The organism is Prevotella melaninogenica, from assembly GCF_003609775.1.
Taxonomy (GTDB): Bacteria; Bacteroidota; Bacteroidia; order Bacteroidales; family Bacteroidaceae; genus Prevotella; species Prevotella melaninogenica_A.
Map to the genome: position 1 here is coordinate 1,038,085 of NZ_AP018049.1, position 230,686 is coordinate 1,268,770.

The following is a 230,686-nucleotide window of genomic DNA, read 5'->3' on the forward strand; positions in this document are numbered from 1 at the left end:
AACAGCAGAAGGTAAACCACTGCGTAAGCGTCGCTATGTTTTCTCAGAAACATTCGCTGCCATTGCCTTTGCAGAATACTCTTTGGCTACAGGTGACAAGCATTACGCAGAAAGAGCATTGCAGGTATTCCACGATGCACAGCGTTTTCTCTCTACTCCGGGATTTCTTCCTGCTAAATATGAAGCAGGTGTAGAGATGCAGAGCCATTCTATCATTATGATTCTCATCAACGTTGGTTCACGTCTGCGTGCAGTAATTGACGACCCAACACTGACTCAGCAGATTGACGAGTCTATCTCATTGCTCCGTCGCTACTTCATGCACCCAGAGTTCAAGGCATTGCTTGAAACAGTTGGTCCAAAGGGAGAATTCATTGATACCAATGCAGCACGTACCATCAACCCTGGTCATTGTATCGAGACTGCATGGTTTATCATGGAGGAAGCTAAGTTGCGCAACTGGGATAAAGACTTACTCGACACCGCCCTTACCATCTTCGACTGGTCATGGGACTGGGGATGGGACAAGCAATATGGTGGTATCATCAACTTCTGTGACTGTCGTAACCTCCCTCCACAGGACTATTCACAAGACATGAAGTTCTGGTGGCCACAGTGCGAAACAATCATTGCCTCCCTCTATGCCTACCTTGGAACAGGCGACGAGGAGTATCTCTATCGTCATCAGCGTATTAGCGAGTGGACATACGCCCACTTCCCTGACCAAGACTACCCAGAATGGTATGGTTATCTCCATCGTGACGGAACCGTTGCACAGCCTGCAAAGGGTAATATCTTCAAGGGACCATTCCATGTTCCACGTATGATGATTAAGGGCTATATGCTTTGTCAGGAGATATTAAAGACTATGGAATAGTCTGAGATACCAAAGGATAAAATAAAAACTCCCATAACATTACCAGCAATGGTTTGTTATGGGAGTTTTTTATAATACTTATTATGACCTTTTTAGTCCATTGTCTACTGACGTATTAACGCCCAGCACACATCGTGCGGATGCTTAGCACGATATGTGCTAACGGTTAGCACCAATGGTGCGGAGTACTTAATACCTAACAACAGGTCATTAAAATGAGTATTGTTTGTTGTTAGAGAAGAGTTATACTGCCCTAAAATGGAAAGCATTAGATAGTATTAAGAATACCCTCACAGCCGTCTTCTATTAAATCAAGAGCTAAGTTAAAATCATCTGCATCACCATAATAAGGGTCAGGAACACAAGTAGCAGAAGGATGTTGAGTAAAGAAATCTGCCATTCGTACGACCTTTTCTCGTGCCGCTTCATTAGGTGCTTGAGACGTAATGTTACGATAATTATCCTCGTCCATTACGACAATCTTATCGAATAGATCAAAGTCTCTACGCGCATCAAATTGCCGAGCACGGTGGTCAACGCTATATCCACGCTGTCTTCCATGTTCACGCATCCGTTTATCAGGTAACTGTCCTACATGCCAATTACCAATTCCCGCCGAGTCAATCATATATCGGTCTGCACAGCCTCGTTCTTCAACAAGATGTTGCATCACAGCATGCGCAGCCGGAGAGCGACAAATATTGCCTAAGCAAATAAACAAAATACTCACTTTCTCATTTGTTGTCGTATCCATTTTCATCTTATTTTTGTGACAGATTCTCTACTGCCAAATAATTAATTTGATTTATACTTATAATGTAATAAAGTATGAGTTCTCTTTTAGAACAATACATCATTTATTTCATCTCACTTACTCCAAACAATTCTTTTATCTCGTTTAGATGTTCTAAAGCTACTTCCCTACCCTGATCATAAGTAGCTTGCATCATTGCTGGGTCATGTGAGAAATGTCCTATTGTTAGCTTTGCTTTTGGACGGAGCACTAAGGTATTGGGCTTCTTTTCTTCTTCACGAACGTAGGCTAACTGCTCATTATACATGATATGGCGTTGTTCCAAAGCTCTTACAACACGTGGATGACGATGTAACCACATACGCATAAGGGGCATCAGTGAGTTTGGTTCCTTCACAAAACCCTCTGGCTGAGTAAGAACAACCAAATTACGCTCATAGCCTTGCTCCTGAAAGAAGCGGAGAGGGATAGAATCTGCAATGCCACCATCCAAAAGCTTCTTACCTTCTACCGTCACAATACGAGCAGCAATAGGCATAGATGCAGAGGCACGAATATACTCTAAACAATTATCATCAACCTCCATCAATCGCTTGTACTCTGCCTTGCCAGTTCCAACGTTTGTGCATACAGCCCAAAACTCCATTGGATTCTCACGGAAGGTATCAACATCGAAGTAATCAATATGACGAGGCATATAATGGTAAGCGTATTCACCACCAAAGTAATCACCTGTTGTCAAGAGCGAACGTAGAGAAGCATAACGCCAGTCTTTTGCCAACTTTTGATTGTATCTGATTACTCGTCCTGCCTGCTTTGATTTCATATTACAACCAAAGGCAGCACCTGCAGAAACTCCTATAACGCCATCAGGCCATATATTATTTTCCATCAGAACATCCATTACGCCAGCAGAAAACAAGCCGCGCATGGCTCCTCCTTCTAATACAAGTCCTTTCTTCATAATGTTTTATCCTTTCTATACTACCTTTTTATAATAATATATTCTGATAATAAGAGGCATAAACTATACCATCGAACTAAAAAAAGATTACCATAACGGTAACACCTTACTTTTGTTTTCTATTTGCCAATGCTGCAATAGCATCAAAACTATAAACAAGTGTTCCACTGGTAAAAGTTGTTGTCTCAATCTTGAAGGAACGATATTTACGAAGACATTCAACAAAAGCCTCTGGAGTCTGAACAAAGGCTGAATCAGTTTGCTTACTGATACCTGGCTTATAACTGAATCGACCAACCTCCTCTCCATACGCATAGACACGAACAAAGTTGGTTGTATCATAACTGTTGCCTGCAAACTGCTCACCATCACCAAGAATCATGCATGCTTCTACACCTACACGTCCGAGATAACGTACACGAATGTTCATACGATTAGAAGGAGTTATCTGCGACTTCTTGTTTGGAGCACTCTGCATATTGGCTACTGCAGAATCGTTGAGATAGGTCCATGAAGAAATATACGTCCCATCACCAGACGGATTGCTATCGAGATCGACAGCCAACATTGTGTCGACCTGTGTTGTATCATAATGCCCTACTCCACGCGAAGAACAGCCAGAGCATGACATAAAAGCCACTGCAGAGATAGCCACAAAGACTAAGGGCAGCAACTTCATAGAATGTAGTTTCATCTTTAAGAAGCTAAAGGAGTTAAAAGAGTTAGAAGGAGTTAAGGCAAAATGTCCTAATCCTTGCTTTGGAAGTCAAGGGAGTTTAGTAAAAGGTATTAACCCCAACAATGGTAATTGCTACTAAACTCCTTCTAACTTCCTTAACTCCTTTAACCCTCACAAACTATTAATATTCTCCCCATGCTTTAATGTCAATGTCATCCAAACTGACATTGCAGAAAGCAGAGATAAACGCACTTGCTAATCGGCTATTCGTAATCAATGGTACATTGAGGTCGATAGCTGCACGGCGAACCTTATAACCATTGGTCAACTCACGTGGAGTAAGATCCTTTGGCATATTCACAACCATGTCTATCTTCTTTTCATGTAGAAGGTCGAGTGCCTGTGGATGCATTCCTTCATCTGAAGGCATATAAACACAAGTGTTCTCAATTCCGTTCTCTGCGAGATACTTTGATGTACCGACTGTTGCATAAAGTTCATAACCATGCTCCTTCAACATCTTTGCTGCATCAAGCATTGCTGCCTTCTGCTTTGCACCACCAGTAGAAAGAAGGATAGTCTTCTTAGGTATACGAAGACCTACTGACAGCATTGACTTCAACAAAGCTGTTGAGGTATCATCACCCAAACAACCTACCTCACCAGTAGAACTCATATCAACACCCAATACTGGGTCGGCTTTTTGCAAGCGGTTGAATGAGAACTGAGATGCCTTAATACCTACATAATCAAGGTCGAAGAGGTTCTTATTAGGCTTCTCAACAGGCGCACCGAGCATAATCTTCGTAGCCAAGTCGATGAAGTTTATCTTCAAGACCTTACTAACGAATGGGAATGAACGACTCGCACGGAGGTTACACTCAATAACGAGAATATCATTATCACGTGCCATAAACTGAATGTTGAATGGTCCGTTGATATGCAACTTCTTCGCAATCTGACGACTGATACGCTTTATACGGCGCATAGTTTCAACATAAAGTTTCTGCGGTGGGAACTGAATTGTAGCATCACCAGAGTGAACACCAGCAAACTCAATATGCTCAGAAATAGCGTATGCCAAGATCTCACCATCCTGTGCAACAGCATCCATCTCAATCTCCTTAGCATATTCAATGAACTTACTTACCACAACTGGATGGTCTACACTGACATTTGCAGCCAACTGAAGGAAGCGAGTAAGTTCGTCTTTATTTGAACAAATATTCATTGCTGCACCAGAAAGAACGTAAGATGGACGTACAAGTACTGGGAAGCCAACACGGTCAACGAACTTATCAATATCGTCCATGCTTGTCAACGCGCTCCATTCAGGCTGGTTGATACCATTCTCTGTGAGCATAGACGAGAACTTAGCACGGTCCTCAGCGTTATCAATATCCTTTGCAGAAGTACCAAGAATAGGTACATTCTCTTCATCAAGATACATCGCAAGGTTGTTAGGAATCTGTCCACCAGTAGACACTATCACACCATGTGGGTTCTCTGCATCAATGATATCCATAACACGTTCGAAGGTCAACTCATCGAAATAGAGTCGATCACACATGTCATAATCCGTTGACACAGTTTCTGGATTATAGTTGATCATGATAGAACGATAACCCTGACGGCGAATAGTATTCAATGCCTGAACACCACACCAGTCGAACTCTACAGAGCTACCAATACGATAAGCACCTGAACCAAGTACGATAACCGAGTTACGATCATTAGGGAACGTAATATCAGAAGCTACACCAGCGTATGTTACATAGAGATAATTGGTCTGTGCAGGATATTCTGCAGCGAGCGTATCAATCTGCTTAACAACAGGAAGAATACCAAAGCTCTTACGCAGACGACGAACGATTCGCATCGCTTCGTGCATGTGTTTGCATTCTTCTTCCAGTCCAACAGCACGTGCGATTTGGAAGTCTGTAAAGCCATAAACCTTTGCTGTACGCAGAAGTTCCTTATCAAGTGTGTTGATATTCTTAGTCTTCAGTTCCTCATCAATATCTATGATATGCTTGAGTTTATTAAGGAACCAACGATCAATCTTGGTCAATTCATGAATCTGATCAACTGTATATCCTTTGTGCATTGCCTTAGAAATAAGGAAAACACGCTTATCTGTAGGCTCACGCAAAGCAGCATCAAGGTCGTCAATCTGCAATTCTTTGTTTTCAACAAAGCCATGCATTCCCTGTCCAATCATACGAAGTCCCTTCTGAATAGCCTCCTCGAAGTTACGACCAATAGCCATTACCTCACCGACAGACTTCATACTTGAACCTAACTCCTTATCAACACCACGGAACTTACTGAGGTCCCAACGTGGAATCTTGCAGACTACATAGTCGAGTGCTGGCTCAAAGAAAGCAGAGGTGGTCTTTGTTACAGAGTTCTTTAACTCAAAGAGTCCGTAGCCCATACCCAACTTAGCAGCAACAAAAGCAAGAGGATAACCAGTTGCCTTGCTGGCAAGAGCAGAAGAACGTGAAAGACGAGCATTTACCTCAATAACTCGATAGTCCTCACTCTCTGGGTCAAAAGCATACTGAACATTACATTCTCCAACAATACCAATGTGGCGTACAATCTTGATAGACAGTGCACGGAGCTTATGATACTCGCTGTTAGAAAGGGTCTGAGATGGTGCAATAACGATAGACTCACCAGTATGAATACCAAGCGGGTCAAAGTTCTCCATGTTACAAACTGTGATACAGTTGTCATAACGGTCACGAACAACCTCGTATTCAATCTCCTTCCAACCCTTCAAACTCTTCTCAACCAACACCTGAGGAGAGAAGGAGAAAGCCTTCTCACAGAGTGTATTCAACTCATCCTCATTATCAGCAAAACCACTACCAAGGCCGCCCAATGCGTATGCAGCACGAACAATAACAGGATAGCCGAGGTTCTTTGCAGCCACACGTGCCTGCTCGATATCCTCACAAGCCTCACTCTTGATAGTCTTTACATCAATCTCATCAAGTCGTTCTACAAAGAGTTCACGGTCCTCAGTATCCATGATAGCCTTAACAGGAGTACCTAAAACCTTTACATTATACTTCTGAAGAACACCAGTCTTATCCAACTCAACACCACAATTCAATGCGGTTTGTCCACCAAAAGACAGTAAGATACCATCAGGACGCTCCTTTTCAATAACACGCTCAACGAAGTAAGGTTGAACAGGAAGATAGTAAATCTGGTCTGCTACACCCTCAGATGTCTGTACAGTAGCAATGTTTGGGTTAATCAAAACCGTAGAAACACCTTCCTCGCGTAATGCCTTCAACGCTTGTGAACCAGAGTAATCAAACTCACCTGCCTCACCAATCTTCAATGCGCCTGAACCAAGTATCAGGACTTTCTTTATTGACTCGTCTTTCATTATTTCAATGTTTCTACGAATTTATCAAACATAAAGTAAGTATCAACCGGACCAGAGCAAGCCTCTGGGTGGAACTGAGAGGTAAACCAAGGGTTCTCCTTGTGGCAGATACCTTCGTTACTACCATCATTCATATTGACAAAGAGTTCGTTCCAATCCTTGTCTAATGTGGATGCATCAACAGCATAACCATGATTCTGTGAGGTGATATAGCAATTGTTTGTACCCACCATACGAACAGGCTGGTTATGTCCACGATGACCATATTTCAACTTATAAATCTTTGCACCTGCAGCCTTTGAAAGCAACTGGTTACCCATACAGATACCGCAGATAGGCTTCTTACTCATGCTCATCTGCTTACGAATAATCTCAACTGCATCATTGCACATATCAGGGTCACCAGGACCATTACCAAGGAAGAGACCATCATAGTCCATACCTGTATAATCATAGTTCCAAGGTACACGGATAACCTCAACACCTCTGGTAATCAATGACCGAATAATATTTGCTTTTACTCCGCAGTCAACAAGGACAACCTTCTTTCCTGCACCCTCATTGTAACGAATAATTTCCTTTGTTGAAACACGATCAACAAAGTTTACACCCTCGTAATCAGCCTCTGGAATATTATCAGGTTCATCATCAAAGAGAATCTTACCCATCATCACACCGTGCTCACGCAGCACCTTGGTAAGCTCACGTGTATCAATACCAGTAATACCCGGTACGTGTTCACGCTTCAGCCAGTCAGCCAGACTCTCCACAGCATTCCAGTGTGAATGCTCCTCTGTATAGTCAGACACTATCAAGGCTGAGGCATAAATTTTATCACTCTCCATGAAGGTTGGAATACCACTTTCCTCAATAGTAAAAGGTGGTACACCATAGTTACCTACCAATGGGAAGGTCATTGTTAGTAGCTGCCCCGCATACGAAGGGTCAGTCAAGCTCTCTGGATAGCCCATCATAGCAGTATTGAAGACTACTTCACCAGCCACTGGGACATCGTATCCAAACGACTTTCCATGGAATTTTGTTCCGTCACTTAGGACTAAAGTTACGTTCCTCATTGCTTATAGTATTGTTGGATTGAAATTTCTTTTCATGAAAAGAAATATTTTTTATCGTGAAAAGAAAGAATTCTTTTCATGTAAATAATTCTTTTTTATCATGATGATAATATACAGACAAGCGATTATTACGCTTTTACTGTGTTCAAATGTTCACGCTCATAATAGCTCACGAAGGCCTCATTAACCAATCGCATACCACCTGGAGTTGGATAGTTTCCGGTAAAATACCAATCACCTGGGTGATTAGGTATTGCATTGTGCAATCCTTCAACACTTTGGAATACAAGTTCAACAGGTGTTGTCATTCCTTCAGGGCGCAGCATCTCAACGATCTTCTTATTAATCTCATCTACCGTAAAAGGCTTATAAACTGCACGTACAGCGTTGAAGATTGGCTCTCCCTTAGGCTTTGCCAATTCTTTCTTACAATTCTCATAGACCTCACGAAGTAAGTCTTCCATACCACGTTCACGTATCAGTTCGATTACTGCACGGAAGACACAAAACTCTTCTGGGTGTGGCATATCAATACCATAGTAATCCGGGAATCGAATCTGTGGCGCACTGGAGACAACTACTATCTTCTTAGGATGCAAGCGATCAAGAATACGAAGAATACTTTCTTTTAATGTTGTACCACGAACGATAGAGTCATCAATAATAACGAGGTTATCCTCATAAGGTTTAATACACTCGTATGTAACGTCATAAACATGAGAAGCAAGGTCGTTACGCGAGTTACCTTCAGTAATAAAAGTGCGCAACTTAATATCTTTCCACGCTACTTTCTCAGAGCGTACATCCTGATGAATAATGCGATATACTTCCTCTGAAGAAGCATTAGAACCTAAAGCAGCAATTTGTTCAACCTTCTTCTTGTCAATTTGCTCCTTAAAGCCATGTACAAGACCATAGAATGCAACCTCTGCTGTATTAGGAATATACGAGAGAACTGTATGTTCTGTATCATAGTCAACAGCCTTCAATACAGGCTCAGTCAACTGACGTCCCAAAGTCTCACGCTCTTTATAGATATCACGATCTGAACCACGTGAGAAGTAAATACGCTCGAAAGAACAAGCAGCATTCTGCTTTGGTTCAAGAATCTGTTGCAGTGAACATTCACCACGTTTATTAACAATCAGTGCCTGACCAGGTTTCAACTCCTGAATATCATCACACTCAAGATCGAATGTTGTCTGCAAAACTGGACGCTCACTTGCCAAGACAACAATCTCGTCATTCTTATAATAGAAAGCTGGACGAATTGACCATGGGTCACGGATAGAGAACATCTCGCCCGAACCAGTCAGTCCACAGATAACATATCCACCATCAAAGTGCTGCATTGTTGTCTTGAGAACATTGCTCATCTGGACATTCTCTTCAATATAATGTGTGATAGCACGTTTTTCTAAACCTAACTTCTGTGCATCCACGAAGTTACGTTCAACCTCACGATCAAGTCTGTGTCCCATCAATTCCAAAAGAATATTCGTATCACTATAGATACGTGGGCACTGTCCCTGCTCGGTTAGAATCTCAAAGACATCTTCAATATTGGTCATATTGAAGTTGCCACACATACAGAGGTTCTTCGCTTTCCAGTTATTACGACGTAAGAAAGGATGAACATAAGAAAGGCCACTCTTGCCGGTAGTTGAGTACCGAAGGTGGCCCATATAAAGGTCTCCCGCAAATGGAAGATTTGTTTTAGCAAAAGAAACATCAGACAACTGCTCCTGCGAGAGGTCCTTATAATGCTTATGAACATTGGCAAAGATCTCAGCAACAGCATTCTTACCCTCTGCACGCTCACGAAACATATATTCATTACCTGGCTCAGAATCCAGTTTCACAGAAGCCATACCAGCTCCCTCCTGACCACGGTTATGCTGTTTCTCCATCATCAGATAGAGTTTGTTCAGTGCATACATCCAGGTGCCATACTTTTCCTGATAATACTCAAGCGGCTTCAGCAATCGAATCATTGCAACACCGCAATCTTCATGAATGTTCTTTTCCATTGACAAGGTTTCTGTCTATCTTTTACTTTTAATTTAGTCTATCTCTCTCATAGGCTACCCTATTTGTAGAGTGACTTAATACCAATACTTTCGTATCTACTTCTGACTCTGCAGTCAAGGTGACTAAAGCTGCTGTTTAGGAGAAGTAAGTTTCACACTTTATCCTTAATGACTCCTAAAAATACACAACAACCCTTTACCATAAATTTAAAAAGAGAATACCTCTCACACCCTCTCTTTCTAATAGCCCCCAAGGAGCTATCCAAGACGTGGATGTCAAAGATATTCTCATTCCAATTATATTTTATCCATAGTAAGGCCATAAGAATAGCCTCCAAGGACAGTATATTACTTTCTTAATACGCTTACAAGCAACGAAGCTACTGATGTCACAATACCAATGAAAGAGAACCAGAGGGTAGTAGAGCTACCGATACCTGAGTTCTTAGCCTTTACACTGTTTGGCTGAACATAGAGGACATCATTCTGCTGAAGATAATAGTAAGGTGAGTTGAGCAAGTTTGCATCGTTAAGATTCAAACGTACGACATGCTTCTGACCTGTTGGATCTTCACGAATCAACATAATGTTATCACGCTTTCCATAAACGCCAAGATCACCAGCTTGTGCAATTGCTTCCAAAACACTCATCTTCTCTGTTGATACAGGAACAACACCTGGATGACCTACTTCACCGAGAACTGTCACATGGTAGCTGCTCATACGAACTGTTACGATAGGATTCTCTGTGCGTGCCAGATAAGGCTGAATCTTACTCTTGATAAGATCTTCACACTCAGGCTTTGTCAAGCCACTTACGTGAATCTTACCAATTACTGGGAAATTGATGAAACCTGAGTTGTCAACCAAGTAGCCCTGCAAAGAACCACCACCTGAAGCAACCTGCTTACCACTACCCAACTGATTACGCACCTGCAAATTGAAAGGAGCCGCAGCGTCTGGGTCAGTAGTGTTGACGGTAATCGTCAATTCATCTTTTGGCATGATGCGTGCATCATACAAGCCACGTGAAGCAGCAAGGCTAATAGAATCAGCGTTTTCTAAGTAAGTAAAGCCCTTACTTGAGCCACATCCCGTCATGGTCATAATCATAGCCGTAACTATGAGGGAGAAAATAATTTTTTTCATTTGAACAAATAACGTGTAGTCAACTATCAACATTAATTTTAGCAAAATAAAAACGAGCGAAAACAAAGGAACTTTCATCCTTATTTCATCGATCGAAATATATTCTTTGCAAAAATACAACTATTTTCTGATAACCGCAAACTAATACCTGTTTTTCTTTTTAGATTCTTCAACACAAAATAACGGATGCCTTGCCATATTAGGATTGTATTGAAGCTTATTAAGCATAATTCTCCCTAAAAACCATCTCCTGCCGAAAACCAAAATGAACTCATTATCTTACTAATCATGTTGTTACCAACCATCCTATTCACATATAGTCACATCATTCTTTTCTAACAAGAAATAGACATCTTCCAAAAGAGATTTTACAAGACTCTAAACCATCAACACCATTGGTGTTCATGCTTCGCACCAATGGTGCTTACCATCAGCACCACATGTGCGAAGCACTATCACCATAACAGATAACAGACAAAACAGCTTATAGATATCATTTAATGATACATATTAAACCATTAATAAAGAATATCTTATATACAATATAGAAGATAAAAGCTATCAATCAGAATACTCAAAATAATTTATTCTTATTTGATATCAGCTACCACATACTCTGATCTTGTACCAATACGGAACTTAGCTCCCCAAATGCCAATTCCTGAAGATACATAATAATGTGTATCTCCCTTCTGTAAGGGGCCGAAAGCATCCTCATAGATAAGGTCTTCTATCCAACTTACAGGCCATACCTGACCATAATGCGTATGACCAGAGATTTGAAAATCAACACCTGCCTGCTGTGCCTCCTCCAAATGATAAGGCTGATGATCCATAAGAATCGTATAATATCCCTTTGGAGCAGACTTCATCAAAGACTGTAGACTGGCACGCTTCTTATTTGTTCTATCATCACGTCCCACAACAAGAATTGAATCACCACCTTTCAAAGGAATCAAGGCATAGTCATCAATCAACAAATGAATACCTGCATCTTCATAAAACTTCTTAGCACGTGGTTCACCGCTTAAATACTCATGATTGCCCAAACAAGCATAAATAGGAGCTTTCAGACGACGGAACTCAGCTGCCATATCTTGATCTATCAGCGCACGAATACTACCATCAATAATATCACCAGCAATGAGAATAGCCTCTGGATTCTCTTCATTTACCTTATCAACCCATTTACGGAACTCATCGGTACGGTTATGATAGCCCAAATGTAAGTCCGTTAACATCACCAACCGATGCTGCTGTTGCATAGGCTTAGCCGACTGCAAAGTCATAGGTACACGCTCTTTGTGTAAATAATTGAAATATCCATAAACGAACAAACCTGTCATTATGACTACAACTGACAACGTTCCCGTCCAACTATTATAAAGAAAAGAACGAGGAACAAGATGAAGTAATCTTCCCAAGTCGAGCGCAAGGAAGAATAACAACAGATACAGCCCAATAAACACAGCAGAATTGCCAAGTTCATACAGCATCACTGCTATTGGCATTGGCTTATTATCCAAACCTAATATAAAATTAGTAAAGAAGCATACGATGCAAAGCAGCAATACTCCCACGACTATCCACTTACCAACCGCAGCAAGAGGCAAAATCTGCCACACGTGCCAACTTACATATCCACAGCCCGTTAAAAGGACCAAAAGAAAAACTATTATCCAACCAAAACCCATCTTACAATCTTTTTAATTAAAATATTACTAAATATCTACGTGCCCAAAGGATAGAAGCAACTCCTCTCATTCCAAGAAACGATAGAAACGCTACCCATAAGGCATCATTTCCAAAACTACTCCAAAGTAGATAATAAACTGCAAAGAATGTTATCATTGCGACAGCTGTTGAGAATAACATTCCCTTTGTTGCTGTCAACCCAATAAAGACCCCATCCAACACGAAAGCTGCCATTCCTGCTGCGGGAATAAGGTAAGCCCAAAAGAGATAGGGCTGTGCTGCTGTCACAACAGATGCGTCACTGGTAAGAAGATGAAGGAACCCTACACCTCCAAAGACATAAACTGAGGTGAACATCAATGCCATAATGACACCAAAGCCAAACAACCGACGAACTGTTATACGTAGCCCTTTTGTATCACCAGCACCATAGTACTTACCACTTAGAGCCTCTCCTGCGTATGCAAAACCATCCATCAGATAAGAGAAAAGCGTGAACAAAGTCATCAATAATGTATTCACTGCCAACATCATTGCGCCTTGCTTTCCACCTGCTGAGGTGAAAAAGAAATTCACTGCCACCAAACAAAGGGTTCGCAAGAAGATATCCTTATTGACACGAAAGAACTCTCCCCATTCTCCTCTCATAATCAACACACGACGGAAGGTTGTCTGCAACACCATAAGACCACTTTTCTCCGAAATCAGCCCCTGTTTCTTCGCAGACGAAATCCGTCTATATGCGGCATATAAAGAAAACATAAAACCAGCCCATTGAGCCAGAACAGTACCTGCAGCAACACCACTAATCTTCCATCCAAGAATGAAAACGAAAAACAGAGAGGCAACGATATTAACCACATTCTGCAACACTGCTACCACCATCGGTGTACGGGTATCCTGCATCCCAATAAACCATCCAGTCAGTCCATAAAGTCCTAACATTGCAGGAGCGCCCCATATAACGATTCCAAAATAGGTAGCAACAAAACTCCACGAAGCTTCTGGCGTATTCATTAGCCGAAGCATCGCCCACTCTATACCACGCTGTGCAACGATGAATAGCAAACCCATACCCACACCTATCATCAGTGTGCGCACAAGTATATTCAGACAGTCCTGTCCGTCTTGTCGTCCATAAGCCTGCGATGTCATTCCACTCGTACCCATACGTAGGAATCCTAACAGCCAGTACATGACATTAAATATCATTGAACCAACTGCAATCGCACTGATATAGGCCTCATTACCAATATGTCCTACCACTGCCAAGTCAACAAGACCCAACAATGGAACCGTCACATTGCTTATAATAGAGGGGATGGCAAGGCGCAGAATCTCCCTGTTCCAGTTATCCATCAACTGCATTTTACTACTCTCGGATATAATCCTTAGCTACAAGGTCGTAATACAAAGCCTCTAACTCTGCCAACGACAAACGCTCTATTGAATGCTCCAACACTCGTATTAGCTCTGCCCGACGTGTATCATTCTCTATTCTATCAAAATTCATATCGTATGTTTATAAGCTATAGAACAAATACTATGCCGAAACAAAAGTAATTGATTTAATTGTGAAATCAAAAGATATTAGCTAATTTTGCGTGCATTAATATATAATTTAGACTTATGGGTAAGAAACAAGAATATAAATTAAAGAACAAAGAATACCTCAAAGTACTTAGCAAGAAAGAAGGCGTCAAGCCGCTTTCAAATGGTATACTCTACGAAGTAATAAAGGAAGGAAGCGGTGAAGGTACGGTTTCGGAGCGCTCTATTGTCACCTGCCATTATCGTGGAAGTCTTATTTCTGGTCAGGTTTTCGATGATAGTTGGCAAAGAGGAATCCCTGAAGCTTTCCGTGTAAACGATTTGATTACAGGTTTTCAAACAGCACTCTGCGCTATGCATAAGGGCGACCACTGGCGTGTACACATTCCTTATCAAGAGGGATATGGCACAAAACGTGATGGAGAGATTCCTGGCTATTCCACACTAATCTTCGAGATAGAACTCTTTGCTATTGGATAAGTCTATCATCCTCTCTTCCATCAATAAGTAGAAGAAAAAACAAAAACCACCTATATAAGAACGGCTATGAGTAGAAAGTCATAGCCGTTCTTATTGTATAAAAGAAGAAGAATTATTATTTAGAAGAGATTTCGACTTATCAGAATAGTACACTTGGCATATTTTTTGTAACTTTGTAGTCTTAGAATTATACAACAAAGATAGATAAGATGAATATAAAAGAGACTCCTGTCCTCCTGCTTACAGGTTATTTAGGCAGCGGTAAGACAACATTAGTAAACAAGATTCTTGCCAACAAGAAAGGTATTAAGTTTGCCGTTATTGTCAACGACATCGGCGAAGTAAATATTGATGCTGACCTCATTGAGGCGGGTGGCGTTGTCGATCAGAAGGATGATTCGCTCGTTGCACTCCAAAATGGCTGTATCTGCTGTACGTTGAAGATGGACTTAGTGCAGCAGTTGAATGAGATTGTGTCACAGCAGAAGTTCGACTACATTGTCATTGAGGCAAGTGGTATCTGCGAACCAGCCCCTATTGCCCAGACTATCTGCGCCTATCCACAGATGTATCCAGACATCATAAAGAAAGGTAAGGCTGTACTCGACTCTATCGTAACAGTTGTTGACGCACGTCGTATGTGTGATGAGTTCTCTGCTGGTAATGACCTTTTGAAGAAAGATCTACAAGAGGATGACATTGAAAACCTACTTATCCAGCAGATTGAATTCTGTAATATTATTCTCCTCAATAAGGTTGATGATGTCAGTAAAGAGGAATTAGGATTGGTAAAGAAGATTATTCGTTCGCTACAACCAAAGGCTGAGATTATTGAATCTAATTATGCAGATGTTGACTTGGATAAGATTATCAACACAGGAGACTTCAACTTTGACAAGGTTGCAACCTCAGCTTCATGGATTGCTGAGATAGAAGGCCATGATGATGAAGAGGAAGAACATGACCACCATCACGACCATGATGAGCATGAGCACCACCACGATGAGCATGACGATCATCATCACGGTCATCACCATCACCACCACTGCCACCATCATCACGGTTTGGAGAATGAAGAAAGCGGTGAAGCTTTGGAATATAACATCCAGACCTTCGTGTATAATGCGCGTCGTCCATTCGACATTAACTTCTTTGATGATTTCGTAGCACGTCAGTGGCCTAAGCAGATTATCCGTTGTAAGGGTCTGTGTTATTTCTCTAATGAGAAAGATATTTGTTATGTCTTTGAGCAGGCTGGCAAGCAGGTAAGCCTTCGCAACGCTGGTCAGTGGTATGCAACTATGCCACAATTCCAACTGCGTGAGTTCCTTGAGAATAATCCTAAACTGAAGAAAGATTGGGAGGAGCCATACGGTGACAGAATGCAGAAACTGGTTTTTATTGGTCAAGACATCGACAAAGAGGCTATCACTAAAGCATTGGATACCTGCCTGACTGATTTCTAATCAGTTCTAAACCCTTGTTGGTTATTAGAAACAGAACATATTTTGTTTGTCACATTGATTGTCTGTCTTTGTAACGGATGTGTAGTAGAATACACGAAGTTAGGAGGACAGACATTCTTAATTAATAATGATACAAATAGCAAATAGAAACGAGAAGTGTATACAACTTAAATCGAACAAAGAGAAGCTGTCGCAGAAGCAAGAAATAAAAGCACAGAACTTTGTCAAAAATATTCAAACATAGCAAATCACTTCATGCTTAAATACCTTTGAAAAGACGCCCAATTAGTTTCTTAAAGATGCCCTTTAGAGGTCTTACTAACGCCCTTTTGAAAGCTTATTAAGCACCTTTTCGTACACAACCTTGCAACTAACTTATAACAAGATAGTTACGACTGTGGTTAAAAGGGCGACTTTTCTACTCTTTTTCACTAAGGATTAAGAATGCAATGTAAACAATTTTCCGCACAACAAAATCCCTTACTTATCTAAAAACAGACAAGTAAGGGATTTTTATATGTGCGTTAATAAATACTTTAAGCCTAATGAACCATATTGAACAAATATATGATTAGTATAATATCACCTCATCGCCAATTCTCAGACCACGCTCGGCGATATTCTCATTCTTCTTCACAAGACTCTTCAAGCGAATACCATAACGCTGTGCAATATCGTATAAGCTCTCTGACTTGCGTACGTAATATGGGCGTTTCTTAAATTCCTTTGGAGCCTTCTTCTGTTTCTTCTTCAGCCAGATATACTCACCTGGGATAAGACTATCATGCTTGTCACGCTCATTGTACTTAGCCAACTTACTTACACTGATATCTAATTCTTTACTTAAAGACTTAAACGAATCACCTTGTCTTACGACAACATAATAGTTCTCGTTATACTTATTGATAGGATGTGCTCCTAATATCTGAACAGGAGTTGGACGCCCCTTGACTCCATCTTGAATAACAGAGTTTTCACCACTATGATGAACCATAAAGCGATCATAGCTTTTCACCTTATCATACTCGTAAAGCTTATAAAGCTCAATAAGATTAATGAGACTCTGTGCATAGACAGGATTAGTAGCATAACCTGCTCGCTTCAACCCATACGCCCAACCACGATAATCGAATCTATCCAAACTGAACAGACTTCTATAACGGGGACGGTCACGAAGAAACTTACAATGATCTTCGAAACTTTCTAACGCACTATCATACGCACGGAAACATTCTCCTTTTGCATCATCATCATGCGAAATCGTACGACCCAGCCAACCATGACATTTGATACCAAAGTGATTATTACCAAGAAGAACAAGTCTTCCACGCCCTGCCCCACTCTCGAGCAAACCTTGTGCTAACGTGATACTTGCAGGTACGCCATACTTCAGCATACCTTCAATAGCCATGTCTTTATACTGATCAATATAGGATTGATAAACTTGATTCCACCTTGCTTGTCCCGACACTACGGAAGGAAAAATATAGAGAAATGAAAGAAAAAGGAAGATATATCGTTTCATAAAAAGTTCTTTTTAGATTATATAACTGCAAAAATACACGTTTTATTATATAACACAAAGTGAATTATCTTAAATCTCTCAAAGATTTAAAAACTTATACGTAACTTTGTATTTATGAAGACAATTATTGCACTTGGCTCAAATTCCAATCAGGAAGAGAATATTTCTAAAGCACAGACACTGTTGAAACAACGTTTCGAGGGTATCAAATTCTCTGATGCACAATGGACTGAACCGATTGGAATAAAATCAGACAAATTCTTGAATTGTTTGGGAACTTTTGAAACAGACATATCTCTCACTCAAGTAAAACAATGCTTGAAGGAGATTGAACAAACTATGGGTGACTCTCACGAAAGTCACCAAAAAGGAAATGTTCTGATTGATATTGACCTTGCGCAATATGGCGAGGAGATTGTAAAGGAGATAATATGGCTATAAGAATAACAGGAAAAATAATCACAACATTTCTGCTATTCCTAACGACTTCTATCCCTGCATCTGCACAGAAGAGTAAGGATGCTGAAGAGTTGGGGAAAGCTTTGGAATACTTTACTTCAGCAAAGTATCACGAAGCCCTGCTTATCTTTCAGCGATTGGATAAAGAATATAAGCTTAACGAACGTTTCAAGGCTTATATTGGTTTATGTTATTACCATGATTGGGATTATGAGGCTGCAGCAAAATACTTGGAAAGTGTTATGTCAAAAATAGAAGTATTTGCCCCACATGAACGCTCAATCTACTATTATACTACTGCAGAAAGTAAGTTCAACCTAAAGCGATACAAAGAGGCTATACCCTATTATGAAAAAACACTGACTGTATGTTATGAACGAGAAAAGGGAGATGTCTATTATCGGTTAGGCTTATGCAATATGTTTCTACAATCATGGAAACCAGCATACGATCAATATATGAATGCTGAAAAGATTTATAATCAATATAAGCAGGATGAAGATGTGCAGGGACGACTTGCACAGATAAAACGTATGGCGGCTGCGTGTTGGGCAAATTATGAGGCTACATTGCCTAAAGATTCCTTATTAAAAACATCTGACAAAACGACCAACAAAGACAATGAAACGACACAATTAAAAAACATATCGACAATCATCAACTCACTGATTTCTACAATGTTATTAACAACAACAACGCTCGATTCTGTAAAAGATATTATCAAAAAAGAAGAGAAAATAAAACTTGAAAAATAAGTACTAATTTTCTCTTCTTTTCTTCGCTCGTTCAGTTTTTTTTCGTACTTTTGCGACACTTACATTTCAAAATAGCATAAAAACTCTTGCCTATTATCCACTTGACATACAAACCTAATAAAAATTGGGATTTTTATTTATTCATTTGATTATCCAACGACTTTTATGTATAAGATAAGAAGGCAGAGTTAACAAGATATTACCATAATCTAGTATCTATGGGGAAACACAGCAAGGGCTGGCACCGAAGACATTAAGATCTCCGACGTCAGCCCTTAATATGGGGTATAAAAGATGGTACTTATACCATTGCCTCTTTTATCTTTTCTACAATATATTTCACATCATCGTCTGACACCAATGGACCACTTGGCAAGCACATACCTACCTTGAAAAGATTCTCACTAACACCATTTACGTATGCTGGACAATCCTTATAACAAGGCTGCTTATGCATTGGCTTCCAAAGAGGACGGCTCTCGATATTAGCTTTATCAAGGAAGACACGCATAGCCTCAACATTTGCATTAGGTTCGCAATCAGTATGGGCATCGTCTACAGAGTGAGTAACACCAGCAGCACCACCTACTGCTCCTTCTACCGTTGTTTTATAGGCATTCTCTTGTCCCTTTACCTTAACAGAAGGATCAAGAACCATTGTGTTCAACCAAAAGTTAGAATCATACTCTGGCGAAGGATTTGTATGGAAAGTTATACCATCTATCTCTCTGAAAGCTTCTTCATATAGATGAGCAATATGACGATGGTGAGCAATATGCTCATCAAGAACTGTCATCTGACCACGACCAATACCAGCACAGACATTACTCATACGATAGTTGAAACCTATCTTCTCATGCTGATAGTATGGATAACCCTCACGAGCCTGTGTTGCATAGAACATTACCTCATTACGAGCAGCCTCATTTGGACAAACCAATGCACCACCACCTGATGTGGTAATCATCTTGTTTCCATTGAACGACAGAACACCATACTCACCAAAAGTACCGCATACCTGTCCTTCATATCTTGAACCCATGCCTTCAGCAGCATCCTCGATGACAGGAATATCATACTTATCTGCCACTGCAAGAATCTCCTTTATCTTCGCAGGCATGCCATAAAGATAAACAACGATAATTGCCTTTGGCTTCTTACCCGTCTTGGCAATTCTATCATTGATTGCTTCCTCTAACAACACTGGATCCATGTTCCATGTATCCTTCTCAGAATCAACAAAAACTGGTATTGCACCCTGATAAGTTACAGGGTGTGAACTTGCACAGAAAGTGAAACTCTGACAGATAACCTCATCGCCAGCCTTTACTCCCAATGCTACTAAAGCGAGGTGTACAGCAGAAGTACCAGAACAGAGTGCTACGACACGCTTATCCTCCAATCCTGACAAAGATTCATTCCACAAGTTATCAGGATTATCCTCATGTGGCATAATCGTCTGTGGATATTCCTCATTTGCAAGGAAATTTCCTCTTTCACCTGAAGGACTTACTGAGACTGAGAAACGTCTCAAGTCATCTTCAAAACCATTGACATTTGGTCCCAATGGTACCACCCAATTGGTATCAAACGCCTCTTGGATGTATTTCATCTCGTTACCACTCATGTGAGCGAGACAAAGTAAAACACGATTTCTTTCCATTTTACTAACTATATTTTTTCACCTGCATAGTCCATCTTCTTACCCAGAACCGTACAGATAATCATTTGAATATCTTTTATAAATGAATAGTTCTTTAGATAATAGAGGTTTAACTTAACTTTATCAGGGAAAATCACCTCATCATTATATTGAGCAGGATTCTCTACAGAAGCTAAAAGTTCTTCCTCATTTCTATATTTCAAGCTTGCTGGGCCTGTAATTCCTGGCTTCAACTTAAGAATATCTCTTTCCTCGCCTTGCAACTGATCAGCATAACCAGGAACATCTGGACGTGGACCAACAAAGCTCATATCACCCTTAAGGACATTCCAAAGTTCTGGTAATTCATCCAACTTATAACGTCTGAGTTTCTCGCCAAGTGGTGTGATACGGCACTGTTCGGTTGAAGCAATAGAAGTTGCTTCTGAATCCCGACTTGCCACAGAAGCCTCAGCCTTGACAGTCATCGATCTAAACTTATATACAGTAAACAGTTTACCATACTGCCCCACTCGCTTCTGACAAAACAAAATAGGACCAGGCATCTTCACCTTGATTAGAATTGCTACAACCAATAATACTGGACTAAGGAATAGCAAGCCAAACAAAGATGCAAGTTTATCAAATAACCATTTTAAAAACATAATTATACTACAATATTTAAGAATAATCTTCAGAATCCCAAAAGAATAACCTTACAGATTAATCCTTTTTAGGTCTGTACTCTACATAGTAATCTCCATTAGGTAATGTTTCAACAATATGAATATCATTAGCAGTCTGAGCAGATTTCATAGAAGCAATATTATCCGGTGCAATTGTACCAAACACTCGGAGACCTAACAATGAAGATATCTCTGTCGCACATAGATTCATCATTTTATTGATTCCACGACGTTGCCAACGATAATCTGTCATATACCCACGAAAGGATTTCCCCCAAAAGAAACTACGTTGGAAAAAATATCCAACACATACTTTTTGCTGAGCATTTCCTTCTGCAACAACAATATAAGCAAGAAAACTTTTATCCTTTGCTAACTTGTTTAATGACAATTCATCGAAACCATGAGGCTTAAAGAAATCAAAAGCAGACGCAGGCTGTTCTGCAAACATCTTTGCCAACAAAGAAAGATTATCCTTACAAAGGACCTCTATCTTATATAAAAGCGTATTGTCATCCTCTTCTGTTGTCTTAGTAAAATGAGTAAGAATGTTCTGAACTTGCGTCATTTTACCGTCATACCTTAATCCAAAAAGGAAAGAATTTATGATGCCTATGACATCCCAAATCCAAGGTAACTTGTCACGTAAGATATGTGCTATTTTATAAAGCATCGTAAAACTCTTTTAAAGCCTTCCAAATATCCTTCTGTTCATACCTTTCACGTATCATTGGACGAGCATTACGTCCCATACGCTTAGCCTCTTCTGGATGCTCAATAAACCATTTCATGGTATTAAACAAAGCCTGCTGCATAACCTCAGACCCTTCCTTAAGAGGAGCTGCAATAATTTTACCATTCAAACCGTCTTTAATGATTTCATTGCAACCATTAATATTCGTAACAATACATGGTAAGCCCATAGCACCTGCTTGCATTGGAACATTTGGAAATCCCTCACGATAACTTGGGAAAACAAGGGCATCAGCTTGAGCCAAGAAAGGACGAACATCACTTTGCCAGCCGACAAACTTCACCTTCTCAGAAGTTGTCAAAAACTCTTTATCAGAAGCAGAAACGGCATCCTCCTCTTCAAATGTTCCAACCAATATTAACCGACAATTAAGTTGTCGCATACACTCCGTTAGTTCGTGCATTCCTTTATCCTTAACCATTCTTCCTATAAAAACGAAGGTAAAAGAATCAGACTTTTCTTGAGTATTCTCTACAGGAGTGAAGAACTCAGTATCAATGCCATTAATATTTCCATTCCAAATCACACGTAACGGCTTCTTAGTAATGCTATCCTCTTGCAAAGCATGTAACACCCCTTGTCCTTCTGGAATAACATTTGTAGCAAAAAGACATGACAAGCGCTCCATCGTCTTAAGAATCGTTCTTAAAAAGCCATGAGCTCCCTGATAACGTAAGCCTGTGACGGTATAAACTCTATGCGGAACGCATGCAAACCATGCAGCTATCATTGCCAAAAGACTTCCCTTAGGAGTATTAGCATGTACACACCATGGCTTCTCCTTACGGAACAGACGATACAAGAACCACAAGCCCTTTATATCTTTCACTAAACTTATAGGACGTTCTAACGGAGCATCCACAACACGGATTCCCTCTCGTTCACTAACTTCCTTCAGAACACCTGTATCTTTTGCAACACCAATAACCTCAAAGTATTGGTTCAAAAACTTCAGCTGCCCTTTTAGCAAACTATTTAAAGAGATGTCCGCAGTTGTAACGCGAATTAATTTCTTTTTTTGAATATCTTTCAAATTATAAAAATCTATTTATCAAGAAGAAAACTTGATGATATTAATTAAAGATATTTTTATAGACATCAGCATAACCACGTACTGTATTACTGATATCAAACTCCAAGGCTCTATTATAACAGCGTTCTGCAATCTCGTTATAATAAGTTTCATTACTTGCTAATCGGTTAATTTCTTCTGCCAATGCCTTTGCATTCTCATGTGGGAAAAGAATACCATATCCCTTAGTAACTTCTTTCAAACCATTAACATCAGAGGCTATAAAAGGCTTATGTGCGCTCATTCCCTCTACATTGCTAAGACTTAACCCTTCCCAATGAGAAGACATCACGATAACATCCGCAGCTCTCAGAACATTTGGAATATCAGTACGTAAGCCTAAGAATCTAACTCGCTCACTTACACCAAGTGAATCTGCTAACTGCTTAACAATTTCTTGACGTATACCAACACCAGCAAACCAAACCTCAAAGTCACTGTTATTGAGTAATCCTAAGGCTTTAACAACCGTATCCTGATCTTTTGCATCTCGAAACCCAGCAACCATCAAAGCAGCCTTCCTTTTTCCCTTCAACAATAACAAATCATTATCAGGAGTAGCATTACTGATAGCTTTAACATCTACACCATTATTAATGGTTGAGATTTGCTTATACTTGGGATTGACCTTATCCAACCAAGCACCTCCCATGTATTCTCGCAATTTTTCTTCAGCAATCTGACTTATACAGATAACATGATTATACTGTCCATACATCCAACTCTCAATTGGTGCATACCATTTCCAATCACGTTTACGATTAGAAGTTGTATGCTCCGTAGAGACCAGCTTTTGAGAACAAAATAAGTTGGCAATAGCTACAAATAGTTGCGGTGAAGAATTATGCGTATGAATAATATCATAATTCTTCATAATCTTTACCAGTTTATAAATATGTAATGGGTTATAAACCCCATGTCCTAACGCATATATCTTTGTTTGTGGACTCTCCTTCTTCAATCTATGGGTCAATGGTGTCTCTTTACCATTAAAGATACATAAATCCACCGTATTTCCCAAAGCCTGTAACCTTGGTATCAAATTAACCACCAACGTTTCAGCCCCACCCATATCCAAAGATGTTATGACTTGTAATATTCTCATTATCCTGTTTCTTTAATTTACCAAATACACAAATCTGTTTTGCTCGTATTCTAAATAAGAATCCAACAAGAAATTTGAAAATCTATTTGCTGTCACTTTTAACATTTCATCATAAACAAATGATATCTAACAGATTATACTCTCTATTCAAATGACAAGAATGACAGCAAAACTGAATTACGTTTCAGATTCAAGGCTGTTCACCAACCTTTTTTAATAACCGTTGAATAACAATCTCTGGAGCAATCCACTTCTCATAATACTGTCTTGCTCCTTCTTGTAACTGCATGCGATAATGTTCATCAGAATTAATCTTTACTACAGCATCATATATCTCATCTACTGAATTTACAAAATGTACATGCTTCCCATGTTCCAGCGTAGCAGGCATCTCTCGTGTTAAAGGTGTGGAGATAATTGCTTTCCCCATACAAAGATATTCTGCAAGTTTCCATCCATGACATTCACATACACTTGGTGTATTAAAAACGACAACGCTCTCTTTTGTCTTTCTAATATAATCATCCATAGAGAGTCGACTCTCATAAATAAAGTCTTTATATTCCTCCTTATATTTAGGATAATCAGGCATTTCCTGTAGTACAGAGTCACTATTTACATAAAATAATCCGCCCTCTATATTAATTCCAGCTTTCTTACATGCTTTCAAAAATTCGCCACGATACATATTGGTATCCGTTGCTGCAAATTTATTATACCATAATGTAGAGGCATGAAAAATATAATTATGACGAACTTTCGTTTCACATTCATAAGCCTCTATAGGGCGACGACGAATATTCGTATAAAGATAATCGCAGAGATAGCCTTTGAAGGAAATATTTGAGTACTTACACCCTTTGAGAAATAGTCTTAAACAACGAATAATAGTTGAGAAACGACTACCGAGCGTTACACCAAACTCTGGTCCAATTGCAATCAACTTATCATACTCCGTAACCTGCTCTGTTGTTGGGTTTACCATTCCATAGACATCACACCACTCATATCTGTCTTCAAAAATCTTGGCTACATCTTCGGTATCAACAAAGACTTTCTTTTCCTGACCGTTGCTACAAATAATAAAAGCAAATCCACTATTATAATCAGCAGTATTCTCATACTTAATACCTTTGAAGGGACTTACATCATAAACTATCTTCCAACCCTTTAAAAGTCTTTTTATTCCTAACAAATACCAAGAAGCGTAATTATACTTCAAACGTGGATCTAAGATTATCTGTTTCATATCTTACTTTCTATTATCCTTTAAGTGCATTAACAAGCCTATTATCTGAAACAGTCTCCAATACCACTTCACATCTGGTGCCTTTAAGGCTTTATTCTTAATACAATATCTAAATCTCCAATAGTTAATAGCTGACCGTATCTTCCATTTTAATAAAATATCATAGTCTAACATCTCTGCATAGGTCATTGTAGACGCGATAGGGCTATTCATCCTTATTCTTACAATTTTACTTGTAAGACCACCCTCCAAATAATCTCTGTAATAGACAATCTTATTAAAACAGAACAGCTTATACTTATTAGCGATTCGATTCCAAACTAAAGATTCTGGGCAGAACTTCTCATTTTCTATCTCAGGAAAAGGGAACTCTCTCATGACAGAGGTTTTATAAACCTCTAATAAATCACCAGTAACATTACCCATCTCTGCATAGCGAAACTGCAATGCACTTTCATACATAGGGTCTTTTGGAAAACCTGAGCCTATTAATTGTCCATCATGATGTGCCATCAACCCACAAACCCCAGCACAGTCCTTATAACCTTTACACTGCTCATAATACTGTGCGATTGTTACTAAGGAGTCTACTGGTAATGTATCATCACTATCGAGTATTAAAATTAACTCTCCACTCGCTTCTCGCACACCTCTATTGATTGCGGTATGCTTTCCTCCATTACTTTTTTTTATATAACGAATAGGAAATTCCGCATTCTCAATATTATGTTCTATCCAAGATAACGCATACTGCTCCGTATCATCTTCAGAACCATCATCAACTATCAACCATTCAAAATCTTTAAACGTGAGATTTTTTAAGCTATCATAAAGAGATAAAAGTAGTTTTCCTCTATTATATGTTGGAGTTAGGATAGATATAAATGACATATACGTATTATTTATGATAGTAAGGAGTATATTTTTTCTATCTCATTACTATTATCAACTACATGTTGTTTGAGATAATCTATATACGATTGTCTCAAGTTCGCATTATGTATCAACTCAGTAACCTTGTCTGTTGCATCTTCAACTGTCATTCCACATATACTTGCATTAACCCTATCTTCAAATTGATCATGGACGGTAGAAAAGTTGGTAACCACAATAGGTTTACAGAGAATTTTTACTTCATCAAGTGCAATGGACTTACCCTCAAACTTTGATAAATGAACATAAAGGTCTGCATGTTTTATATATGGGTAAGGATTGGCTTTCACTCCTAAGAATTTTACATTATCTTCCAATCCATTTTTCTTAATGAACCCTTGATAATCCCAGTCATTCGTAACACCTCCTATAAACCACCATTCAAAACTTATTCCTGCCTCTTTTAGTTTCTTTGCCACCTGTACTGCAAGCTCACTTCCTTTCCCAATACTTACGTATCCCAAAGAAGCTATTATAAAATCATGCTGTTGCTTTGTTAAAGTTGGCTCTATAAGTTCATCTGCTAATTTATTAATAAGAAAAGGACTTGTTATATTCTCCATGAGATGAATCTTATCTGTATGCTCAGGAAAAACCTCTTTAAGAGCAGAAACACATTCTTCCGATATGGTATATATCCCATCAATCTTTCCAAAGTACTTTCTGTCAGCCTTCTCGTAGTATCTCCATTTACGGTAATCACTATGAAAGAAGGTTATTTTCTTTTTCCCTTGTAACTTGTTGACCATATAATATAAATTTTGTTGGCCATTATAATCAACTATTAGATTAAAATATTCATCAGTTATCTTTGGAGATATACGTGCAAGAAAAATACCTGCTAAGGATTTATCAATAAACGATACAACAAATCTAATCAACGACAAAATTGCTAACAAAGGATGAAAGCCAATTCCCTTTCGGAAACTAATTAAATCCTTAACCCCACTAAAGCCAGATGTTAATGCTGTAAGTCTGCTATGAGAGAGTACCCTTACTCCTGCAGGAATCTGATCACTAAAAGCCCCTGAAGTGTTCATCATAAGAAGAGAGACCTCGTACTTCTCCTTATCTATAACATTTAAAAGGCTCAGCATACTTTTTGATACGCCACCTGTGTCTAATATTCCTATTATAAATAATATTTTTTCACGCATAAACAAACTACTTTAGAAATGTGAATGCAGGTCTATATAACTTATTGATGGTATAATTATCATCGTATTCATACTTATTATATATATTACCATTACCTGCAGGAACTCCATTGGTCAAAAATGTTTTATAAGGAACTTGCATTGGAGCCCATGCATTATTAATACGTACAAATAGAGCAAAGAAAACACAGACAACCAAACCTCTATTCACAGAAGATATTCTCCTCTGACATAGCAACTTTGGCAGCATATAAAAAAGACCTAAGAAAAATGACCATGCAAAACGCCCACCTTGTCCAAAACGCATAAAGACAAAAAGAATTGCACACAAAACATAGCACATATTTAAGAAGGTCAATGTCTTTTTATCATCACTAATATATTTATGATTTTTAAAGATTATAAAAATAAAGAACATAACCTCAAGTACGTATTCTATTCTAAATCCTTGGTCTTGATCTGTATAGCCACCCGTTTTACCTGTTGTATCTCCAGCACTAGCAAGCAGCATATTAGGAATTGGAGTAAGACCTATTAAAAGACAAGCAATTAATACCCATAAAATACTTTTTTTTGAATACTTCTTCAATGGTATAAAATAGATTATTCCAAATATAAGAACAGCTGTATGGAATGTTGCTGCAAGAGTGACATATATAAAGAATCTTACCATATTTCTTTTCCAAATATGTTCTATCCCTTGCCAAGCAACACCGATAGCTATCATTTGTCTTAAGTATGTCATCGTAAAGAAAAACATCATTCCTAAGAAAACAATACAAGCAAAGGGGTAGTTATCTATATATTTGACAAATGACCTATAAAATAGGGCATAAATCAAGACTGTTGTAAATAGTATAAAAACATATCGATTAGTCGTTATAAAACTCATCAATATCTGCCAAGCAAAATATCCATATTCATTTCCATTTACAAGATAAATGGCATTAGCATAATTTTTATCTCCCCAAGTAATATCTGCAATATAATCAAAAGCCTCACCATAAATATATCGGTCATAGCCGCCAATCATATCACCAAGCCCAACAAATAGAGCTAAATAAAGAAAGAAAATAGCTAAAAGACGATTGTCTTTAGCCATTTTTTTATTTCCTCCTGCTACTAAAAAATACAACAGGCAAACAGCAAATACTAAAAAATAGATTCCCATGAAAAAATATTTTATACATTTCTCATATCAAACTCACGCTTCCATATACGAAGACGATTCTTTACACGCTTAAAGAAAGGAACTGGCTTAGATATTCCTCTTTGCTGGAAATCGACTTCTATACCATACTTTCTAAATAAACAGTCCATCTTGTAAATATTACTACGATCCCATTTTCCTCCTTCTATTCCCGTATAGATATAAGGAATAACCTCATAGCAATCTTCAATAATCCAAGTTGGATCTACAGCCAAGTATATATGACCTAATCTTGATGAACGACGAGAAGCAAACTTTTCAGTATCCCACCCACTTTCATTATCAGCAAGTATCTCTAAAAGCTCTTCCTTTCTCCATAAAGCAGCCTGGCAACTCATACGATAGGGATGTCCAACCGGAATTTGTTTGAACCCTTTATAGGGTGACTCTTCTGTACCATATCCTTGCCAATTCAATACATGAAGACACTTTACTTCTGGATGCTCCTCCATAAAGTGTACAAAATCTTCAACCAATTGGTTCTGTACTGGAGATTTTAAAAAGTAATCCTCTTGCATATACAAAACAATATCCGTATCTGTCTGCATTATAGCGTCTTTCAGACATAAGGACCATGGCATTCTCTTATCTTTTGGGAAATTACGCTTCTCACAGACCTTTGTTGGCGTTATATTTAAACCAGGGAAAGAGTAACCTTTATATTCTGTGTTCAAGAAGACTTTTCCTTTACAGTCTTTCCAAAATACAGAAAATAACTTGAAAAAAGGTTCCCAGCAATCCGAATACGAATCACATGTATTTACAATAATTGAATATCTCATTTTATTATTTATTTAATAGCTAAAAATCACAATATAAAATAAATATTATAACTCGAATGAAGATTTACAAGGAAATTTCTGTTCAAACAGATTTATGACTAATGGCTTTGTTCGCATATAATCATCAAAATCGCAAAGTGAAGAATCATTTACGCAGAGTGATTTTACATTAGTGTCATTTAATTTAGCTTCTAAAAGAGATAAGGCAGATGTAGCTAACTGCACAACCTGCTTCTGCATAATACTATTCTCTGGGTAAAACTTATTTGATGCAAGCTGCCAATAACGGAAAAAATAATTATTCAGACTAACTTCTTCACGAAACTTTGTACAACTTTTAGCCAACATATCTTCCTCTTTACTCCACGCCTCTTCATATACTGATTTTAAAAATGCTTTTTCATTGTGAGGAGTATAAAAATGTTGAAATTCAGTTCGTCTAAAAAGACGTATCAGATAGGCTTGTAAGCGATACTTCCATCCCAGATAGCTTCCATACCACCCTTTTAGATTAGCTTTAGTTACCTCTCGCCTATTAAAATGAGCATTAACAACCTGAGTGTCACAAAACTCCATTATATTTATTCCCCAACCATCAATCTCTGGAAAATAACATCGTGGAGTGAACACATGTTCAAATGGCGCATCACAAGGTAATCCATTTTTAAAATAATATTCAGGAGTTATAGGGGCATTAATAAACATATCATCGTTGAATACTACAAAATGTTCACTTAACCCTGATATCCGGTGAAGATTATTTTCGATAGTGTTTGCCTGAAAAGTTGGAAGAAATTCATTAGGAATAAAGTCCTTATGATCTACATAAGACAATTTAGGATTATTCCAATTCAGCCATTCAGGCTTCTGGCTATCTGCCACAAAATATACATGATTTACCCATGGAGCATATTCCTCTACGGCTCTAAACCAATACTTCAGAATATCCCAATCTCGATATCTTACATCAGCATTCTGAAAAGGGGTACCTTTATAAAGCGATTTCTTCTTCTGCCATTCAATATCAGAACCGTCAACCCAGAAAATAATAAAATCAATATTCATCACAACTTCAAACAATATATATATTGAGTATTTTAGCTTACCTATATATAATTAGTACAGATTAAATTAATTGATAATAGGATCATGTATGATGTTCTGTTGGAAGTTTTATAAAATGATCTTCAAGCAAACGAGCATGAATATCTTTCTTTGGATTATTATACCAATGGTCTGGAGAGATTACAATCTTCTCCTTATTTTCTGCAAGATATTGTGCCCACCAGCTTAATGTACTATTAGAAATAATAAAATGTTTACAAGAATACATCATTCTAAAAGTTTCCCATAAAGGATTTCCATCAGGTTCGTAAAAACAGGGGGCATCGACATGAATATTCTTTTTAACCCAGTCTATATCATTCGAACAAAAGAAGAAAATAGGATTATCAACCTTCTCTAAAATTAAATTTACAGCATCTATATAGTACTTCTCATCGCAAACATAAAAATCTTTTCTAAACTCATCACTTAAAAAATCTCCCCTCCTTATATGTACACACACTGAATTACTTTTTTTTATAATATCATAAAGCTCACGATTTGAATCTAAGATTTCATGTTTAGGAGTGAACTCTCTTTGAAGAATAGGACGTATATCATTAAAAAAGAGCGAATTCTCAAATTTACCATAAATAATTAAATTCTTAGAACTTACATTGTAAGCTAAAGGGTCATTTTCCCAATACTCAGAGTATAAAAGACCAATCTTCCGAAATATCGAAAACCAGAATCCATTCTTATTAAAAAATATTCTACAAAATCTATAAATCAAAAATGTCATTAACTGAAAAAATGTTCCATAATTCAGTATTAAATTTCTATTATCTGTAGAATAAGGGAGAACAGAGAAATCTTCAAAAGTATCTTTATATCCTTTCTCATCGTTTCTTTGATTGACCAAAGAGAAATTAAAAATAATTTTTTCTTTCTTATTCCGTTGCTCCCATAATTTTCGCATAAAAGCATATTGGAACATTTGATTACCTGTCCGACCTGAAAAATAATTAGCAATCACAATCTTAAAATTTTAATGGTATCTCCTTTTAAGAAAATATTTATTTATAAAATAAGCAATAGGAAACAAATGATTAATCAGTAAGAAAATATAAAGGACATCAACCATAGATTCACACTGACTATAAATATTATCTAAATTACTCCGTTGTATAAATTCAGATGTCTCTTTTTTACATCTCAGATACGATAATGTAAAGGAATTATAAAAACCCCATATCACAGAACGTTTTGTTTGAAGACTTATATTGATTTTAATTTCTTCTTCAGGAACATTTATACCTCTCAGAATCCGCGTTTGCCATTCTATAGAACGTTGCCTTCTTTCATATAATTCTGGAATATATTTGGGAGTATGTGATTCAGAGGAACTATTAACTGTCCATATATAAAAAGACTCTTTTGTTAAATAAACCTTTTTAGAATATAATACATTTTCTACGCAAAACTTCCAATCATCATCATAATCTACAAAAGCTTCAAAGTAGATATTATTTTCCTTTATAACATGAGAAGAAAAGATACAATTCCAAATAGAATTAGGAACATTAACTTCTTGTTGTAAAGGATACTTCAAAGGGAATTTTCGTCCTCCAATATAAAATCTAACTAAACTATTGATAGCATTTAAATCACAGACTTCATCTAAAACAATTCTATTTTGTTTCTTTAATTGTCCATCTTGGCAGACTGTAACATCACTGATTAATGTGTCGCAATTATTTTTTTGCATTACTTCTATAAATGGCATATATGCTTTCTGAACAAAATCATCTTGATCACAAAATGTTATAAATTGCCCTGTAGCATATTTTAGTCCATAATTTCTTGCAGAAGCTATTCCTCCATTTTCTTTTGAAATACATCTAACCTGCTTTATTTCCCCAGCAAATTTCTCACAATATTCCCAGCTATCATCGGTTGACCCATCATTAACAAGTATAATTTCAATCTTGTCAATAAGTTCATTATTCTTACTGATAATACTTTCAATAAGTTTAGAGAGATAGTATCCACCATTATAAACTGGCACAATCACTGAAAGTAATAGTTCATCCATTCTTACCTATAATTTGATTATTTACAGTAGTTTTAAATAAAATAGTCACATTCATCTAATTAGAAAAGAAAATAGAACGGATTTTTTTACGAATTTTTTGCTTATAATGCGTATTCAACAAGAAATAATAAGACAAAATACTTATTGAAAAAGTTGATGATAAACTTACAACTATAAATCGTAACCATCCACTTTGCTTAAACAATAAACTGCAGAGCAATGTCAAGGACATACATAATAATGCCATCATAAAACACGGCAAAGCACTCTTCTTATAAAAGTTAGATATTTTATACTCAGGAATATTCTTCTTTAATATAAAAACGTAGAGGTTTGATTTAATTAATTCAATAACAATTAGAACTATAAACGGAATCAAAGGACTGTACCCTGCTTTAAGAAATACATAAGTTATAGGTAATGATAACACCATCAATATACTATCCTGTATAGCATAAAGCTTATTTCTCCCAGTTGCAACTATACCATAATATACAGGTGAATACAACACTCCTATAATACAAGTAGCTAATTGTAATTGACAAAATATAACAGTCCATTCTGGTGGATTCTTAAGCCATAATGTTACTATAAAATCCCCCTCAAAAAAGAATGGCATTGATAACAGAAGCATCAAAGAGAAAGAGAAGTTAGAACTATCAATTATCAGTTCTTGCATTCTTCCATAATCCTTAATGGAATAGCATTTTGTGATAACTGGCCTAACTGAAATCATAAAATTATTAGCAAAGCCACGTACTGTTGCATAGATTGTATTTGAAAAACCACAAGCTGCATTTATAGCAACAGAGAAAAAAGTATTAAGCAAAATATTTAATCCCTGCTGTTTTATTCCAAAACAAAAGTTATTAAACAAATCCCATCCAGAGAAAGTCAATAAAGGCTTCATAATCTCTTTGTCAATCTTCCAAGAGAAAACACACTCTTTAAAATGACGCTTACAATATACCCAATATATAAACTGAATAATAGCTCCTGTTAATGAAATCAGTATGGCATAAGCTACTAACTTGTCCATTGGTAGAACTACTACAAGAAAACAAATTAACAACTTTAAAAGAGTATCAAGTATCCCTATATATGCAAAAACAGTAATTTTTTCATGTGCAATAAGAGCTGCATTGTATGGAGTCTGTATAAAAGTCAAAACTGTAGAAAGAATTGAAAACTGATATACTATCATTGCAGCACCTTCACGTCCGGGTGGAATTGACAACACATTTAAAACCAGCCAAACGCCAGCAGTTTCTGCTACAAGAGCAAAAAGGAAAGCAGAGACTATATTAACATTCAGAGAAGCAGAAAAGGTCTTTTTTAAACGTTCTAAATTTCCTAAAGGTATTTCGTATGCAAGAAAACGAGATGTAGCACCAGCCATTGCTCCACCAATAAAAGTAAAAATAGAGACTATACCACCTACGACCTGATACGTACCGAGATCATCAACTCCTAATACTTGAAGAATTACACGCGACGTATAAAGAGATACAACAAGATTAAATAGCATTCTTACATATGTAAGTAGCGTATTTTTTGCAATTGTTTTATTTGAAGAAATTGTTTCTGACATATAGTTAAGAACATACTTAAGTATAAGAAGAATTTCTTAAACCTGTTATTCCATTATAGAAAACACTTTTAAATCTCTCTTGTTCTGTAAATCTAATTTCAAAAATAACACTTTACTCCATTTATAAGGGCTATGTTTGCTCATCCCTAAAGAGCACTTTTTAATATTCCAGGAGTAATCGGACACATTGTCCGAAGGCTTCGGACAGAGCGTACGAAACTGTCGGACAAAGATAAATAATGATTTACTATGAATGAATTAAAATACTTTTATAATTTAACTGAGTCTATTTTTATTCGTGAAAAGATAATGACTCAAATGTTCTGTCATATCGAGGTGCATCATAGCCATATTTTTTGAATATAGCTTTAACTTCTTCTGCCATCCGATATGTAAAGAGGTAGCCATTCTCAGCATTGCCGTAACGATAGAAATTACTTCGTCCTCGAAAGTAGGAATATATTTCATTGCGGAGGTCGGGTAAGTCTTTACGGCGCACCTCGTCAAAGAAATGAGTAAAACCTGCATAACAAGTGATTAGCATTTTATCTTGAAATTTCTTACAATAACCATTCACAAGATTCTCTGGTAAGAGTGCAGATGGGTAAATAGCTTCACCCCATGTATTGGTAGATGGTTGTAGTTTGAAATATAAATGATGCAGGCAGTTCTCTTTTACAGAACAAGATTCCAAAAAGCAAGCTTCATAACTCTTAGGGAAAGTTTCTAAGCTCAGCGATTCGTTTACTTCTATTGGTTAATCATAATATTAAGATATTCTTAGATTAGATAAGGAAATGAGAACAAAACAAAGAACACGCAGGGTAACCAATTGAGGTTAAGGAAGAAAACATCATCTCCTCCCTACAAACAATGAATAGCTTGCAGGCTGACAACTATCACGGTTCCTCCACATAAGAACGAATGTACAAAAACAAATAGACGTGGTACAGTAACAATCGTTAGTTAAACAACAAAAACTGTGCTGGTCAATTCAGTAGATGCTTCGTTCGCAGAATCTTTCTGTTAATAGTTCTAATTTCCTTTATTATGGGTACAAAATTAAATAAAAAAAATGAGAAAAGAAAGAATATTCATAGAATAATTACAAGCTTTATGTATGCAAAACTAAGACTGGGTATAGGAAAGACAGAGGAAGTGCTTTATACACACTAACAAAAAATTCTATACCCACCCAAGACTCTATATATTGCTATTGCTAAAGTAAAACAGCTTTTTCATGTTTTGACATACAAATATTAGAAAACAGAAGGAACCAAACGTTTTAAAACTACTGACGTTAACTTACCTATTACAAAAACTATAACAACCGCAACAAGCCCTAATAAGATATTAATTGTAGTTTGTGTTCCATCATATCCAACAAACGAAATTGTTGAATTAACAAAATGAAGAACAAACATTTGTAATGAGAAAATAGTCAAAGTATGCTTGCCTACTGCTGCAAGAAAACAACCAACAGCAGTATTTTCAATACTTTTACCCATCCAAACTAAGAGAAATGTCCCCATAGTTCCTGTAAGTAAACATAACAGGATAGACTGACCATAAACTCTAATAGATAAATTAATTGATCCATTCACTTTACAGGCAACAATTAATACTATTACTGTAAGTATCATTTTCCATCCCTGTAAAGAGTCAAACATATTGTATCTAAAACATAAATGACCTAGATACATAAATAAAGTAAAGAATGGTACCATATCAAGGCTCCATGGGAGAAGTAAAGGAACTTGATTGAGTAAAAAACTTGTCACTAATAAAATAAAAATAATAAAAAAATGAACCAATTTATTCTTTTTTGTCAAATCTATTATTTTAATTACACCAATAAATAGTATATCTGTAAGGAACATTGCGGTGAAGAACCATAATGGACCATTTAAACTTCGTAGCATTACTGGCATAGGTTCTCCGACTATATTAAACTTAAAACGAGAATAGAATATACCTAAAAAATCATAAAATGAAAAGTGTCTGCATAAAATGATAAATATAACATTAAAGAAGAAATACGGGATTAATAATCGTCTTGTGCGTTTCATTATATACGTCTTCCATGATAGAATCGGTTTAGATGTGTATCCAGACATAAGAAAAAATGCAGCAATAAAAAAACTACCTAAATATACTTGCCCATAGCAATGTGCAGTATGACTATAAACTATAAGTATCAAAGCTATTGTTTTAACTATATCAATATAAGGTAAACGTTGATTTGGGATTGATTGAGAATTCATCTTTGTTTGATTATTTATTAAAATTATTTGCAAATATAAATAAAACAAAACACACTTCAAATAAATTAAGTCAAAACAAGCCAAATGTATCTTAATATTTACTAAATAGATGATTTTGTTTTTTCAAAAGAAATCACTATAACTTGGTCTTTTTGCAAAAAAGCAAACATATAGTTCTTATATTTTCAAACCTCTTTGCTTATGTAGACAATCGTTGTCATTCTGGCTGTATCCCACCATCTACATTCCCTCCATCTGTTACTATGACTTCTATCTTAACCTGTCATTCATATGTTACGTCATATGTTCGTTGTGTACATCCTGTCATTTTAACCTTGTACATTCCCTATAGTTAGCTTTTATACAAAGGAAAAAAGCCACAAGATATCAATGGTTTGAAGAAAAATCACTATCTTTGCATCAGAATCAGTTATCCTAAAAAATGAAAAAGATTATATTGATTGCTGCCATCCTTGTAGGGGCATTAACAAACGGACAGGCTCAGGTAATAAACAAGAACGCCGCGAAACGTATTGGCGAGGCTGTGAAAGAAGGCTACCAAGACGTTAAGGGGGCTATTGTTCAAGACACCAAACCAACTGGTGAGCATACAATTTGGGACATCTACGCAGCTCCAAAAGTTGGATTAAACTTATCTAACGTGCTTGGTCTTGATAACAGTGTGAAGCCTGGGCTTGTTGCTGGTGCATACGTTGAAGTCTTCGTGGCTAAAAACATTGCCATAGACGTAGAAATGCAGTATAGCCACCAAGGAGGTTCAAGTATCTATCGTAATATCAACACCACAGACGACTATGGAAACCCTATTATACAAAAATATGGTCCATACAATGTCAATTTACATTATATCAACACGAACTATATAGTACGTTGGTACCCTTGGGCTGATTTACCATGGAGCTTCACTACAGGAGTACACGCTGGATATGTTATCAGTGCACATGCTAAAGAGAAAAATGGTGAAGATATCAACCTCAAGAATCATATCCATAGTGGTGATGTCGCACTTCCTCTTGGTGTTAGTTACGAATGGAAGCAATGGCAGATAGAGGCGCGTTACAACCTATACTTCAGAAAGTTAGCAAGAGACACTGAAGCAAAGGATTTATTAAAGAATGCTCGCAATAGCATGTTGGAAGTAACACTTGGCTACAGAATACAGGTGCTTTAATGTTGCCTGAGAACAAGTGAGCAAAATCCTTTTCATACCATTATTACTACTCTCTGCAGTTGCTTCTGCAGAAGAGTATGATTCTATTGCTATACCCCAAACTGGTATAGAAGTGCGTTATACGCCTGCCCAAACTTTATGTTTGGACAAAGAGCCACGTATTTGGACTAAGACGAAAGAAACGCATGCCATAGCTGCACAACTAAATATCACACCATCAGAGAATGATTTTGCACGCGATTATAATTATCCAACATTCTCTGCTGGCCTGCGTTATAACCTTAACCATGGAACAACAATGCATAAAGATGATCCATGGGGAGAAGCACAGCCAGTAGACTACACCAGTAAATTAGGCAATTTTCTGACGCTCTATGGCACTTTTAATCGTCCACTTTATCGTAGTAAGTACTGGCAATGGGGCTATTACTTAGGCACTGGCGTAGGCTATACTTCGCTAAAATATAACCAGAAGAACAATATTGACAACGAATATATTGGCTCACACCTTAATATATTCTTTACAGCTGGACTATACGGACAATATAAGGTGGCAAAAGAGTGGAGTGTAAAGGCAGGATTAGACTTTGCACATCATAGCAATGGCGCAATGGCACGACCCAACAAAGGGGCAAACTATTTAGGTCCATTCCTTGGTGTCGTATATGAACCAGAAAAACATATAACGAAGGTAGCAAAGGGAGATACTCATTCCAATGAGCCTTTCCAAAAGTATTGGTTTACAGAATTTACACTTGGAATAGGTGGTAAAACCTTAATAGAGGATTGGCAACAGACACAATTTGAAACTCCGCAAGGACATCCTGACTACCGTAAAGAGCAGTTTGCTTTCTACGGAGCCTATTCTTTCCACACTCACCTACTCTATCGATACGCACGTCGCTGGGCATCTGGCATAGGGCTTGGTATTTTCTATGGAGATTATGCCAGTAGGGTTGCACAACATGATAAGGAACACGGATACACAGGAGAAAAGCATAGCCCGTGGTCACTTAGCATTGAAGCTCGCCACGAAGTTTTCTATGGCAACATGTCTGTTCGTGTAAGTTTAGGCTATTACCTCTACCGACACATGGGCTATAAAGCACGTAATGGCTTGGAAAGACCTTATCATGAACAAGTTGGTGTGTTTTATAGTTTCCCTAAACTAAAGAATCTTACATTAGGCTTTAGTGTCAATGCACATGCAACGAAGGCTGACTTCACAGAACTACAAGTAACAATGCCAGTGAAGCTATAAAGCAAGCCAGAATGACGATAGTTTAGACAGAATGACATAAAGACATATTTCATTAGTGACACATTTTGTTGTTTGGTTTAAAAATGTGGAGTATGTACCAGACAGAAATACATAAGCTCTCTTAATCCAGAGCCCACAAATCTCATATAAAATATGTCATTAAGGAAATATGTCTTTATGTCATTCTAGCTTCAACTGAAATATGTCATTAAGGAAATATGTCTTTATGTCATTCTAGCTTCAACTGAAATATGTCATTAAGGAAATATGTCTTTATGTCATTCTGGCTTCAACTATCGTCATTCTGTCTGGAAGCGGTACTTCTCTATCTCTTTAAACCCATTCAAGAATGATTGAACATCCATTCGCTTCTTACCAGTCAACTGAATATCAAGAAGTTCCAAGAGATTGTCAGACGTATTAACATATAGGCGAGACTTCTCAACAACAAGCATACCAGGTTCTCCTACAGCTGCGCGATCTGACTTTGCAGTCTTATAAACCTTCATTACCAAAGGTTTTACTCCATTGTCTTCAATAGAACAGAGTGTACTCCATGTGCCTGGATAAGGACTGAGTCCTCGCACAAAGTCGTAAACCTTTTTAGCGGACTGATTCCAGTTAATTTCACAAGTCTCTTTAAAAATCTTCGGTGCATGTTGAAGTTCAACATCTTCACACATTTGAGGAGCACTGATTCTATCCAAAACAGCAGAAAAATCAACATCATCCAAATTGTCTTCAGACAACTTTGATGCGATGAGATCGATTGTTTCCATAGCTATCTTTGCACCTAAATGCATCAAGCCATCATAGACATACTCAACATCTGCAGTATCAGGTATGACAAATGATTTTTGAAGAATAATACGTCCTGTATCAATATTTTTATCAAGGAAGAAGGTCGTAACACCGGTCTCAGTCTCACCATTGATAACCGCCCAGTTGATTGGAGCCGCCCCACGATACTGTGGGAGCAAAGCTGCATGAACATTAAACGTACCCAAACGAGGCATTCCCCACACAACCTCTGGCAACATACGAAAAGCTACAACCACCTGCATATCTGCCTTATAAGAACGCAATTCTTCTATGAAATCAGCATCCTTCATTTTAACAGGCTGTAAAACAGGTAAGTTATGCTCAAGTGCATATTGTTTCACAGGTGACGGCTGCAACTGCTCTTGATGACGACCCACTGGTTTATCAGGTTGTGTTACGACAGCTACAACATTATATCCATTCTCAACTAATGCTTTCAATGACTCCACAGCGAACTCTGGAGTTCCCATGAATACAATACGTATATTTTCTTTTTTCATTGCCTTTGAGGATTTGATAAGGGAAGATAATAAGTTAGGATAGGCAGATATAAGCTTTATTCTGCGCTAAAGTCAGCTACAAACTGACGATACATACTATAAAGGTGAGCACGAGAGATATAGCCAACCAATTCACCTTCAATATTAACAACAGGTAAATACTGTGCTCCCGTACGTTCAAAAGTCTTCATTACATCTTCCATTGGATCATTGACACCAAGCGTTGCTGCTGGTGGTGTCATAAGTTGACTCACATGAAAGCGATGATAAAGTTCTGTACGGAAGATAATATGACGTAGTTTGTTAATATCAATCTCACCCAAAAGTCTTCCAGACTCATTGAGAACAGGAATATAGTCATTACGGCTGGAACTAATTGCATGAACAAGCTTACCCATTTCCATATCTGGACCGACCGAAGTAAACTCATGGTCAATAATCTTATCCATGCTCATCAGCGTAAGAATAGACTTATCGGTATGGTGTGTAAGAAGCTTTCCCTGCTTTGCCAAACGAACAGCATAGATACTATGATGCTCGAAAATATTAATAGTAAGATAAGAACAGACCGTCACAATAATCAATGGGATGAAAAGTTGATAGCCACCAGTTAGTTCGGCGATAAGAAAGATACCCGTTAATGGTGCATGCATCACAGCTGACATCACGGCTGCCATACCATAGAGGGTAAAGTTTTTCTCTGGTACATACACACCAAGTTGTTGCATATTCCAAAAACGAGCAAAGAAGAAACCTCCAAAGCCACCGATAAACAAAGATGGAGCAAAGGTTCCACCACAACCACCAGCACCATTTGTAGCACTGGTTGCGAAGACTTTGGTCATCATAACGAAGCCTACATAAAGCAATAGAAACTTTGTTTCTCCTGCAAACATGGAGCCACTCATCACCTGCATCCAGTCGGCTTCTGTCTTACCTTCAATAAATAATCTCAAGCTACTATACCCCTCACCATAAAGAGAAGGAAAAAGGAAAATTAACGGAGATAGCACCAAACCACCTATCAAGAGCTTCAAATAAGGCTGAGAAGACAACTTACCATAACCATTTTCGCACCATGACATTAATCGCATAAAGTAAAGTGAAACGAATCCACAAGCAATACCCAAGAGAATTGTTGGTGGAACGCGATCAAGTCCCCAAAGGTAATCCATCTGAAAATGAAACATCGATGAGCCCCCTGTAAAGAAGTAGGAGAAACAAGTTGCGGTAACAGATGCTATCAGAATCGGCAGCAGAGAAGCCATAGTCAAATCGACCATCAACACTTCAAGTGTAAACACCAATCCTGCTATTGGCGCCTTAAAAATACCTGATACAGCTGCCGTTGCACCACAACCAACGAGAAGCATGAGGGTACGATTATCTAAATTGAAGATACGCCCAAGGTTACTTCCGATAGCTGAGCCAGTAAGCACGATAGGTGCCTCTGCTCCTACTGAACCACCAAAACCAATGGTAATAGCAGAAGCAACAATAGACGACCATGTATTATGTCCCTTCAAGCGAGACTGCTTCGTAGAAATAGCATAGAGTACTCGCGTGATACCATGTGAAATATTATCACGTACAACATACTTAACAAATAGACTCGTCAGCCAAATACCTACGATTGGATAGATAAGATAGAGCCAATTAGTCGTTGCAACATGAAAACCTGAGGTAACAAGTTCTTGTATAACCTTAATAATAACATGAAGAATATAGGCAGCCAAAGAAGCCAAAAAGCCAATAGCAAACGCCAGTACTAATACCAGTTCGCGATTGGATACATGCTTATTCCGCCAATTATCAAGCCAAGATATAAACCCCAGACTACCTGACACTTTCATCTATCTATTCAATTATTTCCTAATAATTTTCACTTCGCCATCAGCTGCCAATTTGATAATGCTGGATGGAGTATGCGGCTTATGTTCTTGACGTCTTGTTTCACAAACGTAATCAACACCATCAAGAATCTCCTGCGAGATATCACGATAATTCTGTGCAGCAGGTTCACCACTAACATTTGCCGAAGTACTTACGATAGCTTTCTGGAATCTATAGCATAACTCATGAGAAAAAGGTTCCTTTGTAACACGAATACCAATAGAACCATCTTCAGCTATCAGATTTGGTGCAAGATTTACAGCACCATCAAGAATCAATGTTGTTGGCTTCTCAACAGCTTCTATCAACTGCCAAGCAACATCAGGAACATTACGTACATAACGCTGAAGGCGATTTTCAGAGTCAACCAAGCAGATAAGTGCCTTCGAATCATCTCTACGCTTCAAGGCATACACCTTTGCTACGGCTTCTGCATTGGTAGCATCGCAACCTATACCCCATACCGTATCAGTTGGGTAAAGAATAATACCACCCTTTCTCATTACTTCAATCGCTTTCTTGATGTCGTCTTCCTGTTTCATCTTCAGTTATTATCTTTTTTTTCTAAGTATTATAAGTAAACGCAAAGATAGAGTAAAAAAACGAGAACACAAAACAAAAACTATAAAAAGAAAGTCTGATAAGGACTATTACAGTTCAATAAATCTTAAATTGTACACTCTCCTGTACACTTACTTTTACTTGAACGATTCTATCCTTACCTCAAAGTGCGTTCTTCATGACAACCTATAGCAAGGTAATTAACCCACAACACCACTGGTGCTAAGCCTCAACACAACATGTGCGGGGCATCAACACGGCATGTGCTAAGATGAAACACATAGACAAAAGATGGGAAGTAAAGTTCTTTGTTAACATTGTCAACATTGCAAGACACTCATGACTACTTGTCCAAGCATAATTATCAATCACCACGTATAACAGAGTAAACTTTCCATTATAAACGGGATAACACGCTAAGTTGCTAATATAGACAAAACGCAATAGGGACAAACAACCTCAACAGTCAGTCCTTCTTATTAAGCAAGGAATAGCTGACAAGGCTGTTTGTCCCTATATTGAATATGTAAGTTTTAAACTCTCTCAAGCATACATATAGATAAACTGCACGTACAATCCAAGAGAAACCTAAGCTTTATATCTTAAATTACAACTCCCAACCGATAGCAGAAGCACCAAGAACGGCAGCAGCAGCATCATCAAGAGAACTTACCAAGAATATTGGCTTCTCCTTGAAGATTTCCAAAGCGTGCTCCTTGTAAGAACGCATGATAGGCTCCATCAACAAATCACCAGCCTTAGTCAGACCGCCGAAGAAGATAAATGCTTCTGGAGAAGAGAAGGTTGCAAAGTCTGCACAAGCCTCACCTAACATATTACCAGTGAACTCGTAAACACGCTTAGCAAGTGCATCACCACGACCTGCTGCGATAGAAACATCCAAAGAAGTAATATCTTCTGGATTAATCTCACGCAACAAAGAGTCTTCTGTGCTCTCTTTCAAGAACTCACGAGCAGTACGAGCTACACCTGTTGCAGAGCAATAAGTCTCCAAACAACCTGTACGACCACAACCGCAAGTACGTCCCTTCTCTCCACGAACCATAATCATGTGGCCTAACTCACCAGCAAAACCATCTGAGCCATAAATCATCTGACCATTGATGACAATACCAGAACCAACACCTGTACCGAGGGTAATCATAATAAAATCCTTCATTCCGCGGGCAACACCATACTGCATCTCACCAATAGCTGCAGCATTTGCATCATTGGTAAGACCAACAGGAATACCCAACTTCTTTGAGAACATTTCTCCCAATGGCACTACACCATCGTGACCCCATGAAAGGTTTGGTGCAAACTCAATCGTACCACGATAAAAGTTACCATTAGGAGCACCAATACCCATAGCACGGAACTGACCAATTCCACCATATTTTGCAACGAGAGGCTTAACAGCCTCTACACCAGCCTCTACAAAATCATCTACAGTCTTATAAGCCTGTGTCTTTATAGAGTTTGTGGCAAGTAGCTGACCACGCTGATCAACGACACCAAATACTGCATTTGTTCCTCCTAAATCCAAGCCAATTACAAATGGCTTTTCCAATCCAGTTACAACTGGTTTCTGCTCTGTTACGTCCATGACATAATAAGTTTTTAGTTTGAATATACTATTGGCAAAGTTATGAAAAAAGTGGAATACCACAAAGTTTTGTTAGCTAAATTTGCTTATCTCATATTATTTTTGCAATTTTGCACTCAAAATAACAAGCATGCAATTTCCTATTCAATTAGATATACTGGATTTCATTTTTAAAGGGCTTCTTATTGGTATCATAGCCTCAGCTCCTATGGGTCCAGTTGGAATATTATGTATACAACGCACCTTAAACAAGGGTCGTTGGTACGGTTTTATAACGGGTATTGGGGCTGCTGTTAGTGACACTATATATGCACTTATTGTTGGATTAGGTATGAGCTTTATCATGGGACCTTTAGAGAATCCCACATACAAACTTATACTACAGATTACAGGAAGTGTTTTATTGTTGCTCTTTGGAGTATATTGCTTCAAATCAGACCCTATGAAGAAGGCTCATCAGAGCGGAAAAGAGAAAGGTTCTCTCTTCCACAATGGTCTTACAGCCTTCTTGGTAACCCTTTCTAACCCAATGATTATCTTCCTATTCATTGCAAGTTATGCACAGTTTGCGTTTGTACAGCCTGATCGTCCATTAGAGATGATTATCGGTTTTGCTTGTGTACCAGCAGGTGCGTTGCTATGGTGGTATGGGTTATCATGGTTGATTGATAAGATTAGAAATAAATTTGATGTAAATGGTATCCTTATTATAAATAAGGTTATAGGCTCTGTTGTTATTCTGTTCTCTATCATTATGCTTTTGGGAACAGTATTTAATCTTTACCATCTGCCAACTATTGATGGATTGATGGATTGATGACTAAGGATAACTTCAAATACAGATTATGTTTATAGCAAAGGAATTAAGGAAAAAGAGTATTGCAGAATATCTGCTTTATATGTGGCAGATAGAAGATACTATACGTGCATACGGTTGTTCATTGACACGAATCCGCAAAGAATATATTGACCAGTTCCAATATACCGAAGAACAAAAAGAGGAAGAAGAAGACTGGTTTGGAGACCTTGTTCGCATGATGAATCAAGAAGGTTGCCGTGAAGGTGGACACCTACAGATTAACAAGGTACTCATGCAGGACCTCACAGAATTGCATGCACAGTTGTTGCAATCATCTAAGTTTCCATTCTATTCTGCTGAATATTATCGTGTTCTACCTTTCATTGTGGAACTGAGAGGTAAGACAAAACGTACAGCAGATAAGATGGCACGCACAAATGACGAACGTCTAAAGAGTGTAGCTGCACAATTAGGAAAGAGCGAAATTGAGACTTGCTTTGACCTTCTTTATGGAGTAATGATGCTCCGTCTACAAAAGAAAGAGATTACACCAGAGACAACTCGTGCACTTAACGAGATAACAACCTTCATCGGTATGTTATCAGACTATTACATAAAGGATAAGACTGAAGGATTAAACTTCGGCGAAGAATAAAGGAGATTGCTTATGAATATTTTAGTTACAGGAGCTAACGGACAGCTTGGCAACGAGATTCAGCTTGTTTCTAAGCAGAGTAAAGACCACTATATCTTCACAGACGTATGTGAGGGATATACAAAGTTAGACATTACTAATCTCGAAGACATCCGCAAGATGGTACAAGACAATAAGATTGAATGTATCATCAACTGTGCTGCATGGACCAATGTGGACAAAGCTGAGACTGCAGGTGAGATTGTAGAATTGCTCAATGCAATTGCTCCAGAGAATCTTGCAAAGGCAATGAAAGAAGTAGGAGGCTTGCTTGTTCATGTTAGTACGGACTATGTCTTTGGTGGCGACCCATATAATACTCCTTGTAAAGAGGATATGAAGGGTACTCCTACTGGTGTTTATGGCTTAACAAAGCTACATGGTGAAGAAAAGATTCAGGCTACAGGTGTGAACCATATTATTCTTCGTACAGCATGGCTTTACAGCGAGTTTGGTCATAATTTCGTTAAGACAATGATGAATCTCACTGCGACTAAACCACAGTTGAAGGTTGTCTTTGACCAGTGCGGAACACCAACCTATGCAGGTGACTTAGCTGATGCTATCTATGATATCGTTGAGAATCGTAAGTATGAAGGAAATAGTGGTGTCTATCATTTCTCTAACGAGGGTGTATGCAGCTGGTATGACTTCACGATTAAGATTGCAGAACTTGCTGGAAACACAGCATGTGACATCCAACCTTGTCACAGCGACGAGTTCCCTTCACCTGTTACACGCCCAGCCTACTCTGTCCTTGACAAGACAAAGATTAAGGAAACCTTCGGTATAAAGATTCCATATTGGGTTGAGTCACTGAAAAAGTGTATGAAAGGTTTGCAGGAACAAGACAATTAAATAGGAGTTAAGAAAGTAGGAATCATCAGAAAGAAGTAAGCCATTACCTTCCCTAAAACATAAGAGGAAACAGGAAGACTTCAATAAAAAACTACTGACAAATCATTTTACTCCCTAAGATAATAAATCAAATGAATGAAATAGAACGCAGGCGAACGTTCGCCATTATCTCTCACCCAGATGCTGGTAAGACTACTTTGACAGAGAAATTCCTTCTCTTCGGTGGTCAGATTCAGGTTGCTGGTGCGGTGAAGAGCAACAAGATACGCAAGACAGCTACATCCGACTGGATGGATATTGAGAAGCAACGTGGTATCTCTGTATCAACTTCTGTGATGGAATTTGACTACGAAGATTATAAGGTAAACATCCTTGATACTCCTGGTCACCAGGACTTTGCCGAAGATACTTATCGTACATTGACAGCTGTAGATTCAGCTATCATCGTTGTTGACTCTGCTAAGGGTGTCGAGGCACAGACACGTAAACTGATGGAGGTGTGCCGTATGCGCAACACTCCTGTTATCATCTTTATCAACAAGATGGACCGTGAAGGTCGTGATCCCTTCGAAGTATTGGACGAATTGGAAGAAGAACTCCAGATTAGTGTACGCCCACTTTCATGGCCTATCGGTCAGGGACAGCGTTTCAAGGGTGTATATAACATCTATGAGCAGCAGCTAAACCTCTTTACACCTAATAAGCAGCGTGTGACAGAGAAGGTTGAAGTTGATATCAACTCTAACGAATTGGACGAGCAAGTTGGTGCTGAATTTGCAGAACAGTTACGTAATGACCTCGAATTAGTCAATGGTGTTTACTCTGACTTTGACGTTGAAGCATACCGCCGTGCAGAGGTTGCACCAGTTTTCTTCGGCTCTGCATTGAACAACTTCGGTGTACAGGAACTGCTTAACTGTTTTGTTGAGATTGCTCCAAGTCCACGTCCTACGAAGGCTGAAGAGCGTATGGTTGAACCAAATGAGCCTAAGTTTACAGGTTTCATCTTCAAGATTACAGCCAATATCGACCCTAACCACCGCAGTTGTATCGCCTTCTGTAAGGTATGTTCTGGTAAGTTCCAGCGTAATCAGCCTTACCTCCACATTCGTAATGGAAAGACGATGCGCTTCTCCTCTCCTACTCAATTCATGGCACAACGCAAGAGTACTGTAGAAGAGGCTTACCCTGGTGACATCGTTGGTTTGCCTGATAGTGGCGGCGTATTTAAGATTGGTGACACACTTACAGAGGGAGAAAATATCCACTTCCGTGGTCTACCAAGCTTCTCACCAGAGCTTTTCAAATACATTGAGAATGATGACCCAATGAAGTCTAAGCAGTTCCAAAAAGGTATTGAACAGCTGATGAATGAAGGTGTTGCACAGTCATTTGTAAACCAATTCAACAACCGTCGTATTGTAGGAACCGTTGGACAGCTTCAGTTTGAAGTTATCCAATACCGATTAGAGCATGAGTATAATGCCAAGTGTCGTTGGGAACCAGTACACCTTTACAAAGCTTGTTGGATTGAGGCTGATGACGAGAAAGAATTAGAAAACTTCAAAAAGCGTAAATACCAGTATATGGCTAAGGATATTGAGGGACGTGACGTCTTCCTTGCAGACTCAGGTTATGTGCTAAGTATGGCTCAGCAAGACTTTGAGAATATCCGCTTCCACTTTACAAGTGAGTTCTAATCTAAGAATAAGACAATATAAAAGCGCCAAAGAACATATCGTTTCTTTGGCGCTTTTTTATATGATTAAACGAATAACAAAACCCTTTACTACCCGCTTATTCTAAGTAACTTATGCTGTCCGATAAAACTTAATCTGCAAGCTCTCCCAAATTATCTCTCTATCAACAAACTATACCGTTTCATCTTAGAAGAAACACATTCCTACCCCAACCACTAATAGCTTCTACCCGATGATTATTTTGCACGAATATCGGGTATAACATCTTTAGTTTTCACCATGCGCACCATGCGTGCTAAGCATCAACACCACATGTGCTAAGCATCAACACCATACGTGCGGACACTCAACACACAGGTTAAAGATTAGAATACGTGTTCAAAAATGTCTCCATTAAAAAGGTAAGACACTAATGAATCAATTCTATGAGAGGGGGTTATCAGACAGTTCAATAAACTTGTTTACTTCTTGATGAACTTCTTACCGTTCTGAATAACTACACCCCTGTAATCCTTGCCTACACGCTGACCAGCGAGGTTGTAGATAGGTGCATTTGCATTTACAGTACTGTTACTAACTTCGTTAATACCTGTAGGATCATTCTTCAAAGTAACAGTAATCTTCTTAACACGTACCTGATGACCAGGAGTCTTAAACTCAACAGAGTTCTTATCGCCTGTCCATGTTACGTTAATTTTGTCAGCAGAGATTGTTAACCCTGCCATAGATGAATCGAAACCATCACCTAAGTAGCTCTTACCACCAGCTTTATATGTATCGCATACAAAAGCAACATTGGTAATGTTTGCTGCAGACGAAGTAATTGTTGTTGTAGCATCCTTGTACAAACGATAAGAAAACTTATCGTCTACCTTACCTGCGCTGAGAGTAATAGTGACACCCTCCTTTTCAATAGTCAAACCAGTTCCCTTATCCTTACCAGCTTCAAATGTAACTGTTTTCTGTGCAAAAGATAAAGAACTAACAGCAGCAAATGCTGCAACAAAAGCAAAGCGTAGAATTTTATTCATAATAACTTTATTTAATTAATAAAAAGGTTTAATTACTATGCAAATTTAGGCAAATATTATGATATATGCAATTATAAATCCATGTATAATCTTTTTTTTATTCATTTTCCATACTCATACGCTACATATCATGGTAGATGTGTGCGCTTACAATGTTAAAAACGCATTTTTTTGTTGATAAAATTTGTTTTATTCCACTATTTACCCTATATTTGCGAAGTGTTTTTCACTGATTTAGATATTTTGCTAAATCATTTTCGAGGTTGGTAGCTTCCTGCACCAACCTCTTTTTTATTTCTCTTTAAAGTAGAAAAATAATCCCAAAACTTGACACATAATGAATCTTTACTTACCTTTGTATCAGATTATTAAACTTAATTCTATGAAACAGTACAAATCTTTCCTCTTACTTTTAGCAGCTTTATTATTGTTTAGTTGTGGAAAAACAATTTTACCATCTGATGATGATCATAAAGAAGAAGAGCAACACTCTCCTCAGCCCAATGGTGACTCACAAATATATACAGTTTCAGAGTTTCTCAAGGGAGACTTTGGAAATAATGGAGTTTGGGTACATGGTTATATTGTTGGAGCTTGCAAACGAAACATCAAGCAGGCTGAATGGGAACCACCTTTCACCTATGACTCTGCAATCCTATTAGCTGACGACCCAGAAGAGTCTGACCCAGAGAATGTTATTTCTATCCAAATGGTCAACAAACAAATGAAAGAAGATATTGCTTTAGCCGCTAATCCTCAGAATTATGGTAGACATATTGCCTTCTTTGGCATTAAACAAAAATACTTAGGAATACCAGGTATGAAAAAGCATATACTGGCAAGCGAATGGTTGAACGAGTGACTTTTTACATAAAAGACTTGCAGCAAATAAGAAAATTGATTATATTTGCAACCCCAAATAATAATAAAAGTTAGAAAAGCCTATCGACATACTTCTACTTCATAAGAAAGAAAATTGAAAATGAAGAATCTGAATGAGATGACCGACGAGCAGTTGGCATTGTCATACATTGAAGGAAGCAACGATGCTTTCGATTTGTTGCTATCACGCAATCAATCGAAACTTTTTTCGTATATTCTATTCGTTGTGCATGATAGGGATGCTGCTGACGACTTATTTCAAGAGACATTCGTGAAGATTATCACGAAGTTGCAACAGGGAAGATATTCTCCAACGGGTAAGTTCTCTGCATGGATTATGCGCATTGCTCATAATGTAATCATGGACTGGTATCGTGCGCAGCGTGCAGACAAGGTGATTGACGCACCTAAGGACAACGACTTATCAAATGTTGGTGGTGACGATACAGTCATTGACAACATTGAGTGTCAATTCATTAATAGCCAGACACTCTCAGATGTAAAACGAATGATGAACCTTCTTCCTGCCACACAGCGCGAAGTTGTTTTTATGCGTTTTTATCAAGAGATGTCTTTTAAGGAGATTGCTGAGACGACAGGTGTCAGCATTAATACCAGCCTTGGGCGTATGCGTTATGCCATATTCAACTTACGAAGAATGGTCCGCGAGCATAAAGTAAGTTTGCAATTAACATAAGAATAAATAGTTCTTTTATTAACTATACAAAAAGCCCTCACTCGTTTCTTAACTATCTTGTTAAAACAAGTGAGGGCTTCTTCTATATATTACTATTATCTATGCAGTTGCTTGAGCGAGTGGATAGTAGCCTTGGGGTCAGCTGCCTTAAAGACATAACTACCACTAACAAGGATGTCAACACCAGCTTCAACAAGACGAGGTGCCGTATCTGCTTGTACTCCACCATCTACTTCGATCAGCGCCTTACTACCTTCACGGTCAATCAACTGGCGCAAGCGTTGCACTTTCTTAATACTGCTCTCTATGAATTTCTGTCCACCAAAACCTGGATTTACACTCATAAGCTGAACAATATCTAAATCGCAAATAATATCCTCAAGAACATTGACAGGTGTTGAAGGGTTAAGCGTCACACCAGCTTTCATTCCAGCAGCATGAATCGCTTGTATTGTTCGATGTAAATGAACACAAGCTTCATACTGAACATTCATAATAGCTGCGCCTGTGTCAGCAGTCTGTTGGATATAGTTCTCTGGATGAACAATCATAAAGTGTACGTCCATTGGCTTCTTGCAGGCTTTTCCAACGGCTTCAAGCACAGGAAAACCAAAAGAAATATTAGGGACAAAGACGCCATCCATTACATCCATGTGAAGCCAGTCAGCCTCACTTTCATTAATCATTTCTATCTCCTTATCCAAATGAAGGAAGTCAGCAGAGAGCAGGGAAGGTGATACTATTATTTCCATATCAATATTAGTTCAAGCAAAAGGTTTGCATCTTCCCATTGATTTTAATGACACGATAGGTATAAGCTATCTGTCGGATAATATTAAGCGTCTTCTCAGACGGCTTAAGTTCTTCTGGAGTAAATATTCTAACCATAGGCCGAAAATGTATTATTGAGAGTTATTATGTCATCTAAACGCTATATGATAGATATTATTATATCTTCTTACAAGAATATTTTCACTTTATATGCATTAATTTGTTGGGATTATCTTGTATCATTCCTTTTTATTCATCTTTCCTTTAAATAAAAGAGCTTTTCTTTATTTCACAAGCGTATAATTCGATAATTTTATGTAAGTTTGTAGCGTAAAAGTATTTGAGAATTTTATATCTATATGATTATAAAGGTATGTGGCATGCGTGAAGCCCACAATATTCACGAAGTTTCTCAACTTGGCATAGACTGGGTAGGATTGGATTTCGAGCCTAAGAGCGAACGTTATGTCAGTCAGATATCATCATGTGCTGGTATTATTCCAGACTATAGCAGCCTGTCTGACTTATCGTCACACGAATCATCTCAACAACAACAAAGACCAATTCTTTGTGGTGTTTTTGCTGATGACATGCCACAGAATATTGTTACACGCGTCTATAACTTCAATCTTGATGTTGTCCAGCTTAATGGAGAAGAGAGTATGGTGATGATTGACAACCTTCGCCGTACCCTTGACCCTGATATTCATGCTGGAATAAAGATTATAAAGCGTATTGTTATTACAAAGCGTGAGGACATAGAGAAATACAAGGAATATGCAGAAGGAGTTGATTACTTCCTCTTTGACATCCAAGATAACCTAAAAGATTGGAGTGTTTTGGAAGCGTATGACGGCAAAGTTCCTTTCCTTGTAAGTGGAAATATTGGTATCGAAGAGGCTGATAAGATTAAGACTTTCTCTCATCCTCAGTTCTATGGTATCAGCGTGAATGAGAAGTTTGAGACAGTTCCTGCCGTAAAAGACGCAGCATTACTGAAGGACTTTCTTGAGAAGGTTAAGTAAGTTCATCGCTTAGAAGGCAGAGATACTAATGAGAACAAATTGTGTTATCATTGATAACTACGATTCTTTTACATATAATCTTGTTCATCTCATAAAGGAATTAGGAGTTGATGTAACGGTGGTCCGTAACAATCAGTTCTCCCTTGAAGATTTGAATAACTACGATTGTATTGTTTTAAGTCCCGGCCCTGGCATCCCATCGGAAGCTGGTCTGCTATTGGACGTTATTCACCGCTATGCTGGCGTAAAGCCAATCTTAGGTGTATGCTTGGGCCATCAAGCTATTGGTGAGGCATTCGGAGCAAGACTAAAGAACCTATCTGATGTCTTTCATGGTGTAACAACAGAAACGAATCAAATTGTTAATACCCCTTTGTTTGCTGGTTTACCAAAATATTTCTCAGTGGGACGATATCATAGTTGGGTCGTAGAGAAGACTAATTTCCCTGATTGTTTAGAAATAATAGCCGAGAGCAAAGAAGGATTAATCATGGCATTACGCCATAGAACGCATAATGTTTATGGTATCCAGTTTCACCCTGAGAGCGTTCTAACACCAGATGGGAAAAAGATTATGGCTAATTGGTTACACATCTAACAAATAATTATTCTTATACATACTATGACAACAGCAGCAAGCTATATAGACGGAGTCATTGATGATGGAGCGCCTTGGTATGCAGTAAGGCTCTTCACTCTTAAGCTTGAAGAGGTGAGAACCTACTTTACAAGTCATGGTTTGGAATGTTTTGTTCCTGAACAATATGTTGACGTAGAAGGGCGTGATGGTAAGCCTCACTCTGTTCTTCGTCCTGTTGTCCGTAATCTTCTCTTTGTTAAAATGTCAGGAGAAGACATCTCATTTCAAAAGATTGTACAAGAAGCTAACTATAAAATTAGCGTTGTAAAGAAGTCGAAGGATTCAAGAGAGTACGCACTTATCCCTCACGACCAGATGTATGAGTTCCGTCTGATGTGTAATCCTGAGATAACTATGCGCAAGTTCCTCTCTTCTGACGAGGCACAAATGAAAGCTGGTGACGAAGTTCTTGTTAAGTTTGGACCACTAAAGGGAATGACTGGACGATTGGTTCGCTCCAGTAAGAAGTATTATCTCTTAAAAGAGATCCCAGGCATTGGTGTAATGCTCAAGGTTTCTCGCTGGTGCTGTGTACCAATGGAGGGGAAATAAGTCTCACATTGGCTGTATCACTACCTATTTTATTATCACTCTCTGACTCAGAAAAACTTTTCTTTAATACTTCAAAGATTCAAATAAGGCTTTGAAAAATCATTACATAATTTCAGATAAATCCTCTATATTTAATAGCAAAATAGCATATTAAAAGCAGGTCTGTAACTAAAAGAAAATCAAATAGTTATAAATCAGCACAAGAAAAGATGCCTAATTGGACTTCAAAAGGGCGTTAGTTAGACCTCAAAAGAGCATCTTTTGCAAGCCTATTAGGCGTCTTTTAAAAGCCAAAAGAGCATGTATCGACTTTAAGTCATACAAAAATAGTTTACAAAAACCAATGACATAAGAATACGTTACTTGAAAAAAACGCTCATATAACACGCCTGATAAAATCATCAGTTTGCTATACGAGCGTTATACGTATGTTATATAAAGACCTTACTTAGCTTTAACATCTTCAGCAACAGCCTTTACCACCTTCTTAGCAGGAGCTTTCTTTGCTGGTTTCTTAGCTGTAGCCTTTGGAGTAGCTGCCTTCTTTGCAGGTGCTTTCTTCTCTAACAAAGCACGAAGTTTATCTCCTTCTAACTCCAATTTCTCTACCTTTGCTTGGAGATTGATGATATCCTTAGATTTCATTTCTATCTCATCACCTTGGTTGCGAATTGTCGTAAGCAAGCTGTTCAACTCCTCATTGTCAATCTCAGCTGGATAAAGTGTATTTACACGATTCAAGAAGTCGCCAAGAATATTCATATAATTAGTGAAGGCATCAAATGGACTATCATAGATACCACGGTCCATACCAACACGTGAAGGTTTGGTTGACATAAAGCGGAAGTTATCACTTGCCTGCAAATAGTCCCAATCCTGATTAACGCGTGGGTCATTGGCTATGCGCACACGGTCAGCAATACTATACAATTTATTGAATGCTTCACGCTGCATTGGATTACCCAACCATGTGCTAACATCACGCTCCTCATCCATCCAACTTAATGTATCTGGCACATAAAGATTGTCAACACTCTTCAACTTCATGCAAATCTCCGTTGGAGTTGAGAAGGTTATGCCATGCTGCTTAGCACATGCAGGCAACGCCTTGAAGAACTCAAGGATATTGCTTGACAATGGCTGCTCAATACCAAGTGCTGAAAGGTTCATAAAGATGCCGATGACCTGCTCCTCCTCTGGGAGTGCTGCAATCTGTGCCATATAGGTATCGGCGAACAATGGATAACCATCCCAATCTGAATTATTGAAACGCAATGAGATATCATCACTCAACTTCACATCACGCAACAGAAGTTTCAAGTTAGGAGCAAGAGCACAATTATATACATAATGTGGACTCTTCCAACCTAAGACATGCTTTGCCCCCTCTGTCAACATTGCCTTGAAGCCCATCTGAGAAGCTATCAAACCAATATCGTCACTATAAATAAGAGAAGAGTTGCGCAATACCTTTGGCGTCTGACCAAAGTATTCCTTAATCTTCTGAGCCTGACGCTTTACTTCAGACTTGAAGCTTTCTTCATTAGCTAATGACGCTAAACCATGAGAATAAGGCCCAGCAAGGAATTCTACACAGCCTGTATTATTCAGTTCTTGCAGTTTGTCAAGCACCTGTGGAGCGTGCATCTCAAGCTGCTCAATACCTACACCCGAAAGTGAGAAGGCTACCTTAAATGCTTTCCCATTATCTTCAATCATCTGCAACAGCGTATCCAATGCTGGCATATAGCTTCTCTCAGCGATTTCTGATACTGATCGTTCGTTCTCGAAATCGTCATAATAATAATGGTCGGTACCAATATCAAAGAAGCGGTAGCGTTTCAGGTGAATTACCTGGTGTATCTCGAAATATAAACAGATTGTTTTCATTATCTTTTTGTTTTAGTTTAAAAAAGGTTATTAGTACTCTCATGGCTTTTACTGCCAGCCTAAGGTACGAAGGTAAAGTTCACGAATCCACGCACCAACCTTCTCCCATGTTATCTGGTCTACTTCTCGCTTACCCTCTACAGAGAGATAATCGAAGAGGCTCTCGTAATGACAAATGGAGTAAATAGCATCTGCAAGCGCATGAATATCCCAATAGTCTATCTTGATACAGTTATTGAGAATTTCTGCACAACCGCTCTGTTTTGAAATAATACTCGGTGTACCGCATTGCATTGCCTCTAATGGAGAGATACCAAAAGGCTCACTTACTGACGGCATCACATAAACATCAGATGCCTTCAGACATTCATAAACCTGCTTCCCACGCATAAAACCTGGGAAATGGAAACGATCAGCAATACCACGTTCAGCTGCAAGATAAATCATCTGGTCCATCATATCACCTGATCCTGCCATACAGAAACGAACGTTACGTGTACGATGAAGCACCATATTAGCTGCCTCTACAAAGTATTCTGGACCTTTCTGCATTGTCAGTCGACCCAGGAATGTTACGACCTTCTCCTTACCCTTATGGTCAGGACGCGGCATATCTGCAATCTCCTTAGCCAATGGATAAACGGCATTATGTACCGTAAACACCTTGCGTGGGTCCTGATGATACTGGTTAATTACGGTCTGGCGTGTAAGTTCTGACACACACATAATGCAGTCAGCATTGTCCATACCGTCCTTTTCTATACCATATACAGTTGGATTAACCTTACCACGTGAACGGTCAAAATCGGTTGCATGCACATGGATACACAAAGGTTTACCAGACACACGCTTAGCGTGAATACCCGCAGGATAAGTCAACCAGTCGTGTGCATGAATAATATCAAAGTCGTATGTACGTGCAACAACACCTGCTATAATAGAATAATTATTAATTTCCTCGTGCAGATTAGAAGGATAACCTCCCGCAAAATCCATTGCACCAAGGTCGTTAACGCGCATATAATTGAAGTCAGCATAGATGTGCTCACGCAACTTGAAGTAAAGTTCTGGCGACATAATGTTGCCAAGACGATTCTTTACGTAATCATAGCTAAGCTCGCGATAAGAGATTGGCACGTGATTCATTGCCACAATCTCAGCGTACGTGCGGTCTTCATCACCAAAAGGATGTGGCAAACAAAGTATTGTCTCAATGTCGCCCTGCGCATGAAGACCTTCTGAAATACCAAAGTTAGCAGTTGCTAAGCCACCATATACATGAGGAGGATACTCCCATCCAAACATTAAAACTTTCATACTGGTCCCTCCTCTTAAAATTTATACTTCTCAAGTAATTCTAAAGTACGAAGCACCTCGGCTACATTCATGGCAAAAGAGATAGCCCCACGGCCATGGAACGGTGGATTGCCATCGAAGAGTTCTGGTAGTGTACTTAGACAATGATTTATCATCTCATCTTCATAACCTACCAACTGACGCTCTACAAAACTCAGACGTGTCTGCTTATAAAGTTTCAAGCAAGCTTCAAGATAGAAACCACCCAACCACGGCCAAGCAGTTCCTTGATGATAAGCAAGGTCACGCTGATGCTGTGGACCCGTGTACATCGGATTGTATCCGCCACTCTTTGGAGAAAGAGAACGTAATCCTTTCGGTGTAAGTAGCTCACGTGTACAAACATCCAGTACTCCTCTCTTCTGCTTCTGGTCAAGTGGAGAATAGTCAAGTGCCACCGCAAACACCATATTTGGGCGTACACTCCAGTCAACCATTCTACCATCAACATAGTCATAAAGGTAACCATATTCGTTGAGGAATGTTTCAACGAATGAAGTCTTACATTTCTCTGCAAGTGCTTCAAGTTCGTTTGCACGTTCTTCATCGCCGCCCTCCATTTCCATTGCGGCTGTAAAACGCAACACATTATACCAAAGCGCATTAAACTCTACGATATATCCAGAGCGTGGAACAACAGGTTTGCCATTATCCATGGAGTTCATCCATGTAATCGCTTCTCCCTTTGCATCTGCATAGAGTAATCCATTCTCATCCAAAGTGAGATTCGGATGCTTGCTTGCCATGAGATATTCAACGATATCACGTATCAAATCCATGTAGAGTTCTCTACAACGACTCTTACCAGCCTCCTTTGCATACTGTTGGATTGACCATATACACCAAAGAGGAACGTCTGGTTTCTCCATCTCGTATATCTTCACGCTAAGTGGCTTACCTTCCATAAACTCACGTAAACCCTTTTCAGCTGTCTTCATTACAAGTTCGAAGTAATCTTGTTCTTCGATACTTAAAGTAAGACCAGGCAAAGCAATGAATTGATCACGGGCACGACACTTAAACCAAGGGTAGCCCGCAAGAATATAACGCTCATCGTTCTTTGTACGATTATGGAACTGATGAGCAGCATTGACAAGGCAATGGAAGAAGTTGTCACGTGGACTACGTGACTCCACTTCCTTATCAAAAAGATTCTTTAATTTTGATGTACGGCATTCTGTAGTTGATGCAGCAAAGACAACACTTTCACCCTTACTGATATTCATCTCAAAGTAACCAGGCACATAAAGGTCTTCATTAGAAGCATAACCACGCTCCTGCTCCTTTGGATATTCCAATCCACGATACCAATATGGATCAAAGTGGAACTCGTTCTTCTTTGAGAATTGCATAAAAAGCGATGGATAACCAGCATACATACAAGTACTGATTCCATTATCAACAATCTCATACGAGCGGTCGGCAGCACCATTCTCATGCGTAAATTGGCGAACACTACGGAATGCAAGGAATGGGCGGAACTGCAAAGTAGTCTTTGAGTGCGCCTCCAATAAAGTATAACGAATTAAAATACGGTCTTCATAATGCTGAAAGACAACCTCCTTCTTTAATAAGACACCACCTACTCTATAAAGCGTAGTTGGCACAGTATCACAGTCAAATTCACGAATATACTTATGTCCTTGAGGACTAAAGTTATTGCCCTGATACTTATGCAAACCAAGATTGAAAGAGGCACCATGCTGAATGACGGTAGGATCAAGCGAACTCAGCAGTACATGATTCTCATCATCCAGTTCTGGAACTGGGACAACGAGCAGTCCATGGTACTTGCGTGTGTTACAATCAACAACCGTCGAACAAGAATAGGCACCAGAGCGATTGGTTCGCAGCAGCTCTCTGGGGAGCGAATCTTGAAGATTGGTCATCAGAGCTTTTTCAAATTTTAAGTAGCTCATGTCTTTTAAGGTTTATTGTTTGGTTTTTATTTTCTTCTGGTATAAGTCTTTACAGACTCCGCCATTCGGCACTCCAAAGATACAAATATTTTTCATAATGGCGTTATAAAGTAAGATAATATTTTTATTATTTTATTCGGTTAATACTTACCTTTTGAAACTTTCATATAGAATATCTGATGACAAATGGTATAGATAGTTAAAGATAAATGAAATAGTGTCTGGAGATTTAATCTTAACACTTTAACAACCCTCTATTCCCTTTGAAGGCAATGTGTTGTTGCCCAACACTAATGGTGTTGTTGATGAGCACCAATCGTGCTGGGGGGTTAAATGCTCTGCAATATATTGCTGATTAGATTCTAATTTACACCCGACAATAAAAAAAATGACGTGATATGCGATTGCATATCACGTCATACATTATATGTAAAGTAATTTAACTCGGTATGATAAAGTTGATTACTTCTTTCTCAACACCAACCGTAAACGTACCAATAGGAGTACCATTCAATAGTCGACCATCCACACTGACTGGTGTGTGCTCAGCTATCTGCCCACTCAACTCCTGCGTTCTATAAGGCATCACATTACGATGATTTAGTATTTTATCCCGCAACAAGAGATACATTCCCTCAATTGCTTGTAGCATCTTTGGCTGAGAAACAATTGAAACATCTAACAAACCATTATAAGGAACGGCATTTGGAGTCTGTCCATAACCTTGTGCATTGCCGATACAAACCGTCATCAGACGTTGCTTAATACTATCAGTATTAATTTTCAACGACATCAAATAATCCATGCGCTGGAACAGAAGTAGGAAGCAAGAGAGGATAAAGGAGATTGTACGAGAAATAAAGAGATGACGCATACGACGACGAAGACTCATAATATTAGCCACCATACCGATATTTACACAGTTAAGGAAATATCGACGGCAACGCTCATTCTTCTTATTCTCGTAGCGAATACAGCCTATATCTATCCGTCTTACACGCTTTTGCTTGAGCCAAACAATCGTTTGCTCCAGTCGTGATTCATCAAAACCCCAGAAGTGTGCAAAGTCGTTTAGCACACCATTTGGAATAACACCCAGTGTAATACGCTCACGCTCCTCTGGTTCTAAGAGCATCAGATAATTAACCGCATCATTCAGTGCAGAGTCACCACCATAGATAATAATGGTCTTGTAACCATTGCTTATCAGCATACGTACCAAGCGTTCCACGCTACGTGGATTCTCGCTTTGCACCATATCATATTGTATATTATGTGCTTGCAGACAGCGTTCAGTCTGCTCCCAACGCTTTACAGGATTAGCAAGTAATCCACCTTTGGGGCAATAAATAATGCCCCATCTTCCTTCCTCTACCATAAGCTCAATATTTCTTCTACTTTATCTTCCATCTTTTGCGCAGCATTTACCCAATGTATTGTAAAGCCACGACGCTCCATACCACGGAACCACGTCATCTGTCGCTTTGCAAACTGATGAATAGCGATTTCTAACTGTCGGAACATCTCATCGTAAGATAGCTTCCCTATGAGATACTCTGTCACGAACTTATATTCCAGACCATAATAAATAAGGTCTTCTGCAGAAATACCTCGTTTCAAAAGCCCTGCAATCTCGTCAACCATTCCTTCCTCCAGACGCACTTTCAGACGGTTGCTTATCTTCTTTCTTCGCATCTCACGATCAATGTCTACACCTATTATTAATGAGTCAATCGGTGGACATTGTCGTTCTTCTGTTGGCTTTGTAAGATTATAGGTTTCTATCTCTATTGCACGAATAGCACGCTGGCAAGAGTCAACATCTGTCTTGTTGTGCATGACAGAATGGTTCTTTGCCTTCAAATCAACGAGCATTGCAGTTAGTTCCTCAAGCGTCTTATCTTCCAACTCTTTGCGAAGTTCGGGATTCTGTGGTACAGGTGAAAGGCTATAGCCCTTCAACACAGCCTCAATATAAAGTCCAGTACCACCACAAAGAATGGGCAGCACTCCCCTACTCCGTATATCCTCATAACTATCAAGGAAGTCCTGCTGATAGCGAAAGAGATTATACTTCGTTCCAGGCTCACATATATCTATAAGGTGATAAGGTATGGTATGCCCTTCAACCGTATAGTCGGCCAAGTCTTTACCCGTACCGATATCCATGCCACGATACACCTGACGGCTGTCAGCACTGATGATTTCAGCGTTGAGCCGAGCAGCTAAATGCGCAGCAAGATCGGTCTTTCCCGAAGCCGTAGGACCAAGAATAGTAATCATACGCTTGTCAAAAGCAATACCTGCAGCAGTTTTCTCACCCACATGTTCGTTCTTCATGTCGCAAAGATAACAAAAAAATCCCTGCCAGCAAGCTGACAGGGACTATTATTTTATCCGTCAATCACTCTCTACGCAAGAGAAGATTGCAGATGACCTTACGGTTGGTATTACTTCAACTCTGCGAAGTACTTGATTGTACGAACCATCTGAGAAGTATAAGAGTTCTCATTGTCGTACCAAGAAACTACCTGTACCTGATAAGTGTTATCGTCGATCTTACTTACCATAGTCTGAGTTGCATCGAACAATGAACCATAGCGCATACCGATGATATCAGAAGATACGATCTCATCCTCAGTATAACCGAAGCTCTCGTTAGCAGCAGCCTTCATTGCAGCATTGATACCCTCAACAGTTACGTCGTTACCCTTAACAACAGCAACGAGGATTGTTGTAGAACCTGTTGGAGTTGGGATACGCTGTGCAGAACCGATCAACTTACCATTCAACTCAGGAATAACGAGACCGATAGCCTTAGCAGCACCAGTTGAGTTAGGAACGATGTTGCAAGCACCTGCACGTGAACGACGGAGGTCACCCTTGCGCTGTGGACCGTCGAGAATCATCTGGTCGCCAGTGTAAGCGTGGATTGTTGACATGATACCTGACTGGATTGGAGCGTATGCGTTCAACGCAGCTGCCATTGGAGCCAAGCAGTTTGTTGTACAAGAAGCTGCAGAAATAACAGTATCAGCTGCAGTCAAAGTCTCGTGGTTAGTATTGAAAACAACTGTTGGAAGATCGTTACCTGCAGGAGCAGAGATAACTACCTTCTTAGCACCAGCCTTGAGGTGAGCCTCAGCCTTAGCCTTAGATGTATAGAAACCTGTACACTCGAGAACTACGTCTACGTTGTTAGCAGCCCATGGGCAGTTAGCAGCGTCCATCTCAGCAGAGATCTTAATCTCCTTACCATCAACGATGATTGAATTCTCAGTAGCCTCTACAGTGTGCTTACCCTCACCGAACTTGCCAGCGAAACCACCCTGAGCGGTATCATACTTCAAAAGATGAGCAAGCATCTTAGGACTTGTCAAGTCGTTAATTGCAACAACCTCATAACCTTCAGCCTCGAACATCTGACGGAATGCGAGACGACCAATACGGCCAAAGCCGTTAATAGCTACATTTACCATTTTACTTTAAATTATTTATAAAAGTTTATAAAAACGATTCTCTTTTTACCTCCTTATAGAAGATTTTCTTTCTTACGATTGCAAAGATACAATTTTTTTTTTATTTTTGCAGACGCTTAGCGTATTAATTATTATAAAAAATAGCTCGTTTCGCATACATAGGCAATCAGACGCAATACAACAAACCGAGATTGCAAAGTCTATATAACAAAAGAAAGGGTATTAGTATAAAACGCAAGACAAACAAATAAATTAACAACAAAATTAATTATGAGCAAACTTATTCAAGAATTCAAGGAATTTGCAGTAAAGGGTAATGCTGTTGATATGGCTGTCGGTGTAATCATCGGTGGTGCTTTCGGCAAGATTGTTTCATCTATCGTTGACGATATCATCATGCCTCCTATCGGATGGCTTATCGGTGGCGTTAACTTCGAAGACTTAAAGTACACACTTCCACAGGTAGAGATTCCTGGTGTTACTGCTCCTGCTCCTGCAACCATCAACTATGGTAACTTCTTGCAGACATTGCTTGACTTTATTATCATCGCTTTCTGTGTATTCATGATGGTAAAGGGTATCAACAAACTCTCTAAGAAGAAGGAAGAGGAACCAGCTGCTCCTGCACCTGATCCAGAGCCAACTAACGAGGAGAAACTTCTCTCTGAAATTCGCGACTTGCTAAAAAATAAGTAAGCAACTATCTGAAATACAGACATAATAAGTCCGAAGAGTCGTAATGATTCTTCGGACTTTTTTTGTTGACATCAACACCCATCTCCTTTCATTGAGATTACCGAAAGACTTTGCTTCCTACGTATCTTCTATTCTAATATCAACCTTCTAATGCAACTAAAAACGCTGCATCAAAACAATGAAGTTTCCCCTTTATTCGGACAACAAAGTATTGTTCCCCGAATTTTCTTCATGAAAGAAAAGAATTATTTTCATGAACATAAATATTTTTCTTCATGAAAAGAAATATTTTTTTTCACGTAAATAATTTGCAACGAATAAAAGACTGTAATGAAACCAACCAACTAAAACAAGACTTTACAACCTGATTATCAATACAACAAACAATATCTTACACTATCCTAAAGTCCAATATAATTTCCTTTCTTATTTCTTTATAATATTGTATAACGAAAAATAGGGACGCCCTTGCATCCCTATCCTTCTATATTTGTCTATTTTCTTTCTTACTCCCACTCAATTGTTGAAGGTGGTTTTGAAGAGATATCGTAACATACGCGGTTGACTCCCTTTACCTTACGGATGATTTCATTAGAAACATCTGCCATGAAGTCATAAGGGAGGTGTGCCCAGTCAGCTGTCATTGCGTCCATTGATGTAACGGCACGGAGAGCAACAGGATGCTCGTAAGTACGCTCATCACCCATCACTCCTACTGAACGAATCGTAGAGAGCAATACGGTACCTGCCTGCCAAACGTGGTCGTAAAGACTTGAACCATCTGGCATAGTATAGTTGTGCATCTTCTCGATATAGATATCATCAGCATCCTGAAGAATACGAACCTTATCACGAGTAATATCACCCAAGATACGAACAGCAAGACCAGGACCTGGGAATGGATGACGCTTGATAAGACGTTCTGGCATTCCAAGCTCATAACCTACACGGCGAACCTCGTCTTTGAAGAGCCAACGAAGTGGCTCACAAAGCTGAAGATGCATCTCTTCTGGAAGACCACCCACGTTATGGTGACTCTTAATAACCATACCTGTAATACTCAGACTCTCAATACGGTCTGGGTAAATAGTACCTTGTGCAAGCCACTTAGCATCAGTAATCTTCTTTGCCTCAGCATTAAACACCTCAACGAAGTCACGACCAATAATCTTACGTTTCTGCTCTGGGTCAGTAACTCCTTCAAGATCCTTAAAGAATTGCTCAGAAGCATCAACTCCGATAACGTTCAACCCGAGTCCCTTATAAGCATCCATCACCTTTGTAAATTCGTTCTTACGGAGCATACCATGGTCTACGAAGATACAAGTAAGGTTCTTACCGATAGCCTTATTGAGCAATACTGCACAAACAGAAGAGTCAACACCACCTGAAAGACCAAGGATAACACGGTCGTTACCCACCTGCTCACGAATCTCCTGAACAGCACTTTCTACGAATGAAGCTGCACTCCACTCCTGCTTGCTACCACAGATATTTACAACGAAGTTCTCCAACAACTGCTTACCCTGCAATGAGTGGTAAACCTCTGGATGGAACTGAACTGCCCACACAGGCTGTGTCTTTGATGCAAAAGCAGCATACTTAACGTCACCAGTTGAGGCAATGATATCGTAATCCTCTGGGATAGCAGTAATCGTGTCACCGTGACTCATCCATACCTGCGAGCCTTTCTCAAAGCCTGCAAAAAGGCGGTTGTTAAGGTCGATACTCTCTAAGTTGGCACGACCATACTCACGTGTACCCGTCTGCTCAACCTTACCTCCATTTGAATAAGAGAGGTACTGAGCACCATAACAGATACCGAGAACTGGAATCTTACCGATAAACTGACTGAGGTCTACCTTGAAAGCCTCTGGATCATGTACGGAATAAGGTGAGCCAGAAAGAATCACACCAATCACAGATGGGTCATCCTTCGGGAACTTGTTGTAAGGGAGGATCTCGCAGAAGGTATCCAACTCACGTACACGACGGCCGATAAGCTGTGTCGTCTGTGAGCCGAAATCCAAAATGATAATCTTCTGTTGCATGTAAATGAATGTATTTAAAGAATATCAGTTCTCCGTCTTGGAGCTTCGATACTCTGAATTTGCAATAAAGTCTTCAGCAGCCTGCAAACTGTCGAGTTTGCCTACATCAAGCAGATGGAGGTCGGTTTTTAGTTCTCCACGGATATCAAGTCTGTCACAATTATTGAGATAGAACTCCATGATTGGGAACTTATCCGCTTCAACAGCTTCTACAGCTTCTACCGCAGAGGAAGCTAACACGTGAATACCAGAGAAGGCACAGAGGTAGCAGTTGTTCTGAAAATAAGAACTTTCTGCCTCTGTTGGGGAAACAAAATGCAACTGACGTAACTCGGCATGAGGAGACTTCACCTCGCCTGTAGCCACATTTGTCCACCCCACTAAGCGCATATTGCTGTCGAAAACCAAGTAACGTTGGGTCACACGACGGCTTACCAACAGCAGAGCATCTGCCTTTGTTTCTAAAGCATGACGATAGAAAGCTGCTAAATCCACATTACTTAATATGTCAACATTATGAATCAGCACTGGCTGATGCTGATTAAAAAGCGAAGCAGCTCGCTTGATACCACCACCAGTATCAAGGAGCTGCTCTGTTTCATCAGACACATAGATATCCACACCATAGTTGTGTGCATCCAAATAGTCTGTTATCTGGTTTGCAAAATGATGTACATTGACAACCATACGACTGCAACCAGCATCTGTCAATCTTCTGACAACATGCTCAAGCAGTGGCGCACCTCCCACCCTTACCAACGCTTTTGGCATTGTGTCAGTAAGCGGTTTCAAACGGGTACCGAGCCCGGCTGCAAAAATCATTGCCTGCATTTGCTTTTCTTTTTATGCCTACAAAATTAATGCTTTTATTTCAGTCTACAAAGGAATGACAGACATAAATCAAAAAGAAAGGGGTTTACTTTGTATCTTGTCGTTATAATATAGTCATAGAATAAGGATAGAAAAAAGACAACAAAAACCTTATCCCTCCAGTTTCCATTGCCATTTTCTCATATCTACACAGCCATTGGCACGGAAGGTTATTCCCTCTGCCTTCAACAAGTTTCGCTGTTCTTTCCAACAAGGAGCCGTACGTCCGCTACCATTAACGACCCGATGACATGGCAAATATTCTGCTTCAGAGACATCATGTAGTACTTTTCCAACCAAACGAGCATGACGAGGACAGCCTACAAGCCATGCTATCTGCCCATAACTCAGCACACGACCACTCGGAATTGATGCCACAACGTTATAGACCTCTTTGCGAAATTCGTCTATATTTACAGCCATTCTTACTCTAAATTGCCCTAATAAAAAGGAGCGAAGGAATTTAGTAGGGATTAAGCCGATACCTTTCATATCCTTGCATTGCTGTTCTTTGGAAAGAAACAGTAATGGCTTAACCCCACTAAAACCTTCAACTCCTAAACGATTGTCCCACAAGGGATTATTAAAACTTACCTATCAGCTTCTAATTAAAGCGCAGCCTCAACAGCCTTCTGAACCTCCTTGAGGTCTACTGTAGGCTCGAAGCGTGCAACAACCTCACCATTGCGGTTAACGAGGAACTTAGTGAAGTTCCACTGGATGTCATTCTGCTTGCGTGGCTCTGTGTTTGCCTTGTTGTAAAGGTCTTCCATGATAGCAGCCAACTTCTCCTCGTATGCACCGCCAGCATAGCCCTTCTCGCTCTTCAACCATGTGTAGAGAGGGAGCTCGTTAGCACCATTCACCTCGCTCTTCTTGAACTGTGGGAAGTCAGTACCGAACTTTGCTGTACAGAACTCATGAATCTCCTCGTCTGTACCTGGAGCCTGATGACCGAACTGGTCACATGGAATATCGAGAATCTCAAGACCCTTCTCCTTCAGACTGCGGTACATTGCCTCCAACTCCTCATACTGTGGAGTGAAGCCACAACCTGTTGCTGTGTTTACGATAAGAAGTACCTTACCCTTATATGTCTCGAGACTTACCTCGTTACCTTTCTTGTCTTTCAAACTGAAATCATAAACTGTTGCCATAATTCTTTACTCTTTATTAAATTCTACAATAATATTTTATAAGCCGTAAAGGCTATATATCAAACTTTTAAGTCTTATCTTTCATAGGCTTGGAGAGCATTAATCAAAACCATTTCAGTCCTTCCAAAGTCTATTCCGAATCCCAATGATTTATTTTCTTATCTTCGAAATCCACTCCTTGCAAACCTTCCATCCACCAGTAGACCACAATGCCCATGCTATCAGTACAGGCTGGAAGAATAGTCGGATGAGGCGTGCAGTATCAGTATTCAGTCCGAACGAATCAATATGATAGAAATATTGATTGAGGTTTCCAGGGAAGATGAGAACAAAGAAGAGGGCGAGCAACGCTCCTACTACCGCCTTATGCTTATACAAGAGTAGCATACTCAATCCTAAAGCAATCTCTACTACACCTGAAGAAAGTACCACGAAATCGGTAAATCCCTCTGAGAATCGAAGCCACATAGGCACCTGTGCCACGAACTCCAATCGGTTAAACGTTAGATGCGACACACCCGCATACGTCATAAATGCTCCTAAAAGGAGGCGGAAAATCATCTTTACTTTGTTCATCCTGTTTCTTTGTAAATGGGGTCGCAACACCTTCTCTCAGCGTTAACTGATGTCTGTGTCACGCCCCCGGAAATACCTTTACTAATTAATCGTCTTTACAATCTTTTCTTAATCAAATCTTACTAAACCATTATTTTCAATTGCAAAGATATAAAAAGACACTTATATCGCAAGCGATCACACGTTAAATTTAACATCATTTTGCACCTACAACATGCTTAACAACCACTATTAAACTGCCTTAATAGGAACGATAAGCCCCTCACTTATGCTTTATTATCATTGTGTTAGTGCCGAACACATATTGTGTTCATGGTAAGCACCAATGGTGCTAAGCCTTAACACCACACAAAATGATGCTGAGGAAAAGCGTAATCGCTTGTAAGAAGAAAGGCGTTTAACGACCAAAAGCAAACAAACATCCCTATTTCAAAAGCATATAAGAAGTGAGAAATCTAACGACCTCCTTTCCGCCTATTACACTCACGACAAAGCATCTGACAGTTTTCTATCACAGTTCTTCCGCCTTCACGCCATGGAGTAATATGGTCACCCTCCATAAACTCATAATCAAACTCTTTTTGACAAGACGGACAAATATGATGTTGCTTTTCCCACACAGTAAGTTTAATATCATCTGGAAAACCACGCAAATCGAGGTGACGCTCATCTCCTGTCAGCACGTATGGAATTATACCCATTTGTTTCTGTACATCACTATCAAGAATCAGTTTAGAGATTCTGCTGGCTAAGTCTGCTGTGTCAAGAGTTGTACTGTGATATTTATCATAGTATAAAGCCCAATTAAGACCCTTCATAATCTTTTTAAACTTCTTCAAATCAAAGTTTGTTATAGTCCAATTGAGTACATTCTGAAAGTAAGTCCAAAGATTATTTGCATTTGGGTCATGCTGATGTTCCGCCATATAACCAACCACAGACTGCGGTTTTCCTTCTCTTGTTTCGTGTTCTGCCATCCATTCCAGTGCCTTCTTCAAGAACTCTTGTCGAATTGGCGTACCATTAACCAAGTCTTTTCCCAAACGATATGCACCACAGTTTGACTTAGAGAAATGGCGTTTAGCATCCGTAACAAACGGACCAGCATAGACAGCATTATTTATCTCCTGCTCGTTTAGGGGTTTACCTGCAATATTTATTGTCTTGAACCATTCTAACTTCTCTGAGGGTTCGCCCTCACAAAGGTAGATAGTCAACGGATAATCGAGGATAAGTTTCTGTATATCTGCAGGTTGATTGAAAAAGTTTTTGAAGTCATAAGCAAACTTTCCGTCTACATACTCACAGAGTGAGAGCGTTCTTTGCTGTCCATCCATCACTTCATAAGGACATTCTGCATCCTCACTACGCCTTACCCAATACATAACATTGAGTGGATAACCCTTCAAGACTGTTGAGATTACAGCTTGTTGTTCGCTCTCATTATATATAAACTCACGTTGATAAGGTGGACGAATGTCCAATTGTCCACCATAACCACGCACTCCCTGCTCCTCATTGTTAATATAACCACGTGCTATATCACCAACAGTTACCTCTATTTGTTTGATTGTCATCATAAGACTTCTTATTGAATATATCCTTATTCTATGATAGTTTAAGACCGAAAATATTTAAAGACGTTTATTACGAATAATTATTCTACTATATTGTCGTTTACCATTAACGACTCCACAACCGCCTCGATCTTCTTTATGATTAGTATAACCCATTATTTCTAATACTTCCTTGGGAGCAGAAGCACGTGTATTCCCACTTGCTTGCCAAATAATTTCAAACTGATTTGGATTATACTTATCGAGAAAAGTTATAGGAACTCCCATTAACCCTTTATAATCCATGGGAATATCTTGAGTACGTCCAACATTAATAGCATCATAGTTATCATACTTTGGATACTCCTCTGGTGAATAGCGACATACTAAATCTAACTCTTCATTGCGCTTGGGTATTTCCAAGTTAGTAAACCAATTGACCCCAGACACACGTATTTGGTCTTCTTTATGATTACCAGCCGTTGCCGTATCTTCATACGGTGAATAGAAATGAGTTGCTCCTCCTTTGAATCCATAACCTAACCATAGCTTATTCTCTTTGATGAGTGGGAATACTTCCTTATACGTAATAGCATTCTGATGCCCCACAATAATAAACTTCTTATCGTAAGCCATTAACTGTCCTATATACTCTCGGAATAAAGAGAAAGGCGGATTAGAAACAACGATATCAGTTTCCTTCAAAAGAGCAACACACTCAGGTGAACGGAAATCACCTGTCTGCAGAATAGACATCACATTCTTATCATTCATTAAAAGATAACGAACATCGGATAAATCAACAGCTCCATCCCCATTCATATCCTTCACTTCGGTTACTTCCATCTTATAAGCAACCTTCTGTGGTTCGGAGTCTGCATCATCAAAACGGAACACCAACTCGTTACCTTGCATTGGAGAGCCATTATAACAGGTGCAGATAAGTTTCTTTAATCCCAACTGATTAAAGCGTAAAGCAAAATACTTAAAAAAGTTACTCTCGTAAGGGTCATCACAATTACAGAGCACTGTCTTTCCACGGAAGTGTTTCCAATAATGTTGTAATTCTCGTTCTATATCGCTCAACTGCGTATAAAACTCGTCTTTTTTAGCTGTCTTTGCAGCATTTAGGTTTTTATTTGCCATTATGAATGATAGTCTTATGCATTACGACTATCAATCACGCCAAGACACAATAAAGGCGTGGATGCACCTTATTGCGTTCAGCTATGAGGCAGCCTCGGATGGAAACCTCAGACAACTAACAAGAATGCACCACGCCTATTGCGTGTGCATTGCTATTAATTAATTGTCCGAAGCATACCATACGATACGCTCGTCACATATTATTCATGTTACATTATTTCCAAGAAGTTTCCGAGGCTTTTGGCTGAACGCGAATAATAGCGAATGCTTTATTTACCAACAATGTAATGGACTGGCTTAGCCAAATCCGCTTCAAAGATACAAAAAAGCTATGAAAAGCCAAAAACAACTGTAAGAAAAACGAAATAAAGCTTTAAAGACAGAGCCTTTTTACTTTTAATTCTTTTACTTCATATATTTATTACATTTACAGAAATATCTCCATACTACACAATACTACCCAATAATACAAGTTGTGTAAACGAAACATAGTGTGGAAGCTTTGATGACGTGAAAAGGAATAGTTCGTAATTGACAAACGATTTCTCTAACACAAACTTTCCTGTCACTTCTGTCATCCAAGGTTGATACATAAACGGTTGATTTATAATACACTTACGCTAAATGTTAAAAATGACAGGAAAATGAAATCAAAAAAACTATTGTATAATACGTGATAAATCTCTTCTTACTTTAGTAGACTTTACCACTCCATATTATCGAAGTGTGGCAAAAAAGAAAGGAAAACACTAATATTAGCTATTTTTTCGTTATCTTTGCAGCAACAAAACATTGAGAACGAGAATGGAAAGTGCAAAGAAGTATTTGTTGGGAATGACACTTGGCGAACTGAAAGAGGTTGCTAAGTCGCTCGGAATGCCAGCTTTTACAGGCGGACAGATAGCCAAATGGCTCTATACACAGCATGTGAAAAGTATTGACGAGATGACTAACATCTCTAAAGCAAACAGAGAGAAACTGGCTGCTGAATATGCTGTTGGCTGTAAAGAGCCTATTGATGCACAGCATTCTAAGGACGGAACCATCAAATACCTCTTCCCTACTGATAGTGGTAAGTTTGTTGAAACGGTGTATATACCCGATGAAGACCGTGCCACGCTCTGTGTTTCTTCACAAGTAGGATGTAAGATGAACTGCCTCTTCTGTCAGACAGGAAAGCAGGGTTTCGAAGGTAGCCTTTCGGCTACAGACATACTCAATCAGATTTATTCCCTCCCTGAACGTGACAAACTGACGAATATCGTCTTCATGGGTCAGGGCGAACCAATGGATAATCTTGACAACGTACTGCGTACCACAGAGATTATGACAGCTGATTTCGGTTACGGATGGTCACCAAAACGCATCACTGTGAGCAGTGTGGGTGTCAAAGGAAAGCTCAAACGATTCCTCGATGAGAGCGACTGCCACGTTGCTATCAGTATGCACACCCCTCTACACGACCAGCGTTCGGAGTTGATGCCAGCAGAAAGAGGAATGTCTATTGATAGTATTATCGAGTTACTCCGCAATTATGATTTCTCGCATCAACGCCGCTTGTCATTCGAATATATTGTCTTCAAGGACTTTAATGACAGCGAGAAGCATGCGAAAGCCATCGTAGAACTACTCAAAGGATTAGACTGTCGAATGAATCTTATTCGCTTCCATCCTATCCCAAATATCCCATTGCAGGGTGTTGATGACAAGAAAATGGAGAAATTCAGAAACTATCTGACACAACATGGAGTCTTCACAACTATCCGTGCCAGTCGTGGACAGGATATCTTTGCAGCCTGCGGTCTGCTCTCAACAGCAAAGAAGATTGAAGAAGAAAGAGGAAGAGGGAAAAAGTAAAAAGAGTAAGATAAGAAAAAGTAAGAAGACTAAGAGACTACGCTTGAGAACCAAAAGGAAACGGAATATTACAAAATAATACAAGATATAATTATATGAACGATAATAAAAGAGTCCGCGTAGCGATTACACACGGAGATACTAACGGCATTGGATATGAGCTTATCTTTAAGACCTTTGCCGAACCAGAGATGCTGGAGCTTTGTACGCCCATCGTCTATGGTTCACCTAAAGTAGCCACCTACCACCGTAATGCACTCGACATTGAAGCTAACTTTACCATCATTAAAGATGCATCAGAGGCACAAGACGGACGACTCAACCTACTCCCTGTATTTGACGACGAGATTAAGGTTGAATTGGGCGCAGCTTCAGAAGAGTCTGGTGTTGCAGGCTTGCGTGCTGTTGACAAAGCATTAGAGGACTATCGTCAGGGTCTATTTGACGTTCTCGTTACAGCTCCTATTGACAATAACGAGCACTTCCACTTCAGTGGTCAGAGCAGATATATCGAAGATCACATGGAATCAGAAGAGCAAGCATTATCTGTCTTGATTAATGACGGACTACGCGTTGCCCTTGCTACACGTAATCTCCCACTGCGTCAAGTAGCTGAGTCAATCTCAAAGGCAAGTATAATCAATAATGCGAGTGCACTCTTTAAGAGCCTTCGCCGTGACTTCCGCCTTTCTTGTCCACGCATTGCCGTGCTTGGCTTAAACCCTAAAGCTGGCGACAACGGCTTGTTAGGTTCTGAAGAGCATGAGATAATCTTGCCCGCTATTGACGAACTTGTTGAGAATGGCATACAAGCCTTTGGTCCTTACCCTGCCGATACGTTCTTTGGGTGCAATAACACAGAGCATTTTGATGGTATCTTGGCAATGTATTACGAACAAGGGCTTGCTCCTTTCCGTACGCTTTCAGCGTCTCATGGCATCATTTACACAGCAGGATTACCACTCGTTCGCACTTCTGCAGAAATTCCTGATAGCCTTTCATTAGCTGGTAAGGGTATTGTTGATGAGCAACCATTCCGTCATGCAATCTACCTTGCTATCGACATCTTCCGCAATCGTGCAGAATATGATGCACCAATGGGCAATCCACTTCCAAAACTTTACAAGGAAAGAAGAGACGAAAGCGACAAGGTGCGCTTTGCTATTCCACGTAAGCGTGAGGATCGTATACTAAACAATGGCGAAAACCGTAATGCGAAGGAGACACACTAATTGTGTCTTCCTTCATTCTTAATAATGAATCTTGATAGAGAAGACTTATGAACAAAAAGTTTCAGAACATCTTCTTCACTTTTGGCTTGGTTGTACTCTGTATTATGGTGTACAACCTTGACTTTGCTGATGCATGGCAGAAAATCCAGCATGCAGGCTACTGGTTCTTTGCTGTAGTTATACTATGGGCATTCCTATACATATTTAATACAGCTGCTTGGCTTACAATTATACGCAGTCAGACACAAGATGCTGAGGAGAGAAAGAAGGTTTCATTCTTTTGGCTCTATAAGGTTACTGTATCAGGCTTTGCGCTTAACTACGCTACTCCCGGAGGACTAATGGGTGGTGAACCATATCGTATCATGGAATTGACACCGAAGATTGGAGCAGAACGTGCTACATCTTCTGTCGTCCTTTATGCCATGACACATATCTTTAGTCATTTCTGGTTTTGGCTTATTTCTATCTTTCTTTATATCCTTACACAGCCTATCAATCTCATGATGGGTGTAATGTTAGCAGTAGTCTTTGCCTTCTGTGTATCTGCAATTTGGTTCTTCCTCACTGGGTATAAGAAAGGGTTAGCAGTCCGTGTAATGAACCTTGTTCGCCATATACCTTTTATAAAAAGGTGGGCAGAACCCTTTGTTGCCAATCATAAAGAAGAACTCGACAGGATTGACACACAGATAGCATCACTCCATAACCAAAATCCTCGAACCTTCCTCACTGTTGTTCTGCTTGAATTGTCTTGTAGAATTTGTAGTGCTTTAGAGATATTCTTCATTCTTTTGGTATTGCTACCATCTGTCAATTACTTTGATTGTATTCTCATCCTTGCCTTTACCTCTCTTTTTGCCAATATGCTCTTCTTCATGCCGCTACAATTAGGTGGTCGCGAAGGAGGCTTCCTCATGTCTATAAAAGGCTTAGGACTCACACTCGAAGCAGGTATCTTTGTCGCGCTACTTGTCCGTATACGTGAACTTATTTGGACAGCTATTGGCTTGTTACTTATCAAGTTGGACAGGAAGAAAAACAAGTAATCAACACTCGATAGATTTATACACTGCAAATTATTTTCATGTAAATAATTATTTTTCTTCATGAAAAGAAACAATTATGTTCACGAAAATAAATATTTCTTTTCATGAAAATAATTCAAAACAAGTTGCTTTGTTCCATCTGAGGATAGCAGAGAAAGACAGAAAGAAAGTTGTTAAAGTCTGCCAAAGTTGCAGATTTTTCAAATAAAATAGGTAAATTTGTCAGTTAAATGAATACAACAGAATTACAGAAAACCAAACAACGATATAACATTGTCGGTAACAACGACGAACTGAATCGTGCTTTGGATGTTGCCTTACAGGTAGCACCCACAGATTTGTCTGTGTTGATTATCGGTGAGAGCGGTGTTGGTAAAGAGATTATCCCACGTGTAATCCACGACAACTCTCCTCGTCGCCGTGAGAAATACTTTGCTATCAACTGTGGTTCTATCCCAGAAGGAACCATTGACAGTGAGCTTTTCGGACACGAGAAGGGTTCTTTCACGGGAGCTATTGGCGAGAGTGAGGGCTATTTCGGTATAGCCAACAAGGGAACGATTTTCCTCGATGAGGTGGGTGAACTTCCTTTAGCTACACAGGCTCGACTGCTTCGTGTACTCGAAACAGGTGAATATATCCGTGTTGGAGGTCAGGAAATCCGTAAGACAAACGTACGTATCGTAGCTGCTACTAACGTCAACATGCAGAAAGCTGTTAGCGAAGGCAAGTTCCGTGAGGATTTGTACTATCGACTTAACACGATTCCAATCAAGATGCCACCACTCCGTGATCGTGGCGAAGACATCGTGCTTCTCTTCCGCCTCTTTGCTATGCAGATGGCTGAGAAGTATCGTCTTCCAAAGATTACACTCACAGATGAAGCACGTCAAATTCTGTTACAGTACAAATGGCCTGGAAATGTTCGCCAATTAAAGAACATTACCGAACAGATGTCTGTCCTAAGCGAGAAGCGTGAGATTGATGCAGAAACACTGTTACACTTCATCCCACGTGACCAAGACAGCACACAGCTCGCTACGATACAAAGCGGTGGTTCACACAGCTACGAGAGTGAACGTGAGATTCTCTACAAGATTCTCTATGAGTTGAGAGGTAATGTAAGCGATTTACGTCGTGACCTCAACAACGTTCGCAAACAATTAGAGGTAAGCAGACAACTAAATGGTGCGAGTGGATTCCAGCCTGCGCCATCAACAGTATCTAACCTTCCTGCCACCACAAACAAACAGCCTATTACTCCGACAAGAACAATAGCACAGGTTGAAGACGCTGTGGCAGAAGAAATATCTGAACCAGAAACGCTTAACCTCAATGATATTGGAAAGCAACTGGTGGAAAAAGCCTTAGAACGTAACAATGGTAATCGAAAAAAGGCTGCATTAGAGTTAGGTATCAGCGACCGCACACTCTATCGCCGAATCAGGCAATACGGATTAGACAAAGATTAATATCAATAGACACAAAGGGAGCTACCCTCTTAGAAAACAATGAAGATAGGAAAGAAATTCACATCTATTCACCCACTGAAATGGGGTGTGACAGCTATCTGCTTGCTCTTGCTGGCAGCTTGTAGTGTATCCTATAAATTTAATGGTGCAAGTATTGATTATAGTAAGGTGCGCACCATTCAGATTGCAGATTTCCCTATCCGCTCTACATACGTATGGGGACCAATGGGACCGATGTTCAACAATCAATTGAAAGATGTCTTTGCTAACCACACTCGCCTACAGCAAGTAAAGCGTAATGGTGACATGAAGATTGAAGGTGAAATCACACAGTATCAGCAACGTAATAAGAGCGTATCAAGTGAAGGATACTCTGCACAGACAGAACTTTCCATCACTGTTAACGTACGCTTTACGAACAATACAAACCATAGCGAGGACTTTGAACGTCAGTTCACAGCCACGGCAAGCTATGAAACAGTCCGCAGTTTGAATTCTGTACAAGAGGAGCTCGTCACACAGATGGTGAAGGATCTTACCGACCAGATATTCAATGCAACTGTTGCTAACTGGTAATCATCTTACATCATCACTTTTAATTTCATTGACTAATATTCTTTATCACCCCTCATAAACGCCTATCACCCTATGGATATAGCCAATCTTATTAATCATCCGGAGAATCTAAACAAGGAGACCTTATACGATCTCCGGAGTATGCTTGCGCTTTATCCTTATTATCAGCCAGCTCGTATTCTGTTGTTGCAGAATCTCTTTCTGCTCCATGACCCCACTTTTGATGATGAGTTACGACGCGCAGCTGTATACATCTCTGACCGTCATATCCTCTTCAAACTCGTTGAAGATGCCCACTATCAGCTAATTCCACAGCAGAAAAAAACAGATAAGCAGTCGGCAACTATCAACTCAGAAATGACTACTGGGCAAGATCAAGATCGTACAACATCGCTTATCGACACCTTCTTGGAGCAAATCCCTGAGGATGGAGAGGCTACACAAGAAACGGAAGGAAGACGCAAGCCAACGCCTGCTGATGCCACAGTAGACTACGTTGCCTATCTATTGGAAAGCGAAAGTAAGCAAAATGAGCATGTTACTCCACAATTGAGAGGACAAGAACTTATCGACGATTTCATCTACAATGAAGGAGGTAAAATCACTTTACAAGACGAAACAGAGTACGAACCAGAAGAGAATGACCACAATGAAGCAGCTGAAAATGAAGATACTGGTTACTTCACTGAGACATTAGCACGAATTTATATAAAACAAGGTCGATATTCTAAGGCATTGGAAATTATTAGGCGATTAAATTTGGTATATCCGAAAAAAAATCGTTACTTTGCAGACCAAATACGATTTTTGGAGAAATTGATAATAAATAACAATAAAAAATAAGACAAGAAAATGTACACGTTATTCGTAATTCTTATCGTGATTGCAGCACTCTTGATGATTGGCGTCGTTCTGATTCAAGAATCAAAGGGCGGTGGTCTTTCATCAAACTTCTCATCATCTAATGCTATCATGGGTGTTCGCAAGACTACAGACTTCGTAGAGAAGACTACATGGGGTTTAGCTATCGCAATGGTTGTTATCAGCGTAGCAAGTGCTTACGTTGCACCATCAGCAAGCACAGATGCAAGTGTTATCGAGAAAGCTGCAGTACAGGACAATACAACAAACCCTAACAACTTGCCTAACTTCGGTGCAAGCCAGCAGAAGCAGGCTGCTCCAGCAGCACAGGCTCCAGCAACACCAGCAGCACCAGCAAAATAAGGGAAATAATAAAAAAAGTACGGGAAATATTTGGTCAGTCCAAATAAAACCCGTACCTTTGCACTCGCTAAAAAGAAATAGCCAATATGGTGGATGTAGTTCAGTTGGTTAGAGCGTCAGATTGTGGTTCTGAATGTCGTGGGTTCGAATCCCACCACCCACCCTTCAAGAATTAAGCGGAAGTCTTTAAAGACCTCCGCTTTTCTTTTTATATCATTCTATCTTATAAAACAGAAATTGAATAAGTGGCACATCTAAAAATCTTGCCTACAAATAAGGATGTAATTTTCTTTGAGAATAAGCCTACTAATAAAACCAGGCTCGCTTACTTTTGATAGAATGGTCTTTTCTTAACGACAATTTATATTCATATTTGCTATAAATTGCAAAGTGTTTAGTTCTTTGCACCATTAGTGTTGATGCTCCGCACATCTTGTGCTATTGGTCAGCACCACACGTGCGGAGCATCAACACATCAGTTAAAGATAAATAATAAGACCCGTTAAGAGTATTATCATAGGTATATATAATAAAGCAATATAACCTTCTTATATAGGATGTGTTTTCATGCCGATACCTTTTATTACTCATCTATATATCTGTTCTAACCGTAGTTATCGAACTCTCCTGCGGCTATAAGTAATCTTAGTTTTTCATTCTTATTCTCACCAGCTTTAGTCTATCACCCTATCCTTGTACATTCTACATACAAAAACAAAATAAGAGACAGTTGTTTACAGATTATTTCCTATATTTGCAAAAGAAAGAAAATACCTAAACGGAATGGATATATACATTATAAAAAAGAAGTTGGGAAGTAGAAAAGAATTAGGAAGGCACCTTGTAGAAATTGATGAAACCGTCAATACGCTCGGAGCCCTACTCTACATATTAACCCTACAAGGCCTAACAGAAGCGCAGACACCAAAAGAAAACTATGCGTTATCCGACAGTGAGATAGCTGCACAGGCTGAAGAAGGACGCATCCGCTTTGCAGAAAACTATGGCGAAAACAACGATACGATGGCAAAAGCGATGGAACGAACAAAGCAGGCATACGATGACGGTCTCTTCAGAGTATTCATCAACGGTGAAGAAATAACGGAATGGGATGCCCCTATCACCCTCTGCCAAGGAGCAGAAGTCGTCTTTCTCAGACTCACAATGCTCACAGGTCTTTATTTTTAAGGTTAAACTTAGAGAGAAAATTGTGAGGGGAAAAAGTATTAGATTCAGCAAAGATCACTACTTTATAAGTCTTATTAACCAGCAAATTCGCATTGACTGGAACACATTTACCATCTAAAAACTTATTGAAAGGAATAAAATATGAAAACAAAGAAGGAGTTACAGGAACACTGTTCACAATATATCAATAGCATCAACCTATCCCAATGCAATATATGGGAGAAAAGATTTGTAAACACATGCAAGGAAGAAGACTATCAATTCAATTACTACCGAAATGTTTTTTACAAAGGTTATGACGAAGAGAAGATTCCTTTCCGTACCATAAAGGAACTTATTTCTGCAGGTGCAAACCTCCCTCACATTCTTCCAGAGGATTATTCTCAGCTTTTAGAAATACATTTGAAACAGCTCAAAGACCTTTCCCATACGAAAGGAATCTATCGTATAGATGTGAGAGGTGATATTGATTTGCAGGAGAGAGCAGACGATATATCTAATATCATGCGCTCTTTCTTTGCCGCAGCTTCCTACGGTCTCACAATTGACGAGCTAATCCGTGGACAATACCCTGACATAACCAGCTATTACCTCTCATTTACTCCTGTACTTACAGCTGCCATCCAGCAGGGGAAACCAGAAACTATCGAAGCTGTGAAAGAGGTACTGACCAGTGAAAATAACGTCGGAATCCTTACGCAAAGCCTCATCACAGCCATAGAGTCTAATAACAACGAGGAGTTGCATACCCTCCTCCTCAACGTGCTGAGGGCTGCAAAACTACAAGAGGGTCTGCGCCAGAGTATCGTAGAATGTGGTAATGAATACAGCCTGACATTCTATAAACGGATGCTGGATGTCATTGCCGAAGAAGGACTTCTGCGTTATAGTTCCGTTAGACGATCTGTCCAAACATGGGCTGGTATCGGCTACGAGTCTGTTTCCGACAAGGATATCAAAACTATCTTCGAAGGTATTCATCTATTCTTGACCCACCCAGAGGAACGAGTAAAAGCCTATACGGGTCCGAATGCACTACTCGTTTACATTGCTTTATATACGGCTGGTGTTGAGGATTTCAGTATTGCACAGCGTGATGCCTTACAGTTAATTGATGGCGACGCCCCTCTCCAGAACCGTATTGCAGCCATCTACTATCTTGACCGTTCAAGTCATTTCAAAGTTACTGACCACTTCGAGTTCTTTGCAAAGCATCTGGATGATCCTTTCACAAAGGCTTTCTTCATTGATCAGCTAAGTGATGTGGCGAGAGAGGACAAGTATAAATATGGAAAGGTTGAAACGGTTTCAAGCAAAAAACGTGAACTTTTCCAAAAGCTTTTTGATGAGATTGCGAAATGGGAGAAGGAGATTAAGAATAACACAGACTTCACCTTCAAAGGCTTTGAATGGTTCAAAATCCGTCTTTCACGCGAACGCTTCATCAATGCTCTGTGGGTACTTGCCAGCCAAATGAAGACACAGGAAAGTATTGACCATATTCTTCTTGAGAAGATGCCTAACTGGGGAGTGCACTTCATAAGATATTATAACAATAGCCAAGAAGATGAGAAAAAGAATCCTTTATACACCTTTATGAAGGAATATTACTCTTTAGGCAGTCCTGAAGTACGTCGCCAGTTCCTTGTTAAGAATATCTTTGGCAATAAGAAAGATGGCTTTGACTTCCTCTTAACCTTCTTCTACAAGGAAGAATTTACCACAACAGATGTCAAAGATATAGAGAAGAAACTAAAATCCAAGGTTTCTGACACACGAAGTACGGCTGTACGTGTACTGCTTACGTTACCCTACGAACAGCTGAAAGCATCATACGAACGCTTGCAGACAACAAAGGGAGACTATATAACAGCCGCTTTGACTGAGCTTAGGGAGGGCAGCAAACAGCTTACAAAGGACTTTGCTCCTACAAGTGAAGAAACAAGTACAACTACACCAACAACCTATCCCGGAGCAGAAGGTGGTTACGGTCTGTACAAGGTGGGAGACATTCCGACTATTAAGCTATCCGATCCTTTCCTGACAAAGAACGATTCGCAGTCGTTCCTTGGTAAGGTATTCAATAAGGTTACCGGTAAGAACCGTGCAGATGCAGGCTCTGTCTTTACCTACTCCATTGATGAACTGCGCAAGCTATACACCGAACTGGAAAAGATTATAAAGGACAATGCTGACAAGGAGTACAAGAACCGTTGGGGAGGAACCGAAACAATTGGTGACAGTTTTTTTTCCTTTACGTTTGACGAGCATACCCTTGACACACTTCCTTATCCTGAACTCTGGAAAGGTTTTCTTGCAACTCATCCTCTCAAGGATGAAGATTTGTTGGGTATCTACTTAATGCTATTAGTACTTGAAGACAGCTATAGCCCCGAATTCGTAGAACTTGATGCAGACAATTATCCATTCAAGAACAAGAAAAGCATTGAAACGTGGAAGTATGGCAGCCATTTCCGACTCATCGTACAAGCATTGCTCAACGATTTAGAAAAGAAGAACCCTTCCCTACTTTTCTCTCAAGCCTACTCCATTCTGGCGTTGATTTTCTTCCATTGTCCAACCAACAGATACACAAGGATTTCCGGTTACGGTTCAGATGATGATAAACACGTTTTCAATAGCGAACTCTTCCAGATTGCAATGAGATACGCAAGAAGCTGTTGGAGAAATGAAGAAGAGTTCAAACTCTTTGCAGATATGACAATGGCTATGTATGGAAAGTATGCGCCAATAGCCCGAATGGACAAGAAGCTATACCCTACATACTTTACAATTGATGCACTCATATTGTCACGTTACAACCTTCAAGGCAAGCTGTCTGACGATGCCTTTATGGAATTACTGCTGAATGACGAAGGAGAAGAACTACGTAATGCAGGAGATTATATCTATAATACACGAGGTCACCGACTTACTTTACTATATGAAAATGAGAAGAATGTTGACGCACGTTATGGCAAAGAGACTTACAAGAATCTGGAGAGAATCATCAACAAGACAGCTCAACACCTCTTCAAGATTGAAATGACTCGCCTCAATGCACCGACAACAGCCTCTAATATCATCATCCGTATAAATGACGCAATGGTACTTCAGGGTGCTGAATATATGGTTACAGCAATGAAAGCATTGGGCAAAGACCACCTGATAGCAAGTAGCTACGGCACTGAAAAGCGTGCAGTGCTGACCGATATCATTGAGCGTACCTTCCCACTCGAGACAGATACGCCAGAAATACTTAAGACTATCAAAGACGACAGACTTTTAGAACTGGCATATTTTGCACCACAGTGGGTTGCACTTATCAAAGCACATCTCAACTGGGAAGGCTTCGATCTTGCCTATTACTACTTCATTGCACATACTAAGGAGATGGGTGAAGATGAGAAGAAGGCTGCAACGGCACTCTTCACCGACCTCGACCCAGCTGATCTTGCCGATGGAGCCTTTGACGAAAAACTCTTCCACGAAGCTTATACCGTGGTTGGAGAAAAGCGTTTTGACCTGTTCTACAAGGCAGCACGATACATTGGAAACAGCAACTATCACAGTCGCGCACGTCGCTTTGCAGACACAGCACTCGGCAAGATAGACGAAGAAACCATCATAGAACAGATACACTCCAAACGCAACAAAGATGCTGTTTGTTCATTGGGACTACTCCCAGACAAGAGTGATAAGGCATTACAGAGCCGTTATCAACTTATACAAGCCTTTCTGAAAGAGTCTAAGCAGTATGGCGCACAGCGTCAAGCATCAGAGAAGAGGGTATGTGAGATTGCCTTACTCAACCTCTCACGCGGTGCCGGATATGCTGACCCGATACAGCTAACGTGGCGTATGGAGAGCCAGCAGGTGACTGACAACGCAGCTTTCCTGCAAGGAATAGACGTGGAGGGATACACACTGAAACTACAGTTAGCAGAGGATGGCACCAACAAACTCATCATTCAACAAGGTGAGAAGGTGTTGAAAACGGTACCTGCAAAGATTAAGAAGCACCCTGACTACCTCAATATTGCTGCTATGGGCAAGGAGTGGACGAAGCAGAGAAAGCGTGCCCGCACGATTATGGAGGATATGATGATACGCCAGACACCATTACGTCCACAGGATGTAAAGGTGATTGCTGAAAATCCTATCGTCAGTCCGATGTTCCGCTTGCTACTCCTTCGACAAGGAACAACCACAGGCTTCTATACCGACGAGGGACTGGAAACGCTCAATGGCGTCCAGAAGATAAAAGCAGACGAGCCCATTACCATTACCCACGCCCAGCAACTCTATGCTGATAGTACGTGGTCAGCATGGCAAAATTTCGTCTTCAGCAAGAAGATTGTACAACCTTTCAAACAGATATTCCGTGAGATTTACATCCCAACACCTGATGAAGCAGAACAAAACGAGTCACTTCGTTACAGTGGATATCAGATTCAGGTGAAGCAGGCTGCAGCTGCATTGCGTAGCCGTGGGTGGAGTGCAGACTATGAAGGAGGGCTGCGCAAGGTATTCTATCGCCAAGGAATCTCTGTTGAACTCTATGCACAAGCCAACTGGTTTACTCCTGCCGATGTGGAAGCTCCCGCCATTGAGTATGTCTACTTCTCATCTACACGCAATTACAATCGACTAAAGATTGCGGATATTGACCCAATTCTCTACAGCGAAGTGATGCGTGACGTGGACATGACGGTTAGCATTGCCTTCGTCGGTGGTGTCGACCCAGAGACAGGAAACTCAACGAAGGAACTACGTGCAGCTATTATCAAGTGTACTGCTGACTTAATGAAGTTTAAGAATGTAACAGTTTCAGACAACTTTATTCACGTTAAAGGCTCACTTGCCGACTATACTATTCACCTCGGTTCGGGTAATGTGCGTCAGGTCGGTGGCGTAGAGATTCCTATCATTCCTGTACACAGTCAGCACCGTGGGAAACTCTATCTCCCATTTATGGATGAAGACCCAAAGACCGTGGAGATTGTTTCTAAGATGGTACTCCTTGCAGAAGACAACAAGCTGAAAGACCCAACAATTCTGAAATGGATTAAACGAGAATAGCGTTATAACCTATTCCCAATAACTCTATCTATGGTAAAGCATTGCCAAAAAGGCTATCCATAGTATTGTGTTTAGTGCTCCGCACCATTGGTGCGAGGCGTTAGCACCATTGGTGCGGAACCTCAACACCACACGTGCGGAGCATCAACAGCATAAAAGAAGATGGGGAATGAACTTGTTATTGACCTGATTCTTGTATATAATAATACACTAATGACTCACGTATATAGGAAGAGAATTATTAAACCTCTATATTTAAAAAAATAAAAAGAGCGTATATAGGGGCATAAAACAGAATCCTACTATACCTTATAAGTCAACAAAAGGAATATATAAACCAGTGATAAAATATTATATTCAACGCCTATCAACGAAAAAGAGGATGCTTCGGAACATTCCCAAAGCATCCTCTTCTTTTATATAATAAGGTTAAGTTTACTGCATATCGTAAACAACCTGCATCAATTTCTTGCCCAATGCATCAGCAGCCTCCATTGTGTTAGCCTCGCTATACACACGGATAATAGGCTCTGTATTTGACTTACGGAGATGAACCCAAGCATCAGGGAAATCAAGCTTAACGCCATCGATATCAGTTACCTGTACATCCTTCTCCTGTCCGTAAAGTTCTTTCACGCGAACGAGGATTGCATCAACATCTGTATCAGCTGTAAGGTCGATACGATTCTTTGCAATGAAATACTCTGGGAAGGTCTTACGAAGTTCGCTTACCTTCATTCCCTTCTGTGCCAAAGAGCTAAGGAAAAGAGCAATACCAACGAGGGCATCACGACCATAATGACTATCTGGATAGATTACACCACCATTACCTTCACCACCGATAACGGCACCAACTTCCTTCATCTTTGTGGTAACATTCACCTCACCAACAGCAGAAGCATAATACTTACCGCCATGCTTCTCCGTTACATCACGCAAAGCACGAGTTGAAGATAGGTTGCTTACAGTGTTACCCTTTACATGTTCGAGAATATAATCTGCCACTGTGACGAGGGTGTACTCCTCACCATACATCTGGCCATCCTCCTGAATGAATGCCAAACGGTCAACATCAGGGTCAACAACGATTCCCAAATCATAACCGCCCTTAGCAACCTCATCCATAATACCAGTAAGGTTTGCTGCGATTGGCTCTGGGTTATGAGAGAAGTCGCCAGTAGCATCACCATTGAGGAACTTATATTCAACTCCTAAACGGTCGAGCAACTTAGGAAGGATAACACCACCAACAGAGTTGATAGCATCTACAACGACACGGAACTTACGGTTCTTAATAGCTTCAAGGTCGAGCAATTCAAGGTTCATCACCTCTTCTATATGACGCTCATCGAACGAATCATCGTCAACATAGCTACCCAAACCATCAACATCAGCGTAATCAAAGTCCTCACGCTCTGCAATATCCAGCACCTCAGCACCATCAGCTGCAGTAAGGAACTCTCCCTCCTCATTCAGAAGTTTTAAGGCGTTCCAATGGCGTGGGTTATGAGAAGCAGTGATAATAATACCACCATCTGCACCACTCATACGCACAGCCAACTCTGTTGTAGGGGTTGTAGCCAGGCCGATGTTCACAACATCTGCGCCAATACCCATCAGCGTACCGCATACTACATTCTTGACCATTGGACCAGAGATACGTGCATCACGACCAACAACAATCTTCAACTTCTTTCCTGGATGCTTACGCGCAATGAAAGTAGCGTATGCAGAAACAAATTTAACGATGTCCAGCGGGTTCAGTGTATCTCCCGCACGACCTCCGATAGTTCCACGGATGCCGGAAATAGATTTAATAAGCGTCATACTTAAAATATTTTTTGAAGGGTATTACCTTTATTGTTCTCTTGCGTTATTATTCTTTCTCGCACTTCCTTCTTACTCTATTTCGCTTTCCTTTTCTTTAAAGTCCTCTTTGGAAAGTAAGGTCGTAGTAGCAAGGATAGACTGACTTTGACGCATTAATCTGTCCCTGCTGTGAAGGAACAATGAGTCTCACATGTGATAACTTAGATGATGCATTAACCAATCTACCAAGGCCAATATAAGGCATTGGGACCAACCAACCCGCAGGCACAGAAGTACTCTGATAGATTTCGTACATCACACTTGAAGATGGGTCAAATGAAGCAGTGTATGTTCCACTTGTGTTTGTAACAGACATCTTATCTACCTTAGGACCAAAGACGAGGAACTGATTTGACAACTGCAAAGTATCTCTAAGAAGATTGCGCTCCGTAAAACGGCAGAGAACAGTAGCTGTCTCGCCTTTCTTGATTACTTCGCCAGTTCCTTTCTCTACAATCTGCATATAAACACCAGTATTTGGAAAGAGAACATACTGATTCTTTGTTGTATCTGTTGTATTCCCCTGCTTTGCAAACTGCTCTTCAGTAATTACATTTATACCTTTCTTGACTATAAATGAGTTGATTGCCTCAGTTTCTCGTTCCAACTGATCAGCATAGGTCTCAGTCTTACTACATGAACTAAATGCCAGCACTGCAGCCAACACAACAAGGAGAAAATTTATCTTCTTCATTCGCTTTTTCATTTTTAATATGTTGTGCAAAGATAACAAAAGTATTTAGAAAGGGAAAATAAGAAGTAAGAAAAATATATCAAGGTAGCTTGTAAAAATGCTCTTTGCAGGGTTTTTATCATTTAGAAGTCTTATTTAATCTTCTATTGAAAGGGTATAAGGGAGAAAACAATTATGGTAGAAAAGGGAAGTCAAAGAGAGTAACAATAAAAATAGAGGCTATCCACTAAGACAGCAGGTAGCCTCTATTCTTCTATTTATTTCTTGTATATTCCTTTGTACAATAAACCTTTACGGCAGATTATCAGAGAAGTTTGGAAGATTATCCTTTACGAATCTTTCGCCCAACCGGAAACCTTCCTCATAAAGATTCTCAAGTTTCTCTACATCTTTCTCCATTCGACCAACAACAACAGGCTCTTCAGGGCGGATAACAAGTATCTTACCTTCTTCCTCCAACTCATCCACCAAATCAAGCTGACGGTTATAAGCCTCTATCCTACGGCTCAGAGCAACACGTAAACGAGGGTAATTACGATAGATAAACTTGGGTTGCTTAAGGTCACGTCCAGATTCTCTCCATCCTTTGTTACGCGTGCTGATAACCACATTCGTTTCGTGCCCTGTATCTATAGAGCGTAATACAGGAATAGAGTCAACAATTCCACCATCCAATAACTCCTTTCCATCTACCTCAACAATCTTACAAACGTATGGAAGACTTGAAGAAGCACGTGCCAATTCGTTTAAACGATGCGTATCACCTGATGATTCTGTAAGATATTCTGCAAAACCCGTCTGACAGTTTGTTACCACCATCTCAAAGATATCTCCATTCTTACAATTACGGAAATACTCTTCATAGTCAAAAGGAATCAGCTCATAAGGGAAACGATGATAAAGTAATTCTGGATCGAAAATACATCCCTGCGTAACGAGATGACGTAAACCTATATAATCATATTTGGCAAGCATATCAATATTGGAGATACGAGCGCGACGCGGTTGACGACTGGCGTATGACAAACCATTACACGCTCCGGCAGAAACCGCTACAGTGTAATGAAAATAAAGCTTATATTTCATAAAAGCATCCAACACACCAGAGGTAAATACACCACGCATACCTCCTCCTTCTAACACTAAGCCCGTATTCCTATCTATTTGCATAAATTCTCGTTAAAAAACAACTGCAAAGTTAATAACTTTCAAACAAAAATAACTATCTTTGCAATCAAACCAACTAATAATTGAAATATGTTTAACAAAGAAACCTATGTAAAGCGCCGTGCAGAGCTTAAGAAGCTTGTTGGAGGGGGTATTGTTATCCTCTTTGGCAACAATGAGTCGCCTGCAAACTTCCCTGCGAATGGGTATTATCCATTCCGTCAGGATTCATCATTCCTCTATTATTTTGGTCAGAAACGTGACGGATTAGTTGGTGTTATTGACATTGACAATGACACAGAAACACTTGTTGGTGATGACATTGATATCGACGATATTGTTTGGTACGGTAGCGTTGACTCTGTAAAGGATATGGCCGATGCTGTCGGTGTAGCTAACACTGTCAACATGAAGGGTCTAAAGACTATCTGTAACAATGCGTTGCGCGAGCATCGTAAAGTTCACTTCCTACCGCCTTATCGTGCTGATATTAAGATTCAGATATTCGACCTCTTCGGAATTCATCCTAACCAGCAGAAAGAGTCTGCAAGTTTGGAACTTATCCGTGCGGTTGTTAAGATGCGTTCTGTAAAGACACAGGAAGAAATTGAAGAATTAGAGCGTGCGGCTGTTATCGGCTACAAGATGCACACAACAGCTATGATATTGGGTAAACCTGGCGTAACCGAGCAGTTCGTTGGTGGTCAAGTTAGTGGTATCGCTAATTCATACGGTTCGATGGTATCATTCCCAACCATCTTCTCTCAGCATGGTGAAATTATGCATGGCAATCCTTCAATGGCAGTATTAGAGGCTGGTCGCCTTGCTCTATGTGATTGTGGTGCTGAAACCATCAACCACTATTGTTCAGACAATACCCGTACATTCCCTGTAAGTGGTAAGTTCACTCAGAAGCAGTTGGAGATTTACAAGGTTGTAGAAGAATGCCACGATGCAGCATTGAATCTTTCTAAGCCAGGTGTTAAGTACATGGACGTACACTTTGCTGTTTGCCGTATTCTCTTTGACCGTATGAAAGAACTTGGATTGGCTAAGGGTGATACAGATGCTGCCGTAGCTGCTGGTGCACATGCAATGTTCCTACCTCACGGTCTTGGACACATGATGGGTATGGATGTTCACGATATGGAGTCATTCGATCAGATTCACGTTGGCTTCGATGAAGAGACTCGCCCTAACCTTGAGCAGTTCGGTACTAACTGCCTGCGTATGGGTCGTCGCTTGGAAGAAGGCTTTGTTGTTACGGATGAACCAGGTATTTATTTCATTCCTGCCTTAATCGATGATTGGCGTGCAAAGAAACATTGTGCAGATTTCCTCAACTTCGATAAGTTAGATGAGTACAAAGACTTCGGAGGTATCCGTCTCGAAGACGACATCCTCATCACAAAGGATGGTTGCCGATTCATTGGCAAGGATATAATTCCTTATCATCCGCAGGATGTTGAAGACTTCATTGCAGCAAACCGAAAGTAATAGAACATTTATAATTAATATTTACATCAAGGTTGCTGCAAGAGTACAACTCGTAACGGCAACCAAACTTTTTAAAAAGACTTATGAAAAAAACTTTAGTTGTAGCATTGCTCGCTTTGGTTGCGATAGGTGCTAATGCCGCAGACAAGAAAGAGGGTGCAGCCTCTAACAAGCCTGTTTTTACAGTAGTAAAGCAGAACCCAATTACAAGTATCAAGGACCAGAACCGTTCAGGTACATGCTGGGACTACTCTACCCTTAGCTACTTTGAGGCTGAGATTTTGAAGAAGACTGGTAAGACATACGACCTCTGTGAGAGTTTCGTTGCTAATAAGACATATATGGAGCGTGCTATTCAGGTTGTTCGTTTCCATGGTGACTGCCAGTTTGCTCAAGGTGGTTCGGCATACGACGTGTTGCACACACTTGAGACCCATGGCATCTGTCCAGAGAGCGCAATGCCTTTCCCAGGCTCTCTCTATGGTGATTCACTGAATAACTTTAATGAGTTCTTCTCATTGTTGGAGCCATACGTAAACGGAGTTGCACGTAATAAGGCAAGCAAGATTTCTGGTCAGTGGAAGCAGGGTTTGCAGGGTATTCTTGATGCTTACCTCGGCAAATGCCCTGAAACCTTCACATACGAAGGCAAGCAGTACACTCCAAAGAGCTTTGCAGCAAGCCTTGGTTTGAACTGGAGCGATTATGTAACAATTACTTCTTACACACATCATCCATTCTATACACAGTTTGCTGTTGAGGTGCAGGACAACTGGCGTTTCCCATTGTCTTATAACCTTCCAATGGACGAGATGATGCGTATCATCGATAACGCTGTTATGAACGGCTATACAGTAGCATGGGGTGGCGACGTTAGTGAGCCTGGTTTCACTCGTAAGGGTTTGGCTTACATGGTTGACGGTAAGAAGGTTGAAAGCATGAAGGGTAGTGATATGGCTCACTGGCTCGGTCTTTCTGCATCAAAGAAGAAGGACATCATCGACTCACTTGGTGTAAACGTACCTGAGATTGTTCCAACACAGCAGCAGCGTCAGGAGCGTTTCGATAACTGGGAGCTCACTGATGACCATGGTATGCTCATCTTCGGTATCGCTAAGGACCAGAACGGTAAGGAGTACTACATGGTAAAGAACTCATGGGGTGAGACTGGTGACTACAAGGGTATTTGGTACATGACCAAGAGCTTCATCGCAGCTAACACGATGGACTACATGGTAAACAAGAATGCTATCCCTAAGGACATTCGCAAGAAGATGGGGCTCTAAAAAAGGCAAGATGTTGAGTTGAGAATGAAGAAATTCTTTTCTTGCTTTCCCTTTTCAACAACCCACACTGAATTATAAACAATCCCGCTTCAATGATTTGGAGCGGGATTGTTGTTTTATTACCAATTGGGCTAATTAGCCTAATGGGCTAATATCATAAAAAAACAGAACCAAATAATACTCCACATAACATTCTCATTTGCCATTTTTTTTGTACCTTTACGGACAGAAATAAAAACAATTTAAAATGCAATTTAAATGGAACTACACTCCACCTGTAGATACTCAGGTCAATGCGGCTAAAGACTTAGGAGAGAAATTGGGGATTAGTCCCATTCTCGCTTCGCTGCTCATTCGTCGTGGTATAACCACGGAGAGTGCGGCTAAACGGTTCTTCCGCCCACAATTGGCAGACCTCATCAATCCTTTCTTAATGAAGGATATGGATGCAGCTGTCGACCGTCTTAATGATGCAATGGGCCATAAGGAGCGCATTCTTGTCTACGGAGACTATGACGTAGACGGCTGTACGGCTGTAGCGTTGGTGTATAAATTCTTACGCCAGTTCTATTCAAATATTGACTACTATATTCCCGATCGTTATGACGAAGGGTATGGAGTTAGCAAAAAGGGAATAGACTTTGCTAAAGAAACTGGAGTAAAACTCATCATTATCCTTGATTGTGGTATAAAAGCTATCGAAGAGATAACCTATGCCAAGGAACAAGGGATAGACTTTATCATCTGTGATCATCACGTCCCTGACGAGGTGATGCCACCTGCTGTGGCGATTCTTAACCCCAAGCGACCAGATGACACCTATCCTTTCAAGCACCTATGTGGTTGTGGTGTAGGCTTTAAGTTCATGCAGGCATTTGCTAAGAACAACAATATTCCGTTCTCTCGCCTCGTTCCCCTACTCGACTTCTGTGCTGTCAGCATAGCGGCCGACTTGGTTCCTGTGGTTGATGAGAACCGTATTCTTGCATTCCACGGACTAAAGCAGCTGAATCAAAACGCAAGTCTTGGACTGAAAGCTATCATTGACATCTGCGGTTTGAATGGTCGTGAACTGTCAATGAGCGATATCATCTTCAAGATTGGACCACGTATCAATGCCAGTGGGCGCATGGAGAATGGCAAGAAGAGTGTTGACTTACTTGTTGAAAGAGAATATAGTTTGGCACTTAACCAAGCAAAACATATTGACGAATACAACGAACAACGAAAGGATGTAGATCGTCAGATGACAGAGGAAGCCAACCAGATTGTGGCTCGCTTGGAAAGCCAAAAGCACCAATCCAGTATCGTCCTCTATGATGAACACTGGAAGAAAGGTGTCATAGGAATCGTTGCTTCTCGCCTGACTGAAATCTACTTCCGTCCAACGGTAGTATTGACACGTGACGAAAACCTTGCAACAGGCTCAGCACGTAGTGTAGCGGGATTCGATGTATATGCAGCTATTAAGAGTTGTCGTGATCTCTTATTGAATTTCGGTGGACACACTTATGCCGCTGGACTTACCATGAAGTGGGCAGATGTGAAGGAGTTCCGTGAACGTTTTCAGACATTTGTGGAAGAGCATATTGAGCCAGAACAGCGTGAGGCAATATTAGATATCGATGCAGTTATTGACTTCAAGGATATCACCAAGAAACTGCATACCGACTTAAAGCGCTTTGCACCGTTTGGTCCAGGAAATTCAAAGCCTCTCTTCTGCACATTAGACGTCTATGACTTCGGAACAAGTAAGGTTGTAGGACGTGAGCAAGAGCATATCAAGCTGGAACTGGTTGACTCCAACTCTAACAACGTGATGAATGGTATAGCCTTCGGACAGAGTGCATCTGCTCGTTATATCAAATCAAAACGCTCGTTTGACATAGCTTATACTATTGAAGACAATGTCTTTAAACGTGGAGCTGTACAGTTGCAGATAGAGGATATTAGACCAACTGAGGATTCTTGATTATTGATTGAATTTTATAAGTAGCACTCGAACTAATAGGCATCTTCCCCCCCCCTAAAGTTCAAAATTCAAACCTCAAAGTTCAAAGTCTAATGTCCTACCTTGACATTCTTCATCAATACTGGGGCTATCCTGACTTTCGCGGTATTCAGAAAGAAATTATCGAGAGTATCGGTTCAGGAAAGGATACCTTAGGACTAATGCCAACAGGAGGAGGAAAGTCTCTCACTTTCCAAGTACCAGCATTAGCCCAAGAGGGAGTATGCTTAGTCATTACCCCTCTTATTGCGTTGATGAAGGATCAGGTTGACCACCTTCGTCGTCAAGGAATCACGGCTGCTGCTATATACTCAGGTATGCGCCATGATGACATTATAACCACCTTAGAGAACTGCACCTTTGGAGGAATAAAGCTACTTTATATATCTCCAGAACGTATAGGCTCTGATATCTTTAAAGCAAAATTACGACATATAAAAGTAAGCTTCATCACCGTTGATGAAGCCCATTGTATCAGCCAATGGGGTTATGACTTTCGCCCTTCTTACCTGCAGATTGCAAACATTCGAAAGTTAGTTCCCGACGCACCTATCCTCGCTTTAACTGCAACAGCTACACCAGAGGTTGTAGATGATATCCAAGACCGTTTAGGCTTTAAAGAGAAGAATGTCTTCCGAATGAGCTTTGAACGTAAGAACTTAGCTTATGTCGTACGCCAGACTGAGGACAAAGACGCAGAGATGGTGCATATCCTACAATCAATTCCCAAGACAGCTATCGTCTACTGCCGTAGTAGAAAACGCACGAAGGAGATTGCACAGATGCTTACAGAGCAGGGGATCTCAGCCACTTGGTACCATGCAGGCTTAGAGCCAGGCGTCAAAGATCAACGCCAGAATGACTGGCAGAACGACAAGATACGTGTCATGGTTGCTACAAATGCCTTTGGTATGGGTATTGACAAACCTAACGTACGTGTGGTTATTCACATTGATAGTCCGAGTTCTTTGGAAGCTTATTTCCAAGAAGCAGGACGTGCGGGACGTGACGGCAATAAGGCATACGCAGTATTACTTTATAACGGGAACGACAATCGTACTCTACAGAAACGTATTGAAGATACCTTCCCTCCAAAAGACTATATTCAGACAGTGTATGAACACTTAGCCTACTTCTACCAAATAGGTATCGGAAGTGGCTACGGATGTATCTTTGAGTTTCCTATTGACAAGTTCTGCAACACCTTCAAACATTTCCCTATTCGTGTTAATGCAGCACTGACGATTCTTCAACGCGCTGGTTATATTGACTATGAACAGAACCCAGACACTAAGGCACGTGTACGATTCCTATTGAATAGGGATGACCTCTACCGACTGGACTCATTGACAGACAAAGAGAATGACATCGTCACTGCCCTACTCCGCAACTATGGCGGTTTATTCTCTGACAGCGGATATATTGATGAGAGCTATATTGCACAAGAAGCTGGACTCGATAGGAACCAAACCTATATGGTATTGGTCAACCTAAGCAAGAAACGTATCATCAACTTTATCCCACGCAAAAATACACCGCTTATTAGTTACACGCAAGACCGCATTGATGGTATTGACGTTATCCTTAATAAGAGTGTGTATGAAGATAGAAAGGAGCAATTCATAAAGCATATCAATTCTGTTATTAATTATGCACAGAATGAACGAGTATGTCGTAGCAGACAGCTACTCTCCTACTTTGGAGAAACAAAATCAAAGGACTGTGACCAATGCGATGTTTGCTTATCACATACCAAGAAGGAGGATGCAGATGAGAAGGAGCTTATAAGACAACAGCTATTGACCCTCTTATCAGATGGGCAAAAACATCCTATTACAGAGATTCGACAGTTGAATGATGACTGGGACCTTGTACAACAAGTAATGCGAGAAATGGTTTTGGAAGAGGAAATACTTATGGATGGAAGTTTCTTACTTCTACCCTAAACTGATTAGATTCTTTAGCAATACTAAGTGAGGAGGTCTACCCCAAATCCTCTTCAAGTTATTAGAGTCTAAACTGATTTGGATTAAACCACACTTCTAACAAGTTTATTTTCAATTACGTTTACTGTCATTTTAACATATAAGGCAAACCCATTGTGAACTAATCACTTATATATTCACAATGGGTGATAAGAGTGACAGCAAATATTATATTATAGAATTTGGGTTAAACAAACTGTACTCTGCAACGACACACTTCTGTTTCTTCCCCTTCTGCATTACGCTTCGTTATTCTTACATTAAAATCGGTCTCCATTTCTCTCTGCTCCCGATAGAAGTGAAGTTTATCTCCCTGATGAGATTCTGCCACGTATGCTATCTCAAAACGCTTGATACTGTGTTGCTTATACCAAGACAAATCCCAAAGATCTAACACATGCTCTATATACTTGACAGAGTTAATATGTCCATTGATATCTACATCATTATAATAGGTATCTATTGAACGAATAGGAGCGGCATCAGCTGACATCTTAACACGTGAAGACTTCTCTATCGGGCAAGGATATTCAGTTTCTATATACTCGTTAATCAAACCGTCACGAACGGAAAGAATATCAACAGGCTGACGTGTGTCAAGGTCAATCATTGCCCAAACACTCTTGCCATAGCCATAAATATGGCCAGACTCACCGACAACCTTAAAGTTACGGCTTGTAAATGATTTCAAAGCACTATCAACCCAAGTCTCTACAAAGAACTTATCATACGCCTTTGGCATTTCCTCCATCTCAATAGCCAAGCGACTCAACACCCACGTCTTGTTGACAGTATTGAGATAGTTCATACCATAACCACGATCGTTGCTATGAAAATCTGCAGCATTCAGCAGGTGATTGCCTAAATGACCCATAAACAATTGATTAGAGAAGTCGCAATGAAACGGCTCCGCTAAAAACTCATATCTTCCTATCTTTGATAACTTTTCCATATACCCCTTTTTCACTATCAAGTTGTTTCAAGCGATTATACCACTTGTTACATTTTATATAACGGAGAATCAACAAGATTATTCTATCATTAGCAGGGAAAACTAAACTACTACTGCTGTACTTATTAATAATTTCTTTATGAAAAACTCCACATATAAACAAACAAAAGGGGATGCACCTTAAAGATGCATCCCCAATATTTATTGTTCGAAGGATAAACCTTCTTAACCTATTCGGTTAGATTACTTTACGTAAACAACAGCGAGACGGTTAGAAGTTGTACCCTGTACGCCCTTACCAGTAGCCTCATCAACGATAACACCACGACCCTTGAGGTAGTTAGCAACTACGTCAGCACGAGCCTGTGAGAGACGATCGTTAAGCTCCTTAGAACCCTCTGGAGAAGCTGTACCAACAACCTGAACGTGAACACCCTGCTTAACGTTGTTAAGAGCCTTCTTAGCATCGTTTGTAAGAGTAGACTTACCCTGTGCGAAGGTTACGAATACGAGGTCAGAAACTGTGAACTCCTTAACCTTAACTGTAGGAACCTCCTTAACAATCTCCTTAACAGTCTCCTTAGTTACAACCTGTGGCTTACGGTTACGGAGCTCGTTGATCTGAGCGTTCAGAGCATCGATCTCAGCCTGATCACGTGGAGTAACGATTGTGAAGTTGTGTGTACCGTTAGAGTTAGCAAACTTGTAAACGAGACCAGCATTCAACTGAACGAATGAGTTGTTGATGTTGTAAGCTGGCTGACCTGCCTGACCAGTTGCCTTGTAACCATAGTCTGCATGAACCTCTGTGAAAACAGGGCCTGCTGGACTTGCTGATACGTTGTGTGAGTTAGTCTGGCCCAAGAATGCGAAGTTGATAGAAGGCTCTACGTAGAACTGGAACTGCTTTGCTGAACCGAAGTTGAAAGCGAAGTCAAGAGCAGCCTTAGAAGTCATACGGTTACGATTCTCAGATGTAGCAGCCTTGAAGAGCTGGTTGTTAGAGAATACGTGCATCCAACCAAGACCATAGAGTGCGCTAACCTCGAATGTACGTGGCTCACCCTTGTAACCACCGAACCAGTTGCTAAGATTTACAGTACCGAGCAAGCTTGCGTTAGTAGCGCGAACTACTGTACCTGTAGAACCCCAAGGCTTGTTTGAGAAGTATGCGTTACCCTCAATAGCAAGACCGAATACTGGAGTGAAGTAACGACCGATACGGATACCAGCGTTTGGATCGAGGTCGCTCAACCACTTGTGACCAGTTGTCTTTGTTGCAACACCACCGTTAATACCAACGTAGATGTTATCAAATGTCTTGCTTTCTGCTACAGTCTGAGCAGAAACAGATGCTGCCATAGAAGCTGCAGCCAACATTAAAACTAACTTTTTCATTGTTTCTCTGAATTAATTAATATTTTGTAAAATGTATAATGTCAATGTTTTGAACTCGGTGCAAAGTAATAAAAAAATAATGAAACAACCAAATTTTTTTGGGGAAAAATCTGCACGCCCCCCTATATAATGAGCAAAAACAACCACAAAGGAGGAAATAAAGAACAATGTTTATATTTTTTTCGTCTTTATAATACAAAAATAAATAAGGAAATAAAGCAAAACTGCGCCTTGTAGGGGCATTTCTGCTTAAATATTTATAGAGTTATTATTGTCCTATAAAACTTAAATTACATCTTCTCTCTCATTAAGAAACAGCTTTTAACCCAAATCTGTCATTAGAGCCTAAACATATTTTGTTTTATTATCGAGCAGATTGGCTATCGTTTGGGCGCAGGCGTAGCGGGCTACGTCAAGTTACAAAGACAGACAAGATGTCGATAAGAAAATAAAATATGTTAGGAAACAATTCATATCATCGTAAGAATGTACATATTGTGGTCTAATGACTGATTTGGCTTTAAAAGAAAAACACTCTATAGTCTTTTGTAAGTGTAAGTAAACATATCATATAAGTTGGCTTATTTGTTACAAACCTTACACCGATTTTCAATAAATACAAATAAGACTTCCCTCTGTTTTATATTGCAAGCTAATTAATGCTCAACACCATTAGTGTTGACCTACAACACAACATGTGCGGAGCAATAGCACAATACGTGCGGAGCTATAATACATAGAATAAACATCGTCAAAGAGAGTCTTTATACTTCATTATATTATAGCAAGCTACTTATAATTAACTTATATGGGAAATATTTACTGGATAGAACCCATATAGAATAACATGCCATCACCTATAAGCAAAGAAAAAAAGGGACCCGTAGCATCACTGCTTAGGTCCCTTTAACAAATTAGAGAGTTATAAAAAATCAGGTTCACTTTCATCATTACCATAGAAGTTTCTACAGCAATGAGAGATTGATTATTGCTGAGCAATAATCTTCATACCCTCCTCCACTGCTTCCATATTCAGCGGAATGAGTTTATGATGGCGTTCTGGCAAACTCTTGAAAAGTGCCTTCTTGAGTCCATCAGTGCTGACAACAGGACAAACCTTGAGCAGACCACCCAGAACTATCATATTAAACACCTTAGCATTCTTCATCTCAGCAGCCTTATCCATAGCATTTATGCGATAGACTGTGATGTCCTTACGAGTTGGAGGATTGAAGACTCCATAACCATCATAAATAAGCATACCACCAGGTTTAACCTTTGGCTCAAACTTATCCAGTGAAGGCTGGTTCAACACAATCGCTACATCATACTTGCTGAGAATAGGAGAAGAGATACGATCATCGCTTACAATGACAGTAACATTGGCAGTACCACCACGCTGCTCTGGACCATAAGCTGGCATCCATGTTATCTCCTTATCTTCCATTAGTCCCGAATAAGCCAGAATCTTACCCATAGAGAGTACGCCCTGACCACCGAAGCCACTAATAATTATCTCTTTTTTCATATTACACCTTATTTATATGGGAGAAGAATTAAAGACCTGTAGTGTCTTTCAAATCTCCCTTTTCATATTCAGGGAACATATTCTCACGCATCCACTCGTTAGCCTTTACAGGAGTAAGCTTCCAACCACTATTACAGGTTGCAACAATCTCAATTAACGAGCTTCCCTTTCCTTGCATACTTGCTTCAAACGCCTTGCGTATTGCACGCTTTGCTTTATTGATTGAAGCAACGGTGTCAACACTCTGACGAGTTACATAGCAGGTTCCTTTCAGACGACTTGCCAAATCCGTAATGTTCAGATTATAGCCATGCAATTCTGGCTCACGACCGTATGGACAAGTTGCAGTCTTCTGACCCATAAGTGTTGTAGGCGACATCTGACCACCAGTCATACCATAAATGGCATTATTAATAAAGATAATTGTGAAGTTCTCACCACGGTTCAAAGCATGGAGTGTCTCTGCTGTACCAATACAAGCAAGGTCACCATCACCCTGATAAGTGAATACCAAACGATCTTCCCAAAGGCGCTTAATACCCGTTGCAACCGCTGGAGCACGACCATGAGGAGCCTCCTGCCAGTCGATATCAAGATAGCGATAAGCAAATACGGCACAGCCTACAGGGCATACACCAATCGTCTTATTACTCATTCCCATGTCTTCGATTACCTCTGCAACTAACTTATGTACCACACCATGTGAACAACCTGGACAATAGTGCATTGTCGTATCGTTCATCAAAGTAGGCTTCTTATACACCAGATTCTCAGGTGAAATGATATCATTTGTCATAATATACGTCCTCCCTTCTTACTTTACTAACTTTTCCTTGAGTGCATTGACAATCTCTTCAGGGTCAGGAACGATACCACCTAAGCGGCCAAAGTGCTCTACTGGTAATGCTCCGTTAATAGCCAAACGTACATCCTGTACCATCTGACCAGCATTGATTTCACTTACCAACACACCCTTCTTATCCTTGCAAAGCTCTGCAAGTTGCTTGCTTGGGAAAGGCCACAAAGTGATTGGACGGAACAAACCGACCTTCAATCCTTCCTCACGAGCTAACTCAACAGCTTTCTCGCCGATACGTGCAGCACTACCGAAACTAACGATAACATAGTCGGCATCCTCGCACTGCTGTGTCTCAAAGCGTACTTCGTTCTCACGAATCTGACGATACTTCTCCTGTAAGTGGAGGTTTCTCACTTCCATTATCTCTGGCTTCAATTCCAAAGAAGTAATGATATTAGGATTGCGATCAGCTGTACGACCCATTGAAGCCCAAGGACACTCCTTACGGATTTCCTCCTCTGTGCGACGTGGTTTCTGTGGAGGAAGTACAACCTTCTCCATCATCTGACCAATCACACCATCAGAAAGAATCATTGCAGGGTTACGATACTTGAATGCTAACTCGAAAGCCAAGTCAACAAAGTCAGCCATCTCCTGTACTGAGTTTGGCGCCAATACAATCACATTGTAATCGCCATTACCACCTCCACGCGTTGCTTGGAAGTAGTCACTCTGACTCGGCTGGATAGTTCCAAGACCAGGACCACCACGCTGAACGTTAACAAAGACGCCTGGGAGTTCTGCACCAGCCATATAACTGATACCTTCCTGCATCAAAGCTACACCAGGTGATGAAGAACTTGTCAGCACACGCTTACCAGCACCAGCACCACCATAAATCATATTAATTGAAGCCACCTCGCTCTCAGCCTGAAGTACAACCATACCTGTTGTCTCCCAAGGCTTTAAGGCTGAAAGTGTCTCAATTATCTCACTCTGAGGAGTGATAGGGTAACCAAAATAGCCATCAGCACCGCAGCGAATAGTTGCATGGGCGATAGCCTCGTTGCCCTTCATTAATTTTACATCTTGTTCTGCCATAATTATACCTCCACCTTTTTACGATAGACTGTGATACAGCCATCAGGACAAACCGTAGCACATGCGGCGCAACCGATGCAATCATCTGGTCGTGCAGACTCTATATACGGATAGCCGTGGACATTTACCTTTTTTTGAGCCAATGCAATAACATCTTTCGGACACGCAACGATACACAACTGGCATCCTTTGCATCGATCTGTGTTTACTACAATGGCACCTTTCATCTTGCTCATAGTTTTTGTATTTTAAGGATTATACGCATCCTTGTTATAGAAGTTAAGAATATTCTCCACCATTTCTTTTGCGATTACTGCTGGAGAATTAGGGTCCAACTCGATTGCCTCCATATAGTTAGCTAAGGCTTCTTGCCAGTCGCCTCTCTGTCGGCATTCATTACCTCGTTGGAAATATTCTTCTGCTGTCATCTACTTATAGTATTCTTTCTTGCCTGCAGCAAGTGTATTTTTCATTAGTGAACAGATGGTCATAGGACCAACACCACCCGGAACAGGAGTAATGAAAGAGCAGAGAGGAGCAACCTCATCAAATTTCACGTCACCACACAATCTGAAACCGCCCTTGCGTGTTTCGTCTTCAACACGTGTTGTACCGACGTCGATAACCACTGCTCCAGGCTTCACCATATCAGCTGTTACAAATTCAGGTCTGCCAATAGCTGCGATGATGATATCTGCCTCCTGACACTCTTTCTTCAAATCCTTTGAGCGAGAGTGACATACTGTTACTGTAGAGTCACCATACTGTTTTTGCATCATCAACTGTGCCATAGGCTTACCAACAATATTGCTTCGGCCTAAGATGACACACTTCTTACCAGAAGTCTCAATATGATAATGCTGCAACAAGGTAAGAATACCCAATGGTGTAGCAGAGATAAAGCAAGGTAGACCAATTGCCATACGACCCACATTGATAGGATGGAAACCATCCACATCCTTGCGATAGTCAACAGCCATTATGATCTTCTGCTCGTCAATATGCTTTGGCAAAGGGAGCTGAACAATGAAGCCATCAACGTCCTCATCCTTGTTCAGCTTATCCACACAAGCCAAAAGCTCTTCTTCTGTCACATCAGCCTCAAAACGAATGAGCGTAGACTTGAACCCACACTGTTCGCAGGCAATTACCTTATTCTTTACATAGGTTTCACTTCCCCCATCATGTCCCACCAAAACGGCAGCCAGATGGGGTTGTTTGCCCCCTTCGGCGACAATAGCCTTCACTTCTTTGGCAATCTCCTGCTTTATCACAGTTGCAGTTGCCTTTCCGTCTATTAACTGATATTCCATAGTAATGATATTATTTGATAAATATGTGTCTTTTACATCTTCGGCATATTTGGCATTCCCGGCATACCCTTCATCTTGCTCATCATACCAGCCATCTTCGAGCCAGTAACCATCTTCATCATTTTACGAGTCTGGTCGAACTGCTTAATGAGTCGGTTCACCTCTTGTATATTGGTACCAGAACCCTTAGCAATACGCTGACGACGAGAGTTATTGAGCAATTCTGGATTTGTGCGCTCCTTTGGTGTCATACTCTGGATAATTGCCTCAATACCCTTGAAAACATTATCGTCAATATCGACATCACGGATAGCCTTGCCTACTCCAGGAATCATAGAAGCGAGGTCCTTTAAGTTACCCATCTTCTTGATTTGCTGTATCTGATTATAGAAATCGTTGAAATCAAACTGGTTCTTCTGAATCTTCTTCTGCAGACGCTTTGCTTCTTCCTCATCAAACTGCTCTTGTGCACGCTCAACAAGTGAAACAACGTCACCCATACCCAAGATACGATCTGCCATACGACCTGGATGGAACACATCGATAGCCTCCATCTTCTCGCCCGTACCAATGAACTTGATAGGCTTTGTAACGACTGTACGGATTGACAATGCCGCACCACCACGTGTATCACCATCAAGTTTTGTGAGAACAACGCCATTGAAATCCAAACGATCATTGAATTCCTTAGCTGTATTCACTGCGTCCTGACCTGTCATTGAGTCAACAACAAACAGTGTTTCATCAGGATGAACATGATTCTTAAGACTTTCTATCTCGTTCATCATCTCCTCATCAACGGCCAGACGACCAGCGGTATCGATGATGACAACATCGTGCCCCTTTGCCTTTGCCTCAGCAAGTGCATGATCAGCAATCTCATTCACGTTCTTGTTTTCAGGTTCACTATAGACAGCTACACCCACCTGTTCACCAACAACCTTCAACTGATCGATAGCTGCAGGACGATAGACGTCACAAGCAACCAACAAAGGATTCTTATGCTCCTTTGTCTTGAGCATGTTTGCCAGTTTACCAGAGAATGTTGTCTTACCAGATCCTTGCAAACCACTCATAAGAATGATAGAAGGACGACCTGATAAATTCAGACCGACAGCCTCACCACCCATCAACTCTGCCAACTCATCATGTACAATCTTAACCATGAGTTGTCCAGGCTTAACGGCTGTGAGTACGTTCATACCTAATGCCTTCTGCTTTACGGTATCAGTAAAGGTTTTTGCAACTTTATAGTTAACATCGGCATCAAGAAGCGCTCTGCGCACGTCCTTCAGGGTTTCTGCTACATTTATCTCTGTAATCTTTCCCTCTCCCTTGAGAATCTTAAAGGAGCGTTCAAGACGATCACTTAAATTTTCAAACATTGCTTTTAAACGTAAACTTATATATTTTTATTCTATCTTACAAAGATAATAAAAAGGAAAATAATACCGCAAGCGAATGGCTGCTATTTTAATGTATTTTAAAACACACACCTTATAATAATGCGCATATAAATAGACTTTGTGCAAAAAAATGTAAAACAAATCGTACAATTGCCCTACTTTTTATCCATTATGGTAAGAAGAGAGAGTTAGACACAACTAAAAATCGCAACTTATTAGATTCAACTTAGCTTCTAAATTTGATATATAAAAATAATGATAAGAGTATTCCAAAGTCTAATAAAAGTCACGCAGTTTTTACTCTCCACCCGAAAGAGAAACTGAAGATATACACTTTTGTCTTATTTTTTCACAAACCAGATTTTAATTGATGCTTAATTGCCTTCGAAAAGATGCCCTTTCAGCTTGCAAAAGATGCCCTTTTGGAGTCTAACTAACGCCCTTTTGAACCCAAACTAAGCACCTTTTCTTGCACAGCTTTATAACTAACTGATATAATAACAGTTACAAGCACCCTAAAAACAACTATTTATATGCCTTTATTGAAGGATAAGAAGCCTTAAAGATGTAAACATTTTTCCAAACAGGAAACAAAAAAGAAGTGCCGACATCACTCTCTGAAAAGAGGAAAACGATGTCGGCACTTCCCTATTAATCAAAATACTGAATTCATAAAACCTTGTTTATTCTACAAAATTTATGAGCAGCAATAACAATATATTAGGAATAATCATCCAAGCAATGAAAACAAACAAAAGCGTAGGCGGACTATCATAAATAGATCCCCGATAATGAGTCATTACACGACTATGTCGTCCTCGCACCTGATATATATAATATACAATGATATACGATAAAAGTATAAGTACACAGATTACAGTTTTTTCTTTCCATCCAGTAAAATGAAGCAGTGTGATATTCAGCAAATTTAAGCAATACCCCAAAAGGAACATAATCCCTAAAGGTATTAGTAACACTCCATCAATACTACGACGCCCTGGGAAAAGTTGATGTAACCGCTCTCCAACAAAGTAAACCAAGTCGAAAAAATAAAACTTTCTCTTACCCATTCTTGCTTTAAAAGTCTATACAAGACAGTTGATGATTTCCGTAACCGACATACAGCCATGACGGTCAAGCCAGTCATTAATACCATCACGCACCTTTATCGTAACCTGTGGGTCAATGAAATTCGCAGTTCCTATCTGAATTGCCGTAGCTCCTGCCATAAGGAACTCAATAGCATCCTCAGCAGTAGAAATACCACCTAAACCGATGACTGGTATCTTCACAGCCTTTGCCACATCATTAACCATCCTCACAGCAACAGGTTTTACAGCAGGCCCACTCAAGCCTCCCGTACGGATACTCAACTTCGGACGACGACGCTCTATATCAATCGCCATTCCCATCAACGTGTTAATCAATGATACAGAATCAGCACCTTCATCTTCACAAGCACGTGCTATGCTGGCTACATCAGTGACATTTGGCGAGAGCTTCACAATCATTGTCTTATGATAATGCTGGCGCACAGCCTTAACAATAGAAGCAGCTCCAGAGCAGGTGACACCAAACGACATACCGCCTTCTTTCACGTTAGGGCATGAGATATTTACCTCGATAGCTGGAATACCTTCCAATGCATCAAGTTTCTCTGCGGTTTCTGCGTACGATTCTGGCGAATTGCCACTCACATTGACAATCATATTCGTGTCGATATCCTTTATCTGAGGATAGATATGTTCGATGAAGTAGTCTACTCCCTTATTTTGCAAACCTACGCAGTTAAGCATTCCCTGAGGTGTTTCTACCATACGTGGATAGTCATTTCCCTCACGTGGTTCCAGTGTCGTACCCTTGACGATAATACCTCCAATTTCTTCCAATGGTACGAAATCAGCAAACTCCAAACCATAGCCAAAGGTGCCACTGGCTGTCATCACAGGATTCTTGAGCTGTAAGTCACTTATCTTTACACTTAAATCAGCCATATTATAATCATCTATTTTTACAAAACTATGTGATTGTATGCTTCCTCTTCCTATTTAGCACTATTAATATAATAGGTATAATAAAAGGGAACTAAGCTTCAACCACTCCTATCTGTTTTATTCTCCCCACATCAATCTACGTGTATCGAAGACTGGACCTTCTGTACAAACGCACAGATTTCCTTCTGTCGTTTTCTCTACACAGCACAGACAAGCACCAACACCGCACGCCATCATATTCTCTAACGAAGCCTCGCAAGGAATTGATGCCTCATGAGCATAACGTGCCACTGCCATCATCATTGGCTTAGGACCACATGTCGAAATACGGTCAAAACGCTCTGTGGACAAAACAGAATGATTTGTAACAAAACCTTTCTCACCTATAGAACCATCCTCAGTAGTAATACATACCTTTCCATACTTCTCGAAAAGCGACACCTCTGCTAAGTCGGCTTCTGTACGAGCTCCCAACAAAAAGACAGGCGAACCGCCAGCATCCTTTATCTGCTTACCGAAATAAAGCAACGGAGCAACACCAACACCACCGCCTACAAGTAATACTCGTTCTGACGGACTTGTCAAAGGTGCAAACGTATTACCCAAAGGAAGCACGCAGTTTAACACGTCACCTTCACGTAGACGTGCAAGCGTGTGCGTACCTTCTCCAACAGTTGCAACAAGCAGCCACAACTCATTACGCTCTTTATCAACAAAATTAATGGAAATAGGACGGCGAAGAAAGGTAGAAGGCGAGCCGTCCACTCTCACCTCTACAAACTGACCAGGCAGCATCTCTGGAAGCGGTTTCTCATCTGTCAGCTTAATAAGGACATTCCTTGCATTGACACGTTCCACGGAAGATACCTTCAAGTCGAGGACATACTTCTTCATCTTGCTTTGCTTTTTAAAACTATGCAAATATAGGTAAAATATCCCGATTATAGACTGATTGAAGAAAAAAACAGAAAGAAATCCTTTCAAAATGAGTAATGCCCATAAACATCTATCACATTAATAACACAATTAACACCTTTATATATAATCAGAAAGAAACTATCTTATGCTTTTTCAGTCTCCGTGCTATAACCCAGCACATAATGTGTTAGTTCCTAACACACATGGTGTGGATGATTAGCACGATATGTGCTAAGGGGGTAAACATCTCGAAAAACAACAAAGTAAGCTATGACACGCTGTAAATCCTTGTATCAACAACCTTTGTATGAGATTGAATCACTTCTTTCGGAGGAATTAATCAGATAATAGATGTTTTTCAAAGTTAAACCTTGAAAACTTACCGAATCGATATTAAGCAGAGGTGAAACTAACGGCAAGGTATTCAGTTATGGAAGTTTTTTCAGTTCTCTTCTTCAGCTACCTTTGTGTGAAGATTGTCCAGAAGATATCAATGCGCTTACAAGACAGTTCAACCAGGGTCCTGACACGCTGTTACCTTGTGCTGACCTTACCAATACTGAACATCTACCGAGATTTACAATGAACATAAGACAAGCGAGAAGAACATAGACATACAAAATATTGACTTCGTAAGCTCATATCTGCCCCTTTCTTTTATGTTCGAAAATATAGTTTTTATGATGAATACTGCTGAATACAAACAAAATAGAGCAAAACTTTCTATACATAAATTGAAGAGTAAGAAAAGAGACGATAAGACACTATGTAATTGCTTTATCAAGTTTAAATAAATAGTCCGCTTCCAACATACGATTCCTTAGATTTACACTTTCCTGTCACTACTGTCACCCAAAGAGAGTGTATAACTAATTAGTTTATAAGGAGTTTGTGCTAAATGTTAAAATGACAGCAAACTAAATCGAAAATAGTTTTGTAAGTAAACGCTTAAATTTAAGTCTATCGTAACACCTCAAAACTCTGGATAGACATGATAAAAACGTAAGAACCCAGTAGTATTAATAAGAGAAAAGATCTTTGTGGGCTTAAAGTTCGTTTGCATGCTATAAACACCTATTTCTTTATAGTAAGAGCAAATACATCAAAATAGAAACAAAGGCTTGTAAGAAAGACTACATAGACTCCTATAGAATAATGTACGCTACTTAGAAATTGTTTTAAGAGATATCTAATGTAACTTTGCACTCGGAAGTTAACGAATACGTTTACAAACTCCGAGTGCTATTCTTTGAATATCATTTTCACATTCCGAAGGCTTACTTCTTTGGAACAAAAGTCTCCCATGTTTGGTCATCAAAGAAGATACGAATCTCTGTGATACGCCGTTGCGGTTTGTCAATATATTTTACCGCTGTGCGAGACGGACTTTTGTACATATTATCACTATATGGAGAGTTTATCTGTTCCGACTCTGGTAGTGAGGAGGGGGTAGGATTAGGAAAGTCAAGCATACCTTCAGAGACTCCAGGAGACATCATACCAGCTTCTCCAGATGAAGAATTAGGTTCAGTAACCTGATCCTTAAACATAGGTCCTTGTCCATACAGAAGCCAATCAAGATTAATCTTTGTAAACTTACTCTTGATAGCCTCAACTGTATTTAGAGTCGGTTTAGTTCTACCAGTAAAAATACTACTAAGAGATGCTGATGAGATTCCTATGAAATCTGCGAAAGTTTGTTGAGTCATGTGCTGACTCTCCATAAGCTGTCTGATTCGATCTTTCATATCCAAATTCTATCGTTCGTTAGCAAATAGAGAAGTTTTTTAGCTGATTAGCTACTTCTCTAAGAACTTTACAAAGGTAAACATAATATTTTAAATATCAAAATAATGAGTTGATGATATTTCATTTGTATATCTAACTTTTGATATTTACATTTTACAAACACAAAGGGCTAAGTATGTGCAATTCTAATATACATTTACAAAACGATATATACAAACCTATATAATATCAAAGGAATAAATAAGCCGAAAACTCTAAATTACTGGCTATAAACAACCTTTATTGGCATATACAAACCTAAAACAGCCGAATATGCAATAAAAAGGGAGATAACAAGAGTTTAAGCTGATAATAGTATTAATAAATTATAATAAACATCTGATTAACAATGTATTATATATTAAAACTGCTTAGTGCATGAAAATGCATATTGATTTATAAACGTAAATACTTTAATTTTGATTTGCAAATACATTTTTGTGTGTGCAATTTTCAATATAAAAACTATCCGTATTATTCAACATATACAAACATAAAATATAAAAATACCTGTTTTTTATTTCACAAAACTAAAACTAAAAGAATGTGAAACATAAATCAATTATTACGAAAAAGTCCCATTTTTTGCGTGCTTAAAGTATTTACGAACAAGGGTAAAGAAGTCGAAAAATACGCGAAAAATGGAGAGGACAAAATGAGTTAACTACACTATAAATCAATAGGAAACATAAAAAAAGCACCCTTTTCAGAGTGCTCCTTTTAGCTTAAAATATCATGATTTCGGGTAAAAATAAGTGATTTTTATGCCCCAAAAGCATCAAAAGTCCTACTACTTTTTAGTGAAGTATGAAAAAAATAAGCTCTTTCATCAAATCTCCTGCACCAGTATTAGGATTATCCAATCCTTTACTCTTTCCATCAATATCTCGAATCATAGAAATTATGTCCATCGTTTTACGAGCTGAATAATTCTTTTGGCCTATTACGAAATCTTTAGCTCCCCATGTATTACGCAAATCTAAAGCAGCAGCGATATCTTGCTCTGTATTTTTTCGAGGAGAATAATGAACTATCATCAAACTTTGGAAATAAGAAAAGAGTAATGGGAGAAAAGAATAAAGAGAACCAGCCTTAGGATTATTGTCAAAATATTTCACAATCTGATTTGCCTTAAAACAATCCTTCTGTACAATCGCGTTTCTAAGTTCGAACGCATTGAAATCTTTACTGACACCAATCTCCTTCTCCACTACTTCTGGTGTCACCATAAGATTGTCTGCAGGAAGAGAGATAAGCACTTTATCCAACTCAGAAGTAAGACGACTAAGATCTGCACCAATATGATCAGCTATTATCTGACATGCCTTTGGGTCAATACTAACTTTCCTCTCCTTCAAATAACTTTGGATAAAATCAGGGAGCTGATAGTCGCGCAACTTCTTACTTTCAAAAACGACACCCACTGCCTGTGCTAAACCAACAGTTTTCTTACGTGCGTCAATTTTCCCGTTTTTATGGCACCATACAAGGATGGTTGATTTTACGGGATTTTTGAGATACTTCTCGAGTGCTTCCAAAGAACGAATATTCTGCGCCTCTTTAACTATGATAACCTGATACTCCGCCATCATAGGATAACGTCGTGCCATATCCGCTACCTGAACAGCTGTAACGTCTGATCCAAAACAGATAGTCTGATTAAAGTCTCGTTCCTCTGGAGACAGAACATGCTCTGCTATATAACCAGAAATCTGATCGATATAATAAGACTCTTCTCCCATCAGCATATAGATGGGAGCAAAATTCTTATTTTTCAGATCCTGCATAATACTCTGAAATGTTGGTCCTTGCTTTGGTGGCATTTACTTTTTTATTAACTTTGCATAAAAGATAAACCATATACACAAGTAAGAAATATAAGGATATAAACCTATATTGATAGAAAAACTATCTAAGGGAATACATCTCCCAAAGTCTTACGGTATGGTCTTTCATGCAAAGTTAATAGAAAAGAGATAGAAAACAAAATTTTCATTTGACTTTCAACATACACTTTACACCTTATTATATATAAGATATTTAGATATGATGCAGCTTAACCTCCCTCCTTACCAGATTAGAGTAAGAGAGGTAAACGGACGAAAGCAGATTTTTGATGTACTCCGCAGGAAGTATGTAGCACTTACTCCTGAGGAATGGGTACGCCAACACTTTATTCATTACCTCATTGAGCATAAGAGCTACCCTGTTACCCTACTTGCTAACGAGGTTCCACTACAAGTAGGTGAGAAGAAAGTCCGCGCTGATAGTGTACTTTACGACAATCAGCTTCATCCGAGGATGATTATTGAATACAAAGCACCTACCATACCATTGACGCAGAAGGTTTTTGAGCAGATATCTGTTTATAACCTCCTACTCCACGTTGATTATCTGATTGTATCAAATGGCTTAGATACCTATATCTGTAAAATGGATTATGAGAATCAAACATACGCATTTCTCGAGACGATTCCAGACTATCAAAACATTTAACAATATAGTTGTTTAAACCTCATATATACGTTCTATTAATCTTTACAATCAATGAAGTAATATACTTTGGCACTATCTTTGTTTATAAGTCCGTATGAAACTATAAACAGAAGTTATTTCATATAATATAGAAGAAGACATGGCAATTGGAAAATGGATTGGTGGCGCATTAGGCTGGATACTTAGCGGAAATATGCTGGGAGGCTTAGTGGGCTATTGTATAGGTACTATACTTGACGAAGCGATTACAGGCGATAATAAAGATGATAGACAAAATGGATATGGAGATCAGAGCCATTTTGGAGATGCACGTCCTTTTGAAGAAGACCGCAATTCCTTTTTATTCTCGATGCTCGTCCTTTCCTCCTATATTATAAAAGCCGATGGGAGGATAATGCACTCTGAAATGGAGTATGTACGCCAATTCCTTCGTCATAACTTCGGTGAGCAGGCTGTAAGCCAAGGAGAATCAATTCTACTAAAGTTATTTGACTTACAGAAGCAACAAGGACCTTACCAATTTAAAGAAACAATCCGTAAGAGCTGCATAGAGATACATTTTCATACGAGTGATAGTCAACGACTACAACTACTAAATTACCTTGTCATCATAGCAAAAGCAGATGGCACAGTAAGCCCAGAAGAAGTTCTTGCACTAAAGGAGATAGCCCTATATCTTGGGCTTTCAGCTCAAGACGTAGAGTCCATGCTTAACTTAGAAAGTGGAGCAAAAGCAAGTAGCAACATTGAAGATGCCTATAAAGCATTAGGGGTATCTCCATCAGCAACAGACGATGAGGTCAAGGCTGCTTACCGCAAGATGGCACTTAAACATCATCCAGACCGTGTTTCTACGCTTGGAGAAGATATTCGAAAGGCTGCTGAGAAGAAATTCCAAGAGATTAATGATGCCAAAGAAAGAATCTATAAAGCAAGAGGACTGTGAGTAAAGTTGAAGAATTTATAGTGGACAAGTAGACTGGTTTATATTAAACCAGCAATTGCTAATAAAATTATAACAAGCATTTTCAATAAGAGACAATCATAAAATTGCACTATGGCAACAAGACTTAAAATAAAAACAACAGAAGGTGATATCATTATTCGCCTTTATGACGAGACTCCAAAACATCGTGATAACTTCCTAAAGCTGGTAAAAGAAGAATACTTCAACGGTACTCTCTTTCACCGAGTGATAAAGGACTTTATGATACAAGGTGGTGATCCAGATAGCAAAAATGCACCTAAGGGTAAGATGTTAGGTACAGGTGGACCCGATTATACCATTCCTGCTGAGTTTGTTTATCCACAATACTTCCATAAACGTGGTGCCTTAAGCGCAGCCCGTACTGGTGACGAAGTGAATCCTAATAGAGAAAGTAGTGGTAGCCAGTTCTATATTGTATGGGGAAAGACCTTTAAACCTGCAGAGCTGAAGCAAATGGAGCATCAGATGGCAATGCAACAAGAACAACAGGTATTCAATCAACTTACACGAGAACATCACGAGGAGATAATGAATTTAAGACGTAATCGTGACCGTGCAGGACTGCAAGAACTACAAGATAAACTGATAGAACAAACAAAGACTATCTGCAAGGAACAAGGTAAGCCGACCTTTACAAAAGAACAAATAGAAGTTTACACCAATGTTGGCGGTACTCCTTTCTTAGATAACCAGTACACCGTCTTCGGCGAGGTGGAGGAAGGTCTTGATATTGTTGAACGTATACAAAACTGCGATACAGACCGCAATGATCGCCCAACAGAAGATGTTAAGATAGAAACTATAGACTTATTGTAAGCCTATATAATGAAACATTAAATGACACAACATTCCTTGTATAGTTATTTCTTGTTGGAATAACTATACAAGGATAATCTTATTTAACCCAGCAGGTTTAATCTTTCTTAGCGAAGATAGTATGACAGAAGCTCCAAGTTCTTCTGCTTAGTAGCATCTACTATCAAGAAGATATCTATAAGCCACCAGATACCACAACCACCACCTGTCAACAACTTACCAATACCTAAACCAACATCACCAATATAAAAACGGTCAACACCGAGTGTCCCGATAAATATTGACAAAAGAATTGATAGCAAAGGATCTTTCATCTGAGAGTGGAGAGCCAATATCTCTGACTCACTAATATCAGTGTTTTCCAATCTTGTACGAACACTCGGAATACTTCCTGCAGGGATTTTTGATGAAAGCATCATCAATATATGATTCACCTTTTCTGATTCCATAATGATTATCTTAGGTTTAATAATTTACATAACTTTACATGCTCTCAAACTCATATCCACTATATTTTTAGGATGTTTCTCACAATAAACCAAATGAAAAAGAGGGTTATATACAACCATATAAGCCGCTTATCTTCTATTACCTTTGTGAGACTATCCTTAGCCTTCCCTTTTGGAAGTAAGGCACGTACTCCAAACGATAATATGTATGGTCCAGAAAATAGAAGAAAATAATTATAGTGAATTGCTTCTGAAAACCGCCCTTGCAATAAAGCATGCAACGCACGTTGAATGCCACAACCAGGACATTGTAACCCTGTTGCGACCTTAAGGAGACATTTAGGTGCCCATAAAGTCGTAACAGGGTTATAGAAATAATACAGAATTAATAGGAAGGCTCCCAAACAGAGCCAACCTATACACTTTATAGTATGTTTCAAGGATTTAGTGAGATCCAGCCATTGTGCTCAATGCAGCCAAACCACCGAAGCAAACAAAATAAAGGATAGAACCAATTAGACCCACAACAATACCAATAATACTCCACTTTTTAGCGTCATTAGCAGCTAAAACAGCTTCATCGTATTGTTTCATCATATAAAGCTCGTTCACCTTCATTGCACGAATGATTGCATAGATACCTGCTGGCAAACAGCAACATACAGTTGTGAAAATCGCAAGAGCCAAATTGTTATTTGGCTTAGGAGTATTCATTTCTTCCATAACTTTTTTGAGCCGACTCCCCATGGCATTTTTTCTGTTTTATTAATTGAACCACGTTGCTACTATGGTGGGGAAGTCTTAAGTGACACCTCTTCACAAACGGGCTATTGTTTTCAGCTATTACTTAACTGAGGACAAATTTAAGTAATTTAGATTAAATATACAAGCTAAAGAAAGACTTTTCTTTCTATCACAAACAAAAAAAATACATTTTAAACAAATATAACATCTATAAATATGCCAAGAAGAGCGAGTAAACCTAATTAGTTTATCTTTCCACAAAAACATCAGGAATTCTTTAATATGTTAAAACAATCACAAAACTTTATACATTCTTCCCTAAGTTCATAAACAAAGTCAAATAAACCGAGAAACTTCCATAAACAATAATCGGATTAAAGTCAATTGACTCTAACCCGATTCTTTTTTATATTCTCTCAATTATTCTTTCTTAACTACATTTGAATTGCGCAAGAATAAGTCTGCATCTGATTTATGCCAAACAGTTTACACGACCTATATTGTATTCACGAATAACATCTGTCATATAATGAAACATCTTACGCATAACACTCATATTCTTTACTTTCTTTTTCATAACGTTTCCTTTCCTCTATTGAGTTATACAATCTTTTACTTGTGTTCTTATTGAGACTGAAGCCCATTTTTATCAGCAACCTCTTTGTTATCCTTACGAGGTGCTGCTTGTGTTGTTTTGTGTTTGCAAAGTTAGTACACTTTCCAAAATCTCACAAAGGAAACTTACACTTTCACTTTGTTTTTCTATTAAATTTTGACCTGCGTCAATAAGGTTGACACGTATCAACCCCGCTATTTGACATATATCAACCCATGCGTGCCTTTATATCAACATCCTCTAAACGAATATATTATAATAAAAAAAAGACGGAAAGACAAGTATAACATTTTCTTTTCTTACCTTTGCACTATGAACACAAACGATAATCATAGCTTTCGATTACCTGCTGAGTGGGAACCACAAAGCGGAGTTATACTGATATGGCCGCATGAAGATACCGATTGGTGTCCTTATCTTGAAGATATTACCGAGGTTTATCTCCAAATGGCGGACGCTATCTCACGATATGAGGCATTGCTTATTACAGCAAGAGACACTGAACTTGTACGCTCTTTACTGGCTGAAAGGCTGAAAGAGGATCAGATGAAACGTGTAACGCTCTTTGCTTGTGATAACAATGACACTTGGGCACGCGACGTTGCTCCAATTTCTCTCATATCAAACAAGACATCAAAGGATAGCTTCCAGCCACCTCACCTACTCGACTTCTGTTTCAATGGATGGGGTGAGAAGTTTGCAGCAGAAAAGGATAATAGAATCAATCGACAACTTTACGAGGCTGGACTCCTCCAAGGAGTATTAGAAAACCACAAGGATTTTGTACTGGAAGGTGGTTCTATAGAGAGTGATGGAGAGCGTACACTCTTTACAACAACGAGTTGTCTCATGGCCCCACACCGTAATCAGCCTCTCACACAAGAGGATATAGACAAACAATTGCGCCTATTCTTCCCAAATGTAGAGCGAGTTATATGGTTAGATTATGGTCAGTTGGCAGGTGATGATACAGACGGACATATTGATACTATCGTACGTATTGCACCAAATGACACCTTATTGTATATAGGATGTGACGATAAGGAGGATGAGCATTATGAGGATTTCCGACTCTTAGAGGAACAGTTGAAGCAGCTTCGCACACTGGATGGTAAGCCTTATCGCCTACTCCGCCTTCCTATGCCTGATGCCATCTATGATGATGACGAGCGTCTGCCTGCAACTCATGCGAACTTCCTTATCATCAACGGAGCAGTACTTGTACCAACTTATAACCAGCCCAAAAAGGATAAAGCAGCATTGGACACAATCCAAGAGGCATTCCCTGATCGTGAAATCATCGCCATAGACAGCCGTACTATCATCAGACAGCATGGTTCAATACACTGTCTTACGATGCAGCTACCATTAAACGAATAACACCGCTCATCTTTTGAGTTGACAATAGATGGAATGGTAATAAATAGAACACAGAACAATAAACATAAACAAGGTAAAAACCTTTATTATGAGAGAACTTAAGATAGGTTTCCTGCAGCAACACAATGTTGCAGATATCAAAAACAATATTGAACGATTGGCTGAGGGTATTACAGACTTGGCACAACGCGGTGCGGAACTTGTTATCCTCCAGGAATTGCACAATTCACTTTACTTCTGTCAGACAGAAGACGTGAATAAGTTTGACTTAGCCGAGACGATACCGGGTCCATCAACTGGTTTCTATGGCGAGTTAGCACGCGAGTTGGGTATTGTCATCGTGACATCACTCTTTGAGAAGCGTGCACCAGGACTTTATCATAACACTGCCGTGGTAATAGAGAAGGATGGTAGTATTGCTGGTAAATATCGCAAGATGCATATTCCAGACGACCCTGCTTACTACGAGAAGTTCTACTTCACACCAGGCGATCTCGGATTCCACCCAATTGATACAAGCGTAGGACGCCTTGGTGTACTTGTATGCTGGGATCAGTGGTATCCTGAAGCAGCCCGCCTGATGGCATTACAAGGTGCAGATATGCTTATCTATCCAACTGCTATCGGCTACGAAAGTAGTGATACAGAAGAGGAAAAGCAACGTCAGCGTGAGGCTTGGACAACAGTCATGCGTGGTCATGCCGTTGCTAACGGTTTGCCAGTAATTGCTGTAAACCGTGTCGGTCATGAACCTGACCCAAGCGAGCAAACTCAAGGTATTCAGTTCTGGGGAAGCAGCTTTGTTGCTGGCCCACAGGGCGAACTGCTCTATCGTGCTTGTGACAACGACGAGGAAAGCGTTATCCTCAACATCGACCTTGACCATAGCGAGAATGTACGTCGTTGGTGGCCTTTCCTGCGTGACAGAAGAATCGATGAGTATGGGGAGATAACTAAAAGGTTTATAGATTAAAAACCTCCCCTAACCCCTCCAAAGGAGGGGAATTCCCCCTGCTCCTCGCTTAAACCAACAGTCATTGACCGAAGGGAAGTTATGAGGAAGGGAGTCCTAACAGGGTAAGAGATTTTCTCTTTATTAATGATTATAGCTTGATAGGACTTAAATAACATCTCCTTCCACACGGAATATGATAATAAGTTGTACTATCTAACAAGATAGTACAACTTAATATGCCATCCGCACCATTGGTGCTTACCATGCGCACCACACGTGCTAAGCACCAACACATAGGCTGGATATGGATTGAGAGTTGCTATTGTTATACAAAAAGAGCCATACCAAACCCATTTTTAGAGTTTGATATGGCTCTTTTTAGTTCTATAAATATAATATGTAGGCTTCTAAATCAACGGCATTCCCGCTTCTTCACACGCTCTTCTCATTTCCTCAGGCCAGATACTTGCTTGTATCTCACCGATATGTGCTTTATGCAACATTATCAGACAAAGACGACTCTGACCAATACCACCACCAATACACAATGGTAGTTTGTCAGAGAGTAACTGCTGATGGAAGAAGAGATGCTCACGTTCTTCTTGCTTCTCTATCGACAACTGACGAAGTAAGGCAGACTTATCCACACGAATACCCATAGACGAAAGTTCAATGCTACGTCCTAAGATAGGATACCAAATGAGAATATCACCATTCAACCCCGTCTTTCCGCCTTCTGCAATAGTTGACCAATCATCATAATCGGCAGCACGGCCATCGTGCTTCTCACCATTACTTAATCTACAACCAATACCCTCAATAAACACCGCACCATACTTCTTACAAATAGTGTCTTCACGTTCTTTTGCTGTCATTGTAGGATACATATCCAACAAATCTTGCGCATGAATAAAATGAATCGTCTGTGGAAGGAAGGGTTCTAACTGGGGATAGGTCTCACAAGCAAGAAACTCTGTGCGGAGGATAGCTGCATAGATACGACGAACGACATTCTCTAAAAAACTACGTGTTCTATCGCTTTCGGTGATAACCGCTTCCCAATCCCACTGGTCAACATAAAGTGAATGAAGGTTGTCTAATTCTTCATCGGCACGGATAGCATTCATATCAGTATAAATACCATAGCCTGGCTGAATGTCATAATCAGCCAACGTCAGTCGCTTCCACTTTGCCAACGAATGTACCACCTCAGCTTGTGCTTCCCCTAAATCCTTAATAGGAAAGGAAACAGGGCGTTCAACACCATTCAAGTCGTCATTGATACCTAATCCTTTCAGGACGAACAGTGGTGCCGTAACACGACTTAGTCGTAGCTCGGTAGCTAAATTCTGTTGGAAGAACTCCTTTATCAGTTTGATACCCAGCTCCGTCTGGCGTTTACCAAGTACAGCTTTATATCCTTCTGGCTTTATCAGTTGACTCATTATGGTTCCTTTCTATTAATCTTTTATCAGTTATTCAATTGCACACAAAGGTATATATTAATTATCAGACTGAGAAACAAACATCATCTCAATCTAACAAAATAACATATTTCCTCTACGCAATACAACTTTATGACAGCTTATATCTAATGTTCCCACTTGTTATAAAGGATTGGCCTAAGCCTTGAACCCCACACTTCTATATCATAAACTTTAACAAGAATGTTTACTGTTCGTTTGGAGTTATGCAAACTTTACTGTATCTTTGCACTATCATTAGGCTCCGTAGCTTAGCTGAATAGAGCGTCAGATTCCGGTTCTGAAGGTCTTGGGTTTGAATCCCAACGGAGTCACTAAAAAGTGATAATCCACTAATGACATTTAGCCGAATGAGGTCAGAAAAATGTTCTGAAGGTCTTGGGTTTGAATCCCAACGGAGTCACTAAGAAGAAAGAAATACTCCCTAAAGAGTCTCTAAAAAGTGATAATCCCTTGATGACATTTAGCTGAATGAGGTCAGAAAAATGTTCTAAAGGTCTTGGGTCTGAATCCCAACGGAGTCACTAAGAAGAGAAAACAGAACTCTCAATGGAGTCACAGATTGTAACAAAGGATGTATGGTTGTTTACTGTTCATCCTTTTTTTGTTCAACCGAGTTAACTCAGAAATAGATTAATTCATCCTAAAAGAATAGAGTATGCAGAAGAAAATCAGAATTGGACTACTCCCACGCGTTATCATTGCCATACTGTTTGGATTATTCCTTGGTTATTATCTACCAGATCCAGCAGTAAGAGCGTTTCTGACTTTCAATAGTATTTTCAGTCAGTTCCTTGGCTTTATGATTCCGCTGATTATCATTGGATTGGTAACACCTGCTATTGCAGGAATTGGAAAAGGAGCAGGTAAGTTATTGCTTGCAACAGTAGCGATAGCCTATGTAGACACGATTGTAGCAGGCGGCTTGTCCTACGGAACAGGAACATGGTTATTCCCCTCTATGATTGCTTCCACAGGAGGAGCAATACCACATATTGACAAGGCAACAGAGCTGACACCTTACTTTACTATCAATATCCCTGCAATGGTTGATGTGATGAGTAGTTTAGTATTCTCATTCATCGCTGGTTTAGGTATTGCATACGGTGGTTTACGCACAATGGAGAATATCTTCAATGAGTTCAAGACTATTATTGAGAAAGTGATTGAGAAGGCTATTATCCCTCTCCTACCACTCTATATCTTTGGTGTATTCCTCAGTATGACCCATAACGGACAGGCACGACAGGTACTTTTGGTTTTCTCACAGATTATCATTGTTATCCTCGTACTGCATGTACTCATCCTTATCTATGAGTTCTGCATTGCAGGTACAATTGTGAAGCGCAATCCTTTCAGATTACTATGGAATATGTTGCCAGCTTATCTGACGGCATTAGGAACAAGTTCGTCTGCTGCAACAATCCCAGTAACATTGAAGCAAACTGAGAAAAATGGTGTAAGCGACGAAGTGGCAGGCTTTGTTGTACCGCTTTGTGCTACAATCCACCTCAGTGGTAGTGCGATGAAGATTACGGCTTGTGCATTGACAATCTGCCTGCTGACAGGTTTGCCACATGACCCAGGACTATTCATTTACTTTATCCTCATGCTTTCCATTATTATGGTTGCAGCCCCAGGTGTACCTGGCGGTGCGATTATGGCAGCTTTAGCTCCCCTATCAAGTATCTTAGGCTTTAACCAAGAGGCACAAGCTTTGATGATAGCCCTGTATATTGCAATGGACAGCTTTGGTACAGCTTGTAATGTAACAGGTGATGGAGCAATAGCCCTTGTTGTCAATAAATTCTTTGGAAAGAAAAAAGAGTCATCTGCCCTTTCTTAGGAAATGTAATAGATATGAAGTTTGGAAAATGAAACTGTATAAAACAAGAGTTACTGTCACTTCTGTCAGGCATAATGATTGTTTAACTAATTAGTTTACAACAAGTTCTCTCCAACTGTTAAAATGACAGCAAAGAGAATTAAAACTAAACTAACAGAATATATAGTAAAATCAGCATAATAAGAAATCCTAAAAAGAAACAGCAGACGACCTATCATTAGGCATTATCAAAATTAAATAGTATCTTTGCAAATGACAGGCTGCAATTAGCAGCACTGATTTAGCAAAAAGACATACAACTAAATATCCGTAACATCATGGAAATAGTAGAAAGATTTATCAACTACACCAAGTTTGACACACAGTCGGCTGAAGATTCAGAGACAGTGCCAAGTACACCGAAGCAACTAATCTTTGCGAAATACCTCAAGGAAGAACTTGAGCGTGAAGGCCTGAAAGATGTTGAAATGGACGAGATGGGCTATATCTATGCCACTCTTCCTGCCAACACAAAGAAGAAGATTCCTACAATCGGTTTCATCTCTCATTATGACACAGCACTTGACGCAAGTGGTGCCAATGTTAATGCTCGTATCGTAGAAAACTACGATGGCGGTGATATACAACTGAACCCTAACATGGTTAGCTCTCCACGAATGTTCCCAGAACTTTTAGAACACAAGGGAGAAGACCTCATCGTAACTGATGGTACAACCCTACTGGGTGCCGACGACAAGGCAGGTATTGCTGAGATTGTACAAGCGATGTGCTTCCTCCGCGATCATGACGAGATTGAACATGGTGACATCCGCATTGCTTTCAACCCAGACGAGGAGATTGGTATGGGTGCACATCATTTCGATGTAGAGAAGTTCGGTTGTGAATGGGGCTATACCATTGATGGTGGCGACCTCGGTGAGCTTGAATACGAGAACTTCAACGCTGCTGGTGCTAAAGTTCTTATCCATGGAGTAAGCGTTCATACAGGTTATGCGAAGGGAAAGATGGTCAACGCCAGCCGTTTGGCTTGTGAATTCAACAACATGATTCCTTCAACAGAGATTCCTGAAGAGACTGAAGGCTACCAAGGATTCTATCACCTCACCAGCATTGAAAGCCGTTGTGAGGAGGCAAAACTCAGCTATATCATTCGTGATCACGACCGTGACCATTTCGAAGACCGCAAGCGTTTTATTGAGAATTGTGTAAAGCAGATGAATGAGAAGTATGGCGAAGGAACTGTTGAGTTGAAGATGAACGACCAGTACTATAACATGAAGGAGAAGATTGATCCTAACATGCACGTTATTGAGTTAGTTCTTCAGGCTATGCAGCAGGCAAATGTAGCCCCAAAGGTACAGCCTATCCGTGGTGGAACAGATGGTGCACAGCTTTCATTCAAGGGTCTTCCTTGTCCAAACATCTTTGCAGGTGGCGTAAACTTCCATGGTCCTTACGAATTTGTTTCAGTTCAGGTAATGGAGAAAGCCATGCAGGTTATCATTAACATCTGCCGATTGACGGCTGAGTTTAATGATTAATCACTGAAGATTAATTAGTTAAAGATATCATACCGGAGTTAAACCAACACTTTTATGGATTATATATTTATGTTGGTTTAACTCCTTTTCTTTTAACTATAAGATTTTCAGCTATAGCCCACCTCTCCCACAAACAACACCTACAAAATTACTCATAAAAGGTATTGGTTAAACTTCCAACTACCCCACTAACTCCTCTAACTCCATAAAGTATTTATGTCAGAACTACCCGAATTGGTCAAAGACCTTGCTCTTATTCTCGTTGTAGCAGGATTTGTAACACTTCTTTTCAAGAAACTCAAACAACCATTGGTATTAGGATATATCGTGGCAGGTTTCCTCGTATCACCTCACATGCCTTATACCATGAGTGTTGTCGACCAAGGTGACATACAAACATGGGCAGATATTGGTGTTATCTTCTTATTGTTCTCATTGGGATTAGACTTCTCCATTAAGAAGATTCTCAAGATGGGAGCCTCCCCCATCATAGCCGCCTGTACCATCATCTTCTGTATGATGGCATTAGGTATCATTGTTGGACACAGTTTTGGATGGAAAGAAATGGACTGTATCTTCCTCGGAGGTATGGTCGCGATGAGCTCCACAACCATTATATACAAAGCCTTCTCAGACATGGGACTCACACAGCAAGGCTTCGCCTCTACCGTGATGAGTGTACTTATCTTGGAGGATATCCTTGCCATTGTTATGATGGTGATGCTCAGTACCGTAGCCAGCGGAAACAGTCCTGACGGCGTACAGCTTATTGGTAGCATCATGAAGATTGGTTTCTTCCTTGTTTTATGGTTTGTTGTTGGGCTCTTTGCCATTCCACTCTTCCTTCGTTCTGTTCGTAAAATCCTTAACAACGAGACCCTGCTTATCGTATCATTAGGCTTCTGTTGTCTTATGGCCGTTACATCAACACAGGTAGGCTTTAGTGCTGCCTTCGGTGCCTTCGTTATGGGAAGTATCTTAGCAGAGACTGTTGAGGCAGATAAAATTATCCGCCTTGTAGATCCGGTAAAGAATCTCTTTGGAGCCATCTTCTTCGTCTCTGTTGGTATGTTAGTAAAGCCTGACGTTATTGTTCAATACGCTTTACCGATTCTTTTACTTGTCATAACAATTCTTGTTGGACAAGCTTTGTTCGGCACCTTGGGTTATCTTCTCGGTGGACAGACCCTTAAGAACGCTATGCGCTGTGGATTCTCAATGGCACAAGTTGGCGAATTTGCCTTTATTATTGCGACATTAGGAAAATCCTTAGGTGTAATCAGCGAATTCCTCTATCCTGTTGTTGTAGCTGTATCAGTTATCACAACCTTCCTTACTCCGTATATGATTCGTGCGGCAGAACCTTGTTATAACGTCCTTGTTAAGCATCTGCCAAAACGATGGGTACGCCGTCTTACTCATATTCAGACAAACAGTGCTGGAGAGAGTGCTTCATCTGATAACCATTGGAAAGTTCTTATGAAGAAGATGATACTCAATACTCTTATCTATGGTATTCTCTCTGCTGCTGTCATCGCTATCATGTTCTCTGCTGCCCTTCCTATATGTAGGGACTTATCTATAAAATGGACTGGCAGTCACTGGATTGGTAATGCTGTGTGTGGATTCCTTACAATCGTCTTTATTGCACCTTTCCTACGCTCTATCGTGATGAAGCAGAATCATTCAGAAGCGTTCAAAGCACTATGGACAGACCGTCGTATAAATCGTCTGCCCCTCACTGCAACCATCCTTGCACGTGTCCTTATTGCACTCAGTTTCATCTTCTACGTATGCAACTATCTCACACGCTTTAAGAATGCGCTGATGATTGCCGTTGCTATAGGCTTGTTGATACTGATGCTTCTCTCTCGTTGGCTTAAGAAAAGAAGTATTACACTGGAACGTCTGTTTATTCAGAACCTTCAAAGCCGTGACATCGAGGCACAAAAACAAGGAAAGAAGAAGCCACTATTTGCCAATCACCTGATTGATCGTGATATTCATATCGCCAATCTTGAACTGCCTGACGACTCGCTTTGGGCTGGTAAGACATTGTATAGTTTGAAGCTCCGAAATCGCTTTGGTGTGCATATCAGTAGTATTCTTCGTGGCTCCAAGCATATCAATATTCCGAATGGTAGCACAATTCTCTTCCCTGGTGACAAACTGCAAGCCATTGGTAATGATGAACAGCTTACAAAACTTTCTAAGGCAATAAATGCTGAGTTACAGCCAGAGGTTACCAACATAGAGAAGCATGAGATGAAACTCCGCAGCTTCACCATCTCTAAAACAAGTCCTTTCATTGGAAAGACGCTTAAAGACAGTGGTATCCGCGACGAATACAACTGTATGGTTGTGGGTGTTGATGAAGGCCAGAAAAACCTCACACTCATCACTCCTTCCCGCTGCCTGCAGGCTGGTGACGTTCTATGGGTTGTAGGTGAAGAAAAAGACTTAGAACGTATCCTCGCATTAGGATAACCCCTTTCAGGCTTATTAGCCCTTATTACTCAATTAAGTAAATGGACTAATAAGCCTGAATTGTATATAAACACTTCTCTCCACATCTTATCATTAATCATCAATCATTGACTCAGAGAGAGGGATATTGCCAGCTTTGTCATATATTTTCACGTCTTCATTTTCAAAAGAGTACAAATTGCATTTTAATTAACGCCCAATTGACTTGTAATAAATGCCCTTTTACATTGTTACTAATGCCCTTTTGAAAGTCAATTAAGCATCTTTTTATACGCAACCTCATAAACCACTAATTTCCTTATGGTTACAAAATCAAGGCTTTAGTTCCTTTCTACAACTCTTAAAGACAGAATAGCATTAATTTTTGTAAGGTTTTTTCGACACAACAAATTAAATAAAAGGGTGTTTTTATCTTTCTCTTTACAGCATCCTTCTCGCATTAAAGTGATACAAAAACCTCCTTTAAACTTTCTGCTGTTATAGTATCAGTAGTTGAAATACGATAAGGAATTAATGAATACTTTGTAAGAATTTGGTCTTTTAGCCTATCTCTTGATTGCTGTACTACTTTGTCCTTATGATAAAGCCACCCATCCACCTCTATCGCCATTAGAGGTTGCTTTGTCAGAGAATTATAAATGAGAAAATCTATATGCGTTAGCGAGTTTTTAGCAAAATCATGTTCCTGATTACTTAACAGTGACCAATCAGATATTATTTTAGCCAGCGGATAATGACACACTACAGCGAGATTCTTCCAGCTTAATTCTTCAAGAACCTTAACTATTAGATTATACACAAGATTTTCAGACATATAATCTGAAACCATAGTGTGTTCAGACTGATATGCTAATCGCTCCATAGTGTATTGCTGATATAATAAATCGAATACCGAGTGAATTTTACTATTTTTCACTGCAAAATTATTATACTTGACATAGGATATTAACTGCGCTAAATTCGTGTCTTGTGCCATTTCATTACCAGAAGTTACAATATAAAGTTGGCTTTTAGCACGTGAAATAGCAACATTAAGAAGATTCTTATCATCAGAAAACGATGTAGGCAAATTATCTACCATACTCATAATGATTGTATCGCACTCACGCCCTTGATATTTATGTACAGTACTTGCTATATCTTTACCTAACACACGATTTATTGCTTCCGCCTGTGTTCTATAGGGAGTTATGATTCCTACAGAACCCTTTCCTGCACATAGCGGCATAACCTCCTGTACAATAACATCTATTTCACGTTGATTGAAATGTTCACGCGCATGATTTCCTTTTACAGTCTGAATTACTTGTAACACATCTTCTTCGCCTTTGTCAATCGTCATAGGAAGAAGTTCTCCGCCATAAAAGCGTTGATTACAAAACTGAATTATCTTCGGATGACAACGGTAATGTTCACGTAGAAGCGTAGTCGGTGCATCCTTTAATATTTCTGTACACGACCGTAAAAAGCTATGTGTTACAGCATTATATCTGTCATCAACATTATATGTAGTCCGGATTGCATTAAGCGCCTTTTCTTCTTCAGAACTTACAACATTAGGTAATTGCATATCATCTCCTACAATCACAACATTCGTAGCACACGACAATGCCAAAGCTCCAGTCTTGATGTCTACTTGCGAAGCTTCGTCCATAATCATATAATCAAAGACAAAATCCTTACTAATACAGCTTTTAGCAGAATAAGTCGTACTAAGAACAATAGGATATTCCTTCAAAAAAGTTTCTGTACGGGGCTTTATATCTTGCCTTGTAAACAGTGTCCTTCTACCAGACCCATACTGTTTTGCTATTTCCTGCTTCAATATCTTAAGCGAAGACTTACCGAGTTCTTCTGCACTTTCCTTAACGTCTACAGACAGCAACTGTTGTTCAATGCTATCCACCTCCTGCTCTATCTCAAGCTTTCTGGTTAAATAATAAGCACTTTCCAGTTGTTCAATTACAATTAAAAGATTATTTTTAAGTAATGAATAAGCACGAGGACCTAACAGAAACACCCATTTAAAGCAAAACAATAAAGAAGGGGATTTTCCATATTCTTGCATTATTTTACAAAGATTGAGCAGTTTCATTATTTTAGAAGAATGCTTTTCACTAAGCCAATCATTGTCAAAACCAGATGCCATTTTTAGCTTTTCGTCATATTTCTTCTCTGTAACCAATGCATCATACTCAGCCTTCAACTGTGCCAATCTTGTTTGTCCATCGAATCCCAAGGAAACAGCAGCAAGAGAATCTTTTACTATTTTCCGGACTTCCTTAGAATTATCTAAATACCATTCTTCCATATTAGGATAGCACTCAGACTGACTTTCAACAAAAGCCTCCTTATTCTTTACGCTTCCTAACTGAGCAACAAGAAATCCTAACCCTTCTTTTTCTAACTTTTCTGCAACATTCTCAACTGCAGAGTTGTTATTTGAAACTACAAGAATAGTCTTCTTCTGTACTAACAAATTAGATACGATATTAAGAATAGTTTGCGTTTTTCCAGTTCCCGGAGGTCCTTGTATAATACTTGCTTGGTGTGTCAAAGCTGCTTCAACAGCCTTTTTCTGACTTGCATTACAACCAAAAGGGTAATATACCAATTGAGGCAAACGATAAGTTGCCAACTTTGTTTTATCACCTAAGTATTGAGCCAATGGCACATTATCTCTTTTCAAGTCGATAAGATCATACTGCTTTGAAAGAATACTTTCTTCATCTTCAGCAAGCAAACCTGTTTCATCGGCCAGCTTTCGTAAATAATCCCATGTGGAACCACCACACATATCAATTGGTGTACGTGTCACATAAACATTATTTCCATCAAGATTTTCAGAGTATCCATTGGAATATGTTACATAGTAGAAAGTATATTGTTTATTTGAAAATCTTAGTAATTCAACAGCACTCGTTATGTGCTTATTACCAATATAAAGTCCTTTTTCATGTAGATTAACAGGCTCTCCATGTGTAAAATAAAGTACACGTGCTTGATTATACTGAAATATACGAGGGGATTTTAAAAATCGAATCATCCAATTCCCATTATCAGCTTTCTTTATAAAATCCACTTGGTCTGTAATAAACATTTGCTTATCACCGCGTCGTTCTAAATCCACAATCATGCATTGCTTGGCATCCATATCCTATAACGTTCTTTATATTATAAATTCTATGATACTTTAATAGTTTTATACTTTTTCTATTTGCAAGTGCAAATATACTATAAGTATATTAAATCTTAGTATTGACAAATGAATTTATTTATGCAACATACAACCAAATACATAAAACTTATAAATAGGAAACACCTATCGATAAACCGTCAAAACAAAGTAGATAATAAGAAGATTATATAATCCTACACTTCTCTAAAACAGCCAAATAAAATGAGGAACAAAATCTCGTTTCTCCTTTTATTAGTATTTTTAATATTTAATCTGACGTTTCCTCACATAATTAGAGTATCTTTGCATTGTCATTCGATGATTATACAGATGAAACGTAACAAATTAACAGCTCTGATAGCATTTGTAGGTGTTGTAGCCTTCACATCTTGTGAAGATGTGAAACGTCCGACCCCTGTCAGAGAACGTATCAATATCACTCCTCCATCAAGAGAGGCAGAGGCTATAAGTCAACTGACAGCATCAATAGATGAGATTTCAGCTAACCTCGATGCCATCTCTTCTCAGGAGGCAATGCTCAGCAAAACTACTGAGCACGCAAATAAGAAGTCGAAGATTATACAGCAGATTAGAGGGCTCGGTGCGCTACTCAGAGAGAAGCAGAACCAGATTGATAAACTGCTAAATGAAAAGGTTAAGAAAGTGGATGCACCAGCAGAGTCTAATCCCACTGTAGAAAACCTTTACAAGATGATAGAGTTCCTTTCATCACAGCTGAAGGAGAAAGGAGATCGTGTAACTCAGTTGGAACAAGTTGCAAGTCGCAAGGATGTCACTGTAGACCAACTTAAATACATCGTTATGAACCAAGCTAATAGTGTTGATGCAATGCGTTATAGGTTCAATATGGCTGCTTTGGAGCGCGAATATGCTCAGTTAAAGGCTAAGGAGAAGCAAAGAGCAAAAGAGGAGAAGGAGTCAAACAAAGTCTACTATATCATTGCTAATAAAGAAACACTGAAAGAAAAAGGTCTTTTGAAGACATCACTTTTCTCTAAGAAAGTGGATAATAACAATGTAACAAAAGATTTGTTTACAGAGGCTAACAGCAAGGAACTAACGACACTGACGATAAACTCATCGAATCCAAAGCTCTTATCTCAGAACCCAGAAGGTAGTTATACACTCACGGAGAACGAGGACGGAACAACAACACTCACCATTACCGATGCTGAGAAGTTTTGGAATGTGTCGCGCTATCTGATTATCCAAGAGTAAATCTACTTTGAAATAGAAAGAAAATAAATTAGGCTGCAAAGGTTGTGAAAATAGAATAATTTTCTTATCTTTGCAGCCTAAAACTTATGCGTAGCGTGAAAATAAAGGAAGTAATTGATGCCCTTGAACGATTCGCGCCTTTGCCCTTGCAGGAAAGCTATGATAATGCTGGCCTACAAGTTGGATTGACAGAGGCGGAAGTATCAGGGGCTTTATTGTGTCTTGACGTGACGGAAAAAGTCGTTGATGAGGCCATCAACAAGGGGTGTAACTTAATTGTTGCACACCATCCACTCATCTTCCGCAAGCTGGCACAAATAACAGACGTGAACTATGTGCAGCGTATAGTGATAAAGGCTATTAAGCACGATATCGTCATTGCTGCTATGCACACAAACTTAGACTCAGCTGTGGGTGGTGTTAACTACAAGATAGCTGAGAAATTAGGACTAAAGAACCTACATTTCTTCGGTCGTAATAAACAAGTGGTAAACCCACAGACAGGAGAATCAGTAACAGGTGGCGATGGTGTCATCGGTGAGTTTGAGGAGCCTTTGGCAGCAGATGACTTGATTCTGTTATTGAAGAAGAAGTTTGATGTAGAGTGCGTTCAAACCAATGAGTTACTTCGTCATGAGATTCGTACCATTGCTCTCTGCGGTGGTTCAGGCTCATTCCTCTTACAGGATGCTATCGCAGCAGGCGCAGATGCCTTTATGACAGGTGAAATGAGCTATCACGAATACTTTGGTCATGAGCAAGAGATACAGATTTGTGTCATCGGACATTATCAGAGTGAACAGTTCACTACTGAGGTTCTTCGTGACATTATCGAAAAGGAATGCCCAGACGTAAAGTGCTACTTGTCTGAGATAAATACAAATCCTATCGGGTATTTTTAGTTGACGAGTTAGACAAGTTGACAGGTTGACGTGTTAGACAAGTTAATTGTTAAGAAGTTGGACGAATGGAGTCTGTGGTGTTGTCTTAACTCCTCTCACTCCTAAACTCCTAAAACAACAGTAATCATAATTATGACGCATTGATGAGAACTTTTGTTCGAATAATTTTGAATTATGAATTTTGAATTAAATTAATATAAGAACTATGGCAAAGAAAGATCCAAAAGAGTTACCAGTAGAGGAGAAGTTGAAAGCCCTTTTCCAGTTACAGACAACCCTGTCAGGAATCGACGAGAAGCGTGCTTTGCGTGGTGAGTTGCCACTTGAGGTACGTGACTTGGAAGACGAGTTGGAAGGTCTGCACATTCGTATTGAAAAGATTGAGCAGGACATTAAGGACTATCAGAGTGCTATTACTCAGAAGAAGGGTAATATCCTCGATGCTCAAGCAAGCTTGGAGCGTTACAACAAGCAGTTGGACTCTGTTGCAAACAACCGTGAGTACGACACATTGACAAAGGAAATCGAGTTCCAGACACTGGAGATTGAGCTTTGCAATAAGAAGATTAAAGAGGCTCAGATTAAGGTTGAGGAGAAGCACAAGGACTTGGAAGCCAACCGTGCATTGCTCGAGGATCGTCAGCACGCCTTAGAGGAGAAGCGTAACGAGCTCGACGAGATTATGCAGGAGACACGTGAGGAGGAAGGTTTGCTCAAAGAGAAGGCTGCAGAGCTTGAGACTAAGATTGAGCCAGGATTGCTCCGTAGCTTTAAGCGCATTCGTCGTGGTGCCCGCAACGGTTTGGGTATCGTTTACGTACAGCGTGATGCTTGTGGTGGTTGCTTCAATAAGATTCCACCTCAGCGTCAGTTGGATGTAAAGATGCACAAGAAGATTATCGTTTGTGAGTACTGTGGTCGTATTCTTATCGACCCAGAGTTGGCTGGTGTAAAGGTTGACAAGACTGAGGAGAAGCCAAAGAAGCGTAGAGCTACTCGCAAGAAGAAGGAAGAGGAGGGAGAGTAATTAACCCCCTTTATTCCCATTGAGGAATAGGCTCTTTCAACTTTGAAAGATAAAAAGAATAGCCTCAATACATTTGAAATGCAAATAAAGCATTCTTATGTATTGAGGCTAATTTTTATTATCTTTCTGTTAATACTATGCGAAGAAACACAAATAACATCGTCTTCCTAACAGAAACTAATCAATAATAGCACACTCTTTAACGGCATATAGCAAGGCTTCAAGTGGTCAACACTATATGTGCGGAGCATCAACACCAATGGTGCTTACCATGAGCACAACATGTGCGGAGCGTTAACACATAGGTTAATGACGTAAAAGAAAAGTCTGCCTTACCTTATTATATATAGTAAGTCACCACCAATTAACTTATACAAATATGCTAACCCTACAATGACAAACCAGTTCCTTACTTCACACAGAAGACACGATTCGCCTTGCGTGGCGCTGTCTTACCTCCCTTTGCAGCATAACCAAGAATACAAAAGCCGATACCTTCATAATCGCCTTCTACACCCCACTCTTTCAGCATCTGCTTACCATCTTCACGCTCAAAAGTTTGCTTAGCACGATTAATCCAACAACTTCCTAAACCAACGGCATGAGCAGCATTCATAAGGTTACCCATCATCAACGCACCATCATAGACATGATTAGGGCTACTCTTATCTGCTAATACTGCAAGAACGACAGGTGCGCCATAAAAAGGGTCACTTGTTACGCCCATTATCTCAGCATTTATCACAGACAAGCGGTCGCGTACATCCTTATTGGTCACTTCAACGATGATAGCAGTCTGCATATTCTTTCCGCTTGCAGCGTAAAGACCAGCCTCCATAACCTTATCAATCAGTTCCTGTTCTGGCATACGTTCTTCATAAGCACGTACACTACGACGTGTTAATAATGCCTCTAATGCTTCCATAACAAATCTTTTTTATAATTCATTCACCGCCTCAGCCAACTGTTCCAACGCCTGACGAAGTATAGAACGTGGTGTACCGATATTTAAGCGCATAAATCCTTCGCAACCAATACCAAACATTCTACCATCGTTCAGAGCTAAATGAGCCTTATCAATAAAGAGGTTTAATAGTTCTTTATGCTTCAACCCCAATCCACGACAATCCAACCAAACAAGGAAACTTGCCTGTGGGCGGAGTGGACGAATACCTGGAATATGCTCACGACAGAAGTCTTCTACAAAGCGAACATTCTCTTCTACATACGCCAACATCTGTTTGCGCCACTCTTCGCCCTTCCGATAAGCGGCTATCGTGGCTATTGGTGCAAAGAGTGTAGGCTCATCTAATTCGTTAGCCTTCAACCAACCATAGAAGCGATTACGCAGTTCTTCGTTCGGAACGATAGCATACGAACTAACGATACCCGCCATATTGAAGGTCTTTGTTGGAGCTGCAAAGGTAATACTGATTTGTGCTGCACGCTCTGACACACTGGCAAATGGAATATGACGATTACCAAAGAGTGCCATATCACTGTGTATCTCGTCGCTGATAACGATAATATTATGCTCGTAGCAGAAGTCTGCCAAGCGACGTAATGTATCTTCTGACCAACACAATCCTGCTGGGTTATGAGGATTGGAGAGTATCAGTACACAGCATTTATCATCGCAAACCTCTGCAAGATTATCAAAATTCATGTCATAATATCCGTCCTCACGACGACGAAGCGGATTGAAGACTACCTTACGATGATTAGCCTCTGGCGTCAAACGGAATGGATGATAGACAGGTGGTTGTATAATAACTTTTTCGTCAAGTTCCGTAAATACATTCACCACAAAGCCGATACCCCTAACAATACCAGGAATAAAACTCAACCACTCTGGCTTTACCTCCCAATTATGATGTGCACGTATCCAGTCGATGATAGCAGGACGGTAGTCTGCTGGCTCGACTGTATAACCAAAGATTGGATGAGAAAGACGTTCCTTGAGAGCATCCACAATAAAGTCAGGGCAAGCAAAATCCATATCAGCCACCCACAGAGGCAGCAGGTCATTACGCCCCCAACGTGGAAGAAGTGCCTCATGCTTCAAGTCACCACTCCCCGAACGATCAATTATTTCATCAAAATTATAAGTCTTCATTATGCTTCCAAAGCTTGCTTTATATCATCAAATAAATCATCAACACATTCCAAACCTATACTGAGACGTATAGTAGTGTCTTGCACATCCATTGCTGCACGTTCCTCAGCAGTGAAGAGCCCAAAGATAGTACTTGCTGGGTGGATAGCCAAGGTACGATTATCAAAGAGGTTAGTTGCACGATGAATGAGTTTCAAGTTATCGAGCATTCTGAAGCAAGCCTCTTGACTCTCTAAGTCTATTGTGACCATCGCTCCAGCAGTTTCACCATACTGACTAACAGCCAACTGATGGTAAGGATTATCCTCCAAACCCACATAATTCACCTTACAAATAGGCTTAAGCGTACGCAGTCTTTGAGCCAACTCCAAAGCATTGCCAGCTTGCGCACGATAGCGAACGTCCAAAGTTTCTAAACCCAAAGTCTGCATATAGGCTACCTGTGGCGTCATATAAGCCCCAAGATTAAAGAGCATCTCATTCAAGAGTCGCTTACCAATAGAAGGATAAGTACCATAATCAATAACAAGACCACCCAAAGAGGTAGCACCACCACTGATATACTTCGTACTTGAAACGACCTCCAAGTCAATTCCTAAGTCCTTTGCAGAGAACTGTGTGAATGGGATAAGCGTTGTATCAGCAATAACAGGGATGCCATGTCGATGGGCTATTTCAGCCAAAGCACGCACATCAACCACCTCAAGTTGAGGATTTGACATTACTTCAAGGAACAGACAACACGTATTATCATCTATCAATCGTTCCACAGCCTCAACATCTGTAAGGTCACAAAGTCTTGCATCCACACCCAATCTGCTCAGTGTTGATGTAAGCAAAGAATAGGTATTACCAAAGAGATGACGTGATGTGATAACGTTCTTACCCTGTTCAACAACAGAAAGCAACGTATTGCTGATAGCAGCCATACCCGAGTTGAGGGCAATAACATTCTCGGCACCCGTCAAAGCCTTAACACGCTGTTCGAGATTCGTCACTGTTGGGTTCTCCACACGTGAATAATCAGGAGCATCAATACGCCCACAAAAGGCATCAGCCATCACTTTCGCATTGTCAAATTCAAAGGCAACAGCATTATATACTGGCATACTTAACGCATCGTATGCATCTCTACGCTTGTAAGGCTGATGAATAGCCTGTGTCTGTTTCTTCATATCTTTCAAACGTTTGTGTTGTTTTAAAAGCATTTATAAATCAAGGACGGACGGGAAAACCGTCCGTCTTATAAGTTGTATTTAATCTTATTAATACCACTGTACCGCATTAGTAATACCGCTTCGCTTATCATATTTCAACGCATCCGTCAGCGTTGCTGCATTACAACGGAAGGTGAAGTTGTAAGAGGTATATGGTGCTAAAACTACAGAGGCACTCATATTAAAACAGTGGAGGTCACGTGACAAACTGGCTGTTGTCATACTCATCGCATGGTTTTCAAAGTCATAACCACTTGAGAAGTTAATGTTCCAGCCATCACTGATACGAATATTACCAGAGAAGTTCAACGTCTGCGTAAACTTATAAGGATAACGCATCGTTTTAGTATTGAACTTACCCGCTGTATTCTCACGCATCGTAATACCATAACCGATTGTCAATGACCAAGGCATATTGAAGCTCATATAACCATCATCATCCGTCTCAGCAATATTACCACGCTTCTTCTTAGCAGCATATTTTCCCTTTTCAAGATCATCGTCCATATTCGACTCAATGTTAGTATCTGGACCATCGCTATCTACTGACACCTTATCATCATCTTTGTCATCCTTACGTCCGAACCACTTCTTCAACTTCTCTGGATTCAAAGTGAATGAGAAGTTCTGCGACATACCTTGGAAACGAGGTAAACGACCATATCCCCATTCTGTATGATTACCTACATAAGGCTTACCATTAGCATCAAGTTCGTAAGCATAGGTAGCAAACTGTGCATTCATTGAGAAGGTATAATTCTTCCACCACTTCAAACGTAAGCGCATACTAAGGTCACTCCAACGATGATAGTCAGCAGCCGCATTGTAAGACATACTTGCTCCTAACTCATCAATGATACTTATCTTCTTATAACCAGTCGTATCCTTATCACTCTTAATCTTCATTTCGATGTTATTGCTAACATCCCAACTAATCATCTCTGTCTTGTACTTACCCGGCACACTATAAAGTTCGTCCTGATAAGGAGAGTACTCAACAAGTTTCACGTTACCGCTTGCATCTGTGTACTGATAGCTATCATAGTAGCCATAACGACGTGCACCGAAGTTTGGTGAATATGAGAAAGAAACCTGAGGAGTGATGACATGACGGATAGCCTGAATTTTATCACCAAACAATTTTCTATTAGGTGTCCAGAAACCATACAACTTAGTGCTGGCACCAACATTCATACTCCAGTTGTAAACATTATGGAAGCCATAGGTAGTATCTCTTACTACTTCTTTCTGAAGGGTATTATCCCATCCACGTGTCACCTTCTTAGAATACATACGATCCGTAAAGTTGAAAGAAGGTGTCACATTGATATAATTAAACAAGGTGAAGTTTGCCTGTACAGGAATTGTATGTTGGAAAGCATTCTTCCAGTCTTTGATCAGATTAGAGTGTAAGAGCTTGTCTTCCTTCGTTGATATAGAATTAGCCAACTGACCCGTATAGCTCATAGAAATCTTCTCATACCAACGTTCCTTACCTACAAGATGCTTGCGCTTGAAAGGATAGAAACGGCTCAAACTAATGTTCAAGTCTGGCAATGTTATCTGAATAGAAGAATCACGCATGTTCTGTGAAAGGTTAGTTGTTGCACTCAAAGAGAGTCCAATACTTGAAAAACCAGTGCTCCAACTTACAGAAGAAGTTCTCGTAGACTGTGTGAGTGTCTGCGGATTATACATACTATTGAGGTTGTTACGCTCATAGCTTGATGTTGCAAAGTTCACACTTGCTGATAGCGAACTATATGGATTCGCCTTCGGATCTTGGCGATGATTCCACTGAATCTTGAAACTCTCCTGTTCAGCAAAGTCTGGCAATCCCTTGTCACCCGTCTTTGAATCCTGATAGCTAAAGAGGAATGAGCCCGAATATCTATAACGCTTGCGGTAGTTGCTGGCAGCAGACACACCCCAAGAACCCTTGGTATAGATTTCTCCTAAGAGTTTTAAGTCCCACTTATCACTAATAGCAAAGTAGTAACCACCATCACGAAGATAAAAACCACGATCGCTTTCATCACCATAACTTGGCATAATAAAACCACTTGAATACTTCTTTGAGAAAGGGAAGAAGCCGTATGGAATAGCCAATGGCAAAGGAACATCAGCCACAACAAGATAAGCTGGACCAAAGACAACATCCTTACCCGGACGAACCTTTGCACGAGAAAGAGCAATGTAAAAGTCTGGATGAGGTTTATCACAAGTAGTGTAACGGCCATGCTGCAAGTAAACAGAGCCCGAAGAATCACGTTTCCCAACTTCTCCACTCAAGAAACCATCTTGCTGTTCGGTATAAATACCCTTAATCAAGCCTTTCTTTGACTTAAAGTTGAAAGCCATTGTATCACTCTTATACTCATCTTTACCCATTGTAAAGACAGGCTTTCCCTTGATACCACCTTCTGCTGTAGAATCCACCGTACCCGTTGCACGCACAGTACTTTTATCAAGATTCATGTGTACCTTGTCACTCGTAAGCTTCATATTCTCATAATCAACCTTCGAGTTACCATACAAATACGCTGTACCCGACTCTGCATCATAAACGAGAGAGTCCTCTGCAGAATACTTAACAGGTGCATCAATTCCATTCGAACGTGCACGCATCATGCTATCAGCACGAATAGAATCGTCTATTGCTTTATTATGATGATAGATAGCCAACTGAAGAGAATCCATCTTCGTGGTATCTGGAATATTCTTATCGACCGCCTTACTATCCTTTGGAGTTTGTCCTTTCAGTAAAGTATCAACAACAACCGTGCTTGCCTTTGCCTTCTTGGTTTTCTTACCTTGAGGCACAGGCATATTGACACTTGCCATTGCAAAGACAACAACAAAGGATAATAGGAATATAATGCTCTTATTTCTCATTGCCTAAATAACGTACAAAATTACTGAATTAATGCCGAACATAAACACCATTACGCTATTTTAACTTTTATAATAATGTACGTATGCGATACTGAAAATATCTATTTCTAAATTTGCTGTCCGTTAAAACTTGAATAGTACACTCACATCTTCCGTATGTCATCAATAACGATAATCCCACAATACCTTTGGAAATATAACGTTTTTAACCCTACAAGGAATTAGTATTTGCCATCAGCACCAATCGTGCTAAGCATCAACACCAATCGTGCTAAGCATCAACACAACAACTAAAAGCTGTGAAGCCCATTAAGAACGCTTCTTATTTCAGCGAAGAAAGAGGATTTCTTAATCCAAACACAAGCCCAACGTATCAACAAGCTTCTTTACTGGACGATTCGTTTTCAACAGTTTATCGAAAGACTCACGAGGGGTAAGCATCGGCTTGATTTCCTCATGCTTGGCAAGACGAATTTCTACTTCTATCTGTCCATTGCGCAATTCCTTTGCCAAAGTTGCACGAATACGCGACTTGATAGCTAACATTTCGTTGAGCTGAATATTGTTACCAGCAAGCACTAAGATTGTGGGGTATTCTGTGATAGTTGGCGTAATATTCTTCATGCGCTGAGCCAAAGCTTGCATCTTCTCTGGCATTCGTGAACACATAGCACGCCAACTCACAACAAGATCTTGCTGTGTAAAACCTTCGCTCTCATCCTTATTGGTCACCTCAACTTCCTCTTCCTGCTTATTTTTCTTATTGGTTTTAAGCAGATTGTCAAATGACATCGTCAACGAACCAAGATTAACAGATTTCGGAATACCAGAAGATACATTCATTTTAAGGCGTACACCAGAAGTTTCTGCAACAGACTTTTCTGGTGAAGACACAACCTCAACAGACACTGTTTCGGCAACGTTAGAACTACGAACAGTGTCATCATCACGTTTCAGGCTCCCAACCACCTGCGGAGTCGGTTTCTGTTGAGCCTTCAGAATAAGATTCTTGAACAGGGATTTTAATCGTTTAGGGCTGCGCCCCGAGGCAGGCACATCATCATCCTTCTGCGTAATCTGCGCCACTTGGATGAGCGTCAGTTCCACCAACAAACGTTTATTAGAACTCTGACGATATTCTACATCACAACGATTCATAATCTGCAATGCAGTATAAAGGAAGTTGACTGGGCACTTCTGCGCCTGCAACTGATAACGATTACGCAGTTGTTCGCTTACTTCAAGCAGTGGAAGTGTCTGTGCATCCTTTGCCATCAACACGTTACGAACATGAGATGCCAAACCGTTCACAAGGTGTCCGTCATCGAACCCTTTGTTGATAACGCTATTCAAGAGAACCATAATCTCACTCACTTTATTCTCTAAAGCAAGGTCGATGATATTAAAATAATTCTCTGCATCGAGTACATTCAAGTCCTCTATCACCTTCTGATAAGTGATGTTTCCCTGTGAGAAACTTGCTACCTGATCAAATATTGAGAGTGCATCGCGCATTCCGCCATCCGCTTTCTCTGCAATCACATTCAGAGCCTCTTCATCATACTGTATGTTTTCCTTTTCAGCAACACGCTTAAGATGGTCGATGATATTAGGAACGGTCATACGCTCAAAGTCGTAAATCTGACAGCGAGATAGAATCGTTGGGAGAATCTTGTGTTTATCTGTTGTTGCAAGGATGAAGATAACGTGTGCAGGTGGTTCCTCCAAAGTCTTAAGAAAAGCATTGAAGGCTGCCGTAGAGAGCATGTGAACCTCATCGATGATAAAGACCTTATAACGTCCTACCTGTGGTGGGATACGTGTCTGATCCATCAATGACTTGATGTTCTCAACAGAGTTATTGCTGGCAGCATCCAACTCGAAGATATTATAGCTTCGTCCTTCGTTAAACGCCTTACAGCTCTCACACTCATTACAAGCCTCGCTATCAGCCGTTGGATGTTCGCAGTTTATAGCCTTCGCAAAGATACGAGCACAAGTAGTCTTACCTACACCTCGTGGACCACAGAAAAGGTAAGCATGAGCCAGCTTTCCACTCTTCACAGCATTCTTCAGCGTAGTAGTCAACGCCTGCTGTCCAACAACCGAGTCAAAGGACAACGGACGGTACTTTCGCGCCGAAACAATATATTCATCCATAATTCTAAAATCTAATTGTATATGCAAAGGTAATAAAAGTTAAGAAAAGAGGAGGATGGTAGGGAAAATTAAATTGTTAATTTGCTGAAAATATATATGTTTCATGCGCCAATATGCAATCTTTTCCTTACTTTTGCAAAAAAGAATGTAAAGAAGTGAGTAAAATAACTGGACATATTTATAAGTTTTTCAGTCGATTTAAGTTTCATATCGTCATCATCTTGGGCGTACTCATCGTAGGCGTACTGGATGAGAACAGTTTTATGAAACGCATAGAGTATGCTTATCAGATTGAAGACCTAAAAACTGAAATCCAAAAGTATGATAACCAATACCAGCATGACATGCAAGAGCTCAAGGAACTTAAAACGAACCCTAAGGCTATTGCACGTGTAGCTCGGGAACGTTACTTTATGAAAGCTGATAATGAAGACATCTTCGTGTTAAGCGATGATGAGCATCAAACTGAAAACACAGCCAAAAATGAGACAGCTGAATAAACTCGAATCAATTATTTACCTTTTGGGAGGAATCATAATGGTTGCAGGTGCAGGCTTGTACGCTTTCCTATTGATTCAGCCAATCGCTTGCTGGCTTATGCTTGCTGGTGCTATTGCTTTTGCACTTATGCAGTCACGTCAGCGTTACCTTGGAACATCTCTTTCTATTCGCCGCTTACGCAAGATTATGTCACTGGCTGGCTGGGGTTTTATTCTTGCAGGATTCTTTATGGTAGAAGACTCTTACCATTTCCTTCGCCCTGTGTTTGCAGGCTCATTAGATGGTTATAGCAGTTATGTAAGTATTTTCCATCACAACTGGGTTATACTCCTACTTATTTCTGCTATCGTAGAAATGTACACAACCCATCGTATCAGCTACGAACTAAAAAAGGAAACAGAAAGCCCAAGTACCTAAAAAAAGCTAAAAGCTTAGAGATAGTTTTAATTTGAATAAAAAAGTTTCTCGACTTCAATTATAGAATGTAATTTTGTCTTAGAAGAAACAGAACCAGTTTAATGATCTATGAATAAAATTCTTTACGCACTTCTAACACTTATCGTGTTTACGTCATGTGCCAATTCATTCAATATACAGGGAACATCTAACGTGTCAAGTTTAGATGGAAGAAAGTTGTACCTGAAAACAGACCAGGCAGACTCTTTGATTGACTTAGATTCATGTGATGTGGTTCATGGTCAGTTTGCATTCCATGGAACTGTTGACTCTACTAAGATTGCGCAGATTTTCATGGATGACATCAACTTGCAATTCCCTGTTGTTATTGAGAAGGGAGATATTACCGTTAAACTGGATAATACACAGCAGCGTGTTAGTGGAACACCACTGAATGACAAGCTAAATGATTTCTGGACAAAGTTTATACAGCTCCGTAATCAATATGCAGAAATAGATCATGAGGAAAGTGCTGCCATTATGAATGGTCACGATGAAGAAACTGTAAATGCTCAACTTATCAAGAAGGCATTGAGCGTATATGACAAGAGCGATAAACTCTTTACTAAGTTCATAACAGAGAACTTCAACAATATCCTTGGCCCATGGTGTTTCCTTACACGTATCAGCTACGAGACAACACCTAATGCTTATCCTATATGGATGAATGATTATATGTATACCAATGCTATTAATCAGTTGCCATCATGGATTGAGTACATTATGACCAAGGCTACAGACACCTTTAAGCAGAATCCTCAGATTAAAGCATTCTATGCAGACTTCCAACAAGCACAAAAGGAAATGAATGGAATGGTTGACCCAGCTGGAATTGCTGATGCTGCAGGAACTACTCATAACTCAGCTGTAGCACCTCCTACTCCTGCACAGATGGCAGGAGACTCTATCCCAGAGTAAAGAGGCAGGCCTACTACTATTAGTTCTATGCGCTACGCTGACGGAACTGTTGCATGATAAGATTTTATAGGAGGGTTTTGAGGTTTGGATAAAGAGTTTACCATTAACGAACTATCTATTCAAAACGAAAGTTGCTGTCACTCCTATCACTCAATTTAGTAATTTAACTAATTGGTTGACAGAACATTGAAACAATATGTTAAAATGACAGCAAATAAAAATAAAACTACTATTCGTAATACCCCCATCTTACTTTAGTAGATTTTATCACTCCATATTTCGGAAGAATCAACAAACAACCTCTAACAATAAAGAATATAATATATGAGGAAACTCATTCAAGGTGGAACTATCGTCAATGAAGGGCGAAGCTTTATTGGTTCGCTCATCATAGAGGACGATTGTATCATAGAGATTATAGAAAATAACGAAACGCCCCGTGGAGAATTTGACGAAATCGTCAACGCCACGGGGTGCTTTGTATTACCGGGTGTTATTGATGACCATGTTCACTTTCGTGAGCCGGGTTTAACGGAAAAGGCTGACATTGAAAGTGAGAGTCGTGCGGCGGCATACGGCGGCATCACCTCTTACTTTGAGATGCCAAACACGAACCCACAAACGACTATGTTAGAGGCTTTACAAGACAAGTGGGAACGCGCAAAACAATCGAGTTATGTTAACTATAGCTTCTTCATTGGTGCAACAAATGCCAATTATAAACTATTCTCTCAACTCGACATCCACACTATTCCTGGAATAAAACTCTTCATGGGAGCCTCAACAGGTAATATGCTTGTAGATAGACGTGAAGCATTAGAACAGACCTTCCGTACTGCCGCTGAATTAAACCTACCAGTGATGACACATTGTGAGGATTCTGGTATTATCAACGATAACATGAAAGTGGCCAAAGAACAATTTGGTGACGACCCCGATATAACACATCATTGGCAGATACGCAGTGCTGAGGCATGCTGGGTTTCCTCTCAGTTAGCTGTAGAATTAGCACGAAAATACAAAACACAACTTCACATAGCACATATCTCTACTGAGAAGGAACTTTCGTTGGCTAATCAACCTGAAGATGAAGGAAGAATTACTTTAGAGGCTGTTATTGCACACATTACTTTCTCCAACGAAGACTACCTTACGAAGAAAGCGCTTATAAAGTGTAATCCTTCTGTCAAGACCAATACTGACCGAACTGCAATTCGCAAGGCACTCACAGATGGACGTATTTCAGTGATTGGCACCGACCATGCTCCACATCTATTGTCACAGAAGCAAGGTGGCTGCTCTAAGGCAGCATCAGGTATGCCGATGATTCAGTTCTCACTTGTTACAATGCTTGAATTGGTTGACGAAGGAGTACTTACAATCGAGCAAATGGTAGAGCTGATGTCACACGCACCAGCACGTCTATTCTGCATTGACCAACGAGGTTTCTTACGTAAAGGGTATAAAGCTGACATAGCTATCGTTGCACCTAACCAACCTTGGACAGTGAACGAAGATTGTATTCAAAGTAAATGTAAGTGGAGTCCTATGATGGGGTACACCTATCAATGGCGTGTGTTACATACCTTCTGTAATGGGCATCACTTATTAAACAATGGAGAGTTTGACAACACCGCACGTGGTGAAAGGATAACTTTCCGAAATAAAGGATAATTTATAATGAACGAGACAAAAGTAGATAACAAAAGTAGGATAATAACATATAATATCAGTGACATTACTCCTTACATCAACTGGGCATACTTCTTTTATGCATGGTCTATGAATGGTAAGGCAAAAGATGCACAGCAAGAGCTGCGTAATGAAGCAGAGAAGATGTTGGCTGATATGGAAGGAAAATACTACACACGTGCAGTCTTTGCGCTATGTGAAGCCAATAGTGAAGGCGATGATATCATCATCAATGGAACACGTGTCCCGATGTTGCGCCAGCAGAAAGTAATTCCAGGGAAACCCAACCTCTGCCTTGCCGACTTCATACGTCCAGCCTCATCAGGAATCAAGGATACAATTGGGTTGTTCGCAACCTCTGTCGATGCTGCATTTACAAGCAATAATGAAGAAGATCCCTATCAGCGTATGCTTTCTCAGACCTTAGCTGACCGATTGGCTGAGGGTACTGCAGAGAAGATACACGAAGATGTACGTAGGAAATATTGGGGTTATGCACCTGACGAGCAGCTTACTTTAATGGAGACTTTTGCAGAGAAATACCAAGGCATACGACCAGCTGTGGGCTATCCATCTATTCCTGATACAAGTATGAACTTTCTTTTATATGAGCTATTGGATATGAAAGGAATAGGTATCAACCTTACAGAAAGTGGAATGATGGTACCACATGCCAGCGTATCAGGCTTTATGTTTGCACATCCTCAAAGCAAATACTTCGATTTAGGAAAGATAGATGATGACCAATTAGAAGACTATGCACGTCGTCGCAATAAGCCTGTCGAGGAGTTGAGGAAGTATCTTGCTTCTACCTTATTGAAGAAATGATAGCCAGAATCGTCATATATCTTATATTAATAATAGTGCTGTCCGACCTCTATATCGACATGCACTATTTCCGCAAACGTTACCCCATCACTTGGTGGCAACGCCTGCTGTGGTGGTTGCCTTGCATCAGTATGGTTATCTATACCTGTGCAATGGCATCGATTCGTGACTTTGCACCTAACAACCTAACTTGGCAAAACACATACATATTCCTTCTCGGTTTGCTTGTGGGGCCTAAGGCAATCTTTGCTCTCACATCCTTTGTAGGCTCGATAGTCCGTAAATACATTATTCGTACAAATCGAAACTGGGGACATTATATAGGAATACTCTTTGGCTGCTTTACTGTTGGTACATTTATCTATGGACTCACATACGGTGTTTCAAACATACAAGTAAAGCATGTTGACCTCTATTTCAAGGATTTACCAAAATCCTTTGATGGCTATCGGATTGTACACGTATCGGATATGCACCTCGGGACCTTCAATGGATGGCGCAGTAAGATTTTGAAAGCTGAGATGGATAGTATTGAAAAACAGAAAGCTGACCTCATTTGCTTTACTGGCGACTTACAGAACATACGTCCAGAAGAGGTTGAGAAGATGGCTTCTGTAATCCGTCAACCTATGAAAGGGACTATTTCTGTCTTAGGAAACCATGACTATACGGAATATATCAAGTGTGATGCCAAAGAAAAGGCAGCGCAAGAAGCACGCTTGGTAAATGCAGAAGAGCAAGTCTTAGGATGGACGCTTCTTCGGAATCAGAACACTCGAATTACAACACCTGCAAAGGAGTCTATTTATATCTGTGGCACAGAGAACGATGGTAAACCACCTTTCCCTAATTATTCTGACTATAAGAAAGCTATGAAAGGGATAGGTCCTTATTCGTTTGTGATTATGCTACAGCATGACCCATCAGCATGGAGACGTTCTATTCTCCCTAAGACGAAAGCTCAACTAACACTCAGTGGGCATACACACGGAGGACAAATGCAACTTTTCGGTTGGCGACCAACAAGTATCCGACAACCAGAAGACTATGGGCTCTATGAACAAGACGGACGCTATCTAAACATCACAGCAGGATTAGGAGGACTTGTTCCCTTTCGCCTCAATATGCCTAATGAGATAGCAGTGATAACACTTCATACAAAGAAATAGAATAAAAGATTATACCTATGAGCAATACAACATCTCAACGAAAACATCCGAGTGTCTTGCACTCTGCAACTATGCTGGTTATAACCTTTCTGTATAGAGTCTATACACTATTCATCGTCTTTCCGCTCTTCTTCATTGCCTCTATCCTAACAGCTTTGGCAACAACGATTGGCAGCCAATTAGGCAATGGACACTTCTGGGGTTATTACCCAGGAAAATGGTGGTCATGGTTTATCATTCGAATACTATTCCTCCCTGTAAAGATTGAAGGACGCGAACATCTTAACCCAAAACAGAGCTATGTCTTTGTGAGCAATCATCAAGGCGCCTTTGACATTTTCCTCATCTACGGCTTTCTCGGTCGTAACTTCAAATGGATGATGAAAAAGGCTATTCGAAAGATTCCTTTGATTGGGCTTGCTTGTGAAAAAGCTCATCACATCTTTGTTGATAAGAGCGGTGCAAGTAAAATCAAAAAGACTTACGACACTGCACGTGAAACACTGCAAGAGGGTATGTCTGTTGTCGTCTTCCCTGAAGGCGCACGTAGTTTTACAGGCCACATGGGAAAATTCCGTCGTGGAGCCTTTATGTTAGCAGATGAACTTCAGCTACCCGTTTGTCCGCTTACAATCAACGGTTCTTTCGACGTTATGCCACGCACTAAGGACTGGCATTTCCCCGTATGGCACCGACTTAGTCTCACCATCCACGAACCAATCTTCCCAAAGGGGAAAGGTACTGAATTTGAGAAGGAGACTATGAATGATGCTTACAATTCTGTTATGTCTGGCTTAACTTCCGAATACCAAGGCTTCGTAGAGAACCCAGACCAATAAAAACAGACAAAAACTTGTCAGTATCATATTTTTATACTACATTTGTCCTAATTAAAACAAAAATCTATGACAAGCGATAGCATTGTAATTATACCTACATACAACGAAAAGGAGAATATAGAGAAAATCATCCGAGCGGTATTTCAATTGGAGAAGTTTTTTCATATTCTGGTAATTGACGATGGTAGTCCTGACGGGACAGCACAAATTGTACATAATCTGATTAAGACAGAGTTCTCTGACCGCCTCTTTATCATTGAGCGTTCTGGAAAATTAGGTTTAGGTACAGCCTATATCACAGGTTTCAAGTGGGCATTGGAACATGGCTATGAATACATCATTGAGATGGATGCAGACTTCAGTCACGATCCAAATGATCTCCCTCGCCTCTATGCTGCAACCCATGACGAAGGTTACGATGTTGCAGTTGGTTCACGTTATGTCAGTGGAGTAAACGTTGTAAATTGGCCTATCGGACGTGTATTGATGAGTTACTTTGCCAGCAAGTATGTTCGTATTGTTACAGGTTTCCACGTGCATGACACGACAGCGGGTTTCGTATGCTATCGTCGTCGTGTTCTTGAAACAATCCCATTGGATTTGGTTCGTTTCAAAGGTTATGCTTTCCAGATAGAGATGAAGTACACCTCTTTCAAGATTGGTTTCAAAATCAAGGAGGTACCAGTTATCTTTGTTAATCGCCGTGAAGGAACCAGTAAGATGAGTGGTGGTATCTTCTCCGAAGCTTTCTTCGGTGTCATCCGACTCCGTATGGATGGTTGGTTCAGAAAATATCCTAAGATAAAAAACTAAAAATTAAACCAAATAACAGTAACAGCCATAACCCACTAAGGTTATGGCTGTTACTGTTTACATAACTAACTTTGTCTTTATACAAGTTGGAAACTATGGTAGTATAAATCAATTGTATATAAACATTAGGAAATAAATATGAGCGGTTTAGGTTTAATTTACTTTTTACTAATTAAACTAACAAACTTGTATCTATCTCCATACAAATCTGGCATTTCATAACGTGGAATGTATATTTTTACTATGATAAGGTATTCGTGTCCCTCTTCATAGATACTATCAAATCCATCAATATCAGATACAACAGATTTTCTCATATCTTTGTCTACTATAACGTAGCCTTTATTTTTCGATTTAATAGATGTACCAGGATAGAAGTAGTATTCTTTATGTGATAATACGCTTATCGTATCTGTCTTGGCATACTTGTAGTCACCATCTACATCTATGTCTTCTTTTGTACATCCCACAAAGAGAAATAACATTAAAGATGCTATAATGTATAGATATTTAATCATAATAATATGAATTTAAAAATATTTTATCATTACTAAACTCACTTAAATGAGACTGTTACTATAGAGGACTGTCTTTCTCTACTTTATTTTGACACTGTCTACTCTGTTTTATTTCAGTCCATTCCTACCAACACAACCAACGTGTATGTACACAAGGATTTAATAAAAAGCAAAAGGAACATCCTTCCCTGCAATAAAAGCCTTTAGGTAAAAGAATCTGTTACTACAGAGAACAATGTTCCTTTGCTACTATATCTTGACACAACTTATTGTGTCATAATCTCAAACTTATGCTTCCTTATCGTACTCGAGGTGGAAGTGGATGATTGTTTCAATACCCTTCATCCAAAGGTCAACAGGCATATTCTCATTTGGAGAGTGAATAGCATTTGACTCCAAGCCGAAGCCCATGAGAACAGTCTTCACACCGAGCAACTTCTCAAAGGTAGAGATAATAGGAATACTACCACCGATACGTACTGGCAATGGGCGCTTACCGAATACAGCCTCAAAGCCACGCTCAGCAGCCTTATAAGCAGGGAAGTCAATAGGACAAACATAACCATGACCACCATGATGCTTCTCAACCTTCACTGTAACATAATCAGGAGCAACACTGTTGAAATAGTCTACTACCAACTGGCTAATCTTTGTATGATCCTGATGTGGAACAAGACGTGAAGAAAGTTTTGCGTATGCCTTTGATGGAATAACTGTTTTAGCACCATCACCTGTGTAACCACCCCAAATACCACATACATCAAATGTTGGACGATAACCAGTGCGCTCGATTGTGCTATAACCTTTTTCTCCGAAGAGTGCCTTAACACCAAGAGACTTCTTATATTCCTCCTCATCGAAAGGAATAGATGCAACAAGTTTACGCTCCTCATCAGAAGCTTCCTCAACATCATCATAGAAGCCTGGGATACGAATCTTACCATCAGGACCAGTTACATCAGCTATCAACTTACAAAGAACATTGATTGGGTTAGCCACAGCACCACCGAAGGTTCCTGAGTGAAGGTCACGGTTAGGACCAGTCACCTCAATCTGCCAGTAAGACAAACCACGCAGACCTGTTGTGATAGAAGGAGTATCAGGACCGATAAGACCAGTATCTGAAACGAGAATTACGTCGCAAGCCAAGAGTTCCTTATGCTCCTCGATGAATGGACCAAGGCTACCAGAACCAATCTCTTCCTCACCTTCAAAGATAAACTTCATATTATGCTTCAACAAGTCATTCTTGTTAAGATACTCGAATGCCTTTGCTTGCATGAATGACTGACCCTTATCATCATCAGCACCACGTGCCCAAATATGACCATCCTTAATAACTGGCTCAAATGGTTCAGTCTTCCAAAGTTCAAATGGCTCTGCTGGCATCACGTCATAGTGACCATAAACCAATACTGTCTTTGCATTAGGGTCAACCATTCTCTCAGCGTAAACCATAGGATTACCCTTTGATGGCATCACCTCAGCTTTGTCAACACCAGCCTCAAGCAGCAGTTCCTTCCAACGCTCAGCACAGCGTACCATATCCTCCTTATGAGCTGGTTGTGCACTTACGCTTGGTATACGTATCAGACTGAACAACTCCTCGAGCATTCTGTCTTTATTCTCTTCTACATATTTCTTAATCATAATTCTTTATTTATTGATTTTCTAATGTACGCAAATTTAAGCATCATTTATGACTTTTGCAAGTTTTTCTGTGCTTTTATTATTGTTTACATGACGGAAACGATATAATCGGATATATTTACATACGATATCAATAAACTTACAGAAATATTAAGATTAGGCGTTAACTAATGAATAAAGGAATAAAATCTATCATTGATTCCACCTTCTCTTAATTTCAATAAGGAAGCTTTCAATGATTTTTTTTCATGAAAAGAAAGAATTATTTTCGTGAAGAAAAATAATTATTATCATGAGAATAAATATTTATTTTCATGATAATAATTTGGACTCAGTGGCAAATAGTATGTAACCAATAGGCTACCAAACACTTAAAGTAGCAATCATTCAACCCCATAATAGGGCTTATAAAATAGGAATATACGATATAAATCTCCTTTGAATAAGCGCAAAGCAATCACACTCCCTACTCCATTATACCATTTCATTCAATAGCTATTGAATGAGAGAGTGAACGATAAAACAACCCTCTGTCAATAGTTATGACCGAGAATGTTCAATATCCCGCAACACCATCACTCCCTCTCCTACCGTAGCCACATCACTGACTACCATAGAACGCTTGCCATTTCGCTCCTTCAGATTGCAACGGCGGGGATGAGAACCGATATAGTTGAGTACCTTGTCAAAGGCTTCACTCTGATAGTAGACACTGTTTGGATTAGAAACGAACTGCATTTGCATACGTCCCTGCTTGAGAATAATCTTCTCACAACCCAATCGCTTACCCACACGACGAAGTGCAACAACCTGCATCAATTCCTCACCTTGACGTGGAACAGGACCGAAACGGTCTTGTAGACGCTTACGATAAGCATCGAGGTCTTCATCTTTTTCTATATTATCCAGTTCACGATACAGCAGCATACGCTCAGAACTACCCGGCACATAGTTATCAGGGAAGTACATTTCAAGGTCGCTCTCTACGGCACAATCATCAATGAAGTCATCACCCGTAATCTGCTTTCCTTCATCCATCTCCTCTTCAAACAAATCTTGGAACTCATCATTTTTCAGTTCCATCACCGCCTGATTGAGAATTTTCTGATAGGTCTCATATCCTAAATCCTCCATAAAACCACTCTGCTCAGAGCCTAAGAGATTACCAGCACCACGGATATCGAGGTCCTGCATCGCAAGATTAAATCCACTACCGAGGTCAGAGAAGGTCTCTAAAGCCTCCAAACGACGACGTGCCTCTGGGTTTAATGCTGCCAAAGGTGGAGCAAGCAGATAGCAGAAGGCTTTTTTGTTGGAACGTCCTACACGCCCACGCATCTGATGCAAGTCGGAGAGTCCGAAACGATGGGCATCGTTGATGATGATTGTGTTAGCGTTAGAAATATCAATACCATTCTCAACAATCGTAGTTGAAAGCAGTACATCATAGTCATAGTTCATAAAGCCCATCACTATCTCCTCCAACTCCTCAGGCTTCATCTGCCCGTGTCCAATAGCAATACGACAGTCAGGCACGTACTTCTTGATAAGCTTTGCTATCTCAGGAAGGTTACTAATGCGATCGTTAACGAAATAAACCTGTCCGTTACGGCTCATCTCAAAGTTAATAGCATCTGCTATCACTTCATGTGAAAAAGAAGCTATCTCGGTCTGAATAGGATAACGGTTAGGTGGCGGTGTACGCATAATACTCATGTCACGTGCACCCATCAGTGAGAACTGTAGCGTACGTGGGATAGGCGTTGCAGACATTGTCAGCGTGTCAACATTTGTTTTCAACTGGCGAAGTTTCTCCTTTGTAGACACACCGAACTTCTGTTCTTCGTCAATGATGAGCAACCCGAGGTCATTCCACTTCACTGACTTACCAATCAACTTATGCGTACCAACAAGAATATCTATCTTTCCTTCTGCCAAATCCTCCAACACCTGTTTTGTTTGTTTAGCACTACGAGCACGTGAGAGGTAGTCAACACGCACTGGCATATCCTTCAATCGCTTCTTAAAAGTCTGGTAATGCTGGAAAGCTAATACAGTTGTTGGCACAAGCACAGCTACCTGCTTATTATCCACAGCAGCCTTGAAAGCAGCACGGATAGCCACCTCGGTCTTACCGAAACCCACGTCACCACAAACAAGACGGTCCATTGGTCGAGCACTTTCCATGTCCTGTTTGAGTTCTTGTGTAGCCTTCAACTGATCGGGTGTGTCTTCATAAAGGAATGAAGCCTCTAATTCGTGCTGCATAAACGTGTCTGGAGAAAAGGCAAATCCCTTTTCACGACGTCGCTTAGCATAGAGTTTAATGAGGTCACGTGCAATATCCTTAATACGCTTCTTCGCCCTTTCTTTCAAGCGATCCCAAGCACCCGAACCGAGAACAGACAATCGTGGTGGTTCACCACTATCACCACGACGATACTTACTAATCTTATAAAGCGAGTGAATAGATACGTCTACAATGTCATTATGCTGATAAACAAGACGTATCATCTCCTGATAAGAGTCGCCAGCAGGTACACGAACCAGACCGGCAAACTTACCTATTCCAAAGTCTACGTGCACTAAGAAGTCACCTGGTTCCATCTCCTGCAACTCTTTCATTGTCAAAGCCATCTTACCTTGACGAGCCTTGTCAGACTTGAGGTTGTACTTATGGAAACGGTCAAAAATCTGATGATCGGTAAAGAAACATACTTTCAGCGTACTATCAACAAAACCTTCATGGAGTGTTCGGTTGACTGGTGTAAACGGAAGAGCTCCCACAGTCGCATCCCCACCCTCTCCAGACAGATCGGCTACGGACAGATTCTCTGAGTCAGGTGACACACTTGTCTCTGACAATGAGTCGAAGATATCCCTAAGACGTACAGTCTGTTTCTCACTATCAGCAAAGATATAAAGCTTATAACCTTGTAGAAGATAGTCACGAAGGGTCTTAGACAGTAAGTCAAAGTTCTTGTGAAAGAGAGGTTGCGGTGATGTACTAAAAGTAATCGTAGCCCGTGAACCATCTTTCTTCTTTGCTAAATCGGAACTGGATTGATTAATACCAAACTCTATTCGACGGAAGTCAAGCGCATCTTTCATCCAACGTGAGGCTGGCACAAGTTGTCCTTCCTTACGGAAAGCCACTTCCAACTCACGCTGTTCTAACTCCGTCTTTCCCTCTAACTTCTCTGTCAAAGCCTGATTAGCAAAGCCCTCTTGATAGATATTATCTATCGTATCACGGACATAAAGGAAGTCCTTGAATGCCAACACGGCATCTTCTGGTAAGAACTGAAGGAATGGAACCTTCTCTTCTGACATCGTTGTCAGTTCTGGAACAATCTCAACACGTGTTAACTTCTCTGTAGACAGCTGCGTCTCCACTTCAAAGTTACGAATGGTTTCTATATCATCACCGAAGAAGTCGATACGGAAAGGGAGTTCGTTTGAGAAGGAATAGACGTCTATAATACTACCACGCACAGCAAACTGACCCGGTTCATAGACATAATCAGTCTCTGTAAAACCAAAAGAACGTAAGGTTTTCTCTACCTCCACAATATCAATATGCTGGTCAACAGTCAATGTCAAACGCCGTTCATCCAATTGCTTTTTTGACACAACAAGTTCTGAAAGGGCTGATGGTTCAGTGACAATATAAAGTGGTAGAGCGTTGTCAGCATCCGAAGCAAATGCTGAGAGACGTGTCAGCACCTCTGTACGCAAGATTTCATTACCCGCATCACGCTGTCCATATTTCACTGCACGACGATAAGACGATGGGAAAAACAGCACTTCCGCCACCTTCCCTTCACCGTCAGCAGGCATAGCAATCGTCTTAAGGTCATTGTAGAAATAACCCGCCTCATCATTGTCATTCAACACGAAAACAGTCGTAGTCTTCCATCGTTCAGCTATTGATGCAAAGAACATCGGAGCAGCTGAAGCCACGAGTCCTTGCAGAAAAACAGTTCTTATCGACTTATCTTTCTGTATCTTCTGTATCGCTCCTGCCTGTGGCAGCATAGCGTATAGTTTCTGTATGTCTTGTATCTTCATCGCAAATGCGTTGTGCTTGCAAAGTTACAACAAATTTCAGAGAGAGGGCAATTATCTATAAAATTAAGCAGAAAAGTACTTAAAGATTTGGTAGTTTCATGAACTCTCCTTATATTTGCAGTCTGATTCAGTGGAAACAGAAGAGGATATAATAGGAAAACAAGGATGATTAATGTCTACTTAAACCTATAAAAATCCTCATAGTACTATGGGCTTGTTTGGATTTGACGGCAAGACGAGATGGTACGTAAGCACGCGGAGCATCGTTGACTGGCTCCTAAATCTCAGTTATCGAAAAATTAATTGGCGAAAACAATTACGCTCTCGCTGCCTAACCGAAGTACAGTAGGTTACTGGCTTTATCCAGCTATTAGATAGCTGGACGAGACATCGCTCCGAGGATGTTGTTCCGAATCCAGAGAGTAAGCGATGCAGGTTCAATCGGAAATAGTCAGTGTATGCCTCGATGCACTGATGAAGATTTAGAGGATAAGATGTCGGTTGGTGGTCCAGGTCTTGCCGACATACGAAAATCAAAGGCTGGAATAAACGTGTAGAAAGCGTATGGTTTCCTTGTGCGGACGTGGGTTCGACTCCCACCAGGTCCACTTTTTAATCCTAAAAAGGATTATCTAAAACAAAAAGGCAGTATCAAATTAAGTTTTGATGCTGCCTTTTTTTTATTTATCATCATTGAACTAATCTATGAATCTTCCAAGAAGTGAAATAATCTAACCTACTTAAACAAAGAGAAGTTATTACTTCTATTATCACAATAAGTTTAATTTCGTTTTACTGTCACTTTTAACATTTCTCATAACAGCATTGTTTATCAACGCATTAACCTGTCACTTTGAGTGACAACAATGACAGGAAAATTTGTTTTCAAGTAATGTCTCCTTCGAGACAATGCCCAAGTCTAATCCATTTCCACCCTATAATAGACTCTACAAGATGAGGGTTATTTATGTGGCAATAATGCTTTCAGATGCTCAAAGTGCCTCATCATACTTTGTTTCGTTTGCTCATCACGCTCTACCCGACATGCCGCTTCTAAGTCAGATAAGAAGGGAAGATAGTCAGTCTCAGCAATAAAGCGAGCCGCACGTTCTCTTACCGCAGGACTATTGTCAAAGAGTAAGCCTTGCACCCAACGCTTAGCATCCCATGACCGACATGCCTGTAACCAGTCGAGTGCAGCTATCTTCTCCTTAGGCGAACCGTATAAGAATGTTCTATAATATCCACGTTCCTTTCTCAAATCATCTTTCGTCATGAGAATCTCACGATTGTATAAATCGGGATTAACGACTCGCTTCGAATATGCTACGACTGGCATGCGTAAGGTCCAACGCACCATGCGTGGTATCATCCACATCATTCCTGGTGTTGCCTCTGGGTGCGAGATACTACTAAAGACACGCCCTTTCCCATATTCATTGGCGATAAAGAAAGGACGATTATTCGTCATGTTAGCTGGGGCATTACCCTCTTCATGCACATCGGTTTCCATTATCGCCATAGTCGTGTAAGGAAGTGGAATATTGTCGCTCTTTACAAGGACAGGACCTTCGTAATACATGACGTATGACTTATCACGCTTAGCAAGCTCAGGGAATAGTTTTTTACCTTCTGCCGTGAGGGAGAAGGCTGATATTCCATGTCCACGATTATCATGCTCGATGTCTATTGCCTTTCCACCATTAATGTGCATACAGGAATATCCTGGTGTGTCTGTAAAGAGATAGGCACCAGCACAGATACCCACAGCACCTTTTCCTGAACGAATAAAGTTTCTTATTCGCTCCATGTTTTCCTCTCCCAGATTCATATACTGCGTCGCTCCTTCCCCTCCTGGGATGATGATAGCATCCAAATCCCTCAAAACACCATTCGCAATATCACCCGTAGTGATAGTTCGGACCGTCATATCAGGATCCAATTGTATGGATGCAATCGTCTCCCAAATACACGTTTGTGCACCGCCATTACCTTGGAAAACACCCACACGTACCTTGTTTCCTACTCCCATACTCCATGCACTCAGTCCTACCAAGCACATAGCAATGATGAAAAACGTTTTTCGTAGCATAATTGTTTATGTTAGTTTGTAATTCTTTTATAGTCAAGTTTGCGTATAGTCAATCTACTATGAACGAAACAAAGATAGTATTTATCTTTGATATTTACATGTAAACAAAAGTGTTTTAAGTATTTTTAGACTATCGTTTAGTACCTTATTCCACACACTTATAGGTTCCGACAGACCTATCCTACCCTTCCCTACCGAAGTATAAATGCCCAACACCATTGGTGCTAATGCTCAGCACATATAGTGCGGAGGGTGAGCACCATTAGTGCGGAGGGCATAAACGACACCAGCAATACCATAAGAATGGGATAAAGCAGTATAGACATTTACATGGAATGAGCCTTTAACTTACACTCTATTACGTATGTTTATAGAAAATGATTACCTTTGCACAGTAGTTTAGATCAAATCACAACGATATGAAAAAACAATTTATCTTGCTTTGTGCGTTAGCCTTCTCTGCATCGTTACACGTCACAGCACAATCATTCAGAAAGCAAATCAGTGAGCATCCTGAACTTTCTGCCAACAATTACCTTGCTTACCCAGCACCTTCTGGTAGGCTAACGCCTGCTCCTTCAGGCTATCTTCCTGTATATCTATCGCATTATGGGCGACATGGTTCACGCTATCTCATTCATGAGCAACAATATCTCCGTCCTATAGAAACCCTACAGCAAGCTGATTCGGCTGGTGTGTTGACCAATGAGGGAAAGGACATCTTGAAGAAATTACGCCTCATGTATACAGAGTCTTATAAACGATGGGGAGAGCTGACACCATTAGGAGCACAGCAGCATCAGCAGATTGCACGAAGAATGTATCGTCGTTTCCCATCTGTATTCCGTGATTCTGTATGGGTGGATGCCAAGTCGACGGATGTTATCCGCTGTATTCTATCCATGGAGAACGAACTGCAGGAACTGATTCGACATAACCCTCGGTTGAGAATTAGGCATGATGCGAGCGCACATGACATGTATTTTATGAAGCAACCAGACAAGAAACTCTCTCGTCAAAGGGATAGCAGTGCTGTAAAGAATACGATTGACGAGTGGGGTAAACGCAATATTGATACCAAACCGTTGATGGCTCGTCTCTTTAAGGATAAGGATTACGTGACAAAGAAGGTGGATGCAGGACAGCTTACTTTCGACCTTTTCAGTTTGGCAAGTATTATTCAGAACTCTGAGATACGCCATTCGCTCTCGCTATACAACCTCTTTACGACTGATGAGTTGTATCAACTATGGCAGAGGAGCAATGCTTGGTGGTACTTACGTTATGCCAGTGCACCACAAAGCGGAGGTAATCAACCCTTCTCACAGCGTAATCTCTTGCGTAAGATTATCACAGATGCTGATTCTTGTCTTGCCCTCCCTCATCCAGGCGCAAACCTTCGTTTCGGTCATGACACGATGGTTATGCCATTGACGTGCCTACTGAATCTTAATAACAATGACATCAAGGTTTCAGATATAGACAGTCTTACCCTAAAGGGTTGGAGTTCTACACGCATTGTCCCTATGGCTGCTAACATCCAGTTTGTTTTCTATAAGAATCCGAAGAATCCAAAAGCTGATGTTCTCATGAAGGTTTTACTCAACGAGGAGGAAGCTACGCTACCCCTTCCAAAGACCTCTACACCATATTACTATCGATGGAGCGACTTTAAGAAGTTCTATCTTTCAAAGCTAAATAGCTATCGTGAATAAGAAGCTATGCCATTGGTTGTTATCATAGCTATATTCTCTTCCCCCCTAACAAGACGCCCTTCTCGATGTGAGGAGGGCGTCTTGCCGTTAGGAGATACAACTCCTATCATATAGTACAGAAAGCAGAAAAGGTTGAACTACCAATGGTTAGTCCAACCTTTTCTATCTAATTTATTATCGCCTCAAACACTGAAACTAAGCAAAATCATATTTGCTGTCATTTCTGTCATGCGCTTACGAATTGTAATACACTATAATTTAGATTATTACGACAAATGTTAAATATGACAGCAAACAAAAATGAAACTAAAATAGGGGTATATAGTGTGTTTTGTTGCGCACTCAATATTGACAAATCACCTTGACTTATCTAAACTAAACAATAGATCACGACCCTGTACATCCTTACTTGCAAACAATCGCATGATATTTCGGAAAGGGGTAGGCATGCGCGAGAAATCACTTTCAACACAATCAAAGATAGTACGATTATTTACTTCGAGCGATGAACACATTTTCCCTTTCCCATAACGATCATAATGCTCACCATCTCTTACCCGTGCTTCAGGGTGTTGACGGATTAGCGTTATGATGCTATCATTCGCCTCTTTGGACAATCTAATACGATTGCCCTCCTGGTAATAGATCCGCTTAGTTGTCATAACTATCAGCATTTGTTACGAACAAGGGACATACTTCTTTATTCGTGCGTGATAAATCGTTGCTCGGCTAACTGTTCGTACTTCGTACCCTTACGGCCATAGTTAGCGTATGGATAGATGCTGATACCACCACGTGGGGTAAAGATTCCAGTAACCTCGATATACTTAGGGTCCATCAACTTGATAAGGTCCTTCATAATTGTATTTACACAATCCTCATGGAAGTCACCGTGGTTACGGAAACTAAAAAGATATAGCTTCAAACTCTTACTCTCAACCATTCGTACGTCTGGAATGTATGAAATACGAATCTCTGCAAAGTCTGGTTGACCTGTAATAGGACACAAACTCGTAAATTCAGGGCAGTTGAAGCGTACCCAATAGTCATTGTCTGGGTGTTTGTTTACAAATGATTCTAACACCTCTGGCGCATAATCCATCTTGTATTGGGTCTGTGAACCTAATGACTGTAACCCTTCTTTTTCTCTTTCCATATTCTTCTTTTTAAAGAAATTAAGCCAATAAGTTTAGTGCCCTAATGTGCAATAAACCCTATTGGCTTAACTTGTGTTTTATTTAACTTAATGCAAATATTTTCCAAATACTATAGTTTACATCATTATCGTAGGCATCCTCTCCTTCATGTTCCTTCAATGTCTTTACAATACGAATGGTAATTGGAAGAGCGATAACCTCATAAACCGTCTTCAACAACACCTGCCATAGCATCAACTTTGGAAGTTCGTCAGTTGGTACAACACCGCCCAATGCCAATGGGAAGAAGATAACTGAGTCGAAACTCTCACCCACAATAGTACTAAGAATTGCACGCAATGAGAAGTTACGCCCCTTGTCGCGAATCTTCATCTTACTCATCACGTATGCATTAGCAAATGAACCAATGATGAAAGCTACGAAAGAGGCTGCTGCAACACGTGGAGCCAAACCAAAGATAGCATGAAAGCCAGCTTCATTATCCCAATAAGGTGCACCTGGAATCCAATCACACAACGCACCCATAGCCACGAAGAAGAAGTTCATCGCAAAGCCTGTCCATATCAACAGACGCGCCTTTTGGAAGCCCCACACCTCACAAACACAATCGTTGATGATGTAAGAGATTGGAAAAACAATCAATCCACCTGTCAATGAGATTCCTAACACAGAGATTTGCTTTGTCTCGAGGATGTTTGCCGCAATAAGGCAAACGCAAAAGAGGATGCTGAAAAGCATAAACAGCACACTCACTTGTTGTTTACTTTTTGTCATTGTCTTGTTTTGTTAAAGGGGGTTGATCAAGTACCCCTATTCAATAAAGTGGCTGCAAAGGTACACATTTTTATCCAAATAGCCTTAACTTCTATCGAAAAAGAAAAGTGTGTTAAAACACTGAACTACAATAACAGACGCTCTGTCTGTCGATAGAATCAGTATTCTAACACACTTAATTATATGCAATATAAGTTTAGTTGTAACTAAAAACTATATTGCTCTTTTACCGTATAGAAACTTAATCTTCCCAAGGAGTGAATGCAATTTCGCCCCATTCGTTTTCTTTCGCTTCAAAACCATCTACTCCACCTGTTTCACCTTTATCACCAGGATTAGGATTAGTTGGCTCTACTGGCACACCACTTGTATTACCGAAATGGTTATCAAGGATGTCACCATTAACATTCAATACTACCTTCTCACTCTGAGGAGTTATATATATTTTCTTCATAATTGTACTCCCTCCTTACTTAATTACAACCTTCTTACCATTCACGATATAGACACCACGAGTTGGGTTCTCTACACGACGACCCTGCAAGTCATAGTAAACGCCATCCTCTGGGCTATTCTTTGAGCTTTCGATAGACTCAATACCTGTTGTACTACCGTCCTCAAACTCTAAGACAAAGCTCTTAGCCTGTGCCTCTGCATTGGTAAGTACAAGGAAAGCCTTGTTACCTGGGATTGTTGTCACAGTGTTATTCAGCTTATAGAAACCAATTGGGTTTCTGCTATCTGCAGTATTGATATTGAAAGCACGAATGTTATCACGTGTTACAAAATGTGATTTACCTGCGCCGTCCTTTGCTTCAAAGCCTTCAAGCTTTGCACCAAAGAAGATTCCACAGAGACGATTATCACTAATCTCAGTTACCTCTTCACCTACTGGTAACAATTGATTGTCCGCAGGATTAGTAGAGCTACACTCTAATACAACTGGAGTCTGAGCAGGAACTCTTTCGTTCTTACCAGCCAACTTCTTCACTTTGGCAAAGTAATAACCAGAAGCATTCTTTGCATTAACACCCTCTATTGTATAAGCAACTATGTCACCCTTAATAGTAAATGGGAAGTCTACATAGAGTGTTGTATAATATTTACCATCTCTACCCCTCATGTTAGTAGAAGGCTTCACACCAAAGTAATTTGTATCATCAACCTTTTCAAGGATCCACATAGCAGCATCTCCAGTGACAGGAAGCTCTGGACCAAACCACTGATCTGTAGTATTGTTATTGACAAAGTCAAACTTAGGAAGTGCACCATCATACTCATTATGAGATGTATTAGCTAAGTCACTTGGATTATAAGCTCTACCATTTTCAATCTTCTTGAGTGCACCAGACATCAGGTAGTAGGTACGACCCTGATTAATACGGTCTACACCGAAATAACGTCTAACAACGTCCATGATTTCAGTGTTATTATATTCAGTTGTTGCTATCTTTGCCAAAGCAAGTACCTGCACAGCATCCCACACCTTATCAGGATTCTTTGCCTCTAAAGCCAAGTACAAGTCATTAGAGAGACCTCTTACAGCCGCCTTAATCTGTCCTGCAATGCCAGCACCAAATTTTGCTCTAATAACAAACTCATCATAGAAATCTACAACTGGTTGCATAGAAGGAACCGTTGCAAAAGCATAGTAAGCAGAACGACCATCAGGGGTAGTAACTGGCTGCATGTGCATCTTCAGGTCCCACTTGCCAATAACCTCTGCATTGATGCCGTAATAAGCTGCAGTTCCTACAAATGTGCCAAGCTGAGCCTTCAGTCTATTCTTCAAAGCCTCGTTCACCTGAGCAATAGCTGGATTTAAGTAGCCATTAATAACATCAACACCCTGTGAACGAAGTTTTGTCACATCGAGCCAATTAGGGTTTTTACTATTATTCTCTGTCTTAAGGTGAATAACAGTACCTGGCAATGTCGTTGCCTCAGCCTTAGTGGCATTAGGCTGTGCTGCAATTTTACCAGTTACATAAACATACTGCTTGCCATCTGTACGCTGACGAGCATTTACAATACGATAATAACCATCATCTGGTTTTGTTACAGTAGCTGGTGCTTGTGCTGACGCAGCCACAGAAAAGAATCCTAACACGAGTGTCAGGACTGAGTGTAAATGTTTAACCATAAAGTTTTATATAATGTAATAGTTTTTTTAGCTGATAAGTCTATCTCTCTAATTCAGCTGTGCAAAAATAACACTTTATGCAAAAAAGAATACAAAAGAGCACGTTTTATTAATAAAAATTCAATATAAGACACTGAATACAACTTGTATTTTGAATATATTTGTAATACTTTTATAGATAAAACCTTTTAAGACAGATATTAACGCATAATGTTTATATTTATGAAAATTCACTTATTATAACCACACAAAGTCGCCACAGCATGTAAGTTCATGACATTTTCAACCTTCCAAATTACACATAAAAAGGTCGCAAACGTATAAAAAACCATAATTTACCATTGTGATAAGCAGAAAATCATTACTTTTGTAGCCTTATCATAAAGAATGATTAATATGAAGAAGATTATTTTAATGACAGCACTGGCTACTGCTGTTTTCACTGCAAATGCGCAGGACATCAAGCCATACGAAGAGAAAATGTCTCAGATAGAGGCACAGTACAAAGCACTTGAGTCAGCCTATCAGGCTTTCGGCAAGAAAGACCCAGCAACCTTCACTGATGCGGAAAAGGCTAAGTTGAATGAGATTATGGGTAAAGCTGACTCTCTCTACAACGTACAGAAGACTACAGCCTTAGAGATTGCAAGAAAGTTTAAAGACACAAAGTTCCCTGCGAAATACGTTGCTAAGATTATGTATGACGTTGAGTTTGATGAGTTGAAAGAACTTTGCGATCCTAACACTGGCTACTATAATGAGCCTGAGATGACAAAGCCAAAACAGTTATTTGAGTCTTACAAGTTGCGTCAGCCTGGTTCTATGTATAAGGACCTCACAATGGAAGACCTCAATGGTAAGCAGGTAAAGCTTAGCGATTGGGTTGGTAAAGGTAAGTATGTATTGGTTGACTTCTGGGCAAGCTGGTGCGGTCCATGTCGTGCAGAAATGCCAAACGTTGTAGCTGCTTACAATCGTTTCAAGGATAAAGGCCTTGAGATTATTGGTGTTAGCTTCGACAACAAGAAGTTGCAATGGTCAGCAGCTGTTGAGAAGTTGGGTATGACTTGGCCTCAGATGTCAGATCTCAAGGGCTGGGAGTCAACTGCATCAGCAGTCTATGGCATCCGCAGCATCCCATCTAACATCCTCATCGACCCACAGGGTAAGATTATTGCAATGGACCTCAGAGAGAATAAATTGCACGAAGTATTGGCTGAGAAGCTGAAATAAGAGAAAAGCAAAAAGACAAAAATGCTTTTATACTCTTTCGAGGAGCTGACAAGTTTATCATAGTCACTTCAAGAATTTACAACATTATAAACATAAAAAGAGTCATATCTAACTCTAATCATGAGTTCAGATATGGCTCTTTTTTTCTTGCTATTAAGGATATTGTTATCCAATAAGTCTTTTCTACATCATGCTTATACAGCGCTTTACTAATAAGAAGTTGACTCCACCATAACAATCTTTTGCCTGACAATTAACGCTAAACACTATCCGTGTTTACCATTAGTACAACACGTGCTGGGCATCAACACATCTATAATAGATGGGTAGTTACTTATAAAATAATAAGTATCTTATGCTTTGCTTTAGCTCAGAAAACAGCCTTCTAAGTTAAAGCAAAGGAATAAATTATAGTAAGGAGTAGATATAACCAACAAACACTGCCGTAAGCACAGCTCCCTCCCATCGTTCAATCTTATACTTCGTAAAGGAGAAGAGCCATACAAGCATGATTGAAATAACAAGCATAGAAAGGTCGGTCGCTGTAATTCCATTCAATGTCATTGGAGTTATCACGCCCGTAATACCAAGAATCGCAAGGATATTAAACACGTTAGAACCAAGTGCATTTCCTATGGCAATACCGCTATTTCCTTTACGAGCTGACACAACGCTTGTTGCCAACTCTGGAAGAGAAGTTCCTCCAGCAACAATGGTCAGACCAATAACAGCCTCAGATACTCCGAGGTTTGTTGCCACAGTCGTAGCACCCTCCACAAACAAGTTACTACCTCCTATCAAACAAAGCAATCCGACGAGAATCCACACGACAGACAACCATGTAGCCATCGGCTTCTTCCCTTCAGCCTCAACAGTAGCCTCCGCATCTGCTCCTTGCTTCTTAGCTCCTTTAAGTGTCATATACATAAAAATGAGGAACATCGCAAAGAGAATACCTGCATCAATCCTACTAATGTCTCCATCAAGCCCCATCATTAGCAACATAGCCGATGCTACAAGCGCAAAAGGGATATCCTTCCTTACCGTTGTTTCCATAATTGTCATCGGTGCCACCAATGCCGACACACCAACTATAAGTAAAGCATTAAAGATGTTGGAGCCTACAATATTACCTACCGCCAAGTCTGATGTTCCTTTCAGTGCAGAAATAAAACTTACACAGAACTCTGGCATACTCGTACCCATCGCAACAATCGTTAATCCTATCACTATCTGTGGCATCTTCATCTTCTCTGCAACAGCCACAGCACCATCTGTCAAGCGGTCAGCACCCCATAAAACGAGGGCTATACCCACGACAATAAATAAAATATTCAGTAACATTAAATCTTAGAATATAGAATAAATAAAATATACTTGAGAGATAAAACTTTTATTTCAACATCTTCCTACGGTCAAGAATCTTGATTGTTCGACCATGAATCTCTATCGCACCCTCTTTCTCAAAGTCTGATAGAACACGAAGCAAGGAGAACTTCTGAATACCAAACGAGTCTGCTATCTCTTGACGCGAACGCTCCAAATGTACCTCATTGCTACCCTGCTCTCCTGCACGTTCCATCAGAAGATAAGCCACCTTCTCACGTACAGTAAACAGACTAAGTACCTTCATCTTCTGTGTCAAGAACACATCAATATTTGAGAGAATACGAATATAGTTCATACGAATCGACTCGTCCATATCTATTAGACGTTTCAACTCCTCTGGACGCATACGGAACAGCTGCACCTTACCATCCGTTTCTACACTAACAGGCAAACTCCTATCCTTAGAAAAGATAAAAGCGGGAGCCACCATATTACCACTATGCAATCGACTTACCTCAACTTGCTTGCCTGATAAAGCTGCCATACGACAGATGAGAATACCGTTCACCACAATATCTACATACTTGCAGGGCATTCCTGCCAAGGCATATACTTCATGCGAAGGTAGGGATACAAGCTGATGGCTAACGTTGCCCAACGTTAGTTCTATTTCTATCTCACTCATTCCTGCAAAAAGTGGACAGGAACGGAGTGCTTTCATCACATTATTATCCATGGTCACAAAGTTACAAAGATTCTCGTTATTACTACGAATTTAACTTGTTTTAACACGCTTTGGACACATTTGTTACCTCACCTTCTCCTTAATAGTTTTTAATTTTGCACCCACATAAAACGAACAAGATAAAATAAAGATAACAATGACACAAACATTTTCTCAAAGCACAATTCCTTTTAAAGCATGGGACCTCGACCTACTTGTAGACTATGTACTGAAGTTTCATCATCGTTACATTCGCAAGCAGGGTGAGGAACTTGCTATCAGACTGAACTCACTCGCTGCTAATCACCCAGAACTTGACCGTGTGGTAGATCACTTCCGCAACAGTGTTGCCGACCTTGACCTCCACTGTCAGAAGGAGGAGAACATTCTCTTCCCTTACATTCTTGATATTTTCAATGCAGCTGAGTACGGACAAGAGCATGCGCCTTTCCATTGTGGTACAATCCAACATCCTATCAATGCAATGATGGCTGACCATAGTGACGAGATGGAGCGTCATGAGCGTATTGCAGAACTAACAAATAATTACACTGCTCCAGAGGGTGCTGAGCCTGAATATGTGAAGGCACTTGCAGACCTTCGTCAGTTCCGTGACAATCTCCTTGAGCATATCTACGTAGAAAACGAGATTATGTTCCCAAGAGCATTAATGATGGAATAAGATAATGAAAATCAAACGTGCTTACGCGCCGGTTGAAGAAACCGACGGTTATCGAATCCTCGTTGACCGACTATGGCCGCGAGGTATTAGTAAAGAAAAGGCACAAATCGACCTTTGGTTGAAATCTGTTGCGCCAAGTAATGAACTGCGTAAGTGGTTCGATCATGACCCCGAACGGTTTGCAGAGTTCTCTGAACGATATCGTGCAGAGTTAACTGCAAGTGGAGCCTTAGACGAACTGCATACTATCCTCAAGGAACATCCAACCGCTACCCTACTCTTTGCGGCACACGACGAGGAACATAACAATGCGGTCGTATTAAGAAATCTGCTTGAAACGGAATAAGCCTTTATCCTAATAAAGCAGAAAAAGCAAGAGACACAAAGTGAGAAATCAAAATAAAAGGGGACAGACATCAACGTCTATCCCCTTTCTTTTTGTTGTTTTCTGATACACACTCTCAAAGTATCAGAAGCTGAGTCCTTAACGCTTTAAGGTGAAAGACTTTACGCCTTCATCGGTGCTAAGCTTCAAGATGAAAACCTTTGGCTGAACACCAGACAAATCAATACGCTGCTGATAACCGCCTTGCTGCAAGAGACTACCGTCTGTTGAGAAAAGCTGATACTTCTGATACTTACCATTAACGGTCAGTTCTGAACCGCTAACAACTGGTAACAATGCATCTTCGTCACCACCAGCAACATTGCTGATACCTGCTGTGATAGGCTGCGCGAGTAGCTTCACGATGATAGGTTCTGCCCCACGCGTCTGGACAAGCAGTGCTGCAGCGTGCGTCTTTGAGTCATTACTCTTGAAACCAACAGCAAGCGCACCACCTTCAAGAGGCAACTTCTCACTTGAAAGCTTAAAATACTTCTTCTGAGTAGAAGGTGCCAAGGTAATTGTTACAGGTGCCGTTGTACGATTACTATATATATTAAGTGGCTGAGGTGTCATCTCTTGTCCTGGACGGAATACAAACTGAATGAAGTCATTATCAACACTTAATTCAGGAAGATCAGTACGCCCGAAGGTTACATCATCAAGCATAAAGTTCAAAGAAGTTGCATTACCTCCCACTGGACTATAGTAAGAAAATGCCACGTGGAACTTATCCTCGATAGTAAGACCTTCTACCTTCGAAAGGTCAATACGATAATCAAACCACATATCAGACTCCAACTTAACCCCTGCTGGGACATATTCAGATATGTCTAAGAAGTAAGGTGTAGCCTTACCATCCTTCTCTGTGATGATATAAAAACCAAATAGTTCTTCTCCATTTGTAGTCTGATTACGATACATCAAACTGAAAGTCAAATCCTTACTTTGCGCATTCTTATAAGATAGAGTTGGAGATATGAGCCAGCTTTCATGCTCACGTCTATCCTCAACGCCATATTTCAAGAAAGAAATCTGTGCTACCTCGTTCTCTACAACTGACTGATCAGCATTCTTCTGTTTCCATGCATAGAATGGGCGTTCACCACGAACAGTGAGGTTCTGCCAACCCTTCAAGCCGAGAATACGTGTGTGACGTAAGTCTGAGAAGGTTTCATTAAGGACTGCTAAAGGTTCGCTATCTGCATCTTTCAACATTACTTCTTCTATCTTATCAAATGCTTCACGCTCATCTATTGTATTTGGAGTAATCGTAACACTCTGAACTTCTACACTCTCTGAAGATACAAAGCGTACAAGTGTAGGGCGATGAGTACCTACAACATATTTACCCTCACCATCACCTACTGTAAGTGATTTCCAGTGACCACCACCATCAATAGAATATTCAGCAGTACATTTTGCAGCACTACTCGCAGGAGTCAACTGAAGCGTATTAACACCATTAGCAATCAATTCATCATAATAGAGCGTATCCTTTGCTATCAGTGTAACATTACTTTTACTATTCCACTTACCATTAAGTTTCCAATAACCTAAGTCAAACTTATGATAGCCCTTCCACGCATCACCTGTAAAGCGACCATCCATCGTACGATTTTCCGTGAAACTCTCAACTAAATCAGCTGAAGTAGCTGCTTCAGAAACACCCTTGAGTTTGATAACCAACGTATCTGCCAAGACACTTGAGACTCTTAATTCAGCCTCATATACCCCTGCTTTACGTGGTGCGAAGGTCACCTTTACAGGACGGTGATAGAGCTTACCAGAACTTGTCGCATAGTAATACTGCCCCACGTCAATACGGAAAGGAGAATTTGCATCATGCTTCAAAGCAAGGTTTACATTCGTAATAACATCTTTAATATCAAAGTCAAGTTGCTGTTCATCAGTCTTACCAGGCGCTGCTTTCATCTCACGAACCTGCTGATTTGCCTTTAGTGTAATCGTTGGTGTTGTTCCAGCTCGCTTGAAGTAACCTGTCAAATTAAGTGATCCACTGTTATCTTCATCGGCACCTGAGAAGCGGAGTTTATAGGTATTACTACCCACATAAACACCTGCGACCTGTGGGGTAATCGTCAGATTAGCTTTAACAGTTCCGTTCTTTGGTAATTTTTCAACATCTAACTTCATTACAGAAGAAGACATAGTACCCCCAAAGTTTGGTGTCTGATCAGCACTAAGATGCATACCCTGTAATGCGATAGGGAAGGTTGTAGGCTGCCCTACCTCACCCATCATCGTACGATACTGTGGAAGAATGGCTACAAGCGGCGTCTTATCCTTGTCTGCCAAACGTAACACACTGAAATCGTCCATGCGAACCAGACTTCCTGGAGCTACCAAAAGAGTAAACTCTAACTTCACTGCTCCTGCTGGACAAACCGTACGAAACTTCAAATCTCCGTATGCTTTCATACGTCCAAAGTAGATGTCAGGATTATTGATAAAGTCTTTTTCTGTAGAGACAAGTTCGTTGCCAGCTACATCCAACCAGCGCAAAGCAAGACGGAATGGACCTTCTAACCGCTTACTCTCTATTGTACTATAATGTACAAGGCATTCCAACTCATCGCCTTGCACTACCTCCTTTCCCGCACGATTAAGGTCAATCACCTGCTTAAGGTATCCCTCAACATTGGCAGCTGTCTCAATACCAACACCGAAACCAGTATCACTACTGTATCGATCACCAGCTTTCAACTGCGTAACAGTTCCTGCTGTAGCCCAATGCGTAGGCTTACCATCATTAAATGAATAGAAAAAAGGATCCTCTAACAACTCTACCGTAGCCTTCTCAGTAGCCTGATCAAAAGGTATAACTACTCGAGGTGCTTCATTTTGAGCGTACGCTGTATTTGTAAAACCAGCTAAACAAAGGCTTACAAACAGCTTTGCAGATAAGTAAAAATTCTTCATTGGCGTCTAAATTTTGATTAACATACCGCAAATATAAAAAATATAGACATAAAAAGCAAGTCAAAATTACATTTTATTTCATTTTAAGTACACAAAAGTTTCACATCGAACGAAAAAGTGTATAATCACACATTAATTATAATCAAAAGATAGTTTTATTAGGCTTATTACCCCAATAGGCCTAATATGGTTCATCGGTCAAATTGTCAGATAGAACAGACAAAATGACACAAAATACCAAATGGTATGCTCCTTGCATATTAGTCAGTACAAAACATTAACAAACAAATTAAAGTAAAGGAGATAAAATTATGTATAGAAATTCATGGTTACCAGAGGTTTTCAATGATTTTTTGAACACAGCAAATATGCCTAAGGCAAATCCAACCGCACCAGCTATCAATGTACTGGAGTCTGAAAAGGATTATATAGTAGAGCTTGCAGCACCGGGCCTGAGCAAGGAGGACTTCGATGTGAATATCAACAGCGATGGCGATTTGACCATCAAGTTGGAAAAGAAAGCTGAGGAGAACGAGCAGAAGGCTCACTACCTCCGTCGCGAGTTCGCATACAGCAAGTATGAGCAGACACTGATTTTACCAGATGATGTTCAGAAGGACGCTATCGCTGCACGTGTAGCAAATGGAGTGCTTACCATTACCTTGCCTAAGATTCAAGTTGAGGAGCAGAAGATTGCACGCCAGATTACAGTAGGCTAAACGCCTTCTATCCCCCTGATGAAAGGTTTTTATTCTGATGCTATAAGCTGAGGAACTTTGATGAAATGGATTAGTTATTGATGAATGTGCCCCCAGACAGAATATGTTTGGGGGCTTTTTCGTTTCTACAAGCCACCTTCACCTACTTCCTTCTACCATCTATTAGGCTCTAAAAGTACAAGAAAATAAGCCTTAATAGGCAATCCTTTTCTAATAGTAGGAACCTCCTCGCAATTTATTTTCATGAAAAAAAAATATTTTATTCATGAAAATAAATATTTACTTTCACGTAAATAAATATTTTCACTCGTGAAAATAAATCTATATAGATGACCTTTTGCCGTTAAAAAAGCAAGGTATGACTGCATCAAAGCAACTAAAAAGAATAGTGAAAAGACACATTATTTCGGATTAAAACAAGAGAACACATAAACAGCTTTTAAGAACAACGATTTGACAAGTTTGCAAATTATAAGTATATTTGCAGTTGAAAACAATAAAAACCATATTGAGAAATGATTAAGACAAGCCATACAATCCCCATAATATTAGCTGCATTCCTTCTCTCTTGTACAGGGAAGAGCAACGGACAGCCGCAGCAGCCCACAAAGAAAGCTGTTGTTGAACAACCGCACACTGCCAAACAACAACGTTTAGCACCTCCCCCCGGCTACGAAAAAGTAAAGCTGACAGAGGGAACGTTCGGTTCATTCCTACGGAATTTACCCCTAAAGCCTGCTGGGAGCGACTTACATTATTATAATGGTAGCATCAAACGGCGAAATTATGCTGGTGCGGTCGTAGACATTGACTTTGGCCATGGAGAAGCAGAGCAGTGTGCCGACGCTGTTATCTACCTCAGAGCCTTATGGCTTTGGCAGACAAAGCAGTATGACAAGATTCACTTCAACTTTACCAATGGTTTTCGAGCAGATTACGCTCGTTGGGCAAAAGGTGAACGCATACACATTGACAAGAAGACATGGCGGTGCTGGTATAGCAAGGACACAGCAGCAGACTATTCTTACAAGACATTCCGTAAGTATTTAAATCTCGTCTTCACGTATGCAGGAACAGCCTCACTTGAGAAGGAGTTAACTACTATTACAGACAAAGAACTGCAGGTTGGCGATATGATTATCAATGGAGGCCACCCCGGACATACTGTCATTGTTGTAGACAAAGCCGTCAACAAGAAAGGAGAGGCTGTCTACCTACTTGCACAAGGCTATACACCAGCACAAGAAATTGAGATTTTTAACCAATGGTTCAGTATTAATCCACAGATTAAATACCTTGACACTCCAGACTGGTATTTCCGTGGGAATTATGCAAAACGCTTTTAGTTAACAATTGATTGCCCTAAGAATAGAAATGATAAAAGCACTGTGAGCAAACTCACAGTGCTTTTATTGCTTTGTTTTCTGACTTGAAAGTGATTTTACAATCTGTCATCAATGTTATCACCCTCTGTTGGCTTCATATCCTCTTCGAAGTTGGTAATACCAGCCTTAACGAGGATTTCATACCACTGAAGGAGTTTCTTGATATCGCTTGTATGTACACGGTCACGGTCGAAGTCAGGAAGAACCTCTGCAAAGTAGTTCTGCAACTCTTTAGCTGAAGCCTTACGCCAGTTCAGAGAAGCCACCTTGCCCTCTTCCTTGTCACGCAACTTTGCCAACACCTCACCCAATGGAACATCATCAGACTCAGTGAACATTGCAATATCAGCAAGACTCGTCACACGGTCTGTGCCGAATGCAGGCTGACGCTTGTGAGTTTCATCAAGCGACTCAACAATAAGATTCATTTTACCACGGCTTACCAGCTTATAAAGACCTGGCTTACCTGCGATTGAAAGGATTGTCTGTAACATTTTAATCTATTCTTGTTTATAATTTAATTATTCTGAAATAACGGAAAGCAAATGGTCTACCTGCGGAGCGAGAGGGCGTATACCATCGTTGATGATTTCATAATCACTACGTCTTAATACTTCCTCTTGCGGTAGTTGACACGCCATCCACTCAAGGGTCTTTTCCTTACTAATACCATCACGTGCCATCACACGACTAATACGTACTTCTTCTGGAGCCGTAACGCATACTACCTTATCTATATGAGTACGCTTGTCAAAACCACTATCAAAGAGTATTGCACTCTCAAGCCAAGATTGATCCGACTGCTCAAAATCATGAGCTACAGCAGGATGTATCACAGCATTGACAGCTTGCACATGTGCCTCACTCTGTAGGAGATAGGCAGCAAGAATGGCTTTCTGTAAGACACCATCACGGAAGACATCCTCACCGACAAGTGCAGAAAGTTCTTGTTGTAGTGGTTGAGAGGTGCGCATCAATTCCTTTGCGTGCGCATCACAATCGTAAACAGAGATTCCACGCTCAGCAAGAAGCTTACAGACGTAAGACTTTCCACTGCCAATACCACCAGTCAACGCTACTATCATCGCTGCTCTATGAGATAATCAACCATGTTTACTTCGGGGCGTACGTTGCGTACACCATTAGGAGAACTAATCACATAGACAGGACATTTTTCCTTATTACTCTTCTCTATCTCTTCGTAGTTGACTACAACACGGAAGCCTATAGGGAGAAGTTCCTTTGTCTCCGCATTCTTTGGCATCGAACGCATACGATAGGCACCTACCACAAACTTCACTTTTACCTTGCTTGGAAAGGTACGCATCACCTTATTGTCAGGCATATTGATAGCTTCAATAGGAACCTCAACAGTCTCCTCAGTAAGTACGTCTGGATAGAGTTTCATCTTCACTCTGGAAGGAACACACTTGGCATTCGTAAACTTACGTAGGTCTACTGTCAACTCCTTGACATCTGTAAAGTTGGTAATCTGCTGTCGCTCTGTATAGACTGTTTGAATACTATCCAACACGTTTCGAGCTGCATAAACCTGAACGCTATCTGGAGTAAAGTCAACACGAGCAAGATAATAGTTATCACCGGGTGTTACTGTTCCCAAAAGGCGTACAGGTACCTTTTTATGACGCCCGAAGTTGAAAGAGAAAGAGAACTTGCCAGCCTTAACAGAAGCAATCTTTGAACTCTTTGACAGTTGAAGGTAAATCTGACGTTGAAGGTCTGCAATGGGTACATCTCCCTTACTTCGTCCGTCACTGTAAGTTTTGTAATCAACGTAGATAGAGCGAAAAGTATCGTCAAGAGCATAATACGCAATCATATATCCCTTATCACGCACTGTAAAGCGGACAACAGAATCAAGGTCACTGGTAATAACCACATTACGAGGAACACCCGTCATGCGAAGTGGTATACTGAACTCACGCTCATAGGTTTCGTTCAGTGTCATTATCAACCAGAACCCTCCACTCAATACCAAGAAAAACAAAAAAATCAGAAACTCCTTGTTGAATATCCTCAACAAGAAGTTCCTGAAGGTACTGAATGTATGAAGCGATTTGCTTGTTTTCATCAAATGCTTTCCTTCTTTTCTATCAATAAGATTTACTTAGTCTGACCTTGCTGAGAAGCCTGTACGTTTGCAAATACGTAGTTCTTATCCACAGTGATAACAACACCACGTGCAATCTCAACTTCAACCTTATTGGTTGTCATATCGATATGCTTAACTGTTCCATAGATTCCACCACCAGTAACAACAGAATCACCTGCTGAGAGGGCATTCTGGAAAGCACGAATCTCCTTCTGCTTCTTCTGCTGTGGACGAATCATGAAAAACCACATGATGGCAAAGATAGCTACCATCATGATAATCATAGGCATTGGGCTGCCCTGACCTGCAGCCTGTGCTGCGAGGATAAATGTTGTATTCATTATTTATCAGTTATTATGTTCTTAATTTATGAGCGTGAATAGGAGGCTATAAGCAAATATACCTTTCAAAAGGCTTTTATAATCACTTATCGTTATAACGCTTAACAAGCCTTTTTCATTACGCCTCTTAAAGGCTTCTTACCTATATCTTTATTCCTTATTCTCCGCTTGATTAGTCGCTTGTTGCTGACGATAAGCCACACGCTGAGCAGAAGTCTGCGCAATCGTTGGGCGACGTCCCTCACGACGAGGTGCTCTTTCGTCTTGGCGTTCATTACGAGGACGCTGTTGACGAGGCTCTGGCATTGTCTTCATCATCTTACCAATCTGTATGAGATGACGTGCAATCGTATCCAACATACCGTTGATATATCCACCACTTCTCGGTGTACTATACAACTTAGCCAAGTCAACATACTCATTGATAGTTACCGTTACTGGGATATTAGGGAATGTAAGCATCTCAGCAATAGCTATCTGCATGATGACAACATCCATATAAGCTAAACGAGAGAAGTCCCAGTTGCGGCTTGACTCACTCATATAACGCTGATAGTCATCAGCATTAAGGATTGTTGAGCGGAAGAGTTTGAGCGCAAAATCACGGTCCTCCTCGTCACGATATTCTGGCAGAAGTTCCTGATCAGCACCGTTAGCAGGGTCGAATCGTTTGATAGTCTTGATAACGAAGGTATCAACAACCTCCTTGTCATCATTCCAATAAAGACTCTTCTCCTCCAAGATAGCATCCAATTCAGGATTCTCTTGTATGAGTGTACGATAAATCTTACGCCACACCTCACGGTCTGCCTCGTATGAATCATCATCACTCGCCATGTATTCTTGGTAGATAGTGCTTTGTTCTATCTGATCACAGAGTTTACGCACAGCCTCCATATCATCTTCCCAACGACGTTTCTGTGATTCCATGAAAAGATTTAGCTGCTTGTTTTCCTCCAACTGAACAGCGAACTTATTGTTTGCAAAACGAGCCGAGGGAGTCTCTGTCCCTTCACGATTAGCACGAGTTGCAGCAATCTCCACGCGATGGCGCTCCTCTTGCGTGATTGATACGATTAAGGCCAAGAGGTAATTGTAGAGGTCATACGCTTTCGCCAAGCTGAAAAGAAGTTCCTTCTCAGCATTGTCCATATTCCTGTTACCGTTCTGATAGTATGCATAGGTTAACTGGACAATCTTAATTCTTATTAATTCCCTATTGATCATTGTCTGTTCTAAAAGATTGTGTTTCGTATTGAATACTTTATTTTGCAAATGTAGGAAAATTCCTTCGTACGTGCAAGCATTAATATCTTTTTCTATGTTTTTTAAGAGAATACTTGCTCAATCCATTGAAAAGAAGTAACTTTGCAGGGCTTTTTGCAAATTGAGGATTGAAAGTTGTGATATTCATTAGATTTCCAATTCCTTAGTCTCTCAGTGTGTGATGGCGAATTAAAGTTCATATTAATTTAGAGTAACACAAAATTATGAAACAAATTAAAGTAACAGGTCAGAAGCGTACAGACCTTGGAAAGAAAGCTTCTAAGCAGCTCCGTAAGGAGGGTTTGATTCCATGTAACCTCTATGGTGAGGCACAGCAGGATGGCAAGCCAGTAGCATTCTCATTCACAGCTCCTATGTCAGAGTTACGTAAGTTGGTTTACACTCCACACATCTACGTTGTTGACTTGGTTATCGATGGTGAGGCTCGCAAGGCAGTTCTTAAGGAGCTCCAGTTCCACCCAGTAACAGACGCTCTTCTTCACGTAGACTTCTATGAGGTTAACGAGCAGAAGCCAATCGTTATGGGTGTACCTGTTAAGCTCGTTGGCTTGGCACAGGGTGTTCGCGATGGTGGTCGTATGAACATGTCTATCCGTAAGATTAACGTTAAGGCTCCTTACACTCAGATTCCTGAGCACCTCGATATCAATGTTACTGAGCTTCGTCTTGGTAAGAGTATCAAGGTTGGTGAGTTGAGCTTCGAGGGTCTTGAGTTGGTAACTCCAAAGGAGGTTGTAGTTTGCTCTATCAAGGCTACACGTAACTCTATCCAGGCTGCGCAGGCTGCTGCTGCTGCTCAGTAATCATAACGGAACCAATTAATTCAATATAAGAATTGGACAAGTATTTGATTTGTGGATTGGGTAACCCTGGCTATGAATACGAGGGAACCAGACACAATACAGGATTTATGGTATTGGACGCTTTCGCTAAAGCGTCCAATATTGTTTTTGAGGATAAGCGTTATGGCTTCGTTGCAGAGACAACGATCAAGGGCCGCAAGATTATTCTTCTGAAGCCTACGACATTCATGAATCTATCAGGAAATGCCGTGCGTTACTGGCTTAACAAGGAGAATATCGACCAAAGCCGACTCTTGGTTATCTCTGATGATGTTGCCCTTCCATTAGGTGCTTTCCGCTTGAAAGGAAATGGATCAAATGGTGGTCACAACGGACTTGGCCATATCCAGCAACTCATCGGACAGAACTATGCACGTCTACGTATGGGTGTTGGTAATGACTATCCACGTGGCGGACAAGTCGACTGGGTATTGGGTCGCTACTCTGACGAGGAGATAAAAGAACTTCAACCAGCTATCGACTTAGCCGTAGACATCATCAAGAGTTTTGCACTTGCTGGTATCGACATTACGATGAACCAGTTTAACAAACTCGGTAAGAAGTAATCGCACATCCTCTTTAACACATTATGAGACTATGAACGATATTGCAAGAATTGACAAATGGCTATGGGCTGCCCGCATCTATAAGACCCGCTCCATTGCTGCAGACGCCTGCAAGAATGGTCGTGTCACGATAAAAGGTATCAACGTAAAACCTTCTCACACCATCAAGGCGGGCGAAGTGGTGAGTGTTAAGAAGTCGCCAATCACCTATTCGTTCAAGGTTCTCAAACCGATTGAACAGCGTGTTGGTGCAAAACTCATCCCTGAAGTCTATGAGAATGTGACTGATGCTAAGCAGTATGAACTCTTAGAGATGAGCCGAATCAGTGGTTTCGTTGACAGAGCACGTGGTACAGGACGCCCAACAAAGAAGGACCGCCGTCAGATGGATGCCTTTGTCGACCCTGCCCTATTTGGTTTTGATGAGGACGATGATGAGGATGAAACATTCTAAAATCGTTGTCTGATAGGTTAAAACGAACTAATAGACAGCATAACAAAAGCTATATCCTACTGACATTGCAACAAATGCTATTGTAAAAATATAGGAATGCACGACTCATACTCCGCTAATAACTATTAGGAACGGATGTAGGAGCCGTGCATTCTTATATAAAAACAGCTCATTATCTTAACTTAAAAGCATATTCTACTACTACGTAAAGCCCGCGAAATATTATTACAAAATTCTCGTGTTATATTGTCTGAAAAGGACAGAAATACCCCTTTTCACACACATCTATAACTTCCAATAAATCAACCGATTACAAAATACCATTTTAAAAGATGCCTAATTAGACTTCAAAAGGGCGTTAGTAAGACTTCAAAAGGGCACCTTTTGCAAGCTAAAAGAGCATCTTTTAGAAGCCAATTAAGCATCAATAAAAATAGAGAGTGTGAAATATTATTACAAAACACACGAATATAAACATCTTAATCCGACTCCCTTTACATCTATAAAAACTCACACAACGTTCATATACTTATCCCATTGCTATAAAACTTCAGCATATTGCTTGTTGTTGTTAGTTTTTTTATACCTTTGTAACAAATAATCATATATAACTAAAAGAATGAAGAAATTACTAATTTTTGCACTGTTTCTTGGCTTGCACACAGCAGCTATGGCACAGGAATCTAATGGATTGGAAAAGAACAAGGCCGTTTACTTGGAGTTATTGGGTCCGTCAAACCTTGCAGGTATTAACTACGACGCACGTTTCAACGACCACACACGCTTTGGTTGGAGAGCGGGTTTGAGCTTTGCTTATGGAAAAAATTCCGGCTTATTTGGACAGGGATCTAACGTTCGTGGCTATGTCGTACCACTTGAAGTAAACTATCTCGTGGGCCGTCAGAAGAATAATCTTGAGCTCGGCTTAGGTACTGGCTTGGGTATATATAACGTACACGAAACAAGGGGAGAGGTTGTAAATGGCCCAGCTTCTTCTTTGACAGCTGAGCAGCAGAAGCATGTAATCAGTGAATACAAAACAGATAATGGCACCCAGACATTGCTTGCCTACGAAGAAAGTCGTAATACTTTCGACTATTACTTCTTTGGAAACATCGGTTACCGTCACGTGTCAAACAATGGTTTCTTGTTCCGTGCAGGTATCACGCCAGCCTTTACTTTCTCTAAAGACGCCAGCAAAAAAGTGAACTTCCGACCATACGTTGCCTTTGGTTGGGCTTTCTAACTGCGATTCCAATAAAACAAAAGCAGGGGCGTACGTAGCGTGCGCCCCTGCTTTGTGCTTACAAACACTGAGAAATTAGTGATTCACCTTATCAATCATATAGTCATAAAAAATTAAATTCTTGACCTTACGCTCCTTCAACACAACACGTATTGAATCAAAAGGCTGGGTATTATCGTATGAAGTAGAGAATCTTACCTGACATCCATCCTTCAAAAGTTCAGCTTCTGGAACGACTTTCATATTCTTTCGAGCAAGCACCTTTGCAGGAAAGACAATCTGTGTCCCTTCCTTTGTCAGCTGTTCCACAAACTTAGGAGAGCCATAATCTCGGGCAAGTTTCAATAGTGAAGCCTTATCTACAGGCTTCTGCTGACACTCATGAATGTACTTTACATAAAAATCTGTTACTATATCTGACTCATCCCATGCCATAGGAACAGGATAGACTTTACTACTCCCATCTTTAGACAACGCCAACAAGAATGTAAAACCATCATCCGTTTCTGGATAACAGATAGATACAGGCAAATAAACAGAAGTGTTAGTTATGTCGGGAACTAAAGCAGCATAAACCTGAAATTCCTCGTCCGCACCTTTCCAAATATCTTCTCGTGTAAAGACTTTCTTATCAAACAAAACTTTACCATCCTTTGAAATCGTTACGACCAACTTATTTACAAACTCATCAGAATTCTTCACCTTAGTCTTACTACCAACAGTGTCAACTCGAACATGCCAGTCTCCATAGACTGTATCTATCATCACATTCTCGTTAGAGATATCTTCCTTCTTCAAGGTTTTATCCTCTTGAACAGCAGATGTATCCTCAACAGGAGCTACTGCAGGGGCTTTCCGAACTCCCGGTGCACAACAAGCAGACAGAAGACCCATGCCCAAAGCGATAAGTAACAAAGCTTTAAAAGACTTTGTATTTCTATTTTTTCTCATCGTATTTCTTTTTTATAATTAGTAACAAATCTGTTTTTTTTTATTTACCCACAAAAGTAAATAAAAAGTTTAACATTGCAAGTTTATACCTTAAATAATATAGATAAAAAAAGAACTGCTTCCCATCTTCATATAAAAAGACGGAAAACAGTTCCATTATCTATTCTTTTATTTATCCTCTATTCATCTGTTTGTCACAGCCTCATCGGCTCTACTTAACAGGAATCTCCTCTAAAGTCTGAACGAGTAGCTTCCAGAATGGCTCAACAGTTGCTATCTCAAGACGCTCCTTCGCTGTATGTGGACTGCGGAGAGTTGGGCCAAGACTAACAACATCCATACCTGGATACTTACCGAGAATGACTGAACATTCAAGACCAGCGTGGTCTACCTGCACAATACCCTCTACACCATTCTGCTCCTTATAAACCTTCTTCAAGAGGTTAAGGATTTCACTATCAGGATTTGGATCCCAACCACCATATTGACCACTGAAGACTGTCTTCATACCAGCCATATTGAAGCAGCTTTCCAACTGAGTAGAGATATAATCTCTCATGTCCTCACGGCTTGAACGAGCAAGAATCATAATCGTTGCCTTAGTTGGCTCAATATGTATAATTGCAAGGTTTGACGAAGTCTCAACAACGTTTGGATAAGATGGAATCATACGCAAAACACCATTGTGACAAGCGTAGATAGCATCAATAAGGTTGTCCTGAATATCGACAGGAACGAGTGTAGCTGGCTTCTCAACATCCTCTACGAAGAACTCAACATTTGGCTCAATACCCTTAAACTCATCTTCGATAAGTGCCTTCTGGCGAGCAACCATTTCCTTCAAAGCAGCTACATTCTCCTGTGGCAAAGCCAAAACAACCTCTGCCTTGAATGGAATAGCATTACGCATATTACCACCTTCCCAACAAGCTAAGCGTGCATCGAGTTCGGTAACAGCATTACGAACGAAACGAACCATCTCCTTATTAGCATTAGCACGTCCCTCATTGATTTCGAGACCAGAGTGACCACCACGGAAACCCTTCAAAGTTACCTTAACAGCAGCTTCCTCATCGTTCTCAACTTCCTTATACTCTAAGGTAGAAGTAATGTCAACACCACCTGCAGAACCAATCACAAACTTACCCCATGACTCAGAGTCAAGATTCATAAGGATATCACTCTGCAACTCACCGCTTGGCATCTCGTTGACACCATACATACCAGTCTCCTCATCACGAGTAATCAACGCCTCTACAACACCGTGCTTCAACGTCTTATCCTCCATGATAGCCATGATAGCAGCAACGCCGATACCATCGTCAGCACCAAGGGTTGTATTATTCGCATATACCCATCCATCCACAATATGTGTCACGATTGGATCAGTCTCAAAGTTATGATTACTATCTGGAGCCTTCTGTGGAACCATGTCCATGTGCGCCTGCAACAGAACTGTCTTACGGTTTTCAAATCCCGGTGTAGCAGGCTTGCGCATTACAACATTGCCACCAGCATCTACGTATGATTCAACACCTACCCTTGCTGCAAAGTCTAACAAGAATTTCTGAACTTTCTCTGGCAATCCAGAAGGACGTGGAACCTGTGTCAGATCATCAAAGTTTCTCCAAAGGCCTTCTGGCTTAAGATTTCTGATTTCACTCATAATGTTGATTTTAAAAGGTTAATATCATTGTTTATTGATTAGCTCAAAACTTTCTTCCTCTACCTTGACTTTGCAGGGCGAGTGAGCTCAGTTGGACCACCCAAAGACACTGGTGTCTTAGTGAAACTCAGTGATATCCATGCGTAAACACCTAAAAGAATCACCAGCAAGGTCTGAATGGTATGTACAATCAGTACGAAATAGAGAGCCTGATTGTCTGCCACTCCATAAAGTATCAGCATTGTCTTGACTGCAAAGTGCCATGGTCCTGCTCCGTTAGGCGTTGGTACAATAACAGCTACCGAGCCAACGACAAAGCTAACAAGCGCACAAGAAAGACCAAGGTTTGCTGTTGCATCAAAGCAATAGAATGTCAAGTAATAATGAAGGAAGTAACTTCCCCATATTGCCAGACTGTAGAAGATAAACAAAGGAATATTCTTAACTTTACGCAAAGAGCTTATTCCCTGCCATATACCACCTAACATCTCCTTCACTTTCTTGTAGAAAGCAAGATGACGAAATACATAATAGAAGAGGATAATAGATGCAACACCACAGATAGCCGTTACCAGCCAACCCGTTGGTGAGAACATTCCGAAGATATCATCAATACGTGTACCCGTCCTTGAAAAGAAGTTCGTGAAAACTCTTATCTGCATCAAAAAGGCTGTGGCACTGATAAGTAATACGATAAGCGTGTCTACTGCGCGCTCGGTTACTACTGTACCAATAGCTTTTGGAAAGGCAACCTTATCATACCTATTCAACACTCCACAACGAGCAAACTCACCAATTCGGGGTATAAGCAGGCTAACAGCATAAGAAAGGAAGATAGAGTTAACACAAACCGATGCGCGTGGATGCTCACCGATGGGCTCAAGACTCTGCTTCCATCTCCACCCACGAAAAGCCTGCGCCAGTATGCCGAAAGGGAGAGAGAGAATCATCCAAGTCCAGTTCATTTCATGTAGAAGTACATGTTTGATACTGGAGAAGTCGAATCCCCTATACATCCAATATAGGATTGCACTTCCAAGTAGTAACGGCAATGCAATCTTTACAGTATTGTTGAACAGTTTCTTCGTCCTCATATAATGGAGCAAAGATAATTAAAATGTTTTTTAATGCAAAATAAAATGAGTATCTTTGTAGGCAAATAAAGAAAAATTATGAAATTAGTCAAGCCAAAGAAGAATTTGGGTCAGCACTTCCTCACTGACTTAAGCATAGCTCGTCAGATTGCTGACACCGTTGATGCCTGTCCAGATATCCCAGTGTTAGAGATTGGACCGGGTATGGGTGTCCTTACTCAATATCTTGTTGAGAAGCCACGTGAAGTGAAAGCGGTAGAGATAGACTCGGAAAGTGTTGCCTTTCTCTACGAGAAGTTCCCAAAGTTACGTGAGAATATTCTTGGACAAGACTTCCTCCTCATGGATTTAAATGAAATCTTTGATGGCAAGCAATTTGTACTGACAGGAAACTACCCTTATGACATCTCGTCGCAAATCTTCTTTAAGATGCTTGATTACAAGGACCTTATTCCTTGCTGCACAGGTATGATACAACGTGAGGTTGCACAGCGTATGGCTGCTGCTCCAGGCTCAAAGACATACGGTATCTTATCGGTATTGATACAGGCTTGGTACGATGTTGAATATCTTTTCACAGTTGACGAAAACGTCTTCAACCCACCTCCAAAGGTTAAGAGTGCCGTTATCCGTATGACTCGCAACGAAGTGACGGATATCGGTTGTGATGAAAAACTCTTCAAACGTGTGGTAAAGACCGTATTCAACCAGCGTCGAAAGATGTTACGTGTGAGCCTTCGACAAATATTTAACATGGGTAAACCTGCTGATGGTTTCTATGAGCAGGACATCATGACCAAACGTCCAGAGCAATTATCAATACCGCAGTTTGTTGAACTAACAAATATGGTTGAAGAACAATTAGCTAATTATCAACAATAATGTACATGACAAGAAAAGAGCAGTATGAGCAACTAATACCACAGATTGCAGGGCTTATCAAGAACGAAACAAACCTTGTAGGCATCTTAGCAAACGTGTCAGCAGCCTTACACGAAGCCTTCCCTGAACGTTTCTTTTGGGTGGGCTTTTATCTCCAAGAGAATGGAAATATGTTGAGATTAGGTCCTTTTCAGGGGTCAGTAGCCTGTTACGTCATCCCATTCGGTAAGGGTGTCTGTGGAAAGGCATGGGAAGAAGGACGCACCCTCATTGTTCCTGATGTAGAGAAATTCCCTGGACACATTGCTTGTAGTAGTCTTTCACGCAGTGAGATTGTAGTTCCAATGTATGATACCTCACATACTTTCCGTGGTGTACTCGACATTGATAGCACCCAGCTCAACAACTTCAACGAAGACGACAAAGAAGGTTTGGAACGTATCATCGAACTACTAATGGCAGAAACACAAGACCTCTTTCAATAGAAAGGATAGAAAACCTTGTTTTAAACAGGAATAACAGAAAACCGTCCACCTATACGGATAGTGCATAAGGAGTAAAACCTTGTTTTGACAAAAAAGTAAAGTAAAATCTTGTGCATATCCGAATTAATACCTATTTTTGTAAAGTAGAAATTTAATATTACGAATATATGTTAGACGTTAAGCAGACATTAAATGATGCCAGTGAGCGCATGGAAATGGCAACAATGTATCTCAATGATGAGTTGCAGCGCATCCGTGCTGGCCGTGCAAACGTAGCCATCCTCGATGGTGTACGAGTAGAATCTTATGGTTCAAAGGTTCCTTTGAATCAGGTTGCCTCAGTCATGGTGCCTGACGCACGTACCATCGCTATCAAGCCATGGGACAAAAAAGCTATCCGCGATATTGAAAAAGCTATCATGGACTCAGATGTTGGTATCACACCAGAGAACAATGGTGAGCTGATTCGTCTGAACTTGCCTCAGCCAACAGAGGAGCGTCGTCGCGACTTGGTAAAGCAGTGTAACAAGATTGGCGAGCGCACAAAGGTTGAAATTCGCAATGTTCGTTCTGACATCAAGGAGAAACTGAAGAAAGCTATCAAGGACGGTCTTTCTGAAGATAACGAGAAGGATGCTGAAGAGAGCTTGCAGAAGATTCATGACAAGTTCATTAAGCAGGTTGAAACACTGTTAGAGGATAAGCAGAAGGAGATTATGACCGTTTAAAAAACATAGTTGCCCCTCCCCCTTACCCCTCCCCCAAAGGGAGGGGAGTAATATGTACCGACTATCACAATTCTATTCAGATTAATGGCGGTGACTACTCCCCTCCCTTTGGGGGAGGGGTAAGGGGGAGGGGCCACTCTTTTTTATTTTTATGCGCGGCTTAGTAATAAAGAACACTGGTAGCTGGTACACGGTAAAGACCGAGGAAGGCAAGACAATAGATAGCAAGATTAAGGGCAATTTCCGTTTGAAAGGAATTCGCTCTACTAATCCTGTGGCTGTTGGTGACCACGTTGTCATCACACCTAATCAGGAGGGAACGGCTTTCATCACTGAGATAGAAGACCGTAGGAATTATATTATCCGAAAGTCACCTAACCTCTCCAAGCAGAGCCATATCATTGCTGCTAACATCGACCAAGCGTTCTTGATTGTCACAACTAACTACCCAGAGACATCTACTACATTCATCGATCGCTTCCTTGCCAGTGCCGAAGCTTACCGCATTCCAGTAACACTCGTCTTTAATAAACACGACTTGCTCGATGAGGATGAATTGCGTTACCAGCATGCTGTAATGAACCTCTATGAAACCATCGGTTATCAGTGTATAGAGATACAAGCAAGTGCAGAGCCTGACAATGAGTTTAGCGTAGAGAAAATGAAGCCGTTGCTGTCAGGAAAAGTAACTCTTTTAAGTGGTAACAGTGGCGTAGGAAAATCAACGATTATCAATGCTCTCCTACCCCATGTCAACCTCCGTACGGCTGAGATTTCTGATGTACATAACACGGGTATGCACACTACTACATTCAGCGAGATGCTGGAGTTACCAATGGGGGGATATCTTATTGACACACCAGGAATCAAAGGTTTCGGTACCTTTGATATAGAACGTGAAGAGTTGACAAGCTATTTCCGTGAGATATTTAAGTTCTCCGAGCACTGCAAATTCTCTAATTGTACCCACACGCATGAGCCAGGCTGCGCAGTAAGAAAGGCTATCGAAGAACATTATATCGCTGAGAGCCGATACAATAGTTACCTTTCAATGCTCGAAGATAAGGAAGAAAATAAATATCGTGAGGCTTTTTAGCTTCACGATATTTTCTTAATTCAAATTCTTTTTATAATATTGTTTGGCGTTTCCAAATATAGGGAACACTAAAGTTTACTAAGACAAGAGGAATTTTTATTTGAAAGGTAAAGACAATCAAAGGCTCACACTCTACCTTGTTTTTAACTTTTCCCTATTGTAAATCTACAACTAAAATACGAAAGTAGTTTTAAATTCATTTTGCTGTCACTTTTAACACTTCGCACAAACTCACTATAATTCAACCAGTTAGAAATCTATCTCCGATGAAAGAAGTGACAGGAAACTTTATTTTAAAGATACTGATTTGTTATAGTAAAGCAAAGATATAGAATAAAAGTGTGACCAAAGTATTACACCACAAAACCATTTTTCGAGAGCTGTTATAAAAAGCCGGCTCCATATTGAAAGTACTTCTTGTCAATATACTCCTTTACACCACATTAAGGATAGGCCATAACAAACCTTTTGTTCCTTTTCTTATCTGCGTGCGGAGGCCCAGCACACACTGTGCGAAGGCTTAACACCAATGGTGCGAAGGCTGAGTACCATTTATATAAACACTTTTAGCCTTGCAAACGACCTACGATACTTAAAGTAAAAGGGCCTACTCAGCGTTTTGAAAGACTATCCAAGATACGTTCCCAGTTATCAGCGAACTCACGAATAGTTGGAAAAAGAATGTCTGCCCCTTCATTCAAGAGTACTGAATCAGCCAACGGACCGCTATTGATAGCCACCGTATAACAGCCTGCTGCCGCCCCAGCATGAACACCGAGAGGTGCATTCTCAACGACAATACCTTCTGTTGGTGAATAATTACCAGCCTTTTGCAATCCCATCAGATAAGGATCAGGGTTCGGCTTACCACGCTTCACATCGTAAGCTGTCGTTATCTGGTCAGCAGAAACAAAGTCGCCAAAATCACGGGTGACACGCTCTATCAATGGGAGCTGTGCACTTCCTGTCACAATACCAATCTTTAATCCGCTCTCCTTAATCTTTTGCATAAGGTCTATCACTCCATCGAAAATCTTTGCCTCAGGCATCTCGTGGAAATAAGCAGCCTTCACATCATACATCCGTTGAGCCTCCTCCTCACTCAGTTCCTTACCGAGTTGCGCCTTAGCATACTTACGGATAGTATCTACACCACGCGCACCTTCTGTTGCGTATGAATCTTCGAGCGTGAAGTGAATACCAAACTCCTTCATAGCACGCTGCCACGCAACACCGTGATTGGGCATTGAATCATAAAGAATACCGTCCATATCAAAGAGAACGACTTTAGGAACGCTCAAAGAAGTCCCTACAAGAGAGGAAATATTTTGCTGAGATTGAGACGACATAGCTGTTTTCTTCACCTTATTATATATTATTATCCTCAAGTCCCTCAACTATGTGAAGAACTTGAGGACATATTAAGAATATTATAAATTAGTACTCCCCTTGAAAGCTACCCACACTACCTTTAACTAAATTCAGCTAAGTACTCCTCCCCTTTCGGGGAGGTTGGGTGGGGCTTCCCTCCCTTCCTTTGGGGAGGTTGGGTGGGGTACTTATTCTTTAGTCAGTCTTTCCTGAATCGCTTTACTCTCAGCCTCGTAACCTGGCTTATTAAGAAGCGCAAACATATTCTTTTTGTAAGCCTCAACACCTGGCTGATTGAAAGGATTCACTTCCTGAATAAGACCACTGATACCACAAGCCTTCTCGAAGAAGTAGATGAGCTGACCGAGGTAGTACTCGTTCAATGTAGGAACGCTGACACGGATGTTAGGGACACCACCATCAACGTGAGCCAAACGTGTACCGAGCTCTGCCATCTTGTTAACCTCATCAACACGCTTTCCAGCGAGGAAGTTCAAGCCATCAAGATTCTCCTCATCATGTGGGAAGAGTACCTTAGCATTTGGCTCCTCAACAGAGATAACTGTCTCGAAGATTGAACGCTCACCTTCCTGAATCCACTGACCCATTGAGTGAAGGTCGGTTGTGAAGTCACAAGCTGCAGGGAAAATACCCTTGCGATCCTTACCTTCGCTCTCACCGTAGAGCTGCTTCCACCACTCAGCAAAGAAGTGAAGCTTTGGCTGGAAGTTAGCAACAATCTCAATCTTCTTACCTGCCTGTGAGTAGAGACCCTGACGAACAGCAGCATAGCGTGCAGCAATGTTGTTTGCGAAAGGAACGTCAGCAGATGTCTCTTTCTCCATTACCTGTGCACCCTCAACAAGCTTCTGAACATCGAAACCTGCGACTGCGATTGGCAACAAACCTACTGGAGTAAGCACAGAGAAACGACCACCAACATTGTCAGGAATGATAAATGTCTTGTAACCTTCCTTCGTTGCAGCAGCACGTGCAGCACCCTTATGCTCGTCAGTGATAGCAACGATAACATCCTTTGCAGCCTCCTTACCCAACTGATCCTCACACTGCTTCTTCAAAAGACGGAATGCAAGTGCAGTCTCTGTTGTTGTACCAGACTTAGATATATTGATAACACCAAACTTCTTATCCTTTAGGTAGTCTGTCAACTCAGCGAGGTAATCCTCACCAATATTGTTACCTGCAAAGAGAATCGTTGGGTTCTTCTTATCATTTACAAGCCAAGCAAAGCTGTTACCCAATGCTTCGATGACAGCGCGAGCACCGAGGTAAGAACCACCGATGCCAGCAACGACAACCACCTCACACTTCTCACGGAGTGTATTGGCAACCGCCTGAATCTCGCCAAGGAACTCAGGAGTAATACTTGATGGCAAATGCAACCAACCAAGGAAGTCATTACCAGGACAAGTAGCTTTCTCCAAAGCGTCTTGAGCTGCAGCAACGTGAGGAGCATAAGCCTCTACTGCGCCCGGATTCAAGAACTGGGCGGCTTTCGTGATGTCTAACTTAATACTTTCCATTTGTGTTTATCTGAATGAATCTGTTAATAATTTAATTTCTATTTGTGGGCTGATACGCTCATAGAGGATGTTATAGACAGCATCGAGGATTGGCATATTTACGTGTAGACGACGATTAATCTCTTTCATACACTTTGTACCAAAATATCCTTCAGCTATCATTTCCATCTCAATCTGTGCCGATTTCACGCTGTATCCCTTTCCAATCATCGTTCCAAAGGTATGGTTACGAGAGAATTTACTATATCCCGTCACCAACTGGTCACCAAGATATACACTGTCAATGATGGACCGTTGAATCGGATTAATTGTATTGAGGAATCGTTCCATCTCCTGCATTGCATTCGACATCAATACTGCTTGAAAGTTATCACCATACTTCAAGCCAGAACAAATACCAGCAGAAATAGCATAAACGTTCTTCAAGACAGAAGCATACTCAATACCGAGAACATCAGGAGAGGTCTTAGTCTTGACATAGTTTGATGTTAACACCTCCGTAAATGCACGTGCTTTCTCAAGGTCTGAACAGCCAACAGTAAGATAGGTGAGTCGTTCCATTGCCACTTCTTCCGCATGAGACGGTCCACCAATAACAGCAAGATTATCGTATGGAACGCCGTATGCCTCATGAAAATACTCTGAACAAACAAGGTTCTCATCAGGAACAATACCCTTGATAGCCGTTAGGATTAGCTTAGTATTGAGCTTTGTCTTCAGTTTCTTCAGTAAAGCTTTCAGATAAGGAGAAGGAGTTACAAACACCAGAGTGTCATACTCCTGCACAATCTTATTGATATCCGAAGAGAGCATCACCTCATTCATGTTAAACTTTACACTTGTGAGGTAAGATGGATTGTGTCCTCTGCGCTTAAACTCCTCTATCTTATCATCGCGTCGGAAGTACCAACCGATATGATGCGTATGCTCCACAACAATCTTAGCGATAGCCGTTGCCCAGCTACCGCTTCCAATGATTGCTATTTTACCAACATCGAACATAAGCGTTAAGAATAAGAGTAAAAAGGTAAAAAGGCGAAAGAGTTAAAGATATTAGCTTCGTATTATGATCTAATACTTTTGCGACAATAGTCTTTCTCTTTTAACTATTCAACCTACTTTCTACCCTTTTACTTTTCCTCTTTTACTTTATTACTTTTCTTTAGCTCCGTCAATCCACTGCTGAATATCGTCAACAGAAGGCTTCTCATAACCGAGTTTGTACTTCTTGTTGATATCTCCGAGCTTCTGCTGCAAGCCCTGAGCCTTCTCGTCTCTGATATCAGAAATGAGGTTGAAGCCTGCCTTACGCAAAACATATACCCAGTTTTCAGCAACGCCAAGCTCAGCCCATTCCTTAACGGAAGACTGTGGGATCTTTGGTTCTGGCTTCATCTGTGGGAAGAGCAATACTTCCTGGATGTATTCCTTACCAGTCATCAGCATTACCAAACGGTCAATACCAATACCGATACCAGAGGTTGGAGGCATACCATACTGCAAAGAGCGGAGGAAGTCCTGATCGATAATCATCGCCTCATCGTCGCCCTTGTCTGCCAAACGCATCTGTTCAACGAAACGTTCTTCCTGATCAATTGGGTCATTCAGCTCAGAATAAGCATTAGCCAACTCCTTACCATTTACCATCAACTCAAAACGCTCTGTCAGTCCTGGCTTAGAACGGTGCATCTTGGTCAGTGGTGACATCTCAACTGGATAGTCAGTGATGAAGGTTGGTTGGATATATGTACCCTCACAGAACTCACCGAAGATTTCATCAATGAGCTTACCCTTACCGAAGCTTTCGTCAATCTCTTCTAACTTCAACTCGTTAACAGCGATATGGCGGATTTCCTCCTCTGTCTTACCATTGAGATCGAAGCCTGTCTTCTCCTTGATTGCATCGAGGATAGGCAGACGACGGAATGGAGCCTTAAAGCTGATAACCTTGTCACCAACCTGTACCTCTGGCTTACCATTTACCTCTATACAAATCTTCTCAAGAAGTTTCTCTGTGAAAGACATCATCCAGTTGTAGTCCTTGTATTGTACATAAAGTTCCATACAAGTAAACTCTGGATTATGGAAACGGTCCATACCTTCGTTACGGAAGTTCTTACCGATTTCATAAACACCCTCGAAACCACCAACAATCAGACGCTTCAAATAAAGCTCTGTTGCGATACGCATGTACATATCGACGTTGAGGGCATTAAAATGGGTGATAAATGGACGTGCACTTGCACCACCAGCAATACTCTGCAAGGTTGGAGTTTCAACCTCAGTATAACCAGCCTCATCGAAGAACTGGCGCATAGTGCGCAGTACGGTTGCACGCTTCAAGAAAGTATCTTTCACACCTTCGTTTACAACGAGGTCAACATAACGCTGACGATAACGCTGCTCTGGGTCTTCAAACTTATCGTATACCTCGCCGTCCTTATACTTAACAACAGGCAGTGGCTTCAAGCTCTTAGACAAAACGGTAATCTCTTTAGCATGAACAGAGATTTCTCCCATCTGTGTCTTGAACACTTCACCCTTTACTCCAATGAAGTCACCAATATCAAGCAACTTCTTGAAAACCTTATTATAAAATTCTTTATCCTCACCCGGACAGATGTCGTCACGAGTGATATAAACCTGAATTCTACCCTTGCTATCCTGTAACTCTGCGAAGGAAGCCTTGCCCATAACACGGCGTCCCATCATACGACCAGCGATTACAACCTCACGCTGTTCGTCCTCTTTGAACTGCTCTTTAATATCAGTAGAGTAAGCATTCGTTGGAAACTCTGCTGCTGGATAGGGATCAATACCCATCTCACGCAATTCCTGCAGGCTTTGGCGGCGACCAATTTCCTGCTCAGATAATTCTAAAACGTTCATATTTATAATTAAATCGAATATATTCTTATAGTTTGCAAATTTACTAAATAATTCGCAAACTATGGCTGCTTTTTCCTTTTTTATGGCATTGGAATATTCTTAAACCTAAATCATAGAGTCGCTTATGATATCTATAATCGGTATTGCATACCAACACTTACTCCTTTCTTGACTGTTTATTGCAAGCTATTTAGCCGTTAACACCATTGGTGCTAACCAACAACACCACATGTGCGGAGCATTAGCACCACACGTGCGGAGCGTTAATACACTCGCAAGAAGCGAAAACATCATCTTTAACAAGTCCATAGGTTAGTTTAAAGGTGTCTATAACTAAGTTCAAAAGCACCCAAACATGACCTTTGTCTATACTTATATACCTATTAAACCTACTATGATTTTGTTATCTATCCAACTTTTATTATCTTTGCATAACATTAAGTTGATTAGGTTATGAACGTAGAAAACATCATAAAAAGTATTCATCAGGAAGACGGACTAAGCCGTACACTCGGTATGGAATTTATCTCTACACCCGAGGACGACACATTGAAGGCAAGAATGGCGGTCGACGACCGTAACAAACAGCCTTTTGGCTTCCTCGCAGGAGGTGCTTCTTTGGCTCTTGCAGAGAATCTTGCTGGTATCGGTTCGATGGCATTATGCCCCGGAAAGATGGCAATGGGCATCAATGTACATGGCAATCACGTCAAGGCTATGCCATACGGTGGAACTGTCACGGCTTACGGAAAACTGATTCACAAAGGGCATACGCTACACGTATGGAATATTGATATCAAGAATGGTGAAGACGAACTCATCTCAAGCGTGCAAGTTACCAACTACGTCATAGCCCCACAAGAGAAGTAAATGGATTCTTTCTTTATCTATCGTGAGCCTTTCGAGAAGGTTTGTCATTGCTATTCACAACCAGAGAAGCCAACGGCTATTCCCTCGCTTGCCGAACTTAATGGGCGTAAGGGATTCGTCATTGCTCCTTTCTATTGCGATGATAGCAACACACTTTACTTATTAGATGGCCAGAAGGGTTCTTCAATGGTTCTACCTTTAGACGGTAGCAAGGGCTTTGATGCTATTCCCGACTGGCAGGACGAGGCGGTACTTACTAACGAAACGCCTTCTCTTCGCGAGAACTATCACAACGACTTCTGCCGTTTTCATAAAGAATTAGAACACAATAAATTTCGAAAGTTAGTTCTGGCACGCTCGATAGTCGAAACAAAAGACGAAAGCGCAAGTCCTCGAAGTATTTTCCTCAAAGCTTGCGAGAAGTATCCTCGTTCCTATATCGCACTATTCTATACTGCAGAGACTGGTATGTGGCTTATTGCAAGTCCTGAAGTTCTACTTCGCGGCGATGCCGAAGGGTATCAGACAATGGCATTAGCAGGTACGATGAAGTATGAAGGTGAGGATATGAAGTGGTCTACTAAGAATCAAGAAGAGCAACAACTCGTTGCTGATTATATCCGTACTTGCTTACAACCATTTGCTGCTGAGATTACTGAAAGTAAACCTTATACTGCTCGTGCAGCACATTTGGCGCATCTTCGGACAGACTTCACTTTCCGACTTAAAGACACAGAGCGACTCGGAACTTTCCTTACAGCCTTCCATCCTACCCCTGCGGTGTGCGGTATGCCAAAGGATGAGGCACAGCAGTTTATCCTTCATAATGAACAGCTAAACCGTAGTTATTACAGTGGTTTCAGTGGATTGCTTGGTGAGAAGGGTGCGGCAAAACTTTATGTCACCCTCCGCTGTATGCAACTTTTTCGTTCTACATGTCGTCTTTATGCTGGTGGCGGACTCTTAAAGGAGAGTATTGAAGAGAATGAATGGCAGGAAACAGAAGCCAAACTTGACACTATGCGTCAGTTGTTAAATCACAATTAGTTTTTTAGGAAGATTGGGCTTATGAGCCATATTAAGCCTATTAGCCCAATATCCCTATCCATCATCACCCAATATTCACCACCCAACACCCACAATGTACAGCAACAAAGAAAACGTTAACATCCTCACAGCCTTACTCGTAAAGGAACGTGTCAAGAAAGCCGTTGTATGTCCGGGTTCTCGTAACTCGCCTATTGTGCACAATCTCTGTGCTTGTCCCGATATTGAGTGCTATCCCGTTACCGACGAACGGTCGGCAGGATTCGTAGCGTTAGGAATGACTTTAGCAGACAATGAGCCAGTTGCTGTTTGCGTTACATCGGGTTCAGCCTTGCTCAACTTGGCACCTGCTGTAGCTGAAGCATTCTATCAGAAACGTCCACTGATTATCATTTCAGCTGATAGACCAGCACAATGGATTGACCAACAAGATGGGCAAACGCTTCAACAACATCGTGCATTGGAACCAAATGTTCGCAAGAGTGTGACACTACCAGAGCCTCATAACGAAGAGGAACGCTGGTATTGCAACCGTTTGGTTAATGAAGCGTTGAATGCTGTACGCTTGAATGATGGCAGTCCTGTGCATATCAACGTGCCAATCAGTGAACCGCTCTTTGAATACGACGTACCAAAGCTTCCAGATGAACGTGATATCTTCATGCTTCATGCCACAACTGATAGTATCTGCGTCTATGAAATGGCTGCAGACTTCTTCCGTGGAAAGAAGCTAATGTTTGTTCTTGGACAGATGACACCTGAAGTTGTGGGCAATTCGCTTGAAGCAATAGAGGCATTAAAGAAGGTTGCTGTCGTTCTTCAAGAGAAGTTGGCTGATGACGATATTGGACCAGCACAACCCATTGACGAAGTATTGAAGATGATTGGTGAGGATGAAGCTTATCGTCCTGACCACCTTATATATATAGGAGGAACGATCGTCAGCAAACGACTCCGCCAATTCTTGCGTGAATGTAAGTACAATATGTCTATCGTTGTGAATGGAATTGATGAGTTTTGTGACACCTTTATGCACACCACTGATATGATTCAAGGTTTACCAGAGGATGTTATCAGAATCTTTGCCAATGAGACAGAAGGCGTTAAAAAGCATGACTTTGTAACGCTATGGGACAAGGCATTCGATAAAGCCTTAGACATCCGTAAGACCTTCAAACCACGCTTCTCACAAATGTTGGCTGTTAAGACTTTCCATGAGAAGATGAGAGAGGAGGCTGTCGATGGTGAATTGTTCTATGGAAATAGCTCGGCTGTGCGTTTGGGCAACATCTTCTCTGATCAATATATCTATGTCAATCGAGGCGTGAATGGTATTGAAGGCTCGTTATCAACGGCTGTTGGCTATGCCATTGCTCATCAGGAAGAAGAGGACGTGTACTGTGTAATTGGTGACTTGAGTTTCTTCTATGATCAGAACGCACTATGGAACGAATCTCTTCCGCCTAATCTTTCTATCCTCTTACTTAACAATGGCGGTGGAGGTATCTTCCACCAGCTGCCAGGTTTGGACCGTTCACCTTATCGGGATAGTGCTATTGCAGCCCAACATACAACCTCTGCAGAAGGAATCTGTCAGACACACGACATCGTCTACCTCTCTGCTCGCAACGAAGAAGAGCTTTATAAAAACCTTGACAAGCTCTTTAACTCAGAGGAAGGACCAGTACTTTTAGAAGTATTCACCAACGCAGAGGAAGATACGCAGGCTTTGAAGGATTATTATCAAGCCTTTTAATAGCCATCATAGCCGCAATTATTTGCTAATATATACATCATAAAATAGAAGAACTTGCCACAGTCTATCCGCGTTTTAGGAATGACTTGGCAGGCTCCCTATAATCAATCAAAAACAAAAAGACCTTATGGAGAAAAGAGAATGGAAGCCTATTGAAGGCTTCAACTTTGAGGAAATCCTCTTTGAAGAGTACAACCACATAGCAAAAGTAACCATTAACCGTCCTCGCTATCGTAATGCTTTCACCCCGAAAACAGTGTGGGAAATGTCACAGGCATTCAACTACTGTCGTGAAGCCCTTGACATCCGCGTGGTCATTCTGACTGGTGCTGGCGACAAAGCATTCTGCTCTGGTGGTGATATGAATGTAAAGGGACATGGCGGATACATAGGTACTGATGGTGTTCCACGCCTCAACGTACTTGACTTGCAGATGCAGATTCGTCGTCTTCCTAAGCCAGTCATCGCTATGGTAAACGGTTATGCGATTGGTGGTGGGCACGTTCTTCACGTGGTGTGCGACCTCTCTATTGCATCAGAGAACGCTATCTTTGGACAGACAGGACCAAAGGTTGGCTCCTTCGATGCTGGCTTTGGCGCATCTTATTTGGCACGTGTCGTTGGTCAGAAGAAGGCTCGTGAGATATGGTTCTTGTGTCGTCAGTACTCTGCTGAAGAAGCAGAACGAATGGGATTAGTCAATAAGGTGGTTCCTTTCGACCGTCTCGAAGACGAGTGTATAGAATGGGCAGAAACAATGATAGAGCGTTCTCCATTAGCACTCCGTATGATGAAAGCTGGCTTTAACGCCGAACTTGATGGTCAGGCAGGTATTCAGGAACTTGCAGGTGACGCCACAATGCTCTATTACACACTTGACGAAGCACAGGAAGGTGGCAAAGCTTTCCTTGAAAAGCGTAAGCCAGACTTTGACAAGTATCCACAGTTCCCATAATTAGCTATTGGACTTATTGGCCTAATTAGGCTAATAAGCCCAATGAAACCATTTAGTAAACAAAGACTATAGAACTTATCAACAATTGGGCTAATTAGCCTTATTAGGCCAATAAACCTAACAGAACCTTTATTACCAACAACTAAGAAATAATCATGGGAACACCTTTTTTGCCACAAAAGGGCAACTATCGCAACCTGATAGCTTATCAGAAAGCAGAATGCATTTATGATATTACCTATTACTTTGCCCACCATTTTTTAGATAGAAACGACAGGACGATAGACCAAATGATACAAGCAGCCCGTTCAGGGAAGCAAAATATTGCAGAAGGATGTGCTGCCTCGACAACCTCTGCAGAAACAGAAATAAAGTTAGTGAATGTTGCACGTGCCAGTCTTCAAGAACTTTTAATTGATTACGAAGATTATCTTCGTGTCCGAAATCTTATAAAGTGGAATGTAAATGATAAGAATGCTATCATTGCCCGACGCGTATGTGCCAAGCATAACGAGTCTGCTTTTTATCGCAATGCGATTCAAGTACGCACAGATGAAACAATAGCTAACATTGCTATTACATTGATTTATCAAGAAGATGTAATACTTAGAAAATATTTAGACCATATCAAAGATGATTTCATTAAACATGGTGGAATACGTGAGCAAATGACAAGAGCAAGAATAGAATATAGAAACAAACAATAAAGAGCATACAATGTACAACATAAACATCTCCTCACGCATCCTTCACTTCCTCCTCCCTGCAGGCACTTCACGTGGTGTCTATACAACGAGAAAGAGCTATTACGTCACGCTGACTGACAGCAATCAACCTGACGTAGTGGGTATTGGGGAATGCGCAACACTCCCCGATCTCTCCTGCGATGCCATACCTGACGAGGAATATGAGCGAAAATTGCAGGCCTTTTGTGATGACTTTTGCCACACGGGAGTTATTGACATCGCTGCTATGCGTCCTTATCCGTCCATGCTATTTGGCCTGGAAACGGCTAAGGCACAGCTGGATGCCAAGGGTAGTATCAATCTCTTTAATACACCTTTTGGACGAGGTGAGGATGGAATCACCATCAACGGACTCGTATGGATGGGGACTTTCGAGGAGATGTATCAGCGATTAGAAGCGAAACTCAAGACTGGTTTCCGTTGTGTAAAGCTAAAGATTGGGGCAATTGACTTTGAGAAAGAACTCGAACTTATACGCCATATCCGTCAAGCATTCACACGTGAACAAGTAGAACTACGCGTTGATGCAAACGGGGCATTTGCTCCAGAAGATGCTATGCAACGATTAGAAGCATTGGCACAATACGATATCCATTCCATAGAACAGCCTATCCGACAGCATCAATGGCAGGAGATGGCACGCTTATGTGCTGACACTCCCCTACCGATAGCCCTTGACGAGGAACTTATAGGTGTCAATGACCCTACAGAAAAGGCGTTATTACTCGATACGATTCGCCCTCAATACATCATTCTCAAGCCAAGTCTGCATGGCGGTATGATAGGTACAAGAGAATGGATTACAATGGCAAAGGAACGTAACATCGGTTCATGGATAACCTCAGCACTTGAAAGTAATATTGGACTAAATGCTATCGCCCAACTTACTGCCGACATCTATGGTCCAAATATCACCACACCACAAGGCTTAGGTACGGGACAACTCTTCACCGACAACATCCCAATGCCATTAGAAATCAGAGATGATCAGCTTTGGATAAGCGATTAAGAAAATTATTATTAGACTAATTAGCCCAATTAGCCTGATTAGCCCAATAGCATAAAATCAAACAATAATGACACTACAAGATTTCCTATCAGAATGGCATAATGACAATCCACAACTCCTTGTGCATACCAGTGGCTCAACTGGTAAGCCAAAACCGCTATGGGTGGAGAAGCGGCGTATGCTCAATTCAGCCCGCATCACTTGCGATTTTCTTGGCTTAAAGGCTAACGATACCGCTCTACTCTGTATGCCACTCGACTACATTGCAGGAAAGATGGTAGTGGTAAGAAGTATTGAGCGTAACCTACACCTATTGACCGTAACACCTTCTGGGCATCCTCTCTCTGACAAGTCTTTATCTGAAGCAGGTATTTCCAACGAGGAGATAACCTTTGCTGCAATGGTACCACTGCAGGTCTATAATTCTCTGCAAGTGCCTGAGGAGCGTAAGCGATTACGCCAAATCCGTCATCTTATTATAGGCGGTGGTGCTGTCGATAATAAACTTTCAGCTGCTTTACACGATTTCCCTAACGCTGTATGGAGTACCTACGGAATGACGGAAACACTCTCACATATTGCGCTCCGACGTCTGAATGGACCTGATGCCAGCGAATGGTATAAACCCTTTGATGGTGTAAAAGTATGGCTCAATGAAGAAGATTGCCTTGTTATTGATGCCCCTGCCGTTTGCACTCACCCTTTAGTAACCAACGACAGAGCTGAAATTCGCACTACGGACACGAAAGGAGGACTTAATACTCCTTGTTTCTGCATACTCGGGCGGAAAGATAATGTGATTGATTCGGGCGGCATTAAGATTCAGATTGAAGAAGTAGAACATCTGCTGAAATCCTCTCTTACAGCCGACTTTGCTATAACAAGTTGCTCTGACGAGCGTTTTGGAGAAGCCGTGGTCTTACTCACTACACAAGACAATACCGATTCTATTAAAACACTCTGCCAGCAATACCTCCCAAAGTTTTGGCAACCTCGTTTCATCTTCCACGTCCCTTCCCTTCCACAGACAGGCAATGGGAAACTTGCAAGGGCTGAAATAAAAGCATTAGCAGGTCAGTTATGTAAATCAAAAGTATGACATTACTCTTATTCTAACAACATTCTGCATAGTATTTAGTACTCAGCACCAATGGTGCGAACCATCAACACCATACGTGCTGAGCACCAACACATCAGTTGATAAGGGTAAAATAGATTAATCGTTACCACCATAAATAATGGAATAATACAACAAGTAAAGACTAACTTATACATAAGATTTTACAGGACTGCGAGAAACAAGAATATAAAACAAGAAGGTAGGGAGATTTATCATACTATATAGAACAGAAAACCATCATATCCATAGATATTTTTTAACAACTGGTTAACCCACTAAATACCCCTACAACATTTCTACACTTTTTATCCGATTACTCCTACTCAGCCCTTCACAAACAATGAAAAACTTAATCTTTTGTTTGCCACAACCGATTTTTTTAGTTAATTTTGCAGTCATAAAACCAATACGTAATTTTTAAATGGACGATTATCACGCGGAAAATTTCAATCTGTAGGCGTGAGGATTACAACAGGAAGTTGCTAATCCCCACACTATTATTTAACTATGGAGATTAGCTAATGAAGACATATTGGAACATTAACGGAACCCTGAATACCATTAAAGAATGGCAGCCTAACTGCTGGATTCAGGTAACTTGCCCAACAGAGCAAGATCAGCAAGAACTCGAAGACACTTTTCATATTCCAGACTACTTCTTATCGGATATCAGCGATACCGATGAGCGAGCACGTTATGAATATGATGATGGTTGGATGCTGATTATCCTCCGTATCCCATACGTGAAGGAAATTCGCTCACGAACCCCATATACAACAGTACCTTTAGGTATCATTCACAAGAAAGATGTAACCATCACGGTTTGCAACTTTGAGACAAATATGATGCTCGATTTCGTCAGCTATCAACAAAAGAGAAATGAGGGCTTTACTGACTATGTAGACCTGATTTTCCGTCTCTTCCTTTCTTCTGCTGTGTGGTATCTAAAACGACTGAAGCAAATCAGTACTTTGATTGAAAAGGCAAAGCGTAACTTAGATAAAGGTGTGGACAACGAGAGTCTAATTGGACTGAGTCGTCTGCAGGACTCGCTTACCTATTTCATCACATCTATCCGTGGCAACGAGAACCTTCTGGCAAAGTTGAAGTTCAAGTTGCAGATTGACGAGTTGGATGCCGACCTCATTGAAGACGTAAACATTGAGATGTCACAGGCTCGGGAAACGACGAGCATCTACTCCGACATTCTTGAATCTACGATGGATACCTATTCAAGCATTATTAACAACAACATGAACACCGTGATGCGTACGCTCACTTCGGTGTCAATTATCATGATGTTGCCAACGCTTATATCCTCCCTCTTCGGTATGAACCTTGTCAATGGCTTGGAAACAAACCCATGGGGATTCCCTGTTGCAATGTTCTTATCAGTCGTCGTTTCTGCTGCATCATGGTGGTTGCTACGCCGTAAACGTCTGCTTTAGAAGAGAGAAAATAAAAAAAATCAACCTAAAATTAGGTACTTTCAAACTTTTTATCTAAGTTTGCAGTTGATATATTAGTGGTAGAAGACTACCGGCATCTATGCAATGGTCTGAAACCTTAAATGTGGAAAAACCCAAATCACAAACAAAAAGTGAAATGATGGACTCTCAAGAGAATGCCCTGAATCAGGGTACAGAAGAAGTTAAGCTGTCTGAAGAAGTTGCAACTAACGCTACAACGGAGAATTCCGAAGCGCAGAGTGTTAATGAGAATGCAGCAGAAAACCTCAATCAGCCAGTTGAAACACAGTCTGAGAGCGAGGAAACAAACCTCGCAGCTAAGGCATACAGTTCAAAAAAGGAGATTATAGAGCGTCTGAAGGCAATCGTTGATAGTAACGAAACACCTGAAAAAGCCGAAGTAGAACACCTGAAAACGGTATTCTACAAACTGCATTTTGTTGAGCGTGAGGCACAGCAAAAGGCTTACCTCGATAATGGTGGTGACCCTGAGAAATATCAGATATTGCCTGATGAGGACGAAGAAATCTTCAAGGCAGAGATGACCATCATCAAGGAAAAACGCCAAAAGGCTTTCCTCGCACTTGAAGAGGAGAAGCAACAGAACCTCAAAAAGAAAGAAGCTATCATCGAACAAATTAAGGCGATGGCTACTACTCCTGAAGAGGCTAACAAGAACTTTGACCACTTCAAGAAGCTTCAGCATGAATGGAAGGAAATCAAGATGGTTCCTGCCGAGAAGGCTAACGAACTCTGGCGCAACTATCAACTTTATGTTGAGCAGTTCTATGACTTGTTAAACCTCAACCGCGAGGCACGAGAATACGATTTTAAGAAGAATCTTGAGAAGAAGACTAAACTCTGTGAAGCAGCTGAGAAGTTGGCTGAAGAAACAGATATCATCAGCGCATTCCATCAATTACAGGAACTTCATCAAGAATATCGCGAGACAGGCCCTGTTGCTAAGGAACTTCGTGAGCAAATTTGGGCACGCTTCAAAGCAGCCAGCACTGTTATCAACAAGCGTCACCAGCAGCACTTCGAAACACTCCGCACACGTGAGGAGGAGAACCTAACCAAGAAGACTGCACTTTGCGAAAAGGCTGAGGAACTTGCAAAACAAGAGAACAAGTCTTCTGCAGATTGGGAGAAGCACACAAAGGAGATTATTGCTATTCAGCAGGAATGGAAGACCATTGGCTTCGCTCCACAGAAGATGAACGTGAAGATTTTTGAGCGTTTCCGTGCAGCATGCGACGACTTCTTCGGTCGTAAGGGTGAATTCTTCAAGCAGCTCAAGTCACAGTTTGCAGAGAATGCAGAAAAGAAAAAGGCTCTTGTTGAAAAGGCTCAGGCATTGAGTGAGTCTACTGACTGGAAGGCAACATCTGATAAACTCATCGCTTTACAGAAAGAGTGGAAGACCATCGGTATGGTTCCTAAGAAGATTGGTGACCAGTTGTGGAATGACTTCCTCGCTGCTTGCAACCGCTTCTTCGAGGCTCGTAACGCTGTTCATGCTGATTCTCGCAATGAGGAACATGAGAACTTAAACAAGAAACGTGATATCATCAGCCAGCTGAAAGAACTTGTTGAACAAGCTGGTGAGAACTTGCAGGAGAAGGTACAGAAGCTGACTGAACAATATAACAAGGTAGGTCACGTTCCTTACAAAGAGAAAGATAAACTCTACAAGGAGTACCACGAGGTATTGGACAAGATTTATAAGGACCTCCATATATCTGCAGCACGCAAGCGAGTTGACAACTTCCGCAATAATCTTAAGAAGGTTGCTGACCGCGGTATTGATGCACTCGACAACGAGCGTGGTCGTCTGCTCCGTCGCTTTGAGCAGTTAAAGCAGGAGATAAACACTTACGAGAATAATCTTGGCTTCCTCAACATCAGCTCAAAGAAGGGCAACAGCCTTATTGATGAGATGAACCGTCGCATCCAGAAACTCAAAGATGATATGGATGAGGTGAAGCAGAAGATTAAGGCTATCGACGCTGAAAACAAATAAACAGAACATTCCTATCAATTCAATCTCATAACAATATAAGGATAAATTGAGGGGAAATAGAATCAAGAAAAGGGGCAATTCGTTGTAGAATTGCCCCTTTCTTTATTACTCTAACTCAATTATTCCTCTCGCAACAAACTGTCATTATCGAATTATTTTCATGAAAGAAAATATTTCTCATCATGAACATAAATATTTTTCTTCATGAAAAGAAATATTTACGTCCGTGAAAAGAATTCGTAAACAGATACGAATATCCCGATAGAGAGAGATAGAAAGAGTATCTATCAATCATGAAACATGCCCTAAAAGTAGGTTCATCCGTTAAACCCAAATCAGTCATTAGAGCCTAAACATATCTTGTTTTTATCAGACAGCAATAATTTTTATACTTCGAAAATCTACAGATCGGGATCGAAAAATCATTACATAAATCTGAATAAAACTCCAATAAATAATGGCAAATACACATGTAAAATGCAGATTTGTAATCAACAGTAAATCAAACGGTTACAAAGTAGTGTAAGAAAAGATGCTTAATTAGACTTTAATAGGGCGTTAGTTAGCCTCCAAAAGAGCACCTTTTAGAAGTCAATTAGGCATCTTTTAGAAGCCAAAAAACCATGTATTGATTACGAGGTGCATGAAAAAAGTTTACAAACATCTATAATATGGCAATAAGTTATTATACAAAGTCAGATAGACATCGTATTAATTTGTTATTTATCTTGTAGCTTATCCCGCTTTGCAAGACCATCTAATTGGAGATAGTCATACCACGCAAGTGTATAAGCCTTTGTTCTATTTACAGTTTGTGTATTTAACGGAAGAACCTAAAGGCAGCCTTATTTATTCCTTTACAGTTTTCTTCTTTGCTTCAGTCCACGCAATAATACCACCCGAAAGGTTAGTAACAGTAAAACCTTCCTTAGCAAGAAGTGTTGCTGCCATAGCAGAACGCTTACCTGAACGGCAATACACAGCACATGGACGCTTCTTATCGAGTTTAGCAAGAGCATTAGAAAGGAAAGAAGGAGTCAACACATCAACATGTATTGCACCTGGGATATGACCTTCTGTAAACTCATCAAGTTTACGTACATCCACCAACTGAACAGAGTCAGACTTAATAATCTGCTCAAAACGATTAACGTCTACATCTTCATAAAGATTTTGTGCACATGCACCCATACCTATTCCTAATGCTGCCAAAATGGCTGTTAATAACTTTTTCATCTTTTATCAGGTAAATATTTAAGTTATAATTTGAAATAAAAAAAGAGAGTTGATAATTCAACTCTCTCACTTTGTTGGGATACCCGGACTCGAACCAGGAATGACAGGACCAGAATCTGTAGTGTTACCATTACACCATATCCCATTGATCTCACAACTCATTTCTGAATTGCGAGTGCAAAGTTAGCACTTTTTCTTGAACTACCAAAACTTCTACTAACTTTTTTCATGAAAAGAGATAAAAAAATCTCAAAGGCAGTTTTTTGTTTGCTAAATGCTCAAATAAGCCCAATAGGAACAAATTGCTAAATAAAATGAAATTTATTTTGTGCTTCATTCCTTTTGCGCTACCTTTGCATCTCGTATATTATAATGTGATTTAATGGATAAGACAAAGAATTTAGTAGAACTAATTACAAAGGGAATTCAAGATAAAAAGGGACATGGCATAGTTATTGCAGACCTATCGGAGATCGATGGTACTATCTGTCGCTATTTCGTTATATGCCAGGGTAACTCCACACAACAGGTAGAAGCTATTGCCGGATCAGTAGGCGACTATGTTCGCGAAGCTATCGGTGAGAAGCCTATCAACTGCGTAGGACTTGGTAACGCACAGTGGGTGGCGATTGATTATGCGGACGTTATCGTCCACATCTTCACCCCAGAGACACGTGAATTCTATGACATAGAACACCTTTGGGAGGACGCCAAGTTGACCACTCTGCCAGATTTAGACTGATAAGTTGACCTGGTAATCGCCTTTTTATATCAAAAATTCAGACTTCAAAATGGACAATTCAAATCCTAAGAACAAGCCGAATATGCCTAAATTCAATATGAATTGGCTCTACATATTCGTTATTATTGCCCTCGGAGTAGTTTTCTTTGCCGGGGGGAATGGGCTTTTTCCTTCAAGTGCAGGTATAGACAAGGACTATACCACTTTCAAGCAATATGTTGCTAAAGGCTATGCCACAAAGGTAATTGTCAATAGAAACGACAATACCCTCCGCATGTATGTAAGCCCTAACCACATCCGTGACATCTTCAAAAAGGGTACACAAGAAGTGGGTACAGCCCCTTATGTTACCGTAGAGATTGGTTCGGTGGATAAGGTAGAGACTTTTCTCGACCAAGCTGTAGCTCAGAAGAAAATCGTTAGCTACAGTTATGAGAACAAGTCAGGCAACACTTTCCTTGATATCCTCGCCTCTATTGCACCGTGGATATTCTTCTTCGGTATCTGGTACTTCCTTATGCGCCGCATGAGCGGAGGCGGAGGCGGTAGCGGAGGCGTCTTCAGCGTGGGCAAGTCTAAGGCAAAGCTCTATGAGAAAGCCAACGAAATGGGCATTACCTTTAAGGATGTTGCTGGCCAGACTGGTGCTAAGCAGGAGGTACAAGAGATTGTTGAGTTCTTGAAGAATCCAAAGAAATATACTGACTTGGGAGGTAAAATCCCTAAGGGTGCACTCCTTGTTGGCCCTCCAGGAACGGGTAAAACCCTTCTTGCTAAGGCCGTTGCAGGTGAAGCAGGTGTACCATTCTTCTCTATGAGTGGTTCTGATTTCGTTGAAATGTTCGTCGGTGTCGGTGCCAGCCGTGTACGTGATGTCTTCCATCAAGCTAAGGAGAAGTCACCTTGTATCATCTTTATTGACGAGATTGATGCCGTTGGACGTGCACGTTCAAAGAATCCAGCTATGGGCGGAAATGACGAGCGTGAGAACACACTCAACGCCCTTCTGACAGAGATGGACGGCTTCGGAACAAACTCAGGAGTTATCGTTCTTGCCGCAACAAACCGTGTTGATATGCTCGATAAGGCACTTCTTCGTGCTGGACGTTTCGACCGTCAGATACACGTTGACCTGCCTGACTTGCCAGAACGTAAGGAAATATTCCTCGTTCACATGCGCAATTTGAAGTTAGAGAAGAACCTCGATATCGATCTCCTTGCACGTCAGACCCCAGGCTTCTCAGGTGCTGATATTGCCAATGTATGTAACGAAGCTGCCCTCATCGCAGCCCGTCACGACAGCACAGAGGTTACAAAGCAAGACTTCCTCGATGCCGTTGATCGTATTATCGGTGGTTTAGAGAAGAAGACTAAGATATTGACAGCTGACGAGAAGCGCACGATCGCCCTTCACGAAGCTGGTCACGCAACCATCAGTTGGTTCTGTGAACATGCACACCCATTGGTTAAGGTGAGCATCGTACCACGTGGACAGGCACTCGGTGCTGCATGGTATCTACCAGAAGAGCGTCCTATCACAACCAAGGAACAGATGCTCGACGAGATGTGTTCATTGCTTGGCGGACGTGCTGCAGAGGAACTCTTCACAGGTCATATCTCAACAGGTGCTATCAATGACCTTGAGCGTGCGACTAAAAGTGCATACGGAATGATAGCATACGCAGGTATGAGTGAGAAGTTGCCAAACATCTGCTATTATAATAATGATGAGTATAACTTCCAGAAGCCATACTCTGACACTACAGCAAAGACTATCGACGAGGAAGTTCTGAACATGATTAACGGACAGTATGAGCGTGCTAAGCAGATTTTGACCGAGAACAAAGAAGGTCATAACCGCCTCGCACAACTGCTCATTGAGCGCGAGGTAATCATGGCAGAAGACGTAGAAGAAATTTTCGGAAAGCGTCCTTGGGTAAGCCGCACACAAGAGTTGCTTGCGCAGGAGGAGAAGTCTCAGCCTAAGTTGGAGGATATGCCAGAGGAGGTTAAGCAGGCACAAGCAGAGCACGAAGCAAGAATCGCTAAAGAAGGCAGCGACAAAGCCAGTGATTTATAAACAAACATATAGTTATGAGTGATAAACTAAAGAACCTGATTGTCAGAGCCGTTACTGGCGTATTCTTCGTCACCGCGATGGTGTTGGGCATCCTTCACCCTCACGCCCTGATTGTACTTTTTGCACTCATCACGGGTCTTTCCATCTGGGAATACACTGGATTGGTGAACAACATCAAGGGAGTAAAGGTAAATCGCTTCATCTCAACCATCATAGGAGTCTATTTCTTCTTGGCGGTTGCAGGTCTGCGCCTGACACCAGTTGAGGGTTTCGTGGTCTTTGTACCCTACATTTTGTCCATTCTCTACCTATTAATTTCAGAACTATATCTGAAAAATGAGAACCCTATCAACAGCTGGGCATACACAATGTTGGGACAGATGTATATCGCAATGCCTTTCTCAATGATCAACGTACTGGCTTTCCAGCAGATTGAACCGGGACAGGTGACCTTCGACTACCTCCTTCCATTAAGCATTTTCATCTTCCTTTGGACTAACGACACAGGTGCTTATCTCTGTGGTTCACTCTTCGGCAAGCATAAACTCTTCCCACGTATCAGTCCTAAGAAGAGTTGGGAAGGAAGCATAGGAGGTGGACTCCTCGTATTGATTGTTGCTGGAGTTATCGGATATTTCACCAATACTGACACCGATCCACATATGCTTAGCATTCCTGCATGGATAGGATTAGGACTGGTGGTTGTGGTCTTCGGTACATGGGGCGACCTTGTTGAGAGTCTCTTCAAACGCACACTCGGTATCAAAGACAGTGGAAATATCCTACCAGGACACGGTGGAATGCTCGACCGATTCGACTCTTCACTGATGGCAATACCTGCTGCAGTGGTCTATCTTTACACACTGACACTCTTCTAAAGACTATACATTATAAAGTCTTAAGACATAATATACAACACACATAAAGGCAGACAATAACGTCTGCCTTTATTGTTTCATACAACCTTCACCCCCTACTCTATACAGAAAAACAAGCATAGAGTTGCTGTTCTATGATTAATTTCGTAACTTTGTGTCATTAAAACGTCTATCGAACAATACTCAAAAGTTTATCAATAACAAACTAAAAGCTTATACAAACAATGAAAAATTTATTCTTAATCGCAGCTCTAGCACTCATACCATGGGCTGCAAACGCACAAAACTCAAACAGTAAATTCACCATTACACCACGTATTGGCATGACCGTCTCCGACTTCTCAGGTAGTAAACTCAAAGAAGCTTACAGTCCGAAGGCTGGCTTTGTCGCTGGTGTAGATGCCGAATATAACTTCAGTAAGCTGTTCGGAGTATCATTAGGCGTGTTCTATAACATGCAGGGAGCCAAAGCAAATGCGGCAGTATTAATGCCAGGCTACGAGCCAACAAATAACTTTGAGATCTCTCCTGTTACCCCAACAACTACTGTCATTGGCAAGAATGCCCACATCGACTTTGACAGAAACGCTGGTAGCTATATCTATCTGACTGATTTCAGAACTGATCTGAACTACATCAGCATTCCAGTTCTTGCTCAAGCACATGTATGGAAAGGCCTTACAGCAAAGCTCGGTATACAGACTGATGTGCTGGTAAGCGCACGTTCCAAAGCAAACGTGGAGGTAAAGTATAAGGGTGTGACATATTTTGAGAAGTCCAATACCGACATTAAGGACAAACTGCATAGCTGTGTCTTCTCTATTCCTGTAGGTTTGTCCTACACATATAAGAACATTGAGCTTGACGCCCGATACCTTTGGGGTATCAGTAAGGTTGCTGATACGAAGGATGAGAATGACAAAGACCTGAAGAACAGCACCTTTGCCATCACCTTAGGCTATCGGTTCGGGCTCTAAGTCCAAACTATTAACACGATATATGTTCAACCAACACAAGACAGAATCATCCCAACAGCTCTCCTCAACGCAACCTATGATGAGCGAAGAGGAGAGCTTAACCACTAAATTCAACAAATACAACGACCTCATCTTCAGCAGTAAGCTACCTATCCCACGACTGAAATGGTCACGAGGAAAGACCCGATTGGGACAAATGGCATGCAAAAGAAAACAAAGTTGGGGACGAACAACATTCTATGACTACACCATCTCCATTTCAAGATATTACAATCTGACAGAAGAACAGATTGATGATGTGCTTATCCATGAGATGATTCACTACTTCATTGCTTATACTGGACAGAGGGATTCATCAGCTCACGGCACTCTATTTCGCAGCATGATGAACGACATCAATCAGCGATTCGGCAGGAATATCACTATCTCTGCACGCACACGCAACCTACAAGCACGCAGCGCACAACAGCCCAAAGATTATCTCATATTAGCATTAAAGATGAAAGATGGCAAGTATTTTCTCTCCTCCGTCAATCCCTCTGCTGCTGGAAAATTAGCAATCTCCCTTGCTCGCGCTCGTGAAATAGCACATTACGCATGGTATCAGTCACAAGATGAATACTTCCGCAGTATGCCACGTGTGCGTTCTTTGCGTGGTAGACAAGTGTCTGAAGAGGTTTATACAACGATGATTGAGAAGATGAAACTACAAAGATAATAAACTGATAAGGATACTAAACCGATTTATTTTCACGACAAGAAAGAATTATTTTCATGAAGAAAAATATTTATTTACGTGAAGAAAAATATTTATTTTCATGAAAAGAATTTAGACACTGCCATTGATAGGTATACTTACTGTACGGATATAAAACAAAAAACGCCTTTGCAGGACTTCTGCAAAGGCGTTTACTATTTTATAAGATATGTCTATCAACTTAGAACACTGGTACTATCCAGAAGTGCATAGCACGACTTTCAGCTGGTAACTGATACTTCTTCAGAGGTTCTGAACCCCAACTATCAATACCACCCACACCCATCATTGCAGCATCTAAGGTAAGGTTAGTGTACTTAGACAATGGCACCTGATAACTGTGACGCTGATGCTTCTCACTTCCCTCATCAAGGTCAGAGATATTATAGTGCAATGCACTGGCAGAGAAAGCAGCCTCATCAAACAATACTCGGAATCCACGACCACTATTATCAGTCTGCTGCCACCAACGGATGTCGCTCTTCGTTCCAGTTTCTTGTGGACGAATGTAAGGGAAGAACTGCTTATCAGCCGTCTGCTCGTAGCATCCAATGCGCTGAGAAAGTTTACGGTCAGCATAGTTCTCGATAGGTCCACGACCATAGAACACTGACTTATCCATCTCATAAGGCAACTGCATCAACATTCCGAAGCGAGGAAGCTGAGGAGCTTTGCTGCCTTCTTTAAATTCCATATCCATACTAACATGGAGCGCACCATCCATTGCAACATGATAAACGAGACACAACTGTCCGCCAACCTCTGGTAAATCATATACCGCAGTGAGGCGATTCATCTTCTTATCAACCTCTAAAGATTTCAGTGTCATAGTAGGATTCTTCCATACCGACAGACGATTCTGGAATTTAGTACCCATATCGTTGTCAGTCACAGCACGCCAGAAGTTAGGCTTCAAAGTACCACCATCACCGAGGAAGTTACGACCATCAACCTGATAAGTACTGAGGAAACCAGTCTTACGATCGAATACAAGGTTAAAGTTATTACCAGCAAAACTTACAACACCTTCCTTCACGTTATCAGTTATCTTCATCTTCTTGTACACAACTGGCTCCATCTTTGGCATAGGCTGCCAAGGCTGTACCTCCATCTGCATTTCTGCAACAGTCTGACCAGCTGCCATCAATGGCTCAGCAGTCTTCAACTTAAAGTCGATATTCAAGAGTACTTCACCATCAAACTCCTTACCAGCGATAGGCAAAGTGTATTCAACAGTCTGCTGTGGTGCAACATTCAGTTGATCAATCGTACCCTTTTCAACAACCTTACCCTCGTTAACAAGGCTCCACTCCATACAATAGTTGCTAAGATCACGGAAGAAGTATTCGTTGTGAACAGCAATCTTACCCTGCTTGAGGTCAACAGGACGCGCCCAGATGTTCTGGTATTCGTAGGCAACCTCATAAGCATGTGGATTCAACTGACGGTCAGGACCAATCATACCATTGCAATTGAAGTTATTGTCTGATGGGTCAGTCTTATTATAGTCACCACCGTATGTATATTCAGTTTTCACATCTGCTGCATCAGCTGCACGCTCATAATCTTCCAACCTACGAGAAGCATCAAACTTAGGATTGCGATGTAAGCCTTGATCTACAAAGTCCCAATCAAATCCACCTTGGAACTTAGGATACTTACGAACAAGGTCCCAATACTCCTTCAAGTTACCACCAGAGTTACCCATCGTATGGTTATACTCGCACTGGATAAGTGGACGAGTGTAGTTCACATTCTTTGAATAATCTTCACAAGCCTTTGGAGAATAGTACATTGGGCAGAAGATATCCGTAGCATAGCCATTCAACTCTGCACGCTCATACTGTACAGGGCGGCTCTGATCTTGCGATTTAATCCAATCGTATGCATCATCGAAGTTTTTACTGTAACAAGTTTCATTGCCAAGACTCCAGAAAATAATACTTGGATGATTGAACTTCGTGCCGACATTATGCTGATTGCGCTCCATAATCTGCTTAGCAAAAAGCGGACTACCCGATACTGCATCCTTATTATATCCAAAGCCGTGGCTCTCTTGATTAGCCTCAGCAACCACATAGAGTCCATATTCGTCACATAGGTCATACCAAACAGGGTCATCAGGATAGTGACAAGTACGCACAGCATTGACATTCAGTTTCTTCATCAGTTTGATGTCCTGAATCATACGCTCACGTGTCACAACGTAACCACCATCTGGATCCATTTCATGACGGTTAGCTCCCTTGAAGAGAACAGGCTGACCATTGACTAATACCTGCGAGTTCTTGATTTCTACCTTACGGAAACCAACTTTGAGAGGGATTGTCTCAATAGCCTTACCAGTCTTGGCATCCTCTACATTCACATAGAGATTATAAAGATAAGGAGTCTCTGCTGTCCATTTCTTTGGGTTTCTCAGCTCCATAAACGCCTTAGCCTGCCCAGCCTTGTATGCTGTAATGACTGTCTTTGCAGCAAGATTATTATCAGCATCCTCCAACACCAAGAAAGCCTTTGTATTGCCCACCAACTGAAGGTTAACACTGAGCGTACCATCTTTGTAATCATTTACGAGGTCAGGAGTGATACGAATGTCCTTCAAATGCTGCTTTGCATCACGTGCATAGAGATAGCTATCACGAGCAACACCACTGAGACGCCAAAAGTCCTGATCCTCACAATAACTGCCATCTGACCAACGGAATACTTGGAAAGCAATTTGGTTTTCGCCCTTCTTGAGATACTTTGTCACGTCAAACTCTGGCCCAATCTTAGAGTCTTCACTATAGCCAACGAACTTACCGTTCACCCACAGATATACACAAGACGTTACAGAGCCAAAATGAGCAATAACTTGTTTACCATCCCAGTTGTCTGGTATGCGGATAGTACGACGATATGAACCTACGTGATTTTCCTTAATAGGAACCTCTGGAGGATTGTTTTTGAAGTTATCACGCCATGCAAAACCGATGTTCACATAGACAGGATCGCCATAGCCATTCACCTCCCAGATACCAGGAACAGGAAAGGTCTTCCACTGAGAATCATCGAAATCGGTACGGAAGAAATCTGTTGGACGCTGATCAGCATTCTCAACCCAATTGAATTTCCAATCCCCATCAAGTGAAAGGTAATTAGCCGACTTCTTCATATCAAACTTTGTTCCACGTAGATTTTCATTTGGGGCAAACGCAAAGAAGTCTGTATGCGTTGTAAAACGATTGACAGCATTCACCTGAAGGTCATGCCACTCGGTGAAAGTAGGCTCAACAGTGGTTTTCTGTGCATGGAGTCCAGACACAGACATGCCCATCAGCAAAGCCGTTAGAAAAAGCTTTTCCATATTGATAATAATTTAGGTTTCTATCTTTAAGTTCCTCAACTCACAAAGAGTATATAAAAGGATAACACAACAAAATTAGCAAAAAAACCTGTAATCGTCGACTTATATCGCGAAAAATACGTATATTTGCTTAGATAATCAGTATAAACAACATTTATTACATCCTAATATGGCCAGACAACACTTCCTAACCCATTCACTTGTTTGCTGCCTTTTAATAGTTGGTTCTGCAAATGTAGCAAATGCACAGAGGAGACACAAAGCAATTACTACACAAAAGAAGCAGCCATTATTCCTCATCAATGATACCCTACCTATTGTCGGCTCAATGGCAAAAGTAGGTGAAAAGCAGATGAATAAAGGTTTAGTAAACTCAGCTATCAATGCCCTTTCTGGACAAGCTGTCGGTGTGAATGTTGTTACAAACGGGCAGGATCGTATGGCTATGCTGACCAGCGTGCGTGTTCGTGGTACCACATCATTGACTGGTGGCAACGACCCTCTGGTCCTTATAGATGGTGTTTCATCCGATTTAGCCACTCTATCTACCATTTATCCTGCCGATATAGAAAGCTTTACTATTCTCAAGAATGCTTCCGAAACATCTAAGTATGGTTCACGTGGAGCATCAGGTGTTATCGAAGTAAAGACAAGACGTGGTAATGGTAGTAAGTTCCAGATTTACTATGATGGAGCAGTAGGATTTGATGCCGTGTACAAACGCCTTCGTATGCTAAATGCATCAGAGTATATTAGTGCAGCAAAAGCATTGGGCTTGGATTATGTTGACAAGGGTTATGATACTAACTTTCAAAAAGAAATAGTACGAACAGGTTTCGTAAATTCACACCACGTGGCTTTTAGTGGAGGCAGTGAGAAGTCTAACTATCGTGCCTCACTGGGCTATGTGCGCGGTCAAACAGTTATTAAAAACAAGGATTACAATAACTTCGTGGCTAAGTTAGACATCTCACAGCTTGCCTTTGACGAGAAACTAAAGATAGACTTTGGTGCCTTCGGTTCATCCCAACAAGATGAAAAGATATTTGATATTCAAGCACTTTCCTACTCTATTGCTGCAATGAATCCAACACTCCCATTCCACAAAACAGGAAACGGCTGGCAGATGAATGGCAATGCATCACAGATAGGACCGACAGAACCATTGCTGTTTGAGCGTAACGATGAAAAGAATCTTACGTTCAATTCACATCTGCAGTTGTCCTTACAGCTAACACATAACCTTCAGTTAGCAGCCTTAGGTTCCTATTCTTACACCTCAACGGAGAACGGACGATTTGCTCCGACATGGGTATGGGCGCAAGGATTAGCATATAGAGGAGAACGAAAGACCGAAGATATGTTAGGTAACATCTCTCTTGATTGGAAATATCGTTGGGGGATTAACAATTTATCTGCCACCATTCTTGCTGAATATCAGAAGAAAAAGATAGCAGCTTTTTGGACACAAGTAAAAGGATTGACTAATAATTACTTTGGTTATAACAACCTTGGTGCTGCTTCTGATCGTCCTTATGGAGGAACTGGTAGTAGTTATGCTGACCCAAGTCTTGCCTCTTTTATGGGTACACTTACCTACACACTACTCGACCGATACACACTTAATCTGACAACACGTGCAGATGGTTCGTCAATGGTTGGCAAAGACCATACATGGGGCATCTTCCCTTCTATCTCAGCAACTTGGGATATGAAGAAAGAAAGTTTCCTACGCAACAATAAGAGCATTAGTCTTCTGAACTTTCGAACCGGTTATGGTCGGTCTGGAAACCTTGGTGGAATCAGTTCTTATTTGACCTTAAGGCAATATATCCCAGTAGGTTTAATCTCGTACAATGGTACACCAACAGTCACTATGGGTACCTTACGCAATAGTAATCCAGACCTACGTTGGGAAACACGTAGCACCTTTAATATTGGTACTGACTTTGGACTGTTCAACAATCGCCTGCTCCTTACAGCAGAGTATTACTATTCCAAGACTACCGATATGCTTTACGAATATGACGTACCTGTACCAACTTTCGCCTTTGACAAGCTATTAGCAAATATCGGTTCTATGTCTAACAGTGGATTTGAGTTGGGTATCGGTATTGTTCCTATCTCAAAGAAAGACATGGAACTCAATGTCAATGTCAATATGGCATGGCAAAAGAACAAACTCCTTTCACTCAATGGTAAGCTCAACGGAAGAAATATGACAGCATCAGACATAACACCAATTGGTAGCATGAATGGTGCAGGTTTCCATGGTGGTTACAATGATATTCTTTATCAAATAGTAGGTCAACCATTAGGTGTTTTCTATCTTCCTCATTGCAAAGGAATCATTGACAACGGACATGGACACAACAAATACGACATTGCTGATTTGAACAATGACAATGTAATCGACCTCAGCGACCATGGTGACCGATATATCGCAGGACAAGCAACACCTAAGATGACATTGGGTTCTAACATAAGTTTCAGATACAAAGCATTCGACATTTCCTTACAGATGAATGGTGCTTTCGGACATAAGATATTTAACGGAACAACTCTTTCTTTCCTGAATATGTCAAATTTCCCAGACTATAATGTCCTTGCAGAAGCTCCAGCACGGAATATTGTTGACCAGAATGTGACGGATTATTGGTTGGAAAAAGGTGATTATCTAAACTTTGATTATCTTACGATAGGTTGGAATACGCCTATTAAAAACAAATATATCAGTTCACTACGTGTGTCTTTTAGCATCAATAATCTCGCAACAATAACAAGTTATAGTGGCTTAACACCGATTATCAATAGTTATGTAGTAGATAACACTTTAGGTATTGATGATAAACGTACCTATCCTCCTTATCGCACTTATTCTATCGGTGTGAGTATTAAGTTCTAAGCAATTCAACACAACATAAACAACTATCAAGTATGAAATACTTACTTCGCACACTCTTTTTTCTAACTCTCCTCACATTGACAGGTTGTCTGGACGAGAATAGCAAAGACAGCCTCGATGAACAACATACCTACACGACAGATAGAGATGTATATATCAATACTGTAGCTACTTTGTATAACTACATAGGAAGTGATAAAGACAGTGAGGGATTACAAGGTACTTATCGTGGTGTATATGATTATAATACGTTCACAACCGATGAAGCAATCATACCTGTCCGTGGTGGAGACTGGTATGATGGAGGTTTTTGGGCTGATTTATATACTCATAACTGGGCAGTAGATAGCAAACCACTCTACGATACATGGAAATATCTCTATAAGGTAATTGTCTTCAGCAATGATGCACTTGTCACTATTGACAAATACAAGCAGTTGCTTACAGATGAGCAGTACAAGGCTTATAGGGCTGAGGTTAGGGCTATCCGTGCCTTATACTACTATTACCTTATGGATATGTTTGGAAATATACCATTAGTAACTACGGCTGACGAAAGTACTGAAAACGTAGAACAAGCAAGTCGCCCTGAGGTATATCGGTTTATTGTAAAAGAACTACAAGAAGTCACCCCACTGCTTCCTACAGGTCATAGTAACCTTCTTGGCAAGAACTATGGACGTGTAACACGTTCTGTAGCCAACTTCCTTCTTGCTAAGTTGATGCTGAATGGTGAGGTTTATTCTGATACTGATTGGACAGATAATCAACAACCTAATGGTAAGCAAACCTACTTTACCATCAATGGTCAGCAGATGAATATATGGCAAGCCTGCAAATATTACTGCGATAAGGTGACTGCTGATGGCTTTACCTTAGCAGCCGATTATCTCAGCAACTTCTCTGTTAACAACGAGAATTCACCAGAGAATATATTTACCATTCCTGTAGACAAACATCTCTACAGAAGCCAGTTCCAATATCTTTTCCGCTCTCGTCATTACGCACATGGTAGTGCGCTGGGAACAGGTGGAGAGAACGGAGCCTGCGCTACACTCTCTACTGTCAGAACCTTTGGCTATGGCACTACTAATGTTGATAAGCGATATGCCTATAACTTCGACTCTGACACGGTTCGTGTAGATGGAAATATCGTACGTTTAGAGAATGGTAAGCCGCTTGTTTATATGCCTCTTGCCGTAGAACTAAATCTCACTAACAGTCCCTATATTAAGACTGCTGGTGCGAGAATGGCTAAATATGAGGTAGACCGTACCAGCTATAACGATGGCAAGAATCCACAAAATGACATTGTTCTCTTCCGTTATGCTGATGTATTACTCATGAGAGCGGAAGCTGCAGTACGCAACGGAGAGAATGGTAATACTGAACTGAACCTCGTTCGCAGCCGTTGCGGAATGGGAAACAGAACCGCTACATTAGATAACATCCTTGCTGAACGCCTTATGGAACTAACGTGGGAAGGCTGGCGTCGCAACGACCTCATCCGTTTCAATCGTTTCCATCAATCATACGACCTTCGTACAGCACCCGAAACAGAAGCCGACCGTCATACTATCGTCTTCCCTATTCCATCACGTGCATTAGACCTCAACGAAAAGCTGAAGCAGAATAAAGGTTATAAACGCTAAATAAAACCTCCGTCAGCCCCATGCTTCTGTGTGAGGTTCAACACTGCAAGTTCAAGAAATATATTGACAAAATATTAGAGAAAAAGGTAGAGAAATGCCTTAAAAGCGAGTTATTTCCCCAAATTCGTAATTCACTTGTTATCAAGTAGTTGTAAAAAGGGCTTTTAAAAGGTGCTTAGCAAGGTTCCAAAAGGGCGTTAACAAGACCTCAAAAGGGCATCTTTTGCAAGCCAATTGGGCGTTAATTGCAAGCCATTTGGTGGTCTTTACAAAATCAATATATGAAAAATACGGACAAATATAGAGAAGTTTGGAGTGATAAGGTTTGCATTTTACGCTAAGAACCTTAAGAAATATCACACACAGCGAGACTCTAAGTTTGTAGCAAGAAACTTAGAGTTGTTCTGTGTGTCTTATTATATAATAGGTTTAAACTATCACTTCATAATTCGGAAGAATCCTAAAAGATAAAGAAAGCAGGGATAGACGAAGCCGCCTACCCCTGCTTTCTTCTCATATGGCTTACATAGCTAATATAGCATTCCAAGGTTCCTATAAAACCTAAAATCAATATTTACCTAAGGAATCCACTGCCACCAGCCTATCCTTTCCCCCCCTCCTTTGGAGGGGTTGGGGGAGGTCTTTACATATCCTCTTGGAACAATGGATCCTCAGGAACAACCATAATTGGTTTCTGCTGAGCAGCCTTCATAATATTCTCTGGTACGTACTTGTTATCAACAACCAGACGGAAGGTGTATTCATTGAACCAAGGATTACTCATAATCAAGTAACCATTCTGACCATAAGAGGCACTCCAAGAGTTCTCTACCTTCCATTTCTTTGGCTGACCGTTCTCATCTAAGTCTACTGCTGTAAGTGTCATCGCATGAGTTGAACCACTATCGAAGGTTGCAATACGCTCTGCCTTGTTCATTGGGAAGGTTGTTCCAAAAAGTGTTGCATAGTCATAGTTATCCAAGTCAAGATAACCACGCTTGCGATCGAGCTGCTTGCCCACATCATAACTGGTGTACATCTTCGTTGAGTCCTTCAGTGAAGCAATTGCCATCTTCGCAATATCCTCCATTGGAAGGTTCACATACTTCCAGTTATGACCATCGTAGGTGTGGCGATCATACTCAATCTCGTAAGTCTTATAGTAAGGACGACGAGGGTCGTTCATAGCCATAATAAAGGTACCATTGAGCGGACCACCCACTGTTTCCTTATAGAATTCCTGTGGAGTATAGGTCTTTGCCCTGCCAATCTGCTTACCATTCTTATCTTTGAAAGCAAAGGTAAAGGTCTTCACTGGCTCGCCCAAAGAAAGTGAGAGTATATGATAGATATTACCCAACATCTCTGTCTTGCGTGCCTTGATAGCTGCCTTTGACTTCTTTTCAGCTACCATCTTACGCAATTCCAGACCATACTCACGTAGTTTTGATGACACAATCCTTGCCATTCGAGAGGTGTTTTCAGCTGAATAGGTTTCTTGCATGGCTTCCATTGGTACAACACCATACTTCTCAACCAAGTCAGATACACCGCAGAACGTACCGCCATCACTGATAGGATTCTTAAAGAAGAACTGCACACGTGGGTCATCCAATGGCTTACCAGCATTGTCTATCACACCCTGCAACATCAAGTTTGCCTTCTCTAACTGGTCGTAGAAAGAGAGGTAAACATGAGAATACTCCACTCTCAACGTATCCTTATGGCGACGTGCAAAGTTAGCACGCAAAACGTTCAGTCCTGTAAAGAGCCAACAACGACCTGAACTTTTCTGATCTTGGATATTCTGTTTCGGTGTTTCCACGCTGAAATAGGTATCTACAGGTCCAGAATTACGGAAGTTGCGAGCAAGGTCATCAATAGAATTTGTGGCAATTGCATTCGATAAAGCACGGTCAGATGTAGTCAATCCAGCCTTTTGAATTTGCTGCAACATCTGCGCATCAATACCACCATCTTTCGTCTGAGCCTGAAGTGTAAGTACACAACTTAACAAACCACAGGCAATAAACATATTCTTTCTCATTGTTTTCTTAATAATATTAAGGTAAAGGGTTATTAAAAAACTTATTTTCTACAAAGATAATATTTATTTCTTATTGTTGTTGTAATAAAGTGTGAAAATCATCATTGATACTGATAAATTCTACCTAAAAGGGAAAGGTTAACAATTTCTTTTCATGAAGAAAAAGAATTATTTTCATGAACAAAAATATTTATCTTCATGAAAAAAAAGATTTATTTTCATGAAAATAAATCGGGAATAAGGGTAAATAGTGAGATTGAAGAGGATTAAGTAGTAGAATATAACCCTACTTTATCTCCTTCATTCGGCATTCTTTTGTTCGTAAGTTTTCCTTGAATAAAAACCTGTACATGAAAAGAAGGCTTCCTATCCTATTACTTTGACCAAGCTTTCGGGCATTTTCTATGTAAAACATTTGCGTATCTTGTTTTTTTTTTACGAATATTGCATACGCAAATTAGCGGCTGCTGAAAGTCGCATAAACTAAAAACAAATCTATGAAGAAAATCTTATTGAGCCTGTTTCTTGCTGCTGTCAGCCTATCAAGCTATGCACAGCACTTTATAACAGACCCTAATTTCAGACAAAAAGTAGAAAACGCATTCCAAGCCAAGATGAAGGTTATTGGCAAGAAGTTCTATAACACAAAGGGACTTCGGGTATCTCCTGAGGAGGAGGAAGCCTTACGTTTCTTGTATGCTTATATGCCAATTGCCGATGCTACGGACTATCCTACGGCATATCATCTTAAAAATATACGCACCGCCTTACAAACAAGAAAGTCTATGGCATGGGGAAAAGATGTCCCTGAATTGCTGTTTAGACATTTCGTTTTGCCTATGCGTGTAAACAACGAACCACTTGATAGCTCTCGTGCTATCTTCTATCATGAACTGAGTGAGCGCGTGAAAGGTCTTCCTATGAAGGAAGCTATCCTTGAGGTAAACCATTGGTGCCACGAACGTGTTACCTACGAGCCTTCTGATGCTCGTACTTCTTCACCGCTGCAGTCTATCCGCACTGGTCGTGGACGTTGTGGAGAGGAGAGTACTTTTACGGTAGCAGCCCTACGTTCTATCGGTATTCCAGCTCGTCAGGTATATACTCCTCGATGGGCACATACGGATGACAACCATGCTTGGGTAGAAGCTTGGGCAGATGGAAAATGGTATTTCTTAGGTGCTTGTGAACCAGAGCCTGTACTCAACCTTGCTTGGTTTAACGAGCCTGCATCACGTGCAATGCTGATGCACACACGTGCTTTCGGTGATTATGAGGGTCCAGAGGAGGTGATGCTACGTACCAATAACTTCACCGAGATTAACCTCATTGACAACTATGGCAGTACGTCAAAGATTGATTTTAAGATTATTGATAAGGATGGCAATCCTGCTGACAATGCTAAGGTAGACTTCAAGATTTATAATTATGCCGAGTTCTATACCGCTGTATCTAAGTACACTGGCGAGGATGGTACGACCTTCCTCTCTGCTGGTAAGGGCGATATGATTGTATGGGCATCTAAGGATGGACAGTTTGGCTATGCTAAAGCCACCTTTGGAAAGGATAAGTCAATAACCATCAAACTGGATTATAACGAGAATAATGTACCAAAGGAGACTGACCTCGACATCGTTCCACCTGCTCAGAACTCTACATTACCTGCCGTAACGAAGGAACAGCGTGATGAGAATACACGTCGTTTGACCTATGAGGATTCTATCCGTCATGCTTACATTGCTACCTTCCCAACAGCAGAATCAATGAAAGATTATCGTTACCCTGCAGCCACACCTTATATAATAAAGGCTCGTGGTAACTGGAAGACTATTCAGGCTTTTGTAGAGAAGTATGCTAATCAGCAAGAACGTGCCCTCCAGTTGCTCAGTACTTTGAGCGATAAGGACCTTCGTGATATGCCAATGGAAATATTGGAAGATAATATGAAGGCAAAGAGCAACCAACTCTCTCCACGTGTTGAGAGTGAAATGATTCTCACACCGTTCAAACAATTCTTTGAGAAAGCCTTTGCTAAGGAGGCTGCAAGCTTCCGTAAGAACCCAGCTTTGTTGGTTGAGTGGATTCGCAAGAACATCAAAATGAATCCTGATACTCGTGCAATGAGAATCCCACAGACACCAAGAAGTGTATGGGAGAGCCGTATTACCGATAGTCGTAGCCGTGATATCTTCTTCGTAGATGTTGCACGCAGCTTGGGTATTGAGGCTCGTATGGACCCTGTGGCATGGAAGATTCAGTATAAGCAGAACGGCAAATGGGTGGATGTAGACTTTGATGCAGCAGCACAGCAGACTGCTAAGACTGGTAAATTAGTACTGACATTCACTCCTGATGGTTTCCTTGATGACCCTAAGTATTATAGCCATTTCTCTATCAGTAAGATTGTTTATGGACAGACATGGCTGATGAACTTTGACGAAGGACAGGTTGACATGGGTGGTGGTGCTACATGGTCGAACACCTTTAAGAATGGTGCAACACTCGATGAGGGTACTTATATCCTCGTGACTGGTCAGCGTATGGCAGATGGTAGTGTACTTGCGCACAGTCGTTTCTTCCAGATTAAACCAGGCGAGACAACCACTCTCCCACTCGATGTTCGTCAGGAAAGTGAAGGTGTGAAGGTGATTGGTAGTTTCAATAGTGAGGACTTGTTTGACAAAGACGGTCAGAGCGTTTCTATCCTAAGTCAGACAGGACGCGGCTATTACGTTCTCGGCGTATTGGGTATCGGTCAGGAGCCAACGAACCACGCATTGCACGACATTGAAAAGATGAAGGATAAGCTCGATAAGTGGGGTCGTCCATTCGTCTTACTCTTCAAGAATGAGGCGGAAGCTAAGAAGTTCCAAGCACAGAAGGGTGAGTTCCCTAACTTGCCAGAAAAGACCATCTTCGGTATTGATAAGGATGGAACCATCCAGCAGGAAATTGCAAAAGAGATGAAACTCCACAATACTGAACAGCTGCCAATATTCATTATTGCTGATACCTTCAATCGTATTGTCTTCCTTTCTCAGGGATATACAATCGGATTGGGTGAGCAACTCGTTAAAACAAGTAGTAAACTTTAATTAAGAGGGGGAGAGGAGTTAAGGAGTGAAAGGGAGTTAAGACAATACTATCTGTTAGTGTGATGTATGACTGTTAATCGTCTAATAAATTACATCTATAAAAGTATTGTCTTAACTCCCTTTCACTCCTTAACTCCTTTAACTCCTCAAATAATCCAACATGAACCGAACTGATTTTGAGATAGAAATATGTGCTAATAGCGTTGAAAGCTGCATCGAAGCACAGAAAGGTGGAGCTAATCGTGTAGAACTCTGCATGGGTATTCCCGAAGGTGGCACCACTCCTTCGTATGGTGAAATAAAGATGGCGAGAGAAGTATTGACTGATACTCGCCTACACGTCATTATCCGCAACCGTGGGGGCGACTTCCTTTATACCGAACAAGAACTTCTGCGCATGGCAATGGACATTGACCTCTGCCGTGACTTAGGTGTAGATGGCGTTGTCTTTGGCTGCCTTACAGCTGAAGGAGACATTGACATGAAAGCCAATGAATATCTGATGTCTCACGCAAAAGGAATGAGTGTTACCTTCCATCGTGCTTTTGATCGCTGCCGAGAACCAGAGAAGGCTTTGGAACAGCTCATCTCTCTTGGTTTTGATAGAGTACTGACTTCAGGACAGCAACCCACAGCTGAGGAGGGTATTCCCCTGCTTATGCGATTGCACCAATTATCTAACAATCGAATAAAGATTATGGCTGGCTGTGGAGTAAACGAAAAGAACATTGCTCGCATACGCCAAGAAACAGCCGTACCTGCCTTCCACTTCTCTGCACGTGAGCCACAACCAAGTCGCATGACCTACTCCAATCCATCCGTTTATATGGGTGCTGAGGGTGCAGATGAGAACACAATCATGTTGACAACAGAAAGAAGAGTGAGGAATACCATCGACGTACTAATGGGAAAGATGGCATAAAGAAATACTTATATACCGAAATTAATTTCAGAAACATAGAAAGATTTATCTTCATTACTTTAACAAAGTAAACTACTGTGTCGTAATAATTTGTAGACAAGAAAGGGAAGATTTTAGAAGTAATAGAAGCTTGACGGAGTGAAACTTATTAGGGCAAGAGTTTGTCAAGAGTGTTCCGTACTTTGGTGTTTATGGTTAGCACGCCTTGTGCGCAGTGTAAGCACGAGGCATGCTAACCGTAAACACAATGTGTGATAAGAGTTGTAAGTCACATAAAAAGGGACTTGTAAAAGCAAGATAATAGGTAGAAAACGGATACTATTCAGCCTTGAAGTGAAAGACCGAGTGTGAAATAGTATATATACAATCTGAAAGTTGCTGTCACTCCTATCACAACAAACTACGCTGTAAGTAACTTATTATAAACTCTTTATCACAAATGTTAAAAATGACAGCAACTAAAAATAAAAAAGAATTAGTATTATTTTCTTAATTAAAAACTTGCAATATTAAGATAATTTATTTACCTTTGCAATGTAAGTTCTAACTGAATCTATAAACATACCTTGAAGTAGTGTGAAGTCTTAAAAATATCACGACAAAGTTCGTGACAAAGATAACAGAACTCACTTGCATCCCATTAGAACTGCAGGTGGGTCATTTTTTTATATATTATGAAGAACCAGAAACCACGAACGTTAGACGATCAACTTTCCATTTTAAAAAATCGTGGAATGCATTTCCATAATGAACAATTAGCTAAGGAGTATCTTAGTCGTATAAGTTATTTCCGTTTGAAATACTTTTGGATAGACATGTTAGATAAAGATTCTGGAAATTTCAAAGAGGACACATACTTCGAAGATGTTATTGATAGGTATGAATTAGACAAATCTTTTCGTCGAATAATGTTTGATGCGATAGAAACCTTGGAAGTGGGGATTCGTACCAGAATTATATCTACCTTTTCATTATCGACTGGCACTGGATTATGGTATCTTGATAATCGCTTGTTTGAAAATAAGCATTATCATAAAGAGTTTGTCCTAAAGTTAAAATATGAATTTGGAAGAAGTACAGACCCTTATGCACGTGATTTTATCCGTGAGAGTAAGATTTGGGATGAATTATCATTTGAAGGAGACAATCCAGATGCATGGATGATTATAGAGACAGCTTCTTTTGGTACGCTCTCAAAGATGTATAAGAATCTTAAGGCTCAATCTTCATTGCAATCAGCAATCGCTAAGGAATTTGGACTGAATTCATCTAAAGAACTTTCAAGTTGGCTGGAATCGATATCTGTGTTAAGAAATATGATAGCCCACCACTCACGTCTGTGGTATAAAGTGTTTGCTAAGAAACCTGTTAACATCAAGGGATATCATGAAAAGTGGCTTAATCAAGATATGACAGATAATCAGAGAAAACGTACCTTTGGAGTTGTTTCATGTGTGCTTTATCTCGTTAACAGCTTGGATCCTAAGAATAATATAAAAGAACAAATCATAAAAATATTCTCTCTTCACCCCAAAGTTCCCATATACATGCTTGGTTTTACTGATGGCTGGAGAGAGAATCCCATCTGGAAGTAAAGATTCTGTTTTGATGTGGGAAGACAAGATAGTTCGTTTATATGCTTTCTTTATTATTAAAAAACATACAAATGGGTAAATATAAAATATCCTATACCAATCCGTCTAATTGTTTTTTGAGTTCTTTCAGTTGGTCGCGCACAGAGAAGAGGGTTTCCATTACCTTTTGGCTCTTGTCAGCACCACTACGATTCTCCTGCAACATCTTGCGAGCAGCAGCAATCTTAAAGCCACGCACCTTGACAAGATTGTAAATAACCTTAATCTGCTCAATGTCCTTCTCCGTATATTGACGTACACGATTACCCGTCGTCTTAGGACGAAGGTGTGGAAACTCGGTTTCCCAGTATCTCAACAGACTCTCCGTAACGTTAATCTGCTGTGCCACTTCCTTAATAGAATAATACAGTTTGTGCGGATTCTCTGCCATGTCTTAGTAACTTTTATATCAATTATTTACACAATCTTAGGTCTGAATGGGAAAACTATGTCCACCTCTAAAAGAAGTTTTTACGTATTCAGCAGCCTAATTGTTTGCAAAAATACTCAAAAGTCAGTATCTTTGCAACACTTTTAGGTAGAAAAATTGAATTAAAAATAAAATAAAGATGATGACAGCAAACGAAATCCGCGACTCTTACTTGAAATTCTTTGAGTCGAAGGGACACGTTATCGTACCGTCTGCCCCTATGGTTATCAAGGACGACCCTACGCTGATGTTCACTAATGCTGGTATGAACCAGTGGAAAGATATTATCCTTGGAACAAAGGATCCAGAACCTCGTCGCCGTGCAGACTCGCAGAAATGTCTGCGCGTTAGTGGTAAGCATAATGACTTGGAAGAGGTAGGTCGTGATGCAGCTCTCAGCCACCACACCATGTTTGAGATGTTGGGTAACTGGAGCTTTGGTGACTATTTCAAGGAAAAGGCAATTGATTACGCTTACGAATATCTTGTAAACATTCTCCACCTCGACCCGAAAGACCTTTACGTATCAGTCTTTGAGGGTGACGAGGCTGAAGGAATCTCACGCGATGATGAGGCAGCAAGCTACTGGGAGAAGCATTTCCCTAAGAATCATATCGTCAACGGAAACAAGCACGATAACTTCTGGGAGATGGGTGACACAGGTCCTTGTGGTCCTTGTTCAGAGATTCATATCGACTTCCGTTCAGAAGAAGAGAAAGCTCAGGTACCTGGTGAGGAACTTGTAAACAAGGATCATCCACAGGTTATTGAGATTTGGAACATTGTGTTCATGCAGTTCAATCGTAAGTCAGACGGTAGTCTTGACCCATTGAAGATGCAGGTTATCGATACCGGTATGGGCTTTGAGCGTCTCGTTCGTCTCATGCAGGGCAAGACCTCAAACTATGATACAGACATCTTTGCACCAGTTATTGCAGAGATTGAGAAGATTTCAGGCAAGAAGTATAACCACACCTTCCCAGAGGGTGCTAATGGTGAGGGCGTCAATGAAGAGCAAAAGGTAGACATCGCTATGCGTGTTGTAGCCGACCACCTTCGTGCTGTTGCTTTCTCAATTGCTGACGGTCAGTTGCCAAGCAATGCTAAGGCTGGTTACGTTATCCGTCGAATCCTTCGTCGTGCCGTACGTTATGCTTATACCTTCCTCGGTCAGAAGGAAGCTTTCATGTACAAATTACTCAATGTATTGGTACGTGAGATGGGTGCTGCTTACCCAGAGCTTACTGCACAGCGTGAGCTGATTGGCCGTGTGATGAAGGAAGAGGAAGACTCATTCCTTCGTACATTAGAAAAGGGTATCATGCTCCTTAATGGTGCAATGGACGAATTGAAGGCACATGGTCAGACTCAACTTGATGGTAAGGAGGCTTTCCGCCTCTTCGACACCTACGGTTTCCCACTCGACCTCACCGAACTTATCTGCGCAGAGAACGGCTATACCGTTGACGAAAAGCAGTTCAATGAGGAGATGGCACAGCAGAAGGCACGTGCCCGCAATGCTGCTGCTGTTGAGAATGGTGACTGGGAAATACTGCGTGAAGGCGAACAGGAGTTTGTTGGTTATGACTATACAGAATACGAATGCCACATCCTTCGCTACCGAAAGGTGACCCAGAAGAAGAACAGCTTCTATGAGCTTGTACTCGACCACACTCCTTTCTATGGTGAGATGGGTGGTCAGGTAGGTGACCAAGGTGTACTCGTTAGTGAGGACGAGACAATCAATGTAATCGATACCAAGCGTGAGAACAACCAGAGCGTACACATCGTTAAGGAACTTCCAAAGAACCTTGAGGCTGATTTCATGGCTTGTGTTGACACAGAGAAGCGTGATGCTTCAGCTGCCAACCATACTGCAACCCACCTCCTCGACTATGCTTTGAAGCAGGTTCTCGGTGAGCATGCAGAGCAGAAGGGTTCGTATGTAAGTCCTGACACCCTTCGTTTCGACGTTTCTCACTTCCAGAAGATTACCGATGAGGAACTTCGTCAGGTTGAGAAGCTTGTCAATGAGATGATTCGCAAGGATTATCCAATGGACGAGCATCGTGATACGCCAATGGAGGAGGCAAAGAAGATGGGTGCAGTAGCCCTCTTCGGTGAGAAGTATGGCGATAAGGTTCGTGTGGTACGTTTCGGTCCAAGTTGCGAGTTCTGTGGTGGTATTCATGCCACCTCAACGGGTCGCATCGGTTTCTTCAAGATTGTTGGCGAGAGCAGTGTTGCTGCTGGTGTACGTCGCATCGAGGCTATGACAGGTGAAACTTGTGAGAACGCTATCTACGCTCTTGAAGATACTTTGCGTGATTTGAGAACAATGTTCAACAATGCTAAGAACCTCAAGGCTATCCTCGCTAAGTTTGTTGAGGAGAACGACCACATGAAGAAGGAACTTGAGAGTTTCCGTGCTCAAGTTGTTAGCCGTGCTGCAAAGAATATGGTAGAACGTGCTGAGACCGTGAATGGCGTACATGTTGTAACTTCTGTTTTGCCAATCGACCCAGCTTCTGCCAAGGATATCGTCTTCAAGGTGCGTGAAGCGTTACCAGAGAAACTCGTTTGTGTACTCGGTTCTGTACATGACAATCGTCCTCTCTTATCAATCATGCTTAGTGATGACATGGTAAAAGATTATAGCTTGAACGCTGGTCAGATTATCCGTGAGGCTGCTAAACTCATCCAGGGTGGCGGTGGCGGTCAGCCACACTATGCTCAGGCAGGTGGTAAGAATGCAGAAGGCATCAGATCAGCTGTGGATAAAGTAATTGAATTAATTAGCTTATAAAGCTATTAAATACAAAAAATAAGGAGAGCCAAGAGCTCTCCTTATTTTTTTACTTATCTATTCATCGCAAATTATTTTCATGAAAAGAAATAATTATTTACGCGACAATAAATATTTTTATTCATGAAAAGAAATCTTTTTGTTCGTGAAAATAATTCGAAATCAATAGACTTATTTGACTAAAACAAATGTACCACTTTACTAATACACATGGTTTCAAGCAGTCTACTTATTCATAAGTTTGCTCACTAACAAACTCATTTTCAGATTCACTTGACAGCTCATAAACCTGCCTACCCGATAGTTTTTCGACCATAATCCTCGCCGCATTATCAGGTGCCACCTTATCACCCAAACGCTCACGAACAAGTTGGTAATCAGCTAACATACGTTCACGCAAAGGCTGACCAGGAAGGATGCGATACAACTCATTAGCAATGTTGCGAATAGAGAAGCGATCAGCAAGAAGTTCTTGCACAATCTCCTTATCAGCAATAAGATTGACAAGAGAGATAAAACGCACCTTGATAATATGCTTAAAAGCAAAACGAATCAACTTTGGAACAGGTGTTTCGTAGCAGACAACCTGCGGAACATTCATCAAGGCTGTCTCGAGCGTAGCAGTACCGCTGGTAACGAGTGCTACGGTAGCATGACTGAGAAGCTCGTAAGTCTGCGTCTTTACCATCTTTGCTTCACTATCACCTAAATACTTCTTATAGTAGCTTTCAGTGATAGAAGGTGCTGCGGCAACCACCATCTGATAATCCTCAAAATGGCGAGCAGCCTCAAGCATAGAAGGAAGATTGTCCTTTATCTCCTGCTTACGACTACCAGCAAGAAGAGCAATGATAGGCTTAGAAGACAATCCGTTACACTGACAAAACTCGTCTTTTGACTCTGAATAGACATGACGGAAATTATCAACCTCCTCGGCAGTAGGATTACCAACGTAATGTATTTTATAATTATGTTTCTTCTCATAGAAAGGAACTTCAAACGGAAGGATTGAGAACATCTCCCTTACATCACGCTTGATAGCTTTGATACGCCATTCCTTCCATGCCCATATCTTTGGGGAGATATAGTAATAGACAGGAATATTGGTATTCTTTTTTACAAACTTGGCGATATTAAGATTGAATCCTGGATAGTCAACAAGGATAACCGCATCGGGCTTCCAACGCACAATATCCTCCTTACACATCTTCATATTCTTAAAGATGGTAGGTAGATGCAGCAATACAGGGACGAAACCCATATAGGCAAGTTCACGATAATGCTTCACACGTGTACCGCCCACTTTCGTCATCAAGTCACCACCAAAGAAGCGGAACTCAGCCTCTGCATCATACTGCATCAACGACTGCATAAGGCGTGAGGCATGTAAGTCGCCAGATGCTTCACCAACTATCAGGTAATACTTCATAACATTAAAGGATTAAAGAGATTCCCACGTTTTCATCTTATCAAGCACTTCATAATCAGTCACGTCAATTTTCGAAGGCGTAACTGTTACATATCCATGCTCTAATGCCCACTGATCATTATCGGTTGCATCTGGCTCATCGTTACGATAATGACCTGTCATCCAATAATAATCAAAGCCACGAGGATGCTTGCAAGCCTCAACCTCTCTCGTCCAACTACCCCAACCCATACGGCACACCTTCAGTCCTGCAAACTTCTCAACCTTTGGGAAGTTTACATTCAGACAAATACCTTTTGGCAATCCCTCAGCAAGAACTTTCTTGACAATAAGTCTTACGTAATCACGTTGGTAAGAAAGATCTGCATTAGGATCGTAATCACAACTTGAAAAGGCGATAGAAGGGATATATTTCATACAACCTTCATACGCAATACCCATCGTTCCACTGTAATGATTATTCACAGAAGAATTATCTCCATGATTGATACCACCCAAGATAAGATCAGGCTTTCGGTCAACAAGAATCTGGTCTAACGCTAACTTCACACAATCAACAGGCGTACCAGTACATGACCACACCTCACAATCAGGAATATTGTGACGCTTCTTTAACAACAGATAATCAACCACAGAGAAAGCACATGAGAAACCCGAACGTCCTGCTTCAGGAGCACAGACAACAACATCTGCAAAATCTGTAAGGAATGAAACGAGCGTACGAATACCATTAGAGTGGTATCCGTCATCATTGGATATAAGTATGAGTGGTTTCTTAGAATTCATAAATTTCACTTTGATTTCAGTGCAAAAGTACGAAAAAAGGTTTATAAAGCCCTCCTATCTCATATAAAATATGTATCTTTGTAGCCTAATAAATGTATAGGATTAAATAGAAAAATGGGAAAGATTATCGCACTTGCCAACCAAAAAGGCGGCGTCGGAAAGACGACTACCACCATCAACTTGGCGGCTTCTTTAGCTACGCTTGAGAAGTCTGTATTGGTGATTGATGCCGATCCGCAGGCGAATGCCTCCAGCGGTTTAGGCGTAGATATCAAGGAGGTGGATTGTTCGCTTTACGAATGTATCATTGACCATGCCGACATAAAAGATGCTATCTACACAACTGACATAGAAGGATTGGACATTGTTCCGAGCCATATCGACCTTGTTGGAGCTGAAATTGAGATGTTAAAGCTTAATGGTCGTGAGAAGGTTATGAGCAGCCTGCTTGCTCCAATCCGCGACGAATACGATTACATTCTGATTGACTGTAGTCCGTCACTTGGTTTGATTACTGTCAACGCCTTAACAGCAGCTGACTCTGTTATCATTCCTGTGCAGTGTGAATACTTCGCATTGGAGGGTATCAGTAAGCTGTTGAATACCATTAAGATTATCAAGAGTAAGCTGAATCCAAAGTTGGAGATAGAGGGCTTCCTGCTGACGATGTACGACAGTCGTCTACGTCTTGCCCGTCAGATTTACGATGAGGTGAAGCGCCACTTCCAAGAGTTAGTATTCAAGGCTGTTATCCAGCGTAACGTGAAACTCTCTGAGAGTCCGAGTCATGGTTTACCAGTTATCCTCTATGATGCTGACTCTACAGGTGCAAAGAATCATCTTAGCCTTGCAAAGGAAATCATTGAAAAGAATAAGAAATAAAAAAGGGAAAGATACGGAGTGTAAAGGTGTACTTTGAGGCTTACAGACGTACTGTTTTCTGGTTGTAAAACTAATGTTTCTATCACAGATATATTAGCTGTTAGAAATAAAGAAACTAAGAACTGGAAACTAAGAACTGGAAACTAAGAACATCGTAGCATCGAGCATAACAACCACTAACTCCACCTAACTCCTTAACTCCATTAACTCCCAAACAAAGACTATGGCTGTACAAAAGAAATATAATCGAAACGCAAAGACCAATGCCCTCGGCCGTGGTCTGGATGCCTTAATATCTACTGAAGCTGTCAGTACACAAGGAAGTTCTACCATCAACGAGGTTGCCTTAGACCAGATTGAAGCCAATCCTAACCAACCTCGTCGTGAGTTCGACCCTGTTGCGTTGGAAGAGTTGGCGAATAGTATCCGTGAATTAGGACTCGTTCAACCAATAACCTTACGTCAGGTAGACGAGAACCGTTTCCAGATTATTGCTGGTGAACGCCGTTGGCGTGCCAGTCAGTTGGCAGGCTTGAAAGCTGTTCCAGCCTATATCCGTACGATTAAGGACGAGAATGTAATGGAGTTGGCGCTGGTTGAGAACATCCAGCGTGAGGACTTGAATGCGATTGAGATTGCTTTGGCTTACGAACATCTGCTTGAAAAGAGCGGAATGACACAGGAGCGTGTAGCAGAGCGTGTGGGTAAGAGCCGTGCTGCTATTGCTAACTACCTTCGTTTGTTGAAGCTTCCTGCATTGGTACAGATGGGTCTGCAAAAGAAAGAAATAGACATGGGACATGCCCGTGCATTGCTTTCTTTGGATAGTCCTTCACTGCAATTGAAACTCTATCGTGAGATTTTAAAGAACGGATATAGTGTTCGCAAGGTTGAAGAACTGTGTCAGCAACTCAATAACGGAGAAGATATACAGAGCGCAAAGAAGAAAATCTCTGCACGCACCCGACTCCCAGAGGAGTTCAATATCCTCAAGCAGCGACTCTCATCATTCTTCGATACGAAGGTACAGATGAGTTGTAACGCTGATGGAAAGGGGAAGATTAGTATTCCGTTTGCATCAGAAGAGGAATTACTTCACATCATGGAAGTGATGGATAAGATGAAGTAATACTTCCCATACGGAAAGATTAAGGTATTAGTAAGTATAAGATAAGCAAGTATTCTGGTTTAGAATAACTATTCACAAGCATTAGAAAGCCTCAACAAGTGGCTGACTACAAGGCAAAGAAGAAGTAGCGAAAGTTTCAAACCAGTAACTTAAGCAAGACAAAGGGTAGTGATGAAGATGAAGAATAGAATCCTCAAAGGACTGTTGATAGCCGGAATACTCACCAGTGTTACGGTCATGCAGGCACAAGATCTGCCCCATGACACGTTAAAGGTGATATATCCAGGCGACTCCGCAGTCGTTGAGATACCTAATTCGCAGGATAAATATATAGAAGAGAAGGCTATCCTCACACCAGATGATGAGGGTAAACTCACTTCTGTTCTGCGAAAGGATAGTGTCGGCATGGTAAAGAAACAGGGACGCGACTGGTCTAAGTGGCGCCCTAATCCTAAGCGTGCTTTGTGGCTTGCACTCGTCATTCCTGGTGCTGGACAGGTCTACAACCGTAAGTACTGGAAACTACCAATCTTTTACGGAGGCTTTGTTGGCTGCGTTTATGCCATGACATGGAACAACCAAATGTACCATGATTATGCGCAGGCTTATATGGACATTATGGATAATGACCCAACAACGCAGAGTTATAATAACTTCCTACACCTCGGAGCTACGATTACCCCTGCCAATGAAGAACGTTATAAGAACATCTTCAAACAGCGCAAGGACCGCTATCGTAGATGGCGTGACCTGAGTATTTTTACTACTATTGCTGTTTATGCCTTGTCAGTTATTGATGCTTACGTAGACGCTTCCTTATCCGACTTTGACATATCAGATGACCTCTCACTGCATATTGCACCGACGGTCATATCAAATAAGAGTATCGCTACACCTAACAATCCTTTCCGTTCATCGGCAATAGGTATTGGATGTAGTCTGACATTCTAAGCAGCAGCGCACTGTATTTGCGTTAACTAACTAAGAAATAATGAGTAGAAAGAGATATATTGTTTCCTTCCTTGTTACAATGGGAGCAACCTGCGGATTGTATGCACAACAGCAAACAGTTGTTGACAGCCGTGGTAAAGCTGTGAGTGTGATGATTC

192 protein-coding genes, 3 tRNA genes and 1 other RNA gene (2 of these 196 running past the window's edge) are annotated in these 230,686 nt (G+C 40.6%); 91 read left to right on the forward strand and 105 right to left on the reverse strand.

The window, feature by feature from the left end:
- A protein-coding gene (locus tag PMEL_RS04250; RefSeq protein ID WP_120174112.1) for an AGE family epimerase/isomerase crosses the window boundary here: on the forward strand, nucleotides 1-877 show its 3' portion. It extends 311 nt beyond the left edge of the window; 877 of the gene's 1,188 nt are visible here — the last part of the coding sequence; its start codon lies off the left edge, out of view; the stop codon is at nucleotides 875-877.
- Between the two features lie 268 nt (nucleotides 878-1,145).
- On the opposite strand, the gene PMEL_RS04255 is transcribed toward PMEL_RS04250, so the two are convergent.
- The 10 genes from PMEL_RS04255 to PMEL_RS12205 all read right to left on the reverse strand — a co-directional run bounded on the left by PMEL_RS04255 (nucleotide 1,146) and on the right by PMEL_RS12205 (nucleotide 14,143).
- Nucleotides 1,146-1,631, reverse strand: a complete 486-nt coding sequence (locus PMEL_RS04255; RefSeq protein ID WP_120174113.1) for a low molecular weight protein-tyrosine-phosphatase — start codon at nucleotides 1,629-1,631, stop codon at nucleotides 1,146-1,148.
- Between the two features lie 103 nt (nucleotides 1,632-1,734).
- Entirely contained in the window at nucleotides 1,735-2,595 is an 861-nt protein-coding gene (locus PMEL_RS04260; RefSeq protein ID WP_120174114.1) for a patatin family protein, read from the reverse strand.
- A gap of 106 nt (nucleotides 2,596-2,701) precedes the next feature.
- Nucleotides 2,702-3,289, reverse strand: coding sequence for a hypothetical protein (locus PMEL_RS04265; protein WP_120174115.1), 588 nt, complete (start codon nucleotides 3,287-3,289; stop codon nucleotides 2,702-2,704).
- A 166-nt stretch (nucleotides 3,290-3,455) separates the two neighbouring features.
- Nucleotides 3,456-6,680, reverse strand: coding sequence for a carbamoyl-phosphate synthase (glutamine-hydrolyzing) large subunit (carB, locus tag PMEL_RS04270; RefSeq protein WP_120174116.1), 3,225 nt, complete (start codon nucleotides 6,678-6,680; stop codon nucleotides 3,456-3,458).
- Entirely contained in the window at nucleotides 6,680-7,756 is a 1,077-nt protein-coding gene (gene carA / locus PMEL_RS04275) for a glutamine-hydrolyzing carbamoyl-phosphate synthase small subunit (RefSeq protein ID WP_120174117.1), read from the reverse strand. Before carA ends, carB begins: the two co-directional genes overlap by 1 nt.
- A 128-nt stretch (nucleotides 7,757-7,884) precedes the next feature.
- Nucleotides 7,885-9,786, reverse strand: a complete 1,902-nt coding sequence (locus PMEL_RS04280) for an amidophosphoribosyltransferase (RefSeq protein WP_120174118.1) — start codon at nucleotides 9,784-9,786, stop codon at nucleotides 7,885-7,887.
- Nucleotides 9,787-10,134: 348 nt separating this feature from the next.
- A complete protein-coding gene (locus tag PMEL_RS04285; RefSeq protein WP_120174631.1) occupies nucleotides 10,135-10,935 on the reverse strand; it encodes a polysaccharide biosynthesis/export family protein in 801 nt (266 codons plus the stop codon).
- A 590-nt stretch (nucleotides 10,936-11,525) separates the two neighbouring features.
- The gene (locus PMEL_RS04290) at nucleotides 11,526-12,629 is read right to left on the reverse strand and encodes a metallophosphoesterase (RefSeq protein ID WP_120174119.1); all 1,104 of its coding nucleotides are present in this window, start codon (nucleotides 12,627-12,629) and stop codon (nucleotides 11,526-11,528) included.
- A 16-nt stretch (nucleotides 12,630-12,645) separates the two neighbouring features.
- Nucleotides 12,646-13,989, reverse strand: a complete 1,344-nt coding sequence (locus PMEL_RS04295) for an MATE family efflux transporter (RefSeq protein ID WP_120174632.1) — start codon at nucleotides 13,987-13,989, stop codon at nucleotides 12,646-12,648.
- Nucleotides 13,990-14,002: 13 nt separating this feature from the next.
- A complete protein-coding gene (locus PMEL_RS12205) occupies nucleotides 14,003-14,143 on the reverse strand; it encodes a hypothetical protein (RefSeq protein WP_004361231.1) in 141 nt (46 codons plus the stop codon).
- Nucleotides 14,144-14,259: 116 nt separating this feature from the next.
- Here PMEL_RS12205 and PMEL_RS04300 point away from each other — a divergent pair, with 116 nt between their 5' ends.
- Together PMEL_RS04300 and PMEL_RS04305 are read left to right on the forward strand one after the other, a co-directional pair.
- Nucleotides 14,260-14,661: an FKBP-type peptidyl-prolyl cis-trans isomerase gene (locus tag PMEL_RS04300; RefSeq protein WP_120174120.1), complete on the forward strand. Its 402-nt coding sequence runs from the start codon at nucleotides 14,260-14,262 to the stop codon at nucleotides 14,659-14,661.
- 209 nt (nucleotides 14,662-14,870) lie between these two features.
- A complete protein-coding gene (locus PMEL_RS04305; protein ID WP_120174121.1) occupies nucleotides 14,871-16,127 on the forward strand; it encodes a GTP-binding protein in 1,257 nt (418 codons plus the stop codon).
- A 571-nt stretch (nucleotides 16,128-16,698) separates the two neighbouring features.
- Here PMEL_RS04305 and PMEL_RS04310 read toward each other — a convergent pair.
- Nucleotides 16,699-17,652, reverse strand: coding sequence for a glucosaminidase domain-containing protein (locus PMEL_RS04310; RefSeq protein WP_120174122.1), 954 nt, complete (start codon nucleotides 17,650-17,652; stop codon nucleotides 16,699-16,701).
- A 114-nt stretch (nucleotides 17,653-17,766) separates the two neighbouring features.
- Here PMEL_RS04310 and PMEL_RS04315 point away from each other — a divergent pair, with 114 nt between their 5' ends.
- Together PMEL_RS04315 and PMEL_RS04320 are read left to right on the forward strand one after the other, a co-directional pair.
- The gene (locus tag PMEL_RS04315; RefSeq protein WP_120174123.1) at nucleotides 17,767-18,093 is read left to right on the forward strand and encodes a 2-amino-4-hydroxy-6-hydroxymethyldihydropteridine diphosphokinase; all 327 of its coding nucleotides are present in this window, start codon (nucleotides 17,767-17,769) and stop codon (nucleotides 18,091-18,093) included.
- Nucleotides 18,084-18,866 (forward strand): tetratricopeptide repeat protein, encoded by a 783-nt coding sequence (locus PMEL_RS04320; protein ID WP_120174124.1) that lies wholly within the window; start codon nucleotides 18,084-18,086, stop codon nucleotides 18,864-18,866. The genes PMEL_RS04315 and PMEL_RS04320 overlap by 10 nt, the downstream gene beginning before the upstream one ends.
- Before the next feature lie 301 nt (nucleotides 18,867-19,167).
- Here the strand turns inward: PMEL_RS04320 and PMEL_RS04325 are convergent, their stop codons facing one another.
- The 16 genes from PMEL_RS04325 to PMEL_RS04400 form a co-directional block, all read right to left on the reverse strand.
- Complete coding sequence (locus PMEL_RS04325) at nucleotides 19,168-20,529, reverse strand: DegT/DnrJ/EryC1/StrS family aminotransferase (protein ID WP_120174125.1); 1,362 nt, start codon at nucleotides 20,527-20,529, stop codon at nucleotides 19,168-19,170.
- 8 nt (nucleotides 20,530-20,537) lie between these two features.
- Entirely contained in the window at nucleotides 20,538-21,173 is a 636-nt protein-coding gene (locus tag PMEL_RS04330; protein ID WP_120174126.1) for a sugar transferase, read from the reverse strand.
- A gap of 58 nt (nucleotides 21,174-21,231) precedes the next feature.
- Complete coding sequence (locus PMEL_RS04335; RefSeq protein ID WP_120174127.1) at nucleotides 21,232-21,867, reverse strand: transcriptional regulator; 636 nt, start codon at nucleotides 21,865-21,867, stop codon at nucleotides 21,232-21,234.
- Nucleotides 21,857-22,981, reverse strand: a complete 1,125-nt coding sequence (locus tag PMEL_RS04340; protein WP_172586746.1) for a glycosyltransferase family 4 protein — start codon at nucleotides 22,979-22,981, stop codon at nucleotides 21,857-21,859. Before PMEL_RS04340 ends, PMEL_RS04335 begins: the two co-directional genes overlap by 11 nt.
- A 40-nt stretch (nucleotides 22,982-23,021) precedes the next feature.
- A complete protein-coding gene (locus PMEL_RS04345; RefSeq protein WP_120174128.1) occupies nucleotides 23,022-24,125 on the reverse strand; it encodes a glycosyltransferase family 4 protein in 1,104 nt (367 codons plus the stop codon).
- A 190-nt stretch (nucleotides 24,126-24,315) separates the two neighbouring features.
- A complete protein-coding gene (locus tag PMEL_RS04350) occupies nucleotides 24,316-25,374 on the reverse strand; it encodes a glycosyltransferase (protein ID WP_120174129.1) in 1,059 nt (352 codons plus the stop codon).
- Between the two features lie 3 nt (nucleotides 25,375-25,377).
- Complete coding sequence (locus tag PMEL_RS04355) at nucleotides 25,378-26,265, reverse strand: glycosyltransferase family A protein (protein ID WP_120174130.1); 888 nt, start codon at nucleotides 26,263-26,265, stop codon at nucleotides 25,378-25,380.
- A gap of 11 nt (nucleotides 26,266-26,276) precedes the next feature.
- Nucleotides 26,277-27,464: a glycosyltransferase gene (locus PMEL_RS04360; protein WP_120174131.1), complete on the reverse strand. Its 1,188-nt coding sequence runs from the start codon at nucleotides 27,462-27,464 to the stop codon at nucleotides 26,277-26,279.
- Nucleotides 27,465-27,471: 7 nt separating this feature from the next.
- A complete protein-coding gene (locus tag PMEL_RS04365) occupies nucleotides 27,472-28,635 on the reverse strand; it encodes an EpsG family protein (RefSeq protein WP_120174132.1) in 1,164 nt (387 codons plus the stop codon).
- A gap of 11 nt (nucleotides 28,636-28,646) precedes the next feature.
- Entirely contained in the window at nucleotides 28,647-29,348 is a 702-nt protein-coding gene (locus PMEL_RS04370) for a hypothetical protein (protein ID WP_231999360.1), read from the reverse strand.
- Nucleotides 29,349-29,501: 153 nt separating this feature from the next.
- Entirely contained in the window at nucleotides 29,502-30,521 is a 1,020-nt protein-coding gene (locus PMEL_RS04375; protein WP_120174134.1) for a stealth family protein, read from the reverse strand.
- An 82-nt stretch (nucleotides 30,522-30,603) separates the two neighbouring features.
- Complete coding sequence (locus tag PMEL_RS04380; protein ID WP_145985348.1) at nucleotides 30,604-31,536, reverse strand: alpha-1,2-fucosyltransferase; 933 nt, start codon at nucleotides 31,534-31,536, stop codon at nucleotides 30,604-30,606.
- Between the two features lie 12 nt (nucleotides 31,537-31,548).
- Nucleotides 31,549-32,595 carry a glycosyltransferase gene (locus PMEL_RS04385; RefSeq protein WP_120174136.1) on the reverse strand — a complete coding sequence of 349 codons (1,047 nt, stop codon included), beginning with the start codon at nucleotides 32,593-32,595 and terminating at the stop codon, nucleotides 31,549-31,551.
- A 55-nt stretch (nucleotides 32,596-32,650) separates the two neighbouring features.
- Nucleotides 32,651-34,186 carry an MATE family efflux transporter gene (locus PMEL_RS04390; protein ID WP_120174137.1) on the reverse strand — a complete coding sequence of 512 codons (1,536 nt, stop codon included), beginning with the start codon at nucleotides 34,184-34,186 and terminating at the stop codon, nucleotides 32,651-32,653.
- Nucleotides 34,187-34,478: 292 nt separating this feature from the next.
- Nucleotides 34,479-34,940: a DUF6078 family protein gene (locus PMEL_RS04395; protein ID WP_120174138.1), complete on the reverse strand. Its 462-nt coding sequence runs from the start codon at nucleotides 34,938-34,940 to the stop codon at nucleotides 34,479-34,481.
- A gap of 505 nt (nucleotides 34,941-35,445) precedes the next feature.
- Complete coding sequence (locus PMEL_RS04400) at nucleotides 35,446-36,450, reverse strand: acyltransferase family protein (RefSeq protein ID WP_120174139.1); 1,005 nt, start codon at nucleotides 36,448-36,450, stop codon at nucleotides 35,446-35,448.
- A 442-nt stretch (nucleotides 36,451-36,892) separates the two neighbouring features.
- On the opposite strand from PMEL_RS04400, the gene PMEL_RS04405 reads away from it, so the two are divergent.
- Together PMEL_RS04405 and PMEL_RS04410 are read left to right on the forward strand one after the other, a co-directional pair.
- A complete protein-coding gene (locus tag PMEL_RS04405; RefSeq protein ID WP_120174140.1) occupies nucleotides 36,893-37,642 on the forward strand; it encodes an outer membrane beta-barrel protein in 750 nt (249 codons plus the stop codon).
- A gap of 16 nt (nucleotides 37,643-37,658) precedes the next feature.
- On the forward strand, nucleotides 37,659-38,903 hold the full coding sequence (locus PMEL_RS04410) for an acyloxyacyl hydrolase (RefSeq protein ID WP_120174141.1): 1,245 nt from the start codon (nucleotides 37,659-37,661) through the stop codon (nucleotides 38,901-38,903).
- Nucleotides 38,904-39,202: 299 nt separating this feature from the next.
- Here PMEL_RS04410 and fmt read toward each other — a convergent pair whose 3' ends face one another.
- The 4 genes from fmt to PMEL_RS04430 form a co-directional block, all read right to left on the reverse strand.
- Complete coding sequence (gene fmt, locus PMEL_RS04415; RefSeq protein ID WP_120174142.1) at nucleotides 39,203-40,225, reverse strand: methionyl-tRNA formyltransferase; 1,023 nt, start codon at nucleotides 40,223-40,225, stop codon at nucleotides 39,203-39,205.
- Nucleotides 40,226-40,281: 56 nt separating this feature from the next.
- A complete protein-coding gene (locus tag PMEL_RS04420; protein WP_120174143.1) occupies nucleotides 40,282-42,078 on the reverse strand; it encodes a chloride channel protein in 1,797 nt (598 codons plus the stop codon).
- 12 nt (nucleotides 42,079-42,090) lie between these two features.
- Nucleotides 42,091-42,660, reverse strand: a complete 570-nt coding sequence (locus PMEL_RS04425) for an L-threonylcarbamoyladenylate synthase (protein ID WP_120174144.1) — start codon at nucleotides 42,658-42,660, stop codon at nucleotides 42,091-42,093.
- 626 nt (nucleotides 42,661-43,286) lie between these two features.
- Complete coding sequence (locus PMEL_RS04430; protein ID WP_120174145.1) at nucleotides 43,287-44,288, reverse strand: ROK family protein; 1,002 nt, start codon at nucleotides 44,286-44,288, stop codon at nucleotides 43,287-43,289.
- Nucleotides 44,289-44,418: 130 nt separating this feature from the next.
- Between PMEL_RS04430 and PMEL_RS04435 the strand changes: the two genes are divergently transcribed.
- From PMEL_RS04435 to PMEL_RS04450, 4 genes are all read left to right on the forward strand, one after another.
- Nucleotides 44,419-45,105 carry a LysE family translocator gene (locus tag PMEL_RS04435; RefSeq protein WP_120174146.1) on the forward strand — a complete coding sequence of 229 codons (687 nt, stop codon included), beginning with the start codon at nucleotides 44,419-44,421 and terminating at the stop codon, nucleotides 45,103-45,105.
- Between the two features lie 28 nt (nucleotides 45,106-45,133).
- Nucleotides 45,134-45,742 (forward strand): DUF4924 family protein, encoded by a 609-nt coding sequence (locus tag PMEL_RS04440; protein WP_120174147.1) that lies wholly within the window; start codon nucleotides 45,134-45,136, stop codon nucleotides 45,740-45,742.
- Between the two features lie 12 nt (nucleotides 45,743-45,754).
- Nucleotides 45,755-46,639, forward strand: a complete 885-nt coding sequence (rfbD, locus tag PMEL_RS04445; protein ID WP_120174148.1) for a dTDP-4-dehydrorhamnose reductase — start codon at nucleotides 45,755-45,757, stop codon at nucleotides 46,637-46,639.
- Nucleotides 46,640-46,770: 131 nt separating this feature from the next.
- Nucleotides 46,771-48,339: a peptide chain release factor 3 gene (locus tag PMEL_RS04450; protein WP_120174149.1), complete on the forward strand. Its 1,569-nt coding sequence runs from the start codon at nucleotides 46,771-46,773 to the stop codon at nucleotides 48,337-48,339.
- A gap of 461 nt (nucleotides 48,340-48,800) precedes the next feature.
- Here the strand turns inward: PMEL_RS04450 and PMEL_RS04455 are convergent, their stop codons facing one another.
- Nucleotides 48,801-49,370: a hypothetical protein gene (locus PMEL_RS04455; protein WP_120174150.1), complete on the reverse strand. Its 570-nt coding sequence runs from the start codon at nucleotides 49,368-49,370 to the stop codon at nucleotides 48,801-48,803.
- 382 nt (nucleotides 49,371-49,752) lie between these two features.
- On the opposite strand from PMEL_RS04455, the gene PMEL_RS04460 reads away from it, so the two are divergent.
- Both PMEL_RS04460 and PMEL_RS04465 read left to right on the forward strand, forming a co-directional pair.
- Nucleotides 49,753-50,232 (forward strand): DUF6359 domain-containing protein, encoded by a 480-nt coding sequence (locus tag PMEL_RS04460; RefSeq protein WP_120174151.1) that lies wholly within the window; start codon nucleotides 49,753-49,755, stop codon nucleotides 50,230-50,232.
- Between the two features lie 120 nt (nucleotides 50,233-50,352).
- Nucleotides 50,353-50,949 (forward strand): sigma-70 family RNA polymerase sigma factor, encoded by a 597-nt coding sequence (locus PMEL_RS04465; protein ID WP_120174152.1) that lies wholly within the window; start codon nucleotides 50,353-50,355, stop codon nucleotides 50,947-50,949.
- A gap of 95 nt (nucleotides 50,950-51,044) precedes the next feature.
- Here PMEL_RS04465 and rpe read toward each other — a convergent pair whose 3' ends face one another.
- Both rpe and PMEL_RS12475 read right to left on the reverse strand, forming a co-directional pair.
- Nucleotides 51,045-51,701, reverse strand: coding sequence for a ribulose-phosphate 3-epimerase (gene rpe, locus PMEL_RS04470; RefSeq protein ID WP_120174153.1), 657 nt, complete (start codon nucleotides 51,699-51,701; stop codon nucleotides 51,045-51,047).
- Nucleotides 51,702-51,708: 7 nt separating this feature from the next.
- Nucleotides 51,709-51,837 carry a hypothetical protein gene (locus tag PMEL_RS12475; protein WP_262503064.1) on the reverse strand — a complete coding sequence of 43 codons (129 nt, stop codon included), beginning with the start codon at nucleotides 51,835-51,837 and terminating at the stop codon, nucleotides 51,709-51,711.
- A 242-nt stretch (nucleotides 51,838-52,079) separates the two neighbouring features.
- Here PMEL_RS12475 and PMEL_RS04475 point away from each other — a divergent pair, with 242 nt between their 5' ends.
- From PMEL_RS04475 to PMEL_RS04485, 3 genes are read left to right on the forward strand one after another with little or no spacing between them, the layout of a single operon-like run.
- Complete coding sequence (locus tag PMEL_RS04475; protein ID WP_120174154.1) at nucleotides 52,080-52,745, forward strand: phosphoribosylanthranilate isomerase; 666 nt, start codon at nucleotides 52,080-52,082, stop codon at nucleotides 52,743-52,745.
- A 28-nt stretch (nucleotides 52,746-52,773) separates the two neighbouring features.
- Entirely contained in the window at nucleotides 52,774-53,343 is a 570-nt protein-coding gene (locus tag PMEL_RS04480) for an anthranilate synthase component II (RefSeq protein WP_120174155.1), read from the forward strand.
- Nucleotides 53,344-53,367: 24 nt separating this feature from the next.
- Nucleotides 53,368-53,937: a UpxY family transcription antiterminator gene (locus tag PMEL_RS04485; RefSeq protein ID WP_120174156.1), complete on the forward strand. Its 570-nt coding sequence runs from the start codon at nucleotides 53,368-53,370 to the stop codon at nucleotides 53,935-53,937.
- 444 nt (nucleotides 53,938-54,381) lie between these two features.
- Here the strand turns inward: PMEL_RS04485 and PMEL_RS04490 are convergent, their stop codons facing one another.
- The 6 genes from PMEL_RS04490 to gap form a co-directional block, all read right to left on the reverse strand.
- Nucleotides 54,382-55,827 carry a glycoside hydrolase family 57 protein gene (locus PMEL_RS04490; protein WP_120174157.1) on the reverse strand — a complete coding sequence of 482 codons (1,446 nt, stop codon included), beginning with the start codon at nucleotides 55,825-55,827 and terminating at the stop codon, nucleotides 54,382-54,384.
- Between the two features lie 48 nt (nucleotides 55,828-55,875).
- Complete coding sequence (locus PMEL_RS04495; RefSeq protein WP_120174158.1) at nucleotides 55,876-57,144, reverse strand: glycosyltransferase family 4 protein; 1,269 nt, start codon at nucleotides 57,142-57,144, stop codon at nucleotides 55,876-55,878.
- Nucleotides 57,145-57,158: 14 nt separating this feature from the next.
- Nucleotides 57,159-59,102, reverse strand: a complete 1,944-nt coding sequence (locus PMEL_RS04500) for a glycogen debranching enzyme N-terminal domain-containing protein (protein WP_120174159.1) — start codon at nucleotides 59,100-59,102, stop codon at nucleotides 57,159-57,161.
- A gap of 439 nt (nucleotides 59,103-59,541) precedes the next feature.
- Nucleotides 59,542-60,480 carry a diacylglycerol/lipid kinase family protein gene (locus PMEL_RS04505; RefSeq protein ID WP_120174160.1) on the reverse strand — a complete coding sequence of 313 codons (939 nt, stop codon included), beginning with the start codon at nucleotides 60,478-60,480 and terminating at the stop codon, nucleotides 59,542-59,544.
- Nucleotides 60,474-61,442 carry a tRNA (adenosine(37)-N6)-dimethylallyltransferase MiaA gene (miaA, locus tag PMEL_RS04510; RefSeq protein WP_120174161.1) on the reverse strand — a complete coding sequence of 323 codons (969 nt, stop codon included), beginning with the start codon at nucleotides 61,440-61,442 and terminating at the stop codon, nucleotides 60,474-60,476. The genes PMEL_RS04505 and miaA overlap by 7 nt, the downstream gene beginning before the upstream one ends.
- Nucleotides 61,443-61,552: 110 nt before the next feature.
- Nucleotides 61,553-62,581 carry a type I glyceraldehyde-3-phosphate dehydrogenase gene (gap, locus tag PMEL_RS04515; RefSeq protein WP_120174162.1) on the reverse strand — a complete coding sequence of 343 codons (1,029 nt, stop codon included), beginning with the start codon at nucleotides 62,579-62,581 and terminating at the stop codon, nucleotides 61,553-61,555.
- Between the two features lie 270 nt (nucleotides 62,582-62,851).
- On the opposite strand from gap, the gene mscL reads away from it, so the two are divergent.
- Complete coding sequence (gene mscL / locus PMEL_RS04520) at nucleotides 62,852-63,277, forward strand: large-conductance mechanosensitive channel protein MscL (RefSeq protein ID WP_120174163.1); 426 nt, start codon at nucleotides 62,852-62,854, stop codon at nucleotides 63,275-63,277.
- Between the two features lie 506 nt (nucleotides 63,278-63,783).
- Here the strand turns inward: mscL and guaA are convergent.
- The 7 genes from guaA to PMEL_RS04555 all read right to left on the reverse strand — a co-directional run bounded on the left by guaA (nucleotide 63,784) and on the right by PMEL_RS04555 (nucleotide 70,633).
- Nucleotides 63,784-65,328 carry a glutamine-hydrolyzing GMP synthase gene (guaA, locus tag PMEL_RS04525; protein ID WP_120174164.1) on the reverse strand — a complete coding sequence of 515 codons (1,545 nt, stop codon included), beginning with the start codon at nucleotides 65,326-65,328 and terminating at the stop codon, nucleotides 63,784-63,786.
- Between the two features lie 24 nt (nucleotides 65,329-65,352).
- A complete protein-coding gene (locus tag PMEL_RS04530) occupies nucleotides 65,353-66,159 on the reverse strand; it encodes a sugar phosphate nucleotidyltransferase (protein ID WP_120174165.1) in 807 nt (268 codons plus the stop codon).
- 150 nt (nucleotides 66,160-66,309) lie between these two features.
- Nucleotides 66,310-66,621, reverse strand: a complete 312-nt coding sequence (locus tag PMEL_RS04535) for an MGMT family protein (RefSeq protein WP_120174166.1) — start codon at nucleotides 66,619-66,621, stop codon at nucleotides 66,310-66,312.
- Between the two features lie 185 nt (nucleotides 66,622-66,806).
- Complete coding sequence (locus tag PMEL_RS04540) at nucleotides 66,807-67,355, reverse strand: glutathione peroxidase (protein ID WP_120174167.1); 549 nt, start codon at nucleotides 67,353-67,355, stop codon at nucleotides 66,807-66,809.
- 150 nt (nucleotides 67,356-67,505) lie between these two features.
- Nucleotides 67,506-67,931: a hypothetical protein gene (locus PMEL_RS04545; protein ID WP_120174168.1), complete on the reverse strand. Its 426-nt coding sequence runs from the start codon at nucleotides 67,929-67,931 to the stop codon at nucleotides 67,506-67,508.
- A 455-nt stretch (nucleotides 67,932-68,386) separates the two neighbouring features.
- Nucleotides 68,387-69,511: an HNH endonuclease family protein gene (locus PMEL_RS04550; RefSeq protein ID WP_231999362.1), complete on the reverse strand. Its 1,125-nt coding sequence runs from the start codon at nucleotides 69,509-69,511 to the stop codon at nucleotides 68,387-68,389.
- 54 nt (nucleotides 69,512-69,565) lie between these two features.
- Nucleotides 69,566-70,633, reverse strand: coding sequence for an adenine-specific methyltransferase EcoRI family protein (locus PMEL_RS04555; protein ID WP_120174169.1), 1,068 nt, complete (start codon nucleotides 70,631-70,633; stop codon nucleotides 69,566-69,568).
- A 1-nt stretch (nucleotide 70,634) separates the two neighbouring features.
- On the opposite strand from PMEL_RS04555, the gene PMEL_RS12210 reads away from it, so the two are divergent.
- From PMEL_RS12210 to PMEL_RS04605, 11 genes are all read left to right on the forward strand, one after another.
- Nucleotides 70,635-70,796 (forward strand): hypothetical protein, encoded by a 162-nt coding sequence (locus PMEL_RS12210; RefSeq protein ID WP_155948907.1) that lies wholly within the window; start codon nucleotides 70,635-70,637, stop codon nucleotides 70,794-70,796.
- Between the two features lie 641 nt (nucleotides 70,797-71,437).
- Nucleotides 71,438-72,490, forward strand: a complete 1,053-nt coding sequence (gene rlmN / locus PMEL_RS04560) for a 23S rRNA (adenine(2503)-C(2))-methyltransferase RlmN (RefSeq protein WP_120174170.1) — start codon at nucleotides 71,438-71,440, stop codon at nucleotides 72,488-72,490.
- 95 nt (nucleotides 72,491-72,585) lie between these two features.
- Nucleotides 72,586-73,722 carry a PdxA family protein gene (locus PMEL_RS04565; protein ID WP_120174171.1) on the forward strand — a complete coding sequence of 379 codons (1,137 nt, stop codon included), beginning with the start codon at nucleotides 72,586-72,588 and terminating at the stop codon, nucleotides 73,720-73,722.
- A 47-nt stretch (nucleotides 73,723-73,769) separates the two neighbouring features.
- Nucleotides 73,770-74,771 (forward strand): lysylphosphatidylglycerol synthase transmembrane domain-containing protein, encoded by a 1,002-nt coding sequence (locus PMEL_RS04570; RefSeq protein ID WP_120174172.1) that lies wholly within the window; start codon nucleotides 73,770-73,772, stop codon nucleotides 74,769-74,771.
- Between the two features lie 230 nt (nucleotides 74,772-75,001).
- Nucleotides 75,002-76,243 carry a sigma-54 interaction domain-containing protein gene (locus PMEL_RS04575; protein ID WP_120174173.1) on the forward strand — a complete coding sequence of 414 codons (1,242 nt, stop codon included), beginning with the start codon at nucleotides 75,002-75,004 and terminating at the stop codon, nucleotides 76,241-76,243.
- Between the two features lie 39 nt (nucleotides 76,244-76,282).
- On the forward strand, nucleotides 76,283-76,819 hold the full coding sequence (locus PMEL_RS04580) for an LptE family protein (RefSeq protein WP_120174174.1): 537 nt from the start codon (nucleotides 76,283-76,285) through the stop codon (nucleotides 76,817-76,819).
- Between the two features lie 72 nt (nucleotides 76,820-76,891).
- Nucleotides 76,892-77,662, forward strand: a complete 771-nt coding sequence (locus PMEL_RS04585; protein WP_120174175.1) for a tetratricopeptide repeat protein — start codon at nucleotides 76,892-76,894, stop codon at nucleotides 77,660-77,662.
- 9 nt (nucleotides 77,663-77,671) lie between these two features.
- Nucleotides 77,672-78,043, forward strand: coding sequence for a preprotein translocase subunit SecG (gene secG, locus PMEL_RS04590; RefSeq protein WP_120174176.1), 372 nt, complete (start codon nucleotides 77,672-77,674; stop codon nucleotides 78,041-78,043).
- Nucleotides 78,044-78,132: 89 nt separating this feature from the next.
- Nucleotides 78,133-78,206: transfer RNA gene (locus PMEL_RS04595), tRNA-His, on the forward strand.
- Between the two features lie 620 nt (nucleotides 78,207-78,826).
- A complete protein-coding gene (locus PMEL_RS04600) occupies nucleotides 78,827-79,231 on the forward strand; it encodes a hypothetical protein (protein WP_120174177.1) in 405 nt (134 codons plus the stop codon).
- Between the two features lie 141 nt (nucleotides 79,232-79,372).
- Nucleotides 79,373-84,313, forward strand: a complete 4,941-nt coding sequence (locus PMEL_RS04605) for a DUF4132 domain-containing protein (RefSeq protein WP_120174178.1) — start codon at nucleotides 79,373-79,375, stop codon at nucleotides 84,311-84,313.
- 435 nt (nucleotides 84,314-84,748) lie between these two features.
- Here the strand turns inward: PMEL_RS04605 and glmM are convergent, their stop codons facing one another.
- The 3 genes from glmM to PMEL_RS04620 all read right to left on the reverse strand — a co-directional run bounded on the left by glmM (nucleotide 84,749) and on the right by PMEL_RS04620 (nucleotide 88,046).
- On the reverse strand, nucleotides 84,749-86,140 hold the full coding sequence (gene glmM, locus PMEL_RS04610) for a phosphoglucosamine mutase (protein ID WP_120174179.1): 1,392 nt from the start codon (nucleotides 86,138-86,140) through the stop codon (nucleotides 84,749-84,751).
- 97 nt (nucleotides 86,141-86,237) lie between these two features.
- On the reverse strand, nucleotides 86,238-86,876 hold the full coding sequence (locus tag PMEL_RS04615; RefSeq protein ID WP_120174180.1) for a DUF4827 domain-containing protein: 639 nt from the start codon (nucleotides 86,874-86,876) through the stop codon (nucleotides 86,238-86,240).
- Between the two features lie 291 nt (nucleotides 86,877-87,167).
- Nucleotides 87,168-88,046 (reverse strand): patatin family protein, encoded by an 879-nt coding sequence (locus PMEL_RS04620; RefSeq protein ID WP_120174181.1) that lies wholly within the window; start codon nucleotides 88,044-88,046, stop codon nucleotides 87,168-87,170.
- 87 nt (nucleotides 88,047-88,133) lie between these two features.
- On the opposite strand from PMEL_RS04620, the gene PMEL_RS04625 reads away from it, so the two are divergent.
- The 4 genes from PMEL_RS04625 (at nucleotide 88,134) to PMEL_RS04640 (ending at nucleotide 94,783) form a co-directional block, all read left to right on the forward strand.
- Nucleotides 88,134-89,540 (forward strand): aminopeptidase P family protein, encoded by a 1,407-nt coding sequence (locus PMEL_RS04625; protein ID WP_120174182.1) that lies wholly within the window; start codon nucleotides 88,134-88,136, stop codon nucleotides 89,538-89,540.
- An 83-nt stretch (nucleotides 89,541-89,623) separates the two neighbouring features.
- On the forward strand, nucleotides 89,624-90,826 hold the full coding sequence (locus tag PMEL_RS04630) for an aminopeptidase C (RefSeq protein WP_120174183.1): 1,203 nt from the start codon (nucleotides 89,624-89,626) through the stop codon (nucleotides 90,824-90,826).
- A 247-nt stretch (nucleotides 90,827-91,073) separates the two neighbouring features.
- Nucleotides 91,074-92,798 (forward strand): single-stranded-DNA-specific exonuclease RecJ, encoded by a 1,725-nt coding sequence (recJ, locus tag PMEL_RS04635; RefSeq protein ID WP_120174184.1) that lies wholly within the window; start codon nucleotides 91,074-91,076, stop codon nucleotides 92,796-92,798.
- Nucleotides 92,799-92,890: 92 nt separating this feature from the next.
- Nucleotides 92,891-94,783, forward strand: a complete 1,893-nt coding sequence (locus tag PMEL_RS04640) for an ATP-dependent DNA helicase RecQ (RefSeq protein ID WP_120174185.1) — start codon at nucleotides 92,891-92,893, stop codon at nucleotides 94,781-94,783.
- Between the two features lie 226 nt (nucleotides 94,784-95,009).
- Here the strand turns inward: PMEL_RS04640 and PMEL_RS04645 are convergent, their stop codons facing one another.
- From PMEL_RS04645 to holA, 13 genes are all read right to left on the reverse strand, one after another.
- The gene (locus tag PMEL_RS04645; protein WP_120174186.1) at nucleotides 95,010-95,774 is read right to left on the reverse strand and encodes an acyl-[acyl-carrier-protein] thioesterase; all 765 of its coding nucleotides are present in this window, start codon (nucleotides 95,772-95,774) and stop codon (nucleotides 95,010-95,012) included.
- A gap of 243 nt (nucleotides 95,775-96,017) precedes the next feature.
- Nucleotides 96,018-97,172 (reverse strand): OmpA family protein, encoded by a 1,155-nt coding sequence (locus tag PMEL_RS04650; protein WP_120174187.1) that lies wholly within the window; start codon nucleotides 97,170-97,172, stop codon nucleotides 96,018-96,020.
- 985 nt (nucleotides 97,173-98,157) lie between these two features.
- Nucleotides 98,158-98,700, reverse strand: coding sequence for a 2-oxoacid:acceptor oxidoreductase family protein (locus tag PMEL_RS04655; protein WP_120174188.1), 543 nt, complete (start codon nucleotides 98,698-98,700; stop codon nucleotides 98,158-98,160).
- 28 nt (nucleotides 98,701-98,728) lie between these two features.
- On the reverse strand, nucleotides 98,729-99,496 hold the full coding sequence (locus PMEL_RS04660) for a thiamine pyrophosphate-dependent enzyme (protein ID WP_120174189.1): 768 nt from the start codon (nucleotides 99,494-99,496) through the stop codon (nucleotides 98,729-98,731).
- 18 nt (nucleotides 99,497-99,514) lie between these two features.
- The gene (locus PMEL_RS04665; protein WP_120174190.1) at nucleotides 99,515-100,600 is read right to left on the reverse strand and encodes a 3-methyl-2-oxobutanoate dehydrogenase subunit VorB; all 1,086 of its coding nucleotides are present in this window, start codon (nucleotides 100,598-100,600) and stop codon (nucleotides 99,515-99,517) included.
- Between the two features lie 2 nt (nucleotides 100,601-100,602).
- Nucleotides 100,603-100,836 carry a ferredoxin family protein gene (locus PMEL_RS04670; RefSeq protein ID WP_025838159.1) on the reverse strand — a complete coding sequence of 78 codons (234 nt, stop codon included), beginning with the start codon at nucleotides 100,834-100,836 and terminating at the stop codon, nucleotides 100,603-100,605.
- Nucleotides 100,837-100,848: 12 nt separating this feature from the next.
- Nucleotides 100,849-101,028 (reverse strand): tetratricopeptide repeat protein, encoded by a 180-nt coding sequence (locus tag PMEL_RS04675; RefSeq protein WP_004360124.1) that lies wholly within the window; start codon nucleotides 101,026-101,028, stop codon nucleotides 100,849-100,851.
- Nucleotides 101,029-101,913, reverse strand: coding sequence for a bifunctional methylenetetrahydrofolate dehydrogenase/methenyltetrahydrofolate cyclohydrolase FolD (gene folD / locus PMEL_RS04680; RefSeq protein ID WP_120174191.1), 885 nt, complete (start codon nucleotides 101,911-101,913; stop codon nucleotides 101,029-101,031).
- A 32-nt stretch (nucleotides 101,914-101,945) separates the two neighbouring features.
- Nucleotides 101,946-103,298 (reverse strand): signal recognition particle protein, encoded by a 1,353-nt coding sequence (gene ffh, locus PMEL_RS04685; RefSeq protein WP_120174192.1) that lies wholly within the window; start codon nucleotides 103,296-103,298, stop codon nucleotides 101,946-101,948.
- A 1,106-nt stretch (nucleotides 103,299-104,404) separates the two neighbouring features.
- On the reverse strand, nucleotides 104,405-105,313 hold the full coding sequence (locus PMEL_RS04695; RefSeq protein ID WP_120174194.1) for a dihydroorotate dehydrogenase: 909 nt from the start codon (nucleotides 105,311-105,313) through the stop codon (nucleotides 104,405-104,407).
- Between the two features lie 117 nt (nucleotides 105,314-105,430).
- Nucleotides 105,431-106,207: a dihydroorotate dehydrogenase electron transfer subunit gene (locus PMEL_RS04700; RefSeq protein WP_120174195.1), complete on the reverse strand. Its 777-nt coding sequence runs from the start codon at nucleotides 106,205-106,207 to the stop codon at nucleotides 105,431-105,433.
- 1,301 nt (nucleotides 106,208-107,508) lie between these two features.
- On the reverse strand, nucleotides 107,509-107,979 hold the full coding sequence (locus tag PMEL_RS04705; RefSeq protein ID WP_172586747.1) for a helix-turn-helix domain-containing protein: 471 nt from the start codon (nucleotides 107,977-107,979) through the stop codon (nucleotides 107,509-107,511).
- Between the two features lie 837 nt (nucleotides 107,980-108,816).
- Nucleotides 108,817-109,842 carry a DNA polymerase III subunit delta gene (gene holA / locus PMEL_RS04710; RefSeq protein ID WP_120174197.1) on the reverse strand — a complete coding sequence of 342 codons (1,026 nt, stop codon included), beginning with the start codon at nucleotides 109,840-109,842 and terminating at the stop codon, nucleotides 108,817-108,819.
- A 223-nt stretch (nucleotides 109,843-110,065) separates the two neighbouring features.
- Between holA and PMEL_RS04715 the strand changes: the two genes are divergently transcribed.
- The 3 genes from PMEL_RS04715 to PMEL_RS04725 all read left to right on the forward strand — a co-directional run bounded on the left by PMEL_RS04715 (nucleotide 110,066) and on the right by PMEL_RS04725 (nucleotide 112,319).
- Nucleotides 110,066-110,515, forward strand: a complete 450-nt coding sequence (locus tag PMEL_RS04715; protein ID WP_120174198.1) for a type I restriction enzyme HsdR N-terminal domain-containing protein — start codon at nucleotides 110,066-110,068, stop codon at nucleotides 110,513-110,515.
- 139 nt (nucleotides 110,516-110,654) lie between these two features.
- Nucleotides 110,655-111,461: a DnaJ domain-containing protein gene (locus PMEL_RS04720; RefSeq protein WP_120174199.1), complete on the forward strand. Its 807-nt coding sequence runs from the start codon at nucleotides 110,655-110,657 to the stop codon at nucleotides 111,459-111,461.
- 111 nt (nucleotides 111,462-111,572) lie between these two features.
- Nucleotides 111,573-112,319 carry a peptidylprolyl isomerase gene (locus PMEL_RS04725; protein ID WP_120174200.1) on the forward strand — a complete coding sequence of 249 codons (747 nt, stop codon included), beginning with the start codon at nucleotides 111,573-111,575 and terminating at the stop codon, nucleotides 112,317-112,319.
- 107 nt (nucleotides 112,320-112,426) lie between these two features.
- Here the strand turns inward: PMEL_RS04725 and PMEL_RS04730 are convergent, their stop codons facing one another.
- From PMEL_RS04730 to PMEL_RS04740, 3 genes are read right to left on the reverse strand one after another with little or no spacing between them, the layout of a single operon-like run.
- Nucleotides 112,427-112,768, reverse strand: a complete 342-nt coding sequence (locus PMEL_RS04730; protein WP_120174201.1) for a TM2 domain-containing protein — start codon at nucleotides 112,766-112,768, stop codon at nucleotides 112,427-112,429.
- Nucleotides 112,769-112,827: 59 nt separating this feature from the next.
- Nucleotides 112,828-113,208, reverse strand: a complete 381-nt coding sequence (locus tag PMEL_RS12480; RefSeq protein ID WP_317125170.1) for a DUF2752 domain-containing protein — start codon at nucleotides 113,206-113,208, stop codon at nucleotides 112,828-112,830.
- A gap of 4 nt (nucleotides 113,209-113,212) precedes the next feature.
- Entirely contained in the window at nucleotides 113,213-113,491 is a 279-nt protein-coding gene (locus PMEL_RS04740; RefSeq protein ID WP_036924459.1) for a CD225/dispanin family protein, read from the reverse strand.
- Nucleotides 113,492-114,440: 949 nt separating this feature from the next.
- Here PMEL_RS04740 and PMEL_RS04745 point away from each other — a divergent pair.
- Entirely contained in the window at nucleotides 114,441-115,508 is a 1,068-nt protein-coding gene (locus PMEL_RS04745; RefSeq protein WP_120174202.1) for an agmatine deiminase family protein, read from the forward strand.
- A gap of 88 nt (nucleotides 115,509-115,596) precedes the next feature.
- Entirely contained in the window at nucleotides 115,597-116,481 is an 885-nt protein-coding gene (locus tag PMEL_RS04750) for a carbon-nitrogen hydrolase (RefSeq protein WP_120174203.1), read from the forward strand.
- A gap of 389 nt (nucleotides 116,482-116,870) precedes the next feature.
- On the opposite strand, the gene asnA is transcribed toward PMEL_RS04750, so the two are convergent.
- Nucleotides 116,871-117,908, reverse strand: a complete 1,038-nt coding sequence (gene asnA / locus PMEL_RS04755; RefSeq protein ID WP_120174204.1) for an aspartate--ammonia ligase — start codon at nucleotides 117,906-117,908, stop codon at nucleotides 116,871-116,873.
- A 279-nt stretch (nucleotides 117,909-118,187) separates the two neighbouring features.
- Between asnA and PMEL_RS04760 the strand changes: the two genes are divergently transcribed.
- The 4 genes from PMEL_RS04760 to PMEL_RS04775 all read left to right on the forward strand — a co-directional run bounded on the left by PMEL_RS04760 (nucleotide 118,188) and on the right by PMEL_RS04775 (nucleotide 123,821).
- Nucleotides 118,188-118,261, forward strand: a tRNA-Arg gene (locus PMEL_RS04760).
- A 344-nt stretch (nucleotides 118,262-118,605) separates the two neighbouring features.
- A complete protein-coding gene (locus tag PMEL_RS04765; protein WP_120174205.1) occupies nucleotides 118,606-119,793 on the forward strand; it encodes a dicarboxylate/amino acid:cation symporter in 1,188 nt (395 codons plus the stop codon).
- A gap of 317 nt (nucleotides 119,794-120,110) precedes the next feature.
- Entirely contained in the window at nucleotides 120,111-121,334 is a 1,224-nt protein-coding gene (gene pepT, locus PMEL_RS04770; protein WP_120174206.1) for a peptidase T, read from the forward strand.
- 216 nt (nucleotides 121,335-121,550) lie between these two features.
- Nucleotides 121,551-123,821 (forward strand): cation:proton antiporter, encoded by a 2,271-nt coding sequence (locus PMEL_RS04775; RefSeq protein ID WP_120174207.1) that lies wholly within the window; start codon nucleotides 121,551-121,553, stop codon nucleotides 123,819-123,821.
- Between the two features lie 439 nt (nucleotides 123,822-124,260).
- On the opposite strand, the gene PMEL_RS04780 is transcribed toward PMEL_RS04775, so the two are convergent.
- Nucleotides 124,261-126,975, reverse strand: coding sequence for an AAA domain-containing protein (locus PMEL_RS04780; RefSeq protein WP_120174208.1), 2,715 nt, complete (start codon nucleotides 126,973-126,975; stop codon nucleotides 124,261-124,263).
- A gap of 354 nt (nucleotides 126,976-127,329) precedes the next feature.
- Here PMEL_RS04780 and PMEL_RS04785 point away from each other — a divergent pair, with 354 nt between their 5' ends.
- From PMEL_RS04785 to PMEL_RS04795, 3 genes are all read left to right on the forward strand, one after another.
- A complete protein-coding gene (locus PMEL_RS04785; protein ID WP_231999363.1) occupies nucleotides 127,330-128,238 on the forward strand; it encodes a hypothetical protein in 909 nt (302 codons plus the stop codon).
- 86 nt (nucleotides 128,239-128,324) lie between these two features.
- Entirely contained in the window at nucleotides 128,325-129,140 is an 816-nt protein-coding gene (locus tag PMEL_RS04790; protein WP_120174210.1) for a Nif3-like dinuclear metal center hexameric protein, read from the forward strand.
- Between the two features lie 205 nt (nucleotides 129,141-129,345).
- On the forward strand, nucleotides 129,346-130,167 hold the full coding sequence (locus tag PMEL_RS04795; protein WP_120174211.1) for a zinc ribbon domain-containing protein: 822 nt from the start codon (nucleotides 129,346-129,348) through the stop codon (nucleotides 130,165-130,167).
- Nucleotides 130,168-130,576: 409 nt separating this feature from the next.
- Here PMEL_RS04795 and PMEL_RS04800 read toward each other — a convergent pair whose 3' ends face one another.
- From PMEL_RS04800 to PMEL_RS04820, 5 genes are all read right to left on the reverse strand, one after another.
- The gene (locus PMEL_RS04800) at nucleotides 130,577-131,092 is read right to left on the reverse strand and encodes a nitroreductase (protein ID WP_120174212.1); all 516 of its coding nucleotides are present in this window, start codon (nucleotides 131,090-131,092) and stop codon (nucleotides 130,577-130,579) included.
- A 12-nt stretch (nucleotides 131,093-131,104) separates the two neighbouring features.
- Complete coding sequence (locus PMEL_RS04805; protein WP_120174213.1) at nucleotides 131,105-132,286, reverse strand: MalY/PatB family protein; 1,182 nt, start codon at nucleotides 132,284-132,286, stop codon at nucleotides 131,105-131,107.
- On the reverse strand, nucleotides 132,283-133,458 hold the full coding sequence (locus tag PMEL_RS04810) for a trans-sulfuration enzyme family protein (protein ID WP_120174636.1): 1,176 nt from the start codon (nucleotides 133,456-133,458) through the stop codon (nucleotides 132,283-132,285). Before PMEL_RS04810 ends, PMEL_RS04805 begins: the two co-directional genes overlap by 4 nt.
- 90 nt (nucleotides 133,459-133,548) lie before the next feature.
- Nucleotides 133,549-136,395 (reverse strand): putative LPS assembly protein LptD, encoded by a 2,847-nt coding sequence (locus PMEL_RS04815; RefSeq protein WP_120174214.1) that lies wholly within the window; start codon nucleotides 136,393-136,395, stop codon nucleotides 133,549-133,551.
- 348 nt (nucleotides 136,396-136,743) lie between these two features.
- Nucleotides 136,744-138,555, reverse strand: coding sequence for a DNA polymerase III subunit gamma/tau (locus tag PMEL_RS04820; RefSeq protein ID WP_120174215.1), 1,812 nt, complete (start codon nucleotides 138,553-138,555; stop codon nucleotides 136,744-136,746).
- Between the two features lie 155 nt (nucleotides 138,556-138,710).
- Between PMEL_RS04820 and PMEL_RS04825 the strand changes: the two genes are divergently transcribed.
- The 8 genes from PMEL_RS04825 to PMEL_RS04860 all read left to right on the forward strand — a co-directional run bounded on the left by PMEL_RS04825 (nucleotide 138,711) and on the right by PMEL_RS04860 (nucleotide 145,771).
- The gene (locus PMEL_RS04825) at nucleotides 138,711-139,055 is read left to right on the forward strand and encodes an FtsB family cell division protein (RefSeq protein WP_120174637.1); all 345 of its coding nucleotides are present in this window, start codon (nucleotides 138,711-138,713) and stop codon (nucleotides 139,053-139,055) included.
- Nucleotides 139,039-139,473 (forward strand): hypothetical protein, encoded by a 435-nt coding sequence (locus tag PMEL_RS04830; RefSeq protein WP_172586748.1) that lies wholly within the window; start codon nucleotides 139,039-139,041, stop codon nucleotides 139,471-139,473. The genes PMEL_RS04825 and PMEL_RS04830 overlap by 17 nt, the downstream gene beginning before the upstream one ends.
- Nucleotides 139,474-139,581: 108 nt before the next feature.
- Nucleotides 139,582-140,430, forward strand: coding sequence for a DUF4369 domain-containing protein (locus PMEL_RS04835; RefSeq protein ID WP_120174217.1), 849 nt, complete (start codon nucleotides 139,582-139,584; stop codon nucleotides 140,428-140,430).
- 324 nt (nucleotides 140,431-140,754) lie between these two features.
- Nucleotides 140,755-142,104: a dihydroorotase gene (locus PMEL_RS04840; protein ID WP_120174218.1), complete on the forward strand. Its 1,350-nt coding sequence runs from the start codon at nucleotides 140,755-140,757 to the stop codon at nucleotides 142,102-142,104.
- Nucleotides 142,105-142,110: 6 nt separating this feature from the next.
- Nucleotides 142,111-142,950: a vitamin B12 dependent-methionine synthase activation domain-containing protein gene (locus PMEL_RS04845; RefSeq protein ID WP_120174219.1), complete on the forward strand. Its 840-nt coding sequence runs from the start codon at nucleotides 142,111-142,113 to the stop codon at nucleotides 142,948-142,950.
- Entirely contained in the window at nucleotides 142,947-144,119 is a 1,173-nt protein-coding gene (locus PMEL_RS04850; RefSeq protein ID WP_120174220.1) for a metallophosphoesterase, read from the forward strand. Before PMEL_RS04845 ends, PMEL_RS04850 begins: the two co-directional genes overlap by 4 nt.
- A 17-nt stretch (nucleotides 144,120-144,136) precedes the next feature.
- A complete protein-coding gene (locus PMEL_RS04855; RefSeq protein ID WP_120174221.1) occupies nucleotides 144,137-144,958 on the forward strand; it encodes a lysophospholipid acyltransferase family protein in 822 nt (273 codons plus the stop codon).
- 66 nt (nucleotides 144,959-145,024) lie between these two features.
- A complete protein-coding gene (locus tag PMEL_RS04860) occupies nucleotides 145,025-145,771 on the forward strand; it encodes a polyprenol monophosphomannose synthase (RefSeq protein WP_120174222.1) in 747 nt (248 codons plus the stop codon).
- Nucleotides 145,772-145,929: 158 nt separating this feature from the next.
- Here the strand turns inward: PMEL_RS04860 and PMEL_RS04865 are convergent, their stop codons facing one another.
- The 3 genes from PMEL_RS04865 to mfd form a co-directional block, all read right to left on the reverse strand.
- Nucleotides 145,930-146,289, reverse strand: a complete 360-nt coding sequence (locus PMEL_RS04865) for a hypothetical protein (protein WP_120174223.1) — start codon at nucleotides 146,287-146,289, stop codon at nucleotides 145,930-145,932.
- A gap of 288 nt (nucleotides 146,290-146,577) precedes the next feature.
- Nucleotides 146,578-147,939, reverse strand: coding sequence for a dipeptidase (locus PMEL_RS04870; protein ID WP_120174224.1), 1,362 nt, complete (start codon nucleotides 147,937-147,939; stop codon nucleotides 146,578-146,580).
- Nucleotides 147,940-148,479: 540 nt separating this feature from the next.
- Nucleotides 148,480-152,010 (reverse strand): transcription-repair coupling factor, encoded by a 3,531-nt coding sequence (gene mfd, locus PMEL_RS04875; protein WP_172586749.1) that lies wholly within the window; start codon nucleotides 152,008-152,010, stop codon nucleotides 148,480-148,482.
- Between the two features lie 210 nt (nucleotides 152,011-152,220).
- Between mfd and ssrA the strand changes: the two genes are divergently transcribed.
- Nucleotides 152,221-152,621: a transfer-messenger RNA gene (gene ssrA / locus PMEL_RS04880) on the forward strand.
- A gap of 350 nt (nucleotides 152,622-152,971) precedes the next feature.
- Here the strand turns inward: ssrA and PMEL_RS04885 are convergent.
- A complete protein-coding gene (locus PMEL_RS04885; RefSeq protein WP_120174225.1) occupies nucleotides 152,972-154,102 on the reverse strand; it encodes a BPL-N domain-containing protein in 1,131 nt (376 codons plus the stop codon).
- A 419-nt stretch (nucleotides 154,103-154,521) separates the two neighbouring features.
- On the opposite strand from PMEL_RS04885, the gene PMEL_RS04890 reads away from it, so the two are divergent.
- Nucleotides 154,522-155,817, forward strand: a complete 1,296-nt coding sequence (locus PMEL_RS04890; protein ID WP_120174226.1) for a histidine-type phosphatase — start codon at nucleotides 154,522-154,524, stop codon at nucleotides 155,815-155,817.
- Between the two features lie 356 nt (nucleotides 155,818-156,173).
- On the opposite strand, the gene PMEL_RS04895 is transcribed toward PMEL_RS04890, so the two are convergent.
- From PMEL_RS04895 to PMEL_RS04915, 5 genes are all read right to left on the reverse strand, one after another.
- The gene (locus tag PMEL_RS04895) at nucleotides 156,174-156,479 is read right to left on the reverse strand and encodes a hypothetical protein (protein ID WP_145985349.1); all 306 of its coding nucleotides are present in this window, start codon (nucleotides 156,477-156,479) and stop codon (nucleotides 156,174-156,176) included.
- 38 nt (nucleotides 156,480-156,517) lie between these two features.
- Nucleotides 156,518-156,973 (reverse strand): preQ(1) synthase, encoded by a 456-nt coding sequence (queF, locus tag PMEL_RS04900; protein ID WP_120174228.1) that lies wholly within the window; start codon nucleotides 156,971-156,973, stop codon nucleotides 156,518-156,520.
- Between the two features lie 82 nt (nucleotides 156,974-157,055).
- The gene (locus tag PMEL_RS04905) at nucleotides 157,056-157,748 is read right to left on the reverse strand and encodes a queuosine precursor transporter (protein WP_120174229.1); all 693 of its coding nucleotides are present in this window, start codon (nucleotides 157,746-157,748) and stop codon (nucleotides 157,056-157,058) included.
- A gap of 241 nt (nucleotides 157,749-157,989) precedes the next feature.
- Nucleotides 157,990-158,202, reverse strand: a complete 213-nt coding sequence (locus PMEL_RS04910; protein WP_120174230.1) for a hypothetical protein — start codon at nucleotides 158,200-158,202, stop codon at nucleotides 157,990-157,992.
- A 15-nt stretch (nucleotides 158,203-158,217) separates the two neighbouring features.
- Nucleotides 158,218-159,891: a hypothetical protein gene (locus tag PMEL_RS04915; protein ID WP_120174231.1), complete on the reverse strand. Its 1,674-nt coding sequence runs from the start codon at nucleotides 159,889-159,891 to the stop codon at nucleotides 158,218-158,220.
- Nucleotides 159,892-160,287: 396 nt separating this feature from the next.
- Between PMEL_RS04915 and PMEL_RS04920 the strand changes: the two genes are divergently transcribed.
- A complete protein-coding gene (locus PMEL_RS04920) occupies nucleotides 160,288-161,124 on the forward strand; it encodes a peroxiredoxin family protein (RefSeq protein WP_120174639.1) in 837 nt (278 codons plus the stop codon).
- 408 nt (nucleotides 161,125-161,532) lie between these two features.
- Here PMEL_RS04920 and PMEL_RS04925 read toward each other — a convergent pair whose 3' ends face one another.
- Both PMEL_RS04925 and PMEL_RS04930 read right to left on the reverse strand, forming a co-directional pair.
- Complete coding sequence (locus PMEL_RS04925; protein ID WP_120174232.1) at nucleotides 161,533-162,468, reverse strand: calcium/sodium antiporter; 936 nt, start codon at nucleotides 162,466-162,468, stop codon at nucleotides 161,533-161,535.
- Between the two features lie 49 nt (nucleotides 162,469-162,517).
- Nucleotides 162,518-163,189, reverse strand: coding sequence for a Crp/Fnr family transcriptional regulator (locus PMEL_RS04930; protein ID WP_120174233.1), 672 nt, complete (start codon nucleotides 163,187-163,189; stop codon nucleotides 162,518-162,520).
- A gap of 145 nt (nucleotides 163,190-163,334) precedes the next feature.
- On the opposite strand from PMEL_RS04930, the gene PMEL_RS04935 reads away from it, so the two are divergent.
- Both PMEL_RS04935 and PMEL_RS04940 read left to right on the forward strand, forming a co-directional pair.
- The gene (locus tag PMEL_RS04935; protein WP_120174234.1) at nucleotides 163,335-163,859 is read left to right on the forward strand and encodes a hemerythrin domain-containing protein; all 525 of its coding nucleotides are present in this window, start codon (nucleotides 163,335-163,337) and stop codon (nucleotides 163,857-163,859) included.
- 4 nt (nucleotides 163,860-163,863) lie between these two features.
- Nucleotides 163,864-164,205, forward strand: a complete 342-nt coding sequence (locus PMEL_RS04940; protein WP_120174235.1) for a DUF488 domain-containing protein — start codon at nucleotides 163,864-163,866, stop codon at nucleotides 164,203-164,205.
- Nucleotides 164,206-164,343: 138 nt separating this feature from the next.
- Here the strand turns inward: PMEL_RS04940 and PMEL_RS04945 are convergent, their stop codons facing one another.
- Entirely contained in the window at nucleotides 164,344-167,187 is a 2,844-nt protein-coding gene (locus PMEL_RS04945) for a choice-of-anchor J domain-containing protein (RefSeq protein WP_120174236.1), read from the reverse strand.
- A 311-nt stretch (nucleotides 167,188-167,498) separates the two neighbouring features.
- Here PMEL_RS04945 and PMEL_RS04950 point away from each other — a divergent pair, with 311 nt between their 5' ends.
- Complete coding sequence (locus PMEL_RS04950; protein WP_120174237.1) at nucleotides 167,499-167,906, forward strand: Hsp20/alpha crystallin family protein; 408 nt, start codon at nucleotides 167,499-167,501, stop codon at nucleotides 167,904-167,906.
- 518 nt (nucleotides 167,907-168,424) lie between these two features.
- Entirely contained in the window at nucleotides 168,425-169,252 is an 828-nt protein-coding gene (locus PMEL_RS04955) for a DUF4846 domain-containing protein (RefSeq protein ID WP_120174640.1), read from the forward strand.
- A gap of 95 nt (nucleotides 169,253-169,347) precedes the next feature.
- Here the strand turns inward: PMEL_RS04955 and PMEL_RS04960 are convergent, their stop codons facing one another.
- From PMEL_RS04960 to nusB, 5 genes are all read right to left on the reverse strand, one after another.
- Nucleotides 169,348-169,785 (reverse strand): DUF5606 domain-containing protein, encoded by a 438-nt coding sequence (locus tag PMEL_RS04960; RefSeq protein ID WP_120174238.1) that lies wholly within the window; start codon nucleotides 169,783-169,785, stop codon nucleotides 169,348-169,350.
- Between the two features lie 27 nt (nucleotides 169,786-169,812).
- Nucleotides 169,813-170,376, reverse strand: coding sequence for a dephospho-CoA kinase (gene coaE, locus PMEL_RS04965; protein ID WP_120174239.1), 564 nt, complete (start codon nucleotides 170,374-170,376; stop codon nucleotides 169,813-169,815).
- A complete protein-coding gene (locus PMEL_RS04970) occupies nucleotides 170,373-171,383 on the reverse strand; it encodes a CdaR family protein (protein ID WP_120174240.1) in 1,011 nt (336 codons plus the stop codon). The genes coaE and PMEL_RS04970 overlap by 4 nt, the downstream gene beginning before the upstream one ends.
- A 32-nt stretch (nucleotides 171,384-171,415) precedes the next feature.
- Nucleotides 171,416-171,745 carry a preprotein translocase subunit YajC gene (gene yajC / locus PMEL_RS04975; RefSeq protein WP_036866112.1) on the reverse strand — a complete coding sequence of 110 codons (330 nt, stop codon included), beginning with the start codon at nucleotides 171,743-171,745 and terminating at the stop codon, nucleotides 171,416-171,418.
- Between the two features lie 150 nt (nucleotides 171,746-171,895).
- A complete protein-coding gene (nusB, locus tag PMEL_RS04980; protein WP_120174241.1) occupies nucleotides 171,896-172,972 on the reverse strand; it encodes a transcription antitermination factor NusB in 1,077 nt (358 codons plus the stop codon).
- A gap of 263 nt (nucleotides 172,973-173,235) precedes the next feature.
- Here nusB and PMEL_RS04985 point away from each other — a divergent pair, with 263 nt between their 5' ends.
- From PMEL_RS04985 to PMEL_RS05000, 4 genes are all read left to right on the forward strand, one after another.
- Nucleotides 173,236-173,835: a 50S ribosomal protein L25/general stress protein Ctc gene (locus tag PMEL_RS04985; RefSeq protein ID WP_120174242.1), complete on the forward strand. Its 600-nt coding sequence runs from the start codon at nucleotides 173,236-173,238 to the stop codon at nucleotides 173,833-173,835.
- A 32-nt stretch (nucleotides 173,836-173,867) separates the two neighbouring features.
- Complete coding sequence (gene pth, locus PMEL_RS04990) at nucleotides 173,868-174,440, forward strand: aminoacyl-tRNA hydrolase (protein WP_120174243.1); 573 nt, start codon at nucleotides 173,868-173,870, stop codon at nucleotides 174,438-174,440.
- A 31-nt stretch (nucleotides 174,441-174,471) separates the two neighbouring features.
- Nucleotides 174,472-174,894: an RNA-binding S4 domain-containing protein gene (locus PMEL_RS04995; RefSeq protein ID WP_004361334.1), complete on the forward strand. Its 423-nt coding sequence runs from the start codon at nucleotides 174,472-174,474 to the stop codon at nucleotides 174,892-174,894.
- Nucleotides 174,895-175,513: 619 nt separating this feature from the next.
- Entirely contained in the window at nucleotides 175,514-176,140 is a 627-nt protein-coding gene (locus PMEL_RS05000; RefSeq protein ID WP_231999365.1) for a hypothetical protein, read from the forward strand.
- 75 nt (nucleotides 176,141-176,215) lie between these two features.
- Here PMEL_RS05000 and PMEL_RS05005 read toward each other — a convergent pair whose 3' ends face one another.
- The 3 genes from PMEL_RS05005 to PMEL_RS05015 form a co-directional block, all read right to left on the reverse strand.
- Complete coding sequence (locus tag PMEL_RS05005) at nucleotides 176,216-177,091, reverse strand: hypothetical protein (RefSeq protein ID WP_120174244.1); 876 nt, start codon at nucleotides 177,089-177,091, stop codon at nucleotides 176,216-176,218.
- A 211-nt stretch (nucleotides 177,092-177,302) separates the two neighbouring features.
- A complete protein-coding gene (locus PMEL_RS05010) occupies nucleotides 177,303-178,757 on the reverse strand; it encodes an aminoacyl-histidine dipeptidase (protein ID WP_120174245.1) in 1,455 nt (484 codons plus the stop codon).
- A 59-nt stretch (nucleotides 178,758-178,816) separates the two neighbouring features.
- On the reverse strand, nucleotides 178,817-179,851 hold the full coding sequence (locus PMEL_RS05015) for a lysylphosphatidylglycerol synthase transmembrane domain-containing protein (protein ID WP_120174246.1): 1,035 nt from the start codon (nucleotides 179,849-179,851) through the stop codon (nucleotides 178,817-178,819).
- 78 nt (nucleotides 179,852-179,929) lie between these two features.
- Between PMEL_RS05015 and rsmA the strand changes: the two genes are divergently transcribed.
- The 4 genes from rsmA (at nucleotide 179,930) to rsgA (ending at nucleotide 183,042) form a co-directional block, all read left to right on the forward strand.
- Nucleotides 179,930-180,733 (forward strand): 16S rRNA (adenine(1518)-N(6)/adenine(1519)-N(6))-dimethyltransferase RsmA, encoded by an 804-nt coding sequence (rsmA, locus tag PMEL_RS05020; RefSeq protein ID WP_120174247.1) that lies wholly within the window; start codon nucleotides 179,930-179,932, stop codon nucleotides 180,731-180,733.
- Nucleotides 180,734-180,738: 5 nt separating this feature from the next.
- Nucleotides 180,739-181,218: a GAF domain-containing protein gene (locus PMEL_RS05025; RefSeq protein ID WP_120174642.1), complete on the forward strand. Its 480-nt coding sequence runs from the start codon at nucleotides 180,739-180,741 to the stop codon at nucleotides 181,216-181,218.
- 167 nt (nucleotides 181,219-181,385) lie between these two features.
- Nucleotides 181,386-181,946, forward strand: a complete 561-nt coding sequence (frr, locus tag PMEL_RS05030) for a ribosome recycling factor (RefSeq protein ID WP_120174248.1) — start codon at nucleotides 181,386-181,388, stop codon at nucleotides 181,944-181,946.
- A 151-nt stretch (nucleotides 181,947-182,097) separates the two neighbouring features.
- Nucleotides 182,098-183,042: a ribosome small subunit-dependent GTPase A gene (rsgA, locus tag PMEL_RS05035; protein ID WP_120174249.1), complete on the forward strand. Its 945-nt coding sequence runs from the start codon at nucleotides 182,098-182,100 to the stop codon at nucleotides 183,040-183,042.
- A gap of 611 nt (nucleotides 183,043-183,653) precedes the next feature.
- Here rsgA and PMEL_RS05040 read toward each other — a convergent pair.
- From PMEL_RS05040 to lysS, 4 genes are all read right to left on the reverse strand, one after another.
- Nucleotides 183,654-184,391, reverse strand: a complete 738-nt coding sequence (locus tag PMEL_RS05040) for an HAD family hydrolase (RefSeq protein WP_172586768.1) — start codon at nucleotides 184,389-184,391, stop codon at nucleotides 183,654-183,656.
- A gap of 210 nt (nucleotides 184,392-184,601) precedes the next feature.
- On the reverse strand, nucleotides 184,602-185,957 hold the full coding sequence (locus PMEL_RS05045; RefSeq protein ID WP_120174251.1) for a glucose-6-phosphate isomerase: 1,356 nt from the start codon (nucleotides 185,955-185,957) through the stop codon (nucleotides 184,602-184,604).
- Between the two features lie 6 nt (nucleotides 185,958-185,963).
- Complete coding sequence (locus PMEL_RS05050) at nucleotides 185,964-186,959, reverse strand: NAD(P)H-dependent glycerol-3-phosphate dehydrogenase (protein WP_120174252.1); 996 nt, start codon at nucleotides 186,957-186,959, stop codon at nucleotides 185,964-185,966.
- A gap of 150 nt (nucleotides 186,960-187,109) precedes the next feature.
- The gene (gene lysS / locus PMEL_RS05055; RefSeq protein WP_120174253.1) at nucleotides 187,110-188,846 is read right to left on the reverse strand and encodes a lysine--tRNA ligase; all 1,737 of its coding nucleotides are present in this window, start codon (nucleotides 188,844-188,846) and stop codon (nucleotides 187,110-187,112) included.
- Nucleotides 188,847-189,299: 453 nt separating this feature from the next.
- Here lysS and PMEL_RS05060 point away from each other — a divergent pair, with 453 nt between their 5' ends.
- The 7 genes from PMEL_RS05060 (at nucleotide 189,300) to PMEL_RS05090 (ending at nucleotide 196,328) form a co-directional block, all read left to right on the forward strand.
- Entirely contained in the window at nucleotides 189,300-189,716 is a 417-nt protein-coding gene (locus PMEL_RS05060; RefSeq protein ID WP_120174254.1) for a PaaI family thioesterase, read from the forward strand.
- Nucleotides 189,717-190,763, forward strand: a complete 1,047-nt coding sequence (locus tag PMEL_RS05065) for an isochorismate synthase (RefSeq protein WP_120174255.1) — start codon at nucleotides 189,717-189,719, stop codon at nucleotides 190,761-190,763.
- 94 nt (nucleotides 190,764-190,857) lie between these two features.
- Nucleotides 190,858-192,519, forward strand: a complete 1,662-nt coding sequence (menD, locus tag PMEL_RS05070; protein WP_120174256.1) for a 2-succinyl-5-enolpyruvyl-6-hydroxy-3-cyclohexene-1-carboxylic-acid synthase — start codon at nucleotides 190,858-190,860, stop codon at nucleotides 192,517-192,519.
- 127 nt (nucleotides 192,520-192,646) lie between these two features.
- Nucleotides 192,647-193,474 carry a 1,4-dihydroxy-2-naphthoyl-CoA synthase gene (gene menB, locus PMEL_RS05075; RefSeq protein ID WP_120174257.1) on the forward strand — a complete coding sequence of 276 codons (828 nt, stop codon included), beginning with the start codon at nucleotides 192,647-192,649 and terminating at the stop codon, nucleotides 193,472-193,474.
- A gap of 155 nt (nucleotides 193,475-193,629) precedes the next feature.
- Nucleotides 193,630-194,181 carry a four helix bundle suffix domain-containing protein gene (locus tag PMEL_RS05080; RefSeq protein ID WP_120174258.1) on the forward strand — a complete coding sequence of 184 codons (552 nt, stop codon included), beginning with the start codon at nucleotides 193,630-193,632 and terminating at the stop codon, nucleotides 194,179-194,181.
- A gap of 10 nt (nucleotides 194,182-194,191) precedes the next feature.
- Entirely contained in the window at nucleotides 194,192-195,229 is a 1,038-nt protein-coding gene (locus PMEL_RS05085) for an o-succinylbenzoate synthase (RefSeq protein ID WP_120174259.1), read from the forward strand.
- 67 nt (nucleotides 195,230-195,296) lie between these two features.
- A complete protein-coding gene (locus PMEL_RS05090) occupies nucleotides 195,297-196,328 on the forward strand; it encodes an AMP-binding protein (protein ID WP_120174260.1) in 1,032 nt (343 codons plus the stop codon).
- A 35-nt stretch (nucleotides 196,329-196,363) separates the two neighbouring features.
- Here PMEL_RS05090 and PMEL_RS12215 read toward each other — a convergent pair whose 3' ends face one another.
- Nucleotides 196,364-196,504 (reverse strand): hypothetical protein, encoded by a 141-nt coding sequence (locus PMEL_RS12215; RefSeq protein WP_172586750.1) that lies wholly within the window; start codon nucleotides 196,502-196,504, stop codon nucleotides 196,364-196,366.
- Between the two features lie 366 nt (nucleotides 196,505-196,870).
- Here PMEL_RS12215 and PMEL_RS05095 point away from each other — a divergent pair, with 366 nt between their 5' ends.
- Together PMEL_RS05095 and PMEL_RS05100 are read left to right on the forward strand one after the other, a co-directional pair.
- Nucleotides 196,871-197,797 (forward strand): magnesium transporter CorA family protein, encoded by a 927-nt coding sequence (locus PMEL_RS05095; protein WP_120174261.1) that lies wholly within the window; start codon nucleotides 196,871-196,873, stop codon nucleotides 197,795-197,797.
- A gap of 157 nt (nucleotides 197,798-197,954) precedes the next feature.
- Nucleotides 197,955-199,841: a DUF349 domain-containing protein gene (locus PMEL_RS05100; protein WP_120174262.1), complete on the forward strand. Its 1,887-nt coding sequence runs from the start codon at nucleotides 197,955-197,957 to the stop codon at nucleotides 199,839-199,841.
- An 849-nt stretch (nucleotides 199,842-200,690) separates the two neighbouring features.
- Here PMEL_RS05100 and PMEL_RS05110 read toward each other — a convergent pair.
- Nucleotides 200,691-201,077, reverse strand: a complete 387-nt coding sequence (locus tag PMEL_RS05110; RefSeq protein WP_120174263.1) for a rhodanese-like domain-containing protein — start codon at nucleotides 201,075-201,077, stop codon at nucleotides 200,691-200,693.
- Between the two features lie 74 nt (nucleotides 201,078-201,151).
- Nucleotides 201,152-201,222 (reverse strand) — tRNA-Gln (locus PMEL_RS05115).
- Between the two features lie 237 nt (nucleotides 201,223-201,459).
- Here PMEL_RS05115 and rsfS point away from each other — a divergent pair.
- The 5 genes from rsfS to PMEL_RS05140 all read left to right on the forward strand — a co-directional run bounded on the left by rsfS (nucleotide 201,460) and on the right by PMEL_RS05140 (nucleotide 206,472).
- On the forward strand, nucleotides 201,460-201,819 hold the full coding sequence (rsfS, locus tag PMEL_RS05120) for a ribosome silencing factor (protein ID WP_120174264.1): 360 nt from the start codon (nucleotides 201,460-201,462) through the stop codon (nucleotides 201,817-201,819).
- A 49-nt stretch (nucleotides 201,820-201,868) separates the two neighbouring features.
- Nucleotides 201,869-203,899, forward strand: coding sequence for an ATP-dependent zinc metalloprotease FtsH (ftsH, locus tag PMEL_RS05125; protein WP_120174265.1), 2,031 nt, complete (start codon nucleotides 201,869-201,871; stop codon nucleotides 203,897-203,899).
- Between the two features lie 14 nt (nucleotides 203,900-203,913).
- On the forward strand, nucleotides 203,914-204,777 hold the full coding sequence (locus PMEL_RS05130) for a phosphatidate cytidylyltransferase (RefSeq protein WP_120174266.1): 864 nt from the start codon (nucleotides 203,914-203,916) through the stop codon (nucleotides 204,775-204,777).
- Nucleotides 204,778-205,001: 224 nt separating this feature from the next.
- Entirely contained in the window at nucleotides 205,002-205,754 is a 753-nt protein-coding gene (locus PMEL_RS05135; protein ID WP_120174267.1) for a porin family protein, read from the forward strand.
- A gap of 76 nt (nucleotides 205,755-205,830) precedes the next feature.
- A complete protein-coding gene (locus tag PMEL_RS05140; RefSeq protein WP_231999366.1) occupies nucleotides 205,831-206,472 on the forward strand; it encodes a SprT-like domain-containing protein in 642 nt (213 codons plus the stop codon).
- Nucleotides 206,473-206,692: 220 nt separating this feature from the next.
- On the opposite strand, the gene PMEL_RS05145 is transcribed toward PMEL_RS05140, so the two are convergent.
- On the reverse strand, nucleotides 206,693-209,860 hold the full coding sequence (locus PMEL_RS05145; protein ID WP_120174269.1) for a glycoside hydrolase family 2 TIM barrel-domain containing protein: 3,168 nt from the start codon (nucleotides 209,858-209,860) through the stop codon (nucleotides 206,693-206,695).
- 169 nt (nucleotides 209,861-210,029) lie between these two features.
- Between PMEL_RS05145 and PMEL_RS05150 the strand changes: the two genes are divergently transcribed.
- Both PMEL_RS05150 and PMEL_RS05155 read left to right on the forward strand, forming a co-directional pair.
- Complete coding sequence (locus tag PMEL_RS05150) at nucleotides 210,030-212,765, forward strand: SusC/RagA family TonB-linked outer membrane protein (RefSeq protein ID WP_172586751.1); 2,736 nt, start codon at nucleotides 210,030-210,032, stop codon at nucleotides 212,763-212,765.
- A gap of 32 nt (nucleotides 212,766-212,797) precedes the next feature.
- Nucleotides 212,798-214,417, forward strand: a complete 1,620-nt coding sequence (locus PMEL_RS05155) for a RagB/SusD family nutrient uptake outer membrane protein (protein ID WP_120174270.1) — start codon at nucleotides 212,798-212,800, stop codon at nucleotides 214,415-214,417.
- 643 nt (nucleotides 214,418-215,060) lie between these two features.
- Here the strand turns inward: PMEL_RS05155 and PMEL_RS05160 are convergent.
- Nucleotides 215,061-216,464, reverse strand: a complete 1,404-nt coding sequence (locus PMEL_RS05160) for a C1 family peptidase (RefSeq protein ID WP_120174271.1) — start codon at nucleotides 216,462-216,464, stop codon at nucleotides 215,061-215,063.
- 497 nt (nucleotides 216,465-216,961) lie between these two features.
- On the opposite strand from PMEL_RS05160, the gene PMEL_RS05165 reads away from it, so the two are divergent.
- The 3 genes from PMEL_RS05165 (at nucleotide 216,962) to PMEL_RS05175 (ending at nucleotide 222,076) form a co-directional block, all read left to right on the forward strand.
- Nucleotides 216,962-219,559 carry a transglutaminase-like domain-containing protein gene (locus tag PMEL_RS05165; protein ID WP_120174272.1) on the forward strand — a complete coding sequence of 866 codons (2,598 nt, stop codon included), beginning with the start codon at nucleotides 216,962-216,964 and terminating at the stop codon, nucleotides 219,557-219,559.
- Nucleotides 219,560-219,719: 160 nt separating this feature from the next.
- Nucleotides 219,720-220,481 carry a copper homeostasis protein CutC gene (locus PMEL_RS05170; RefSeq protein ID WP_120174273.1) on the forward strand — a complete coding sequence of 254 codons (762 nt, stop codon included), beginning with the start codon at nucleotides 219,720-219,722 and terminating at the stop codon, nucleotides 220,479-220,481.
- Nucleotides 220,482-221,155: 674 nt separating this feature from the next.
- Nucleotides 221,156-222,076, forward strand: coding sequence for an Abi family protein (locus PMEL_RS05175; protein ID WP_120174274.1), 921 nt, complete (start codon nucleotides 221,156-221,158; stop codon nucleotides 222,074-222,076).
- A gap of 91 nt (nucleotides 222,077-222,167) precedes the next feature.
- On the opposite strand, the gene PMEL_RS05180 is transcribed toward PMEL_RS05175, so the two are convergent.
- Complete coding sequence (locus PMEL_RS05180; RefSeq protein WP_036865323.1) at nucleotides 222,168-222,506, reverse strand: MerR family transcriptional regulator; 339 nt, start codon at nucleotides 222,504-222,506, stop codon at nucleotides 222,168-222,170.
- 178 nt (nucleotides 222,507-222,684) lie between these two features.
- Between PMEL_RS05180 and alaS the strand changes: the two genes are divergently transcribed.
- Nucleotides 222,685-225,351 carry an alanine--tRNA ligase gene (alaS, locus tag PMEL_RS05185; RefSeq protein ID WP_120174275.1) on the forward strand — a complete coding sequence of 889 codons (2,667 nt, stop codon included), beginning with the start codon at nucleotides 222,685-222,687 and terminating at the stop codon, nucleotides 225,349-225,351.
- A gap of 229 nt (nucleotides 225,352-225,580) precedes the next feature.
- Here the strand turns inward: alaS and lpxB are convergent, their stop codons facing one another.
- Nucleotides 225,581-226,780, reverse strand: a complete 1,200-nt coding sequence (lpxB, locus tag PMEL_RS05190) for a lipid-A-disaccharide synthase (RefSeq protein ID WP_120174276.1) — start codon at nucleotides 226,778-226,780, stop codon at nucleotides 225,581-225,583.
- Nucleotides 226,781-226,792: 12 nt separating this feature from the next.
- Nucleotides 226,793-227,566 carry a 5'/3'-nucleotidase SurE gene (gene surE, locus PMEL_RS05195; protein WP_120174277.1) on the reverse strand — a complete coding sequence of 258 codons (774 nt, stop codon included), beginning with the start codon at nucleotides 227,564-227,566 and terminating at the stop codon, nucleotides 226,793-226,795.
- A 114-nt stretch (nucleotides 227,567-227,680) separates the two neighbouring features.
- On the opposite strand from surE, the gene PMEL_RS05200 reads away from it, so the two are divergent.
- The 4 genes from PMEL_RS05200 to PMEL_RS05215 form a co-directional block, all read left to right on the forward strand.
- Entirely contained in the window at nucleotides 227,681-228,448 is a 768-nt protein-coding gene (locus tag PMEL_RS05200) for a ParA family protein (protein ID WP_120174278.1), read from the forward strand.
- 223 nt (nucleotides 228,449-228,671) lie between these two features.
- Nucleotides 228,672-229,577 (forward strand): ParB/RepB/Spo0J family partition protein, encoded by a 906-nt coding sequence (locus PMEL_RS05205; protein ID WP_036924615.1) that lies wholly within the window; start codon nucleotides 228,672-228,674, stop codon nucleotides 229,575-229,577.
- Between the two features lie 171 nt (nucleotides 229,578-229,748).
- Nucleotides 229,749-230,528 carry a DUF5683 domain-containing protein gene (locus PMEL_RS05210; protein WP_120174279.1) on the forward strand — a complete coding sequence of 260 codons (780 nt, stop codon included), beginning with the start codon at nucleotides 229,749-229,751 and terminating at the stop codon, nucleotides 230,526-230,528.
- Between the two features lie 40 nt (nucleotides 230,529-230,568).
- Nucleotides 230,569-230,686, forward strand: partial view of a lytic transglycosylase domain-containing protein gene (locus PMEL_RS05215; RefSeq protein ID WP_120174280.1) — the start only. Its footprint extends 1,019 nt past the window's final position; only the first 118 of its 1,137 coding nucleotides appear in the window; its start codon is at nucleotides 230,569-230,571; its stop codon lies beyond the right edge, outside the window.

Coding starts and splice junctions, on each gene's coding strand:
- PMEL_RS04255 (WP_120174113.1), bottom strand. CDS start 1,631: ATGGATACGACAACAAATGAGAAAGTGAGTATTTTGTTTATTTGCTTA.
- PMEL_RS04260 (WP_120174114.1), bottom strand. CDS start 2,595: ATGAAGAAAGGACTTGTATTAGAAGGAGGAGCCATGCGCGGCTTGTTT.
- PMEL_RS04265 (WP_120174115.1), bottom strand. CDS start 3,289: ATGAAACTACATTCTATGAAGTTGCTGCCCTTAGTCTTTGTGGCTATC.
- carB (WP_120174116.1), bottom strand. CDS start 6,680: ATGAAAGACGAGTCAATAAAGAAAGTCCTGATACTTGGTTCAGGCGCA.
- carA (WP_120174117.1), bottom strand. CDS start 7,756: ATGAGGAACGTAACTTTAGTCCTAAGTGACGGAACAAAATTCCATGGA.
- PMEL_RS04280 (WP_120174118.1), bottom strand. CDS start 9,786: ATGGAAAAGAACATTCATGAAGATTGCGGTGTTGCAATGATTCGATTG.
- PMEL_RS04285 (WP_120174631.1), bottom strand. CDS start 10,935: ATGAAAAAAATTATTTTCTCCCTCATAGTTACGGCTATGATTATGACC.
- PMEL_RS04290 (WP_120174119.1), bottom strand. CDS start 12,629: ATGGGTTTTGGTTGGATAATAGTTTTTCTTTTGGTCCTTTTAACGGGC.
- PMEL_RS04295 (WP_120174632.1), bottom strand. CDS start 13,989: ATGGATAACTGGAACAGGGAGATTCTGCGCCTTGCCATCCCCTCTATT.
- PMEL_RS12205 (WP_004361231.1), bottom strand. CDS start 14,143: ATGAATTTTGATAGAATAGAGAATGATACACGTCGGGCAGAGCTAATA.
- PMEL_RS04300 (WP_120174120.1), top strand. CDS start 14,260: ATGGGTAAGAAACAAGAATATAAATTAAAGAACAAAGAATACCTCAAA.
- PMEL_RS04305 (WP_120174121.1), top strand. CDS start 14,871: ATGAATATAAAAGAGACTCCTGTCCTCCTGCTTACAGGTTATTTAGGC.
- PMEL_RS04310 (WP_120174122.1), bottom strand. CDS start 17,652: ATGAAACGATATATCTTCCTTTTTCTTTCATTTCTCTATATTTTTCCT.
- PMEL_RS04315 (WP_120174123.1), top strand. CDS start 17,767: ATGAAGACAATTATTGCACTTGGCTCAAATTCCAATCAGGAAGAGAAT.
- PMEL_RS04320 (WP_120174124.1), top strand. CDS start 18,084: ATGGCTATAAGAATAACAGGAAAAATAATCACAACATTTCTGCTATTC.
- PMEL_RS04325 (WP_120174125.1), bottom strand. CDS start 20,529: ATGGAAAGAAATCGTGTTTTACTTTGTCTCGCTCACATGAGTGGTAAC.
- PMEL_RS04330 (WP_120174126.1), bottom strand. CDS start 21,173: ATGTTTTTAAAATGGTTATTTGATAAACTTGCATCTTTGTTTGGCTTG.
- PMEL_RS04335 (WP_120174127.1), bottom strand. CDS start 21,867: ATGCTTTATAAAATAGCACATATCTTACGTGACAAGTTACCTTGGATT.
- PMEL_RS04345 (WP_120174128.1), bottom strand. CDS start 24,125: ATGAGAATATTACAAGTCATAACATCTTTGGATATGGGTGGGGCTGAA.
- PMEL_RS04350 (WP_120174129.1), bottom strand. CDS start 25,374: ATGAAACAGATAATCTTAGATCCACGTTTGAAGTATAATTACGCTTCT.
- PMEL_RS04355 (WP_120174130.1), bottom strand. CDS start 26,265: ATGTCATTTATATCTATCCTAACTCCAACATATAATAGAGGAAAACTA.
- PMEL_RS04360 (WP_120174131.1), bottom strand. CDS start 27,464: ATGCGTGAAAAAATATTATTTATAATAGGAATATTAGACACAGGTGGC.
- PMEL_RS04365 (WP_120174132.1), bottom strand. CDS start 28,635: ATGGGAATCTATTTTTTAGTATTTGCTGTTTGCCTGTTGTATTTTTTA.
- PMEL_RS04375 (WP_120174134.1), bottom strand. CDS start 30,521: ATGAATATTGATTTTATTATTTTCTGGGTTGACGGTTCTGATATTGAA.
- PMEL_RS04385 (WP_120174136.1), bottom strand. CDS start 32,595: ATGGATGAACTATTACTTTCAGTGATTGTGCCAGTTTATAATGGTGGA.
- PMEL_RS04390 (WP_120174137.1), bottom strand. CDS start 34,186: ATGTCAGAAACAATTTCTTCAAATAAAACAATTGCAAAAAATACGCTA.
- PMEL_RS04400 (WP_120174139.1), bottom strand. CDS start 36,450: ATGAATTCTCAATCAATCCCAAATCAACGTTTACCTTATATTGATATA.
- PMEL_RS04405 (WP_120174140.1), top strand. CDS start 36,893: ATGAAAAAGATTATATTGATTGCTGCCATCCTTGTAGGGGCATTAACA.
- fmt (WP_120174142.1), bottom strand. CDS start 40,225: ATGAAAAAAGAAAATATACGTATTGTATTCATGGGAACTCCAGAGTTC.
- PMEL_RS04420 (WP_120174143.1), bottom strand. CDS start 42,078: ATGAAAGTGTCAGGTAGTCTGGGGTTTATATCTTGGCTTGATAATTGG.
- PMEL_RS04425 (WP_120174144.1), bottom strand. CDS start 42,660: ATGAAACAGGAAGACGACATCAAGAAAGCGATTGAAGTAATGAGAAAG.
- PMEL_RS04430 (WP_120174145.1), bottom strand. CDS start 44,288: ATGGACGTAACAGAGCAGAAACCAGTTGTAACTGGATTGGAAAAGCCA.
- PMEL_RS04435 (WP_120174146.1), top strand. CDS start 44,419: ATGCAATTTCCTATTCAATTAGATATACTGGATTTCATTTTTAAAGGG.
- PMEL_RS04440 (WP_120174147.1), top strand. CDS start 45,134: ATGTTTATAGCAAAGGAATTAAGGAAAAAGAGTATTGCAGAATATCTG.
- rfbD (WP_120174148.1), top strand. CDS start 45,755: ATGAATATTTTAGTTACAGGAGCTAACGGACAGCTTGGCAACGAGATT.
- PMEL_RS04450 (WP_120174149.1), top strand. CDS start 46,771: ATGAATGAAATAGAACGCAGGCGAACGTTCGCCATTATCTCTCACCCA.
- PMEL_RS04455 (WP_120174150.1), bottom strand. CDS start 49,370: ATGAATAAAATTCTACGCTTTGCTTTTGTTGCAGCATTTGCTGCTGTT.
- PMEL_RS04460 (WP_120174151.1), top strand. CDS start 49,753: ATGAAACAGTACAAATCTTTCCTCTTACTTTTAGCAGCTTTATTATTG.
- PMEL_RS04465 (WP_120174152.1), top strand. CDS start 50,353: ATGAAGAATCTGAATGAGATGACCGACGAGCAGTTGGCATTGTCATAC.
- rpe (WP_120174153.1), bottom strand. CDS start 51,701: ATGGAAATAATAGTATCACCTTCCCTGCTCTCTGCTGACTTCCTTCAT.
- PMEL_RS12475 (WP_262503064.1), bottom strand. CDS start 51,837: ATGGTTAGAATATTTACTCCAGAAGAACTTAAGCCGTCTGAGAAGACG.
- PMEL_RS04475 (WP_120174154.1), top strand. CDS start 52,080: ATGATTATAAAGGTATGTGGCATGCGTGAAGCCCACAATATTCACGAA.
- PMEL_RS04480 (WP_120174155.1), top strand. CDS start 52,774: ATGAGAACAAATTGTGTTATCATTGATAACTACGATTCTTTTACATAT.
- PMEL_RS04485 (WP_120174156.1), top strand. CDS start 53,368: ATGACAACAGCAGCAAGCTATATAGACGGAGTCATTGATGATGGAGCG.
- PMEL_RS04490 (WP_120174157.1), bottom strand. CDS start 55,827: ATGAAAACAATCTGTTTATATTTCGAGATACACCAGGTAATTCACCTG.
- PMEL_RS04495 (WP_120174158.1), bottom strand. CDS start 57,144: ATGAAAGTTTTAATGTTTGGATGGGAGTATCCTCCTCATGTATATGGT.
- PMEL_RS04500 (WP_120174159.1), bottom strand. CDS start 59,102: ATGAGCTACTTAAAATTTGAAAAAGCTCTGATGACCAATCTTCAAGAT.
- PMEL_RS04505 (WP_120174160.1), bottom strand. CDS start 60,480: ATGGTAGAGGAAGGAAGATGGGGCATTATTTATTGCCCCAAAGGTGGA.
- miaA (WP_120174161.1), bottom strand. CDS start 61,442: ATGAAGAACGAACATGTGGGTGAGAAAACTGCTGCAGGTATTGCTTTT.
- gap (WP_120174162.1), bottom strand. CDS start 62,581: ATGGTAAATGTAGCTATTAACGGCTTTGGCCGTATTGGTCGTCTCGCA.
- mscL (WP_120174163.1), top strand. CDS start 62,852: ATGAGCAAACTTATTCAAGAATTCAAGGAATTTGCAGTAAAGGGTAAT.
- guaA (WP_120174164.1), bottom strand. CDS start 65,328: ATGCAACAGAAGATTATCATTTTGGATTTCGGCTCACAGACGACACAG.
- PMEL_RS04530 (WP_120174165.1), bottom strand. CDS start 66,159: ATGCAGGCAATGATTTTTGCAGCCGGGCTCGGTACCCGTTTGAAACCG.
- PMEL_RS04535 (WP_120174166.1), bottom strand. CDS start 66,621: ATGGCTGTAAATATAGACGAATTTCGCAAAGAGGTCTATAACGTTGTG.
- PMEL_RS04540 (WP_120174167.1), bottom strand. CDS start 67,355: ATGGCAACAGTTTATGATTTCAGTTTGAAAGACAAGAAAGGTAACGAG.
- PMEL_RS04545 (WP_120174168.1), bottom strand. CDS start 67,931: ATGAACAAAGTAAAGATGATTTTCCGCCTCCTTTTAGGAGCATTTATG.
- PMEL_RS04550 (WP_231999362.1), bottom strand. CDS start 69,511: ATGATGACAATCAAACAAATAGAGGTAACTGTTGGTGATATAGCACGT.
- PMEL_RS04555 (WP_120174169.1), bottom strand. CDS start 70,633: ATGGCAAATAAAAACCTAAATGCTGCAAAGACAGCTAAAAAAGACGAG.
- PMEL_RS12210 (WP_155948907.1), top strand. CDS start 70,635: ATGAATGATAGTCTTATGCATTACGACTATCAATCACGCCAAGACACA.
- rlmN (WP_120174170.1), top strand. CDS start 71,438: ATGGAAAGTGCAAAGAAGTATTTGTTGGGAATGACACTTGGCGAACTG.
- PMEL_RS04565 (WP_120174171.1), top strand. CDS start 72,586: ATGAACGATAATAAAAGAGTCCGCGTAGCGATTACACACGGAGATACT.
- PMEL_RS04570 (WP_120174172.1), top strand. CDS start 73,770: ATGAACAAAAAGTTTCAGAACATCTTCTTCACTTTTGGCTTGGTTGTA.
- PMEL_RS04575 (WP_120174173.1), top strand. CDS start 75,002: ATGAATACAACAGAATTACAGAAAACCAAACAACGATATAACATTGTC.
- PMEL_RS04580 (WP_120174174.1), top strand. CDS start 76,283: ATGAAGATAGGAAAGAAATTCACATCTATTCACCCACTGAAATGGGGT.
- PMEL_RS04585 (WP_120174175.1), top strand. CDS start 76,892: ATGGATATAGCCAATCTTATTAATCATCCGGAGAATCTAAACAAGGAG.
- secG (WP_120174176.1), top strand. CDS start 77,672: ATGTACACGTTATTCGTAATTCTTATCGTGATTGCAGCACTCTTGATG.
- PMEL_RS04600 (WP_120174177.1), top strand. CDS start 78,827: ATGGATATATACATTATAAAAAAGAAGTTGGGAAGTAGAAAAGAATTA.
- PMEL_RS04605 (WP_120174178.1), top strand. CDS start 79,373: ATGAAAACAAAGAAGGAGTTACAGGAACACTGTTCACAATATATCAAT.
- glmM (WP_120174179.1), bottom strand. CDS start 86,140: ATGACGCTTATTAAATCTATTTCCGGCATCCGTGGAACTATCGGAGGT.
- PMEL_RS04615 (WP_120174180.1), bottom strand. CDS start 86,876: ATGAAGAAGATAAATTTTCTCCTTGTTGTGTTGGCTGCAGTGCTGGCA.
- PMEL_RS04620 (WP_120174181.1), bottom strand. CDS start 88,046: ATGCAAATAGATAGGAATACGGGCTTAGTGTTAGAAGGAGGAGGTATG.
- PMEL_RS04625 (WP_120174182.1), top strand. CDS start 88,134: ATGTTTAACAAAGAAACCTATGTAAAGCGCCGTGCAGAGCTTAAGAAG.
- PMEL_RS04630 (WP_120174183.1), top strand. CDS start 89,624: ATGAAAAAAACTTTAGTTGTAGCATTGCTCGCTTTGGTTGCGATAGGT.
- recJ (WP_120174184.1), top strand. CDS start 91,074: ATGCAATTTAAATGGAACTACACTCCACCTGTAGATACTCAGGTCAAT.
- PMEL_RS04640 (WP_120174185.1), top strand. CDS start 92,891: ATGTCCTACCTTGACATTCTTCATCAATACTGGGGCTATCCTGACTTT.
- PMEL_RS04645 (WP_120174186.1), bottom strand. CDS start 95,774: ATGGAAAAGTTATCAAAGATAGGAAGATATGAGTTTTTAGCGGAGCCG.
- PMEL_RS04650 (WP_120174187.1), bottom strand. CDS start 97,172: ATGAAAAAGTTAGTTTTAATGTTGGCTGCAGCTTCTATGGCAGCATCT.
- PMEL_RS04655 (WP_120174188.1), bottom strand. CDS start 98,700: ATGAAAAAAGAGATAATTATTAGTGGCTTCGGTGGTCAGGGCGTACTC.
- PMEL_RS04660 (WP_120174189.1), bottom strand. CDS start 99,496: ATGACAAATGATATCATTTCACCTGAGAATCTGGTGTATAAGAAGCCT.
- PMEL_RS04665 (WP_120174190.1), bottom strand. CDS start 100,600: ATGGCAGAACAAGATGTAAAATTAATGAAGGGCAACGAGGCTATCGCC.
- PMEL_RS04670 (WP_025838159.1), bottom strand. CDS start 100,836: ATGAGCAAGATGAAAGGTGCCATTGTAGTAAACACAGATCGATGCAAA.
- PMEL_RS04675 (WP_004360124.1), bottom strand. CDS start 101,028: ATGACAGCAGAAGAATATTTCCAACGAGGTAATGAATGCCGACAGAGA.
- folD (WP_120174191.1), bottom strand. CDS start 101,913: ATGGAATATCAGTTAATAGACGGAAAGGCAACTGCAACTGTGATAAAG.
- ffh (WP_120174192.1), bottom strand. CDS start 103,298: ATGTTTGAAAATTTAAGTGATCGTCTTGAACGCTCCTTTAAGATTCTC.
- PMEL_RS04695 (WP_120174194.1), bottom strand. CDS start 105,313: ATGGCTGATTTAAGTGTAAAGATAAGTGACTTACAGCTCAAGAATCCT.
- PMEL_RS04700 (WP_120174195.1), bottom strand. CDS start 106,207: ATGAAGAAGTATGTCCTCGACTTGAAGGTATCTTCCGTGGAACGTGTC.
- PMEL_RS04705 (WP_172586747.1), bottom strand. CDS start 107,979: ATGAAAGATCGAATCAGACAGCTTATGGAGAGTCAGCACATGACTCAA.
- holA (WP_120174197.1), bottom strand. CDS start 109,842: ATGCCACCAAAGCAAGGACCAACATTTCAGAGTATTATGCAGGATCTG.
- PMEL_RS04715 (WP_120174198.1), top strand. CDS start 110,066: ATGATGCAGCTTAACCTCCCTCCTTACCAGATTAGAGTAAGAGAGGTA.
- PMEL_RS04720 (WP_120174199.1), top strand. CDS start 110,655: ATGGCAATTGGAAAATGGATTGGTGGCGCATTAGGCTGGATACTTAGC.
- PMEL_RS04725 (WP_120174200.1), top strand. CDS start 111,573: ATGGCAACAAGACTTAAAATAAAAACAACAGAAGGTGATATCATTATT.
- PMEL_RS04730 (WP_120174201.1), bottom strand. CDS start 112,768: ATGGAATCAGAAAAGGTGAATCATATATTGATGATGCTTTCATCAAAA.
- PMEL_RS04740 (WP_036924459.1), bottom strand. CDS start 113,491: ATGGAAGAAATGAATACTCCTAAGCCAAATAACAATTTGGCTCTTGCG.
- PMEL_RS04745 (WP_120174202.1), top strand. CDS start 114,441: ATGAACACAAACGATAATCATAGCTTTCGATTACCTGCTGAGTGGGAA.
- PMEL_RS04750 (WP_120174203.1), top strand. CDS start 115,597: ATGAGAGAACTTAAGATAGGTTTCCTGCAGCAACACAATGTTGCAGAT.
- asnA (WP_120174204.1), bottom strand. CDS start 117,908: ATGAGTCAACTGATAAAGCCAGAAGGATATAAAGCTGTACTTGGTAAA.
- PMEL_RS04765 (WP_120174205.1), top strand. CDS start 118,606: ATGCAGAAGAAAATCAGAATTGGACTACTCCCACGCGTTATCATTGCC.
- pepT (WP_120174206.1), top strand. CDS start 120,111: ATGGAAATAGTAGAAAGATTTATCAACTACACCAAGTTTGACACACAG.
- PMEL_RS04775 (WP_120174207.1), top strand. CDS start 121,551: ATGTCAGAACTACCCGAATTGGTCAAAGACCTTGCTCTTATTCTCGTT.
- PMEL_RS04780 (WP_120174208.1), bottom strand. CDS start 126,975: ATGGATGCCAAGCAATGCATGATTGTGGATTTAGAACGACGCGGTGAT.
- PMEL_RS04785 (WP_231999363.1), top strand. CDS start 127,330: ATGAAACGTAACAAATTAACAGCTCTGATAGCATTTGTAGGTGTTGTA.
- PMEL_RS04790 (WP_120174210.1), top strand. CDS start 128,325: ATGCGTAGCGTGAAAATAAAGGAAGTAATTGATGCCCTTGAACGATTC.
- PMEL_RS04795 (WP_120174211.1), top strand. CDS start 129,346: ATGGCAAAGAAAGATCCAAAAGAGTTACCAGTAGAGGAGAAGTTGAAA.
- PMEL_RS04800 (WP_120174212.1), bottom strand. CDS start 131,092: ATGGAAGCATTAGAGGCATTATTAACACGTCGTAGTGTACGTGCTTAT.
- PMEL_RS04810 (WP_120174636.1), bottom strand. CDS start 133,458: ATGAAGAAACAGACACAGGCTATTCATCAGCCTTACAAGCGTAGAGAT.
- PMEL_RS04815 (WP_120174214.1), bottom strand. CDS start 136,395: ATGAGAAATAAGAGCATTATATTCCTATTATCCTTTGTTGTTGTCTTT.
- PMEL_RS04820 (WP_120174215.1), bottom strand. CDS start 138,555: ATGGATGAATATATTGTTTCGGCGCGAAAGTACCGTCCGTTGTCCTTT.
- PMEL_RS04830 (WP_172586748.1), top strand. CDS start 139,039: ATGAGACAGCTGAATAAACTCGAATCAATTATTTACCTTTTGGGAGGA.
- PMEL_RS04835 (WP_120174217.1), top strand. CDS start 139,582: ATGAATAAAATTCTTTACGCACTTCTAACACTTATCGTGTTTACGTCA.
- PMEL_RS04840 (WP_120174218.1), top strand. CDS start 140,755: ATGAGGAAACTCATTCAAGGTGGAACTATCGTCAATGAAGGGCGAAGC.
- PMEL_RS04845 (WP_120174219.1), top strand. CDS start 142,111: ATGAACGAGACAAAAGTAGATAACAAAAGTAGGATAATAACATATAAT.
- PMEL_RS04850 (WP_120174220.1), top strand. CDS start 142,947: ATGATAGCCAGAATCGTCATATATCTTATATTAATAATAGTGCTGTCC.
- PMEL_RS04855 (WP_120174221.1), top strand. CDS start 144,137: ATGAGCAATACAACATCTCAACGAAAACATCCGAGTGTCTTGCACTCT.
- PMEL_RS04860 (WP_120174222.1), top strand. CDS start 145,025: ATGACAAGCGATAGCATTGTAATTATACCTACATACAACGAAAAGGAG.
- PMEL_RS04865 (WP_120174223.1), bottom strand. CDS start 146,289: ATGATTAAATATCTATACATTATAGCATCTTTAATGTTATTTCTCTTT.
- PMEL_RS04870 (WP_120174224.1), bottom strand. CDS start 147,939: ATGATTAAGAAATATGTAGAAGAGAATAAAGACAGAATGCTCGAGGAG.
- mfd (WP_172586749.1), bottom strand. CDS start 152,010: ATGAAGATACAAGACATACAGAAACTATACGCTATGCTGCCACAGGCA.
- PMEL_RS04885 (WP_120174225.1), bottom strand. CDS start 154,102: ATGCTACGAAAAACGTTTTTCATCATTGCTATGTGCTTGGTAGGACTG.
- PMEL_RS04890 (WP_120174226.1), top strand. CDS start 154,522: ATGAAAAAACAATTTATCTTGCTTTGTGCGTTAGCCTTCTCTGCATCG.
- PMEL_RS04895 (WP_145985349.1), bottom strand. CDS start 156,479: ATGACAACTAAGCGGATCTATTACCAGGAGGGCAATCGTATTAGATTG.
- queF (WP_120174228.1), bottom strand. CDS start 156,973: ATGGAAAGAGAAAAAGAAGGGTTACAGTCATTAGGTTCACAGACCCAA.
- PMEL_RS04905 (WP_120174229.1), bottom strand. CDS start 157,748: ATGACAAAAAGTAAACAACAAGTGAGTGTGCTGTTTATGCTTTTCAGC.
- PMEL_RS04910 (WP_120174230.1), bottom strand. CDS start 158,202: ATGAAGAAAATATATATAACTCCTCAGAGTGAGAAGGTAGTATTGAAT.
- PMEL_RS04915 (WP_120174231.1), bottom strand. CDS start 159,891: ATGGTTAAACATTTACACTCAGTCCTGACACTCGTGTTAGGATTCTTT.
- PMEL_RS04920 (WP_120174639.1), top strand. CDS start 160,288: ATGAAGAAGATTATTTTAATGACAGCACTGGCTACTGCTGTTTTCACT.
- PMEL_RS04925 (WP_120174232.1), bottom strand. CDS start 162,468: ATGTTACTGAATATTTTATTTATTGTCGTGGGTATAGCCCTCGTTTTA.
- PMEL_RS04930 (WP_120174233.1), bottom strand. CDS start 163,189: ATGGATAATAATGTGATGAAAGCACTCCGTTCCTGTCCACTTTTTGCA.
- PMEL_RS04935 (WP_120174234.1), top strand. CDS start 163,335: ATGACACAAACATTTTCTCAAAGCACAATTCCTTTTAAAGCATGGGAC.
- PMEL_RS04940 (WP_120174235.1), top strand. CDS start 163,864: ATGAAAATCAAACGTGCTTACGCGCCGGTTGAAGAAACCGACGGTTAT.
- PMEL_RS04945 (WP_120174236.1), bottom strand. CDS start 167,187: ATGAAGAATTTTTACTTATCTGCAAAGCTGTTTGTAAGCCTTTGTTTA.
- PMEL_RS04950 (WP_120174237.1), top strand. CDS start 167,499: ATGTATAGAAATTCATGGTTACCAGAGGTTTTCAATGATTTTTTGAAC.
- PMEL_RS04960 (WP_120174238.1), bottom strand. CDS start 169,785: ATGTTACAGACAATCCTTTCAATCGCAGGTAAGCCAGGTCTTTATAAG.
- coaE (WP_120174239.1), bottom strand. CDS start 170,376: ATGATAGTAGCGTTGACTGGTGGTATTGGCAGTGGAAAGTCTTACGTC.
- PMEL_RS04970 (WP_120174240.1), bottom strand. CDS start 171,383: ATGAAAACAAGCAAATCGCTTCATACATTCAGTACCTTCAGGAACTTC.
- yajC (WP_036866112.1), bottom strand. CDS start 171,745: ATGAATACAACATTTATCCTCGCAGCACAGGCTGCAGGTCAGGGCAGC.
- nusB (WP_120174241.1), bottom strand. CDS start 172,972: ATGATCAATAGGGAATTAATAAGAATTAAGATTGTCCAGTTAACCTAT.
- PMEL_RS04985 (WP_120174242.1), top strand. CDS start 173,236: ATGAAACAAATTAAAGTAACAGGTCAGAAGCGTACAGACCTTGGAAAG.
- PMEL_RS04995 (WP_004361334.1), top strand. CDS start 174,472: ATGAACGATATTGCAAGAATTGACAAATGGCTATGGGCTGCCCGCATC.
- PMEL_RS05000 (WP_231999365.1), top strand. CDS start 175,514: ATGAAGAAATTACTAATTTTTGCACTGTTTCTTGGCTTGCACACAGCA.
- PMEL_RS05005 (WP_120174244.1), bottom strand. CDS start 177,091: ATGAGAAAAAATAGAAATACAAAGTCTTTTAAAGCTTTGTTACTTATC.
- PMEL_RS05010 (WP_120174245.1), bottom strand. CDS start 178,757: ATGAGTGAAATCAGAAATCTTAAGCCAGAAGGCCTTTGGAGAAACTTT.
- PMEL_RS05015 (WP_120174246.1), bottom strand. CDS start 179,851: ATGAGGACGAAGAAACTGTTCAACAATACTGTAAAGATTGCATTGCCG.
- rsmA (WP_120174247.1), top strand. CDS start 179,930: ATGAAATTAGTCAAGCCAAAGAAGAATTTGGGTCAGCACTTCCTCACT.
- PMEL_RS05025 (WP_120174642.1), top strand. CDS start 180,739: ATGACAAGAAAAGAGCAGTATGAGCAACTAATACCACAGATTGCAGGG.
- frr (WP_120174248.1), top strand. CDS start 181,386: ATGTTAGACGTTAAGCAGACATTAAATGATGCCAGTGAGCGCATGGAA.
- rsgA (WP_120174249.1), top strand. CDS start 182,098: ATGCGCGGCTTAGTAATAAAGAACACTGGTAGCTGGTACACGGTAAAG.
- PMEL_RS05040 (WP_172586768.1), bottom strand. CDS start 184,391: ATGTCGTCTCAATCTCAGCAAAATATTTCCTCTCTTGTAGGGACTTCT.
- PMEL_RS05045 (WP_120174251.1), bottom strand. CDS start 185,957: ATGGAAAGTATTAAGTTAGACATCACGAAAGCCGCCCAGTTCTTGAAT.
- PMEL_RS05050 (WP_120174252.1), bottom strand. CDS start 186,959: ATGTTCGATGTTGGTAAAATAGCAATCATTGGAAGCGGTAGCTGGGCA.
- lysS (WP_120174253.1), bottom strand. CDS start 188,846: ATGAACGTTTTAGAATTATCTGAGCAGGAAATTGGTCGCCGCCAAAGC.
- PMEL_RS05060 (WP_120174254.1), top strand. CDS start 189,300: ATGAACGTAGAAAACATCATAAAAAGTATTCATCAGGAAGACGGACTA.
- PMEL_RS05065 (WP_120174255.1), top strand. CDS start 189,717: ATGGATTCTTTCTTTATCTATCGTGAGCCTTTCGAGAAGGTTTGTCAT.
- menD (WP_120174256.1), top strand. CDS start 190,858: ATGTACAGCAACAAAGAAAACGTTAACATCCTCACAGCCTTACTCGTA.
- menB (WP_120174257.1), top strand. CDS start 192,647: ATGGAGAAAAGAGAATGGAAGCCTATTGAAGGCTTCAACTTTGAGGAA.
- PMEL_RS05080 (WP_120174258.1), top strand. CDS start 193,630: ATGGGAACACCTTTTTTGCCACAAAAGGGCAACTATCGCAACCTGATA.
- PMEL_RS05085 (WP_120174259.1), top strand. CDS start 194,192: ATGTACAACATAAACATCTCCTCACGCATCCTTCACTTCCTCCTCCCT.
- PMEL_RS05090 (WP_120174260.1), top strand. CDS start 195,297: ATGACACTACAAGATTTCCTATCAGAATGGCATAATGACAATCCACAA.
- PMEL_RS12215 (WP_172586750.1), bottom strand. CDS start 196,504: ATGTATAAGTTAGTCTTTACTTGTTGTATTATTCCATTATTTATGGTG.
- PMEL_RS05095 (WP_120174261.1), top strand. CDS start 196,871: ATGAAGACATATTGGAACATTAACGGAACCCTGAATACCATTAAAGAA.
- PMEL_RS05100 (WP_120174262.1), top strand. CDS start 197,955: ATGATGGACTCTCAAGAGAATGCCCTGAATCAGGGTACAGAAGAAGTT.
- PMEL_RS05110 (WP_120174263.1), bottom strand. CDS start 201,077: ATGAAAAAGTTATTAACAGCCATTTTGGCAGCATTAGGAATAGGTATG.
- rsfS (WP_120174264.1), top strand. CDS start 201,460: ATGGATAAGACAAAGAATTTAGTAGAACTAATTACAAAGGGAATTCAA.
- ftsH (WP_120174265.1), top strand. CDS start 201,869: ATGGACAATTCAAATCCTAAGAACAAGCCGAATATGCCTAAATTCAAT.
- PMEL_RS05130 (WP_120174266.1), top strand. CDS start 203,914: ATGAGTGATAAACTAAAGAACCTGATTGTCAGAGCCGTTACTGGCGTA.
- PMEL_RS05135 (WP_120174267.1), top strand. CDS start 205,002: ATGAAAAATTTATTCTTAATCGCAGCTCTAGCACTCATACCATGGGCT.
- PMEL_RS05140 (WP_231999366.1), top strand. CDS start 205,831: ATGATGAGCGAAGAGGAGAGCTTAACCACTAAATTCAACAAATACAAC.
- PMEL_RS05145 (WP_120174269.1), bottom strand. CDS start 209,860: ATGGAAAAGCTTTTTCTAACGGCTTTGCTGATGGGCATGTCTGTGTCT.
- PMEL_RS05150 (WP_172586751.1), top strand. CDS start 210,030: ATGGCCAGACAACACTTCCTAACCCATTCACTTGTTTGCTGCCTTTTA.
- PMEL_RS05155 (WP_120174270.1), top strand. CDS start 212,798: ATGAAATACTTACTTCGCACACTCTTTTTTCTAACTCTCCTCACATTG.
- PMEL_RS05160 (WP_120174271.1), bottom strand. CDS start 216,464: ATGAGAAAGAATATGTTTATTGCCTGTGGTTTGTTAAGTTGTGTACTT.
- PMEL_RS05165 (WP_120174272.1), top strand. CDS start 216,962: ATGAAGAAAATCTTATTGAGCCTGTTTCTTGCTGCTGTCAGCCTATCA.
- PMEL_RS05170 (WP_120174273.1), top strand. CDS start 219,720: ATGAACCGAACTGATTTTGAGATAGAAATATGTGCTAATAGCGTTGAA.
- PMEL_RS05175 (WP_120174274.1), top strand. CDS start 221,156: ATGAAGAACCAGAAACCACGAACGTTAGACGATCAACTTTCCATTTTA.
- PMEL_RS05180 (WP_036865323.1), bottom strand. CDS start 222,506: ATGGCAGAGAATCCGCACAAACTGTATTATTCTATTAAGGAAGTGGCA.
- alaS (WP_120174275.1), top strand. CDS start 222,685: ATGATGACAGCAAACGAAATCCGCGACTCTTACTTGAAATTCTTTGAG.
- lpxB (WP_120174276.1), bottom strand. CDS start 226,780: ATGAAGTATTACCTGATAGTTGGTGAAGCATCTGGCGACTTACATGCC.
- surE (WP_120174277.1), bottom strand. CDS start 227,566: ATGAATTCTAAGAAACCACTCATACTTATATCCAATGATGACGGATAC.
- PMEL_RS05200 (WP_120174278.1), top strand. CDS start 227,681: ATGGGAAAGATTATCGCACTTGCCAACCAAAAAGGCGGCGTCGGAAAG.
- PMEL_RS05205 (WP_036924615.1), top strand. CDS start 228,672: ATGGCTGTACAAAAGAAATATAATCGAAACGCAAAGACCAATGCCCTC.
- PMEL_RS05210 (WP_120174279.1), top strand. CDS start 229,749: ATGAAGATGAAGAATAGAATCCTCAAAGGACTGTTGATAGCCGGAATA.